Origin of the sequence: Geomonas agri (assembly GCF_020179605.1) — a bacterium.
Taxonomy (GTDB): domain Bacteria; phylum Desulfobacterota; class Desulfuromonadia; order Geobacterales; family Geobacteraceae; genus Geomonas; species Geomonas agri.
Genome location: NZ_JAINZO010000001.1, coordinates 1687018 through 1917703 on the forward strand (window position 1 = coordinate 1687018; position 230686 = coordinate 1917703).

Here is a 230686-nt window from a genome sequence, read left to right on the forward strand (position 1 = left end):
GCGCGTCCCCAACGGCAGCCTCGGCTCGCGCTGGAGCAAGCAGGAGGGACAGTGGAACCTGGACATGAAGGACGTGGTCGACGGCGCGGAGATTGATCCTGCCCTCACCTTCCTGGGAGAGGAGAGCCGCAAGGTGTTGTTCCGCTTCGAGGGTGAAAAGGACCAGGTGCGAGAGGTGCCGGTGCGTCGCGTAGCAACCGCCGACGGCGAGATCGTTGTGACCACGGTTTTCGATCTGCTCATGGCACAGTTCGGCGTCTCCCGCGGGCTCTCTGGCGACTACCCGCATGGCTACGACTCCGATCTCCCCTTCACCCCCAAGTGGCAGGAGAAGCACACCGGCATCGACGCCGAGACGCTGATCAAGATCGCCCGCGAGTGGGGCCAAAACGGCGAACAGAGCCGCGGACGCAACATGGTCATCATCGGCGCCGGGGTGAATCACTGGTACCACAACGACCTGATCTACCGGGCCGCCATCACCGCTCTCATCTTAACCGGGAGCGTCGGCAGAAACGGCGCTGGCCTCGCCCACTACGTCGGCCAAGAGAAGGTGGCCCCGCTCTCCCCCTGGACCTCCATCGCCATGGCGCAGGACTGGGTCAAGGGGAGTCGGCTGCAGAACACGCCGAGCTTCTGGTACATGCATTCGGACCAGTGGCGCTACGACCGCAATTTTGTCGACTACTTCAAGCCGGAGACCGGCGACAAGATGCCCATGCACGCCGCCGACTTCAACGCCAAGGCGGTGCGCCTCGGGTGGCTCCCCTTCGCGCCGCACTTCAACGCGAACCCGCTTGAGCTCATGAAGCAGGCCAAGAGCGAGGGGTGCGGTGATGACGACGCGGTCCGTTCCTGGCTGGTGAACCGGCTGAAAACCGGGAAGAACCGTTTCGCCATCGAGGACCCGGATGCCGCCGGTAACTCGCCCAAGGTCTGGTTCATCTGGCGCGGCAACGCCATCTCCGCCTCGGCCAAGGGGCACGAGTTCTTCCTGAAGCACGTGCTGGGCGCCCCCAACTCCAGCGCCACTGCCAAGGAAATCGCCAAGGGACAGGTACAGGACATCGTCTGGCACGACAAGGCGCCTGAGGCGAAGGTGGATCTCGTCATCGACCTGAACTTCAGGATGGACACCTCGACCCTGTACTCGGACATCGTGCTGCCGGCGGCCACCTGGTACGAGAAGAGCGACCTCAATACCACCGACATGCACTCCTTCGTGAACTGCATGGACGCCGCGGTGCCGCCGTCCTGGGAATCCAAGTCGGACTGGAAGATCTTCAGTAAGATCGCCAAAAAGGTGAGCGAGCTGGCGGCGGTTCACCTGCCGGAGCCGGTTAAGGACATCATTGCCGCGCCGCTGTTACACGACACGCCGGGAGAGATCGCTCAACGCTCGGTCAAGGACTGGAAACTTGGAGAGTGCGAGCCGGTGCCCGGCAAGACTATGCCTAACCTGGCCATCGTTGAGCGCGATTACGTGAACCTCTACAACCGCTACCTGTCGCTCGGCCCCAACATCGGGCACCTCGGGTCGCACGGCAACTACTACGACGCGGACGATGAGCACGAGAAGCTGCTGAGGGAACTCCCCACTCGGAGTTGGAACGGCAAGAATTACGTGGACCTCGCCGACGAAAAGGTGGTGGCGGATGCGATCCTCTCCCTGGCGCCGGAGACCAACGGCGAACTGGCGCACCGCGCGTACCAGAACCTGGAGAAGCGGGTCGGTAAGCCGCTCGCCCAGCTCGCGGCGGGCGCGCGCGAAATCCGGGTCAAGTGGGAGGACGTGACCCAGAAACCGCGCCGGGTGATCAACTCCCCGATCTGGAGCGGCCTGGTGAACGGCGGGCGACCCTACTCCCCGTACACGCTGAACGTGGAGCACCTGGTCCCCTGGCGCACGCTGTCGGGAAGGCAGTCGCTCTACCTGGACCACCCCTACTACCGCGAGTTCCACGAGGGGCTTCCGACCTTCAAGGGGAAACTGAACCCCGCGCTTTTGGACGAGACCGAGGGTGAGACCGGGCTGGTGCTGAACTTCCTGACGCCGCACGGCAAGTGGGGCATCCACTCGACCTACAGCGACAACCTGAGGATGCTCACCCTGTCGCGCGGCGGCCAGGCTGTGTGGCTGAACCACCTGGACGCGGCCGGGGCCGGCATCGAGGACAACGAGCAGATCGAGGTCTACAACTCAAACGGCGTGGTGGTCTGCCGCTCTATCGTATCCTCGAGGATCCCGAGAGGCGCCGCGGTAATGTACCACGCGCCGGAGCGGACACTGAATATCAAAAAGTCCAAGAAGAGCGGCAAACGCGGCGGCGTGCACAACAGCCTGTCGCGAATCCGGCTCAAGCCGACCCTGATGCTCGGGGGGTACGCCCAGTTCAGCTACTACTTCAACTACTGGGGCCCAACCGGCGTGAACCGCGACAGTTACGTGGTAGTCAGGAAACTGAAATAGGATCAAGGAGCCATATATGGATGTAAGAGCTCAGATAGTTATGGTGTTCAACCTGGACAAGTGCATCGGCTGCCACACCTGTTCCATTTCCTGCAAGAACATCTGGACCGACCGCAAGGGCGCCGAGTACATGTGGTGGAACAACGTCGAGACCAAACCCGGCGTCGGGTACCCGAGGCAATGGGAGGACCAGGAACGCTTCAAGGGCGGCTGGGTGGTCGACGGCAAGAAGCTGAAGCTGAAGGCGATGGGCAAAGGCCCTACCCTCGCCAACATGTTCTTCCAGCCCAACATGCCGAAGATCGAGGATTACTACGAACCGTTCGACTTCGACTACGGCAACCTTGTCGGCGCCAAGGAATCCAAAGACCAGCCGGTTGCCGAGGCATTCTCGCAGATTTCGGGAAAGAAGATCGATGACATCCAGGGCGGTCCCAACTGGGACGACGACCTCTCCGGCTCCCAGGTCTACGCCGCCAAGGACCTGAACCTCAAGGACAAGAAGGTGATCGAGTCCTACGATTCGATGTTCATGCAGTACCTGCCGCGCATCTGCAACCACTGCCTGAACCCTGCCTGCGTCGCCTCCTGCCCCTCCCGCGCCCTCTATAAACGTGGCGAGGACGGCATCGTGCTGGTGGACCAGGAGGTCTGCAAGGGGTGGCGCTTTTGTACCAGTGCCTGCCCGTACAAGAAGGTCTATTTCAACTGGAACACCGGCAAGGCGGAAAAGTGCATCTTCTGCTACCCGCGCGTGGAGACCGGTCAGTGCAACGCCTGCGCCCACAGCTGCGTCGGGCGCATCCGCTATGTGGGCGTCCTGCTCTATGACGCGGACGCAGTGGAGGCAGCCGCCCTCAAGGGGGATACCGAGCTCGTTGAGGCCCACCGAGACGTGATCCTCGACCCGCGCGACCCGGAAGTATGCCGCCTGGCACGTGAAAACGGGATCTCGGACCAGTGGCTGGACGCGGCGGCCGCCTCGCCGGTCTACGCGCTGGTGAAGGAATTCCGGATCGCGCTCCCGCTGCACCCGGAGTTCAGGACCCTCCCCATGGCGTACTACATCCCGTCCCTGTCGCCGGTACTCTCCACCTGGGGCGATACCCATAAGCTGCTGGAACACGGCATGATCCCGGCGCTGGAGACCCTGCGCGTTCCCATCGGCTACCTGGCAAGCCTCCTCTCCGCCGGCAACGAGGAGGTCATCGAGGAGACACTGAAGAAGCTGATCGCCATCAGGGTCCAGATGCGGGCGGAGAACCTGGGACTGCCGGCCGACCCAGCGCTGCTCCAGGAGGCGGGGCTGGACGAGGCGGCGGCGAAACGGCTGTACCGGCTCTTCACGGTTGCCGGCTACAACGAGCGCAATGTCATTCCCCCGCAGCAGCGCGAGGAGCAGGACCCGCAACTGCGCAAACAGGAGGCTGGCTTCGGCATCCTCAAGAAAACCAGGGGAGGGTCAAAATGAGCGTGCAGCAGAGTTACCATGCCCTGTCGCGGCTTTTCGAGTACCCCCAAGAGCGGGAAGAGCTGCTGACTTCCTACGACGCCCTCTCCTCCTACCTGAGGCGGAGCGGCATCGACTCGCGCACCCATCTCTTTGGCGAAATGCTGAGCGAGTCCAGCCTGGCAGAGTTGCAAGAGGACTATGTGGCCCGCTTTGACTTCAACCCGGCGGCGGCCCCCTACCTGGGGCACCACCTGTACGGCGACAACCAGAAGAAGGGCGGCTACATGATCCAGGTGAAACAGGAGTACGGCAGGCACGACTTCGAGGCGTCAGCCGAAGAGCTGCCGGACCACCTGGGCGTAGTGCTCGCGTTCCTGGCGCACCTCGCCAGCCGCGGCGAGGATGCTGTCCGCCGCGAGTTCATCGAGAAACTGGTTCTACCCGGGATTAACAAGCTGCTCGGGAGTTCCGTTGAGCGCGACGCATCCCCCTGGCTCACCCTGGTAGAGGCGGCCGAGCTTTTGTGCAGCGCGGACTGCCGTGAGGAGGCAACATGCTGAACTCTTTGATCTTCATTGCCCTACCCTATGCGGCCCTGGCGCTAGTGCTCCTGGTCACCCCGTATCGCTTTTTGAGCAACCGGCTCACCTGGTCCGCCTATTCGACGCAGTTCCTGGAGCGCAAGATCCTCTACTGGGGGATAAACCCGTGGCACTACGGCATCCTGCCAATCCTGCTGGCGCACATCCTCGGCTTCGCCTTTTCGGGGATCTTCAAGCCCTTCCTCGGCAACCCAGCGACCCTGGTGGGCGTGGAAAGCGTCCTCTTCGGGCTGGGGGCCTTCGCCGTGCTGGGGGTGCTGCTCCTGTTGCTGCGCCGCGTCAACTCGGGGATGCTGAAGCGGGTCACCTTCAGCTCCGACTGGCTGATCCTGTACCTGCTGCTGTTCCAGGCCGGCACCGGGATCTACATCGGCTACTTCATGCGCTGGGGCTCGCAGTGGTACCTGCATACTGCGGTTCCGTATCTCTGGTCCATAGTCTCGTTCCAGCCGCAGATCGACTACGTCGCGGATCTCCCGATGGTGTTCAAGCTGCACGCCGCCTGCGCATTCCTGATCGTCGCCGTGCTGCCGTTCACCAAGCTGGTGCACATGCTCTACCTGCCGTTCGATTTCCTGAAGGACCCGCCGCTTTTGTACCGGTGGCGGTCGAAATAATTGTTTAGGGCAGGATCAGTTGGGAATGCTGCATTGCGGATTTGCAGATTTGGGCATTTGAAAATCTATGGGAGGGACGATGTCGTCACGAGTACTGGCAGTATGGAGCCCGGAGGATGCACAGTTCTGGGAGGAGCAGGGTAAGGCCACCGCGTATCGGAATTTATGGATCTCGATCCCGGCCCTCTTCCTTTCCTTCGCTGTCTGGATGGTCTGGAGCGTGGTGGTGGTGAACCTGCAGTCGATAGGTTTCGCCTTCGACGCGGACAAGCTGTTCTGGCTAGCGGCACTGCCGGGGCTCTCCGGTGCGACGCTGCGCATCTTCTATTCCTTCATGGTCCCCATCTTCGGCGGCAGGACCTGGACCACCATCAGCACCGCATCGCTTCTCATCCCGGCAGTCGGCATCGGCTTCGCGGTGCGCGATCCGAACACAAGCTACAGCACCATGCTGCTGCTGGCGTTTTTGTGCGGCCTGGGCGGCGGCAACTTCGCCTCCAGCATGTCCAACATCAGCTTCTTCTTTCCGAAGGCACTCAAGGGGACGGCTCTCGGATTGAATGCGGGCCTTGGCAACCTTGGCGTGAGCGCGATGCAGTACTTGGTGCCGCTGGTCATCACCGGGGGCATGTTCGGCGCACTGTGCGGCGACCCGCAGGTCTGTGTCGTCAAGGGGGTCTCCACCTCGGTCTGGATGCAGAACGCGGGCTTCGTCTGGGTCCCCTTCATCATCCTCGCCACCCTGGCTGCCTGGTTCGGCATGAACGACATCTCCGACGCCAAGGCCTCCTTCAAGGAGCAGTCGGTCATCTTCAAGCGCAAGCATAACTGGATCATGTGCTGGCTCTACCTGGGCACCTTCGGTTCGTTCATCGGCTATTCAGCAGGGCTGCCGCTGTTGATCAAATCGCAGTTCCCGACTATCAACCCCATGCAGTACGCTTTCCTGGGCCCCCTGGTCGGGGCGCTGTTCCGGCCGGTAGGGGGCTGGATCGCCGACAAGCTGGGTGGGGCACGGGTCACCTTCTGGAATTTCGTCGCCATGACCGCCGCTGGCTTCGGTGTGCTGCACTATCTCCCAAGCCAGGGGAACCCGGGCAACTTCTGGGGCTTTCTCGCCATGTTCATCCTGTTGTTCGTTACCACGGGTATAGGCAACGGTTCGACCTTCCGGATGATCCCGGTGATCTTCCTGACCGAGCGGCAGCGTGCGGCGGGTGACGTAAGGCGTGAGGCTCAAGCCAAGGCTGCGGCCGAGGCGGGAAAGGAAGCAGCGGCCGTTCTCGGCTTCTGCTCTGCGTTTGCGGCCTACGGGGCCTTCTTCATCCCCAAAGCCTTCGGCAGCTCCATAACCCATACCGGCGGGCCGCAGGCGGCACTCTACGGCTTTCTCGCCTTCTACCTGAGCTGTATCGTGCTCACTTGGTACTGGTATTCACGCAAAAATGCGGAGATGCCCTGCTAGAGAGGATGCCTGGGACAGCACCGGGAAATTGTGGTATCTTCTCCCGGTGCCTGAAAGCGCAAGTTTGCAACAACACTGAAGGTCCGTGGAGGCTGATCCGCCGGACCACCAGAGGGTGACATGATCCTGGAACTTCTGATACCGATGTTGTTGTGCACCCTGCTGGTCGCGGTCCTCTACTCGTGCGTCGGGCACGGCGGTGCATCGGGGTACATCGCTGTGCTGGCGCTTTTCAGCGTGGCGCCCGAGGTCTTCAAACCCACCGCACTGACCCTGAATCTCCTGGTGGCGGGGATCGCCACCTTCTCCTTTGCCCGCGCCGGGCACTTCTCGTGGCGCCTGTTCTGGCCCTTTGCGGTGACCTCGATCCCGTTCAGCTTTCTGGGTGGCTACCTCACCCTCCCCTCCCACATCTACCGGCCGCTCGTCGGCATGGTGCTGCTTCTCTCGGCATCGCGACTGCTGATGCAAAAAAACCAGACTCCCGAGCGCACCACTCCCCCTGCCACCGCGACCGCCATGGTCATCGGCGCCGCACTCGGGCTTTTATCCGGGCTCACCGGGGTCGGGGGCGGCATCTTCCTGAGTCCGCTCTTGTTGTTGTGCAAGTGGGGTGAGCCGAGGGAGGTCTCGGCAGTGGCAGCGCTCTTTATTCTGGTCAATTCAGGGGCGGGATTGCTGGGGCATTTGAGCGGGGTGCAGGCGATACCGAGTTACGCGCCGTTCATGGCCGGCAGCGCGCTGCTAGGGGGCGTGATCGGCTCGCTTCTTGGAAGCCGCCACCTCCCCGTCCCCACCATCATGCGGGTCCTCTCCCTCGTCCTCGCCATCGCCGGATTCAAGTTACTGCTAGTCTGAGGTCTGACAGGGGGCCCCTCTCCTCTTGAGAGAAGGTGGCCGGAGACCGGGTGAGAGGTGATGTCAGATGGCATCATGTCATCCCTTTGCCAGGCCCTCACCCCTGCCCCTCTCCCGGAGGGCGAGGGGAGTGGACCTACGGATCGGTCGGATGGTTGGCCAATTTAAAAACTACGTCCCCCGACTCTCCCTCTCCCCCCGGGAGAGGGTCGGGGTGAGGGCGATGCTACAAGCGATGCTTTAAAAAAACCGCACTAAACCGTTCTTAGAACATAAAAACCAGGAAGAGCACCCCAATGATGATGCGGTAGATGCCGAAGGGGATGAAGGTGTGGGTGGTGACGAACTTCAGCAGTGCCTTGATGCCGATGACGCCGAAGATGAAAGAGGTAACGAAACCTACCGCAATGTTCTCCCAGTCCCCCATGTGGAACACAGTGTAGTTCTTGTAGACGTCGTAGCAGGTGGCAGCCAGCATGGTGGGAAGGGCCAGCAGGAAGGAAAATTCGGTGGCATCTTTCCGATCAAGTCCGCACAGCAACCCGCCCATGATGGTAGCGCCGGAACGCGAGACGCCCGGCACCATGGAGATGCACTGCACGAGGCCGATGGAGAAGGCCTGCTTGTAGCTGATCTCTTCCAGGGTGTGGGTTGTCGCCGGCCGGTCCTTCATCCAAAACTCAATGACGATAAAGGCGACACCGCCGGCGATGAGCATGTAGCTCACCAGTGAAGGCTGGAAGAGCGACTTAACCAGCTTGTACAGCAGAAATCCTATGGTGCCGGTGGGAAGGAAGGCAAAACAAACCTTCTTGAGCAGATCGGGGCGTGCAAGAAGCTGCTTGCGGTACACCTCGACCACGGCAAGCATCGCCCCCAGTTGGATGACTACTTCGAAAACCTTGTGCGTCTCAGACTGCTGCAGTTTTAACAGCGCCGACGCCAGGATCAGATGCCCAGTGGAAGAAACGGGAAGGAACTCGCTCAACCCCTCCACGATACCAAGTACTATCGCCTCAAAAATGCCCACGGACACACTCCTTGCTACTGCGCTAGTTTAAGTGGGCTAAGATACCCGATCAATGGGGCATTGTAAAGCCGAACCATTGGCGGGGAATATGCCATTCAGGTAAGCGTGAGCAAGGTTAGCAATGGGAGATGGAACCACGGGGTGTCCCGTGGTTCCACGTGTGGGACGGGTACCAGGTATCAATCGTGGAGCTTCTCGTAGGCCGCATAAAGCGTGTTCTCTTCGCTGCGCAACCGCCTGGAGATAGTTGCGAACAGCCGGCCCAGCGCCTTGGCGAATTCTATGTCGATGACCGCGTCGTCGGCAGCGTATTTCTTGAAGAAGGCCACGGCGTTGCCGGATATCTCATCCATGTCCTTGGCGTAAAAATCGACGGTGCGCTTCAAAGCCTGGTCGGCCTGCGCGGCCTTGTTCAGCACCGGGTAGAGTTGCGCATCCTCCTTGCGCAGATGCGCCAGCAGCGTCGACTGCGCTGCCAGAAGGAGCTTGTGCGCCTCCTTGTTGGTGATGCTGGTATCCTTGACGCGGTTGAGCATATCCTCGATCGCCACGTGATCCCGTTTCAGCTCGTCTATCAACCTTGCCATTTGCCACCTCTCCTGTTGCCGTGATTTGTCCTTCACTTGATCAACCTGATGATCAAAGTATAGGCGGGTGGAGAGGTAAGCGGATTGACGCAGGTCAAGCAATTGAGATATCCGGAAAAATCAGAACGCAAGGAGGCCTATTTTGCCAAGGAGATACTTTTCTTGCCGAAGTATGCGGCGTAGGCGCGGTTGACCCAACCCTGCGGGTCAGAACCGATGAAGTAGAAATAGAGGCTGGCAGGGCGAGTCGTCACGTCTTGCGCAGTACACTGGCTGTCAGCGCATTGAATCACGTGTGATTGTCTTTGTAGCATCTCCCTGCTGTACCGAAGGGAATCGCCACTGACAAGATCTTTGGTCACGGTGACAAAATTCGAGGTTTGCAGGCAGAACAAAAGGGTCAGGAACGCAGCGGCGACCGTGCTGCCCCCTTTAGAGGGGATGTTTTTCAAGAGCGCCAAGGCGGGATCTGCAAGCCTGGCAAAGATGACAGCAGCTGTCATCATCCAGCCGATCAGGAAGAAGAAGTAAACCAGGTTGAGTACACGGTTCTGCGGGTACATCCCGGTGCCCCAGTACGGTATGAAGAACCCCAGTAACCCTACCAGCAATAACGTCCCCGTTGCGTACACCACCTTGATACGGGCAAACGTTGCCCTCAGTTGAGGCCTGCTGGCAACCGCGCAGAAAACGGCAGTGGCCAGTATCAAAGTCATCGGGGAGGTCATCCATACTTCCATGGAAGCAAGTGAAGCTTTGCCTGCGTTCCAGGCGATGGTCCAAATGTCCCGGTGAGTATCGTAATCGCTCTTCATGCGCGCGAAATTGCCGGGTGCGAATACTCCAAGGCAACTTCCCGTGGCGACCGCCACAAATGTCGCGACCTGAAACCCAGTCAGTCTTTTTTTGAGCGCATACTGGCCAGCGATCAAGACCACGCTGATAAGGAACGTGAGAGACAACACGATCTCGTTGGTTCCACCCAGGAAAAGGGACAGCACAAGGACTGCTCCTTTATTCCAGGGATTGTCGTATTTGGCGTCCTGGTCAATCAGCAGTACCAGGGAAAGCCACAGAATTAGCATGGTGGCGGCAACCTGGTAGGTGACCACTCCAGCCATCCAGTAGAGCCCCGACCGCAGGTCATCCATCTGGTCCAGGTAGGCGAAGAGCAAGGCTAGCGAAAATATGAGCTTTTCCCGCCACGCGAGAGCGCGTCTTGTCACTGCGTGTGTCAGCAGGTACAGCGAGCCCACCTGCGCCGCGATGATGAAGGCAAAGACGAGCCGGTATCCCGCAAGGCTGTCATAGACAAGGGGATTAGTGCTGAGCAGCGCGGTCGAGGTGAAGCGGCCCGACCAGTTCATGTAGCAGGCATACTGGGCTTTGAAGACTCCGAGGGTTCGGGCGGCAACTGAGTAGGCAAAATCATCGGTTTGCGGATACGCAAAGAAACAGTTGATGACAAACGGAAGTATCAGCAAGGTAAAGAACAGTACCGTTACAGTCTTCTTTGCATCCGAAATCGGCATCTGTTCTTCCTTTACGTGGTCCCGGTCCACTCAGAGGTCAAGGACTGTCATGGGGGGCAAAAAACGAGGCTGCAGCCTGCAACAGGTCAAGAGAAGCGGCTGCAGCGGTCAGGGCGCCTCGTTGCGGAAGAACACCCCATCAACCTGGTATGTTCTTCCGGTGGTGTCGTCGGAGAAGCAGGGGTTGAGGTCGTGCAGGGTAAAGCCCAGGCCCTCCACCGCATCGATCACCTCACGGAAAAGAGGCTCTCCGTCGTACAGCGGGTGCAAGGAGAGTTCGAGCTGCACGCCGAGCACCTGGGACAGCACCCCTTCCGCCCCTCGCAGCACGGGGAGTTCGTAGCCCTGCACATCGATCTTGAGGAAGACCCTGTCGCCGGGTGAGAGGTACGACTGCACGGCGTCGTCAAGCCGGTGCATGGGCACCTTCTCCACGGCCACGGTCCTGACGCTGGGCTCCGCCTGCAGGTGAGCTTCGGAAACGGAGAGCAGCGAACTGCTTTCCAGGTTGGCGGACACCTTGATCTCGACCTCGCCCGTGCTATCCCCAAGGGCCTGCCGCGGCGCCACGGTGAGTTCCGGGTCCCTGCGGGCGAGCTCGGCGAGAGCGGCATGGGCCTCGCGCAAGGGATCGAAACAGATGATCCTGCCCTGGTAGCCAATGGAACGGAGGTGCCGTGCAAATTGACCGGTATTAGCGCCGACGTCCAGCACCGTGTCGATCCGATGCTGCTCCAGCATGCGGGCAAGGCGTGCCGCTTCGGAGCGCGCCGGGCGGTAGGCCCGGATGTCGACGCCAAGGGCGCGGGCAAGTCGCTTGACGAGGAAAGCAAAATCCACCTGAATCTCCTTTTTGATGATCTTCCTCGTGAACCGGGCGCGCAGTCTCTACCCTGCGGCGCCTCCAGCCATGATGTCACGGTACAGGTCGAGGTGCCGTTGCGCACACACCCTGATGTCGAATCTCTCTTCTACCTTGGCGCGGCAGAACGCCGGCAAGGCGGCCCCCTTCGCGGTGGCTTGCAGCACCCACGCGATGCCATCGGCAAGCGACTCCGGATCGAAGGGACGGGCCAGGTAGCCGTCGACTCCGTGGGTAATAAGGTCCGGCATTCCCCCGACATCGAAACCTACGCAGGGGGTGCCGCAGGCCATGGCCTCCATGACCGTGCAGGGAAGGTTCTCCTGCCGCGACGGGGCCAGAAAGAGATCGGCAACGCTGTAGAGCCGGTTCAGGTCCTGCTGGTCCTCGAAGTAGCCAAGGTACCTGGCAGGCAGCCCCAGGTCGAGCTTGCTGTCGGGAATGTCGCGGCCGAACAGCAGCAGCTCCACGGTCTGACCAAGCCCCGCCCGCGCCAGCTGTTCCAGGGCCGGCGCCAAGTACTGCGCCCCCTTGTTGCTGTCGCTGAGACCGCGCACGGCGCCGAACAGGATATAACGCCGGTCCTCGGGCAGTCCGAGCGCGCGGCGCGCCTCCGCCTTATCCAGCGGACGAACCGATACCAGGTCGAGGCCGTTGGGGATCACTTCGATCCTGCGCCCGCGAAACAGGGAGCTTTCGCCTGCACAGCGGGCCATCCAGCGACTGGGCGCCACCACCGTCATGGAGACCTGCCGCCACGCCCGCTGTTTCCGGTTCCAGACCACGCGGGAAAGGTCGTGCTCGTGGCGGGAAGCAAGCTGAGGACAGGCACCGCACGCGCCGGTATAGCGAAGGCACTCCTGCGGGACGTGACACCCCCCGGTGAAAGGCCAGGAGTCGTGGAGGGTCCACACCACCGGGCGCTTGAACCGCGCCAGAGTCTCCACCCTCAGGAACCCACCCGCCACCCAGTGCAGATGGACGACATCAGGCGCCAGTGCGGCGACGTCCCCGGCCAGCGCATCGGGGAGCACGGCAGGCGTGAAAGTGGTCCCCCTACCGCGGCGGCTCGCCAGGGCCGGGAGTGCGTCAAGGAAGTACCTCAAAAAGGCAAACTGAGCGGCACCGCGTCCAAGCTTGGCCGTGACCAGCGGATCGCTACCGGGAGTGGTCTGGACCAGCATCCGGGACGCCGCCCCGTGCCCCAGGAGCCCCTGGTGCAGACGGCGAGCTGCGTTGAAGGCGCCGCCGCCGGTATCCGAGGTGGAAAGATGCAGGACTTTCATGAGATCCAGAACCGTGACAGCTGTTTTTTAAAGGTAGCGAGGTCCCAGTCGCGCACGACCTGGCGCGGCAATTGTTGCACATCGGTACCGGCACGCCACTGTCCCGGGAAAGCGGAACAGGTCCGGGCAAAGCCCAGTTCGCGGCACACGGATACCGTTGCGCCGGTGTAATCCCGCCTGGTGCCGAAGGGGTAAGAGAAGACTTCGGCCTTCTTACCGGTCAACTCCTCCAGGCGCGCTCTTGAAGCCGCTATTTCCTCGCGCTGGTGCGAGGCAGGCAACGTAGAGAGCGAGGAGTGGGTCACGGTATGGGCACCCAAGGTCACCTGGGGACTGGCAGCCAAGGTGCGCAACTCCTCCCCAGAGAGGGACCGATGGGTCGCCCGCCCCTCCTTTCCTGCTCCGGCCCACGATCGCAACTTGTCCAGGTGATCCTCACGCTGTTGCGGCAGCTCGCGACGCAGCAGCGGCAAGAGCTCCTGGTAGCACCGGGCACGCTGCTGCGGCATCGCGGTATCCCAGCGTTTCGCCGCCCCATTGATCTGCAGTTCCAGGGCAGGAGGATAGGTTCGCTCGGTGAGCAGCAAGCGTTCCACATCGTCCCACCAGAATTCCCGGCCACTCCCCAGCAGTTCCGTCGCCACGAAGAAGGTGGCAGGAACCTGCAGTTCTTCCAGTATGGGCAGCGCCTCCAGCGCGTTGTCCGCGTAGCCGTCATCGAAGGTGACCACCACCGCCGGTTTCGGGATGCGCTCCCAATCGTCATCCAGGCGCGCCAGGGCGAAGTTTTCCTTTAGATAACGCATCTGGGCCCGAAAGTTCTCTGGCGACACCGCCAAGAGTTGCGGGTCGTGTTCCAGCCGGGTGACCCGGTGGTAAAGCAGGATCAGCACCGGCGGGCTCAAGCGGTTACGCACCCACCTGCTCGCCATCAGCAGCGGGGATACCCCCATATGGATCGCATCCAGCAGCATCAGGCCCCCTTGCTCCCGCGGGACGAGGCATCCAGCAGTCCTTGCAGCAGTCCCGCCAGTCCCGGGGCACGGTGGGCGAAGGTGTAGTTCTCAAGCGTGCGTCGCTGCGCCGCCCTCCCCATCTCCTCGGCAACGATTCTATGTTCCAGGAGCCACTTCACCTTTTCCACGCATTCCTCGGCAGAGCGGAACACCGCGACCTCGCGGTCCGGCTCGAAGATCTCGTGCAAATTCTGCTTCCAGTCACTCACCAGGCAGGACCCGACGCCGCTCACCTCGTACAGTCTCATGTTGGACGCAAACAGAGGGGAGGAGTCGGCGTGGATGTTGAGAGCGAGCAGCGAGTCGGCAACGAGCTGGAACATCTCGAGGCCGAACAGCGCCGGCTTAAGGAAGGGACGTAGCCGCGGGTTCACCGGCCAGCACTGCTCCGGCGTCAGCCCGGCAACCACCCCCAGGAGCGGCAGTCCCCGCAGCGACTTTTCGGATACGCCCAGTTTGGTAAGCCCCCTCATGCCCAGGTTCACTCCCACCTTGACCAGCGATTTCAGATGGTCAGCTCTGGATGTCGAGGCGCTGGGCGAGTGGATGGCCAGCGGTACCTGCCGTGACAGCAACTCCAAGAGAGCGTCCCGCTGAAGGTGAAAGTCGTTGAAGCGCAGCAACTGCCCGATGAAGGTGATTTCCAGGCTCTTCTCTCGCTTGTCGAGGCGCTGCAAAATGGTGGGATCGAAGCTGTGCGGGAAGCAACGCGCAGGGTACCCCTCCTGTTGCAGGGCTGTCACCGATTCAGGCGCACAGGACAGGATCAGGTCCAGGTCCGACCACACCTCGGTCTTGGGCATGGCGCTCCCCACCCAACCGAGGACACCCCTGATGGAAGGGATGTCACGCCTGAGCGCGTGCAGCAACGCCTGGTCATACTCATCGAACCAGACCAGGTCGGGTTGGAACTCCTTGGCCTGCAGCAGCAGGATCTGCTTCAAATCGACCGTGCTCCACTGCTTCATACCCCGGTCCCTGGCCCAGGCACGCTGCATCGGCTCCACATTCCAGATGATGTCGAGGACGTCCCAGCCGTGTGGGCGCAGCGCATCACGCCAGCAACTGGACCAGCCGAACGCGTCCTGCTCGTACGCCTCCTTCTGCACGGCGTAGGTGCAGGCGCCAAGCTCCGGGCGCGAGCCGTAGAACGACTGCAGGTACCTCGCATAGGATGAAGTGATGATCAGCAGTTTCAATCGATTACCGTCCCATATTCCTTACGAATCCCCAGTCCTCGCCGCTTTCGGAGATGTGGAAGGAGTGCAGCCCCGCCTTTGCCAGTGCCTCGATGCAGGCGTTGGTATCTTTGATCCCCTTGCCGGGGAAGCGATGGTGGAACTCGACCAACAGTTGCTGCGCCCCCCCGGCCACCGGGGAACTGGTAAGGATGTCGCCGATGACGCCGTACTCGGCCCCCTCGATGTCCATCTTGAGCAGGTCGATGCGGTCGTGCCCCAGCAGGGACATGATGGTCTCCAACCGGTACACCGCCACCTCGATGGCATTCTTTGCCGTGCGGCGACGCCTGAGCAGGGTGTGGCTGACCCACTCCGCGTTCTCCGGGGGATAGAAGAGCGCCGTCCCATCGTAGTCCGCGAGCCCGTAAGGGTGGAAGACGAACTCTTCCGGCAGGCTCTGCCGCTGCACGAATTGAGCTGAACGCGGCGTGGGGTCGAAAGCGTGGACCGTGACACCGTACTTCTCGATGACGGCGAGGTCCCAGCTGATGTCCTCGCCCACCCCGAAGGAGTAGACCACCCCACTGCGGGTGAGGCCTTCCGGGCAGAAGGTCCAGGCACCGTAGCTCAACTCGCCAAGGGTCACGGTTGGGCAGGAAAGTTCGGGCGCCTGTGGGAGTCGATGTCCCAGCGCGAATTCCACACCTTGTTTAAGCAGCAGTTTCAGTCCGTCCAGCATCAAGGCTCCTTCAATCCTTCCCGGAGGGCACCCTGCCCATAAGGTATCCCAATCTTCCGGCCAAGTCCTCGGCCCTCCGGACCAGTTCGGTCCTCAGGGGACGCGAGGGGCGCAGCAAGGCAAATGGTGTTGCCGCAAGCGACAAGAGGGCGGCGCAAAAAGCAACGACGTAGGATGCTGAGCAGATACGCCTCCCCTGCATGACGGCGAGCGAGCGACCGGAGTTGTAGCTGCGCCTCAGGATGAAAGCCACCGTGGTGAAGCGCGCCGGTGTCCAGTGCCGGACCGAGATGGCCGGATCGTACCAAAAGAGAGGGTGCTTCGCGTAAATCCTCTGCGCGAGATCCGTCTCTTCGCCTGGCCCCGTGCTTTCACCGGTTGCACAGCCGTACCGTGGTGAGAACCCGCCCAATTCCTCGAGAACACTCCTGGCGAAAGCCACGTTCGCCCCGGAAAACCCGTGCCTTGCGCGGGGCGGCGTGAGGAAGCCGGCGCTCTTTCCCCATGTGCGCAGTTCAAATTCATCGCTAAACCAGGAAGGGGGAGCAGCCTCGTACCAGGGCCGGATCTCCCCCCCCACGGATACCGGTCGCGGCGACACGGCGGTGAAGGCATCGATGATACGTTCGCACCACTCCGGGCATGCCTGGGCATCGTCGTCGATATAAGCGACGAGCTCCCCCTGTGCTTCGCGCCAGCCGCGGTTGCGGGCGTGGCTGACACCCTGCCGGGGTTCGTGCACCAGCCGGAGATTGGGGATGCGCGGCGCGAAGGAAGAGACGACCGTGCTGGTCCCGTCCGTCGAGTTGTTGTCGATGACGAGGACCTCATAACGCTCATTATCCAGAGTTTGCCCGGCAAGCGACTGCAGGCAGTGCCCCAGCAGGGCCTCCCTGTTGTAGGTGCATACCACCACGGAGAGGAGCGGTCTCATCGATCGTCCCCCATGGTGGGGAGGGAGTCAAAAAGCTTCCCATAGTAACTGTCGAATCCCTTTCCGGAGAAGTTGGCGACGGCATGGGCGTAGGCCGCATCGGACAACCGGTGCAAAAGCCGCCGGTCCTGGTGCAGCCGCGCGACGATGGCCGCGAAGCGGCTCACCAGGCCGTCTTCGTCACGGCAATCGCCCAGGATAAACCCGTTTTCGCCGTCGCGGAGATGATGGCTGATGCCGCCTACGTCGGTCGTCGCAGGAACGACGCCGTTGGCCATGGCTTCCATGACCACCATCGGAAAACCTTCCCTCTCGGAGGTGAGCAGCAGGATATCGCTCGCGCGGTACGCTGCGGCGACCGCTTCCGGGTCCGGCAATTCGCCTGCGAAGCGACAATAGGCCTGGTCAGCCGCTGCTACGGCATCCGTGAGCGCTCCGACAAGGGTGAAATCGGCCGGGACACCTTGCATATGGCAGAGCCTGGCGATGCGTCCCACCAGATGCACCCTTTTCTCTTCCGATCCCCGCCCCACGTAGAGAACCTGGAGCCGCTCCGTCGCCGTCCTTTCGGGCTTCGTGGCCGGGATAGCGACCCCGTTTTCAACCACGTCGATCCGATCCATGAGGTCCTCGGACAGGCCGCGGGCCGCGTAAAGGCGCCTCATGTCCTCGAGGGTACGGTAGTCGATGACGATGCGCCGGTCGATCCGGTCGCAGTACGGCAGGGACACCTCCTCGATGCCTCCGCCAAAGGCGTGGATCAGGTCCACCACCCTGACGTCGGGGCGCAGATACGGGAGCAGCGTGTAGAAAAAAGGCGTGTTGCAGCCAAAGACCAGGGCGGCATCGCTTTTGTTGATGACGGCGGCAAGGTAGCCGCGCAGAAAAGCCTGCAAGGGAAGCAGCTCCAGCAACCGTGACAGGTCCCAGAGGTTACCGGCGCGAGCGAACTCGTCCTTGAAGGCGGCGTTACGGGACCTGTTGGTGATCACGATGCGGGGATTATCGCCGGAGGCCAGCTTCACGATCTCGGCATGCACCCGCTCCGCCCCTCCCACATGGAAGAAGGGGAAGAAAAAATAGAGCCTGGATCTCGTGCCCGGCAGCATGTTGCCGCAGAGCATACCGGCCCGCACCAGGGCTTCCCGCACCACACCCTTGACCCGCGCCGAGAGCAGGCGGGAGGAGTCACGCAGCAGTTCTTGAATCAAAGTCCTGATGAACGAGCCGGAGGGGAGCCGCCCGGCGCACCACTGCGCCAGGCAAAGCGCCTTGATCCTGACGTTCTTGAAGTCGGCTTCCTGGCGGTTGCTGGTCGAGGTTACCGACTCCTGATGGACCCGGTACCTGAGCAGTACCTGGTCGAGTTTCTCCATGCGGCATCCCAGCGCAGCCAGCCGCAGCCATAGCTCGTAATCCTGCGCGTACGGCACCTTCTCGTGATAGGGATGGCGCAGCAACAGCTCACGGCGCATCATAACGCTGGGGTGGGCCAGGCAGTTGCAGACAGGGAGCCGGCCGCGAATATCATCCCAGGTCACGGTCTCGCGGTCAGCCTGCCAGGCGCCGAGATCCGTGCCGTCGGCACCCATGAGCTCTACCCAGGTCCCCAGCACCTCGACCTCAGGGTGGCTCTCCAGGTATTCCACTTGGCGCTCCAGCCGCCGCGGCAGTGAAACATCGTCAGCGTCCATGCGGGCTATGTAGCGCCCGCGCGCGAGCTGCGCCCCCCGGTTCAGGGCGCCGGCGACCCCGAGTCTGACGTCGTTTCGGACCACGCGGATCCTGGCATCGCTGTAGCCGCGCAAGAGGTCGAGGCTTGTGTCCGAGGAGGCGTCGTCGAGCACCAGCAGCTCAAAGTCCGTGAAGCTCTGGGACAGCACGCTGTCGATGGCCTCGGCCAGGTAGCGTTCGGCGTTGCGGACCGGCATCAGCACCGTGACGGCAGGCTGGCTATGTCCCTGTTCAGGCGGAGAAGTCATGGTGCTCCATCCAGATGGCCAGGACCAGCAAGATCCAGCTTTGGTAGTCGCGCCCGGCGGCTATCCGGGCGAGTTCCTTGGAGTCGAAGAAGCCGACCAGCTTACCACCCGGCGGCAGCAGGTACTGGTGCAGCATATCCTGCAGGGCGTCCTGCGCCATCCAGCCGGCGACCGGCGCGCCGAAGCCTTGCTTGCCCCGGGAACGGACGGCGGGGGTCCAGCACTCCCCGAAGGCCTGGCGCAGGATCATCTTGTCCTGGGAATCGCTGAGCTTCAGCGCCACCGGGAGCCCCGCCAGGAAGGAGGCGAGCTCCAGGTCGAGAAACGGGGCTCGCAACTCCAGGCCGTGCGCCATGGCGGCCCGGTCGATCTTGGTCAAGATGTCACCGGGAAGGTAGTCACAAAGATCCATGCGCAGGGCGTCATCCACCCCTCCGAAGAGGGTGGGCGCCGAGACGGGTGGCAGCTCGAGCCCGAATCGGGAAAGCTCGGCGTCGCTGAAATAGACGTTCTGGCGACGGTGCAGCTCAGCGCTTTCCCTCGCTTCCCGGCCCAGGTGGTAGCCCCCGGCAAGCTCCCGCCACCGCATCGGGAGGCCGACACCGGTCCTGCGGCACGCCCCCCAGGCGAGCGCCACGAGCATCATCTTCCAGCGGTCCCGAGCCGCCGCAGAATCAGCCCAGTAAAGGGGCCGATACCAGGAATACCCCCCCAGGAGTTCATCGCCGCCATCCCCGGTCAGCACCACCTTCAGGGTGCGCGCCGCCTCCCGGCACATCACGAAAGTCGGGATGTTGGAGGAGTCGGCGAAGGGCTCGTCGTAGCACGTGGCCATCTCATGCAGTAGTAAGGGAAGATCGAGCCGGTCCGCCAGCAGCTCGCGGTGGTCCGTGCCGTAGCGGGCAGCGATCTCCCGTGCGTAAGGAAGCTCGTTAATCTCCTTACCGAAGCCGAAGGCGAAGGTCTTGAGGCTGGCGGCGCGCTCGCTGGCCAGGGCGACAATGGTGCTGGAGTCGAGTCCGCCGCTCAAGAAGGCGCCCACCTCCACGTCCGCCACGAGCTGCCGCTCGATCGCTCTTCCCATTAGTTCCCGAAACCGCTCCACGGCGTCATCGAGACTGATGGGCGCTGCCGGGGGGGGGAGCTCCCAGTACCTGCTTACGGTGACCCTTCCCCCGCTCCAGACCAGCGCGTGGGCCGGAGGTAGTTGGTGGATGTTGCTGTAGATGGTCCGGTCACAGGGAACGTAGAGATGCTTCAGGTAGTGGGCCAGCGAGAGGCGGTCCAGCTGCGGGCGCACCATGCCGCTGGCCAGGATCGCCTTCAGCTCGGAGGCGAAGACCAGCTCCCCCTCGGGGGCCACCGCGTAGTAAAAGGGCTTTTCACCGAAACGGTCCCGGGCACAGAAGAGTTCCTGCCTGGCGTCGTCCCAGATGGCGAAGGAGAACATCCCCGGCAGACGCCGCAGCATCTCCCGACCGTGACGGCCGTAAAGGGCCAGTATCACCTCGGTATCTGAGGAGGTTACAAACGGGTGGGGCTCCAGGTATCTCCTGATGTCCTGATAGCCGTAGATCTCGCCGTTGAAGGTGATCCCGGTAGAGCCGTCGGAGGAGAGCATGGGCTGCCGCCCCCCTTCCAGGTCCACGATGGCCAGACGCCGGTGTCCGAGGGCGCAGTTGGCAAAGAAACTGCTCCCGGCGCCATCGGGACCGCGGTGGGCCAGGCTATCGGTCATGAGCCGCAACTGCTCCCTGAAACGCTCCGCCTGGGGCGCGACTATGCCAGCTATTCCGCACATATGGCTTACCCGGACCCGTCCGGCAACGCCGGCCTCGCCGCAACGAAGGAAGTGGCGCACCAGACGGTTTGCCTAATGTCGCCGCAGCCGGCGGCGGCGAACCAGCCCTTAACCTCTTCGCCGGTATGCGTGGATGCGAAATGCGGGGTGATGGCATCAAAGACGTCGAGGATCCGCCAGCGGAGGTCCGGGAGCGGGACGTTTACCAGGAACCTCGTCTCCAGGGCGAAAACGGCGCGCGGACCGAGCAGGGGCGCGTTTCCCACCAGTCGCAGCAGGTGGTAAAGCAGGCCGGCGGAGCAGTAGGAATAGGCGAGCGCCGCCCCGGTGGCGAAGCGGCGACCCAAGCGCTCGCCGAGCTTTGCATGCAGGTTCCTGAGAAAGTGCACCGACGGGTGGTCGTACAGCCCTCCCTTGGGATAGACGCAGCAGGCGAGCTTCCCTCCCGGCCGCACCATGCTCACCAGTCGCGCCAGACCTTGGGCGGGATCGGGGGTGTGGTGCAGCACCCCGATGCTGTAGGCAAGGTCGAAACTTCCGGGTTGGAAGGGGGGATTGAGGATGTCCCCCTGCACGATCAGGACGTCGCTGTCGGCGCTGAAGTTCTCGCGCGCCGCCTCGACGGCGGCACTCATGTCCATCCCCACGGCGATTCCGCCGCACCTCCTCACCTGGTCCAGGAACCGGCCGGAGCCGCAACCAAACTCGACCACCAGCTTCCCTTTCAACTGGTCAGGCTCCCACTCGGTCACGCTGCGGAACATCCGCGCCGTGTGTCCCTGCATCGGCCTCCCCGCGTTGTCAGCCTCGAACTGCACGCGAGGCCAGCGGCGCCACTCGTAGCCGAAACTCCCGGAGTACCGCTGCGCGCTAACGAAGCGGGGCACGCCGTTGACGACGGGATAGCGGGTGACCCCGTCCGCGGCGGTGAGGACGCCGGTACGGACCATGCCTTTGCCGTCGTACTCCTCCACGGACAGGCTGAGCCCGCTACCGGTGACCGGACAGCGCAGAATCGGAACGAACTTGGGATGCATGAGAGGGTCGGTACCTGCCTTTCTGACTAACGCTTGCGCCACGCCGCGGGCACCACGTCCGAGGTGTCATGTCTCTCGTCGCGCAGCCACTTTTTCGGTGCGAACACGATCTTTCCGTGGTTCTGGTTCAGCCACGCCCCCCACCAGCTGAAGGAGCTGTTGGCGATGATGTTGTGCCGGCAAAGGCTCATCAGGCGCAGATCTTCATGGGCCAGTTCTGGGCCGTTATGGCCGACGACGGTCGTTGGCAACCCGGTGGCGAAATGCGCCTCCACCCATTCCGGCTCGTCCGAGAAAAGGAACAGGTGTGGTTCAGGCACCGTGCGGCAAAGCTCCTCGACGCAGGGGTGGTAGTAGTCCATCCCGCAGACGCCGTGGGTCTCGCTGCTGGCCGGATTGGTGACGTAGTCGCCGCGACGCACGTGGACCGAAACGGAGTTGCAGGCGCCGATCGCCTCGGCCACGCGCCGGTTCTCGCCACTAAGGGGCTCCCGGCAGGTGAACTCACGGCGCAGCGCATCGGAGACCTCGTCGAAGTACTTCTCCGACTGCCAGTACCCCACGAGGTAACTCTGTCGGGGGGCGGACAGGACCCGAGGGTCAAAGTGAAAATGCCGTTCCGTCACCATGGTGGCACGGGGGAACCCGACCACCTGGCGCAACTTGGACCAGGCCAGCCCCCACAAGGTTTCTTGCAGGCAAAACGTGGAGGCGATCTCTTCCGGCGAGGCGATGCCGGCCGAGATGTTCAAGGTGTTGAGCTGGAAGGTCCTGGGAGTGCAGCCGGCAGGACAGTTTTCCAGCTCCGAGAGGTCGAGCTTCAACTCGACCTTGTGGTGCTGCGCCAGGCGGCGCCCCGCAGCGTACTGGAACATCTGGTTCCCCAGCCCGCCAGCCAGTCGCACGACGATCATGGCGTCCTTCCTGATGTGCCAACGCTTGCGGCATGCCCCGTCGTCACGCGGCAGCTGAAGCAAGGCAGTCCCTGCCCCCCTTGGGCGCTGATCACGCTCCCTCCTTTCGGAACCAGAAGCAGCCGCAACCGTAGTTCTGGGCGTCGGCCAGTTCCCTGGCGGCGTCGGTCACGATGCCACCGCCTTGGGCATCATCGGGGATGAGTGCGAATTGCTGCAGGTTCAGTTCCCCGAAGTAGCTGACGACCTGGTCGTAGGAATAGATCCGGTGTGCGTTGAAAGCGATGCGGGGCTTCCCGATCGGGACCACGAAAAGAAGGTCCCCTCCCGGTGCCAGCACCCTCTTCAGTTCGGCCGCCGCCTTCAGGTCCCCTTCCGGGTCGAGCCGGTCGCCGTAGCGCCCAAGCCCTACATGCTCGACGACGTGCATGCAGGAGAGCGACCGGACACTGGCGTCGGCGAAGGGAAGGCTCAACAGGTCGGCGCGATTCGATGTTAGTCCCGACAATTGCAGCTCGGCCGGGCGGTAATCGAAGAAACTCACCTTGATGAAGGCGGAGACCATGGTGGCGAAGTAGAGCGACGAGGAGATGTCGTAATGCTCTTCCGGCCGGATTTGCGCTAGTACCCTGGCGGCCCAGGCGAGATGGTAGACGTAGTGGCGATCGAAGCCGGTGGTGCCGGTATTGTCGTGGAGGCAGGGGTATCGGTCCTGCCAAAGCACGGGGAACCGCCCACCATTGACGCGCTCCAGAATTCGGTAGCGGCAAAAATCGCGGATAAAGCATGCGCGCTTTTTCAACTCAAGCTGCATCTCAAGCCTCGCCTCTATTAGTCATGGAGAATCACCAGGCGCCGCCAGAGCGGGCCGGCCAGGGCCAAGCTTGCATTCTTGGTTCCAACTGCCGGCCTGCAGCCCCTTGTCGTCCCCCTTGCCACGACGGTTCAAGTTACCTTCCCTGCCGTGGCCTGGCCAGGCATCTTTCCATGAAGCACAGACATGTAGCGATCGAAATCGTAGACGCGGTTCGCCATCTCGTAGGCAGCCCGCCTGAAGGCGTCCCTCTCCCTGTCGACCAGGTCCACCGCCCGTTTCAGTGTTGTGGGGTCCTCCAAGTCGACGTACACAAAGGGCGGACGGTCGGAGAGGTCACAACGGATGTTAGTCAGAACCGGGAGGCCGCTCCAGAGATACGCTGCGATCTTTCCTGACGAAAGGATCAGGTTGTCGAAGTTGGAACTCCCTGTGAGGTTCTGGTAAAAAGCGAGTCCGGCGTCGTACCCCGCGATCAGGCTGGCATGTGCCGCGTCGGTGTAGTAGGAGCTGTCGACGGCAGCATCAGGCAAGGCGGCAGCCAGTTCCGCAACCTGTACCAGGTAGTTCTCCGTTCCAAGTGCATGCCCCTGCAACAGTAAAGCCGTGCGCTCGTGCACGCCGGATTTCCGGTAGGCCTCCAGGAACTCGGTCAGACAGGCCCACTCGGCGAAGTATCCGGTGTACAGGAGGCGCAGTTTCCCCGGCGGCGGCGCAGGCGGAAGCGGCTGATAACGGCTGGAAACCGGAAGGTACTCGAAAAGGAGTTCAGTGCACAAGTACTTGTTGAGATCGTCACCCCGTTCCCTGCTTTGCACGACGCGCACGGCACACCGGGTCAGCAATTCGGTGACGTGAGCCTTGTCGTACCGGAACATGTAGTCGCTGCTCTCCAGCGAAAGAAAGACGACGCGGGAGAGATCCGCTCCCACCTCGTACAGCATCTGCACGGCCTGAAAATCGACGGCGAAGAACCTCCGGTAGCGTCCGATGTTTTTCTCCAGCACGCGTAGGTACTGCCTTCTCCGGTCCATGCGCAGCACCGGCCCCCCAAAGTACCTGTAAAGCGGATCGGCCCCGCTGTCGATTACCCGCACACCGGCCCACTGGCAGGGCTCAGCCTCCCGGCAGTAGGTGCTCTCCACATAGAGATCGACAGCGGTTCCCTCTGCGTCATGAAGGTAGGAACAGATGTTCTTCAGCGTCGGTGAGATCTTGAAGGCGTACTGGTAGCAGATCATCGCAGTGGCGGGACCGGTCACAGAACCCCTCCAAAGCAAACGCCCCAGGTGTCACCACCGGGCTCTTTGCCGGTCATCCACTCACAGGAGAAAGCAAGCCGCATCCCGGCTCTTTTGAATAGAGTTTCGATTTCAGGAAGGAAAAGGTAGCGCATCATGTGCGATTCGTTGAGCGTTTCTATCCGGTTGGAAGACCTCTCGCGTATCAGGACCTGATAGCGGACATCGACGCAGTTGCGATTCAGATGCAGGACCGGCTCGGCGATCCGGGTCGCCTCGATCTCTTCGTCCTCCAGCCGTTTCACCCTCGTCTCCGGTAACTCCAGTAGCACAGCGGGGCCGTACCAGCAGTCGAAGATGAAGACCCCCCCCTCCCGCAGGTGCGCCTTCGCTGTGGCAAAGGCGGCGCAAAGATCGTGGTCGGTCGTTTGATAACTCATAACGTGGAACAGCGCGAGAACCGCGTCGAATTTTTCGCCGCACCTGAAGGTGCGCAGGTCGCCAGGGGAAAAGTGAAGACGCGACAAGGCCGCAGCTGGAAGACCGTTCTTTCTAATCTGGGCCTGTTCAAGCATCTCGACGCTGCGGTCCACGCCGTGCACATTGAAGCCTTCACCTGCCAGCAGAGCCGCATGTATGCCGGTGCCGCAGCCAAGCTCGAGAATCGACTCCGTTCCAGGACGGTGCCGACCCAAGAGGGTGCGTATGAACTCTGTTTCTCCGCGATAATCTTTGTCGCGGTACAGAAGGTCGTAGTAGCGGGAGTAGGCACCGAAGGGATTCACGACAGTACCTCGTGCACGGCTCGGGACACTCGTTCCATCTGTTCCAGGGTCAGCGCAAGCCCGCTGGGGAGATAGAAACCACTGCGAGCAATGGTTTCGGCTACAGGACAACAAGCGTCCTCGAACAGCCCCATCCGGCGCAAGACCGGCTGCTCGTGCATGGGATAGAAGAAGGGCCGTGTCTGGACCTGCCGTTCGGCCAGGCGCGTCATGACCTGTGCCGCGTCCTCCCTGGTCACATCCCGCAGCACCACCCCGTAGACCCAGTAGGCGTTGGAGGCGTAATGAGTATTCTCCGGCGGCAGCTGCAGGCCGGGGAGGTCGGCCAGCAGGTCTTGGTAACGCCGCCCCATCTCCCGCTTCCTGGCGACGAACTCGTCCAAGCGCTCCAGTTGGGCCAGTCCCACAGCGGCCTGCATGTTGGTCATCCGGAAGTTGTAGCCCAGTTCCTCGTGAACGAAACGCTGTCGCGGCTGAAAGCAAAGGTTACGCAGCGACCGGCAGCGCTCGGCCAACGCGGCATCGTCCGTGAGCACCATCCCCCCTTCGCCGGTGGTCACCAGCTTGTTCGGATAGAAGCTGAAAGTGCTCAGGTCACCGAAACTGCCGCAGGGGCGTCCGTCGCAGACTAGGCCGTGCGCCTGCGCCGCGTCCTCGATGACGCGCAGCGAATATCTCCTGGCCAGCTCCAAAAGCGGCTTCATGTCCACTGGCAGGCCATATATGTGCACGGCCATCACCGCGGATGTCCGCGGGGTGATCAGCTTCTCGATCGACGTGACGTCCATGTTCCAGGTTACGGCATCGCAGTCGACCACGACGGGAACAAGGCCGGCGCGGACAACTGCAGATGCGCAGGAGATGATGGTAAAGGTGGGGATGATCACCTCGCTGCCGGCTGGAAGTTCGAGCGCGGCGACGGCAGCCTCCAAGGCGGTGGTCCCGTTGGTGACGGCGATGCCGTATCTCCTTCCGACCTTGGCGGCGAAGCGTTCCTCGAAAGCGGCGACGAAGGGCCCCTCGGAAGAGATCCATCCGGAATCAATGCATTCGCAAAGGTACTTCTTCTCGTTGCCGTCCAACAGAGGCTCGTTCACAGGGATGAAGTCGTTGTTTTTCATGAGTGCTCCACGACCAGGATATCGGCCGGATCAACCCCCCTAAACCGCGTCTTGTCGGACTCCCCGGCATAGGGCCCCTGCTTCACCTCTATCATCTCGATCTCCTCTAGAGCCTGGAAACCGTGCCCTCCCCCTGCCAGCAAGATCACGTCACCCGCCTCGAGGATGCGGCTGTTCAGGTACCTCGCGGCTTGGTCGAAGAAATCCACCCTGAGCCTCCCCCGCTTCAGCACGAGAACCTCCTGGGTGAGGTGCACCTCGCGCTGCACGCGGTTGTGGACGTGCGGCTCGATGACCTTTCCGGCGGGGTGCCTCATGTAGGCGAGCTGTTGCGAGAAATCGTCCGGGGTGAAGAATTTAATGCCGGGGTAGGAGTAATCCCGTCTCAGCACTATAGCCAGGAGTTCACCTTCGTTTTCAATTCTTTCGATCATCATGAGGTAGTCCTTTGGATGGATTCACTGTACGATTTCCATGATGAAGTGAGTACACACCTTCACCAAGCTCCGCCTTGTTCCTCAAGGCAAGCAACCGGTAGCTCATCCCAGCGACCGCAAGGCATCGGACGAGGGGAGGTGCCCGGTTACCTCGAAGCCTAGCGCCGCAAGTTCGTATTCGTTACGCTCCAGTTCGGTACCTTTTCGGGGCGGACCTGAGCCAGCAGGAACATTCACCTATACGGCGCCTGATTCTATCGCCGATGTTCAACACGCGTCATAAGTAGTCGGTTTTCAAAACCCATTCTCGGATCTTCTCGTCCTTTGTGAAAAGCGCTTGGTGGAAGCCATAGCCTTTCCGATAAGCTGCCGCTGTCTCTTTTTCAACCCTTGCCCTGTCGGACAGCCCCCCCCCCACCCCCAGGGCTTTCCTGACGGCTTCCCACAAACGCGGTATCTCCCCCGGCTTAGGGGAAGATCCTGCCGCAGCAAGAACGCCGCGGCTAATCCTCAAGTCTCTGAAGGAGTCGGAGATCCCTTGGCTGTAGGCCCTTTTCTTGAAGTACGCCAGCGTCATCCGCTCTTTCGGGACTCGGTGTCGCACGCTCGCCTCGGGATGGTAGAAGGCACGGTACCCCTTCTCGGACATGTAGTTGCTGACGTGCGTTTCACCGTCTCCCCGCAGGTGGATCAGCTCCCAAGGCATCCCGTCGGGATGGAACCCCCCGGCTTCCTGAAGCAGAGTTCTACTCACGGCGAAATTACAGCCCCAAACGAGTGAGGCGTCGATGTCTCGCCCGAGTTCACCGAGGTCCAGGATGCTCAGTTCTCCAAGGATCCGATCCCCTTTTTGGCGGCTCCACATCCTCTCCAGCCAGCGGGGGGGAGGCGTTTCCCACAAGGGAAGGTTCTTCCCACCGACGAGTCGAACGTCCGGCTTCGCGAATGCCTCGCATATCGCCTCGAGCCAGGTATCGAAAGGGATGATGTCGTCGTCTGCAAACACGAGCAGGTCGCATTCCGCTGCCCTCATCCCTGCATGACGAGCGTTGTGGAGTCCGGGAACCGGCTCGTGCAGATAGCTGAACCTGAAGGGCGTGCACCCCTTAAGCGCTGCAGCTGCCCGACGGCATTCTCCATCAGAGCCGTTGTCGACCACGACGACCTGGAACCGGGTGGGGTTCAAGGTCTGGTTCTCAAGCGCAGCCAGCAGTTCCAAGAGATAAGCGGTGCGGTTATGTGTCGGTATTATTACTGCGACGTCCATATATAACCCCAGAAAAATGGTCGCAGGTGTATAAGCCTGAGCGGCCTCTCCGGCTGCGGACCAACAACGCCTACTTCGCTACAGCCCTCACGAAAATCCGCTGGCACTCCTCTTCACCGGTGCAGTGGAAAAGCACACTTTTGTACCAGCGGTACAGCGCGGAAAGAAGACCGGGGTGGTTCAGAATGAAAAACCGGTTGGACAGTGTCCATAAGAGCAGGTCGCGGAGCGGGCTCATCCTCTCGAAAGGTACCGTTTCCACCACCTCGAAGTGCGGCTCAAGGTGCCGGCAAAGCGACTCGACGCAGAAGTGCTGGAAGTGTTTCTCCTCAAGCGGCTTGTTCAGGTGCGGTACCGTAAGGTACAGGACGCCTGACCGCTTCAGCAGCCCCCTCACCGAGGCTATGAATGCCGCAACGGCGTCTTGCGGTATGTGCTCCAGCACCTCCATCAGCACGGCCGCATCGAAGGGCTTCAGCCCATGCTCGCCGGTGATCTCCTCGCACAGGAACTCGAGGTTCGCGGCGTCTGCATTCATGGCCGCAGCGAGGGCCACGGCCCGGCTGGAGTAATCGATACCGACGACGCGGGACCCGGGAAGGGCCAGTGAAAGCTCACGGCTGAAACGACCGTCCCCGCAGCCGATATCGACTATCCGACCCGCCCGCCCCCCCTCACCGATCTTAGCGATCAGGTACTCAATAGTGGAGCAGTAGTTGACCGCCCAGGTATCGAGGAGAAAATGCCGGAACGTGCCGTCCCGGTACTGCCCGATGTAATGGTACGGGAACAGGTATTCCTCTTCCTGTATGCGTTGCTGAATCTTCAGGTCCGCCATCATACTGTCAGTTCTCCAGCCCGGGAGCCGGGGTGATATGGAACCCCCCGCATGAGAAGTGCCGAGCCAAATAGGCCAGGGATAGGGTTCTGAACCAAGTGGGAAACATGGCGCCTTGGTTCACGCCGCTCGACATTTCCTGATGACCATAGGTCATCGTTTCGCAAAGCCTGAAGACGAAACCGTCGTCCTCGACTTGGTTGCAGATTACCCACTTCAGGGCGCGGCCCAGCGCCTCGTCAATCTCCGCCCTCCTCTCGGGAAGCACCGGGGCCAGGCGGCAAAGGATGTAAATCGAATCAATATCCTCACAGGCGCTGGAGTTGGCCGGCACACCGAAACCGCCCAGCGGGCTCTGCGTCTTGAGGACTTGGTCCACGATGGCGCCAGGATGCTCCACGCTCTGGCTGTCGTAGAAAAACAGCGGGTACAGGTGATAGGCGAATTGGACCATCCGGGAGCGCTGCACGGGATCGTCGGTCTCCCACCTACCCCACATGCCGGTCTCCGGGTTGACCCGTTCCTTAAGGTAGTGTTGCAGATAGCGAACAGCCTCCTCAGCACGGCCATCGCCCCAGGTGTCGCGCTGGTACTGCAGCAGAGAGCCGATGTTCATGATCTTGTTGTCGACGTCGTCTTCATGGGCAAAGGACGCATCCCAGTCCGACCGGTCCAGCCACGCCCTCAGCCGTTTCAGGTCACAGTAGGGCTCGAGGAAACTGAAAGGGTACCGGGGCTTAGCGCCCAGGTCCGTGTAGGCGCTGATCATGTGCAGAGCAAGATGCCGCGCCCCCCACCAGTCGGTATCGCCGTACAACCCGTTGTGCACCACGGGGTCGTAAAACAGCCCGTCCTCGGCCGACTGGAAGGAGTCGAAGTAGGCGGCCCAGCGTTTCCTGTCCACTGTGGGCTCTTCGAGCTTTGAAATCAGGGACAGGGTGAGGCAGGCGTACACCGAGGAGTAGAGTGTGGGCCGCGTGGTGCTGAGGGCGTAGAGATAGCTAAATTCACCGACCTGGTGTCGTTTCACGAACGCCACGACCCTGTCTCGGGCTGTCTGAAGTGCCCGGTCCGCTTCGGCAACTGGAAAATGAACTGCATGGACCCTGGCGGCAACTTCTTTGTCGATGCGCCTCACCGCCAGTCGACGGTCGAGCTGCGCCCGGCTGAGTCCGACGCGGTCCAGAAGGGGCAAAAGCATACCCTTGAGCAGCCGGCGCAAGGGGAGCCCCCCCCCGGCCTGACCGACGCCGCCCGAAGAGGGGGAGGACATCATACGGCCGCTCCTCTCGACGCGCCCGTCTCCTCCAGGTCAGCCTGGAAGACAAGAGAGGCCACCCCGTCCTCCTTGGTCAGCAGATAGCCGGTCCCGTAAATGTCGGCCTGGCTGATCTTGAACCCCAAGCAATGCTCCACCTTGTCCTCCAAGGCTCCCTGGTGGGAACCGAGCGACACGGTGAGGGTGTAGGAGCCGGGGGTGAACTGCCGGGCTAGCAGCGAAAAAGCGACGGCACCGCGTCCGGGGATCCTGTGCGGGGGCTGGAACGCCATGTAGGTATTTCCAGATGCCACCCGGATCCCATCCTGGGTGTGTATGATAAAACCGGCCCCAGCCAGCGCCACGTCCCCGGCATCATAGCAGATCCGGAACCTGATGGTGTCATTCTGGCTGAACTCGTTGGTCGGCAAGCCGCAGCCGTCGCAAAGCGAGATCTGCCGCATGACCGGTCTCATTCCGGAAAGACGGTTGGGATGCCGGGAAAGATCGACTTGGCTGGAGTGCGCGTCGAGCCCCATGGCGAGGTAATTCTGCACGGCATCTGCCGTAGTCCCGAAACAAGCGATCTTACCCTTCTCGATGAAGAGCCCCTTGTTGCAGAGCTGTTGGACCAGCCCCATGTTGTGGCTGACGAACAGGATAGTCCGCCCGTCACGCCCCACAGCCTCCATCTTGCCGAGGCACTTCTTCTGGAACTGAGCGTCACCGACAGCGAGTACCTCATCCACCACTAGGATCTCCGGCTCCAGGTGGGCGGCCACTGCGAAGGCTAACCGCACGTACATTCCCGAGGAGTAACGCTTGACCGGAGTGTCAAGGAAACGTTCGATCTCGGCGAAGTCGACGATCTCGTCGAACTTGCGCTTAATCTCTGCGCTCCGCATCCCAAGAATGGCCCCGTTCAGGAAGATGTTCTCGCGACCGCTCAATTCGGGGTGGAAGCCGGTGCCGACTTCCAGAAGGCTCGCCACCCTGCCCCTGATGCGGATCGCCCCCATGGTAGGCTGCGTGATGCGGCTTAGCACCTTGAGCAGGGTCGATTTCCCAGCTCCGTTGCGGCCGATTATGCCGATGCGCTCGCCCGGCTCCACCTTGAACGAGACATCCCTGAGAGCCCAGAACTCCTCTTGGCAAGGCGCCGCACCAGGAAAATTGCCAAGGCGCCTGAACACGGAGGCAAAGCCGCCGGCAATCACGTCGCGCAGGGCTAGGTACTGCTCCCTCTGACCATGCGAGACAAGGTACTTCTTGCCTAGATTTTCCACGGTGATCACGGGAGCCGTCATATCACGTCCGCCAGAATGCGCTCGGTCCTGCGGAAGAACCACACCCCGCTGACGAGAAGGAGCAGGGAGAGAAGCGTGGAGAGCGCAACCCCGGGCCAAAAGACCTCGCCCCGCCCTCCAAGGAGCGCCCACCGGAAGCCATCGATGACGCCGACCATGGGGTTGAGCGAATACAGAAGGCGCCAGGATTCGGGCACCACGGCGCTGGAAAATCCAACAGGCGAGACGTAGAGTCCGAACTGGAGCAGGAAGGGAACTAGGTAGCGGAAGTCGCGGTACTTTACGTTGAGCGCGGCGAACCAAAGTCCCGCCCCGCAAAGGAACAGGGAGCAAAGAAGCAGGAACAACGGTAGCGCGGCGAGGCGCCAGCCGGGCAGGAAGCCATACCAGAGCATCAGTCCTCCCATGAGAGCTAGCGAGACGACGAGGTCGACGACACTAGCCAGGATGCTCCCCAAGGGCACGATCAGGCGCGGGAAATAGACCTTGGTGAGCAGGTTGGCGTTACCCACCAGGGAACCGGAACTCTCGGAGAGGGCATTGGCGAAGAAGGTCCACGGGAGCAGCCCGGCGAACACCAGCAACGGATAAGGGACGTCCCCTGAAGGCATCTTGGCGAGGACGCCGAAGACAACGGTGAAGGCAGCCATGGCCAGCAGGGGACGCAGCACGGTCCAGATCACTCCGATGGCGGTCTGCTTGTAGCGGACCATCACGTCGCGCCAGACCAGGAACCAGAGCAGTTCCCGGTACCTCCAGAGGTCACGCCAGTAATGCAGCGCCGGTGCGTCAGGCTCGATGAGTAATAGGTCAGGTTGTGAGGTTTCTTCTATGGCCATGGCCTCTTTGTGGTGTTAAACGCCGCGTATGGGACGCAGCTTCTTCATTAGCGGCAAAATCCTCGTGGCATAATAACCTGAAATGGCCAGTGCCGCCCAGCAAAAACCGAAATTTGCCCTCACAATCCGCAAAGTTTCGGTGAAACGTGGGCGATCGCTCACCCCGCCCGGGCTGGCATAGCCGATCAACTGTGGACAGAAGACAAAATTGACCCCGTCTTTTTTCATTCTCTGATTGAAATCGAAGTCGGCGTACACCGGGTAACGGCAGTCAAATGGTGGCTCGGGGTGCAGCCGCTTGGGCACGAGGAGCGCCTGGTGGTGCAGGGTGTTGTAGAGCCTCAAGTGCCAGTCGGCTCTCGGGTGAAAGACCCGCCCCGGCCCCATCTGCACCGCACCGTAGAGAACATCGCCGGGGGCGTAGGCATCAAGACGCTCCGGCAGGGAGATCACCCGGTCCCCCGCGCCGAGAAAGAGGATGGAGCTCTCGGGGTCTGCAGCACGCCACCCCTTGTTCATGGCGTCGTACGTGCCGCGATCCGGTTCGCTCACCCAGTAATGCAACCGGTCTGCGTACCTCTTGATGACCTGCAGCGTACCGTCGGTGGAGCCACCATCGATAATGAGGTAGTCTATGGCTCTGGTGCGCTTTTGCTCCAGCACGCTGAGGATGGTATCTTCGAGCTCGCTCGCGGCGTTACGCACCACGGTCACGATGGAGATGCGCGGCTCCTTGCTCATCGCTTCGCCCTGCCCAGGATGAGCCGCAGCACCATGGCAGCGTGATCGAAGCGTCCCAGCAGTATGCGCAGCAGCAGTCCCCCGACCAGCACCAGGTAGACGGTCGGCAGCGCGTAGGGATAGTAGCGCCGGGTGAACAGGATGCGGTTGCGCACGTTGTAGAAGTCGCAGGTGTAGCTCTTGCGGCGCGGGTTGCTGCTGGTGCCAATGCTGCGGCCCACCTTGTGATAGACAAGGCTCCGCGGCGCAAAGCCGAGCTCGAAGCGTCCCTTCGCCCGCTCCGCCCAGTCCGCCTCCTCGAAGTAGAGGAAGTAGTCCTCGGACATGAGCCCCACCTCCTTGAGAAAGCGTCGGGAGACCATGAGGGACGCACCTTCCACGTAGTTCATCCACCGCTCCGCTCTGCCCCGCTCGGTGCGCCCTCCCCAGAATCGGCCGTAGTGCCAGGGAAGGCCGACGAAGCGGCAGTAATGCCCCCCACCCAGTGCCTGCACCTTGTCCCGGTCCTCGTAGTAGCGGATGGTCGAGCCGCACATGCCGATGGAGGGCTGTTCCTCCATGCGCCGCACCAGGTGTGCAAGCGCATCGGGATCGACAACCGTGTCGTTGTTGAGCAGCCAGGCGTAGGAGAAATCGTCCCGGGAGAGGGCGTAGCGCAACGCAACATTGTTGCCGCCGGCGAAGCCCAAATTCGCTCCGTTTCGCACCAACACAAGCCAGGGGTCCAGCCCCGCAATGCCGCCGCACTCCGCCTCGGCGGCACTGTACTCTGCGCAGTCGATGTCGTGGTCATCAACCCAGTCACGAAGGCGATGCAGCGAATCGTCCGTCGAGCCGTTGTCACAGACTATGACGCTCAAGGGGGAGTAGCTGAGTGCGCGCAGGCTTTCCAGGCACTCCAGGGTGTCCCGCCAGCCGTTCCAGTTGACAACAACGACGTAGACCCGGTTCACCAGTAGATGCTCCACGCAACCAGGGCAACCCAGACGATGCCAACGGCGAAGAGCGTCGGATCCTTCAAAAGCGATTCGGTGGGGTCACCATTTTGCCCCGACTGCACCCGGAACATGTAGCGCAAGAGGCCAAAGCAGCACAGGGGAACGCTGTATATCAGGGTGTGCCTGTTGATGGTGTACATGGCATAGGTGACGAGCACTGCTCCGCCGGTCATATACATCATCCCTTCCAGGAAACCCGCCGGATAGTGGGCCAGGTTCTCCCGATGGCCGCAGGCGCCGTCACCCAGCAACCGGTGTTCACAAAGCCGCTTCCCCGTGCTGAGAAAGATCGACAGCAAAAACACACTCATAAAGAGCCAGGGGGAAATGACGATATGGAAGACTTCGCCGCCGGCCTGAAGACGTAGCAGGAAACCGGCCGAGATGCAAAAGAGATCAACCAGTGCGAAGGACTTGAGGATCATGGAATAGGACAAGGTGACCATGACATAAGCGGACAGCAGCGCGATGAAAGCCAGGTTGACCCGGCTCCCTAACGCAAGGCCGCCGATAAAAAATGCCAGCGCAAGCAAAGCGGCGCGACTGACACTCACCTCACCGGTTGCCAGAGGTCGCTTGTTCTTGGTGGGGTGGCACGCGTCACGTGCCCGGTCCCGTATGTCGTTGACGAGGTATCCAGCGCTGGAAACGAGGCAAAATGCGGAAAAAGCAGTGATCCCCGTGGCTGTCTGTGCTGGTGACAAAATTTGACCGCCCAGAAAAGGAGGGAAGAAAAGCATCAGGTTTTTCAACCACTGAGCGGGACGCAGCAAGGTGAGATAAGCCCTCATCACTGTCCGACCTCCAGCTTTTGCAGCATTTTCGCCGCTGCCGCACGGTAGTGCGTATCGGCAGAGGCTTCCCGCACCGCCTGGCGGAAGTAGGACATGGCCCCGGCAACATCGCCGCGCTTTTGCGCCACCTTACCGCTCTGGTAGAGGTTGAAGGGATCATGCGTCTTCAGGTACATCAACCGGTAGGTATCGATCAGGTCGCGGTAAATTGCGTCCCTGACCGCGGCGTCGGCGGCCTGCCGGGCAAGGCTGTCATCGGCCTTGGCCAGCAGCTGCAGGAATTCCGGGCCGGCCTGCTCCTTGAGGGAAAAATTGCGGTAAAAATAGTCCCGTGCGCCCTGATAATCTCCCACATCAAGCCGCACCGACATCAGGTCTTTCTTGATGAGGTCAGCGATCGATGCCCGATGGTTCAGCCGTTCGGCCGTCTCGATTTCGCTGCGCCCCTGCTGCAGTTCTCCCTTTAATAAAAGAGCGACGCCGAGCTCGAGGTGTGCTCCTGCAAAGCCAGGGGACTTACGCACCGTGTCCCGGAAAAGAGTAAGGTTGTCCTGCCATACCAAGGTGCGCTGCACCGTCAAAGTGCCCGCGACGACAGCGATGGCAACGACCGTGGGCAGCAACCACTGCTGCCGATTGGCCTTCTCCAGAAAAACCGAGGCCTGGCCGGCAACCCCCAGGCACATGAACGCCGAGGGAAGATAAAGGTAGCGCTCGGCAAACGGAGTCCATGCGACATGGCCCAGCGAGACCGCAAGGGCGGGGAGCAAAAAGATGACGCAAGCTGCGGCAAGCACGGCGGCCATGCTACGCGTCTTCAGCCAGAACGGCAACAGCAGTAATGAGAGGATGGCGGGTACCAGATAGAGCACTGAGACGGTATCGATAGCAAAATTGAGGGGAAGCGGCATCAGCAGTTTTTTCAGATAGAAGCCCAGTGCCGAGGTGACGGTTTGCAAAGCCGTGAGCGCTCCACCGCCCTGGTTGCTCAGCAAGTTGCTGGCGCTGAGAGTCGGGCTAAGCGCGGCGAAGGTAACCAGCAGTAACATGCAGCAGGCGGCAACTCCAGCCAAAACGACAATAGCGGTCCGCCTGTACCGGGCAGGGGACGGCCAGTAGAAGGTCAGCAGCATCGCGGCCGGCAAGAAACAAATCGCGATCTCCTTGGCCAGCACCCCCAAAACGAACAGCAGCAAGGCCGCGTAAAGAAAGGGAAGCCGGTCCGTGCTGAGGCACCGCAACAGACACCAGAGCGCGGCGAGGACAAAAACCGCAGCCAAGGGGTCGGTACGGCCGGCGATCCATGTTACAGGTTCTGCGTTGACGGGATGAACGGCGAAAAGAATGGCAGCAGCCAGCGGAAAACACGGTGCTTTGATGGACCAGGCACCTGCCAGTTGCCTACCGATCAGGAACAACAGCACGGTGCTCAGTGCATGGAACAGGATGTTTTCCAGATGCATGAATCGGGGATGCATGCTCCAGAGAAGGTTGTCCAGGTAATAGGACAGTTCTACCAGGGGCCTGTAGTAGTAACTTCCGCCGGGACGGAACAAACCTGTTAATGTCTTGCCCGCGCCGGGGTCGTAGGCTGCGATGATGCGCGGGTCGTCGACTGAACATGTACCAGCAGAGAGTGCCGGGTAATAGACACAAAGGACGACAGCCGCCAGAAGAAGTATCTGATAGCAGGGTTTGAGTTTCATCCCGAGGTCTGCTTTGATGACACCATTTCCAGAAAAAATGCTTCCATGTCCTTCCTTTTGGGCTCCACCCGTTCGATGGAGCACCGCTGCTCTATCGACCTCTCGATGAAATCCTGCAGATCGGCTTTGGCCACAACTCGCTCCTCGGTTGTGCCGTCAGGATTGAGGAGTCGCACGGTGTACCCCTCGACTCCACGCTCGAGGATGCCGGACACAGTATCGACGGCGAGAAGGACGCCTTTGTTGATGACGCCGACCCGGTCGCACACGGCTTCCACGTCAGCAGTGATATGTGTGCTGAAAAAGACGGTCTTGCCGCGCTCTTTGAGCTCGCGGATGATATCCTTCACCAGCGCCCGACCGATCGGGTCCAGGCCGCTCATCGGCTCGTCGAGAACATATACCGCTGGATCATGTATCAGCGTCTGGGCCAGACCCAGCCGCTGCACCATCCCCTTGCTGTAGCTACGGATCGGGCGTTTGCGGGCCTCCAAAAGATCGAGACGCTCCAGGACTTCGCCACTTCTGGTGGAAATTTCGGCCGGGGACATTTTGAAGCTCTTGCCGACAAAGCGCAAGTACTCTTCGCCGGTGAGAAAATCATAAAAAGAGGGATTCTCGGGGAGAAAGCCCACCTCGGAACGGGAAGATTTCTCGGTGACGTCGACCCCCATGATCCGAGCGGAGCCGGAGGTGCTGCGGATAAGGCCCAGCAAAATCTTGATCGAAGTGCTTTTGCCAGCACCGTTGGGACCGAGAAAGCCGAACACCTCGCCCTGGTCAACCTGCAGTGACAGGGATTTCAATGCGTTGACGGTGACCTTCTTTTTCCCCTGGAATACCTTGTTTAATTCGTTGAATTCTATCGCGTGCATTTCCGCCTCGGACCTCGACTCATTTTTTCACACCGGAGAAAGAGAAACCGCTCGTAGAGCTGATGCTGCCATCACTTTGCAGGATGAATTTCCCGCCATACGGATCCCTGGGAAGCGCACGCAAAAAGCCCTCACGCACCAAGATCTCCAGTGATGCGGGCAGTACACCGCGCTGCTTTACAAAAGCATCGCGCGCCTTTTCCAGCTCCAGCACCCTGATGAAGGCTGACTGGCGGATAAGGAGCGACTTTTTCACGCCCTGGTCACGCGAGTTTCTCGCCATGTTGCCGAGGTAGACAATGGCCATTTCGGTACTGCCGGAACGCTGCATGTAACGACCAGCCAAATTGATAAACATGTTATTGCCGCTCAGGTCCGCCGCACGGCGGTAGTATTTGGCGGCACGTCCATAGTCCTTCAGGAAATAGGCATAGTTGAATCCGACAAAGTAGGGAAGCTGCCAGTCCCAGTCACGATATTCCATGCCGCGCTCCAAGAACATGTTGGCAAGAGCGACCTGCCCTACGTTCCAGGTGAGAATGGCCTGGGCGAAATAGTAGCCATCCATGTTGTAGGGGTCCAGCTTCAGGCTCGCATCGATGGTGCGCGACATGGCGGGGTAATCAACCGGCATCTCCAGTTCGTTGTTTGCCTTCTCCACCAGCCCGCCGTAATACATCAGGACCTTCAGCATCAATAAGGCCCCGACTGTTTCCCGGTGATCGGCCGACATGACCTTCATGGTGTTGACGCTCGGTACATACCCGAGTTTTTCCACGAATGGCTTGCTTCTCATGTAATCGGCAAGAGCGAAGACGACAACCAAATAGCCCGCCAGGAGCATGGGGACAACAAGAAAAAGTTTCCGCACCGTTTTGGGCATCATTTCATCTCGCGTCGGGTGAAAATAACCGTTGCCAAGATCACCAGCAGGGTCGTGTAGATGCAGAAGTACATGACAGGAAGGGCCACGGCTTTCATCGACAGGGGAATCCCGTAAATGGCGTTGATCCTGAGGTTGAAGGCGCTGAAATTGGGCAGCAGGTAGTAGAGAAACGAGGCCGCCTGTTTAACCACTGGAGACAACGTCTTGGCCAGTGGAGAATGGACATAGTCGTAGGCCTGCTGAGAGGCGTTTCCGGCAAGAAACACGGAAATGGTGCCAAAAATGGGGAGAAAAAACGAGGTACTGACCGTGGAAAACAAAAAGGCGTAGGCGACCAGCATGACGTATTTCAACAGATCGGCCCCAATACACAAAACCAGATTAATCCAGACGATAGGTCGATCAGCAGGATAAATTCCCGAGGCGAGCCAGATCATGCAGCACGCGACCGTGCCAAGCACGAGCGTCGCCAGGAGCAAAAACAGGGCAACCGCTACGAATTTACCCACGAGGTAGGCACTGCGACTGAGCGGAAGACTGAGTACGCTGTAGGTATAACGCCGCTCGATATCCTTCCACAGCGAGGTAGCGCCCAGGGAGACTGACAGCAGGAGAAGAATTACAGAAAGCAGAGAAAGCGACAAGGTAATCGAGAGCTCAGTCACTTGCCGCATGGAAAGTGAGCTGACCGAAGGGATTAGCACGAACAACAGGGCAACGACTACAATGCCGTGAAAAACCCTGTCCCGAAAGATCGCACGCAGGTTAACAGCAACTGTGTTGAGCATACCGCTTATCAGCGCTCCTCATTTTAAAAAGGGATAGTGAGCCACAGGCGGACAAAAAAATCCGGTCTACGATAGAAAACGGGATGCCGAAGCATCCCGTTCTCCGTGAATCCAATCGGTACCAGTTCGGCTTAGTAGGCAGTCCAACCGGTGGTGATGAAGTTGGAGTTGTTCAAGAGAGTGCCGAAAACAGCCGGATCAAGGATGGTCCCGCTGGCATTTTGCTTGAAGTAGATGGTGGTCGAATCGTTCGCGGTGCCGAATACCTTCGAGCCGTCTACATGCTTGGTGCCGATCGCGTAGCTGGAGCTCTGACCGGTACCCTGGTTGGTGGTGTCATAGTTGACGATAGCGCTTACTTTGGAAGACAGCTTGATCAGCGGGCTTTTAGCGTCGGTAGCATTCTGCTGGGTGTTGCCGCCATAGATAGAAACGGCGGGACCGGTTACGGCATGGCTGCCGAGAACGGTGCCGGCAGTACCCTGGCCGGCGAAAGCGTATGACGAAGCGAACGAAAGCGAGAGCAGCGTTAAGGCGAGAACCTTTTTCATTTTATCCTCCGATTAGCAGATCTGGTTATTGGTATTAGTTGTATTCGTAGTATGCCGGGTAGGTCTGCACGTCAGCATAGTACGCTTCCTGTCCGGTTTTCCAGTTCTTCAGGTCGGAGTTGGAAGCAGCGTTGAAGGCCTTCTCGCGGTAAGCGGAGAACTGCGGAATCGCGATGGCGGCCAGGATGCCGATGATCGCGACGACGATCAAGAGCTCGATCAGGGTGAAGCCTTTGTTGCTTCTGATTTTGTTTAACATTTGTTTCTCCTTTTCGTTGATGGATTGCCGATTGATAGATCTGGGTAGATCATCGGTACCGCAAGACGTGCTCTAGAGAGCAACATGTAGGCCAAAACCAAGAAAAAGAGATAAACAGAGTAAATAGAAAGACTTTGCATCAACAGCCGGATCGGATACAAAAGCCCAAAAACGTCACAGCGACAATTTTGGCAACCAGATGGTGACGTTTTTTGTCAGTCACTCTTCATCCATGCCGAACTTTGCCAGGCGGTAGCGGAAGGAACGGAAGGTCATGCCGAGCAAGGCTGCCGCACGCTTCTTCACTCCTCCACACTTATCCAGTGCCTGCACCAAGAGCTTCTGTTCCAGGTTGTCCAAATAAGCCTGCAGGTCCATCCCCTCCTCCGGGATGCCTATCCCGTCCGGTGCTGGGGAGGAGATCCTGTGCTCGCGCACGGCGGGCGGGAGGCAGTCGAGGGCGATCACCCTGCTGCCGAGCACGACGCAGCGCTCCACCAGGTTCTCGAGCTCGCGCACGTTGCCAGGGAAGGGGTAGTTGAAGAGAACGCGCATGGCATCAGGGGTGATGATGTCGCCGGTGCCCGACCAGATGGAGTACTTCTTGTAAAAATGCTCGACCAGCGCCGGGATGTCCTCGCTTCTCTCCTTGAGGGAGGGCATACGAATCTGGACCACGTTGAGGCGGTAGAAGAGGTCTTCACGAAAGCTCCCCTCGCGGACCTGCTCCTCGAGGTTACGGTTCGATGCCGCGACGATGCGCACGTCGGCTTTGAGCGAAGCGGCGCCCCCGACTCTACGGAATTCCCGTTCCTGCAGTACACGCAAAAGCTTCGCCTGCAACAGCAAAGGGACCTCACCTATCTCGTCCAGAAACAGGGTGCCCCCCTCTGCCTGTTCGAAAAGACCGGGGCGATCCGCGATGGCGCCGGTGAAGGCCCCCTTGGTGTGGCCAAACAGCTCGCTCTCGATGAGGGTTTCGGGAATCGCGCCGCAGTTCACCGCCACAAAGGAGGCTGATTTGCGCGGGGAATTGTAATGGATGGCCCTCGCCGCCAGTTCCTTGCCGGTGCCGCTCTCTCCGGCGATAAGGACGTTGGCCGTGCTGTCGGCGACCTTGGCGATGAGATCGTAGACGTCGCGCATCTGCTTGCTCTTGCCGATGAGCCCAGAGAAGCTGAAGCGTTCCTGCACTTCAGCCTTCAGTCGGATGTTCTCCTGCACAAGCCTTTGCTTTTCCAGGGCCTTCCGCACCAGAACCTTCACCTCTTCGACTTTGAAGGGTTTGCCGATGTAGTCGTAGGCCCCAAGCTTCATCGCCTCCACCGCCTGTTCAGCGGTGGTGAAGGCGGTGATCAGCAGCACCGCCGTGTCCGGGGACTCGGCTTTGACCCGCGTAAGCAGCTCAATGCCGTTCAGTCCCGGCATGCTGACGTCGGAGATCACCATGTCATAACGCTGATCGGCCATGCAGGAAAGCGCGTGCTCCGCACTTTCAGCCTGGTCCACCAGGTACCCCTCTCCATCCAGCAGGATGGAGAGGAACTCCCGCATGCTCAGCTCATCATCGACAACCAAAATTCTGGCACGCACGTAAAAAACCTCGCTCAGTAATCTCTGTGAAAAAGTGGAGCCAGCGGCCCCGGCCAGTACCCCGGCCCCAGTCCCTGCCCCGCTTTTTAAGCCGGCAGATGCAGGGTCACCGTAGTTCCCTTGCCCAAGGTGCTGTTGATGGACATCCTGCCGCCATTTGTTTCCACGATGCGGTACACCGTGGCAAGCCCGAGCCCGGTGCCCCCCCTCTTGGTGGTGAAGAAGGGCTCGAAAACCTGCTTAACTGCGTCCTGACTCATCCCGGAGCCGTTGTCTCTGACCCGAATGTGCACCTCGTTGTGCCCTTTGCAGTTGACTCGGGCGCCATCAATCGAGATCACTCCTTCTCCCTCGATGGCTTCCGCGGAGTTGACCAGGAGGTTCCAGAAAACCTGGGAGCATTGGTCCTTATCGAACTGCACCGCCAAGTCAGCGGGAAGCTGGTTCTGTATGGCGACCTGCTCCAGGCGCGGATCCGTATCCAGCAGCGCACAGAGGTCCGTGATCACCTTGTGCAGGTTAAGCTGCACCTTGGTGGGGGTAGCAGGTTTGGCGTAGACCAGGAAATCACGCAGCAAGCCGTCCAGGCGATCGGTTTCCCGAACGATAATCGAGAACAACCGTTCATCCTTCTCATCCACCCAGGGCCGCAAGGCGACCAGTTGCACAGATCCGCTGATGGCTGCCAGCGGGTTGCGTATCTCGTGCGCCATGCGCGCGGAAAGCTCGCCCAGCGCCGCCAAACGGTCGGCACGTTTCAACTCGGTGGCCATCCGCTTGATGTCGGTCAGGTCATGGAGGTCGAAAATCGCCCCCACCGTAGCGCCATCCTTGTCCAGCAGTGGAACCGACTTGTACGACAGCAGTAGCTCTTTACCGTCCACACCGACATGTTGGAACTCGCCTTGCCCGGATTCAAAGAAGGTGGCTTCGAACCCAGCGCAACCGGGAAGCACCTCGGTAACCAAGCGGTCATAGGCGTCCTGCTGGGAGATCCCGGTGAGCATCTCAGCGTAACGGTTGAAAACGCGGATCCTGCCCGCAGCGTTAATGGTCAAAAGACCGCTGTCGATGGTGGAAACGATGCAGCTATTCAGGCGCTCCAGTTCCTCGTAATCGATCACCTTTTCCTGCAGTGCGCTCTCGGAGATCCGGGCACGCTCGGCGAGGTGGCCGGCGAGGAACGCGGTCAGGAAGAAGGCGGAACAGTGGAGGAAGATCAGGTAGAACAGGTACTCGGCGCCCCACTGCTGGGCGGGGTGAGAGGAAAGCCCGAGGGGAACCAGCTTGCCGTAATACTGGAAATCGAGGATGGTGCCGTAGAGAATGACACACAACGACGCGGTGTAGTAGGCCTGGGAACGGGCCAACAGCACACTGGCGCTGATTATCGACAGAAAGTAGAGAAACGCGTAATGGGAGGTGACCCCGCCCGAAACCAGGATCAAAACGGTGACCAGGATCAGATCCCAGACGATCTGGAGGTGGGTCAGGGTACGGGTGGTCTTGGAGGACGCCTGGCGCAGCGCCACTAGCGACAAAAGCGAAAAGAGGTAAGTGGCGCCGATCAGCCGGATAAGGACTTTGCTGGCGACCTCGCCACTTACGTCATAGGTGTGTATGTCGAGGTAAACGGTGGTAACCAGGAAGACCGATACCACCAACAGCCTTAGCAGTATGAACCAAAAGACTTTTTTCTTTTCGATCATCCAGCTTAACCGCCAACCGCACCGGCCAATTTGAAGATCGGAAGATACATGGCTATGACCAGTCCGCCGACCGTAGTGCCGAGAAACACCATGAGCAGCGGCTCCATCATGGCGGTGAGGGCGCCAACGGCGTCATCGACCTCGTCATCGTAGAAATCAGCGATTTTGTTGAGCATGGCATCCATGGCGCCGGTCGCCTCGCCAACGGAGATCATCTGCACCACCATGGGAGGAAAGACGCCGCTTTCCGCCAGCGGTTCCGCGATGGTCTTGCCCTCGGAAATGGACTGGCGCACGTTGTAGATCGCCGCCTCGACGACCTTGTTCCCGGCGGTCTTGGCGACGATGTCCAGGCCATCCATAATGGGAACGCCGGAGCTGATCATGGTCCCCAGAGTGCGGGTGAACTTCGCAACCGAGACCTTGCGGATCAGCGGCCCGGCAATGGGCGCCTTGAGCGCAAAGGCGTCGAGAACCTTCCTGCCGTTTTCCGTGTTGTAGTACTTGCCGATGCCGTATTTTATACCGAACATGGCTGCAATGATCACGACGATGTACTTGACCAGGAAGTTGGAAAGCGCGATGACGAATTTGGTCGGTGCCGGCAACTCGCCGCCGAAATCGGCAAACATCTTCGCGAAAGTCGGAATGACGAAGACCAGGATGACGCCTACGACGATCACGGCGATGGACATGATGGTTATCGGGTAGACCATGGCGCCCTTGACCTGCTTCTTAAGCTTCATCGCCTTCTCGATATAAGCAGCGAGCCTGGCCAGGATGGTATCGAGGATACCGCCCACCTCGCCTGCGGCGACCAGGTTGACGTAGAGCTGGTCGAAGGCGGTGGGGTGCTTGGCGAGGGCGTCGGCGAAGGTGGAGCCGCTTTCCACGCTTTCCTTGACCTTTACCAGGATATCCTTGAAGGTCTTGTTTTCCTGCTGGCTGGAGAGGATGTCCAGACACTGCACCAACGGCAGGCCCGAGTCGATCATGGTGGCGAACTGGCGCGTGAAGACGACCAGGTCCTTGGTCTCTATCTTCTTCGGGCCGCCGAAACCAGGGATCTTCAGCTCCATGGAGAGGCCTTTGCCCTGCTCCTTGATGGTGATGCCGGAAAAACCGTATCTCTTAAGCTGCGTCTCGACCATGGAGGCGCTGGCGGCTTCCATGACGCCCTTTTGGACGCTGCCCGCCTTGCTTCTTGCTTCCCAATCAAACTTTGCCATGTCTTATTACTCCTTTCCCGGCACCGGCCGGGACTGGCTGCTGCTATCGCTGCGGTGGCCGCCTCATCTGTGAAGCCGCGCTACCCGGGGCGAGCATTTGCTTCAGCTCGTCGGGTTCGGACGAGCGGCCCAGGGCGTCATCCACGGTAATGACTCGGCGCGACAAAAGGTTCATCAGGCACTGGTTCATGGTCTGCATGCCGAACTTCTCCTGCCCGACCTGCATCTGCGAGTAGATCTGGTGCACCTTGTCCTCGCGGATCAGGTTCCTGATGGCGGGGTTGGGGACCATAACCTCGAGCGCCAGCGCGCGCCCCGACCCGGTAGCCTTCGGGATCAGTGTCTGAGACATGACCCCTTCCAGCACGAAGGAGAGCTGGGTCCTCACCTGGGTCTGCTGGTAGGGAGGGAACACGTCGATGATCCTGTTCATGGTCTGTGCGCAAGAGTTGGTGTGCAGGGTGGCGAAGCAGAGGTGGCCGGTCTCGGCCAGGGTCAGTGCCGCCTCAATGGTCTCCAGGTCGCGCAACTCGCCGATCAGGACCACGTCCGGGTCCTGGCGCAGCACGTACTTCAGGGCGTGCTTGAAGCTCTTGGTATCGGCTCCCACCTCGCGCTGGTTCACGATGCACCCCTTGTGCGGGTGCAGGTACTCGATCGGGTCCTCGACGGTCACGATGTGGTCGTGACGGTTCACGTTGATGTGATCAATCATGGAGGCGAGCGTGGTCGACTTGCCGGAACCGGTAGGACCGGTGACCAGGATCAGGCCGCGCGGCTTGTCGCACAAGGCCCTGACCACGGGGGGAAGTCCCAGTTCCTCGAAGGTGAGAATCTTGTACGGGATGACCCTGAAGACGCCGGCGACGGCGCCCCGCTGCACGAAGATGTTCCCCCTGAAGCGCGACAGCCCCTTCACGCCGAAGGAAAGGTCCAGCTCGTTTTCCTCCTCGAAGCGGTGCTTTTGAGCATCGGTGAGTATGCTGTAGCAAAGCTGCTTGGTCTCGATCGCGGTGAGCGGTGGGACGTCCATTGGGGTGAGTCTACCGTCGATGCGGATCTGCGGGGAGGTATTGGTGGTGATATGGAGGTCGGATCCGCCCCTCTCCACCAGTTCCTTGAGCATTTGATGAAAGTTGATCATGAATACCTCGTCTCCGTTACCCTTTGGTGGCGTCAGTCATCGGCGACCGTAACCCTCAGAACTTCCTCGAATGAAGTGACCCCTTCCATGAGCTTGGTGAGCCCGGACTGGCGCATGGTCTTGACCCCCAGGCGCATGGACTCGCGCTTGATCTCGGCGGTGTTGGCACCGTTGAGGATCAGCTCGCGGATCGGTTCCAGCATCGGCATGACCTGGTAGAAGCCTACCCTCCCCTTGTAGCCGGTACCGTTGCACTTGGGACAGCCGGTGCCGTGGAAGCAGACCACGGACGGGGCTTGGTCGGCCGGTACGCCGGCGTCGATCAGGGCCTGCACCGGCACCTCCTCGACCACCTTGCACTCGCCGCAGACGCGGCGCGCCAGGCGCTGGGCCGTGATCAGATTCACCGCCGAGGCGACCAGGAAGGGCTCGATGCCCATATTGAGCAGACGGTTGATGGTCGAGGGGGCGTCGTTGGTGTGCAGGGTCGAGAGCACCAGGTGGCCGGTCAAGGCAGCCTTGACGCCGATCTCCGCGGTCTCGAAGTCACGGATCTCGCCGATCATGATTACGTCCGGGTCCTGGCGCAGGAAGGCACGCAGGGCAGCCGCGAAGTTGAGGCCTATGTCCTCGTGCATCTGCACCTGGTTGATGCCGGCGAAGTTGAACTCGACCGGGTCCTCGGCGGTGGAGATGTTCTCGGTGACCTTGTTCAGCTCGGAGAGCGCAGAGTAGAGCGAAACCGTTTTGCCGCTACCAGTAGGACCGGTAACCAGCACCATGCCGAAGGGCTTGTGGATCTCACGCTGGAAGTGCTCCAGCGCCTCGGGTTCGTATCCCAGCTTGGTCATGTCCAGCTGCAGGTTGCTCTTGTCCAGAAGACGCAGGACGATCTTCTCGCCGAACAGGGTAGGGAGCACCGAGACACGGAAGTCCATGTCCTTGCCGCCCCCCAGTTTGATCTTGATACGACCGTCCTGGGGCAGGCGCCGCTCGGCGATGTCCAGCTCGCTCATGATCTTGATGCGGGAGGTGATGGCGTTTTTCAGCTTCAGGGGGGGCTTCATCACCTCGTAGAGCACGCCGTCGATGCGGTAGCGGACGCGGAAGTATTTCTCGTAGGGCTCGATATGAATATCGGACGCCTTCTTCTTGATCGCGTCGGTGAGGATGAGGTTGACCAGCTTGACGACCGGGGCGTCCTCGGTAGCGCGCTCCAGGGAGCCGACATCGATCTCCTCCTCGTCGCCGATGACCTCCAGGTCCTCCATCTCCAGGTCGCTCATCACGTCGGCCAGAGAGGCGCTCTGGTCGTAGAACCTGTCGATGGCCGTCTTGATGGAGCTCTCGGCCACCACGACCACTTCCACGTTGTAGCCGGTCATGAACTTGATGTCGTCGATAGCAAAGATGTTACTGGGGTCGCTCATGGCGATGATGAGCGTGGACCCGGCCCTGTTAACGGGAACGATCTGGTACTTGTGCGCTATTTCGGCGGGAATGATCTTGACGACGGCGGCATCGACCTCGTAGTCGGCGAGGTTGATAGTAGGAACACCGTATTGCTTGGAGAGAAACGAGGTGAGATCTGCCTCGTTGATCAGACCATCCCTGACCAGAATAGAGCCCAGACGCAGTTGGCCGCCCGCAGCTTTCTGTTCCGCAAGCGCCTGCTTCAGCTGTTCCTTGGTGATCAGGTTGTTTGTGACCAGCAGTTCACCCAGTCTGCTTACGTGCATAGCTACCTCAGGGGGTTAAATAACCTGTGAATGGTATTTTGTATTTGCCTTAATGTCAAGGAATAGCTCTCAGCTACAGCAGCGCCGCCAGAGCCCCCTCCATGCACCCCTTGGGCGGAGTGGCCCCGGTCCAGATCCGGAACGCCGCCTCCCCCTGTGCCACCAGCATGGCGAAGCCATTGGCGCAGGGGATTCCTAGCGCCCCGGCCTGGGCCAGCAGCGGCGTGACCGGGGGGGCGTAAACCATGTCGTAAAGGCATGCCCCAGACTGCAAGGACGAGAGCGCGAGCCCTGGGAAAGAGTCACCTGCCATCCCCACCGAGGTGGTGTTGACTACGAGGTCGAATACGCCCATGAAGCCTGCATCGGATAGGCAATCGAGACCGCGAGTAACCAACCGGCTCTGCGTCAGGCGCGCCGCGACCAGGTGCGCCAGTGCCGCAGCCGAGTCGGGCGAGCGGTTGGCGATGGTGATCCCGGTTGCCCCGGCCAAGGCCAGCGACACCACGGCGCTGCGGGCAGCGCCCCCTGCCCCGAGCACCAGTACGTTCTTTCCGTTCGGGTCGAAGGAAAGCTTCTCGCGCAGCGCGGTGATGAGGCCGATACCGTCGGTGTTGTACCCGACTAGCTTTCCTTCCCGCGCCACCACGGTGTTGACCGCACCGATCAGCTCCGCCTCCGGGGTCACCTGGTCCAGCAGCGGGATAATGGCGACCTTGTGCGGAATGGTGACGCTGAAGCCGGCCACACCGACCGACTTGAGCCCGGCGATCCCTTCGGCGAGCCGCTCGGGCGCCACCGGGAACGGGACGTAGATCCAGTCCAGGCCCAGTGCCTGGAAGGCGCCGTTGTGCAGCACCGGCGAAAGCGAATGGGATACCGGCCAGCCGATGATCCCTGTTACCGTGGTCTTTCCCGTGATCGCCATCACTGCACCCCGTTCGCCCTCAGAATCTCGTCGATCTGGGGCTTGGTCTCAGGAGAGATGGCCGCTGCCATCTGGAGGTCACGCACACCCATCTCCTTCTGCCCCATGCGCAGCCGCATCTGCCCGGACTCCATCAGGGAGGTGGCGTAGATCAGGATCGCCTTGCCGGTATCGAGATCGCGGAAGAACATGTCATGGTCGCCAAGCACGCCGCGCAGGGAGTAGATGGGCCAGGCATCCAGATCGGGCGGTGACTGCGGCACGCTGGGGCTATCCAGCCGGAAGATGATGCCGCGCTGGTGCAGCACGAAGTTGGGTAAATCGAGCGAGTACTTGGTTGAGAAGTCGACAAAGACCGGGCGACGGCTGCCCTGCTCCATGACCGAGGTGAGCAGTGTGTTCTCTGGGGAACGGGAATCCTTCGGCAGGTTGTACAACTGGCTCCCCTTGAACATGCGGGGCATGCTGTCCAGGTACCAGTCGAACACCAGGTGCGGCGTGTGGGGCAGGTCGAGGTCCTCGCGCATCCGCTCCACTCCCTGCAGGTACCACAGCGGAAAGGCGCCGGAGTCCCCCCAGGTGTACATCACCGCGTTCTGCGGCAGCGAGCGGAGCGTGTTGCTGGCATAGTCGAAGGCGATGTAGTTCTCGTGCTGGTCGTTCTCCACGAAGTTGCGGGCGAAAATGGTGAGCGGGAGCATGAACAACAGCGCCAGGAGCCCCACACGCAGCGGAACCGAATCGGATAGACGCTGGTTGGCCTCCTTGAAGATGGTGAAGAGCCCCACGCCGATGAAGACGGCAGAGAGGCAGTAGAGCGGGGTGAAAAACTCCTCGGTCAGGAAGATAAACTCGCCCGGGGTGTTGAAGTAGCCGACGATCACCGCCAGGAACGTGCCGAGAGCGATCAGGTAGCCAAGCACCAGCTCGCGCTTCTTCACGCAGAGGTAAGCAAGACCGATGATCAGGAGCGCCATGCCCACCACGGTGAACTCGTAGGGGACGTTGAAAGCGTTCAGCTGTGCCCAGAGCAAGCCCAGGTCGCGGTTGGGCTTCTCGGTCGGATACCCCTTGCGCAGCATGTTCCAGAGGAACTGTTCCAGGTTCTTGGAGTCGCCCCAGTTAAGCACCGGGTGCTGGAAGGCGCGCACTATCAGGTGCAGGTGGATGCTGAAACCGAGCACGCCAAAGGCGAAAGCGATGAAAAACTCCTTGAAACGCAGCACGACACGGTGGTCGGCGGACCAGAGCAGAAAGGCGTAGGTCGGGATCATCAGCACCATGATCTGATGGGCGCCGGCACCGAGACCGCAGAGAAAGGCCCCGAGATAGACGTACGCAGGACGCTCCTCGCCGGCGAGATAACTCTCGCGCCAAAGAAGCATCAAGTAGAAGACCATCGCACAGATGAAGGCCAAGAGCGGGTAGGGCTTGTCATGGTTGGACTGCAGCCACAGCCTCGCGGTACAGGCGAAGGTGACGGCAGCGGCCAGGGCGGAGAACTTTACCGGCAGCTGCCGGAAGCGCCCCTGCCACGCCGTCTCTTCCCCTTCCAGGAATTTCACCGTCAACAGGTAGACGCCATAGCAGGCAAGGCCCGCCGAAACCGCGGTGGCAAAGTTGCACCTGAAGGCGATGCTGCCAATGGGGAGAAAGGTAAAGGGCTTGGCGTAGTTGATGAACAGCGGGTACCCGGGCGAGTGAGCGGTCCCCAGCGACGCGATAGCGGTCAAGAACTCGCCGCTGTCGAAAAAGGTGACCGTGGGGGCCAGTGTCAAAAGGTAGATGAACAAGGGGATGCTGAAAGCCAGGATAGCGAAACCGTCCAGCCTGCCCAGGATTCCGTTATTGTTCACGCAGCTGCTCCTGGGAGGTATTTTCACTGATGTTCCGGATGGAAAGCTTGTCGCGCCACAGGCAGCACAGCCCGACGACGGTGACCGGGAAAAAGCCCATGGCGTGGATCACTATGGCGATGCTGAGGGCGCGTTCGCTCCCGATCTGGAAGGCGGACAGGGCGGTGACACAGGCGAGGTGATAGGTCCCGATGAATCCAGGCGAGGCCGGCACCATGACTGCGAAGACCAGGAAGACCATGATGAACATGGCTGCCGTGGGAGGGAGCATGACGCCGAAGGCGCGCAGCATCAGGTCCAGGGGCCAAATGGCGCAGGCCCAGATCAAGAGCGAGCTGACCAGGGTTCCGATGATGCTGCCTGCGGTGCTGGGGAAGCGGATGCCCGAGATGAAAGAGCGAAGCATGGTGTCGATCTTCGCTCCCAGGTGGGGGGCCACCGGGCGCACCAGGCGCGCCACCACCCCAAGGGTGAACTCGGTGTGCCGCCTGAGCAGGAACAAAAAGACCAATACACCGATGTAGAGCGCGAAGGTAATGTAGCCGCCGGTGACCAGTGCGTGCTGGACACCCGCCATCCCGGCCGGGAGCCTGATGGTGAAGAAGGTGATCAGGAGCACCAACAAAATGGTGAAGCCGTCGCACAACCGGTCCAGCACCAGCGAGGCGAATACGGCGCTGGTGCCGATCCCCTCCTTGTTCCCAAGCGAGTAAGCGCGCACAAACTCGCCCAACCGCGCCGGCAGCAGGTTGTTGGCCATGTAGCCAATCAGTGTGGAAGGGAACAGGTTGCCCAGGCTGGTATTTTTGATGGGGAGCAGCAGGAACTTCCAGCGCACGGCGCGCAGGTAGTAACTGATGAAGGTAAGCACGAGCGCCGGCACCAGGTAGCGGTAATCCAGCTCGGCGAATGCCTCTGCCATCTTGTGGAAGTCAATCTTGCGGAACAGCAGAAGGAGACATACGGCGCTGATGACAAGGCCGAACAAAAGCTTTTTATCGAGTTTTCGTGTTGACATTCCAGCTCCTGTCTTCGGTCTTACTGAGTTAGTGTTTGGCGCCCGCACTGGGCCGGGCGACACAGTCCCAGTCACCGCCGCTCTCCGAGGCAACCGGCCGGGCCTCCCGGAGCATCTCGCGGCAGCGCTCCACGTCGGCCGCGATAGCAATCTTCAATTCGTCGAGGTTGGCGAACCGTTTCTCGCCGCGCAGCCGCTCGATGAAGAAGAGCGTGATCTCGCGGTCATAAAGATTCTCCTCGAAATCAAGCAGGAAGACCTCGATGGAGAGACGCTCGTTGCCGAAGGTCGGATTCGGGCCGATGTTGCAAGCGCCGTCCAGAAGCCGGTCACCCAGGCAGACCTTGACCGCATAGACGCCGATGGACGGGATCAGGTCCTTGTCGGTATCGATGTTGGCGGTGGGAAAGCCCAACCCCCGCCCCCGCTCGTGGCCGTGCACCACCGTGCCGGTGATGGAGAAGTGCCGTCCCAGCAGCTTGGAGGCCGCGGCGACATCGCCGGCGCTGACCAACCGGCGGACCGCAGTGGAGCTGTAGACCGTGGCGCCGTCGGAAATGGGCTGCAGTTCTTCGACGCTGTAGCCAAAGCGCGCCCCCAGTTCCCTCAGGAGCTTCACGTCCCCTTCCCGGCCGCGTCCGAAAGCGTAGTCGTAACCGATCACCAGCCGCTCCAGGCCGATGGCGTCGACCAGCACCCGCTGCACGAAGTCCGCGGCAGGCATGGCGGCAAAGGTCCTGTCGAAGGGAATCTCCAGCAGGTAGTCGATGCCGGACCCCTCGATGAGGGCCTCTTTTTCACGACAGGTGGTGATGAGCCGCACCTCCTGGTGTGCCGCAACCACCTTCAGGGGATGCGGCGCGAAGGTGATCACCACAGAGACGCCGCCGATCTCGCGGGCTAAATCCCGCACCCTGCGGAATATTTCGCGGTGACCGAGATGCACGCCGTCGAAGTTGCCGATGGTGACCACCGGCCGACGCAGTTTTTCCCTGATTTCGGAAACGCTTTTAAAGATGACCATGAAGGGAAGGGATCCTCACGCCTCGGCCGGTTCGACGTCCGCCTGGGGAACTTTCTTCTTCCCGAAGAGGAGCGCGACCCAGATGCTGATCTCGTACATGAGATAGAGCGGGATCATGATGACGAACATGGTAACGAGGTCCGCATGGAAGGCGGCGACGATGGCGCTGGCCAGGAGCGCGTACTTCCTGCGGGTGGCCAACATGCGGTAGTTGACGATGCCGAAGCGGGCCAATAGCAGGGCCAGGATCGGCAGTTCGAAGATGAGCCCGAACATCAGGATCAGCCGCAGGCAGAAGTTGATGTAGGAGGAGATGTTGTACCAGCTTTGCAAGCCGCTCGCTTCGTAGGAGAGGGAGAAGTTGATGATCACCGGCCAGATGATGACCAGGAAAAACATCGCCCCGGCGCAAAAGGCGAGGGAGGCCGTGGTGACGAACGGAACCACCAGCCGGCGCTCCTTGCGTGTCAGTCCCGGTGCCACGAAGAGCCAAAACTGGTGGAACAGGACCGGAAGCACGATGACCAGACCAGCCAGCATCGAGATCTTGCACTGCACGAAGAACGGCTCCAGCGGCGCGCTGTAGTTCAACATGCGCGGCTTTTCCGCGACCGCGTGCTCGTCGCCCAGCTTCATGCGCTGGTACGCCTCCGGGTAGCTCTGCTTCACCTTCTCGTAGAGGGATTTCTTTATCTCGGACAGGTAGGTCTTGCCGGTCAGCGGTTGCTCCACGAACTTCAAGAGGTCGGTGGAAAAGTTCCAGGCGACCCCCATGCCGATGATGATGGCGAAAACGCAGACGATGAGCCGCTTCCGGAGTTCAACCAGGTGCTCCATGAACGGCAGTACCTTTTCTTCAGCCATAAAACGTGTATCTCCTAATTAATGCCGCGCATAGCTCAAACTAATTCTATACCACAGCGCGGAAAGCCAGCGCAATAGCTTTCAACGGCGTTTGGGCTTGGGTCGCTTCCCCTTGATGGGGATGCGCTGGTAGGCGTTGCGCACGTCGGCGATCGGCTCGATGGGACGCTTCTCCAGGGTGCCCACCAGGGCGAACTCGACCTGCTTGCGCGGCTCGTTCACCGCAGCCACCTTTACCCGGATCTTGTCGGCGATACGGTACATGGCGCGGCTTCTCTCCCCCACCAGGGCGTGGCTCTTCTCCAGGTGCACGTAGTAGTCCTGGGGGAGCGTCGCCACCGGCACCATCCCCTCCACGAAGAGGTCGACCAGTTCCACGAAGAGGCCGAAGGGGGCCACGCCGGTGATGTAGCCGTCGTACTCCTCGCCGATCTTGTCGCGCATGAACTGCATCTTCTTCAGGTCGACCATCTCGCGCTCGGCCTCCATGGCGACCCGCTCGCGCTTGCTGGTGTGCAGCCCGGTCTCCGGGAGCCGCGCCTCCAGCCGGTCCTTGTCAGCCTGCTTCATCTTCCCGGCCAGGACCCTCTTCAGGATGCGGTGCACCACGAGGTCCGGGTAGCGCCGGATGGGCGAGGTGAAGTGGGTGTAGGAGGAGGCGGCGAGGCCGAAGTGCCCGAGGTTCTCTGCGCTGTAGCGCGCCTGTTTCATGCAGCGCAGGAGCACCTCGTTGATGAGCCGCTCCTCCGGTTTTCCCGCCACCTCGACGAGGAGCTTCTGCAGCGCCACCGGGTTAACCTTCTCGTCCTCTACCTTGAGGATGTAGCCGAAGCCGAACACGAACTCGGAGAGGTCCTGCAGCTTGACCGGGTCCGGGTTCTCGTGGATGCGGTACAGGGACGGCACCGGGGTCGACTCCAGGAAATGGGCCACCGCCTCGTTGGCCGCCAGCATGAACTCCTCGATGATGCGGTGGGCGAGGTTTCTCTCGGCCCGGACGATTGCGGTGGTCTCACCCTGCAGGTCCAGGATGATCTGCGGCTCGGGAAGGTCAAAGTCGATGCTCCCCCTCCCCTTGCGCACCGCGTTCAGCCTGAGGGATAGCTCCTCCATCACCTTCAGGTCCGCAACCAGGTGCCGGTTCGCCTCGATCGCCTCAGCGTCCTGGTCCACCAGGATCTTTTTGACCGTAGTATAGGTGAGCCGGGCCGCGCTCTTGATGACGCTGGTATAGAACTTCTGGTCCACCCGCGCCCCATCCGAGTCAAAGAGCATCTCGGCAGTCATGGTCAGGCGGTCCACCTGCGGGTTCAACGAGCAGATGCCGTTGGAGAGCTGCTCGGGGAGCATCGGGATGCAGCGGTCCGGGAAGTAGACCGAGGTGCCGCGCAGGTAGGCCTCGGTGTCCAGGCGCGACCCCTCGATAACATAGTGCGAGACGTCGGCGATGGATACCCAGAGCCGGATCTTGTCCCCTTCACGGGCGACCGAAACGGCGTCGTCGAAGTCACGGGCGGTCTCACCGTCGATGGTGACGGTGAGTCTCTGGCGCAGATCCACCCGTCCCTGGATGGCCTCCTCGGTCACCTGCTGGGGCTGCTGTTCCGCCTCGGCCATGACCTTCTCGTCGAAGACGTGAGGCAGCTCGTACTTCTTGATAACTGTCAGCGCCTCGACTTCCGGGTCGTTCGCCTCACCCAGCACCTCGATGATACGTCCCTCCAGGGGACGTGCGCCTGCGGGGTACGAGGTAATCGCCGCCAGCACGATTTGGCCGTCCTTGGCCTTGGAGGCACCACCTGCGGGGCCGGGCGTTACGAACAGGTCACGACCAAGCTTGGGGTCGTCCGGGATGACCCGCCCCCCCTTCCCTACCGCCTCAAAGCGCCCCACGATCTCGGTAACGCCGCGCTGCACCAGCGCCGTTACGCGTCCCTCCCTTTTGCCGTCGCGCCGGGTCGACACCACCTGCGCCTCGACGGTATCGCCGTTCATATATTCCGAAAGATAGCGCGCCGGGACGAACAGGTCCTCGCTGCCGTCCTCGGGCATCACGAAGCCGTAGCCGTCCCGGTGCGTGGAGAGCTTGCCACGCACGGTACCCCCCGCTCCGGCCATCGTGTAGATCCGTCCCGGCAGCTTGGCTATCTCCCCGGTCTCCACCAGGTAATCGAGCATGTCGTCAAGGCGCCCGCGCTCGTGCCGGGATACGTTGAGAGCCTTCAGCATCTGCCGGTATGGAACCGGTTCCCCCTTACCGAGCAGCCTCATGATGGAGTCTTTACCTTTACGCATTACAGAACCCCTTCGGAAATCGTTGAAATCAGTACCGTTGGATAATGCAGAAGGGACATCCGAAAGTCAAGAAAGAGGCGGATAAGCACGAGACAATGATTCTTCCGGCAGCTCCTCTCCCGACGGGAGAGGGAACGTGGAAACCTGCGTGGCAGCCGCATGCATAAAGTCACCATTGCTTTTGAATTGCCTTTTCCGCTGCGGTTAGGTACAAATACGGGTTAGCTTTTGTACCGACAGGGAGTAGCCATGTTTTGCCGTACCATTGCAGCAGCAGCGATCGTGTTGTACGCCACCCTTCCCGCCTCAGCCGTCAACCTCAGCAAACCCGACACATCGCTCAGCACAGCAGCCCAGCGTATGCAGGTCAAGGATTTCCGTGGCGCCCGCGTGGCGGCCGCGGCCATCAACGACCCGGCCCTGCGCGCATTCATGACGGGCATCGCCGCCGCCAAGATGGAGCAGTGGGACGAGGCCGCCGCGCAGCTTCCTATCGCTGCCGAAGGGTACCCGCTCCTGGCCGACTACGCCCTCTACTACCAGGGCCTCGCCCTGTCCAAACTGCAGCGCCACGACCAGGCTCTACCTCCCCTGTACAAGCTGCTCAAGGACCACGCCGACAGCCGCCTGGCGCGCCAGACCCTGATCCTCTACGCCGACACCCTGGCCGCGGCGGGCTATCCCAAGGAGGCACAGCAAAGCTACGCCACCTTCGTGGAGCGCTACCCTTCCGGCAATGACTCCATCTCCGCCATCTTCGGCTCCGCCCTGTGCAAGATCAAGCTGGGCGACCAGGCTGCCGCAGCAGCTGCCCTGCGCAACATCTACCTGGTCTACCCGGCCTCCCCCTTTGCCGACAAGGCGGCAGTTGAAGTGCAAACACTCGTCACCCAAGGCATCAAGGTGGATCCCTACACGAGCGCCGAACTGTACAAGCGCGCCGGCACCCTGTCCGACCTCGGCCGTCACCTGAAAGCGGCGGAGGCCTACGCCGAGATCCCGCTCGCCGGGGAGAACGAGGAGTTCGCCCGTAAGGTGAAGTTCAAGAAGGGGCAGGCCCTGTACCGCTCCAAGCGCTACCAGCAGGCGCAAAGCACCTTCAGCTCGCTGCCGGGCAATACAGAGGCCGATCTCTGGCTGGCGCGCACCCTTGACAAGGCTGGCAAGGGTGACGAAGCCTTCCAGCTCTTCCTCAAACTCGGACAGGACGCCAAGGGCGGCACCGTGGCCCAGGAGGCGATGCTGGAGGCAGCCTACCTGAAGCGTTTCCAAAGGCAGTGGAGCCAGGCGGTGCCGCTGTTCAAGAAGTATCTCGCCATGGCCCCCAGCCAGAAAAACGGCAACGCGCTCTGGGAAGCAGCCTGGTGCAGCTATCAGGCCCATGACTACCAGGAGGCCGCCACCCAGTTCAGGAAGCTCGCTGAACGCGAAGACCTGCGCGACAAGGCGCTCTACTGGCTGGCCCGGGCGCTCACCCTGACCGGCGACGACAAGGGCGCCCAATCGGTGCTGGCCACCCTTGCCGCCGAGTTCCCGCTTGGCTACTATGCGCTGATCAGCAACCAGTTCCTGGGCGGAGAGGCGCTGCCGCAGCCCCCGAAGAACCTGGCGGAAGTGCTCCCCATGCCGGCCGGCTTCGAGCGCGAGAAGGCGCTGATCACTCTTGGGCTCTTCGAAGAGGCCGCGCGGGAACTGTCTCTTTCCAAGAAGGGAAAGAACCCGGCGGGGATCGCCAGGCTGTACCTGGAGATGGGGAACTACAACGGCGCCTTCCACACCATGGCCAACGACAAGCCCCGGCGCGGCGACAAGGACAACGCCACCGTACTCGGGGTAACCTACCCCCTCGCCTTCCGCGACGACGTAGCGAAGAGTGCCGCAGCCCACGCCGTTCCGGAGAGCCTGGTGTACGCAGTGATGCGCACCGAGAGCAACTACTTCCCTGCGGCCCTCTCGCCGGTGGGTGCGGTCGGCCTGATGCAGATCATGCCCTCCACCGCGGAGGCCATGTCCAAGGGTGATTCCAAACGCCTCACCAGTCCCGACCTCAACATCAAGCTGGGCACCCGGCACCTGAAGGACCTGCTGGAGCTGTACGACCGCAACCTTACCCTCACCGTCGCCGCCTACAATGCCGGTTCCGGCAACGTCAAGCGCTGGCAGAAGGCCTACGGCGATCTACCCCAGGATGAGTTCGTGGAAAGCATTCCGTTCAGGGAAACGCGCGAATACGTGAAGAAAGTGGTGAGCAGCATGCAGATGTACCAGAGACTGTACCGCCTCCCCCCTTTCAAACAGCCGGAACAGCAGAAGGAAAAGGGGACGCCCAAGGAAAACCAGCCTCCTGTACAGGAAAAAGTAGCTCAGCGTTAGTGCACACCTCCCCCTAGCATTCCAGGCGCCGGACAGAAGTCCGGCGCCGTTTTTGTTTGTCCTGCCGCACTGTCATTGACGTCTCATTGTGACAGAGCCATCATCTTGATTGACAGCATACTGATTATGTGCATACTGCTAAACCAATTCAGAGTGTTACGCGCCGGAGCCCCCCATGGAAAAACCTGAAAACACACCTATCGACGTCGAAAACAACGTCGGTTTTTTGCTTGCCAAGGCCTACCAACGTGCTTGCCTCATCTTCAAGGAACACTTCGACCAGTACGACCTGACTCCGCAGCAGTTTGGTCTGCTCTGCTTTTTGTGGCGCGAAGACGGCATCAGCCAGGCCGTGCTCTCGGCCAAGAGCCAGATCGACAGAACCACCATGGGCGGCCTCATTGACCGGCTGCAAAAGGAAGGACTGGTGGAGCGTCGTCCCGACCCGGCCGACCGTCGCGCTTACCGTGTGTGCCTCACCGAAAAAGGAAAGGCGCTCGGTCCGGAACTGGCGCCGATTGCACTACGGGCCCAGGGTGAGTTCATCGCCAAACTGGAACAGCACGAAGTGGAAACCTTGAAATCGTTGCTCAACAAAATCAGGAACTGATTCAGGAGTTTTCATGCGTAACCTTCTAGTGCCACTGGCACTGTTATTCCTGGCGCTGACCGGCGTCGCACAGGCGGAAACGCTTACCCTCAGGGAAGCCCTGGACCACGCCACAACCACCAGCCGCGGACTCAAATCGGCCTCGCGCGAGGTGGAGATCGCCCGTGAGCAGGTCAACGTGGCGCGCTCCACGAGACTCCCACGCATCGACCTGCAAGGAGGGTACGTCGCCCAGGCCAAGGCCCAGGCCTTCAAGTTCGGCAACCAGTCACAGGAGACCCAGGACCCGCGCTACCCCTTCTTCAACTTCAGCGTCTACCAGACCCTGTACGACTTCGGCCGCACCAGTGACAACGAGGGGATGGCCAGGTTGCGGGGGGAGGCTGCCCAGTATTCCTATTCCGGGAACCAGCAGGACCTTTTCCTGCAGGTCGTGCAGGCGTACTACGGCATTCTGACTGCCCAGAAACTGGTGCAGGCCGCGGCGGACGAGGTAGTTCAGATGGAATCGCACCGGACAACCGTGCAGGCCCTCTTTGACGAGGGGGTGGTCACCAGGAACGACCTGTTGCAGGCGGAGGTGCGGGTCGCTTCCAGCCGCCAGAACGTCCTGAGCGCGCAGAACGAGGTGGAGAACGGCTGGCTGCTGTTGAACTACCTGACCGGCGCCCGCCCCGAGTTCCGCGCCGAATTGAAGGACGAGACGCAGCGCCCGCAACTGCAGGGCCAGGATGGCGCCCCCGATCTCTCCCAACGGGGCGAAATCTCGGCACTCAAGGCCATCGTCGGCGCCGACGAATTCGCCATCAAAGAGGCAAAGATCAGCCACTACCCCGAATTCTTCGCCAAGTTCGGCGTGGACTACCTCTCCAACAGCAAGGTGCGCGAGCAGTCCATCACCGCGCTGACCGTCGGCTTCAAGGTAAACCTCTTCGACGGCCCCGCCTCCGCCGCCAGGGTGAGGCAGGCGGTGCAGACCCGCTCCCGGGACGAGGAGAGGCTGAGAGACCTCGAGGAACGCACCCGGCTGGAATACAGCATGGCCATGAACGATCTCAAGGTTGCCGACGCCCGCATACGTGTCGCGGAGAAGGCGATCACCCAAGGGGTCGAGAACCTGCGCATCACCAAGGACCGCTACCAGGAGCACGTCGGTACCGCGACAGAGGTCGTGGATGCCCAGACGCTTTTGACCAAGACCAGGACCGACTACTATCGCAGCATGTTCGATCTCCAGGTCGCCGCCGCGAGGGTCAAGAGGGCCACCGGCGAACTGTAACAGTCTGACACCACCAACCAACTACGGGACAGCGCCCGGTCGCCCGGCCGCACCCGATACCGGAGCTACGCACATGGCAGATGAAACCACGACTACCGAACCCACCACGGCGCCCGCAAAGGGCGGACTGAGCAAGAAACAGCGCGGCGCTATCGTCCTCGTGATCCTTATCCTGGTCGGCACCCTGTTCGGCCTGCGCCAGTGGGTGCGCAGCAAGACCCACATCGAGACCGACAACGCCTTCGTCGAGGCCCATGTCCACTCCGTGGCCAGCCGCATCCCTGCCCTGGTGCAGCGTGTTGCCGTGGTGGACAACCAGTTCGTGCACAAGGGCGACCTGCTGGTGGAGCTGGACCCGGCTGACTACCAGGCGCGACTGAAAAGCGCTGCCGCATCGCTGGAGATGGCCAAGAACGAAACATCCGGCGACTACGCCGAGGTCGAGAGCGCACGTGCCAACGTCGTCCTGGCCGCAGCCCGGCTGGACCAGGCCAACCTCGACCTGAAGCGGGCCGAGGCGCTCTTCGCCAAGGAAGTCATCCCCAGGGAGCAACTGGATCGCGCCCGGACCGCGCAAAAGGTGGCCCTGGCCCAGGTGCGGGAAGCGCAGGAAGCGGAAAACCGCGCCAAGGCAATGATCGGCATGTCCGGCAGCGGTTCCAAGGATGCCAGGGTTGCCCAGAAACAGGGAGACCTGGAAGCGGCGAAGCTGAACCTCTCCTACACCCGCATCGTCGCCCCCAGCGACGGTTTTGTGACCCGGAAAGGGGTCGAGGTGGGCAACTACGTGCAGCCCGGGCAGGCCATCATGGCCATCGTCCCCCTTGAGGACGCGTGGGTCACCGCGAACTACAAGGAAAGCCAGCTGACCAACGTGCGCCCGGGACAGGAGGTCGATTTCACCGTCGACGGTTACCCCGGCCGCCACTTCACCGGCAAGGTCGAGAGCATCATGGCCGGCACCGGCGCCGCCTTCTCGCTGCTTCCCCCCGAAAACGCCACCGGCAACTACGTCAAGGTGACGCAAAGAATCCCGGTACGCATCGCCATCGACAAACGGAGCGATCCTGACCATCTGCTGCGCGTCGGCATGAGCGTGGTGCCCACCATCCTCACCGGGCAGACCTTCGGGCAGGTGATCGGGTTCGGACACTAGCAACGCCCCTTCCCCTGGAGGGGGGATGGGCGCAAACTCTCCCTCTCCCCCCGGGAGAGGGCCGGGGGGAGGGCGCCTCTTCCCTCTGTAGATGTTGCATTCCTGGCGACAGCATCCCCCTCCCCCGACCTGCGGCCACCCTCTCCCGTAGGGCGAGGGATGTGCGGCGACAATGGCAACTTAACTGGCGGTTTGATGAAAAAGAGCGCTGAAGAAAAAAACGTCAACAAGTGGCTGATCACCGTCACGGTGATGCTCCCCGCCATCATGGAGATCGTCGACACCTCCGTCGCCAACGTGGCGCTCCCGCACATGCAGGGGAGCCTCAACGCCGGCACCGACGAGATCACCTGGGTGCTCACCTCCTACCTGGTGAGTAACGCCGTGGTGCTCCCCATGACCGGGTGGCTGGCGCGCATGTTCGGCCGCAAGCGCTTCCTGATCACCTGCATCACCCTCTTCACCCTCGCGTCCCTCATGTGCGGTGCCGCCCCGTCCCTGGGCCTGCTCATCTTCTTCAGGGTGCTGCAGGGGGCGGCAGGCGGCGCACTGATCCCGATGAGCCAAGCCATCATGATGGAGACCTTCCCACCCTACCAACAGGGCATGGCGATGGCGATCTTCGGCGTCGGCGCCATGTTCGGCCCCATCATCGGCCCGGCGCTCGGGGGGTGGATCACCGACAACATGAGCTGGCGCTGGATCTTCTACATCAACATCCCGATCGGCATCATTGCCGTGGCCATGGCCACCTTCTTCATCTACGACCCGAGCTACCTGAAACGGGCCAAGGCCAGCATCGACTACTGGGGCCTGGCGCTGCTGACCGTGGGGCTGGGCGCGCTGCAGATCGTGCTCGACAAGGGGCAGCAGGATGACTGGTTCAATTCCGGCTTCATCGTCGCCTGCTCGGTCCTCACCGCCGTCTCGCTGTCGGCGCTGGTCTACGTGGAACTCACCCACCCGCACCCGATCGTCAACCTGCGCCTGTTCAAGAACGTCTCCTTCTCGGCTGGCAACCTGGTCATGTTCGCCGTCGGCTTCTGCCTGTATAGCTCCATCATGCTGATCCCGCTCTTCCTGCAAACCCTCATGGGGTACAACGCCACCATGGCCGGCATGGTGCTCGCCCCCGGTGGCCTCGCCACTCTGATCTGCATGCCCTTCGTCGGCGCCGTCATCCAGCGCTACGACGGCAGGAAAGTGGTCTTCGTCGGGCTTCTCATCGCCGCCTACTCGATGCACATCATGCAGGGCTTCACCCTGGAGGCCGCCTACCGCGATTTCGTCTGGCCGCGCGTGGTGCTCGGCATCGGGCTCGCCATGATCTTCGTGCCGCTCACCACGGTGACACTCGCCACCATTTCCAAGGAGGAGATGGGCAACGCCACCGGGATCTTCAGCCTGTTGAGGAACATCGGCGGTAGTGTCGGCATCGCCATCTCGGCCACCCTGCTGGCGCGCTACTCGCAGTTCTACCAAACCAACCTGGTCACCCACATCAACCCCTACAACCCGATGGCGCAGTCCCAGGTCGCCATGCTCAAGGGGGCCATGCTCAACCGGGGACTGGGGCCAGTTGCCGCCGAACAGGGCGCTTTCACCATCATCTACGGCAAGGTTATCAGGCAGGCCTACATGCTCTCCTACAACCGGATCTTCTTCATCGTCGGCATCGCCTTCCTTGTGATCATCCCGCTCCTGTTGCTGCTCAAGAAGCCTCAGAAGCACCTCCCCCCGGGCGCGGCGCACTAGTTGGTATAGATACTCATTTGCCCTCACCCCGCCCCTCTCCTAGAGGGAGAGGGAAGTGGACGGTTATCTGTCCCATACCCCTCTCCCTCCGGGAGAGGGTGCCCGAAGGGCCGGTGAGGGCGCTGTTGCACCGAACTTGCACAAGGTACGCAAAGATCAACAAAAAAGGCGGGGGATTTCTCCCCCGCCTTTGCTATTTCTACTTTGCATCCAGACTACTATTTCTTCTTTTCCGCATCTTCAGCCAACCGCTTTTCGTGGGCATCGCGGACCTGCTCCATCTCTTTCCAGTGGGCGTCCCAGTCCTTCTTGCGGATGAAGTGCAACCCGACCGTGCCCAGCACGATGCAGACCCCGAAGAAGAACTGCATCACCTTGAACCCCTCAGCGACGCCGTAGATCATGCACCCCACCCCGACCAGGCCGAGCAGGAACGGTGCGCTGAAGATGAGGCTGAACACGGATTGCTTCTCGTTGTTATCTGCCATTGAGTAACCTCGAAGTTGACCAACAGGATGCCCCGCCGCAGTAGGGAACCCGCCCCCGGAGGGGGAGGGCCAGGGAGGGGGAAATCTTTACGCAGTGCGGCTCGTGATCAGGATCAAGTGGTAGCCGAACTGGGTCTTCACGGGACCGAGCACCTTGCCCACTTCACCGCTGAAGACGACTTCGTCGAACTCACGGACCATCTGCCCCGGGCCGAACTCGCCCAGGCGCCCGCCCTGGTTGCTGGAAGGGCAAAGGGAATTGGCGCGCGCCACCTCGCTGAAATCAGCACCTGCCTCGATCTGGTTCTTCAGTGCGACGCATTCCGCCTCGGTTGCCACCAATATATGACTTGCTGCAGCTCTTGCCATTGCTATCTCCTTTGAGGTTGAGGGGACTGACTCCGCAAGGTGCCTGTCCCCTTTTCGTGTGATGTGTTGGGGGTTGGCTCTTAACGTCTGACCCCTTTTGCTGTTTGAGCGACCGGCTCCGAACCAGGTCGTCCCCGCTTCTTCTATGCGTACCGCACCAACTCCGACATGTCTCGCACGGCGCGGTCCAGGCCGACCAGGATGGCGCGCGACATGATGGAGTGGCCGATGTTGAACTCCTCGATGCCGCCGATGGCCGCCACTTTCTTCACGTTGGTGTAGTTCAGGCCGTGCCCTGCGTTGACTCCGATTTCGAGTTTCCGGGCCAGTTTCACGGCGTTCTCGATCTTGATCAGCTCCAGGTTCTCTTCCCTCCAGGTGGGGGCGTCGGCAAAGGAACCGGTATGGATCTCGATGTAGTCGGTGCCGATCTTGTTGGCCGCCTTGATCTGGTCCGGGTCCGGATCGATGAACAGGCTGACGATGATGCCGCCTGCCTGCAGCTTCTCGATGGCGACCTTGAGCGCCTCCTGGTGGATCCTGACGTCGAGCCCCCCTTCGGTGGTGAGCTCAGCCCTCTTCTCGGGGACCAGGGTGCAGCACTCCGGTTTGATCTTGAGCGCGATGGCGACCATCTCGTCGGTCGCGGCCATCTCGAGGTTAAGCCTGGTCTTCACGGTCTCGCGTAGGATCTTCAGGTCGCGGTCCTTGATATGCCTTCTGTCCTCGCGCAGGTGGATGGTGATCTGGTCGGCGCCAGCCAGCTCGGCGATGGCGGCAGCCGCCACCGGATCCGGCTCGGCCCCACCGCGCGCGTTGCGCAGGGTCGCCACATGGTCGATGTTGACTCCCAGTCTAGCCATTGTTCTCACCTCCCAGGGCGGCGGATGCGGTCTGCGCGATCTCGTCGGCCCAATTGCGGATGGTCGTCTCGTCGTTGCCTTCCAGCATGATGCGCAGGAGCGGTTCGGTGCCGGACCAGCGGATCAGCACCCTCCCCTCCCCTTTGAGTTTTTCTTCGACGTCGTTGATCACCTTGGCGATTTCCGGAACCTGCATCACGTCGGTCTTCTGCGGCAGGCGCACGTTCACCAGCACCTGCGGCAGGGAGTGCATCACCAGGGCCAGTTCGGAGAGACGCTTCTGGCGCCGCTGCATGATGGCCAACACCTGCAGCGCGGAAAGGATGCCATCGCCGGTGGTGTTGTGGTCGAGGAAGATCATGTGGCCGGACTGCTCGCCGCCCAGGTTGTAGCCCCCCTTGAGCATCTCCTCGACAACGTAGCGATCGCCCACGGCGGTCTTGATCACTTCGCCGCCGGCCCGCTTCATGGCGATATCCAGGCCCATGTTGCTCATCACGGTGGCGACCAGGGTGTTATGCTTCAGGGTCCCTGCTTTCAGCATGTCGGTGGCGCAGATGGCCATGATCTTGTCCCCATCGACCACGTTGCCGTACTCGTCGACGAAGATGACACGGTCAGCGTCACCGTCGAGGGCAATGCCCAGGTCGGCGCCATGCTGCTTCACCGCCTCGCTCATCACATCCGGGTGCAGCGACCCGCAATCGGCGTTGATGTTGGTGCCGTTGGGCTTGACGCCGATGGTGATCACCTCGGCACCCAGTTCCTCGAACACAGCCGGGGCCACCTTGTAGGCGGCGCCGTTGGCGCAGTCGAGCACGATCTTCAACCCCGAGAGGTCAAGATCCTTCGGGAAGGTGCTCTTCAAGAAGACGACGAAGCGCCCCTGGGCGTCGTCGATGCGGTAGGCCTTGCCCACTTCCTTCGCGGTCGGGCGCAGCGAGTCGATGCGCTTGGAGAAGATCAGTTCCTCAATCATCAGCTCGGTCTCGTCAGGCAGCTTAAAGCCGTCACGCGAAAAGAACTTGATGCCGTTATCCTCAAAGGGGTTATGCGAAGCCGAGATGACCACGCCGGCATCGGCGCGCATCGAGGAGGTGATGTTGGCGATGCCCGGGGTCGGCAGCGGGCCGACCAGGAGCACGTCCACGCCCATGGAGCAGATGCCGGCCATGAGAGCGCTTTCCAGCATGTAGCCGGAGAGACGGGTATCCTTGCCGATCACGATGCGATGGCGCTTTTTGCCGTTTTTGAATATGTAGGCGGCAGCGCGGCCGATCTGCATGGCCATCTCCGCCGTCATCGGGTAGACGTTGGCCACACCGCGGACACCGTCGGTACCGAAAAGCTTCTTCATCTGGTTCACCTCTGATTGATGTATTTAGACTATTTATCGGCCAGCACGAAGCTCGCCGTGGCCGGCGCCACGTGCATGACCTTGATCTCCGGGTCAAGATTGAACTCGGCGTCCCTCATCGATATCTGCTGCTGCCCTGGTTGGGCACCGGCGAGATCTATGTCGCAGCGAGTCTGGCGGAGAGGAAGCAGGAACAGCACGATGCGCGGCCCCGACACCACCACCTCGACCTCGGCTGGCGCCGCACCGTCCAGCTTGAGCCCTGCCGGCATCCGGTGCAGGTGAACCGGCAACACGAGCAGCATCTCCCCCGGCCGTTCCAGGATCACGCTGAGCCAGATCAGCACGGCCAGTAGTACCGAAAGGAGCTTCACCCCCTTGAGCCATTCGTGTCCCTTGACGTGCGTCGTCATTTAAGCCACCTCGGCTCCACCAGCCTTCTCAGGGTCTTGCCCAGGGAAGGCATGTCGATGACATCGGCCTTTTTGCCCCCCACGATTACCGAGGCGGTGCCGGTTTCCTCGGAAACGACCACGACCACGGCATCGACCAGTTCGGTGAGTCCGATGGCCGCGCGGTGCCGGGTTCCCAGGCTCTTGCTCACCTCGAGGTTCTGCGTGAGCGGCAGGAAGCACCCTGCCTTGGTCAGCTTGCCGTGCTGGATGATGACCGCGCCGTCGTGGATGGGCGAGTACGGCAGAAAGATCGACGAGATCAGTTCGCTGGTCACCTTGGCGTCGATGTCGGTCCCGACCGCGAGGTAGCTGTCCACCGAGATGGCCCGCTCGATGACGATCAGGGCGCCGATTTTCTTCTGGGCCAGCCCCGCCACGGCAAACACCAGCTCGTCGATCACGTCGGACATCTCGACGTCCTTCTCGGTGCGGCTCCTGGCCAGCGTCGCGAACGCCCTGCGAATGTCGGTCTGGAAGATGACCGCGAGCCCGACCACGGACGACGCGAGGATGAGGTCGACGATGATCCGGACGGTCTGCAAGGAGAAGAAGCGCGCCAGGAGGTGCAGGCCCACCAGGCCCGACAGGATGGCGAGGATGCGCAGCGCGAGCACGCCCTTGAGCAGTCGCGCCAGCCTGGAGACGATCAGTATCGCGAGCGACAGGTCCAGGAGGTCCCGCAGAATGCCTATGTTTTGCAGGAAAGAGTTCATCCGCACCGGTCGGGAAGCTGGGCTTCCGGTTGTGGTTCCGCGGCCTACATGAGCGCCCGCGTCATCAAGGCGACGTCCCTCATGGCTGCCACGTCGTGCACCCGCACTATGGTGGCCCCGTGCACGATCGACAGTGCGACCGCGGCGGCGGTGCCGAATATTCTATCTCCCCCGTCCCGGCCAGTGATGGCGCCGATGAAGGACTTCCGGGAAGGTCCTACCAGTATGGGTCGTCCCAGCGGCATGAAGTCCTCCAGCCGCTTGATCAGTTCCAGGTTCCCCTGCACGCTCTTGCCGAAGCCGATGCCGGGGTCGATCGCTATGCGCTCTTCGGGGAGCCCCGCCTTCCTCGCCAGCGCAATGGAGGCGACCAGGTACTCCTTGACGTCGGCGATCAGGTCGTCGTAGCCGGTGTCCTTCTGCATCGTGTCGGGCATGCCACGCGTATGCATCACCACAAGGCCGGCATCTGCCTCGGCCACCACGGCAGCCATCTCCGGGTCGAACATCAGCCCGGTGACGTCGTTGACGATCTCCGCACCGGCGGCGCAGGCGGCGCGCGCCACCCCGGCCTTGTAGGTATCGATGGAGATAGGAGCAGAGATCTGCCCCTTGAGCGCCTCTATAACGGGAAGCACCCGGTCCAGTTCCTCCTGCAGGGTGACAGCGGGAGCGTTGGGCCGGGTGCTTTCGCCTCCGATATCAATGATGTCAGCACCTTCCTGCTCCATCTCACGGGCCCGCTCCACTGCGGCCTCGACCGAGAAGAAGCGCCCCCCGTCCGAGAAAGAGTCCGGAGTCACGTTCAAAATGCCCATGATCTGCGGACGCTCCAGGGACAGGGAGCGGCGGGAAAGGTCCCACGTCTGTGCCTTGATCATCAATCGACTGCGACAGGTTCTGAAGAGATCTCTTTGCCCTCGATAATGCGATCGACCTCCTCGCCGGTCAGGTTTTCCTTCTCGATGAGCGCGTGGGAGATGCGGTGCAGGGAGTCGAGGTTCCCCTTCAACAGTTCCTGCACACGGGCGTAGTTCTGCTCGACGATGAGCCTGATTTCGTGGTCGATTTCAATGGCGGTCGCCTCGGAGTAGTTCTTCTGGTGCGCCATGTCGCGCCCGAGGAAGATCTGCTCGTCCTTCTTGCCAAAGGAAACCGGTCCCAGTTTCTCGCTCATGCCCCACTCGCAGACCATCTTGCGCGCGATGTCGGTGGCGCGTTCGATATCGTTGCCTGCACCGGTGGTCATCGAGTTGAAGATGATCTCCTCGGCGACGCGGCCACCCAGGAGCACGGCGATGCGGTCCAGCAGCGACTCGCGGGAGTAGCTGTGCTTGTCCTCGATGGGGAGCTGCATGGTGACGCCGAGAGCGCGACCGCGCGGGATGATGGAGACCTTGTGCACCGGGTCGGCGCCCGGGATCAGTTTGGCGATCAGGGTGTGACCGGCCTCGTGGTACGCGGTGTTCTTCTTCTCCTCGTCGGAGATGACCATGGAGCGGCGCTCGACACCCATGAGGACCTTGTCCTTGGCGTCGTCGAAGTCGATCATCTCGACCATGCTCTTTTCCTTGCGGGCGGCGAGGAGCGCTGCCTCGTTGACCACGTTGGAGAGGTCCGCACCGGAGAAGCCCGGTGTGCCGCGGGCCACGACGCCGAGGTCGACGTCCGGGGCGAGCGGGGTCTTCTTGGTGTGCACCTTGAGGATCATCTCGCGGCCCTTGACGTCCGGGCGCGGCACCACGACCTGGCGGTCGAAGCGGCCCGGGCGGAGCAGCGCCGGGTCGAGGACGTCCGGGCGGTTGGTTGCGGCGATCAGGATGACCCCCTCGTTGGACTCGAAGCCGTCCATTTCGACCAGAAGCTGGTTCAGGGTCTGCTCCCGCTCGTCGTGACCGCCACCCAGGCCGGCGCCACGGTGGCGGCCGACGGCGTCGATCTCGTCGATGAAGATGATGCACGGTGCGCTCTTCTTGCCCTGCACGAACAGATCGCGGACACGGGAGGCGCCCACGCCAACGAACATCTCGACGAAGTCGGAACCGGAAATGGAGAAGAAGGGAACCCCGGCCTCGCCGGCGATGGCGCGGGCCAGGAGAGTCTTACCGGTGCCCGGAGGGCCCATGAGCAGGACCCCTTTCGGGATGCGGCCGCCCAGCTTGGTGAACTTCTTGGGATCCTTCAGGAAGGAGATGATCTCCTCCAGTTCGTCCTTGGCCTCCTCGATGCCGGCCACGTCCTCGAAGGTAATGCGCCCCTGTGCCTCGGTCAGCAGTTTCGCGCGGCTCTTGCCGAACGCCATCGCTTTGCCGCCGCCCCCCTGCATCTGGCGCATGAAGAAGATCCAGACGGCGACCAGGAAGATGATCGGGAACCAGGAGACCAGCAGCGAGAACCAGGAGAAGTGCTCTTCCTGGGGACGGGCCGAGATGGCGATCTTCTTCTCGATCAGCTTGTCGGTCAGGTTGGCGTCGGCCGGTTTGTAGGTTCTGAATTCCTTGCCGTCGGCAAACTTGCCGATGATCTCGTCGCCCTGGATGACCACCGAGGCCACCGGGCGGTTAACGTTCTTCACCTTGCCGGTTTCCACCGCTTCGATGAAGTCGCTGTAGTCCAGTTTTTCCTGGGTCGGCTTGGGCTTGTTGAACAGGTTGAACAACAGGATCATCATCAAGCTGATAACAAGCCAGAGCGCCAAGTTCTTATAGAATTGATTCAAGTTTCCTCCCGATCAATCGGTAAGCTGCAAACACTCAATCTGCAATGATTTTGTCATGACACAGAAAACGTGCTGCTTGGTTGAACGGCCGCCCTAACAGGCTTCCTTATGAGAATGAAGAAAAAAGCGTTCAAATGAGTAAAAAGGATTACCATAAAGGGTGCAGGTTGACAAGAGCTTTAAGGTGTAATATCAAGAATTTCCACCCGTAAAACCGCGCCAGTCGCGGAAGTTACCCGTCCCTTCTCCCCTATTCTCACACCTGCCACCCAGACGATGTCACCCTCGCTGAAAACGAGCGGCACCAGGCTGCGCTCATGAAGTGGCAGTTTTTCGTTGATGAACAGCTCCTTCACCTTCTGAGATCCGGTCATACCAAGCGGCGTGAAACGGTCGCCGTGGGCGAAGGGGCGTACCAGCCACGGGAAGGGTGCCGCCTCGGCGGAAAGGTACGCGACCGTTTTGGAGCCGGTAGCGAGATCTTTCGGTGGTGCTACCCGCTGCACCGTGAGCGTCATTCCGTTTCCCAGGGTGTAATCCCCCTCCCCGGGCACCACCTGTTCCCAGCATTGTGCGGCTTGCGGCGCGACGACGGTAAAGCTGAGCAGGTCGTAGCAGCGCTCCACGCGGAGCGCACCGGGAAGCTTCAGGCTCGCATTGGGGCGATTGGAACAGGCGAGGCGGTCGATCGCCTCCAGGTGAGCGAGAGCGATGCGCATGAGGTCGCCCTGCAGTTCGTGCAGGCCGTGGCGGTAAAGCCGCAGGCGCAGTCCCCGGTGCTCCTTGAGCAGGGCGCCGACACCGAACGTTACGGTCTCCTCTTCCAGCGCCGCAAGCCGGTCGAAGGCGGATGAGGTCAGGTGTTCCAGCAGTTCCTCGTCCGCGGCGAGGATCTCCGCGGTGGCGGCGAGCCGTTCGCTGATCCTGGGATTGTACTTCCGGAGGGTGGGAATGAGTTCGTGGCGGATGCTGTTGCGCAGGATGGTGGTGTCGGAGTTAGTCGAGTCGGTGCGCCATGTTAGGCCGCGTCCATTCAAGTAATCCTCAAGATCCGCACGGCTCACCTGCAGCAGCGGTCGTTTGACCAAGCTGTCGCCGCTGGCGGCCATGGCGCTCAGGCCGGTGCCGCCGGAACCGCGCAGCAGACGGATCAGGACGGTTTCCGCCTGGTCGTCGAGGTGGTGGGCCACCGCGATGCTGGTAGCACCGCGCCGTCTGGCCACCTCGTGGAAAAAGGCGTAGCGTGCCTGTCGCCCGGCGTCCTCCAGGGAGAGTCCTTCCGCGGCTGCGAAAGAGGCGACGTCGACCCGGATGGCGACGAAAGGGAGGTGGCGGCGGGTGGCGAGATCCGAGACGAACTTCTCGTCGTCGTCGGATTCGGTGCCGCGCAGGCAGTGGTTCAGGTGGGCGACCACGAGGTTCAGTCGTTCGTCCTCGAGCCGGGTCAGTATGTCGAGGAGAGCCACCGAATCGGCGCCCCCGGAGACCGCGACCACCACGGTCTCCCCCGGAGCAAAGAGGTGTTGGTTGCGGACGATGGCGACAAGGTCTTTCAAAGGTGCGTGCTCCTGGAGTCAAAGTAGCGGAGTGCAAAAGTGCAGTGGCAGTAGTGAAGTACTACGTGCAGAAGTACGGAGAGTTGGGCGCAGGACAAGCAGTTTCCATAGTTCCCACCAGTTTCACCGGGATGCCGACTACTAGTCCTTAAGCGTGCACTCCTTCTCCCAGGTGTTGTACCCGTCCCCCACGATATCCCAGAACGACTCGATGCGCCCCGCGTAGTAATCCAGTTCCGAGCACTCCGCCTCGATAGCCTGGAGGAACTTGAGCGAGATGAGCTGGTGGCCGTAGAGGAACCGGTAGAACTCGCGGATCCCCGCCAGGTAGCCGTCAATCTCCGACGCAAGCGGCTCCATGGTATTGACGATGTACCAGTTACCGGCGAACTGGCGCACGATGCCTGGACGCTCGTCGAAGATGCTGCGTCCCTTGATGGAGACCACGAAATCCCGGGTGAAGTAGTCCGCCGCTCCAGCGAGGGCCGTCGCCTGTTCCGGCGGCATCCCGGTCAGTTGTATCTCTTCGTAGAAGCGGTGCAGCAGGTCGCTGACCAGCTTGTCGACACGCACCTCGTCCTCGAGGGTTGTCGGAACGTAATCCCTTTTATCCACCTTCAATACGTCGAATGCCTCATCGCAAAGTTCAGCCATGAAATCCTCTTATAAACGTTCAGTTCAGTGTGTCTGCGTTGACTACCGTTTATCCTTGCCGCCTCGGGTCCAGCGCGTCCCGGATCCCCTCCCCTACCAGGTTGTAGGAGAGCACCGTGACCAGGATGGCCACGCCCGGGAACAGCGACAGCCACCAGGCGAACTCGATGTAGTCCTTGCCGGAGGTGAGGATGTTGCCCCAGCTCGGCGTCGGCGGTTGCACCCCGATCCCCAGGAACGAGAGCGCCGACTCGGTCAGGATGGCGCCCGCGACACCCAGCGTCGCCGAAACCAGCACCGGCGACAGTGCGTTGGGCAAAATGTGTCGGAAGATGATGCGCAGGTCCGACGCCCCCAGCACCCGGGCCGCCAGGATGAAATCGCGGCTCTTGAGCGAGAGCACCTCGGCGCGCACCAGTCGCGCCACCCCCATCCAGCCGGTGAGCCCGATGATTACCATGATGTACCAGATGGACGGCTCCAGCATGGCGATCACGGCGAGGATCAGGAAGAAGGTCGGGAAGCAGAGCATGATGTCGACCAGCCTCATCAGCAACGAATCGATCCAGCCGCCGTAGAAGCCGGCAAAGAGCCCGATGACAGTCCCGATGACCACGGCGATGCCGACGGCCACGAAGCCGACCTTGAGCGAGACGCGGGCGCCGTACACGACGCGGGTGAAGACGTCGCGCCCCAGTTCATCCGTCCCGAACCAGTGGCTGGCGGACGGGGGCAGCAGCACGTGCCATGCGTCGATGGTGTCGGGGCTGTACGGGGTAACCAGCGCCGCTGCCATGGACAGCACGAACAGGACCACGATCACCACCAAACCCGCCGTCGCGAAACGGTTACTGGTGAAGCGTTCCCAGAACTCCCGGTACGGGCTGCTCACCTGGTCACGCATGGCGCCCTCCCCCCGCTCTCAACCTTAACCTCAACCGGCCTCTCATCATCCCCTCCCATGCCTGATGCGGGGATCCGCGACGGCGTAGCAGAGGTCAGCCAACAGGTTGCCGATCAGTGTCAGGCAGGCGCCGATGACCAGGATGCCCATCACCAGCGGGTAGTCGCGCGCCATCACCCCCTGGTAGAAAAGCTGCCCCATCCCGGGGATCGAGAAAATGGTCTCAAAGATGACGCTGCCGCCGATCAGGGCCGGAAGCGAGAAGCCGAGCAGCGTGATCACGGGAAGGAGCGCGTTTTTCAGGGCGTGCCGATAGATGATCACCCGCTCGCGCACCCCCTTGGCCCGGGCCGTGGTGATGTAGTCCTGCGACAGCACCTCGATCATGGTCGAGCGCATGTAGCGGGACAGTCCGGCCAGGCTGCCGAAGGTGGCGATGGCTATCGGGAGCACCAGGTGCCGCGCCAGGTCCGCACTGCGCCAGAAGAAGGACCACTGGTCGCTTCCCAGCGAATGGATACCGGAGATGGGGAGCCAGGAGAGCTTTACGCCGAAGAGGTACATGCACAAAAGCGCCAGCCAGAAGGTCGGCACCGCGAATCCGACGAAGACGAACACCGAGATGGCCCGGTCCAGCAGGGTGTCCCGGTGCACCGCCGCCATGATGCCGATGGGGAGCGCCAGGCCGAACTCGAGGATCAGGGCGATCACGTTGAGCGAGATGGTGATGGGGATTCGCTCCTTGATCTTGTCCAGTACCGGGCGGTTGTCCGGAGCGAAGGAACGGCCGAAGTCCAGTCGCGAGAGGTTGGAGAGCCACATGCCGTACTGCACGTGCAGCGGCTTGTCCAGCCCGTAGAACTCGCGCAGCCGTGCCCGCGACGCGGCCGAAGCCTTGGGACTCATGGCCGACTGCATCTCCACCGGTTCCCCCGGCGCGAGATGGATCACCGTGAAGGTGATCAGCGTGATCCCCAAAAGCAGCGGGACCAGCATGAGTATCCTTTTGATCAAGTAGTTGGCCATAGATCTCTAAAGTACTAGCTGCAGTAGTTATACCCTCTCCCTCCGGGAGAGGATGCCCGCAGGGCGGGTGAGGGCTGAGCCATCACATCATCGACGTTCCATTGCCGTTCAGTCCACATACCACTTGATGAAGTTATGCATGATCCCCGCGGGCGCCGGCTCGATCCCCTTGATCCTGGAGGTAACCGCCGGCAGCGCGTCGGGCACGTACAGGAAGGTGTAGGGCTGGTCCTTGGCCAGGATCTCCTGGACCTGGTAGTAGCAGTCGCGCCGCTTGGCCAGGTCGAAGGTGCCCCGCCCCTTCACGATGAGCCGGTCCAGTTCCGGGTTCAGGTAGTGGATGAAGTTCAGCTCCTTGGGCCCGGTCTTCGAGGAATGCCAGACGTCGTACAGGTCGGGGTCCTGGGAGATGGTCCACCCCAGCAGCACCGCCTCGAACTTACCCTTGTCGATGAAGTTGGTCAAAAAGGAGGCCCACTCCATCACCCGGATTTTCACGTCGATGCCCACCTTTTTCAGGCGCATTTGGATGATCTGGGCGCATTTCAGGCGCTGATCGTTGCCCTGGTTGGTCATGATGGTGAAGCTGAGCGGCTTGCCGTCCTTCTCGAGGATCCCCCCCGCCCCCATCCGGTAGCCGGCCTCCTGCAACAGCGCCTTGGCTCGCGCCGGGTCGTAGGCGGGGTCGTTATCCACCTTGGCCTTGTAGGCCCAGGTCCCCGGCTTGTAGGGTCCGTGGGCGATCTGGCCCATGCCCAAAAGCACGCCCTGGATGATCTCTTCCTTGTTGATGGCGCAGGTGATGGCCCGGCGCACCTGGACGTCCTGGAACATGGGCAGGCGCAGGTTGTAGCCCAGGTAGGTGTAGGCCGACGCGGGGTAGCGGTACTTGTTGAAGCGCGCCAGGAACTCCTTGCTGGTGGTCTGGCGCTGGTACTGCACCGGGGACAGCCCCATCATGTCCACCCCGCCCGCCTTCAGCTCCATGTACATGGTCGAGTTGTCCGGGATGATCCGGTAGACGTAGCGTGCCAGGTGCGGCGCCCCCTCCCAGTACTTCGGGTTCGCTTCCAGCACGAGCCTCTGCCCCGGGACCCACTCCTTGAAGATGTAGGGACCGGTGCCCACCGGGTTACGCGAGAGGGGGCTTTTAGTGATGTCCTTGCCCTCCAATAGGTGCGCCGGCAGGATCGGCATGCCCCACGAGGCAAGCGCCGGGGCGAAGGGTTTGGCATAGGTGACCCGGAAGGTGTAGGTGTCGGGCGCCTGGGCGCTCTGCACCTGCTTGAAATCCTCAGCATATGCGGTCGGGGTCTTGGGATCGACGGTGACGCGGTAGGTGTAGAGCACGTCGCGCGAGGTGAAGTCGTGGCCGTCGTGCCATTTCACCCCGCGCCGCAGGTGGAAGGTGATCTGCAGCCCGTCGGGGGAAACCTCCCACGACTCGGCCAGGTCCCCTTTCAGCTTCAGGTTCTTGTCGTAGCGCACCAGCCCGTTGTACACCAGCCCGGAGATGTCGCTGGAGGAACTATCCGAGGCGAGGATCGGGATCAGGTTGGAAGGTTCACCGATGCTCCCGGTGACAAACTGCGATCCACCATGGCCCTGCGCCTTATTCCACGGCGCATCCTTCCCGCAGGCGGCCAGGAAGAGGAAGAGCAGGAGGCAGACAGCGCGGGCCAGGATCATTTTTCACCGGCTTCCTGGCGGCAGTGTTTGATCTTCTCGGCAAGTTCGGCGCCCTGCTCCGGCTCCATCTTCTGCAACTTCTTGTAGAGCGGCAGCGCCTTTTTGTAATTGTGGGCGGCGCAGTAGACGTCGGCCAGGTGCATGAGCACGGTCGCGTCGCCGCTGGAGAGCTCGGCAGCCCGCTCCAGTTGCGTGATGGCCTCGTTGTAGCGCTTGAGCTTGAAGTAGGTCCACCCCAGGCTGTCCAGGATGAAGCCGTCGTCCGGCCTCAGGCTCACCGCTTTTTTCAGGTAGGTCAGCGCTTCCTCGAGGTTCTCACCCATCTCGGCGTAGGTGTAGCCAAGGTAGTTGAGCGCCTGTGGATCGTCCGGAGTCACCTCCAGCACCTTCTTCATCATGCTGACCGAGAGTTCCTTCTGCCCCATCTTGTCGTAGAGGATGCCCAGCCGGAACAGCACGCGCGGGTCCGACTGCAGCTTCGGGTCCATGGATTTCAGCGTGTCTATGCCGCGCTGGTACTGCTCCATTGACTCGTAGAAGCCGGCCAGGTGCAGGTAGGGCTCGATGCGGGAAGGTTGCTCCCCGATCTCCTGCTGGAGCAGGGCGATCCCCTTCTCCGGCTGTCCCTTCTCCTTGTACAGGTAAGCCAGGTGCCCCAAGGCATCGAGGAAGTAGGGCGATTCGCGGGAGATCTGCTTGAACTCGGCAATCGCCTGGTCCACGTCCTCCTTCTCCTCGAACGCGGAGGCGAGGTAAAAACGGACCTGCTGCGCGCCCGGCTCGACGGCGAGTATGTCCTGGAAGGTTTTGATGGCCTCGTCGTAGCGCTCGAGTTCGAGCAGCAGCAAGCCGATCTTCCTGGAAGTCTCCAGCGACTTACCCCCCTTCTGCTGCAGCAGGGCCAGCGCCTCGTCAAGGCGCTTCTGCTGGATGAAAAGCTGCGCCAGGTGCTGGATGACGTTGGCGTTATTGGGATTGATCTCCAGGAGGTCCTTATAGCTGTCGATGGCGTCCGGGATCAGCCCCTGGGTCTCCTGGGAGATCCCCATCTCGATCAGGGCTTGTTCGAAATCGGGCTTCAGCTCGACCGCCTTCTTGTAATAGGCGAGCGCCTCCTTGGTGAGCCGCATCTGCTCGTAGGTCTTGGCCAGGTAGTAGTAGCCCAGTGCGGATTCCGGGGAAGCCTTCACCAGCGCCTTTAAGGTGTCCACCGCCTGCTCATATTCGAAGCTTTTCAGGTAGTAGATGGCGATGTGCAGGTAGACCTCTTCCTTGGTGGGGTCCAGCTCGATCACCTTCTTGTAATGGGGGACCGCCTCCTTCTCGCGTTGCAGGCTCATCAGGATGTTGCCGCACAACTGCTGGGCCTGCAGCGAGGCGGGATCGATGGCGATGGCAGCCTGGCACTCGGTGAGGGCATCCTCGGGGCGGTTCTGCTGCAGGTAAATCTGCGCAGCTGCGTTGTGCAGGAAGGCCGAGGCGGGATCAGCGGCGATGGCCTCGCGCAACAGGCTCAACGCCCCCTCCTGATCTCCTTCGGAGGCGCGCAGCCTGGCCATGGCGAACAGGGAGAGGTTCTTCGCTTCCCCCGGGGGAGGGGTCGGCGCAATGACGGCACCCAACTCGTTAAGCGGTGACGAGACCGAAGCTTGCTCGGTGGCGCAGGCGTTGATCAACAGGGGCAGGAAAAGGAGCGCTAGACACTTCTTGGTCATGGGTTACCTGTGGCTTCGGGAGATTTCGGGCCAAATCTAAAAAACGCGGCACCCCGGTGGGATACTGTATCCGGGGTGGCGCGGTTAACTACATGAAAGCTAGCATAAATAGGTAGCAGCGTCAAACAACATTTAGATGCATTTTAGGCTGTTGCACCCTAAATGCGGTATGATACTATTCTCAAGTTAAATCATTGGGTTACCGACAAAACGATGGATCAAAAGCTTATAAAATCGCTACTTGAAGCACCAGCCTACCCAGAGCCGACGGCAGAGGTGCGCCTGGTCGAGACCCACGTCTCCTTCATCTTCATCACCGACCGCTTTGTATACAAGGTAAAAAAGGCCGTCGACTACGGCTTTCTGGACTTCACTTCGCTCGACCGGCGCCGCTTTTATTGCGGCGAAGAGGTACGTCTGAACCGGCGCCTGTGCCCCGAGGTCTACCTGGGAGTGGTGGAACTGCGCGAGGCCCCGCATGGCGCGGCTTTCCACGGTTCCGGCAAGGTCATCGACTATGCCGTCAAGATGAAGCGCCTGCCCCAGGAGCGCATGCTGGACCAGTTGCTCAAGGATGGCTCCGCCTGCGACGCCGACATGACCCGTATCGCTGCCGCCGTGGCCTCCTTCCATGCGGCAGCGGAGCGCGGCCCACACATCGCCGCCTGCGGCTCACCCGCCATAGTCGGCCAGAACTGGGAAGAGAATTTCCGCCAGAGCGCCCCCTTCGTTGGCACCACGCTGCAGGCAGGTGAACTGGCGGAAATCCGCCAATGGGTGACCGCCTTCTTGACCTCCAGCGAGGCGCTGTTCCAGGCCCGCATCGCTGACGGCTTTATCAGGGACTGCGACGGGGACCTCCACTCCGGCAACATCTGCCTTACCGACCCGGTCTGCATCTTCGACTGCATCGAGTTCAACGAGCGCTTCCGCTACATCGACACCGCCGCCGACCTCGCCTTCCTACTCATGGATCTCGAGTACGCCGGCCGCCCGGAGCTCTCCCGCGCGCTGCTCACCGCCTACTGCGCGGCAAGCCGCGACGAGGCGATGACACCCTTGCTCGATTTTTACAAGGCGCAGCGGGCTTTCGTGCGGGGCAAGGTGACCAGCCTGCGCCTGGGCCAGCCGGGCATCAGCCCGGATGAGTCTGCCGCGGTGATGGTCGCGGCGCGGCGTTACTTCCGCCTGGCGCGCGGCTACGCGCTCAGACACCGGCTTGCGCCGACGCTCGTCCTCACCTGTGGCCTGAGCGGCAGTGGCAAGAGCAGCCTGGCCGCCGAGATCAGCCGGGAGCTGGGACTCGACCTGACCCGCTCCGATCTGGTACGCAAGGCGCTGGCCGGCGTGCCGGCTGCAGGAGGGGAGCGCGACGCCGCTTACCGCGCCGGCATCTACACTGAGGCCATGGACCGCGCCACCTACGACGCACTGCTGTCCGGTGCCGAGCAATCGCTGGCTGCCGGTCGCGGGGTCGTGGTGGACGCCACCTTCCAACGGCGCACCGACCGGGAGCGCTTCGCCGAGCTGGCCGCCCGTTTGGGGGTGCCGTTGTTGGTCGTTGAGACCCGCTGCCCGGAACAGGTAGCCCGTGAGCGACTGGAGCGGCGCCGCCACGATCCGACCGAGGTCTCCGATGCCCGCTGGGAGCACTACCAGCTGCAGCAGGCGGAATTCGAGCACCCGGAACCGGGGCAAAGCGTGCTTATTGACAGCACCCTCCCGGTCTGGGACGAGGCCGAGCTGGTGCTCGCCGCCATGGGGTTAACCGTATGAAGACCACCTTGAAGCAAATGGTGCTGCACCGGCTCAAGCTGAAGGACACCTGGGTGATCGCCTTCGTGCTCGGCCTGGTTATGATGAACTACCCCTTCATCAGTATCTTCAACAAGCCGACTCTCCCCTTCGGCATCCCGCTCCTTTACCTCTACCTGCTGACCGGCTGGGTCTTCTCCATCTTCATCGTCTACCTGTTCAGCCGGGCGGCACGAAAAGACAGCGACACCAAGGGACATACGTAATGCTGGATGTGAACTGGGTCTGGGGCACCGCCCTGCTCTACATAGCCTTTCTGTTTTTGGTCGCCTACTACGCCGACCAGCGCCAGAAGGCCGGCCGCAGCATCACCGCCAACGCCTGGGTCTACGCCCTCTCCATAGCCGTCTATGCCACGTCCTGGACCTTCTACGGTTCGGTGGGCAAAGCAGCAACCACCGGCATCGACTTCCTCCCGGTCTACCTTGGCCCCACCCTCACCGCCTTCAGCTGGTGGTTCCTGCTCAAGAAGATGGTCAGGATCTCCAAGGAAAACAACATCACCTCCATCGCCGACTTCATCAGCTCCCGCTACGGCTCCTCGCAGTGGCTGGGCGGCATCATCACCGTGATCACCCTGATGGGGGTGATGCCCTACATCGCCCTGCAGTTGAAGGCGATCTCCACCTCCTTCACCATCATCACCGGCTACCACGACTTCCACGTCGGCTTCATGGAGCGGTTCTACATCCCCTCCCCTCACCCGGGGCTCTTCACCGCGCTCTTCCTGGCAGTGTTCAGCGTCCTGTTCGGGGCGAGGCACCTCATCTCCACCGAGCGCCACGACGGCCTGGTGGCTGCGGTCGCGCTGGAATCCGTGGTGAAGCTGGTCGCCATGCTCACCGTCGGGCTGTGCATCACCTACTTCACCTTTGACGGTATGTCCGACATCTTTCAGCGCATGCAGGCCAGGGACCCGCAGCTGCTGGCGCGGCTCACCACACTGGACGACCGCGGCGACAACTCCTATGCCTCCATGTTCAGCATCCTCACCCTCTCCATGGGGGCCGTGATGCTCCTGCCGCGCCAGTTCCAGATAATGGTGCTGGAAAACTCCCACGAGGCGCACCTCAATACCGCCTCCTGGCGCTTCCCGGCCTATATGTTCCTGATGAACCTGTTCGTGATGCCCATCGCCCTGGCCGGTGTGCTCCTGAGCGGCACCAACGCCGGGGCGGACTACTTCGTGCTCACCCTCCCCATGCAGCTTGGCTACCCGTGGCTCGCTCTGGTCGCCTTCCTGGGAGGCTTTTCCGCCTCGGCCGGGATGGTCATGGTGGAATCGATCGCCGTATCGACCATGCTGTTGAACCACGTGCTGTTGCCGGTGGTGATCAAGTTGAAGCCGCGCGCCTGGTTCCCGCTGCTGCTCATCAACCTCAAGCGGTTCGGTATCGTGCTGGTCATCCTCCTGGGCTACCTGTACCAGAGCGTGGTCGGGGAAAGTTACATGCTGGCCAACATGGGGCTCATCTCCTTCTCCGCGGCCATCCAGTTTGCGCCGGCCCTGGTCGGCGGTCTCTACTGGCCCCGCGGCAACAAGGCGGGCGCCATTGCGGGACTTCTGGCAGGTTTCGGGGTCTGGTTTTACACGTTGCTGATGCCCTCGCTGCTGAAGGCCGGCGGCTGGCAGGGCGACTTCCTGCTCAAAGGCCCCTTCGGTATTGCGCTGTTGCGCCCGCAGGAACTGTTCGGGCTGACCGGGCTCGACCCGTACACGCACACCCTGTTCTGGAGCATGTTCATCAACATCGCCGGCTACCTATCGCTGTCCATCCTCCTGGGCCAGGGGGAGAAGGAGCGCGAGCAGGTGAACCGCTTTGTCCGGGTCTTCACCCCTGAGAGCGCCGCGCCGCAGTGGGAGACCAAGCGCCTGTCCAAGCCGGTCACCATCGTGCAGTTCGTCAATCTGATGAGCAAGTTCATCGGCGAGCAGCAGGCCAACGCCGCCATCACCGACTACCTCGGGGACCGCGAGATCGACAGCAAGGGGGGCGTCTCAGAGTTCGAGCTCCCCAACCTGAAGCGCTTCGTGGAGAAGACGCTGGCCGGCTCCCTGGGCGGCGCCGCGGCGGGGGCTGTGGTCGAGAGTTTCCTCTCCGACATCGGCTCGCGCATGGAACCGGTCTACGACATCTTTTCCACCGTGCGCACCTCGCGCGACCAGAGCCGCGAGGCCCTCTTCGTCAGGCTGCGCGCCTCCGAGATCATGAACCGGTCGCTGGAGCTTGACATCATCATGGGCGACCTTTTGGAGCTGTTGCTGCGCGAGTTCAAGCTTGACCTCGCCGTGATCCGCCTCCTAAACGACGAGTCGGTGCTGCAGGTGCGCTGCTACCGCGGCGTCGGCGGCGAGCGGCTCACCGCGGAGGACCGCATCCTCGAGATCGACACCCACGTCGGCGAGGCGTTCCTGGGGCGGCGCACCGAGTTCTTGAACGACACCGCCTTCATCACCAAGCCCATCGCCAAGGAGATCTTCCGCCGCGAGGGGATCAAGTCCTTCGCCCATATCCCCATCGTAAGCGAGGGGGCCCAGCCGGTCGGCATCCTCTCGGTCTTCTCCCGCTCCATCGTCGGCCTCTTCACCGAACAGTTCGTCGAGCTCCTGGAGAGCCTGGCCGGGCAGCTGGCCCAAGCCGTGCGCATCGTCGAGGAACGCGAGGCCAAGGAGCGGGAGCGGCGCCAGAAGGAGGCGGCCCTTCTGGAGAACGCCCGGGTCACCCGCGATCTCGAGCTCGCCAAGCAGATCCAGCTGTCGCTGCTTCCGGAACACCCCCCCACCCTGCCCGGGGTGCGTATCGCCAGCCGCTGCGTCCCCGCAGCCCACGTCGGCGGGGACTACTACGACTTCTTCCAGCGCGGCGACCAGGTGGTCGACCTGGTAATGGCCGACGTCTCCGGCCACAGCGTTGGCGCCGCCCTGATCATGGTGGAGACTCGCAGCGTGCTCCGGGCCCAGATCCAGGAACCGCGCTCGTCGAGCGACCTCTTGAAGCTCTTGAACGAACTGCTCCACGACGACCTGACCGTCGCCGAGCTGTTCATCACCATGTTCTGCGCCAGGTACGACAGCGCGACCCGGACCCTCAGGTACGCCAACGCAGGCCACACCCGGCCGCTGCTGTTCCGCGCCGGGACGCAGATGGAGCTCGATGCCGAGGGTCTCATCCTGGGCGTGGAGCGCAGCGTCGCCTTCGAAGAACAACAGGTGACGCTGCAGGCGGGGGACCTCCTCTTCATCTACACCGACGGCATCATCGAAGCAGAGAACGGCGCCGGAGAACTGTTCGGCATCCCGAGGCTGTGCGAGCTGATCGAGACCATGCTGGACCAGGAGCCCGATGTGGTGATCGAAAGGGTGCTCTCAGAGGTCTCTTCCTACGCCTGGCCCGATCCTTTACAGGACGACATATCCATGGTAGTCATGAAAGTTGCCTGAACCGGAGGCGGCGCCACTTGCTAAATGTCGACACTTATTGCACAATAAATCTGGCGGTATACCGTACGGACCTCACTACAAGGAGATGGACATGAACCTGGCAACCGAGACGAGGAACGACGTTGTAATCATATACGTCAAGGAGGAAAGGCTGGACGCGCACAACTCCACTGATCTTAAGAGCGCGGTACAGAAGCTTTTTGAGGACGGCAAGAAGAACGTTCTGGTGGATTTAAAGGATGTACGTTTTATCGACAGTTCCGGGTTGGGCGCGCTGGTTTCCGGGTTCAAGAATGCCATCTCGCACCAGGGCAACCTGAAACTTTCCTCGCTGCAGTCCCAGGTCAAGTCGATGTTCGAGCTGACCCGCCTGCACCGGGTGTTCGAAATCTTCCCTTCCACCGTGGAGGCAGTGGAGAACTTTCAGTCCTAGCGGGTCGGGCGGCGGCAAAGCGAGGCATCAGATGGGAAACACGATCGAGGTCGACATAAAGGTTCCCAACAAGACCAGGTACCTGAGTCTCATCGGGAAGATCGGGGAGGACATCGCCCGCGAGCTGGAACGCTACAGCGGCGACAAGGAGGTCTTGGCCTACCATCTGAACCTGGTCCTCACCGAGGCGATGGTGAACGCCATCAAGCATGCCGGCCCCAAGGAACCGGAAAAGCTGGTGCGCATCGTGATTACCCTGCACCACGACGACCTGACCATCCGGGTCTACGACGACGGCCAGGGGTTCGACATCAACACCATCCCGGCCCCCAACTTCGAAGAGTTGGAGGACCGGGGTCGGGGTATCTTCCTAATTCGAACCTTGATGGACTCGGTGGCCTACCGCAAAAACTGCAAGGAAAACATGCTGGAGATGAAGAAGAAACTCGGTTGATTACCCTCGCCTGCAGCGATAAACCACCATCGCCACACCCAGCAGGAACATCGGCAAACTCAGCATCTGCCCCATCGAGAATCCCCCCACGACGAACCCGAGCTGCTCGTCGGGCTGCCGGACGAATTCCACCAGGAACCGGAACAGGCCGTAGAGCGCGATGAAGGACCACACCACCGCGCCGTCACAGCGCACCCTCTTGGAGACCTGGTACAGGATCAGGAACATGAGCGGCCCCTCCAGGAACGCCTCGTACAGCTGCGAGGGGTGGCGCGGCAGCGGTCCGCCGCCCGGGAACACGATCCCCCAGGGGAGGTCGGTGACCCGGCCGTAGAGTTCGCCGTTGATGAAGTTGCCGATCCGGCCGAAACCAAGCCCGACCGGTGCCGCCAGAAAGCCCAGGTCGGCCAGCGAGTAGAAGCCGAGCTTGAACTTGCGGACATAGTAGATGCTGGCCAAAAGCGCCCCGATCAGGCCACCGTGGAAGGACATCCCACCCTCCCAGACCGCGAACAGCTTGAGCGGGTGGGCGAGGTAGAAGGCGAAGTTGTAGAACAGGATGTAGCCCAGGCGCCCGCCCAGGATCACCCCCACCGCGACGGTGAAGATGAGATCGGCGACCTGGTCCCGGTTCAGCGGGAGCCCCTTTCGCTTCACCCCGGACAGGATGATGAAGTAGGCGGCAACGAAGCCGCAGATGTACATGAGACCGTACCAGCGGAATTCCAGCGGCCCCAGGCGCAGGAAGACCGGGTCGATGTTGGGGAAGATCATGCTGCATTCTCCAAGGTGATGATTAGTGAGTCCGACTCGGGACCCGCGGCAGACGCTCGGGGTCCCGGACGGAGGATAGGAGCTACTGCCTGAATTCGGGGGGGACGCCGAGCCGGTCTGCCGTATCCCGCAACTGGTCCAGTCTCTTTTGCTGTGCCTGGACCCGGTCCTCGGCGTACTTGATACTGTTCTGGATGGTGAGGTAGTCGGAACGCGTCATGCGCGAGGTATCGGACAGCCGCCCCTTGAGGGTGGCCAGGTCCGACTCCGCATTCTTCAGGTTGAAGTCGGCCTGCAGGAACTCCCTGCGCCAGACAGCCTCGTCCTTGCCGCCGTAAACCTTCTTCGACCCCTGGGCATCTTCGCCCTTGGCCTTGGCGGGCTCCGCCGTGCCCCCTTCGATGATCCTGGGAGCGGCATCCTCCTGCCCCAGCCTTCTCGCCTTCTTGCGGTACTTCTTGGGGACTTGGCCCAGGTCGTCGGCAAAGTTCACCGTCCCCCGTTCGTCGGTCCACTGGTAGGTTTCCGCGAGAGCGGTCAGTGGATAGAGCAGAAGCAACAACACGAGCAACTTCTTCATTTGGACCTCCTTTAGCCGTGCCTTGCGGTATCGGCGCCTCGCAATCGGTCAACCCAACAGCCCGGCTACCCCGGAGGCCACCCCAGCTTGCGCCCGGCCAGCAGGTGGAAGTGGATGTGCCACACCGACTGGCCGGCACCGGCGTTGTTGTTGTTCACCAGGCGGAACCCCTCCTGATCGAAGCCGCGCTCGCGGGAGAGTTCCGCTGCAACGCGGTGCACCGCGCCGATCAACTGGTCGTCGGCCGGAGTCAGTTCCAGGGTGTTGACGACGTGTTTCTTCGGGATGATGAGGATGTGGACCGGTGCCACCGGGTTAATATCTTCGATGGCGAAGAGGAGGTCGTCCTCGTAGACCTTCTTCACCGGGATGGCACCCTCGGCCATCTTGCAGAACAGACAATCACTCATGATTTCCTCCAGTTGAAAGTGAGACCTAAAGCGCTGCTCAAGCCTCAGGCGCGGCCGGGGCGGGCTCGACCAAGCCGCGTTTTTGCAGGTGGATCAGGAATTCCTTGTTCCCTTTGGGGCCCAGGATGGGAGACTCGCACACCCCCAGCACCAGCAGTCCCAGTCCCTGCGCCAGTTCGGTCACGTTCTCCACGACCTCCTGGTGTTTCTTCTCGTCCCTGACCACGCCCCCCTTCCCCACCTGGCCACGCCCCACCTCGAATTGCGGTTTGATCAGGGCCACGATGGTAGCGTTGTCCTTGATCAGGCGCAGTGTCGGCGGGAGCACCTTGTCCAGCGAGATGAAGGAGGCGTCGATGACGGCGAGATCTGGGCACTCCGGCAGCGACTCCAGGTGGCGGATGTTGGTCTTCTCGAGGTTCACCACGCGCGGGTCCTCGCGCAGTTTCCAAGCGAGCTGACCGTAGCCGACGTCGACAGCGTAGACCCTTTGGGCGCCTCGCTGCAAGAGGCAATCGGTGAAGCCGCCCGTGGACGCCCCCACGTCGACGGCGACCAGTCCCTCGACGCAGATGGCGAAGCGGTCCAACCCCTGGGCGAGTTTCAAGCCGCCGCGGCTCACGTAGGGAAGTGGCTCCCCCTTCAGGCGGATCTCTGCCTCCAGCGGCACCATGAGCCCCGCCTTGTCGGCCAGGTGGTCGTCCACCACCACCTGTCCCGCCATGATGAGCGCCTTGGCCCTCTCCCGTGAGGGGGCGAGCCCCCGTTCCATGACCAGCTTGTCCAGCCTTTCCTTCGCCACCGTTACTCCAAATTCAAAAGCCAAGTCACGCAAAGCCGCAAAGGCGCCAAGCCCACCTTAAAGCTTTTGTTTCGTTGTTGTATTTCTTTGCGTCTTTGCGTCTTGGCGTGAGTCAGCCTCTTTTCAGTACAACCCATGCAGCGGCCCGCCCGGCGCGGCCAACTCGTCCACCCGCCGCTCCACAGCCGGGTCCTCGATAAGCGGCGGAGCGTGGTGCGGCTTCACCCTGGCATCGATGACCAGCGGACCGGCGCAGCCCCACTGTTTGCAGACCGTGCTGGCGCCGACACCGTAGATGTCCGCGGCAGGGTCCGAGCGAGTGAAGGTGACCCAGAGGAAGTTGTTCAGCTCCGCCGCGGTGAAGCGACTGTCGTCGCAGACGACGATGAGCGGGAAGCCGTCGAGCCCCTCGACCCCCTCCAGCGCCTGGCACAGTGCCTCCATCTGCGCGTCCGCCTCCCCCTTGGGGGTGCTGCACGCCGGCCCCTGCACAGCAATGACGCCGGGGAGACACAGCGCGGGCGCCGAGAACCCGGGGGCAAGCCGCAAGGCGGCGGGTAGTTCCGTCCCCAGCGTGCGGCGCTTCTCGCCAATGGCCGCCATCACCACCTTGGAGCCGCTGTTCAGCCCGGACCCGGAATAGTCCAGGGTATCCATGGTGGTGGCGGTTTGGAAATGCAGGTCGCGGCGCAGGTCGATCCGCTCCAGGACGTGCGCCAGGAACGCGGGGATATCGTGGATGTCCAGCATCGGCGCATCCTCGTGCGCCGCGATCATAAGGTACTTGGCCAGGGAAAGCTGCCCCTGCCCGAGCACGGCGTTGGCGATGGTCAACAGCTCCTGCGGAGTACGGCGCTCCCCGTACGGCACGTAGCGCTCGCTCCCCATGGCGAACAAGAGCGGGTGCACCCCGGCCGCGTCCACGGCATGCACCGCCTTCACCCCCGGGATCACGGTCGGAATCAGCGGCCCGGTCAGCTCGTGAATGAAGGCGCCGAACGAGGTGTCCTCCTGGGGCGGGCGTCCTACCGTGGTGAAGGGCCAGATGGCACCGTCGCGGTGGAACACCTCCTCCACCTTGAGCACGGGGAAGTGATGGGCCAGGCTGTAGTAGCCGAAGTGGTCCCCGAAGGGACCTTCGGGAAGCGTCTTGGCAGGGTCGATGATGCCGGTGATGCAGAAGTCGGCCTCTGCGGGAATGGGGAGCCTCCCCTCGCGCCGCACCATCTCGATACGGTGCCCGGCCAACAGGCCGGCGAAGGAGAGTTCCGGCATCCCCTCGGGTAGCGGCATCACCGCGGCCACGGTCATTGACGGGGCGCCCCCGACGAAGATGTTGACCCGGAACGGCTCCCCCTTGGCGATCGCCTCCGCGTGGTGGAAGCCGATGCCGCGGTGGATCTGGTAGTGCAGGCCGATCTCTTCGTTAGTGCGGTACTCGCCGCCGGAGAGCTGGACCCGGTACATGCCTAGGTTGGAGTGGCGCAGACCAGGCTGCAGCGCACTTTCGGAGTAGACCTGGGGCAGGGTGATGAAGGCGCCGCCGTCGTCGGGCCATGACTTCAACTGGGGGAGTCGATCGATAGTGGTGCGGTTGGCCATGACGGGGCCGTCGCTCACGTTCTTGGGGAGCAGGTGCCAGGCCGCGGGTACGGCACCCACAAGCGTCGCGGGTTCGCGCAACGCGCAGCGCGGGTCGACTTTGAGCTTAACCAGGCGCTCCACCGCCTTCAGGGTGTCCCTGAAGATGTACCTGGTGCGCTCCAGGGTGCCGAACAGGTTGCCCAGCATGGGGAAGGAGCACCCCTTGACCCTGGTGAAGAGCAGTGCCGGTCCGCCCGTCTGGTAGACCCGGCGCTGAATGGAACCGATCTCCAGTTCCGCAGATACTTCGCAGTCGATTCTGACCAGGGCGCCGGTGCGCTCCAGGTCAACCACGCAAGATGCAAGGTCTTTATATCCCAACCAATTCCTCCGCCGCTCCCAAGCCTTAGTACCGCATTACTTTTAATGCACCCCCGCAACCAAGTCAACACAAAAGACCCCCCGGGACCGGCCGCGCAAAGGAACACTGTTCCCCCCCGTCGTTTTGTGCTAACCTGCGAACCTGATTACTAAGCGGGGGAGCCCTTGCCACGTTTCACCATCTTCAAAAAGATCCTGGTCATCACGCTGCTGCTCTCCCTGCTGCCGCTATTGGTATCCTCGGCGATCCTGTTGGCCAACCTGCAATCGACCAGCGCCCGCCTTTCCGCCGAAATCAGCGAGTCCGATGACCGCCAGGCGGTGGAGTCGCTGCAGATGAAAGCGCGCGACCTAGCCGAGAACATCAAGGATTTCCTGCACCAGTGCGAGAGCGACCTCCTCTTCCTCTCCCGCTCCCCCCTCTCCCAGCCGGCGCTGTTCAACTTCTACCAGACCCGGCTCTCCGAGGTGTGGCAGCGCGGCGCCAGCTCCACGGCCGCCCAGGGGACCCACGAATTCCTCCCTATCTACCGCTCCATCGCCCTCATCGACAGAAACGGCAAGGAGCGTGTGGTGATCCGCAACGGCCGCTTCGTCCCCCAGGGGCAGCTTACCGACGTCTCGGACCCGACCAACACCGAGTTCAAGAGCGAGGACTACTTCACACGGGTGCGCGCCCTAAAGCCGGGCGAGATCTACGTTTCGCACCTGACCGGGTTCCATATCGGCAAGCAGGAACAGCTGGCGGGAGCTCCGGACCCGGAAAGCGCCTACGACGGCAAGATGTACCAGGGGGTGATACGCTTCGGGGCCCCCCTGTTCGACGCCAGGGGGGCCTTCGACGGCATGGTGCTCCTCTCACTGGACCATCGGCACCTGATGGAGTTCACCCAGCACATCGACCCCGGCAAGAACGCCTCGTCGCTCTTTCCTTCCTACCAAAGCGGCAACTACGCCTTCCTCTTCGACGACGAAGGGTGGATCATCACCCACCCCAAGTTCTGGGACATACGCGGCGTCGATCCCCAGGGGAGGCTGGTGCCCCCCTACACCGCCCGCTCCGGTAAGGCCGAGATAGAGAGCGGCCGCATCCCGTTCAACCTCGACTACGCCGGCTTCGTCCACCCCGGCTACCCCAAGGTCGCCGCCGCGGTGCGCGCCAAGCAGGAGGGGTACGTCGACATTACCAACGTTGGCGGCGCCAAGAAGATTATGGCTTTCGCCCCCATTTTCTACGACACCGGCGACTACGCCAAGCACGGCGTTTTCGGCGGTGTCACCATCGGCTTCCAGGTGGACCGCTTCCACGAGGCGTCACGCAAAGGTGGCCGACTCATCGCCAAGCAGCTCGGCGAGCACCGCCGCACCAGTGCCATCATCATCCTGCTGACGGCCCTTTTCTCCGCCCTCTCTGCCTGGCTGCTCTCCCGCGGCATCAGCGTGCCACTGCGGCAGTTGACAGAGAACGCCGGCAAGCTTGCCGCGGGCGACTTCGCGGAAAGGGTAGCGGTCAACTCGGCCGACGAGATCGGCGTTCTGGCCCAGACCTTCAACAACATGGCCGACGAGTTGGACCGCCGCAAGGTGAGCCTGCTCTCCACCCTGGAGGAACTGAAACAGTCACGGCTGGAGATCATGGACGAACGTAACTTCAAGGCGAGCGTCCTCGAGAGTATCTCGAGCGGCATCGTCACCTTCTCCCCGCAGGGCTTCCTCACCTCCATCAACCGCACCGGGAGGCTTTTCCTGGGCGAAGACGTGACCGAGGGGACACACTACCGTGAGTTATTCCGGGACTGGGAGGGGCTGAGCGAGCGCATTGCGACCGTCTTCGCCACCAATGCAGGCTACGGCCGCGAGACCTTCCGCTTCGACCACGAGCCGGGCAAGACCCATTTCGACGTCGGCTTCTTCCCCATCGGGCATGACTCCGAGCACGGGCTCACCATCACGCTTAGAAACGAGACCGAGCGCGAGAACCTGCACGAGGAGATGATGCGCCTGGACCGGCTCGCTTCGCTGGGCAAACTCTCGGCGGGGATCGCCCACGAGGTGAGAAACCCGCTCACCGGCATCTCACTCCTACTGGACGACCTGCACGACCAGGCGGCCTCGAACAGCGCGGACCGGGAAATGATCAAGAAGGCCCTGGCCGAGATCGAGCGGGTGGAAAAGCTGGTCAGCGCCCTTTTGAACTACTCTTCGCCGGTGCGGGCCGACTTCCGCGAATGCGACCTGAACCGGCTGATCAACGACACCGTGCTCCTCATGCGCCGTCCCTGCGAGAAGCAGCGGGTGCAACTCACCGTGGAGGAAGGCGATCTCCCTCCCTTCCGGTTCGACCCCGAGAAGATCAAGCAGGCGGTGCTCAATATCATCAAGAACGCCCAGCAGGCCCTCCCCGACGGCGGGCAGATCAGGATCGCCACCTCGCTGCGGGATCAGTATGCGGTGATCGACATCAGCGACGACGGTCCGGGCATCGCGGCGGTAGATCTGCCGCTGATCTTCGAGCCCTTCTTCACCAGGAAGGGGGCCGGCACCGGGCTTGGTCTCTCCATCACCCAGCGCATCATCGAGGAGCACCAAGGGCGGGTCCAGGTGCAAAGCGCGCCCGGAGAAGGGACCCGTTTCACCGTGGAACTGCCGCTTACGGGCTAAACGAAGATACCTGACCAGCAATACCCTAGCCCCTCTCCCTCCGGGAGAGGGTGCCCGAAGGGCGGGTGAGGGACCCGCCGTCTGCTGTCGTCTTGCCATTAGCAGCGCCCTCACATCCCCTCTCCCGGAGGGAGAGGGGATGTGAGAAGAAAGGAAAGAATGGAAAAGATACTGATCATAGACGACGAAGCCTTCATCTGCGAAAACGTGCAGCGCATCCTCTCCAGCGAGGGGTTCGACGTCCTGGCCGCAGGGTCCGGACAGCAGGCGCGCGATTTGGTTGCCTCGGAGGAGATCGACCTCGCCCTCCTGGACCTTAACCTCGGCACCGAGGACGGCATCGATGTACTGAAAAACCTGAAGGAGATCGACCCGGAACTGCTGGTCATCATCATCACCGGCTATGGCTCCGTCGAGACGGCGGTGGAATCCCTGAAGCTGGGGGCCTTCCACTACATGAAGAAGCCCTTCAAGGCCGACGCCCTCAGGCTGATTGTGAAGCTCGCCCTGAAGACCCAGACCCTGAAGCGCGAGGTCAGGAAACTACGGCATGGCGACGGCTCGCTCCCCGGTCCCTCCCCCATCATCGGCAAAAGCGAGGCCTTCAACGAGGTGGTGGCCCAGGTTCGCGAGATCGCACGCATCCCCTCGACCGTACTCGTCACCGGGGAATCGGGCACCGGCAAGGAGCTGGTGGCCCGCGCCATCCACGACCTTTCCGACCGCAGGGAAAACTCCTTCGTCGCCATCAACTGTGCCTCGATTCCCGCGACGCTTCTGGAGAGTGAGCTGTTCGGGCACGAGAAAGGCTCCTTCACCGGGGCCGCCGCTAGGAAGAAGGGGCTGTTCGAGGAAGCGCACCACGGCACCATCTTTCTGGATGAGATCGGCGAGATGGACATGGCCATGCAGGTCAAGCTGTTGCGGGTGCTGCAGGAAAAGACCATCCGCAGGGTGGGTGCAGTCAAGGACATCGACGTCGACGTTCGTGTCATCGCAGCCACCAACCGCGACCTGTTACAGCGCATCGCTGAGAAGAGCTTCCGCGAGGATCTCTTCTACCGTCTCAACGTTTTCCCTATCCACATCCCGCCGCTTCGGGAGCGTACCGCCGACATCGCCGCGCTGGCCGCTTACTTTCTGGACAGTTTCAGCCGCTCCTTCGGCCGCCAGTTCCGCGACGTCGCGCCGGAGGCAGAGCGGCTCATGGCGCAGTACGCCTGGCCGGGGAACGTCAGGGAACTCAGGAACGTCATCGAGCGTATCTGCATCATGCGCAGCGGCCCCACCCTGCTCCCCGAGTACCTCCCCCAGGAGATCAGGACCGGCCAGTACGGAGACGCCGCGACACCCCATCTCCCCAACGCCCTGGCCATCCCCGAGGGGTTAGGGCTCGAGGATGCGATCAGCAGTATCGAGAAGTCCCTGATCGAGCAGGCGTTGCAGGCCACCGGCGGCAACGTCTTGCAGACCGCCGCCAACCTGAAGATCCCCCGCGGCACCCTGCGCTACAAGATGGACAAGCACGGACTTTAGTTTTAGGTCCCCAGTGCAGACGGTCGCCTCACCCAGGCGACCGTCGCACCCTCGCCCCCTCGACCGTTACCCCTCTCTGCCGCTCACACCATTCCCGTCATTACCCACCCTACCCGTTCTATTTTCGCCACCCTCAAAACATTAATAGCAGCCAACGCCACCAAGTCACCCCACACCACCTCCCCGTATTCTTCTAATCATCGGCGAGCGCCCAATGTTGGCAACTATCCGCCAGCACAGTGGCGGATTTCAGCCACAGCTCACCGTCACAACCACCATTTTGTTTTGTATGCCAATCATAAAACAGTACGTTACGCGTCCAACCTTGTGGCACCGCAGTTGCAATATAACAATGTATCGTATACGCACCACCACCAGCAGCACCAGGCACGAGAAGCATCAAGCTAATCAACAAGTCTTAATAATCGCAACAAACCACTCAAGGAGGAGTACCGTATGAACCTGAAAGCTTGTTTTAAAAGTTTGGTTATGGCCGCAGCCCTTGCCCTGCCCGTGACCGCATTTGCCGCACCGGCACCGATCGTCATCAAGTTCAGCCACGTCGTTGCCCAGCACACCCCCAAGGGGCAGGCCGCTGACTACTTCAAAAAACTGGCCGAGGAGCGTACCAAGGGGCGCGTCAAGGTAGAGGTGTACCCGAACAGCCAGCTCTACAAGGACAAGGAAGAGATGGAGGCGCTGCAGCTGGGCGCCGTGCAGATGCTGGCACCGTCCCTGGCCAAGTTCGCCCCGCTGGGCGTCAAAGAGTTCGAGGTCTTCGACCTCCCCTTCATCTTCGACAACTACCAGGAACTGCACAAGGTGACCCAGGGTCCGGTGGGCGCGAAACTGCTGAAGAAACTGGAGCCCAAGGGGATCCTCGGCCTCGCTTACTGGGATAACGGCTTCAAGGTGATGAGCGCCAACAAGCCGATCAAGAACGTCGCCGACTTCCGCGGCCAGAAGATGCGCATCCAGTCCTCCAAAGTGCTCGACTCCCAGATGCGCTCCGTGGGCGCCATCCCGCAGGTACTCGCCTTCTCCGAGGTGTACCAGGCGCTGCAGACCGGCGTCGTCGACGGCACCGAGAATCCCCCCTCCAACCTCTACACCCAGAAGATGCACGAGGTGCAGAAGTACGTCACCCTTTCCGATCACGGCTACCTGGGCTACGCGGTCATCGTAAACAAGAAGTTCTGGCTGGGTCTGCCGGCTGACATCCGCACCACCCTGGAAGGCTGCATGAGGGACGCTACCAAGTACGCCAACGACGTCGCCAAGAAGGATAACGACGAGGCGCTGGCCGCAGTCAAGAAGTCCGGCCGCAGCCAGCTGATCACCCTGACCCCGCAGGAGCGCGCCGCCTGGAAGAAGGCGATGGACAAGGCGCACAAGGATAACATGGGCCGCATCGGCGCCGACATCGTCAAGGAAGTCTACGCCGCCACCGGCTACAACGCGAACTAACCACACCACACCACACCTGCACGTCACGGCCGCCGCCAAACAGCGGCGGCCGTTTGAACGAGTTCCAGGAGAAGCCCATCATGATGAAGTATCTTGACCATCTTGAGGAAATCATCATCACCTTCCTCATCGGCGCCGCCACGGTAGTCATCGCCGTAGCCGTCGGCCATCGCTACCTGTCCGGTATGCCCATTCCCGGGCTGCAGGACTGGCTGCTTACCATTAACATGAGCTGGGCGCAGGAGCTCTGCATTTACATGTTCGTCTGGATGGCGAAGTTCGGCGCGGCCTACGGCGTCAGAAGCGGCATCCACGTCGGCGTCGACGTCCTAGTCACCCGCATGCCAGATTCCTGGCGCAAGGTGACCGTGGTGATCGCCATTTTGGGCGGCGCGCTCTTCACCGGGCTGATCGGCACCCTGGGCGCCAGGTTCGTCTGGGAAAACGGCATGCACTACGCCGTTCTCAACAAGCTGGGCATGGCCGTGGGCGACCTGTTCGAGGGTCCGATCACCCCGGACCTCGAATGGCCCACCTGGATCGTCTACTCCGCGGTACCGCTTGGCTCGTACCTGATGTGCTTCCGCTTCCTCCAGGTCGGCGTCGCCTTCCTGCGCACTGGGGAGCTGCCGCACCACGACCACGCCCATGTCGACGGCATCGACGAAATCGGCTCACTGGACTCCACCGAGGCTCTGGAAGAGTACGAACAGCACAAGTTCAACCATAAGGACGCGCAGGGGGGTGTGAAATGAGTACTGCAGTAGCTGGCTGGGAACAGTTTTCCAAGAAAAAGGCGGCCACCTGGCTCATCGCCATCGCCGTCATCCTTGGAGCGATAGCCACCCTCGGCAGCACCGGCATCGTATTCGCGCTGTTGCTGGCGCTCATGCTGACCGGCATGCCCATCTCCATTGCCCTTGGTCTTACCGTCCTTACCTTCCTGTTCTTCTTCTCGGAGGTACCCACCGAGGCGGTGGCCATGAAGCTCTTCACCGGCATCGAGAAGTTCGAGATCATGGCGATCCCGTTTTTCATCCTGGCGGGTAACTTCCTGACCCACGGCGGCGTGGCCAAAAGGATGATCAACTTCGCTACCTCCATGGTCGGCCACTGGCACGGCGGTCTGGCCCTCGCCGGCGTCATGGCTTGCGCCCTCTTCGCCGCGGTCTCCGGGTCGAGCCCGGCCACCGTCGTCGCCATCGGCTCGATCATGATGCCGGCCATGGTGCGTGCCGGCTACCCCAAGCGCTTCGGCGCCGGCGTCATCACCACCTCGGGCTCGCTGGGCATCCTGATCCCTCCGTCTATCCCCATGGTGGTGTACTGCGTCGCCACCAACTCCTCGGTTGGCGCGCTGTTCATGGGGGGCGTCATCCCCGGCCTCATGCTCGCCACGTTGCTGGGCCTGGTCGCCTGGTGGAGGGCGAAGCAGGGTAATCTCCCGCGCATGAGGAAAGCGACCTGGGGCGAGCGCGCCAAAGCCTTCCGTGACAGCATCTGGGGCCTGTTCCTGATCGTCATCGTTCTGGGCGGCATCTACTCCGGCATGTTCACCCCGACCGAGGCCGCGGCCATGAGCGCCGTCTATGCCTTCGTCATCGCGGTGTTCGTTTACCGTGACGTCCCCTTCAAGAAGGTCCCCAAGGTACTGCTCGACTCGGCCAGCATGTCCGCGATGCTGTTGTACATCATCACCAATGCCGTGCTCTTCTCCTTCCTTATGACGCACGAGAACATCCCGCAGCTCATGGCGGACTGGATCCTCGGGCACAACCTAGGCGTAGTTTCCTTCCTGCTGGTGACCAACGTGCTGCTGCTTCTGGCTGGCAACGTGATGGAACCTTCCTCCATCATCCTGATCCTCGCCCCGATCCTCTACCCGGTGGCCATGAAGCTCGGCATCGACCCGGTGCACTTCGGGGTGCTGATCACGGTCAACATGGAGGTCGGCATGTGCCACCCGCCAGTCGGCCTGAACCTTTACGTCGCCAGCGGCATCACCAAGATGGGGATATCGGAACTCACCGTCGCGGTCTGGCCCTGGCTCATGGCCATGCTGGGCTTCATGCTCCTGGTGACCTACGTGCCGATCATCTCGCTCTGGCTGCCGCGCGCTCTCGGCTACTAGCAACGCTGTTCAGCAGGTGCAACAAACAAGAAGGGCCTGTCCATCGGACAGGCCCTTTTCCAATCCCGCTTGATGCCGCACCGAAAAACCTTTACCGCGCGCCACAGTTGCGCTATCAATGCGAGGCTCCCGTTAAAACGCCACTGTGAGGAAACACACTAATGATCCCCCTGCTCGTAGCTATCTTTCTGGTCGCTTACGCCGCCATCGCCCTTGAGCATCCGATCAGGATCAACAAGTCATCTTCCGCCCTTCTCGGTGCCGGACTTCTGTGGTCGGTATACGCCCTGCTGGGCCCTGACAGCCATTTGGTCGTGCAACAATTGAACGAGTCGTTGGCATCGACGGCGCAGATCGTCTTCTTCTTAATCGGGGCCATGACCATCGTGGAAGTAGTCGATGCCCACAACGGTTTCGAAGTTATCACGGCACACATAAAGACCCGTAAACTGTCATCGCTGATGTGGCTGGTTGGATTCGTTACCTTCTTCCTAAGCGCTGTCCTCGACAATCTGACCACCACCATCGTGATGATCTCGCTTATGAAGAAGCTTCTGGACCGGCACGATGACCGCCTTTTCTTCGCCGGCCTCATTGTCATCGCCGCCAATGCCGGCGGTGCATGGACCCCTATCGGCGACGTGACCACTACCATGCTCTGGATCGGCGGGCAGATCACCCCACTCCAGATCATGAAGGGCGTACTTGCCCCCTCACTTGTGAATCTCATGCTACCGCTCGCCTTCGTCGCTTACCAACTCAAGGGGCGCGAGGTGGTGGCTCCGGTGCGGTTCGAAAATGGGGCACTGCCCCAATCTACCCTGTTCGAGCGCAACCTGATGTTCTTCCTCGGCATCGGCATTCTGGTGAGCGTTCCGGTGTTCAAGACGGTCACTCACCTCCCTCCTTTCATGGGAATCCTGCTGGGGCTCGGGCTGCTTTGGCTCACCGGGGACCTCGTGCATCGGAACAAGGAGGAGATGGACAAGCGGCACTTTACCCTCGCCCATGCCCTGGAGAAGATCGACATGAGCTCTATCGTCTTCTTTATCGGCATCCTGCTGGCCGTGGCCACCCTGGAACATACCCATATCCTGGCAGCAATCGCCTCGTGGCTGGACCGGGCCGTTGGACGGCTGGACCTGATCGTGACACTTATCGGACTGGTCAGCTCGATCGTCGACAACGTACCGCTGGTCGCCGCCAGCATGGGAATGTACAACCTGGCGCAGCACCCGGCGGACAGCTTCCTCTGGGAGTTCATGGCCTATTGCGCGGGAACGGGGGGATCCATCCTGGTGATCGGCTCGGCCGCGGGGGTCGCGGCCATGGGGTTGGAAAAACTGCATTTCTTCTGGTACGTAAAGCGGATCAGCGGCTTGGCTTTGCTCGGTTACTTCGGCGGGATAGCGGTTTATCTGCTGCAGACCAGGCTGTTCGGCTGATCCCCGGCCTCACGCACGGGAGAGGAACGTGGCGCTCTGGGCAGCGCAGCGTTGACTCCCCAAGGTATTCAAGCAGCCGGTGGCACGGCCGATGAAGACGGAATCGGCCTACCAGGTCCGGAACAGGCCGGAGTCGATGTGGACGAATCCGGATTGGGGATAGTAGCCGACCCCTCCTGCGGCAAGGGCGATGGCGGTGTGCCGGATACGGTCCAGTCCTACCCGCGGTATGGCGAGGTCGATGGCCATCCCCTTCATGTGCAGGCTGTCCTTGGCCACTCCACCCGACCTGCTGCGCAGGCGGGCGTTGTACTCCGGCGAGCGGTAGCCGGAAATGATGTGGATCTCGTTGTTACCGCCCAGGGAGTTGTCCAGCCGGTTCAGGTACTCGAGCACGCGCAGGTCCATGGTGGTGGTTTCGTTGGTATTGTGGCAACGGAAGATCCAGTTGAGAGCCTGGAGCGCGTCCTCGCAGTATTCGCCCATGTTGTTGCGGTAGGTGACGGTGAGCCTTTCTTTGCAGTTGACGTTGTAAAGGGAGAGCTTACCCTCGGGCGCCCCGCTCCCCTCCATGAATTTGGCGAAGGCCGATTTCGCACCCAGGACCGTGGCGGCGAAAAAAGCCGACGACTTCAGGAACATCCTGCGGCACAACATTTTATCTTTCACATAAACTCCTATAAATCAAAGAGTTAGCCGCGCAACGTGGCTATCCCTTGCTACCACAAAGCCTCCTTTCCTGTCAACCATGACGTGCCGACACCTTCCTTTAACTTGCTAATGTGGCGCGGTATGTTTTGCTCTCTTCGTCGGCACCCACCTCCCACTTACAGGGGGCCAGGCCATGAAGATACCCTACGCCACCAAGACCACGTCGCTACTCTCCGGGATGACCCTCGCGGTGATGCTTTCCACCGGGGAGCACCTCACCGGCCCGGTGAGCGCCCTCTGCACCATCACCGGCGCCATCTGGTTCCCGGTCTCCATCGCCGTCTTCGTCCACGGCAAGCAAAGCATCGAATACAAGATCCAGTCGCTGCGCGGGGAGCGTCCCTACATCGACATCCCCAAAGACATCACACCGCGGGCGCTGGTCTGGTTCTCTTCGACGCTGGCCACCGCGTGGCTCCTCAGCCTTTTCTACCAGCACCCATAAACGTAAAAAGGGGAGTTCGCATGAACTCCCCTTTCCCCAGTCTTTCTCCGTTATCCGCGCCGTGCCTTAAAGGTCGAGGGTCTGCTCCAAGTCCGACTCCAGCGCGCTCCTGATCGCCTTGATCATCTCGACCGGAGAGAACGGTTTCTGGATCAGGTGAAAATCCTCCCTCGCCTGCAGGTGATCCGGCCGGTAGCCGCTCATAAAGACCGCCTTCGCCTTCGGGTTCACCTTCTTGATCTCCTTGAAGCAGCTGATACCGTCCTTGCGCGGCATCACCACGTCCATAACCACCAGGTGGATCGGTCCGTTCTCGGTGTACTTCTCGATGGCGTCCTGGCCATCTTCGGCGGTGATGACCTTGTATCCGTAGCTGGCAAGAAAGTCGGACAGCATCTCGCGGAGCTGTTTTTCGTCATCGACGATCAGGATTGTTTCGGATCCCTGATAACTGTTGTTGATCTTGCTCATCATGATCTCCATGCTGCTAATCCAGTCTATCTTGGATCCTTCGGCCCTCAACCGATCCGGTGTGTTGATCTTCAGGATGAATTCCGTTTCGTAGATGATGCTGGAAGCGGAAGTATTGAGGGCACTGGCCAAGGCGAAGATGGAGACCAGACTCGGCTGCTGCTTTCCCCCTTCTATGTTCGAGATGAACTTGCGGTCCAGGCAACTTGACATGGACAGCTTGTCCTGGGAAAGGTTGCGCTCCCTTCTCAATCTGCGAATCACAATGCCAAAAGCTTCTTCAATAGTCATTAATCATCCTCCACTTGGAGGTTTTATAGCAAGTTTTCATATAAATTGCTGTAGACAATTACCCCCACGAATTAGAGACAGTTGTGATCCGTGATTCAGGGAAACCCGGCTGGACAGGTGCACAGAATCACCCTTTACCACACCGGAACTAACAACGGCAGCTATGCATGTTAAAGGGGGGGCCCATATGGAGCCCCCCCTTAGTTATCGGAACGACGGCGACTTCTTTTACTTATTTTTTCTGCACCGCCGGCTTGGCTGCGTAGAAGGAGAGTTCTCCCTGCTTTACCAGGGAGTTGCAAACGTCTTTGACAAAGATTTCCACCTTGTAGGTGCCGGCGATCCCAGGAATCTTGTAGTTGGCGATGTATTGCACAGCGTTACCGGCAGCGTCAAGGTCCCAACGGATCCCACCGGAACCGTCACCGGCCACATAGGTAGCTGCAGTCTCGCCCGAAGGGAGCTTAACAACGGCCACTACATCGGTGAACGGTGGCAGGAAGGCGCCGGTTGTATCGGTGATTGCCCATTTAATAGCGACATCAGCAGTGGAGTTGAACTGCTTGCCGACAACACTGATGGGGGGGAGAGGTGCCACGCCTACGCCCACCGTAAATGACCTAACATCCGAGCCAGTGTGAATGGTCGGGGTGGCGGCATCGTCCGCCTCTGCTTTCAAGGTGAAGGTACCAATCTGGTTTGCGATGGCATTCTCGGTAAACGTTACCTCCTCGCCCGCTGCTACCGGCAGCGAGACGCTGCTCGAAAGAGCGCCGCTGATATCGTGCTCTACGGCTTCCGCGCAAGTGGTGATAAAGGCGCGGGCGGCGTGAACTCCGGTGCCGGCCCCTTCCTCAGTCGGGTCTACTATTTTGAAGGTTGCCTGCAGCGGAGCATTGAGCAGCAAAGACGCCCCATCAGCAGGGCTGGATATGTTGACGACCGGCGGGAGAGTGTCCAGTTTTACCTGCAGTGGCTCAGCGATGTTGACGGTAAAGGTTTTGTTGGCCGGTCCGACACCACTCCCTTTTTCTGTTTCGGGGTTGGTCATCCTGGTTTGAATGTTTACGATGTACTCCCCCGCCGGTACCGTGCTCGTGTTGGTGAAGGTCAAGCTGACCGCCTGGCTACCTTTGCCCGGGTCGGTAAGCGTGAAGTTCGCGGGAGTAAAGACGAATGCATTCTTGAGGGCGTTCAGCTGCTCCTCGGTCAGGCTGGGGGTGGAGCCGTCCCCGTTATAGACATCGGTCACCCTCACCTCTAAATCGATGTCCGCACCGCTGTCTCCGTTACCGAAAACGTAATCGAGCAACGGATCGCAGGAACCGGTTACGTTTACGCGCGGCGAGAGAACGGTAAAAGTGGCCGTGAACTGGTCCACACTGGTGCGCGTGTAACTGTAGGAGGAAGGAGCGATGTCTACCGCACTAAGCGGGCTGTTGGTGCCGCAGGGCCCCAAGACCGGTTTTTCAGCCATTGCAGTACTGGCCAAAGTTAAAAGCATACCCAAAGCAAGTGTCGATACATTTCTCCTCATGATGCCCTCCATTTAATAGTGTTCAGTTCAGTACTGCGTCGTTATAGGATCCTCGGTTGGTACCTGAAGATTGGTTCCTGATTGTGCATAGTTGTTGTGTCGTCGTCGGCTGCGTCATTTCTCTTGTGCAGCAACTCGGCGACGCATTCGTTGATGGCAACAGCAGTTCCCTGCCTACCGTCAACCTCTTCCACTCGGACTACTTGGGCATGACACGTCAGTTTGACCATCTTGTTAGGCCCCTGATTGGTCAAGCACATGGTCAATTGAACCTCTTCGCCTAGCCCGAGTACCTGGTCGGTGGTGAAGTAGATCCCGTCAGTACTGTAATCCCGGGTGAGGCCAGTCCCTTCTCTGAGTTCGATGGGGACCTCACAGCTATAACGTACTGCTTTTCTGTTCTCCAAACGCCCCATGAGTTGCCCCCCACCTCGATGTCGACGATTGTAGACTTATGGATGCAAACGACAATAACCGAACGGATATATTTCTGCATAGCCGATGGATATATTCCCCTATACCTTTCGGTATATGCCAGTGCATCCATGGACCTCCAGCGCCAAGGTCGACGTCAAAGTGCAGTACGGCTTCAACGGCCTGCTAGCTCCCTACGTCAAGCTCGGGAAGTAGCAACGTCAGCACCAAAATCAAAAGGAGGCGGGGAATTCCCCGCCTCCTTTTGATTTTCAGCCCTTTCCGTACCGGCCCTAAAACATTAAGAATGCACGGGCTGCACTTTAACTCTAAATGTTATTGCGCAAACAGGAGCCTTCGCTATAGTGGTCACGCCGTGTCAGATTGGAAGTTTCCAACAAGGTATATGGAGGTGACCATGCTACGTCTAAAGTTCGACTTAAAAGGAAGGCCTTCGGCAGTTCTGGCCAACTGCAAACGTTACTACAACGGGTTAAGCGGGCTATCCCTGTATCGCAACGTACCAGACCAGGCGATTCCCTTGGCCCGAATAAAAGAGGCCATCGACGACGCAGAGCAGAAATACCAGGCAGCAATCAATTTTGACCGGGTGCAGATCGTGCTGCGCGACAAGTCATTCAAGGAACTTCTCGAGTTGTTCAAAAAGATCGCGGGATATCTGCAACTCATCGCAACGGAAGAAAACATTCCCGAACTTCTCCAAGCCGGCGTCCAGATCGTCACCCCTTTTAAAAAGAGGAAGCAATCCACACCGGCAACGACCTAACTCGGATTGCAGCATGCACAACACCGCTGTGGACCCTCCGGGGGGAGGCTTCCTTCCCCCCGTTTTTCCTGCTTCCCCCCCGCCAAAGTGAAGAGTATGCCACTCCATACGGCCCGATACTCCCGCTCGGTTGAAGGGCATGACACTTCATACGAACCGTCACTCCGATCACGTTGAACGGCATGGCACTTCATATGAACCGGTACTCCAATCACGTTGAACGGCATGGCACTTCATGCGGACCGTCACTCCGATCACGTTGAATGACATGGCACTTCATATGAACCGGCACCCCGATCAAATTGAACGGCATGACCCTTCATATGAACCGGCATTCCGATCAAGTTGAACAGCATGGCACCTCATATGAACCGGCACTCCGATCACGTTGAACGGCATGGCACTTCATACGAACCGGCACTCCGATCAAGGTCAACCGCATGCCAGTTCCCTTTACGTCTCGGACTGGGCCGCGTGACGAAGCCCCTGCGCCAGCGGTTGGTGGTGGACGATGTGGAGGGTCTTGCAGGCGCGGGTGATGGCAACGTACAAGAGGTTGCGGTCCGGGTCAGTCTGCCGGTAGTCGTAGGAGCTGGGGTTGTAGAGGATGACGTTGGAGAACTCGACGCCTTTAATGGCGTGAGCGTGGATGACCTGCACGCCGGGCAGAAAGGAAACCTCCCCTTCGGCGTGCAAACCAGTGACACCGGCGAGCGCCGCGTGCAGTGCTTTGACATCAGCCTTCTTCTTGCAGATCACGCCGGTAAGTGACGTGGGCGCAGCCTGCACCATCCCCTCCACGATGTCTCGGATCTTCGCCATCGACTCTGCGGCATGCCTGGTGGGGTGAAAGCCGACCACGCCGGAATGGGCCTTGGTGGTGTCGGCATTGCGCCCGCTAACCTGGGCAGCCAGGTCGACGATTTCCTTTGGGCAGCGGTAAGAGACGGTCAGATTCTCCTTCTCCAACCCCTGCGACTGGAGCTGGGCGATTACGCTGGAGAACCCTTGGGAGTCCAAGAAGCTCAGGATCTGCTGCTTTTCGTCGGCGCAGATGGTGAGGCTGCGCGCCGCGGAGCTAGCGGCGATGATGGTACGCAACTCAAGCGAGGAGAGGTCCTGGGCCTCGTCGACGACGATGTGGTCGTAGGCGTTGAGCGCCCCGGGCACGACGGCACCGGCCGGGCGGCGCAGTTGGGCCAGGCGGAGCAGGATGCTGACATCCGAGAACGAAACCATCCGATCCTTGGCCGCGAACTTCTTCCGGGCAACCTGCTGGAACTCCGTCCCCGCGTCCGAGCAGAGGGCGGCGACGACGTAGTCCTGCATGAGAAAGCGCCACAGGTCGGTGACCGGCTCGATCTTGGTGGTCTCCTTCACGTACTTCGCGAGAAGAGCCGGCACCCTGCTGCTTTTCTTCTGCGCCCCGAATGGATCGTCGAAGACCGTTTTCAGCGAGTGGACGCCGATGGCGGCAAGCGCCGTCAGGGACCAGGCGCTGTAGGTGTCAACGCGGACGGGGCCGAGCAAGGTGTCGCTGCTCTGCTTGACGTAGTCGCGCAGGACGCGATTGAACATGAGAACGATACACCGCTCCGGACGGTACTTCTCCGGCGCGTCGAACATGAGAAACGAGAGCCGGTGCAGCGCCACCGTGGTCTTCCCTGCTCCGGCCGCGCCGTTTATGACCACCACGCCGTCTCTCAGCTTGGTGATGGCGCGGAACTGCTCCGGGGAGATCAGAGCGGCGATCGAGTCGACCATGCGGTGGTCTTCGGTCCGCTCCTTGGTGTCGGCGGTCGTCTCGACGGCACCGCCGTTCTTATGCCAGGCGCCCCCGCGAAGTTCGTACGTCTCGGAGGGGGTCTCGATGCGGGTCAATGCCTTTCTTGCGATGGTCACCTTGTCCCGGCGGGTGATCACCCCTTCCCTCTCGACGCCCCTGATGGTCAGCTCGTATTCCTCACCGATGTCGTACCCCTCGTAGAAGGGGCCGGTGATCTCAGCCTTTCTCCAGTCGATGACGACCACCCTCTGGCCGTCCATGAGGGTCTGGTTGCCTATCAGGTATTCCTTCTTGCCGATCCGGCGGTCGTTGTCGTGGATGCCTAGGATACCGAAGTACGGAGACGCCTGCTGGGTGAATTCGTGCAGGTATTTGCGCGGCGAGTGATGCCCGTGCTCGATCAGTTTCTCAGCGAGGTCGTTCTTCTCGCGCCAGTCCACCGAACCCAGGCGCTGCTGTTCCAGTTCCCTCGTGTACGCCTCATGCCTGCCGATGGTCTGGAGACGGTCCACCGCGTACCGCTCTATCGCCTCATGCACCCTGTCCAGCCGCTCTATTTCCTGTTGTACGATTACCATCAACTCCCCACAGCCGGAACATAAAAAAGCACCCGCAGGATACCCCGCAAGTGCCTTGTCCTCGAGATGTGTCGAGCCGCCCGCCCCGCAGCGCTCAACGCGGACTAGATATACCCAGATCCATGCCATGTTTCAAGCACTTTCTTCCAGCGTACCGCCGACATCCGGTCTCCCCAGGCATCTCGCACGTACCGCTTCCGCCCGGTGCGTACCCGTGTCATTCATCTCCCCCATGGCCAGATCAAAACGCGCGGCCATCGCAAAGTGATATACTGTCAGTGCATTGAAGGCACTGTCACAGCCGGGCATTTCCCGCGTAGAGATGTCACTGACGGAGGGGAAAATGAAGGCCGGATTTATGCTGGTAGCCCTCGTACTGCATGGCGCCCCTCTCTGTGCCGAAACAAGCCGCATTCTTTGTCAGCACTCCACGATTACCGTCCTTGCCGAAACAAAAGCAATGTCGGATGTCGTATGTGAAGCTGTGCAAGTTGGTGGAGCCTTTCTCAAGTCCCTCGACCTGAACCTTCCCGATAACCTGACCATAACGCTTTCCAAGAAGTTGCCTAAAAACGGTCAACATGGATCGTTAGGATACTACAACGCAACCCGCAATGAAATCTGGCTCCTGGATTACGAGACAGCATGTAATGCAGAACAGACCACGCCACTGTTTGGAATTCCCATGACCCCGTCCATCTGGCGCAGCCTCGTCATCCATGAAATCACACATGCTGCTACGCACAAGGAATTCACATCCGGGGTGCCGACATACTCCGCAAGTGAATACATTGCATCCGTAGTTCAATTTTCGACGCTTCCTGGCGCGGATCAAGAAAAGATAAAAGGCAATTACCCTGGGATATCAGGTTTTACAAGCAGTGCAGAAATTTCAATGATTTACTACATGCTGGAACCTACGAAGTTCATCGTAAATTCTTACCTGCATTTTTGCAGGCAAGGTAACGGAGCGAAGTTCGTGCGCAAGATCTTGCGCGAGGGGTTGCCCGACGATTAGCCAATGCAGGGATATCTTTTCAGCAAGCACCCGCGGGTGCTGGTTGCATCCAAATTCACGAGGGAAGGGAGGGACGGTATGAAAAACCTTATGACAGCCGCGCTGGTCCTTTTAACAACCGCCGTGTTGATGGGCATGGGTAGCCTGGGGGGCGCCCCGGAGGGAGAGGTACCCAAAACGGATGAGAACATCAAGGTGCAGCTTACCGACCGCTCCGGAATGAAAATGGAATTGACCAGGTTTTCTATGAACGGCAAGGTTTTCCTTGAAGGAAAAAAAGGGGCGGGAGACATGAGTGTCTTCTTCCACGACCTCAAAGAAATCGGCTTCGGCCCTGTCAGTGGCGATACGGTGCCAGCCGATTTGCTGCTTAAATCCGGGCGTCACCTCCAGCTGAGCGTACGCACGGGCGCCGTCTTCCATGGCGACACCGGAGACGGAGCCTACCAGATATCCGCACAGGACGTGAGCCGGGTCCAAATTCGCTAGCTCGAGGGGAAGGTCACGAAGCGAAACGAACCAGTGACGTGACACAGGAAGCGCCGGGAGGAGCCATGAAAGAGGCACTGTTTTTCCACCGGGAAGAAGGCAACGCGGTACGCTGCTACCTTTGCCGCTTCGGCTGCCACATAGCCGATGGCGCCCGTGGCATCTGCGCCGTGCGGGAGAACCGGCACGGTACGCTCTACAGCCTGGTCTACGGCAAACTGTGCGCCGAGCATGTCGATCCGATAGAGAAAAAACCGCTCTTCCACGTCATGCCGGGTACCATGTCCTATTCCATAGCCACGGTGGGATGCAACTTCCACTGCCGCCACTGCCAGAACTACACCATTTCCCAAATCGAGCGTGGCGCCCCCATCACGGGAACCGGGCGTTCCCCCTTGGAAATCGTACAAAGGGCCCGGGATACCGGTTGCCGTTCTATCTCCTACACCTACACCGAGCCGACCGTATTTTTTGAATTCGCCTACGACACAGCCATCCTTGCCAAAGAAGCCGGCCTGAGCAACGTTTTCGTCACCAACGGCTACATCAGCAAGGAAGCGCTCTCCATGATTGCGCCCTGCCTGGATGCGGCCAATATCGACCTCAAAGGCTTCTCCGAGAGCTTCTACCGGGACGTCGTCCATGCCCGTCTCTCCGAAGTCCTTGACTCCATCATCGAGTATCGCAGGCAGGGGATTTGGCTGGAGCTGACCACACTGATCATACCGGGGCTGAACGATTCCGAAGCCGAACTGCAGGGTATAGCGCAATTCATCGTCACGAACCTGGGCATCGACACCCCCTGGCACGTGACCCAGTTCTACCCTACCTACCAGTTGACCGACCGGCCACGGACACCGGTGGAGACACTGCGCAAGGCGCGTGACATCGGTCGCGCCGCCGGCCTTAACTACGTCTACGAAGGAAACGTCCCCGGCGAGGGAGGAGAGAATACGTGGTGCCCCTCTTGCTCAGCGCTCTTGATCAAGCGTTACGGTTTTACAATCGACACCAACAGGATTCACAACGGGGCCTGCCCAGAATGCGGCGCCACCATAGCCGGCCTCGGCATCTGAAAACGAAACGGCAAGGCACGGGAAAGCGGGACGAACGGTTGCTGGTCATCTTGTAACCAAGGGAGGGACCTATGAACCTGGAAATACACGACGTGAAAATCGAGTACCCCGAGGGATGCAACATCATCCTGGGCCAGACGCACTTCATCAAGACCGCCGAGGACCTGTACGAAGTCATCGCCACGACGGTGCCGCAGGCCCGCTTCGGGGTCGCCTTTACCGAGGCATCCGGCCCGTGCCTGATCAGGACCGAGGGGAACGATGAAGAGCTGGTCCAGGGGTGCGTGCAGGTGCTCAATGCCATAGGCGCCGGCCATGTCTTTTGTGTGCTGCTGCGCGACGCCTACCCCATCAACGTGCTCAACCAGATCAAGAACTGCCCGGAGGTGTGCCGGATTTACTGCGCCACGGCAAATCCGCTCCAAGTGATCGTTGCCTCGACCCTTCAGGGGTGGGGTATTCTCGGGGTCGTCGACGGGCTGCCGCCCAAAGGGGTGGAAACGGACGAGGACCGGCAGGAGCGGCGCGACCTGCTGCGTCGTATCGGCTACAAGCGCTGAGGGATCCAGTGGCGTGGCGAGAAACTGACAATCTGATGGGGCAGCATCCCGAGTGTTCAGTTCAGACATGGGTGGATCATGAATGACACGAAGCAAGGCTCACCCCCCGATATCCCGAATTTCTGGAAGGTCGCACCGTTCCTGCTCGTTATTCTGCTCGCGTCGCTATGGAACAGCACGTCCAACCTCAATGCCCCCCTGCGCCATGAGATCAACTACAGCCAGTTCATGGAGCAGCTTGGCGCGGGCAATATCAAATCGGTGGTCATCAGGAAGGAAACACTGAACGGCGAACTCCGCAGCGAGGCGAGCCTCACGCTGCAGGAAAGGGGAAAACCCGAGCAGGTGAAATATTTTCAGACCATACTTCCCGCGTTCCAGGGGGAGGGGCTGCTTGCCCGGCTGCAGGAACAAAAGGTGACCATCAGTATCGAATCCGCCGAACACGGTGCGGTGTGGCAGACGGTGGTGGCTTTGCTCCCCTGGCTGCTCATCATCGGTGTCTGGATAGTGATCCTGAGAAGGAACCAGCAGATACAGGGCGGCCCAGGGGGAATCTTTACCTTTGGGGCAAGCAAGGCCAGGCTCTATGACGTCAACAAGCCGAGCGTGACCTTCAATGACGTTGCCGGCATGGACAACGTTAAGCTGGAACTGAAGGAAACCATCGAGTTCCTGACGGACCCCTCCCGCTTTGAAAGGATCGGGGCGAAGGTTCCCAAGGGAGTGTTGCTGGTCGGTCCACCGGGGACCGGCAAGACTCTGATTGCCCGCGCTACGGCAGGCGAGGCTGCCGTCCCCTTTTACAGCATCAGCGCCTCCGAATTTGTCGAGATGTTCGTGGGGGTCGGTGCCTCACGTGTCAGGGATATGTTCAAGAAGGCCAAAAGCACCCATCCGAGCATCATCTTCATCGACGAGATCGACGCGGTCGGCCGGACCCGGGGCACGGGGCTCGGCGGCGGACATGACGAGCGAGAACAGACTTTGAACCAACTGCTGAGCGAAATGGACGGTTTCGACCCGCACGAGGAGGTAATCGTTATGGCTGCGACCAACCGGCCCGACGTGCTGGACCCGGCGCTCCTCAGGCCGGGAAGGTTCGACCGCCATATCGTGATCGACCGGCCCGGCTGGAAGGAGCGTAAAGCGATCCTCGACATCCATGTGCGGGGCAAGAAGCTGGCAGCGGATGTGGATCTGGAAACCCTGGCCAAGGGGACGCCGGGGATGACCGGCGCTGACCTCGAAAACCTTGCCAACGAAGCGGCGCTGGTGGCCTTGAGGCAAGGGAAGGAGCTGGTGGACGCGCATGATTTCAGCGAGGCCAAGGACATCATCCTGATGGGGTCGGTCAAGGAGCTGACCATCAGTGACGAGGAAAAGCGGATCACCGCCTACCATGAGGCCGGCCACACCCTCGTCGCCTGGCAACTGCCGGGCGCAGATCCGATCTACAAGGTCAGCATCATCCCCCGTGGCATGGCGATGGGGGTGACACAGCTTCTACCGGGGGAAGACCGCCACTATTATCCCCGCTCCTACCTGATGAACCGGCTGAGCATCAGCCTTGCGGGCAGGGTCGCGGAGAAGATGGTGTACGCCGAGTTCAGCAGCGGAGCGCAGAATGACCTCAAAGACGCAACGGCGCTGGCCGAGAAGATGGTGGCGCAATGGGGGATGAGCGACAAGGTCGGCCCGATGAACCTCGGCCGCGGCGAAGAACATCCCTTCCTCGGCAGGGAGCTTTCCTTACCCAAGCGCTACAGCGAGGAAATGGCCTGGGTCATGGACCAGGAGATCCAGCAGATCATAAGGGAAGCGGAGGCAACTGCGACCAAGGTACTGGAGGAGAGGAGGCATACCCTCGATGCCCTGGCAGCGGCGCTGCTGCAGGAAGAGGTACTCGAGATGGCGGATGTGGAGCGGATACTGCGGGATTCTTCGCCGCAGGCACGCCTGGTTTAAGCCTCCCCGCCTCGGCCACACAATCCCCCCCTCCCGAAGACATGTCCCCCTCCAGATATGAGTGTCTGAACAAACAAAGCCGCCCGGGTGGGCGGCTTTGTCAAGGCAGGTGCGGTGCCGGTCGGGGTAAGGACCATTAGACCCAACTGCTCAGGTTCGAAGTGGGATCACGTCTTGAATTTTTAGATACTTTCAGTCGCTGCAGTATTAAAAATCTGAGTAAGTTCCGGCATATCAGGCCATATTTCATGTGCTTTTTTATAGCAGTCCAAAGCTTCATCTGACAAACCTTGTGCTTTAAGCGCATTACCTAAATTGTAATAGGCCTGTGCAAAATCAGGTTTAATAGATAAAGCTTTTTTGTAATGAACGATAGCATCGTCTATTTTCCCCATTTTGCTGAGGGTGTATCCCAAATTGTTATGTGCCTTTGAATAATCGGGATTTAGGCTAAGTGCACGCTGAAGACATTCCACTGCCTTTTCCAGATCATCCTTTTTCAGGTAAACCGTTCCAAGATTGAAGTGCGCCTCGTAGTAATCTGGGTTTAGCGTTACAGCTTGCCCGTATGACGTTATAGCCTCATCCAACTCGCCCAAGTTGTTAAACAGGTTGCCTAAATTGAAATGGTCCTGAACAGTATTCGCAATAAGATCTCTAATCTTTTTAAAACATGCATTCGCCTTTTCAGGCAGGTTTAAGGAGTTGTATATGGACCCAATTCTGATGCAATAGTTGTAGTTATCCGGGTCGGCTTTCAAACATTTTTCAAGAAAGTCGACAGCTAGGTCTTTATCACCTTTATTCTGGGCGATCAGACCCAGACCAAGAAGGGCATCCGGCTGATTTGGCTCAATTTTAAGCACATTACCATAAATAGCCTCGGCCATATCCAATCGGCCCGCCCCCTGGTGTTCTACAGCGGTCATAATTGCCTTGGGAATGGTAACGGCCTCATCGCGAGGAATGGAACACGCTTCACGTAAACCGGACAATGCTTTAAATCTCTGACTTTCAATTAATTGCAAACAACAGAACTTGTATTTTTTACCACTTCCGCATGGACATTTAGCATTGCGACTAATATTGGTCATTTGTTCCTTCCCCTTTAGCATAGGTTTGAACTGTCACAAAAAGTTAACATTTTTAGCCTTGGCCATTCAACAGTAAAAGCTAATAGAAATCAATTTTTTTCATTCATCCGCAAAAGTAATCCCCGACCTGAACAGAGTCACTCTGAATCACTGGTTTACGCTCGCACCACAGATAGAAAAGTTCCCTTTGCAACCCATGTGCACTACCATAAAGAAAAAAGGCTTACAGCATTGCGCTGTAAGCCCTTGTTTCTTTGGCGTCCCCGAGACGATTCGAACGTCCGACCCCTTATGCACGGAGACAAGCTACGTCAACTATATGAAAACATTATCTTTCCATATAGAACAAGTATCGTAATAGCTGGAGCCTCTTAGCTCCCTATCTGCTGCTTTTATACCCAGTTTTATACCTAACTTCAAGCACTATCTTCGCAGTCGTGTTGAGAGCTTGGCACCTCCAACACTTCTACAGCTTGTACCAACTTAACTGGGTTCAGGTGTGCATACCTCTCCGTGATCTGTACTGAACTGTGACCAAGCCACTCCTTAACGACCATGATATCTATCCCAGCGTTGAGCAACCTACTGGCGCAGGTATGCCGAAGAGCATGAAGCACGAACTCCTTATCACCACTTAGCCCCATCTCTGCCCTACACCACTGCCATGCTCTCTCCATCTCTGCTTTCGATATCGTAAAAGGCTTTACCTTGCTCACCTCCTGCCGCTGCTCCAAGATCATCCGTACCCTCTTCGTCATCGGTATGCTCCTGGGCCTATCTCCCTTATTGATCCAAATGCTTATCAAGTTGCTGGTGTAGCTCACATCCTCATACTTCAGGTTCAGTAGCTCCGACAGCCTCAGACCGGTCCCAACCAAGACCTCAACCATATCAGCAGCATCCGTGTAATACGCTCTCTTACCTTGCTGCTCTGCTCCTTGTAGCAGCTCGATAACCTTTTGCTCCTCATCCCTGGTCAGCACCCGTATCCTTCCGTTACGTTCCTTCTTGAGCTTGATGTAGTCCACCTGGAGCCTGTAGTGCTTCATGATGGTCTTTAGGGTAGCAAGGTAGCGGTTGATGGTGGCAACCGATACCCCTCTGCTCTCCAGCTTCCGTACAAGATCCGTAACGACATGATCTCCTACCGAGGATAAGACCACGTTCCCCATCTGCTCCAGGAGCATCTTTGCACGCTTATAGCTCCCGTATCCATCCTTGTTGCTAGACCACTTGGATGTATAGACATTTTCAATAGCATCCGACAACATCACCTTAGCTGCTTTCTGCTCCTTGGTTGCTCCTGATAGCACCCTTGCACGTTCCTTGGCCTCTACCTGCTTAGCTTCCTTCTTGGTGCATCTCCCTGTTGTCTTGAACGTTCTCTCCCCGTTGATAACGAAATCCATGTAGAACACCTTGCCTCTCTTGTACACTGACATTTTGTTGCCTCCTTGATACACGAAGAGGAGCTTATAAGGCTCCTCTTTCGTGTCGTTTATAGCTCACTTGGCTTCCATATTTGCCCTACAACAGGACTTTACACATCCCGACACATTACCCCCTGCCTAACCTGATATAGAGCATCTTCAACAGCATCTCGCCACATGACTGACACATGATGCTCGGCGCACTCTCTTTAGCAGGTACGAAGACGTCCTTGACCACATCGACACGGCCAAAACGAACAGCATGTGCTGTCTCGTAGCTCCTCAATATCTTGTTGCAGTATTCACAACGCATGATCGCACCTCCATCAGTACAGATAGTCGAACAACACCGCTGCTATCATCGTTGGCTCCATGCTTTCCCAATAACCTCCTAACTTCTCACGGATCTCCTGACTACCATGCAGGTACACGCTGTTGATGGCGTGATGCTCTTTCCCCATGTAGCTGTTAAACCCGATGTATCCCTTGCCTTGGTTGATGCTGAGCGTGTAGGTCCCAATACCGAACATGAAAGCATGGACCATATCACCTGGAGCATAAGGGATGTCGTAGCTGTTCCCCATGTAGCCAATGGTGCAGGTATTGTATGCCCTGTATGCCCCGTGGTGTCGGTAGCTGACTTTGATGACTGGCGTGATGTCTTGCATTGGTTGCATGACAACCTCCTTAAACGACGAAAGGGCGATACCTTGGATAGGTAGCCGCCCTTTTCGTCTCTGCTATGTTGATGATGTTAGTCGGTTAGGTCTTCCTGGTGGGAAACGTTGAGGATGTAGTCTGCTGCCTTCTGAGCTTGAGCGGCAGCATGAACCAACAAGGTCTTATCGTTCTTGAGAGCCTTCAACCAACCAGCTATGTATGCAGCACTGTTCTCAATGGTCCTGTGCTCGATCCCCGCATGACCGCTTAGAAACGATGCCCCGATTTGAGCTACAAGTTCCTCTTTCGAGTATTCATGACTTCCAAAGTACGATGGCTCCAAGATACCTTTCCTTCCAAGTCTGCTACTGTGACCTGTAGAGTGAGACAGTTCGTGGAACAACGTATCGTAATAGGATTCTGGTGTATCAAATGCCTCTGGTTTAGGCATTTTCACATAATCAAGGACAGGTGAATATGCGGCGACACCTCCCCCATGTTTTATCCCTGGTCTGTAAGGCATCCCTGCTACTATCTGCTCCGCTCGCTCGATGGGAGTGAAGGTGTTACTTACCTCCTCGGTCTTTGGTGCTTCAATGCCTTCTGTCTGCTCCAGGTTGAACACGTTATAGAACCTTAGCAGCGGGACCTTACCACCATTACCCTGCTCACCTTCGCCCACTGGCTCATCTCCATCCTTGCGGTCTACCCATTTCCAGAAGATTACAGGTACGCTCCTACTACCCTTCTTGACATGCCCTCCGCGATCCTGCACCTGCTTAAAGGTCAACCACCATTGGCTACCGAACTCCTGGCACCCCAACAGGAACACATTGACACCTCTGTACTCCTTCTTGCTGATGAGGTTCATAGGCATACTGCTACCCGCGTTCCATGTCTTCCTCCAAGGTATCGTTCCCCTCTCCAATAGCTCCATGATCCTACTGTTGATTACTTCATAAACGTCCGTTCCCATAGTCGTTCTCCTTCCACGCAGTATGTTGGCTGGCCAGCCTGGAAAGATAAAAAAAGGCCATACCCGTTATGGATATGGCCTTTGAGGTTACCGTGTATTTGGAAGCCTATGTCATTGATTGACACCGAGAAGTTCAGCAAGTGTACGTTCAGCTGTAAGATTAGAAGCTATGGAAAGCTCAAGTGATTCTATAGACTCAAGAACGCTCTTTCCTATTTTCTTGATAAGCTTCTCGTCACGGGGGATAGGTATTGGGATTTCCGCGATGACGTCGGGTTCAAGGTGTTCTTGGTTTGTTCCATAGGCATTCTTCAGCATCAAGCTTTGTCCAGTTTCGCTCTTAAGGAACTCGTAGACGTACCCCCTGAGATATCTATCCTCTATAACAACCCTTATCAAATTGTTGGTCGCAACATGACCATCATGCTGCTGAAGAGCATATGTCACGCGTCCCAATGTACCGGAGTCAGAGATAAGAATGTATCCTTTGTAAATTGTTAAGGCTTCCAGGTTCTTCAGAACCTGTTTGCTTGCCCTTTGTTCATCAAGATACTTTATGTTATCAGAGTTAAGCTGGGTTAACGCGGTGCCTGTGAAGTATTTCCTGATTGTTGGACCTGAAGTCACACCTATCTCAGCGTATGGACGTTTAAACCGAGGTCCGTTAAAGACCGTCGCTATATCACCTAGACGGTGCAACTGGAAGTCATCTGATTCGCCTAGCAGCAAGACATGCTCAAATGCAGCATTGTGCTTCGGTAGATACTGTATGGGATTGAACGACAACGAGTCTGACTTAAGATCGCTACGCTTGATAGAGAAACGGAACTCACTTTCTACTAATTCACCTGCAACGAACTTATGATAATCTTCAGCAATGTCACTTAGGTCCTCATCGAGAACAAAGCACCCACTTTTGATAACAGGATTACCCTCGCTATCACGCTTGTAAATGGGCTCTCCCCTACTCGTCTGTCCTATCTTATTAGATATAGCCATGTAGATAGGATAATCACCAACAACTTCTTTATTATTGAGTTTCTTTAGGAATATAACAGATGCTTTGGATCCACAGAAAGGCTCGAAAGTATCTTCATGCAGGTTGACGACAGCTAATAGCTTGCACGTAGATAGCACTCTGTTTCGAACAGCTAAGGCTTCTCGGTTGTCGAGTTGCCCCTTTGCCATAACGATACCTAAAACACCCCCAGGTTTTAACCATTCGACGCACCTTTCAAGGAAAAGCAACTCAGGAGCTACACCTACCTTGGAATTAAGCCTCTCCTCATACCTAAAGACACCATCGTCATCAACGTTCCACACTCGACCTGCAGCAAAATGTCGTAATATGTTTGGTTCCTTGATTCTAATATCATAACCTGCACCAAACGGGGGGTTGGTAAGGATCATAGAAACCATCCCAGCCCCTGCTCTTTCACGGAACGTAGCTGTTAACTTGTTTATATCATCCAGGCTGTTGCCTCGCTCTATACCACCGTGGCCATCCTTTCCAAGAAGCATGTTAGCCTTGGCTATCTTGACAAGCTTTGGCGAAATATCGACACCAAACAGTTGATGAACTACATTTCTCTTAAGAACTTCTTTAGCATTGGGGGTTCTGTTTGAGTTGTCGATCTTACCAAAGATGTAGTTCATAGCGGTAATGAGGAACCCCCCAGAGCCACATGATGGATCTAGAATAACATCTTTCTCCGTAGGATTCAGCATTCTCACCATCATATTGACGGCTAGACGGTTCGTAAAGAACTGACCCCTTTCCCCTTTCAGATGCGATGCAACATAGACTTCATATGCTGTACCTATAACATCATGAGGTGCGTCCATAAACGCGTACTGTTGCAACTGAGATATAACTATTGCAAGTTGGTCGTCTGAAGCAGTGATCTTCTCGTGGGATGTGAATACATCTGGAAAACGATCACGTACGACTTTAAACAGTGCTTGTACACGTCCACAGGCTAAGCTCTTCAACTTAGGATCGCCATACTCATCAGGCGTTATGCTGAAGTCGCAGTCATCTTTACTACTTGATTCATCCTCTAACTTGGCGAGAATGATCCTTACCATATCTAATGCAACATCTTCAGAATCAATTCCTGTTCGGTACATAGCATTGTGGCAACGCTTGAACGCGATTTTAAGGTCGACAGGAACGATGAGATCAGATTTCTTTAGGTGGCCAATGCTATCCCAGCCATGTCCATACTTGGGGAGGCCAAGCCAGTTTATGATGTTGCCGGTGTTCGGATCTTTACGGTAAAAGATTATCGTACTTCCATTGGTCCAGAACCCACCTTGAGCTGAGGTAGCAGCAGCTATGTAAGACACCCCTTGCCCATCAGGTGCTTTTATGGATGGAGCTTTGACTTCACCAATGATCAGGATCTTCCCTTGGTTATTCTCAGCACACGCAAGTTCATCAGCGTAAATAACTATATCAGCACGTTTTTTCTCCGTACCGATGTTTATAGTACGCTCTAGTGCGATGAAAGCTTTAGGGTAACCAAGCTCCTCAACGAGAGCTACCGTCATCTTCTGCCTGATACGCTCCTCAGGTGTGTTCTCACGCCTTACATCAGGATTGAGGTAATCAATTATCTTCCCTTTTGCATCCAAAGGAACTTGATGTTCCTGAGATTCCACCCACTTATCAAGCTCTGCAGACATCTAGACCCCTTTTTTCGTTGTAGTCGTCAGCTGGAAGTTAAAGCACTAAAAGTGAATCTGTGTCATTTCCTTATGTAACATACCGAATGTGCTTTATGTTCCTCAAAGTTCCTCACGTACCTATTGACTAGAGGTGAGTTATCTTTGATTATCAAAAGGTTTTCGGCATTCTTATCTTCTGCTGCCTTCGTGAAGTTAAAACTTCCAGTGACCACAGTACTGTGATCAATGATTATAATCTTGTTGTGCGCAATAGCATGTTCAGAGTCAATATACGTAGCTATACCCGCATGGGCTATGAAGTCTGCTGAAGTATATCTTTCTCTACGCTGACTTTTGTCCAAGACTGCTACGATGTCTACCCCGCGCTTACGTGCGTCCACAAGCGCCTTAGCTATAGGCTTGCTGGTAAAGGAGTAGGCTTGTACCAGAATCTCACTCTTAGCTGAGTTGAGTTCTCTAACGATGGCCTCTTCTGCTCCTCCTCTAGGAGAGAAGTAGACATCGGTGGTGCCGATGGATTGAAAACGGTCTGCTATCGAAAGTACAGGTACCAGAAGGAGAGCGGAGACCAAACCGACGATACGCTTCTTCACTGCCCCCTCCTGACACGCAGCACATTGGTGCTATGCTAAAATGGCTACTAGTAGCACATCAAGCATGGAAAATCAATATGATGCCTCTTCCTTATCGAAAGCATCTGTTATGTCAGCAGAAACGATGCCGGGGTTGGACCTATTGGTGAACCGAATGCGAGCCAAATCACCCTGGCTACGTTTCCCGCCAACAAGAATCAGCCCCCTACAGTGCCTATGCAGTCTGGTCTTCAAGGAGACATCACCTAGCTCCTCGCTTAACCTAGCAAGCACAACCCCTTCCTCCCTCACAAACACCCTCGTGGCTTCCATATTTCCTCTACAGAGCACATTCACACCGCAACCTATATCGCAACATCCGTTCACCTCAAACACCGCCCTCTCTTTAAAAAGATGGACAACGTGAAGCTCTACATACTCAGGCGTTACACTTTCCCATCGACCGATGAATCTGAGCAACTTCCTGTTATACAGCAGCTACTTAGACGAAGGTGTAACCAATAATGGTGTTAAAAGGGGGGGGCAACCCCCCTTTCTTAGCTACATGACCACACTAGAACTCTCTTACTACTTACACCAACACATCTTACTTATACAATACATCTAACTCATCTTAGTATCACACTTACAATCAGCTCCATGAACCTCTATCTGATACATGTTATCAGGAACTTGCTTTGTTTCTTTGTAGTACAGCATACGATGCTTAAGCTGCTCATTGGTCATGTAGCCAACGTTGTATTCGTATAAAGCCTGCTCCTGGGGATAGGTGTGACGTTCTGAATACTTAAAGACAACAATATCGTTAATGTCCATGTTCTCTTGTGCTCTGAAAGCTGCCCTCATCTCATTGGATACACGATCTTCATATACCCTTGGAAACACGAAGCTGTCGTGTACTGACAGTACAGGTATCTTTTCTTGGGTCAGGATACCAAGCACACGTGCTGCTATCTGGGAGTCCTGGTATTGCAGCTTGATTCCAATACCACTAAAGAAGTGTCTCCTTATGGGGTCGTGGAACAGCATCATGTCTTGTGTAGCTTTCTCGATATTAGGAAGCTCATCGAGTGGTGGATACTTGTAGGGCTTCTTGTTGTAGTCCTTCATAAAGGCTTTGGTAACATCAACCCAAGGATCGGAGTTCAAGAGTATAAGTGTTAAGGTTTTAAAGACATTACGTGTTAGCTTCGTCTGCTCATACCCAGGAACACGATAAGGATCTTCGACACCATACGGCCTACCCTCCATAGCATATAACATCTTAAGGTGCATCCCCTTGAAGTCGTACTCCATGACTTCCTGGTTATTCATTATGATACGGGTCCTAAGATCTTCAGGTATACCCATCCAGAAGCCACAATAGAACCTCCCACCTTGGGTAAAGCTCCCATTGCTGAAGATACGTTTAACAGCTTTACGGGACATATCTATATAGAGACACTTTGTAGACACGTAATCACTTACATCAAGATCCAAGTACGTATTCTTTAACAAATCATTGTAAGCAAGTACGAGATTACGCTTCCTGCGTGCATCGTTGTAGGAGTTATCAGCATAGTCGATCTTCTTCTTATATTTGCTCTTAAGGATAATGACTTCACATCTACTAGCTACACGCAACAACTCCTTACTGAACTCAAACTTCAGGAACAAGTCAACAAGCCTCTGCTCAGCCTTGATACGTGACCGCTTGGCAACCTTCACTCGTTCATCGTGGAACCCTCTTTTGTAGGAAAGATATCCCTTATTAATAAGGTAGTCAGACAGTCTCCTCATGGGCCTGTAAGCTACACGGTTTACATTGTATCTGAAGGCTTCGCTGTATCCTGCTGGTCTCCTCGAATATGCCACCCACTTTCTAGGACTGATGAGCCAACACTTGTAAAGGTTAAGCAGCAGCACAGTCATGTTCATAACAGCAACATCTAACTTATAACCCATTTCGCTACATAGTTGTTGAACTGCTCCCTGCACCCTCCTATCGTCAGAGTACAGTTCTACATCGAATGGCATGTAGTTGTTATAATCAGGAGTATCGTTCTCCTCCTGCAAGACTTCATCCTCTTCAACTTTCACACCCCCTTCCTCAGGGTTCATAGTTACCTCTTTATCACTTAATGAATCGCGTCCAGAGTGTGGGGCAAGTACTACACTCAGCAGCAGCGCATCAGGGCTCTGCAGAGACCACTACCACCCTTGACTCTTAACAAGCCACAGCCGTTGAACAGGATGACTCCAGCAACAGTGCGGGTTTACAGATCCTCTTCGGTTCAAGTGGGTCGCTATTTTACTCATTCGAGTCGGTCCCAAAATAAACCAAGAATAAACTGAAACCACCAGTAATCACTACAGATTTTGACGTACTGGGTACTATACAGGGAAAAGGGGCTGCACCCATTTTGGCACACCCCCCTTGTACAACATCCCTTCATTGCTGGCTAAGCCCCGTTGTTGGTCTCACTCCTAAGGATGTCAATCAACCACTGCTCGGCTCTCTCTCTGTTCTGCTCATTACTGTTAAACCGTGCCCAAGCATCTGAACGGCGAATGAACTCCTCGATCTTCTGGTTCCTATTCTCAAGGGTGCATCCTTCTTTCCGCTTGATTGCGTTAACAGACCACCACTTTTCACCATTGGTATATGCTTGCTTCAGGTCTTTGGTATCATTGAGCAAAAGAGCTGCAACTGCTGCTGCTAACTTCTTCCCCGACCGACGTTCCAGGGTACTATCAACCTCAGCAGCAGCTACGAATGCAGCAACAGCGTTGTGTACATCTTCAAGGGTTGCGATATCTGGCTTCATGTTCTTATGGGTCCTCTGGCCCAGTGTTTCTTGTTGCATCACGAGCACATGTGCTTCATAATGACAGTGGTTAATGTTCGGTTCCCATGCCTCATTGACCTCGCCCTATCGACTGCCGCAAACAGTTGATGGGGCTTCTTATTGCTGCCCTCCTCAGCAACAGCTTTAAACCCTCATATATCTAACTTTTCATACGTTCTTAACGTACTGTTCTTGTTAAGGTACTCGGCACACCTCTTCTGCAACTCAACAGGGATCTCCTTAGACACGTCCGAATAGGTGTCGTAGACATTGAAGAAATAGTGAAGCTCACCATCGAGGCTAGATTCCTTGGCTACCAAGAACTTACCCTTCTTAGTCAAGAATGCCTTAAGCTTGACATTATCTCTCTTGTCATCGTAGTAGCCCAACTCGATGCCATCAAACCGGAACTCCTGCCCAATGAAGATCTCGTTCTCTAAGCTCTCCTTCCCTTTATAGACAGTCTGCTCAACCATCCTGGCTTGCTCTGCTTCCTTACGCATACAAGTTTCCCGCAGCAGTTCAGCGATCAGCTTGCTCAACGAGACATCAGGGAACAGCTCCTTCGCCTTATCGAACCACAGCAGGTCCTCGTCTGCCACGTACAGGTTCTTCTTATTCGATACCTTTGTCATCTCTCGTGCATCTCCTATCGGTTAGGTTAGGCGCATTTTACACAGTTGATGCACCGTGTCAAGACATATCTTCCCTTTTAGCTTTTATGCGCATACCTCATCGAGGGTACACAGGACGGCAACATACTCTATCGTAAAATCAGACATTTAGATTGTGGAATGGATTTCGTGACCGTTACACCACTAACGATTACGGGAGGTTACACCTGAGTGACGGGAATAATGACGGGAAATGAACTGCAAAAGGGATGCTTGGGGGAAGGACGAAGACTGCTTCGATTGGTACATCACGACAACTAACCGACAGCACTTTATCACGATCAGCCCTCGGGGTCGAGATGCAAAAGGTTCACCTTTGCATCGAGAACCGAGGAGACAACCGAACGCAGTGAGGGCGTCAGCATAGCACCGCTACACGTTACATCCTTGGCACGATCGCTGCGAATCACCATCTTCACCGCTACCGACACCAGAACAACTACCACCAACAACACCAACAACGGCAACAGCAGGAGAGCATCGCCAGCAGATTGTCTATCACTAGCGTCGTTAGGATCAGATAACCATCATACTTCCAACTACCAGGAGCATAATGGCTCTCTGGCCCTACACCTTCCACTCAGGGATATCGACACCATAGTCCAACTGCATCAAGGCATCCAAGAGCACCTTAGGCTGGTATCGCTTACCGTACCTCCCGCTGGTTATGGTGGCGTGAGCATGACCTAGTATCTCTGCAATAGCAGCTTCGGAGATGCCCTTTTGCTTGAGTACATCTGCTACCGTGTGCCGCATACTGTGAAACACCTTCTTGGGGTCTTCGGTTACACAATCCCTGTTGTACCTTGCGTACCACTTACCAATACCGTTGGTGTATCCATGAAGGCGAATCAGATCCAGGTTCATCCAAAGCCTAGGCTTCTTAGCGGCCTTCATCGTTTCATAATAGTCGATCAGGCCGAGTTCGATCAGCTTAGGATGGATCGGTATCAGTCTTGCGCTGGCAGCATTCTTGAGACGCTTATCACCAGTATCGTTGATGTCGAAACACCAGTAATCATCCACCTTTACCACATCTTCAATATGGAGTTGGCATATCTCGTTGAGCCTGAGACCGGAGTACAGGCCAATCAGGGGTATCCAGTACCGTTCTGGTGTCTCATGGTCAACAGGTAAGTTACCAACGATGTTCCTTATATCGGTAAGGGTGTAGGCGCTCCTCTCCTCGTCTGCTCTCTGCTTCAAAACTAACTGCAAGCCTGTAGCAGGATTCCTGGGTATCATCTCCTGCTCATGGCAATACTTCAACAGGCTACCGATCCTGGCTATATGCTTGTTGACCGTCTTGGGACTCATGCCTTCACCTGTGTTCGATGCTATGACCTCCTTAACCGATTTTCCACGGTACTTGTGGTAAAAGTATGGTGGCACCTTCAGCAGGGATGATCTCAGGTCTATCAGCATGGGTCTAGTGATGGTGGACACATCCACGTTACCCAAGATGTCCACCAGCAGCCTAAAGACCCCTTCTACCTCCAACGTTGTCTTTTCAGTCCACCCAGCCTTCTTCTCTGCCGTATATGCCTTTATCACTTCTGATAGCCGGTTCCCTGCCTTGACTTTCGGCTCCTTCTGCACAGGCAGTAAACTATGCACCACCTGCTGCGTATGGTCGGGTGCTAACGTACCTGTCCGCAGCAAGGCAAAAGCATTGTGGGTCTTGAACTCGTGATATCGAAGCAGGGTCTTAGCAGCATTTAACTCACTGGTCTGCAAAGACTTCTTGATGAACTTACCTGGGAAGAGATGAGACAGGTCGGCAGGCACCTTTATCTTATAGTAGAACCGGCGGCTGACCCTTATGAGGTGTGTTGGATATGACAAAGCCTCTTGCTCCTTAGTATACCTAGTTGTATACCTAAAGCTAAGAGGCTCTGTATTTCTGCTGCCATTACAGCAACTTATAGTATTGGCGTCCCCGAGACGATTCGAACGTCCGACCCCTTCCTTAGGAGGGAAGTGCTCTATCCTGCTGAGCTACGGGGACAAGTCAGACGGACTTTATACAATACCGTCGCCTGTTTGGCAAGAAGTTTTATTAAAACTTCAACAACGAGAATACCTTACCCTCAGGCAGCTTCTTGGCCCCTTCAAGAAACTCGAGCTCGGCCATGAAGCAGCACTCGACCAACTCGACGTCCATGCTGTTGATCATGTCTACCACGGCCGCCATGGTACCGCCGGTGGCCAACAGGTCGTCGGCGATCAGCACGCGATCGCCCTTGTTGAAGGCGTCGGTGTGGATCTCGAGGGTGTCGGTGCCGTACTCGAGAGCGTAGGTCTTCTTGAAGGTTTTGGAGGGAAGCTTGCCCGGCTTTCTCACCAGCACGATGCCGGCACCCAGCTTGTACGCGAGGGCGGCTCCGATGATGAAACCGCGCGCCTCAACGCCCACGACCTTGTCTATCTTCTGCCCCACGTACCGGTGGGACATGAGGTCAACCATGCGCTGAAACGACTTGGCGTCCCCTAAAAGCGTGGTGATGTCTTTGAAGAGGATCCCCTTTTTGGGGAAATCGGGAATGTTCCTGATGATGCTTTTAAGATCTTCCATGTCCAACGGCGTCTCCTTTAATTACCAGTAGTTGCACTACGCCCCATTATGTCGGTGGCTTCCACTATTTTTCTCAGTTTTTCAAGGGACTTCGCCTCGATCTGGCGAATCCTCTCCCGGGTGACGCCAAAGCTGCGACCGATGGTGTCCAGTGTCTGCGGGTCCTTGTCGTCCAGACCGAAACGCAGTGTCAGGATCTTCTTCTCCGCGTCGGACAGGGTCTCGAACCACTTGGAGACCAGCTCGTACTTGTTCAGGTCCTCCAAGAGCACAGCGGGCGAGATGGTCGAGGTGTCCTCGATGGTGTCGATCAGGAAGTAGTCGTTGTTCTCACCCATCGGACGCTCGATGGAGTAGGTCTTCTTCAGGAGCACCATGAGCCGGCGCACGTAGGTGACGTTCACCTCGAGCGCGTCGGCGACTTCCTTCACGCTCGGCTCGCGGTTCATCTTCTGCACCAGTTCGCGGGTAACCCTGAGCATCTTGTTGATGTCGTCGGAGACATGCACAGGCAGGCGAATGGTGCGGGACTGGTTCACCAGGGCGCGCTCGATGGACTGCCTGATCCACCAGGTGGCGTAGGTGGAGAAGCGGCACTCCTTGGAGAGTTTGAAGCGTTCGACCGCCTTGATGAGCCCCATGTTTCCCTCTTCGATCAGGTCGAGGAAGGGAAGGCCGCGGTTGATGTAGCGTTTGGCGATCTTGACCACCAGGCGCAGGTTGGAGACGATCATCCGGTCGCGCGCCGCCTTGTCACCCAGGTCGATACGCGCGGCGAGCTCCTTCTCCTCGTCCGCGGTCAAAAGCTTGGTCTTCTGGATCTCGCGCAGGTAGAGCTTGATGGCGTCATCGAAATGCTCCACCACCGCGGCCTTGATCTCTTCTTCCTCGACCTCGGCCTGCTCGTCCTCCTCGACCTCTTCGAGTTCGAGGGCATCCGGATCCGGGTCGTGGTCCTGTTCGCCATCAAGAAAGAGAGGTTCCTTCTCTTCTAAAAGCTCGTCGTTTTCCATGCCGGACTCCTTTGGCAAAGCTTGATTGTTGGATCGCAACCTGTGCTGCTACTCGTCGTTCCAGCCGTTTTTGCCGATCAGCCTCACGAAGCGGCAGTCGTCGGCTTCCTCTCGTGTCACGCTGCCGTCCGCCGCCTTCCGTATCACCAACAGTTTCTGGTCCACACGATCACCGACCGGGATGACCAACCGCCCGCCGGGCGCCAACTGCTCGATCAGGCATTCCGGGAGAGCGGGAGCCCCGGCGGTTACCAGGATGGCGTCAAAGGGCGCCTCCTCGGGCCACCCCTCGGTACCGTCCCCGATCTTCAGGTTCACGTTCAAAAGCCTCAGGCTGTCCAGCGCCTTGCGCGCCTTCATGGCCAGCGGGCGGATTCTTTCCACGGTGCAGACGCGGTCGGCCAGGGAGGCCAAAACGGCGGCCTGGTACCCGGAACCGGTGCCCAGTTCCAGCACCTTTTCCCTGCCGGTGAGGGCCAGGAGTTCAGTCATGCGCGCCACGATGTAGGGCTGCGAGATGGTCTGCTTCTCCCCGATGGGGAGCGATCCGTCGCTGTAGGCCTGGGCGGCCATCGCTTCCTCGACAAATATGTGTCTGGGCAACTCCAGCATGGTGTTGATCACCCGCTGGTCCGTGATACCGCGTCTAACCAGTTCGGCAACCATCCTCTTGCGTGCTACAGCTGAATTCATTCCCCCCCCGATCTTTGGCAGCGGGGAAATATAACAAATGACGTGCTAAAAGTCCAGCATCACGGCAGTTCCCACCCCTGCAGCTCGCCGATGGCCGCGTGGTTGGTGAGGTCGATGTGCAGGGGCGAAATGGAGACGTGGCCGCGCGAAACGGCGTGGTAATCGGTGCCGGGAACGTCCTGGAAACTAAGGTCAAGGGTGCCAATCCAGTAGTAGTTTCGGCCGCGGGGATCGACCTTGTCCACGATGGTCCCCTCGTAACTCCGCTTTCCCTGGCAGGTGATCTGCGCCGGGAGGATCTGGTCGGCGGGGAGGTCGGGGACGTTGACGTTGAGATAGGTGTCGCGCGGGAGCCCGCGGCGCTGGACGCTCTGGGCCAGTTGGGCTGCGAAGGCGGCAGCGGAGTCGAAGTTATCCCCGGAGCTGCGGGTAGCCAGCGAAACGGCGATGGCGGGGATCCCCATCAGGGTCGCCTCCAAAGCGGCCGCCACCGTGCCGGAATAGGTGACGTCGTCGCCCAGGTTGGCGCCGCGGTTCACCCCTGAGATGACCAGGTCGGGGCGGAAGGACAGGAGGCTGTGGATGCCGAGGTTGACGCAGTCGGTGGGGGTCCCCTCCACGGCGTAGATGTTGTCGGCGATGCGGGCGGCGCGCAGCGGGTGGTGCAGCGTGAGCGCGTGGGAGACCGCGCTCTGCTCGCGGTCCGGCGCCACCACGACCACCTCTGCCACCTGGGACACCCGCTTGATCAGGGCGGCTAGGCCCGGGGAGTGCACGCCGTCGTCGTTGGTAAGGAGAATCTTCACGGTAGGGCCCTCTCAGTCAGGTACAGCAGAACAGGTCCAGATCCAGCATCCGCCCACCCCTCTCGCTTCGGCGGCGCGGAGACAAACTTTAGCACATTTTAACAATTAAGGGAATCCGGCGCCCTTCTTTCCCTTGAACTCGACGCAGGCCCAGTCGATCTGGGACAGGAGGCCGCGCAGCGAGGCAACCTCGCGTTCGTCCAGTTCGGCGCGGGAGAAGATGCGCCGCATGGTGCGCATCATGTGGTCAGGGTTCTGCGGGTTCAGGTAGCCGATGCGCAGGAAGGTCTTTTCCATGTGGGCATACATCGGTTCCAGGGACGCCGACCCGGCCAGTTCCCGCGCGGCCTTGACCGGCACCGGTGCGGCCCCTTTGAGGAACTCGTAGCAGAAGATGAGCACCGCCTGGGACAGGTTGAGCGAGCCAAACTCGTCCGCGGTCTCGATGGTGGACTGCCAGCGGCACATGGCCACCTCGTCGGTGGTGAGCCCGCTGTCCTCGCGTCCGAATACCAGTGCAAGGCGGCTGGTGGGTGCGCAAGCGGCGAAGCGTTCCACGATCTCGGGTGGGGTGGATATCTCGGCGCGGTACTTGCCGCGGCGCCTGGTGGTGGCGACCGAGTACTCGCTGTCGGCTAAGGCGTCTTCGAGCGAGGTGAAGATGCGTGCGCTCTCCAGGAGGTCGCGCGCGGAGACGGCGAACTTGATGGCATCCAGGTGATCCACCTGGCAGGGGTTAACCAGACGCAGGTCGCGCAGGCCCATGTTCTTCATGGCCCGGCAGACCATGCCTATGTTGCCGGGACTCTGGGTCCCGACCAAAACGATGGAAACTCTTTCCTTCAAATCCATGCAATGCCCTTCACTTTTCACGGCGAAATGTGCTGCCTCAGGACGGGGCGCGGGCGGCATTACACCACAACCTAAGGCAATTGACAAGACGGCAGAAAAGCTGTCACGCAAAGAACGCTGAGAATCCGCGAAGAACGCTAAGAGAGACTTTGGGGTTATACCCTTTTCTTTGGCGTGCTTTGCGACTACTTCGCATCTTTGCGTGACTGCTTTTGATTTTGCTTCTACCGGTGGGTGGTTTTGGTGCGACGGGGGCGGGTCTGGATGCGCTTGAGACGGGCACGGGCGTGACGCTTACGCCACCGCTGCACGACGAAGTGACTGGACCACATACAGACGATGATCCCGGCCAGAACAAGCATCAGGTAGGGCTCGTAACTCTGCAGATCCTCGATGAACAGGGACGCGGTCTTGCCGAAGAGATAGCCGGCCAACGAAAAAATGACGGACCAGGCCAGGGCGGAGAGAAAGTTCAGATAGAGAAAACGGTGCGACGGAAAGGTGGTCATGCCGAGGATGACGGGAAGCACGATGCGGAAACCATAGGTGTAGCGAGACACAAAGGCAACCAGGGTGCCGTAACGTTCGATGAGCCGCAACGCCTTCCTGAATTTCCTGGCGAAGGTGGTAAAAAGCCGCAAGAGCTGCGGCCCCTTGGTGCGCCCGACGTGGAAGTAGAACTGGTCGCCGAAGAATGAACCGACCAGGGCGGCGAACATGACAAGGTAGAGGTTTAGGTACCCCTGAAAAGCAAGGAACCCGGCGAAGATGAGGATCGCCTCTCCTTCCAGGAAGGTTCCCAGGAAGAGCACCCAGTAGCCGTGCGTCTGCAAGTATTCCTTGAACAGTTCCTGCACAAAAACTCCAGCTGTGACAGTGGGATCGCCTCACATTCAGTGGCGGACACATCTGGAGAGTATAGCGCCTTATTACTTGCGGTAAACCGGGTTGGTTCCCCTCACCTCGACGACAGGTGCATCCTCAAGTTCTTCCAGGTCGCCGGTGTCTTCTTCGTACTCGTTCTCGCCGACGGCCCAGGCGTAGAATTTCTCCGAATCGAGCAGCTGCGGCTTAGTAGGGATACCGTAAACCCGGTTCTGCATTCCCTCGTCGTAGAGACCGACGCAGCCGTGGGAGGCGGGCTTGCCGGGGAGATCGCGGGCGTGGATCCAGTAGGAGACGTTGTCGGGGCCGATATGGAAGCGCATGGCGTTGTCCATCGGGTATTGCCCGGTCTCGTCTTCAGTCTTGTACAGCGAAGAGGTATGGGTGCGGTGGCGGGCATCGATACGGAAGACGCCCACGGGGGTCTCGTGGCCGGGGGCACCGGTCGCGGCGGGGGCGGAGAACTTCAGCTTGCCGTTCTCGTAGGCACCCATCCACTGCTCGGTCATGTCGATCAGGATGTACTTGCCGTGCGCCTTGGCCGGCGGGTACTCCGGGGGCATGGGGGTGTAGCTGCGGGCGGCGACGATGTCGACGGGGACCTTGATGGTCATGCCGGGATAGACGTGGCGACGGTCGATGCGGTTGAAGCGGGCCACGGTAACCCAGTCGGCACCAAAGAGGGATTCCAGCGTCTCCTGCGGCTCGATGAAGTGGGCGCGCCAGGGAACCTTGGCAAGGCTCGGGTACTCTACCCGGGAAAGGTCTTCCTTGGCGGGATCCTGCGGGTTGGCACCAGGCTCGGAAGTGGCGGAGGGGTTGTAAACCACGATGGAAAAGAGGATTACCAGAACAACAAAAACCAGAACCTTACGTAACATCTTGCCTGCTCCCAACCGAGAAACGACTAATGGGGCCTACGCCCCATTTCGTTCTTAATTAACACCTTTGCCCCGCTCGGTCAAGAAAAAGCGCGTGCCGCCATGACGTCCTGTACCGCGCTGTAGGGATCGATGCTCTTGTCGCGCATGCCGGCCACGATCTCGTCGTATTTGCCGTTACCCTTGATGGCGCCGAACACGGTCTCGAAGAGCTCCTCCCGGAGCGCGTCGGCGAAGAGCTTGGCGTTTCTCTCCTCGATGAGCCGCTGCAGCGCTCCGGACTCCTTCAGGTAGATGTGGTGCTTGTCGAATTCAGCCACCAGTTCCTCGATGCCGACGCCTCGTGCACCTTCGGTCAGCATCACGCGCGGCGCCCATCCGGCCGCGTCCGGGTGCTTCATCTCCAGCATGGTGGTAAGCTCGCGGGCGGTGCGTTCGGCGCCGTCGCGGTCGGCCTTGTTGACCACGAAGACGTCGCCGATCTCGAGGATGCCGGCCTTGATGGCCTGGATGTCGTCGCCCAGGCCCGGGACCATGACCACCACGGTGGTGTGCGCGGTGCTCACGATATCCACCTCGTCCTGCCCTACCCCGACGGTCTCGATGACGATGACGTCCATGCCCATGGCGTCCATGACGTTGACCACGTCAGTGGTGGAGCGGGACAGTCCCCCCAGCGCCCCGCGGGTGGCGAGACTGCGGATGAAGACGCCGGCATCGTCGGCGTGGCGGTTCATCCTGATGCGGTCGCCGAGGATGGCGCCGCCGGAGAAGGGGCTGGTGGGGTCGATGGCCACCACACCCACCAGGAGGTCCTTCTTGCGGTACGCGGAGACGATCTGGTCCACCAGGGTCGACTTGCCCGCCCCCGGGGGACCGGTGATGCCGATGATGTAGGCGTTGCCGGTGTGGGGGTAGAGGGTTTTCAGTTCCTCGATGGCGCTCTTGAAGCGGTCATCGATGTCGCGCATCAGGCGCGCGGCGGCGCGGATGTCGCCGTCGAGCACGCGTTCGGCCAGGGTCATGGGAAACTCCAGAAGCGGTTCAGGGTTCAACGTTCAACGTTCGAGGGAGACCGTCGCCACCGACCGGCATGATGGTGACTTCTACGGCATACGCCGCGTCTGCTCTAGGCAACACGCGGCGCATGAATTGCGTCCAGGTTGTGCAGTTAACGTTGAACGTAGAACGTTGAACGTTGAACGTCCGTTGCGGTTTTAGGCGTGGGGCGTGATGTTGTCGCGCACCCAGCCGACGATGGTTTCGGTGGAGGTGCCGGGGGTGAAGACTTCGGCGATGCCGGCGGCCTTGAGGCCCGGAATGTCGTCCTCGGGTATGACGCCACCAGCCATGAGTACGATGTCGGCGGCCCCCTTCTCCGTCATGATCTCCTTCACCGCGGGGAGCAGGGTGTTGTGGGCGCCGGAGAGGATGGAAAGGGCGACGAGGTCGACGTCCTCCTGGATGGCGGCGGAGACGATCTGCTCCGGGGTCTGGTGCAGACCGGTGTAGATTACCTCGAAACCGGCATCGCGAAAGGCGCGAGCGATGATCTTGGCACCCCTGTCGTGGCCGTCAAGACCAGGCTTTCCCACCAGCACGCGAATTCTTCTTTCAGCCATGGCAAACCTCCGATATCAGTAAATTCAATGGGATTTATTTCTCGATGCCGACGCGCGCATCAACGCCGGCTTTGTAATAGTGCTTGATCTCGCGCATCTCGGTGACCAGGTCGGCCGCCTCGATGACCTTCTCGTGGGCGTTGCGGCCGGTGAGCACCAGCTCCACGTGGTCAGGCTTGGCCGCCATCAGCTCCAGCAGACGCTCCACGGGGAGAAGCCCCATGGAAACCGCGCCGTTCACCTCGTCGAGGATGACGAGGTCGTATTCACCGCTGGTAAGCTTTTCTGCGGCCAGCGCGAGCGCCTCGGCGGCCAGGTCCTTGTCGGCCTGGGCGGGGTTGTCCTTGTTGACCCATCCCGGACGCCCGGTTTGGATGATGGTGAGAAAAGGAGCCAGCTTCTCGGCGGCCATCTGCTCGCCGTACGGCCCGCCCCCCTTCATGAACTGGATCATGCAAACCTTGAGTTCGCGACCGGTCGCGCGCAGGGCAAGCCCCAGCGAAGCCGTGGTCTTCCCCTTGCCGTTGCCGGTATACACCTGAATAAGACCGCGTTCCAGTTTCAAGATATCCCCCGGTGTTGTGTTGGCCGCGGCGGCCTGCGATTGGTTTGCGCTGACGCTAACGGAAGCTCCGCGGCGACGCAGCACTATAGCAACTGGTCAAGGAAGGTGTCAAGGCCAAAGAGGCAATATCTAGAACAACGTTAGGAGGTGGAGCAGTGCAGGTGGTGCATAGTAGATAGTGAGGTAAATCCCCTTTGTCTCCCCTTCGCAAAGGGGAGGACGCGGGGCGCGGGCGGCGCTTGGTGGCAGAGATGAATGGCTGATCCAGCTTCCTGTACAAACAAATCCCATCTAGTTCTGGGAGCCACATTATTTACAAATCAGGCTCCGGCACTAACTGTTCGCGCTACTTTGAATACTTACGACAAGCAACGCTCTGACAGGGCCACGCCCCCTGACAAACAAGCCTTGACATCGAAAAAGGCATCTGCTACATAGACAGGACGCATGGGCGATTAGCTCAGCGGGAGAGCACTGCCTTCACACGGCAGGGGTCACTGGTTCGAACCCAGTATCGCCCACCATGCAAATCATAGGGTTAGCCATATCGGCTGACCCTTTTGCGTTTCACAGCGCACACACAGCGCACTCTACAGAAGCCCCGTTTCCCCCCAAAAAAAGAAAAGGGCGTCCGCTACTACCGACGCCCTCCCCTGCTTACTGTTTTGCCTCAAAAGCAGGAATTCCTGCTTTCCTCCCACCGTCCACCTAGTTCATGCGTGCCTCCGCATTACCTGCAGCACAGTCTCTTCGATGGCATCACGCAGCGCAGAGGAAAGCTTGTTGTTGCCCTCCACGGTGACCGGGACGCTGATCGAGGTCTGTGACGGCTCGGGCGCCGGCTGTTTCGCCATGCCCCTGATCACTTCTGCATATTCCGCCGGCAGGATCATCTCCTTTGCATGGGTCTGCACAATCGGGTTGACGCCAGCCGGGATGTCATACCCGCCGGCGGCCGACTTCATGTCCATGGGCTTGTACCCGTTCTGAGCCGGCACGGTGCTCGACCCGCCGAATATGCTCCCGAGGGCTCCAAGCCCTACTGACGCAAGTGAGGAAAGCGGACCCATGAGGCCTTGCTGCACCGCGATTCGGGCCAAGTCTTTGATCACAGCATCAGCGAACGATTTGAAGTTGGCCTTCCCGCTGGTGGTGAAGCTGACCAGGGCATCCTCCATGTTGTTCATCACATTGGTGGTGGCGTTGTTTAGTTGCGCGCCGACGTTGGAAGCGGCCTTCGCGTATTCCTGCAGCGATACGGTCATGCCACCCAGGGCCGTGGTGCTCTGCAGGATCTTCTTCTGCTCGAGCAGCTTCTCGTTGATCCCGTTTATGACCGCCTGTTCCTGCAGCCTCGCCATGACCGCTTCGGCGCCGTCGCCCTGAATGGAATCGTAAATCGACTGCTGAGCAGCGAGCTCCTGGCCAAGTAGATCGATGCGCTTTGTTGCAGCCTCACCGGTGCTGATCTGGTAGAACTTTTCCGCGGTGTCCACCAGGGCGAGTTGGTTGTTGATCTGGGCGATAGTGACGGCTTCAAGCTCTCGGGCTTCTTTGGCGCGGTCGACAATGAGGGGGCCGCCTAGCATCCTGGTTTCCGACGGTCCCGTAAGGCTGTACTTGCCGCTAGGGATTAGTGCCCCTGCAGAGTCGCCCAGAAGGCTGTAAGGGGATTTCTTCTCGGGCATGCCAAACGGAACATCTAGCGTGCCCTTCATGATCCCCCAGTCTTTCACAAGGGCCTCGGTCGCCTCGGTGCGCTTCTTCTCTAGCTCATCCGTTTCCTTATTCAGTTTCTGCAGCCATTCGGCTTCTTCTTTGAGCGACTCTTGCTCGCGCCTCCAATTCATAAAACCGGGGTCGTTGACGGTGTAGTTGACCTTTTCTTTTTCTGCCTTGGCCAGTGTGTCTAAGTCGACCCGGCTGCCCATAGAAGGCTTGGTGGATTTAATACGGTTGCCGTCAGCGTCTAGCCCGACCTCAGAGTTGGCAAGCGTCTGCAGCGCCCTATCACTTTCCAGGTAACGCTGCTCAAATATCTTGTTTTGTTCGGCCCACCACTTCCCGGTGTCGGTGAAGTTGCCACCAGTCACGGCCCACGCCAACCGGGTCACGCTGCCGCCTGCCTTGTCGGCCAGCATCGCCATGCGCGTGATTTCGGCCTCGGTAGAGTTCAACGCTGAAATAAAATTGGGGATGCCTTGGACGGCGATGTCACCGAACGCAACAGCCAACCTTGTGAGGGGCGGCACAAGCGCGGTCCCGATCTGCACCTTGAGGGATTCGGCAACATCGTCAATGTCCTTCATCGCCTGGCGGTACTTCTTAACCGCTGCTACCTTGTCTTCACCGAACACCAGGTGCAACTCCTTGGCGCGGTCTTCGGCTTCTTTCATGCCCTCGGAGGTCAGCCGCAGAATTCCCGACAGTTCGCGCCACCCTTTGCCGTATAGGGCCATTGCCGCGGTGTCGCGGTCTTTACCCTCCTTTAGCCTTTTGAGGTAGTCGTTGACCTCCATCATAACCGACATGGAGTCTTTGAGATTGCCGTTGCTGTCTTTTATGTCGATGCCGGCTTTAGTAAAGGCGTCCCCGTTCTTGAGAGCTTGGCGGGTGAGCCGGTCGGATGCGCCCACGGCATCATCGACCGTAAGAAAGGCATCATCGAGAGCCACGCGCAACACGGATGCCTGGGAAGCAGTAACCCCGAACACCTTGGACAGCTTGGTGACCTCGCCAGCCACTTCCTTGGTGGTATCAATCATGCCCTTGAACATAGCGCCGCCAGCAAGCACGGCCATGGTGGTGGCGGCTGCAGTTGCGGCGCTCTTGAATAGTCCTTCGACAACCTTCATGCCGCCGGACACGTCAGCCTGCATTTTCTTGACGGTGTCCTGGGTGATTCTGTTGGACTTCCCCATGTCTTCTCTAAACCGCGCCATATCGGCACTAATGGACACAACGAGTTCGCCTAATTGACCAGGCATTTAGATCTCCTTTGGCCCTTCAGGGCCTTATGCGGGGTGGTATCCCCCTCATACTTCCACCAGAGTGACGGCTTTGTTCCAGGGAAGTGTTTCTCCCACCAGGCAAGCACCTGGTCCCGGTGAGCAAACCACAGTTCGCGCTTTTCTTCGGGCATGAGGAAGAAACGATCTTTCCAAGGGCCGGCCTGCGGGTCGTGTTTGCCGTCACAGAGCCAGTTGAAACACTCGGGGGATGTGGCCGGCGCGGTTCTGCTGCGCGGGGTGCGTTTTCGGTTCGTCGCCATGCTACCTCCCCACCGGGCGGCCCGGCCGATCCTGCAGGGGTTCCAGGTCGAGGTTAAGAGCTTTCAGGGCTGCCAGCATTGCCGCCCTGGCGTCCCTTTCCACGGTGGTCAAGGGGTGAGCCTTGGCCTGGTCGAAACGGTCCTTCACGGTCAGCCCTTCTTCCGCTATGACGGCTTGCGCCTGTCTCATTCGGTCAAATGCTTCGAGACCGGTCTGCAGGATCAGGAGCCCGGCTTCATCCTCGATGCCGTACTCGTCGAGCAGCCGTTTCCATTGGGCTTTCGCTTCCTTGCTCAGGTGCTTAGGTACTTTGGTTGCCATGTGGCCTCCAGAATTTTTGAAAGGGTTTCTTGGTTTTGTGCAAGTGTAGGCTCACACGCGGTCAGGCGGAACAGCCCCCCAGGGATTTACCCTGGTGGGGGGCATTAAAAAAGGCGGAGCCGGGGAGGGGTTCCGGTTCCGCCTTTATGTGGCCACGCCGCCCGTAACCCCGAGTCCGTGGCTTTGCTGCACTTTTCAGGACCGGGGCCAGCACAGGGAGCGCCCCGCCCGAGCTTTACGCCGAGATTTTGAGGGCCTTCACAGCGTTAGAGTCGACCAGCATGGAGCCGGTTCTCTTGGTTGTGTAAAAGTGGACCCAAGGCTTATTAGTCAGGTCGTCCCTGATCATCCTAGTCCCGATCCTGTCGGTGATGGTATAGGCGCGCTTGAAGTCGCCGAAAAGCACCGCCAGGGCGTTTGCCGCGACGCTGGGGAGGTCGTCGTTAACAACGATGTTGTAACCCCAGAGCGTTGCAGGCTTGTCGGCTGTCATCGGCTGGTAGATGTAGTCGCCTTCCACCGCGTTTTTAAAACCGCGGACGGCCTCGAGAGTTTGCCTGTTCATCATCCACACAGCACCGGGCAGATACTCGCTCTTGAGGGCGTGAACCATCTTCAGCAGGCAGTCTGCAGGCGAGACAGTAGCAGAAGCGGCCACAAAGCCGTTGGCGTCGCCAGAGACGATGTGCTGTATGGTCCCGAATGGCCTGGTCGCATCGGCGGTCGCTGCAGTCGGGTAGGCGAGAATCCCTTTCGGCTTCAGTAGGCCGTCGCCATTGGTAAAGGCGGTGTTTTCCTGGCCAGCGAACTCAAGGGCAACCTGGTTGGTGAGATAGCCGGACATATCGAAGCCGGCATCGTCCAGGAGCTGCTGGGTGACTGCCGGGTTGGCATAGATCTCACCCCAAAAAGGAGTGAGGGCTTTGAGGGTGGGAGTACCCGTCTCCGGCCGCTCCTGCGTTTCCCCGACCCAGCCTGAAGCCGGCGCCCCGGTCGAGACGAGCTGGGTGTAGTTCGGGGTCGAAACGGTGATCACGTTGGCGACGGAGCGCATGGGAGTGGCGTTGCGGGCCAGGAGCAGGATCTGGTTGCCGAGTTCCGACGGGACCGCGTAGCCGCCGTCGGGATCGCTGCCGACGCTCATGGAGTTTTGGAACTCGGAGAGGGCGGTAAACCTGCCGGTCCTCATGGAGGCCAAGAAGGCCTTGGTGTGCTCGGGGTTGGTTTTGCTGTTTTCAGCGGGGACGCCAGCTGCCGGCCTGTTGCCCTTGGCCTCGATCTCGTCGAGGCGGGTCTTGAGGGTTGCGACCTCGGCTTGGTGAACCTCTTTGAATTCAGTGACCGCTGCGTTGAGTTCGTCAAAATATTCCTTGTTCATTTAGTGATCCTTTGCTACGTCCGTAGCCAGGTCCGTTTCTCAACGGTCCGTTTGAGTTGGGATAACTGCTATTGGTGCTGCCGCTTGGCTCCGGCCTTTTCCAGCATCCCGCTGGGCTTCCTTCCGCGTTCCCACCAGCATCCCGCTGTGAGCCTGTTTCTAGAAGCTTCTGCTTTTGCCTTGCTGTGCCGATAAGCCCACTTTGCTTTAACCGTGTTTCTGCGCCTCTTGGAGCTCATGGCACACCTCCTGGAGTTGTTTCTGGAAGTCCTCGCCGCGCCAGCCGGCCACCGTGTCATGTTTCAGCCCCATTGCCAGCGAGGTGATCAGGCCACCGGAGATCACCACTTCCTGGCGCAGCCCTTTGCCGATGAAGGAAACCGCGGTGAATTCCTGAAGGTCACTGTCGGCGTACTCGATCCTGGCCAGCGGAAAGTCCTGGCAGATCCTCACGGAGGTGACAGCAATACGTGACGGCTCGGCGCCGAGTATGTACTGCAGCGAGATTCCGAAGAGCCCCAGCTCACCCTGAAGCCCGCCATACACAAGAACATGCTGGGCAGCGTTTGCCGGGTCCGGCGAGGTGGCCCCGATCAGCAGGGTTGCCGTCTCTTTGGCGTTGAGGGGGATGTCGTCATGAGTCGGCAACATGCCAGCGCCCTTGAGGGCGTCAACCACAGCGGAAAGGTGCCCGGGGTCTGCACCCTGGCCAACGAGTTTCGATTTTGCGCGGGAAATGTTTAACATATGAGTGCTCCTCCTTTTGACTAGCACGGTAACATAGCGGCCTCTTGTTCCGGCGACGCTGTGGAGAATGTGGAGAATAGCGACAATTTATTTTTCGTTTTCGTGGTCCATGATGAAAGCCTCGGCTGAATCGACGTAGATCCTCACGCCCTTACGGCCCCCCAGGCGGAAGCCGTCAAGCACCCCGTCATTGAAGAGCCGGTACACGTATGAGGTGCTGCAGGCGAGATATTCCGCGGTCTTTCTGGTGTTCATCGCTAGGCGTTTGCCGCACATATTTGATTTCTCCTTCACGTTTGATTTTTCTTTGATTTAGCTGTGTAACTATTTAAAATTATAGATGTTAAAATCAAAGAGGAAAATTTTGGCTGAGTGAGACTTGGCGCGGTTTCCGAAAACGCGGGCCGCAAGGACTTGACCCCGCCCCTACAGTTCCCCGCCCGCCATGGCCGTTTCCAGATCATCAAGCATGCCGAACAGGGTCGCCTGGGCCTTGTCGTGGTTGCCTCCCTGCAGCGCCACAATGGCGTCGATGCACGCCATGTGGTACAGCAGCTCGTTGGTGACGGGTTGATCCGCCGGCTTGCGCCTCTCTTCCAGGTTGACGATCTTGCTCATTCACTTCCCTCCTTCGATGGGGTGTAGGTTCGTCGGCCGCCTGTTGCTTCCCCGCGCTTCTTCTTCACCGCCTCGAGCAGGTTGGCCATAAAGTTCTGGTCTTGATCGGTCGCGGGGAGGGGTAGGCTGTCTTTCAGTTCCATGTGAGCTGTTCCTCCTTGGGAGTTTCGGGACACTGTGCGGGTGCGGGACCCCCCTTATACCCCCCTGCGGCATTGCCCGCATGCCCGCAAAGCGGGGTGCGGCCATTGTGCGGTGCTATCTGATATTCAACATTGCCCGCATGCCCGCATGCTGATGAATCCAGGCTTTTGGGTGTCAGCACCCGTACCTTGTGACGGTCTGCGCGGGTAATGTAGTCTTCAGTTATTTCTCCCATTGCCCGCAACCGCTCCACATGCTTCCAAAAACGCTTTCTTTCGGTGTTCCCGCCCAGCAGACTTTGGGGGAATTCGTCTTGCACTGAGAGCACATGATATGCAGTCCGCTGGCCTGACGTCGCCGCAGGCACCGGGCCCGTCGCCGCTATGAGCGCAGCCATTATGCCAGCCTGCTCCTCACGCTCTCTGTAGTTCCTGTCGAAGTGGCTTTCGCCCTGGTCGACAGTGCCCACAAACATCCCCGCTTCGACGTCCCAATTGAAACGCATTGCCCCGTCTGTCGGTCCCAAGTTGGATTTTTGCAGCTCGAGAATCAGATCCCCGGTGCGCTCCGGGCCACCCCCTTCTTCGCGTTTAGCTTCCGGGAAGAGATACCAGCGGGCACGGACGGAGTTATGCCAGCCTGTGGAGCCAGAATAGCCCTCTGTTGTCCTTTGGCCGGCAGCAGGCTTCGACACATGGCCGACCAACACAACGGCCCCATCTTCGGGCGGAATAAGCGCCAGGAGTGCGTTGATGTAGGCTTTGACCTCAGCCCGGGCATTTTCGTTGCCGTCGTACGTGTCGCTGATCCCGTCGACAAAAAGAACTTGGGAGGCGTGGTCCTGGATCATTTTGGCCAGGTGGCGGTAAGCGTCGGTGAGGGGATGGGCGTTGCGTCCTGGCTGGTAGAGGATACTTTCGCGCCCCACAAGGTCCAACACGTCGAGTTTGCCGGCTAGGTCTGCCAGTTGGATCCCAAGGTAAGAACAGATCCTGTTGAGGCGCCAATGCAGCACACCTTCCCGATCTTCGCACGACAGGTACAACACGCGCCTGCGTTCTACCTGTAAGCCAAAGAAGGGTAGCCCCAGGGCGACGCACACGGCAAGGACCAAGGCCAATGCGGACTTGCCTATGCCACCATGCCCGGCAAAGAGAGTCGCATATCCACATGGCAGCCAGTCTTTCATGATGAACTTTTGGGGATACGGCTCGGATTGGGACAGTTGTACCAGGTCGACTGGGTCAGGCCAAATTGTGGCCCCAGTTTGGTCAGCACGGGCCAATTCGCTTATCCTGGTAATAGCAGTTGCCCAAGGGACCAAACTTTGGCCAGCGTTGGTTGCTTCCGTCAGTCGAGCGCCCAGCAACCGGACTAGATAATCCGACAGGGGCCTGTAGGTGTGTTCTTCCTCAGTGAGTATTGAGACGGCGATGGGGTCTAAACCCGCGCCTTCCACTATTTCGTCAATGCTGCGGTCTTCTGTGTCTTTGGCAAAGTACGCGGCGAGCCGGAAATAGATGGCATCCCCTTTGAAAGTTCCGCGGGGGACCAGCGAAAAAAGCTGTTGTCTCCGCACTGGCTTGGTGATGAAAGCCACAGAGAGCGCAGCGCGCATGAGGGGTTCGCTCATAACGCCCCCTGTTTGAGGTCCTTGCACTGGCCCATGATCTCACCATAAGCTTGCATGATCTTCTTCGGGGGGATGGGGAGCACCTGGCCGGACTCGTAGGCTTCAAGGAGCTTCCTGACTGGGGGACTAGACTCGTATGATGCGGTGCAGCGGGGACTACAGAGTTTGAAGATGGTGACGGGGTGGCCGGCTGCCTTGATCACAGCCGCGCGTTTCATATCTCGGTCATTGATTGCAGGGTACAAGTGTCCTCCTTTTCCACGCGTGTGCGCAGCACGGCGACTTCTCGCGACGTGGCCTTTGTTTTGGGTTTATGCTGCTTCTTTCAGTGCCATCCTGGTAAGATGCCTCCTGGTCTTCACGATCTCGGCGCGGAGTGCAACGTTATCGGACAAGCTGTCGTCCGTACTCCAGAGGTTTACGAGGTGCTCCAACAGTTCTAGCCGCTGCCTGCAGTTCAGGTTCTTGATTCCTTGGCTAATCCGTTCCATTTTTCCGTCCCTTTCTTCTTTACTCATCCTCGTGTCCTCCTAGTGTGCCCTCAAGGGGCGGATTTCCGGCGCTGGGCCGGTTTGCTTACGCGGTGTGCCGGTTCGCTTCGAGCCACTGGTCGAGATCGTCTTTGAGGTAAAGGATTTTCCGCCCCAGTTTGACAAAAGGCGGAGGCGGTAGCCTGTTTGCCCGGCGCCCCTCCATACGGCCTTGACGGAGGGAGGCCCGAGAAATTCCAAGGTAGTGCGCAGCTTCCTCCTCGGAGAGCCCACGCCTGCCGATCGCCGGTTGGTCATTTCTGGGATTGGTTGCTGCGGTGAGATTGGTTGATATGTGTGACATAGAAATACCCCCATGACTCGTTGTTGATTGTTGGTCATAGGAATACACCTGAGGTGCTTCAGGTATCAAACTGGATAAGAGAAGTAAATGAAACATGCACCAAGTGTAACTGCTTGATATCATGTTAAGCGAAAGCTGTAGGTGGGGACAATTTTGGTATTTTTTGAGGGGGAGTCGGTGTAAAAGTGGACAACTATTTTTCTATCGTCAAAGCGATTATTGACTTCAATCTGACGAGGCTAACTACTCTATCTACTGTTTTTTTATAATATTTTCTAGTCCTAAGCCTATTATTGTTAGGTTCTATTCGGTATTGTGAACCGTATATGTAGTGTTCCATGAAATGTTCTAAGCTGACTCTTAGATGTTGTGCAGTAACAATGCACCTTGCTTTTTCAACCAAAGTTTCATCTATTTTATTTAGTTCTAATTCAATGAGCCAAAGCAATAAAATATTGGTTGTAGACAAACACCTGTGTGGTTCGCGCACTATTGGGATAGTATTTAGTTTATGATCTTGGTTCAAATATCTTTTCAAAGTTTTTTCACTTATGCCTAAAAACCCTGCAATCACCGGTTTTCCTACTAGCAATTTGCCAAGAGCATTATACAAAGTAGCGGTAGGAAACCCATCATTACTTAATAAATCAGTTACATGGTAGAAATTTCTCAGGCCCAAATCATCCAACTCAGCCAAGTTTTTCACCATCACGAATTTACTCATTTTTACCTCACCAATTTGGCGACGGCCGCGGCCTTATGCTCGGGTGCAAGATGCGCGTACCGCAGTGTCATTTTCAGGTCGGAATGGCCCAACAATTCGCGTACTGTGTTGAGATCCACCCCAGCCATGACTAGCTTGCTGGCGAAGTGGTGGCGCATGTCGTGCCAATGGAAGTCCGCGATGCCGGCGGCTTCGAGGACGGCCCCCCAGGCTTTGTTGACATTGTCGAGGACTCCACCTTTTCGGCCTGGAAACACCAGGGTTCCCGCGGATTGCTTTTTCCAACCGGCCAAGGCATCCAATGCCGGCGAATTGAGAGGGATGTATCTGGTTTTCCCGCTCTTTGCCGTCTGGCCACCAACGGTTATCAATGCCCGGTCGAGGTCCACTTTTTCCCATGTCAATGATACGAGTTCGCCCCAGCGCAAGCCGGTATTGAGGGAAACAAGAACCATCGGCTTGAGGTGATCGGCAAAGGATGCCGCGGCCAAGTCAGGGAAAAGAGGATAGCCTCTGTCTCTCCGCCATTGGTTTGCGTTGCTACGCTCTGCCCTGGCCCTGGTCTCGCGTTCGTCAAGAACCCTCATAAGGTTTTGCTCTTCGTCCTTGGATAAAAACCGCACTCGTGAGCCGTCATCGACCTTTGAAGGCTTCACTTTGGAAAGGGGATGGTCCTGCAACGCCTTCCATTCGACGGCCTTGGAAACCAGCGCCTTTAAAGCGGTAAGATCCCGGTTGACGGTGGAGGGTTTCAAGCCTTCCTTTAACCGGCGGGTCCGCCACTTCTCCACGTTCCAGGCAGTGAGGTTTATCAGGTCGGTGCTTAAAAATTCTGCAAAGCAGTTTCTTAGGCGGTTGACAGTCGCTTTGCCGTCCTTTTGGTTGGCTTCGGCCCATGGAGCGTACACGTCATCGAGGAAGGATTTGAAGGTGTGCTGTTTGGCGGTCTTTTTTTCTGCTGCAGGGTCGACCCCGTCTTTGACCATGCGAAGGATCTTCTCGGCTTCGTCTCGGGCCTGTGCGGGAGTGAACAAGGTATGGCGCCCGATCCTGGCCATGGTTTGTTTGCCATTAGCCAGCCGGTATCTTGCGACGTATATCTTGCCGCCTGGTTCCACCCTGCCATCGGGCTTCACTATGTCAGGGTACACAATGAGTCCGAAGCCTTTGAGTTCGGTATCCCATATTTCAAACTTCTTCTCTCCTGCCTTGGTCTGCTTGCCCCTCAGAAGTTCGACGCCTATTTTGGCTTTCATGCCGCCCCCCTTTTTCACAGCGCACACATAGCGCACACCATGAATATATCATAGGGGATTACAGTAAACAACTGCGAACATGGAAACAGCAATATCACACTGATTTTACACGTATTTCACGTTCACCATCTTTTACCGTTGTTTACCAGCTTTTTGTAAATAATTGCCTTCACACGGCAGGGGTCACTGGTTCGAACCCAGTATCGCCCACCATGCAAACAACCAAGGCCAAGTCAATCGACTTGGCCTTTTTTTTACCTCCCATCAACAACTAATTTCCGCTAATACTCCTCATCAGTACTCGCAGCTTCTCCGTTACGAACATTACGCACACCCCCCCCCAATAGCAACAACTTCTTTTACCTTCAGAATCCACCATTTTCTCAATTTATGACAGTATTGTCATATACATGTCATATAGAGGTAATGCGCATTACTCTACTATGAGCGACCGTTTACTGATTACACCCGTCGTCTCATGACGAAGCAGTCTCTGGGAGAGCCATCCGCATGCCACTTCAACTGGACTACCTGACCCGGTCGCACGAATCGCGGCGCCGGGATCTAGTGCTGCTCACCGTACTGTTCGGGCTGCTCTTTCTCCAACTCCTGGGCCACTTCCCCCTGATCGACCCGGACGAGACGCGCTACGCCGAGATCCCGCGGGAAATGCTGGAGCGCGGCGACCTGATCACCCCGATGCTCAACTACGTGAAGTACTTCGAGAAGCCGGTGCTGCTGTACTGGCTGAACGCGGCGTCCTTCTACCTGTTCGGCATCAGCGAATTCACCGCCCGGCTGGCCTGCGCCCTGAGCGGCCTCGGCACGGTGCTGTTCAGCTATCACCTGGGACGCGAGCTCTTCGGCCGACGGACCGGGTTGCTCGCGGCCCTGATCCTCGGCGGATGCACGGGGTTCCTGATCCAGTCCAGGATCAACATCACCGACATACCGCTCACCTTCACCGTGACCGTTGCACTGGGGAGCTACATCCTCGCTGCGCGCGATGCCGACCAGCCCAGACCCGGCTATTACTACCTCTTCTACATCTTCGCCGCCCTCGCGGTGCTGGCCAAGGGGCTGATCGGCATGGTCCTTCCGGGTGCGGTCGTGTTCTGGCACATCGTGCTGACCCGCCGTTGGCGCATCCTGAAGGAGATGCGCCTGGTCACCGGGCTCCTGGTGTTCTTCGCGGTGGCCTCACCCTGGTTCGTGCTGGTGTGCCAGCGCAACCCGGAGTTCTTCCAGTTCTTCTTCATTCACGAACACTTCGAGCGCTTCCTGACCAAGGTGCACGGTCGCTACCAGCCGATCTGGTACTTCGTCCCCATCCTGATCGGCTTCATGATCCCCTGGTCCTTCTTCATCTTGCCTGCGCTGCGCAATTTCTGGCGCAACCGGTCACTTCCCGGGGGGGAGGCGCGCCTGTACCTCGCGCTGTGGGCCATCATCATCTTCGCGTTCTTCTCGAAATCCAATTCAAAACTGCCCGCCTACATCCTGCCGGTGTACCCGGCGCTGGCCATCCTGATCGCCGGGGTGTTCGACCGCGCCTTCAACGGTGATTTCCTCCCGCTGCGCCGCCCCGCCATCGTGTTCTGCGGTGCGCTGTGCGTCCTTGGGTGCGGGGGGATGCTCTACCCGCTGGTGATGCACCGACCGCTCGTGTCGCCGGTCGGGGGGCTCGTCATCGGCTCGATATTCGTCATACAGGGAGCAGTTGGCCTGGCAGCCGTGAAGCGCAGAGACCCGCGGCAGCTCTTCGTCGGTCTCCTGGCCGGCTCCATCCTCCTCTTTCTGGCCGCGCCCCACATCGTCTTTCCGCTGTTCGTGGAGCGCAAATCGTACCGCGAACCGGGAGAGATCGTGAAAAAGCTGGCCGGCCCGGACGCGGTGCTGGTGAGCCAGGGGTTGCGCCAGGGACTGAGCTTCTATGCCCAGCGCCGCTGCGTCATCTTCGACGGGCAGGGAGAGATCGAGTTCGGCAGCAAGATCGGCGACCAGTCTGCCTGGTTCTTGAATCGCGACGGCTTCCGCACCCTGTGGAACGGACCCAAGCCCGTGTACGCTATGATCGTGAAGGAATACCTGGCGGATCTCTCGAGGGAGAGCGCTACCCCGCCGCACATCCTGTGGCAGAGTTCCAAACACTACCTGGTAAGCAACAGATAACTATACGGCTCCGGCGCACCTGGCGACCGGAGGCTACTCAGCAGTTAAGGAGAGACACATGAAGGTACTGATCCTCGGCGTGAACGGTTTCATCGGCAACGCCCTCACCCACCGCATCCTGACCACCACCGACTGGGAGGTCTACGGCCTCGACATGGCCTGCGACAAGCTGGAACGGTCCATGGGGCATGAGCGTTTCCACTTCCTCGAAGGCGACATCACCATCAACAAGGAATGGATCGAATACAACATCAAGAAGTGCGACGTGGTGCTCCCGCTGGTGGCCATCGCCACCCCGATCACCTACGTCAAGGACCCGCTGCGGGTCTTCGAGCTCGATTTCGAGGAAAACCTCAAGGTGATCCGCCTCTGCGCCAAGTACAACAAGCGCGTTATCTTCCCGTCCACCTCCGAGGTCTACGGCATGAGCCCGGACCGCGAATTTAACGAGGAGAACTCGCCGCTCATGCTGGGCCCGATCAACAAGGAGCGCTGGATCTACTCCTGTGCCAAGCAGATGCTGGACCGGGTCATCTACGCCTACGGTGCCCACGAGGGTCTGCGCTACACCCTGTTCCGCCCCTTCAACTGGATCGGCCCCAAGCTGGACTCGATCAGCACCGCCAAGGAAGGGAGCTCCCGCGTGCTGACCCAGTTCCTCTACAACATCCTGGTCGGCGACCCGATCCAGCTCGTGGACGGCGGCGAGCAGCGCCGCTCCTTCACCTTCCTCGAGGACGGCATCGACTGCCTGATGCGCATCATCGAGAACCGCGACGGCTGCGCCGACGCCCGGATCTTCAACATCGGCAACCCCAGCAACGACCTCTCCGTGAAAGAACTGGCGCACAAGCTGCTGGAACTGGTACAACAGTATCCCGATTACCGCGACAAGGCCCAGAACTGCCGCATCGTCGAGGTCACCTCGGGCGAGTACTACGGCAAGGGGTACCAGGACATGCTGACCCGCGTCCCCTCGGTGGAAAACGCGAAGAAGCACCTGGGCTGGGAGCCGACCACGTCCGTGGACGACGCCCTGAAACAGACCCTCGACTTCTACCTGATCGAGCAGCGGGAACACATCCAGCACCTTTTGTAAGCTTCCGGAGGCCACGTGCGCAGCGAATTTCTACCCTTTTCCACACCGACCATCGAGGACGCCGAGATCAACGAGGTGGTCGACTCTTTACGTTCGGGCTGGATCACCACCGGCCCCAAGGTGAAACGCTTCGAGGAGGAGTTCCGCGCCTATGTGGGGGCTCCCTTCGCGGTGCCCCTCTCCTCGGCTACCGCCGGGCTGCACCTGACCCTGCTCGCCCTGAAGTTCAAGGAGGGGGACGAGGTGATCACCACGCCGATGACCTTCGCCTCCACGGTTAGCATCTGCGTCCTGTGCGGATTGAAACCGGTCCTGGTCGACATCGAGCCGGGCACCCTCAACCTGGACGTCACCCGTGTGCGCGAGAAGATCACCCCGCGCACCCGGGCCATCATCCCGGTGCACTTTGCCGGGCAGCCCTGCGACATGGACCCGATCTTCGCGCTGGCGCGCGAGTTCAACCTCACCGTGATCGAGGACGCGGCCCACGCCGCCGGGACCGAGTACAAGGGGCGCAAGATCGGCTCCCTCGACTCCGTCTCCATCTTCTCCTTTCACCCCAATAAGAACATCACCACTGGTGAGGGGGGCATGGTCTGCACCCCGGACGAGGCGCTCGCCGAAGAGGTGTCGCTCTTAAAGTTCCACGGCATGAGCCGCGAGGCGTGGAAGCGCTTCGCCGCCAGCGGCACCCCCAACTACGACATCGTGCTCCCCGGGTTCAAGTACAACATGATGGACATCCAGGCCGCCATCGGCATCCACCAGCTCCCCAAGCTGGACGGCTTCATCGACCGGCGCACCGAGATCGCCCACTTCTACAACAAGGAACTGGCCGACGTCGCCGAACTGTGCCTCCCGGCATACGCCCCCTACCCCCAGCGCCACGCCTGGCATCTCTACACCCCGCTGGTTAAGATCGAGCACCTCTCTATCGACCGCGACGGTTTCATGGCCAAGCTCAAGGAGCTCAACATCGGCAGCGGGCTGCACTACAAGGCAGTGCACCGCCATTCCTGGTACCAGGCCAACCTGCCGCAACCGGAAAACGCGCTTCCCAACGCCGACTACGCCTCCGACCGGATACTGTCGCTGCCGTTGTTCCCCAAGATGACCGAGGACGACGCCCGCGACGTGGTCGAGGCAGTGAAAACCGTGATAGCAAGGAACCGTAAATGACACCCTACCTTTCCGTCGTGGTTCCCGTGTACAACGAGGAAGGGAACCTGGACAACCTGATGCAGCGCCTCTACCCGGCACTGACCGGCATGAAGCGCCCCTTCGAGATCATCTTCACCGACGACGGCAGCCGCGACCGTTCGCTGAAGATCCTGAAACGCCTGGCGCACGACTACCCCGAGGTGCGGGTAATCGAGTTTAACGGCAACTTCGGCCAGCACATGGCCATCATGGCCGCCTTCGAGATCAGCCGGGGCGAGATCGTGGTCACCCTGGACGCGGATCTGCAGAACCCGCCCGAGGAGATCCCCAAGCTGGTGGCGGAGATGGAGAACGGGCACGACGTGGTGGGGACCATCCGGCAAAACCGCCAGGACTCGGTCTTCCGCAAGAGTGCCTCGCGCCTGGTCAACATCACCACCCGCAAGATGACCGGCATGAAGATGACCGACTACGGCTGCATGCTCAGGGCCTACCACAGAAACGTGGTGAACAACATCAACCGCTGCCGCGAGACGAGTACCTTCATCCCGGCCCTGGCGCAGACCTTCGCCTCGAGCCCCAGCGAGATCGAGGTGGCGCACGCGGAGCGCAGCGAGGGAGAAAGCAAGTACTCCTTCTACAAGCTGATCCGCCTCAATTTCGACCTGATGACCGGGTTCTCCGTGGTGCCGTTGCAGCTGTTCGCCCTGACCGGCATCGTCACCGCGCTGGGCGCCCTCGCCTTCGCCCTGTTCCTGCTGGTCAGGCGCTTCGTGGTCGGCGCCGAGGTGGAAGGGGTGTTCACCCTGTTCGCCATCCTGTTCTTCTTCATCGGCATCACCATCTTCGGGATCGGGATCGTGGGGGAATACGTGGGGAGGATCTACCAGGAGGTGCGGCACAGACCGCGTTACGTGGTACGCAGGGTCTACGGAGGAAGCGATGAAGGATAAAGTGGTCGTCTGTGCCTACCATAACGTCGGCTACCGCTGCCTGGAGGAACTGCTCCGGCAGGGCGCCGACGTCCGTCTCGTGTTCAGCCACGAGGACTCCCCCGGCGAGGAGATCTGGTTCCAGTCGGTGCGCGCCCTGGCTGCGCGCCACGGCATCCCGTGCATCACCAGCAGCATCAACGATACGGAGAACCTTGCCATGCTGGCGGACCTCGCTCCGGACTTCCTGCTCTCCTTCTACTACCGCAACATGATCACCCCGCAGGTGCTGTCGCTGGCCACGCGCGGCGCCCTCAACCTGCACGGCTCCTACCTGCCGCGCTACCGCGGACGGGTGCCGGTCAACTGGGCGGTAATCAAGGGAGAGCGTGCCACCGGTGCCACGCTGCACTACATGGTGGAGAAGCCGGATGCCGGCGAGATCGTGGACCAGGAACAGGTAGAGATCGCCTTCGAGGATACGGCCTTCGACGTCTTCAACAAGGTGACCGAGGCCGCGGTGACGGTGCTGCGGCGCAGCTGGCCGCAGCTGGTGGCGGGGACCGCGGCGCGCATCCCGATGGATCTCACGGCCGGCAACTACTGCCGTGGCCGCAAACCCGAGGATGGCCGCATCGACTGGAACATGAGCGCAGTGGAGATCTATAACCTGGTGCGCGGCGTCACCCACCCCTACCCCGGTGCCTTCACCACGTTGCAGGGGAAGAAGCTCCTGGTCTGGCAGGCCTGCCCCGTCGAGGGGACGGGCGAGCCGGGGCGGGTGCTCTCCACGCAACCTCTCCGGGTAGGTACCGGCAGCGGCGTGCTGGAACTACGCCGCCTGCAGCTCGAAGGGGCGGCGGAGTTCGACGCCGCGGACTTCGTGCAGACGACCCCGTGCGCCGGCACCCTCCTCACCTGACCGAAAGCGGAGACAGCATGCACCAGTACGAACCACAGACCGTAGCGCTCAAGGTGGACGTCGATACCTACTGCGGCACCCGTGACGGCATCCCGAACCTGCTGCGCTTGCTAGAAGCCTTCGGGGTCCGCGCCACCTTCTACTTTTCCCTCGGGCCCGACAACTCGGGCAAGGCCGTGCGCCGCCTGCTGCACAAGGGCTTCCTGGCCAAGATGCTGCGTACCAAGGCGCCGGCCATGTACGGCTTGAAGACCATGCTCTACGGGACCGTGCTCCCCGCGCCGATGATCGGCAAGGAGCTCTCCGAGGTGATCAGGAGCGTGCGCGATGCCGGGCACGAGACCGGTATCCACTGCTGGGATCACGTGGAGTGGCACGACCACCTGCACCGGCTCTCCCCCGACCAGGTCGAAGCGGAACTCGGGCGCGCCCGGGCCAGTTTCGAGGAGATCTTCGGCGCTCCCGCCGCCACCTGCGCCGCCCCCGGCTGGACCGTGAGCGCCGCGTCACTTGAGGTCCAGGACGGGCTCGGCCTGGCCTACTGCAGCGACACCAGGGGCGAGTCCCCCTTCTACCCGGTGTTGAACGGCAGGCGCTTTGGGACCCTGCAGGTACCTTCCACCTGGCCCACCATGGACGAGCTGATCGGGGAGAACGGGGTCGGTCCCGACACGGTGAACGACATCTACGTAAGCCGTCTGCGGTCTGGGCTGAACGTGCACACCATCCATGCGGAACTGGAGGGGAAGGCCCTCACCCCCGCATTCAAAGACCTGCTCACCCGCCTGACCGGGCGCGGCGTGCGCTTCATGACGCTGGCGGAGGCGGCCACCGAGTACGGTGCCGGTGCCCCCGACTGCGCGGTGTCCATGGGGTACACGGCCGGCCGGGCCATGCCGGTCGCCCTGCAGGGCCCGGCGCTCTAACCGCGGCCGGGCCAGCGCTGCCCGACCTCGGCATCGCGGAACCAGCGCATCAGCTCACGGTGCGCGTCATCCTCGGCGGCAGGAGACCAGGCGGCGAAGTCTTCCTCCTTGAAGGGTACGTAGGGTCCGCACTTGAACTCAAAGATGACGCCCCCGGCATCGAGGGAAAGCACGGCGTGCCACCCGCCTACCGGTATCTCCACGACGCAGGCCTCTTCCCCCAGCACGGCACGTCCCACCACCACACCCCCATCATCAAAGGTCAGCACCACAAAGCGGCCCCGCAGCGGGGTCAGAACCTCCCAGGTGTGCCGGTGATGATGGGGACGGATGTAGGTACCGGGCTCCATGGCAATGGCCAGGCGCTGTACCGGGTCAGCCAGGTCGGTGTGCAGGTTGCGGTTCATGCGCTGGCGTGGCGACTGCCGCGCCTCGGCGCTCAGGCTATTTAGATCATCGTACTCGAGTGTTTTCATGTCTGTGACTCCTGTCAGATAGATGAGGCGCGTGCGCCGATTCCAGCAGCGCTGTGGCGCCCGGCAGGCTGGTTGGACTGTCCCTTATGGTTTTGGTGCCTCTCCTGAGGCGGCCAGTTCCGCGGGTACCGCGACCACCACCCGCGTCCCCACCCCCAGTTCCGTTTCGATGCGGAGTTCGCCCCCCAGGTACTCGATCTTCTTGCGCACGTTAAACAGGCCGAAACCGCCGGTACGGCTCTTTTTCGCGGCAACCTCGGCCGGGTCGAAACCGGTGCCGTTGTCGGTGACCTCGATCTGCATGCGCCCCTCGTCGCTGCTCAACCGGATGCGGGCCAGGCTGCAGTGTGCATGCTTGACCACGTTCAACAGGATCTCGCGCACCGCCTGGAAGATGGAGGCGCGCACCTCGTACCTGAGGGCCAGGGGGGAGTGGTCGTCGACCAGTTCAAAGTTGAGCCCGTAGTTTTCCCTCAGCTCTTCCGCCAGCCACTTGATGGCCGCGCCCAGCCCTGCGTTGGCGAGGATGGGGGGGCGCAACTGGAAGGTGAGCGACCGGATGTCCTGGATCGACTGGGACAGGAGCTTGTCGATCTCCTCGGCTAACGTGATGTCCCTCTTGGAGGTCAACTCGTTGGCCAGCCACTGCAGCTTGAGCTTCACAAGGATGAGGTGCTGCCCGACCTGGTCGTGCAGCTCCCCGGCGATGCGCTCGCGCTCGCGCTCCTCGGTGAGGGAGAGTTCCTGGGTCAGGGCCTCCATTTTCTTCTGGTGCTCGAGGATCTGGTCCTCGGCGCGCATGCGCTCCTCGACCTCGGCGCGCAGCCGGGCGTTGGTCGCGGTAAGCGATTCCGTTCGCGACGCGACCTGGCGCTCCAGCTCGTCGCGGGCGTCCTCCAGGGCCATTTCCGCCAGCTTGCGCTCGGTGATATCGATGGTGACCTGGATGGCACAGTCCATCCTGCCGTCGGTGACCAGCGGCCCCAGCACGGTCTCGAACCAGCGCGTAGTGCCGTTGTCACCGAGCCCCGACACGATGATCCGTTGCGGGGTCTGCTGCTCGAAGGTCCGCTCCAGTGCGGCGCGGTAGATCTCCGTGCTCTCGCCGGCCAGGTAGTCGTAGGAGCTGGTTCCGATGACCGTTTCCGGATCGAACCCCTCCGAGCACCTGTTGATGAACTCGATGTTGCCGGCACGGTCGACGTTGGTGACCAGGAACGGGGCGTTCATGACCAGGTTGCGGAACTTGAGCTCGCTCTCGGTAAGTTTCAGTTGGAGGTTCTTGCGCTCGGTTATGTCCTGGGCAATGCCGAAGATGACGGTGTCGTCGCCGGCGACCTCGGGTTTGATCAAGGCGTCGTGCAGCCAGATCCAGGCACCGTCGCTGTTGCGCACGCGGTACTCGACATGTTGCTCCCCCTGTCCCTGGTCCCGTATTCCCGCGATGATCGCTTCGATCTTGCCGACGTCATCGGGGTGCAAAGAGTTCTTCCAGAGCATCGGGTCGTTGTAAAACTCCTGCAGCGGGTAACCAAAAACCCTCTCCACCTGGGGAGAATAGAAAAGCCCGCCCCGCTTGATGGAGTAGTTGTAAATGATCGCCGGCACGTTCTCCAGGAGGGTACGGTACAGCCTTTCCCCCTCGCGCAGTGCCTCTTCCATCACCCTGCGCTCGGTCACATCCTCCAGGAGCCACAGGGTCCCCTGGGACAGGTCCATGGGGTTGATGGCCTTGCCGACGTACCTGACCCGCAGCCGCGCGCCGTCCTTTCTGATCAGTTCCTGCTCCGTTTCAAAGGGCAATCCCTGGGCCAGGACAGGATAGGCGTCCCGCCCCAGTTTTTCATACGCCTCATCCGACGGGTAGAGCTTGCGTGTGGTCTGCAGCTCCATCTCCTTCTTCGTATACTGGAACAGTTCCTCCGCCTTGCGGTTAAGCCACACCTGTTTTCTGTCCACGATCTTGAATATGGCGATGGGGGCATTCTCCAGGATAATGCTCTGCTCCTGCAACACCCTGTCCAGCTCATCATGCGCCTGCTTGAGGTCGGTGATGTCGCGCGATATGCCGAACAGGCCGGAGGATGCCCCGGCGGCATCGAAGAGGGGGCCCTTGGTGGAAAGGAAGGTGACGATCCGACCGGACGCGTCGGCTACAACTTCCTGGTAGGTGTTGACCACCCCGGACTCGACCACCCTGCGATCGCAGGCCATCACCGCTGCGGACTCTTCCGGCGAGAACAGGAAGCCGTCGTCCTGGCCCAGTACCTCGGCCGCCCCCTTGCCCACGACCCGTTCGGCCGCGGCGTTGAACAGCGTGTAGCGCCCGAGCAGGTCCTTTGCGAAGATGGCGTCGGAGGTGCCGCTGATGATGTTGACCAACAGCATGCGGTTTTCCTGCAGCGCCTTCTGGGTCATCTGTTGTTCAGCAACGACCCGCTGCAGTTGGGCGTTCATCTGCTCCAGTTCGCTGATGCGCCTGCGGGATGCCTCGCCGTAGGCCTCGGCGATGGGGCGGCCGGTGCTGAGGATGGACCTCCAGAAGGTAAGCACGCCGACCAGGATGCAGATCCCGCCCGTGTACTGAGCCGTTCTCCCGGCCCACCCGATGGGACTCCCAACCGACTTCTGCAGCAGCACGCCAGTCAACCCGGTGGCGAACAGCGCCAGCCCGGTGGCGTACCAGCGTACCTGTTCCAACCGGGTCTGCAGGTACTGCCTCAGCGACAGCGCGGCGGTGGCGGCGTAACATGCGATGGCGGCGGCCAGTACCGCCCTGCCGGTCGAGGTGGCGCCCTCCCCCTGCACGATGAAGGGGGCCGCCAGGTCGGTGACAGCGGCAGCAACGATACCGCCAGAGACCAGGGCGACGGCGAGGTAGCCGGCCAGGATCAGAGGGAGCCGAAACCGTGGCGGGGTCTCCTTGGGATCACGCAGCGAAACGACAGCGCTGGCCATGAGCAACAGCCCGCTAAGCAATGCGCCGCTATTGTAGATGGTGACTGTAATGTTGGGGCCGTCGGCCTGGCCGATGAACCACCCGGAGACCGCCCCGGCTCCTCCCAACGCCAGCATGCCGCACCCGAGCATGAGCATGGGCAGGCGGCCGACGGCCAGGAAGAGCCTCGTGGAGACAAACACGATGATACAAGGGATCAGGGCAAGGAAAATGGTGTTCAGGAAGGGAAGGAGCGCGGTCGGCTCCAGGACTACGCGGGGGGCGGCCCAGTAAAGCGTTGCTATCAGTGTCGCGAAGCACGTAAGCAGCGGCGCCGCCATGTTGCCAAACCGGTACATAAACAACCACCATTAAGGGTAGCGCCACCAGGAAGCCTGGACGGGACCACTACCTGCCGGTCTACGTGCCAACGGTGCCCTTGGACAGCTTTGTTGCCTGCGCCTGCTGCGGAACCTGCGCCCCACAGAGGCGGGGGTCTCTCGAGAGCGGCCAAAATACCACACAATCTGTTGATTACATAGCAATAATGCTGCTGGTGCCTGCGCCGTTGCGCTGGCTGCGCCACGTAAAAAGGCCAGGCCATAAAGACCTAGCCTTTCCCGTAGGCCGTAAAGGGAGGGACCGTGCGCTAGTTTTGCCGCTTGGGGGAATGGCGCAGGGTGATGTCCCGGTCGATGCCGCGGAAACCGCAAAAGACACCGTTACCGTCGAAGATGGGGACGCCGCTGGTCTCGAGCAGCACCTCGTTGCCGTCTTTGCGAACGTTGACGTTCTCGAGGTTGTGAAACGGCTCCTGGCGCGCGGTTAACTCGGCGAAGATCATGAGCAACCGGTCGGCCTCGTGCCGCGGCATGAAGTCGAAGGGCGTCTTCCCCACCACCTCTTCTGGGGTGTAGCCGAGCAGGTCGAACACCTTGGGGCTGACGTAGGTGTAGACTCCCTTGGCATCCACCTCCCAGACCAGATCGGAGGTAACCTCCACCAAGGACTTGAAACGCTTCTCGCTTTCCCGCAAGGCGCCCTCGACCAGCTTCTGCCGACTCACGTCCAGCATGACGATGCGGTACTCACGCTGCTGTTGGGAAACGGCAGACTCCAGCCGGACCGGCGTGCCGTTGTGCAGCCGCACCTCGCACTCGACGCCGTCGCTGCAGCAGAAAATCCTTTCCAGGTAGTCGAGCAGGGCCGGGCGATCCTCCTTGGTGACCAGCTCCAGGAAATCCTTCCCCAGCAGGACCACCCGGTCCCGTTGCAAAAGGGTGCAGCAGGTCAGGTTGACCTTTACGATGCGCCGCCCTTCCCCAATGGTAAGGTAGCCCACCGGTGCGAAGTCGTACAGCTCCGCGTACTGGGCCAGGACCCGGTCCAGCTCGGCGTAGGCATCCAGCAGCTGTTGGTTTTGCCGCTCCAGTTCCTGGTTGTGAGCATTGACATCATTCATGGCTGCCCCGTCATGTGTCCGGTCAGAACTTGAACCTCAGCCCCACGGTCGCATTGTGGGTCTGGACCTCGAACTCGGTGTCGATGAAGGAGACCTGCGAGGTGCCGAAGTAGCGGTAGGCGAGGTCGAGAGAAAGCTGCCGATTCAGGGCGACCTCCAGGCCGGCCCCGGCCTGGTAGGCGAATGCCACCTGGTCGTCGGAGCCATACAGGAAGGTCCCGTCACGGCTGACGACATCGTTCATGTGCAAAGAGGCAAAGCCTATGCCGCCACCGACGTAGGGAGTGATGGGGGTGTTGTTGTGCATATCGAAGAAGACGTTGGCCATGAAGGCGGTGGTGTCGACGTTGCCGTCCTCGATTCGGTAAATGGGGCCGCCACTTTCGCTCACCCTGTTCAACTGCAGATCCTTGTAGGAAATCTCCCCTTCAAGGCGCATCATGCCGAAGTCGTAGCCCAAGGTCCCCCCGACGTTCAGGCCGGGATCGAACTTGATGCGGTCGTTATAGGTGGTGCTCCCGTCGAAGCTGGTGGCATTGACGGTCTCGGGAACGGTTAACCCGATAAAGCCGGAGACGTAGGGGCCGGGACGGGGGGGCGTCGCCATGGCGACGGCGGGAAGTGCAAGCAAAGACAGAACGAGGATAGCGAGTAGGTTCTTTTTCATGGACGTCCTCCTTGTGTGGCAGGTCTCTTTCATAGCAGCAGGTCACTTCAGGGTAATCGCGGATAAGTATACAACCTGCGCCGGCGCTTGTACACTTTTCGTTATCCATCTCCCTTTATAACGCTGGCCGGTGCGGCTTTACTTCAGTGCCGGCAGCTGGGGCCGACTGCATAGCCAGTACCTTTGCCAGCGACTGATCTATGGCTGAGAACAGGTCGCGGTAGTCGACCGGTTTTTCGATGTAGTGGTCGAGCTGGAATCCCGCACCAACCGAGTGCTCCAGGGTTGCCCTTCCGGCATCCGCGGTGATGAAGATGAACTGCACCTGCGGCCTGATCCCCCTGATGGCCTGCACCATGGCGACGCCCCCCATCTCGGGCATGTTGACGTCGGTGATCACGATGTCGGCGTTCCGCTCCTTGAACAGGTCCACCCCCTGCCTGCCGTTCTCGGCGGTGTACAGCTGCAGGTCGCCGTATTTGCGCCGCAGTACGACGGAGAGTATGTCCAGGGTGTCACGATCGTCTTCGACAAGCATTATGGTAGCCATCTTATACCTCTATCCTGAATTGGGCGCCGCCGTCCACGTTGCACGCGGTAAGCACTCCCCCCATGTTTTTTTCTATGATGGTCTTGGACATGAACAGTCCGACCCCGGTCCCGGCCTGGGGCCCCTTGGTGGTGAAGTAGGGGTCGAAGATCCGCGTCATGATCTCCTCCGGGATCCCCCCTGCATTGTCGGTCACCGTGAGCACCGCCCGTCCCTCATGGTCCGCGATGCAGACCTGCACCGCGGGAGCGGCCACAGCACGCTCGGCGATGACATCGCGGGCGTTGATCAGGATGTTGAGCAGTACCTGGGCGAATTCGTTTGGGTATCCCTCGATGACGGGATCCCCCTCCTGCTGCACCTTGAGGGAGACCCCCAGGGACTGCAGGCTGCCATCGACCAGCGACAGCACCTTGGCGACTTCGTCGGCCACCTTGAAGCGCAGCTTCTCCTTGTCGGGCCTAAAGAAGTTCCTGAAATCGTCGATGGTCTGCGACATGTGGCGCACGATCGCCATGGACTTGGCGACGTGCCCCTCGAGAAACTCCCGGTCCAGCTGCCCCAGTTCGTGGAACAGGAGGGGCTGCTGTACCAAAAGCCCCAGCGCATTCAACGGCTGGCGCCACTGGTGGGCGATGTTGCCCACCATCTCCCCCAGGGCGGCCTGGCGGCTTTGCTGGATGAGCAGCTGTTCCTGCCGGCGCACCTCCTCCATGGCCCGGCTACGCTCCTCCGTTTCGCGGCGCAGGTCGACGATGGTGAGGGAGAGCTGCCGTTCGGCCTGATCCCTTTCCGCGGCACGGCGCTGCAGCAGTTGCGAAGCCTGCACCAGGGCCTCGGCCAGTTCCGCGGTCTCCTTGGAATCGGTGGCGACCGCCGGCGCGACCTCGCCGCTGCCGATGGCGAGCGCCGGCTGCACCAGCGACTGGATGTCGTGAGCGATCCGGTTGGCGAGCCAGGAGGCAAACAGGATCCCCAGGAGCGATACGGCTACGCCGACCCCTACCGCCCAGCCCACCCAGCTGTAGATTTGGGCCAGTGCGACATCGGCGGGAACCGCGACCGCCACGGTCCACCCGGAGAAGGAAGATTTGGAAAAGGCGGAAAAGGTGGTCCCCCCCTTGGTGGTGGTAATGAGCAGCGTTCCCTCGTTGGAGCGCGCCAGGGCGGTGCGCAGGTCCCCGGTCAGTTTTTTGCCCACGAACTTGTCCAGGTTGCTGGTACGGGCGGTGATCACGCCGTTGCCGTCCACCACGGTACCGTACCAGTCCTTGAAGACGTTTTGATTTTGCAGCACCGAGGAGAACACCTCGGAGGGAAAGGACATGGAAAGGTCGTAGGCGGTAACGCCGTCGATGACCACCGGCACGTCGATGGCGATCACCGGCCGCTTGGTGACCGCGCCGTAAAAGAGGTTACTGACGACGGGCTTGTTGTCCTGGAAGATACGACTCACGGTGTCGAGGTTGCTGCGCTTGGGGAGCTTGCTCCCCAGGGGACGGTAGGTGTTCACCAGTTGCTGCCCCGTGATGTCGGCAACGATGATGTCGGCGCCGGGATAGTGCTTGAGGATGTCCTTGCTCTGCTGGTGCAGCGCAACGAAGTCACGTTGCTTGAAGGATGGGGAGCTGCCCAGGGCGCTGAGGGATGCCTGGACGCTGGCCAGTTCACGATCCACCGCCATGGTCATGGCGCGGGCGTTTTCGAGCAGGTCGCCGCTCACCTGGTCAAGCTTGGAGACGTAAGCGTGCCGTGCCATGACGGCGGCGATGAGCCAGACCGGCAGGACGCAGGCGGCGACCAGGACGGACAGCTGGCGCCGTATGGTTGGTCTTCGTTGCAGTTGGTTAGTCATTTCACTCCAGCATCTCAGCGAGTATGGCGTCGAGGGTTTTTCCCTCGTAGAGACTCTCCAGTAACTTGTGCAAGGTGGTCTGAACGCCTTTGTACTGACAGTTGGCCACCAGTTGATTCTCAAGGATCTGAAGTTGGTCCCTCGTCATTGCCACCTCCGGTTTCTCATTATAATGTCAGACACCAATTCTGCCAAACACCGAGCCGCTGTCAATGAGCGCCATGACGATCTATGCCATAAGCGGCATCACTTTGACTGCAAGCGCCGGAACCAGGCCACCACCGCTTCTGCCGACTGGGCCCCGGCCAGTTGATCGACCGACTTGCCCTTGCGCACGAGGTGCAGCACCGGGATGCCGCGCACCCCGAAGCGCCCCGCCAGCGCCGGGCTCTCATCCGTGTTGACCTGGACCACCACCGCCTCCCCGGCAAGGAGTGCCGCCACCTTTCGCACCGCCGGTGCGAATGAGACGCAGTGCGGTCACCAGGGGGCCCAGAATTCCGCCAGCACCGGGCCGGGATAGGCCGCGAGGAAGGCGTCGAAGTCGGCGTCGTGGAGCGCGCGGGGCGTACTGTAGAGCGGCGGGAGCTTGGCGCGGCAGTTACCGCAGGTCCCGGCCACCCCCTCCTTGTCGGCGGGGATGCGGTTCACGGTGCCGCACGCGGGGCACTTGAGCTGGTATGAAGTCATATCTTCCTCCTTTACACGGAATTGGAACTGGAGAATTCTACCACCCTGCCGGCGATCCAGCCCGTTGCTTACTTTTCATCACGCATTCTGCGTTTCACATTTCTGCGCTTTCTGGTATGTTGGGGTGTTCGAAAATCAACCGGAGGTTTTGTACCGATGAAGTATCGCATCCTGCTCCTGCTCCTCGCCGTCGCCCTGTTGGCCGTACCGGGCGCGCAGGCCGTCACCCCGACCGCCAAGTCGGCCCAGCCCGCCGCCAGCCAGGGGGTCCACGTCCCCATACTGCTGTACCACCGCTTCGGCCCCACCGTGGCCGATGGCATGACCATCAAAACCTCGGTCTTCGAGGAACACCTCAAGTACCTCAGGGACAACGGCTATACCGTGATCCCGCTCAGGAAGCTGGTGGACTACTACCTGAAGAAGGGTCCCGCCCCCGCACCGAAATCGGTGGTTATCGTCGAGGACGACGCGCACAAGTCCGTGTACAGTGACATGCTGCCGCTGGCCAAGAAGTACAACATCCCGGTGACCGTGTTCGTGTACCCATCGGCCATCTCCAACGCCAAGTACGCCATGACCTGGGAACAGCTGAAAACCCTGCAGAAGAACGGCTTCGACATCCAGTCGCACACCTTCTGGCATCCCAACTTCAGGCACGACAAGAAGAAGATGGCTCCGGCCGAGTTCGAGAAGTCGGTGCAGACCCAGCTCAAGAAGTCCAAGGCGAAGCTGGAAGAGAAGCTGGGGACCAAGGTGGACCTGCTGGCCTGGCCGTTCGGCATCTACGACGACTACCTGCTCAAGAGAGCCGCCGAGGCGGGCTACGTGGCGACCTTCACCATCGAGGCGCATCACGCTGGCCCCAACGACACAGCTATGAAGCTGCCGCGCTACCTGCTGATCAACGCCGACCAGGGCAAGTCCTTCGCCCGCATCGTCGAGGGGACCGCCCCCAAGAGGAACGTGGTGTACTAAACCGCACAAGAAAAGCGGCGCACGGCGATGAGGCCGGCGCCGCTTTTCAGTGACAACCATGGTGAACGGTACTATGGAAGAAAAGAAAGAGTGTGCTCACGACTGCAAGAAGCATCCCTGCCCCGACTGCAGCTTCTGCCAGTGGTGTTCCGACGACCGGTGCAGGATGTGCCTGGGCAAGCAAAAGCCCAGGAAAAAGCTGTCCAGCGCCGAGCAGATCGCACTTTACGAATCTCTGAACCAGAAGAAGCCCGCCTAGCCCCCCGCTGTTTCAGTAGCCCCCTTCAAATCGCTCAAGAAGTCTCCCCTCTATCCGAATAGTAGCTTGGGTCAGATATCAGTCCCCTGGCGCACCACCACGTTTCTGACCGCCACCCGCGCCTTCACGCCGCACAGTTCGCGGAACAGGGAGGCCAGGTACCTGATGGTGACCACCTTGTGAAAGAAGGACTGCGTCATCCCGTAGCAGAGCTTGCGCAGCCGGGAAGGGTTCCTGCTCCCCAACAGGAGCGGGCAGTAGTCGGAGAGCTGCACCGTGACCCGTCCCCGGTCGGCACCGATGGTGGTGAGCAGGGAAAACATGCCGTTGTCGCACTCCCCTGGCTGCACCAGGATGCCGCCACTGATGCACAGGTGCACCGCCTGCACACCTTCTTGGTCCGCCTCGAACTGGGCCGCGCTGAAAGCAAGCAGGGCGCGGCGGGTCCCGGTGACCCGGAACTCGACGCCGTGCGGCTCCAGGACTGGTGAGATCAGCCCCAGGGTACAGCGACGGACCACCGTAAAGTAGTGCTGCAAGAGGAAAGCGGGGGTGGCCCGCAGCGCCGCCTCAACGGGGAGGTCGATCCACTGCACGGAGTAGACCGACGAGTCGGGCAGCAGGATCTGCTGGCAGGAGATTTCCAGTTCATGCGGTGAGGGCTCGGCCATGAAGGCTCCGATCGCTACGGCAAAGTTGAAGTTGGCGTAAGGAAAAAGATAGCACAGAGTTGGCCCGGTTGGCTACGGAGCACGCATAGAGACAGTTTCAACACCCTGCACAGGGAGAGGTTCATGGACATAATCGAGTGGTCGGAAAGTTTGAGCGTGGGAATCGTAAAGGTAGACGAGCAGCACAAGATGCTGATCCAGTTAATGGACGAGTTGGACCAGGCGATCAGGAACAACGAGAGCGCAGACGTGGTGGAGGACGTGCTCACCAACCTGTTCAACTACGCGCAGGCCCACTTCGCCGTGGAAGAAGAACTGTTCCGCACCCACAGGTACCCCGAGATGGCCCTGCACGAACTGGAGCACCAGCGCTTCATCGCCAAGGCCTTCGCCTTCAAGGAGCGACTGAGCTCCAAGCGCCCCGGACTGGCACTGGAACTATTGAACTTCCTGTCCAGCTGGGTGCTCAACCACATCGAACTCACCGACAAGCGCTACGCCAAGTTCCTGCACGACTGCGGGGTGAGCTGATCCCGCCCCGTTACCCCTTGACGGCGATGACGTACTTGAGGTAGCGCCCTTCGGGGAAGGTCACCGGGTAGGGAAAATCCTCGGGCTGACCGCCGAAGGAAACCACCTGCAACTGGTCCCCCCCCTGCAGCGCCCCGCGACGCAGTTCCTTCAAGTAGTCCGCCAAGTCGACCTTCTGGTGGTTGGACGAGGTGATCAGCAGCCCGCCGGTCTTGAGCAGCTTGAGCGCCGCGGCCACCAGGTCCGAGGTGCCGCCGCGCGTGGTGAAGCGGCTTTTGGCCGTGGTGGAGAAGGAGGGAGGGTCCATCAGGATCACGTCGTAGACCTTCTTCTGCCGAGCCAGGTCGTCCAGTACCGTGAAGCAGTCCCCGACCAGGAACTCGTGCCGCTTGGGGTTCAACCGGTTCAGATCGAAGTTCTCCTTCGCCTGCCCCATGTAGCCGGGCGAAGCGTCGACGCTGGTGACCAGGCTCGCCCCGGCCGCGGCGGCGGCGACCGAGAAGGCGCCCGTGTAGGAGAAGAGGTTCAGGAAGCGTTTGCCCTGCACCCGCGCCATGAGGTCGCGCCGGTTCTTGCGCATGTCCAGGAAGAGCCCGGTGTTCAGGCCCAGTTCCAGGCTGACCCGGTAGGTGAGCCCATTTTCCCGCACCAAGAGCGGCTCCGCTGCAGGCTTGCCCGCCAGCAGCCGCCCGTACTTCTTGTTGTCGCTCTCCGCCTCCAGTTCCCTGGTGTTCTGGGGGCGTCCCTTCTCGTAGATCCCCGCCGGCGCCAGGAGCTCTTCCAGCGCCTGGGTCACCAGTTTCAGATGCCTGCGCCATCCCGAGCAGTAGACCTGCACCATCAGGTAATCGCCGTAGCGGTCCACGGTGAGCCCGGGGAGGCCATCCCCCTCACCGTTGACCAGCCGGTACGCGTCCGAGTCGTCCAGCTGCGCGTGGTTTTTCCTGAGCGCCACGGCCCGTTCCAGGCGTGCCTGCACCCAGCCCCGGTCCAGGCGCATGCGCTGCCGCGACAGGATCCGGGCCACGATGCGGTCCTTGGGATCGAGCAGTGCTGAGGCAAGGAAGCGGCCGGAGCCGTCCACCAACTCGACCAGGTCCCCGGCCTCGCCGGCAGGCCACTTCCTGGTATAGGCATCGGCGATGATCCAGGGGTGCCCGAGTTCGATCATGCGCACCGACTCGTTTCCCACCACGTACTGTTTGGACATGTGACTCCTTACTGCGTCCTCTAGCTAAGATGAACAGGCAGCTAACGGCCCCTCCCTCCAGGGGAGAGGCGATGACGGCCTGACGCTACCAAAACAAGGGGCGGCGATCCCGTACGGGATGCCGCCCCTGTTACTTTGCTGTCGTAGATGCTCTAGTGGGTGACCTGGCCTGCCTGCTCGGCTGCCATAGCCTGGCGTGCCTGCTCGAGGGCGTCGAGTTCCTTGATCTTCTCGCCCAGCCAGTAGTGCAGCTCGCGCGCGGTCTGGTGGTTCACCACGATACCGTTGATGACCTGGCGCACCAGGCTGCGGCCCAGATCCGACGGCTCCACTTCGGTCTCGGGACCGATCTGGCCGGCTGCAGTGATCTCGTGGCTGATGGCGTTCGGGAGCGGCTGGCGCTCGAGGTAGAAGTTGATCACCAGTTCGCCTCGCGGGGAGATCCCGCCGTGGGCACCGTTGATATAGACGGGGTTGTAATCGTAGGTAAAGATGTATTTAAAGGTCATTTCATTTTGGTTTTTCGCCATTGCAATCTCCTTTGGTTGAGGTCATTGAATTACAGCACCGCTCTTATAGCACGGAGCAGCCTTTTAAGGCAAACACTGAATGAATGCCCCCCTCATCTCCACCGTTGTCAGTCCCCTCCCCGATCAGGCATGTACCGTCTTGGAAAGGTAGTAATCGTAATTCCCCTCATAGAGACGCATCTCGCCGTGATCCACTTCGATGACCCGGTCGACGAGCTTACGCAGGAAGTGACGGTCGTGGCTCACCAGGATGACGGTCCCCTGGAAGTTCTCCAGCGCATCGAGGAGGATCTCACGGGAACGGATGTCCAGATGGTTGGTGGGCTCGTCCAGCACCAGGAAGTTCACCGGGCGCGCCAAAAGCGTCGCCAACACCACGCGGCTCTTCTCGCCGCCGGAGAGGTTCTCGATCCTCTTGTCGACGTCGTCCCCCTGGAACAGGAAGGCGCCCAAGAGGTTGCGGATCACCCCGATGGTGGCCAGCGGGATAACATCCTGCACCGTCTCGAAGATGGTCTTCTTGGGATCGAGGATCTCCATGGCGTGCTGGCTGAAGTAGCCGAGCTCGACGTTGGCGCCCAGGTTAACGTTCCCCTCGGTGGCGTCTGTATGGCCGGCGATGGTCTTCAGGAAGGTCGATTTGCCGGCGCCGTTGACACCGACCACGGCGATCTTGCTCAGGCGCTTGATGACCCCGGTCACGCCGGAGAAGATGGGATGCACACTGCCGTCGGGGTTCAGCCAGCTCTTGCCCAGGTTGTCCATGACGACGACATCGTCGCCGCTCCTGGGGGGGGTGGCGAACTCGAACTTGACCACGCGCTCCTCGGGCGGGATCTCGATGCGCTCGATCTTGTCGATCTTCTTCACCCGGGACTGCACCTGCGCCGCGTGCGAGGCACGTGCGGCGAAGCGGGCGATGAACTCCTCTTCCTTGGCCAGCATCTCCTGCTGGCGCTTGTAGCTCGCCAGGAGCTGCTCGCGCCGGATGTCGCGCTCCCTCTCGTAGAAATCGTAGTTGCCGCCGTAGGTGGTGACGGTCTTGTTGGCCACCTCGACGATGCGGTTCACGACGCGGTTCATAAAGTCACGGTCGTGGCTGGTCATCAGGAGCGCGCCCTTGTACTCGTTAGCGATCCACTCCTCGAGCCAGATAATGGACTCGACATCGAGGTGGTTGGTCGGCTCGTCCAAAAGGAGCACGTCGGGCTGCAGGGTCAGGATTCCGGCCAGGGCAACGCGCATGCGCCAGCCGCCGCTGAAGGACTCGACCGGGTTGTGGAAGCGGTCCGGGCCGATGCCGAGGCCAGTCAGGACCTCCTTGGCGCGCGAGTCGAGATCGTAGCCGCCGCGATGCTCGAACTCTTCCATGGCGACGCCGTAGCGCTCCAGGAGAGCCGCCATGTCGTCGTCGGACATGGGGAGCCCCATCTGCTCCTCCATCTGCTTCAGTTCCCCGGCCAGGCGCACCGTATCCGCGGAGACCGCCATCACCTCGTCCAGCGCCGAGCGTCCCGCCATTTCGCCGATGTTCTGCGAAAAGTAACCGATGGTAGTTTTCTTGGCGACGGTGATATCACCGGCATCAACCTCTTCCTCGCCGGTGATGATCCTGAAGAGCGAGGTCTTGCCCGCGCCGTTGGGGCCGACCAGGCCGGAGCGACTACCGGGCAGTATCTGGAAGCTGGCGTCGCGGAACAGGACCTGCGAGCCGTGCTGTTTCGTTATGTTGGACAGATGGATCATGCTTTCTCCCTGTGCTGAATTCGCAACTTATGAGCGTTAGCACGAACCCGACCGCAGTGACAACTTAATTTTCTTCAAGGAAGTTAAAACCAAGCCCTTTAGTCACTGAGAAAATCGAAGAGGTTCGAGAACAGCAAAGTCAGTTAAACGAAAAGCTTTAGGGTGCAACAGGACATGAGGTACAGGGTGAGGGGGGGGCAGAGCTCCTTTAGATGTTCTCCGTGGCCGATGGTTTCGTCCCTGGGCTATTTCGCGTAATAACCGAACAGCATCTGTTCAAAAGCCGTACAGCATGGACCACCTGCGTTGCCCCACCTTATGCTGGACCATCCTTACCTGCACTGCAACCCTCTGTAATAACGCAGCTTTGGTCTTAATGAGAGATAATGTCGCTAGAAGGGGTTTTGGGCGTTGTTTGTGCTACAGCGAGGAAAACGAATGTGAACTGCTAGCGGGAGGAGAATTTATGAACATGTTCGGCGCACTGATGATGACCGTCACCATGACCATGACCGCGGTCATGTTGCCTCGCATCTACATGTCGTGGATCGTGGCGGAACGCTACTTCCTAGAGGGCGAAATCGAGCAGTTGATGCAGCTCCTGATCGAGCAGAATAACTGGGTGTGGCGGCAGTTCGGTTGCGGTGCGGTGGCAGTGGCAATGATCTGGATGGTGCGCAACTCCCAGCACGACCTTTCCATCCCGGCCTCGATGGAGGCGACGCTGGCGGTCTACGCCACTATTTCGCTGGTGTTCGCCATACTGGAATCGCTGGTGGCCCAGCGGGTTTCCGGCTTCCTGGCGCTGGTGCCGGCACCGGTAAAGATTGCCGACGAAGACTAGCGTTTCTTCAAGGACTCGACCCCACGTCGCAGCAGGTTGGCCAGGTAGATGGCGACGAACATGATCAGCGCGACGTTGACGAAGCGGGTCCAGATGGGATCGGCAGCTGCGCCGCTGTTGCCGAAATTGCGGTAGAGATACCAACCACTCAGCGATGCCCCCACCACGGCGCCCGCTACCACGAAGGGGCGCCGTAGCTTTGATACCTGCTTTTCCTGCCCAGGCTCCATGATCTCCCCCATTTCAGTAGTACTGGCGCGCGCCGAACAGGGCGGATCCAACCCGCACCAGTGTGGCGCCTTCCTCGATGGCCGCTTCGAAATCGCCGGACATCCCCATGCTCAATTCCTGCATTTCCACCCCGGGGATGGCTGCCCGCCTCACCTCGTCGGCCAGTTCGCGCAGCTTGCGAAAGTAAGGGCGCGCCGCTTCCGGGTCGTCGAAGAAGGGGGGCATGGTCATCAGCCCCTTCACCTTGAGGTTTGGCAGTTGCGCCACCTCGCGCACCAGGTCCAGGAGCTCGTCGCTGCTGGTACCCCCCTTGGTTTCCTCGCGGGATATGTTCACCTGGACCAGGATATCGCACACCTTGCCGAGAGTGCCCCACTGCCGGTCGATCTCTCTCGCCAGGCTCAGGCGGTCCACGGAGTGGACCAGGTCGACCTTGCCGGCGATCTGGCGCACCTTGTTGCTCTGCAGGCTGCCAATGAAATGCCACGAGATTTCCGCGGGGAGCTCGGATTGCTTCGCCACCAGTTCCTGGACGTAGTTCTCGCCGAAGATGACCTGGCCGCAGGCGAAGGCCTCGGCTATGGCGGCGGCAGGTTTGGTCTTGGAAACGGCGACCAGGTGCACCGCACCGGGATCGCGCCCTGCCCTTAAAGCGGCTTGCGCGATGCGTTCACGGATCTCCCTGAGATGCTCACTTACCTCCCCCATAACGTCCCCCTTCCTCCTACAGTGCTCCCAGGACCCTGAGTTTCTCGACCACCTCGCACAGAGGCAGCCCGACCACGTTGGTGTAGGAGCCGTCGATCTTCTGGACCATGTGTGCGGCGCCCCCCTGGATGGCGTAGCCGCCGGCCTTGTCGAAGGGACAGCCTGTGGCGATGTAGGCGTCGATTTCCTCGTCGTGCAGCGGCTTGAAAAATACCTTGGTGCGCACCGCCTCCACCAGGGCATCGTCGCGATCGCGGTCGTAGATGGCGAAGCCGGTGACCACCTCGTGCGGCACGCCTGAGAGCTTTCTCAGCATGCGCTGGGCGTCGGCATGGTCCTTGGGTTTGCCCATGATCTCGCCGTCGCAAAGGACGATGGTGTCCGCGCCCAGGAAGAAGCGGCCTTCGGTCATTTCCGCGGCGGCGCGGGCCTTTCCTTCGGACAGGCGCAGCACGTGATCGACCGGCTCCTCGCCGGGAAGCTGATCCTCGCAGATGTCGGCGGGAACGACGCGGAAGCTGATCCCGGCGGATTCAAGGAGTTCGCTGCGCCTTGGGGAGGCGGAGGCAAGTACGATGGTTGGTGCGGACATGATTTCTCCTTAACGGCAAAAACTGATTATTCACCCTTACAACGGCGGCAGAAGCGGAAGATGAGGATGACCGCCAGCATGACGGCGGCGCCGAGGATGGTCTTCCAGTGACTGCCGGTGGCGAGGCCGTAGACGAGGGAGGCAGTGCCCATCACGAAAACCAGGGCCTCCAGCGATAGCAGCCGTCCGACGACGCTTATCTCCTGCTGTTCCTTGTTCCCTGTCATAGCAACCTCCTCGGCACACCCCGGCGGGCGGCCCGGCGGCTACCCGGTTACCTTAGGCAGCCACGTTTGCAGCGCCTCCAGCCCTCGTTGGGCCAGCAGGCCGCGCTTTTCCTTCTTTTTGATGCGCCCGACCAGCGCCGGGAAGAGCCCGTAGTTGACGTTCATGGGCTGGAAGTGCGCCGCTTCGGTATTGGTGATGTGGCGCGCCAGCGCGCCGATGGCGGTTTCGGCCGGAGGGACGATCAGCTCCTCCCCCTTGGCCAGGCGCGCCGCGTTGACCCCGGCGACGAAACCGCTGGACGCGGATTCCACGTACCCCTCGACGCCGGTAATCTGCCCGGCAAAGAGGATGCGCGGATCGCTCTTCAACTGGCAGGTGGCCAGAAGGAGCTCCGGCGCATTGATGAAGGTGTTGCGGTGCATGGAGCCCAGGCGTAAAAACTGCGCCTGCTCCAAGCCGGGGATCATCCGGAAGATCCGCTTCTGCTCGGGCCAGGTGAGCTTGGTCTGGAATCCGACCAGGTTGAACATGGTGGCCTCGCGGTTCTCCTGGCGCAGCTGTATCACAGCGTACGGCTCCACGCCGACCCGGGGATCGGCGAGCCCCACCGGTTTCATCGGGCCGAAGCGCAGCGTCTCCACACCGCGGCTCGCCATTTCCTCGATGGGCATGCACCCCTCGAAGTGGACCACCTTCTCGAAGCTTTTCGGCTCCACCTTCTCTGCGGCCAGGAGTTCCTTGACGAAGCTGTGGTACTGCTCCTCGTCCATGGGGCAGTTCAGGTAGTCGTCGCCGTCACCCTTGCCGTAGCGGGAGGCGCGGAAGGCCTTGTCGTAGTCGATGGAATCGGCGGCGACGATGGGGGCGATGGCGTCGTAGAAGTAGAGGTAGCTGCCGGCCAGGCGACCGATTTCTTGGGCGAGCGGGCCGCTGGTAAGGGGGCCGGAGGCGACCACCACGATCCCTTCTTCGGGGATGCTGGTCAATTCCTCGCGCACCACCTCGATGTTGGGGTGCTGTTCGATCTTTTCGGTGATGTAGTTGGAGAAGAGTTCTCGATCAACGGCCAGCGCGCCGCCGGCGGGGACCTTGGTGGCCTCGGCGCCTTCCATGAAGAGCGAGTCGAGGCGACGCAGTTCTTCCTTCAAGAGGCCCACCGCGTTCTCCAGCGAATCGCCACGCAGGGAGTTGGAGCAGACCAGTTCGGAGAGCCCGGGGAGGTGATGCGCCTCGGAGTACTTGCCGGGCTTCATCTCGCACAGGCGAACCTTAACGCCGCGTTGGGCCGCCTGCCAGGCCGCCTCGCATCCGGCCAGTCCACCGCCAATTACCGTGATCTGCTTCGTCATTCTTTCTCCTAAAACCAAAACCGAAACCAGCCTCACGCAAAGACGCCAAGGCGCAAAAAGTAAAACAAGACGATTTTTGCCTTTGCGCCTTTGCGGCTTTGCGTGAAACAGCCTTGAAAATCAAAGCGGGGTCCGAAGACCCCGCGCTCACTTCATCTATCGCTACCGCCTGCGCTACTCCTTGTTGCTCTGGTAGTCGCACCCTTCCTTGGGACACTTGAGGAACTCGCCCTCGCGCTTGTACACCTTCTTCACCAACAGCGGATTGCCGCACTTGGGACAGGGCTTCTGCACGGGGAGATCCCACAACGCGAACTTGCACTCGGGATACCGGTTGCAGGAGTAGAACAACTTTCCGAAACGGGACTTCTTCTCGATCAGCTCACCCTTGCCGCAGGCGGTGCAGGTGATGCCGGTCCCCTTGGGCTTCACCAGGGGCTGGATGTTCTTGCAATTGGGGTACGCGGAGCAGGCGAGGTACTTACCGAAGCGCCCGTCCTTGATCAGCATGTGGCTGCCGCACTTGTCGCAGACTTCCTCGGAAACCACGGGCTCGACCACCTCGCCGGTTTCCTTGTCCAGGGGACGGATGTAGCGGCATTCGGGATAGCCGGTGCAGGCGAAGAACTTGCCGAACTTGCCGAGCTTCACCACCAGCGGCTTGCCGCACTCGGGGCAAACCTCGTCGGTGGCCTCGGTGGTCAGGTCGGACTTGCTCACCTCCCCTTCCTTCAGCTTCAGGAGGTTGATGAACGGCCCCCAGAACTCGTGCAGGAGCGGCCGCCACTGCTTCTCGCCGCGGGACACCATGTCGAGCTGCTCTTCGAGGTTCGCGGTGAAGTTGTAGTCGACGTATTGGTTGAAGTGGTTGGTCAACAGGTCAGAGACCACCATCCCCACGTCTTCGGGGAAGAAACGCTTCTTGTCGAGGCGCGCGTACTTGCGCTCGATGATGGTGTTCATGATGGAGGCATAGGTGGACGGACGCCCGATGCCGTACTCCTCCAGGGTCTTCACCAGGGTCGCCTCGGTGTAGCGCGGCGGGGGCTGGGTGAAGTGGCGCTCGGGGAGGAGTTGCTGCAGCTTCAGGATGTCACCCTCGGCCAGCGGCGGGAGCGTCCCTTCCTTCTCCTTGCCCTCCTCCTCGTCGTCGACGCCCTCGATGTAGAGCTTCATGAAACCAGCGAAGCGGATCACGGTGCCGGCCACGCGGAAACGGTACCCCTCGCCGGCGGTGATCTCGACGGAGGTCTGGTCCAAAAGCGCCTCGGCCATCTGGCAGGCCACGGTCCTCTTCCAGATCAGGTCGTAGAGCTTGAACTGGTCCGAGGTGAGGAACTTCTTCACCTCGATCGGGGTCTTGGAGATGTAGGTCGGGCGAACCGCCTCATGCGCCTCCTGGGCGTTCTTGGACTTGTTCTTGAAGAAGCGGGGCTTCTCCAGGGCGTATTCCTTGCCGTAGAGCGAGGTGATCAGCTGCCGCGCGTCCTCGAGGGCCACGTTGGAGAGCGCCACGGAGTCGGTACGCATGTAGGTGATGAGACCGACCGCGCCTTCCCCGACGTCGATACCCTCGTAGAGCTTTTGCGCGGTGGACATGGTCTTCTTGGCGGAGAAGCCGAGCTTCCTGGCCGCCTCCTGCTGTAACGTGGAGGTGGTGAACGGCGGCGACGGCGAGCGCTTCCTCTCGCTCTTGGTGACCTTGTCGACGCGGTACTCGGGGTTGGCCGGCGTCTTTACCACGAGCGGCGTCGCGCCTTCGTCCCCTTCCTGCTTGGGGAATTCACCCTTGCCGCCCAGTTTCTCGTAGAGCCCGAAGGCCACCTCGCGGTTGGGGATGTCGAACTTGCCGAGCTTCTTACCTGCCGCCTCGACCAGCGCCGCGGTGAGTCCCTGCTTCTTCGCAGTCTCCAGCTTGGCGCCGATGGTCCAGTATTCCTGCTCCTTGAAGGCCTGGATCTCCTTCTCGCGCTCGCAGATCAGTCGCAGCGCGACCGACTGCACGCGCCCGGCGGAGAGGCCGTAACGGATCTTCTTCCACAAAAACGGAGAGAGGGTGAAGCCGACCAGGTAGTCCAGAATCGAGCGCGCCTGCTGCGCGTCCACCAGGTGCTCGGAAATGCCGCGGGGATTCTGCACCGCGTGCACGATGGCGTCCTTCGTGATCTCGTGGAACACCACGCGCTTGATATCGAAGGGGACCTTCTTCTTACCCTCCAACCCGAGCGCCGCCAGGAGGTGCCAGGAGATGGCCTCCCCCTCGCGGTCGGGGTCTGTCGCCAGGAGCAGCGAGGAGATACCCTTCATCTCCTTCTTGATGGCGTCGATATGCTTCTTGCTCTCGGGGAGCACCGCGTACTTGGGCTCGAAATCGTGCTCCACGTCCACGGACCCCTGCTTGCTGGGGAGCGCGCGCACGTGGCCGAACGACGCCAGCACTTTGTAATCGGGGCCGAGAAATTTTTCTATGGTCTTCGCCTTGGCGGGAGACTCGACTATGACGAGATTCTGAGACATGTGTCCACCTGGTTACGGTAATGGTTCAGACGACCGCAAAGCGCTTGCCGGGAAGCTGGATGATGATCCCTTTCAATTCCAAGCGAAGTAAAGTAGCGGAAACCTCGCCGGCTGTCAACGCGCTCTGTACGATGATGTCGTCAATCTGCAGTACGCCCTGGCACAGCAGGGCATACAGTTCCGCCTCCTGCGGGGTGAGCGGGAAGGATGGGGGCGGCTCCGCGGGATGGGTCGCCTGTGGCTCGATGCCCAGTTCCTCGAGGACGTCCTCGACCCGCTCCACCAGCTTGGCTCCCTCTTTGATGAGACCGTTCACGCCGCGGCTGCCGGTCGTGGTGACGTTGCCCGGGACGGCAAACACCTCCCGCCCCTGCTCCAGCGCGTACTGGGCCGTGATCAGCGACCCGCTCCCCTCCCCCGCCTCGACCACCAGCACCCCCTTGGCGAGGGCGCTGATGATGCGGTTACGCCTGGGGAAGTTCTCGGGAAGCGGCAAGGTCCCCATGGGAAATTCGCTCACCAGGGCCCCCTGCTGGCACAGCGTGCGGTACAGGGTGTCGTTTTCCGGCGGGTAGATGACGTCGACGCCGCAGCCGAGGACAGCGATACTGCGCCCCCCCGCCTTAAGGCACCCCCAGTGGCTGGCGGTGTCGATGCCGCGCGCCATGCCGGAAACCACCGTGACACCCTGCCCGGCCAACTCCTTGCCGAGGCGGGTCGCGGTGCACAGGCCGTACTGGGAGGCGTGGCGCGACCCCACCATGGCCACCGCGGTCTCGTTACCGTCGAGCGCCCCCATCAGATAGAAGAAGGGGGGCGGGTCGGGTATCTGCATCAAAAGGCGTGGGTAGCGCTCCGACAGGATGTCCACCACCTGGGCGCCGCCGGCACGGACCCGTTCGCATTCGGCCTCGGCCTCGGCGCCGTACTGGTGCTCGACGATGGAACGGGCGGTCGCCGCGCTCACCCCCTTCACTGAGACGAGTTCCTCTGGGGAGGCCTTAAGCGCCCTTTCGGGGGAGCCGAAGTGCGCCAAAAGCCGCAGGAAGGTGACGTTACCAACCTGCGGCACGGACTTCAGCGCGAACCAGTAGTAGTGATCCATGGGGTTACCCCCTTTGGCGTCACCTGCTTTTTTTCATCTCCACGCGGTCACCGCGGTACACGGTGTCCACGCTCTTGACGATGACGGCGGTGGAGCTGTTCATGCCGGTGGCCACCACCACCAGCGCCCCGACCACCTCGACCGGGAGCTTCTCGATCTTGGCGTTGGCGTAGCGCTGGTCGGGCACCACGTCACGCACGATGTAGAGCATGTTGCCCGGCTGCACCCCTTGCGCCTTGCCCAGGTCGAGGAAGACCACGTCGTTCACCGCCAGGGCGGTGTTGCCGGTCTGGGTCTGCACGATGTAGCCGGTCAGGTCGCGGTCAGGGGATTTGAGCGCGATGGTCATCTTGCGGTCCTGGTAAGGAAGCAGGAAGGAGCCTGCGCTGATCTCCTGGAAGGACTTGGTAATGATTGCCTTGGAGGCGTTGTCCTCGAGTTCCGAGAGCTGCAGTTCACCCAGCGGCATAACCTGCTGCCCGAGGATGACGTTGGTGACCGGATGGCTCACCGGGCCGATCTTCTTGAAGATCTGGTAGCGGTCACCGGGGTTGCCCCCCTGGGCGCGCCCGATGTCGGTATAGACGATGTCGTCGGCGCCGGCCATTTCCCGGTTCTGGTGCAGGGAGATCACGATTCCAGACGGCTTCGTGCCGTTCTCGATCAGGAAGCCTTCGCTGCCGTTGACGGTGAAGGTCACCGCTTGCGGCTCTTCGCGCAGTTCCTGCGATGCCGGCGCCGGGACTGCCGGGGCGGTGGACTCAGGTCCGATCTCGATGCGGTCGGAATAGATGCGCACCTTCTGGCCGGGATAGATGAAATGGGGGTTGCCGACGGCCTGGTTGTTGGCCCAGACGTTGGGCCAGTAGTAGGGGTCCTTCAGGAAGCGCTGCGACAGCCCCCACAGGGTGTCGCCGGGGACGATGGTGTAGATGGTGGGTTGTTCCTGTGCCGCCGCAAACGGTGCAGTCGCGGTCAGACCCAGGAAGAGCAGTGCCAGACAGAGGTGTTTTTTCATAGGCTCCTTTAGGGGCACCAATCGCCCCACCCTCCTCCTCGCCCTTACCCCCGGCGAGGTGTGCAAAGTGATACAGCGCTCATGACATCGGTAACCAGATCGACAGCAGGTCCTTCATTAGTTTTCGGGACGCATTTTAAAGGGAAAGCGTGGAAAGGGCGCCGGATAAGTCTCTGAAACCGCGAGCTTAGCCAACCGCTTTTTTGGCCTGGCAACCCTTGGTACCGAAAAAATTTAACATAATTAAAGCCTTTTGCCTATCAATGTCAAGGGGAAAGCGCCTTTGGGGGGTTCCCTTAGCCGCCCGGTGTATGCTAGGTTGTCCGGTGTCCGGGTGCGCCGCACGAGCGGCAAGGCGAACCGGCAGCGAAGCACGACAAGGAGCATGGTTTGACGGGTAACGGGATGGGGCTGGAGAAGCTGCAGATGGTTGAGACACAGGGAGAGCGGGTAACACGCCCGCGGGTGAAACCGGAGCTTTTGGCACCGGCCGGCAACATGGAGAAGCTGAAGGTGGCAATCCGCTACGGCGCCGACGCCGTCTACCTGGGCGGCAAGGCATTTGGTCTCAGGAACCTGGCCGGCAACTTCACCCGGTTGGAACTGGACGAGGCAGTGGCCTACGCACACGCGCACGGGGTGAAGGTCTACCTCACCGTGAACGCCTTCGCCGACAACGATGACCTTCCGGGCCTGGAGCGCTACCTGTCCGAGGTGGCCGACATCCCCTTCGACGCCTTCATCGCCGCCGATCCCGGCGTGGTGGCTCTCATCGCCGAGCGCTACCCTGGTCGCGACATCCACCTCTCCACCCAGGCCAACACCACCAACTGGCGCGCCGCCCGCTTCTGGCAGGCCCAGGGGGTGAAGCGGGTCAACCTGGCGCGCGAGATGTCCCTCGACGCGATCAGGGAAACGGCGCAGCGCTGCGACATGGAGCTCGAGGTCTTCATCCACGGCGCCATGTGCATCTCTTATTCCGGGCGCTGCCTGCTCTCCTCCGCCATGACCGGGCGCGACGCCAACAAGGGTGAGTGCACCCAGCCCTGCCGCTGGAACTACTCCATCGTCGAGGAGACCCGCCCGGGCGAATACTTCCCAATCCACGAGGACGAAAGCGGCACCTTCATCTTCAACTCCAAGGACCTCTGCCTGATCGAGCAGCTCCCCGCGCTGGTCGAGTGCGGGGTCGACTCGCTGAAGATCGAGGGGCGCATGAAGGGGATCTACTACGCGGCCAGCGTGATCCGCATTTACCGTGAGGCGCTGGACCGCTACTGGGAGGACCCGCAGGGGTACCAGCTCAAGCCGGAGTGGCTCGAGGAACTGGCCAAGGTAAGCCACCGCGGCTACACCACCGGGTTCCTCTTGGGTAAGCCGCGCGACGTGGACCACGAGTACCTCTCCTGTTACGTGCGCAACTTCGAGTTCGTGGCGCTGGTGGAAAAGGAAGTAGAGGGCGGGGTCCAGGTCGTGGTGCGCAACCGGCTCCAGGCGGGCGACGTCCTGGAGGTGATCGGCCAAGGGGCGCACTTCACCCGCTTCACCCTGTCCGCCATGACCGACTTGGACGGGGTCCCGCTCACCGTGGCCCACCCCAACCAGCACGTCATCCTCACCGGGGTGCAGGGCGCCGGCGAGTTCGACCTGATCAGGCGGGAGAAGACGGGGTAGCCCCCGCAACTACCTTGTTCTTGCCGCTGTTCTTGGCCTGGTACAGGAACTGGTCGGCACGCTCCAAGAGCGCCTGGGCCTCGCAACCGTCCTCCGGGAACGAGGCCACTCCCACGCTCACGGTGACCCGCCCCAAGGGCTGGGTCTCCCTCCCCGCGAAAGGGTGCTCCGCCACCCGCGCCCGCATCTCCTCGGCCGCCTTCACCGCCCCTTCCTTCGCCGTCTCCGGCAACAGCAGCACGAATTCCTCGCCGCCGTAGCGCGCCGCGATGTCGCAGGCCCGGGAATGGGACATGACGATCTGGGCCAGTCCCTTGAGGAGCCGGTCCCCCTCGGGGTGGCCGTGGGTGTCGTTGTAGTGCTTGAAGTTGTCCACGTCGAAGAAGATCAGGCTGCAACGCTTGTCGAAGCGCTTGGAGCGTGCCACCTCCTGGGCGAAGGCCTCCTGGAAGTAGCGGTGGTTGAACAGCGAGGTGAGCCCGTCGCGCACCGCCATCTCTTTGAGCGCCTGGTTCGCCTCCTGGAGTTCCTGGTTGGCCCGGGTCAACTGCTCCAAGAGCACCCGGTTCTGCGCCACCAGGCGCGCCTTCTCCGCCGCCCGCCCCGCCACCGCCGAGATCAGGTCCAGACTCTCGAACGGCTTGACCAGGTAATCGTAGGCGCCGGCCCTAAGCGCCGTGAGCGCGCTGTCCAGCGAGGCGTGGCTAGTCATGATCACCACCTGGGTGTCCGGGTTGTGGCTCTTGATCTCGCCCAGGAGTTCGATGCCGCTCATGCCGCTCATCCTGATGTCGGTGATCACCAGCTGGTGCGACCCGGCCCGGAACGCCTCAAGGGCCTCCTCCCCGCTGGCCGCCTCGGAGACGGTGAATCCGTCCGCGGACAGCACCTGCGATACCACGCTTCTCAAGGTCTCCTCGTCGTCGACGACTAACAGTTCCATGTCCGTCCTCCTCTAGGCCGCGTTGGCGGCAGCCGCTGCGGGAAGGGTGATGATGAAGGTGGTGCCCGCCCCCTCCTCGCTCTCCAGGCGGATCTCGCCGCCGTGGTCCTTGACGATGCCGTAGCTTACCGAGAGCCCCAGCCCCGTCCCCTGCCCCGCCGGCTTGGTGGTGAAGAAGGGGTCGAAGATCTTCGCCTGGACTTCCTTCGGGATGCCGGGGCCGTTGTCGGCGACCCGCAGTTCCAGCCCCCCCTGTTCCAGCCGTCGCGCCGACAGGCGCACCACTCCCGCCGTCCCCCCCATGGCCTGCTGTGCGTTGATCATCAGGTTCATGAGCACCTGCTGCAGCTGGTTCGCGTTGCCGCGGCAGGAGGGCAGCCCCGCCTCCACCTCCTGCTCCACCTTGACGCTGTTGATCCCCAACTGGTGGTCCACGATGGCGAGCGCGTCGGCTACGACCTGGGCAAGGTCCACCTCGTCGAACTCCACCTGTTCCTGGCGGGCGAACTTCAAAAGGTTCTCGATGATGGTCTTGCAGCGCTTGGTCTCCTTCTCGATGATGTGCAGGTTCTTCTCGAGCGGGTGGCCTGTCTCCACGCCGCGCAGCGATAGCTGGGTGATGCCGAGGATCCCCGCCAGCGGGTTCTTCACCTCGTGGGCGATACCCGCGCCGAGCGCTCCGAAGGCCGCCATCTTCTCTGACTGCACCAGCTGTCCGTAGAGGTCTTTCAGGGCCTGCTCGCGCTGTTTCAGCTCTACCGCCATGCGGTTGAACGAACCGGCCAGGGCGCCGATCTCGTCGCCGGAGACCGCCGGCACTTCGATCTCGAAGCGCCCCTGCCCGACCATCCTGGTGGCCTCGGAGAGCTTCTCGATGGGACGGGTGAGCCGGCGCGACCAGAACTGGCTTAAGAGCGCCGCCCCCCCCAAGAGGACCAGGGAGAGCACCAGGAGGTCCGCCAGGAGCGCACGCGAGGTAAGGAAGGCGGCACTCTTCAGGATCTGCACCCCGACGGTGATGCCCCCCAGTTCGGTGCGGGAGAAGCCTCCCACCATGGCGCGGTCGCGCTCCTGGTACTCGAGGGTCAGCCCACTCAGGCGCGGGGTGCCGCGGACCTTGCCCCACCACCCGGTCTGCGGGGGCTGCCCGATCCTGCGGCGATCGGCATGGGCCAGGTAGTTGCCGGAGGCATCGATCAGGAAGGTATCGAAGACCCGCGAGCGGCTCGCCAGCCGCTGCAGCCGGTCCAGGCGAATCAACGCGGAGGTAACCACCGCCTCCTCCACCTTGGCGGCAGGTTCGGCAATGGTGAGCGTCAGGGTGGTCAGCCCCGGGGCCACCGTGGAAAGGAGCAGCCGGGGTCCTCCCCCCGGTGTGGGGGCCGGGAGCGGGTGGCTCTCGCGGTAGGAGAGGACCTGCTCCGCGGTTACCCCGGCGCCGGCCAGCGCCCCCTGGTCGTAGACGTTCTGCTCGCCGTCGGCGCCGCTGCGGCTTACCATGATGAACTCGCCGAACTCCTCGAACAGACCCTGCAGCGCCTGTTCGCGTCCCGCCATCTCCTGGTCCCCCATCAGCCGGGAAAAGAGCCTCAGTTTCTCGGTGTATCCCGCCACCAGCGAGTTGGCCTCTTCGGCGGTGTGCAGCACCATGGTCGAGGTGAGGTCGTGGATGTAGGCGGTCTTGTCGGCCTGGAACAGGTTGGCCATGGTGAAGGTGATCAGGCTGAGCACCACCGATACCACCAGCAACTGGGAGAGGAGCATCTTGAACCGGAGCGGGAATTTGAGTCTGCTTTGCATGGATGGCCTCCCCTATTCTTTGCCGTACACCACGCGCGAGGCGTAGCTGGCATTGCCGGCCTGGTCGACCGCCTCGACCCGGATCAGGTTGACTCCCGACTTGAGCTCGATCTCGTGGCTGAAGCTACCGTCATCGGCCATGGCCGCCGCCATCCCGTTCACGTAGACCGTGGAGCCAGGCTGGCACCTGCCGGTGACGCGAAAGCCCCCGATGCCGACCGTGGCTGGAGGGAACTCGACCCGAAGCTGGGGCGGGTCTAAAAGCTGCTGCAACCGGCAGCGCCCGGTCCGGCTGAAGGGCCCTTCCCTCCCATCCTCGATACGGCTCACCCGCCAGTAGTAGCTCCCGGCATCGAGCAGCCCCGCGGCGAACTCGGTGCCGGCGACCCTGCTGTCCAACAGCACCTTCATAAAGCGCGGCTCGTTGGAGAGCTGGAAATGATAGACCCCTTCGCCGCCGGTCCAGTTGAAGCGGACCTTGGGCGGCAGCTGGCGGTAGCGGTAGAGCAGGTTCTCGTTCTTCAGCCTGGGGGAGCCCGGCAGGGGCAGCCCGGGCCCCAGCGGCACCCCGCGCCTGATCGTCACGCCGTAGTGGGCCGGGACCCTGATCACCCCGTCCTCGCCCTGGACCCGGACTTCCCCGGCATGGACGGTGAGGCTGGAGGCGTTGTCCCCGAGGGGGGTGAAGATGAAGCGCGAGTGGCCCGGCACCACCCGGGCCAGGTGACCGGCGGTGGCGACCTCCAGGCGCACCCGCTTCTCCGCTGATAAGCTTCCGCGCAGTTCCCCCTCGACGTGGACCCGGTACGACCTCGGTCCCCCCTCCACCGTCTCGTTCAGCCGGGTCACCACCACCATGGAGTTGCTCCCCATGGCCAGGGCGTCGCCGGGTGCAAAGGAGATGGTGGCGCCGGAACGGTCGAAGGTCTGGATGGCGTCGCGGTTGTACAGGAGCATCCCCTCGCTGGCATCGCCCCAGGCGACGGAGTCGCCGCGCCGGCAACGAACGTCCCGGACCAGCGACTGCAGCGCCGCCTCGGGGCGCCTGGCGCCGCGCGCCGGCGACGGCTCGCCCGGTTCGGTGACCAGTTCCTTGAGGGGCGTCCCCGAAGGGAACACGGCAAACAGGAACAGGATGAAGAGCCAGAAGAGCACCAGGACCAGCAGCAGGGAGAGCGTTGTCTCCGCGGCCAAGCCGGCCCATTTCCGCACACGCTCCCGCACTGTCATGGCTGAGCCACCTCCGGCATGATGAGCTGTTTTTCCGAGCGCAGCCGCAGGTTGAGGAGCTTGGAGCACCCGGCCCCGTTCCTGACCACCATGCCCAGCACCCGGTCGCCGCTGCCGAGCGGGAAGTCGAGGGCGAAGGCCCCCAGGGGGTTCTGCGGGACCTCGCGGCCATCGAGCTCCAGGCGCTCCCCTTCACCGGCAGCCCCCGAGACCCGGCACTGGATGGCGCCGTCGGGAGAGACGCTGACACCGGAAGCGGCAGCACCGTAGCGGACCACGACGGCACCGGCAGGTTGCACGATGGTGAGTTCCGGCAGCGGCAGTTCGGTGGCGAGAAACCTGCCGCGCGAATCCCCCATCTCCACCTTGAGGCGGCCGGTCTCGCCGGGGAGAGAGGTTTCGTAGCGCCCCAGCGAATCGACCGGGATGTCGCGCCCGTTGATGATCACGAAGGGGCGGGTGCGATACCTGTCATCGGGGCCGGTCGGCCGCAGCTGCTCGTAGTCACCCTTCAGTTCCACGCGGCGGTTCAGGCGCCGCCCCGGTGTGGTCACGTTCTCCGCGACTGGCCTGGACTTGCCGAACCAGCGCCGCACCAGCTGCGTCGGGGCGATCCCTTCCGAGCGCACCAGGTAGTCTGCGGCCGCGTCGCAGCGTCTCCTGGAGAGGGCCATGTTGTACTCCACGCTGCCGATGCCGTCGGTATGCCCCTCGACGATGACCTTCTCGTCGGGATGCTCCCGCAGCACGCGGGCCGCCCCGCTCAAAAGGCGCTTGGCCTCGGTGGTCAGGGCCGACTTGTCGAAGACGAAGGCGCCGCCGGCCAGGGTCAGCAGCACGGCCTCGCGCCGGTTGACGCCGAAAAGTTCGCGGCCGGTACGGAACACGGAGCCGTCCAGGTAGGTGACCTGGAGCTGGCACTGGTAGATTTCTCCCTGTTCCACTTTGCTCCGGTCGGTCTTCCCCTCCCAGTCGATGCGCCCGGGGGGAGCGCCCTTGCCGCCGATCTTCCTGATCTCCTCGCCGGAGCGGTTCATGAAAGTGATGCTCCAGGAACGGATCTGGTCCGGATCTTCGACGCTGGCCAGCAGCCGCAGCGGGATAGCGAAGCGTCCCCCCTTCAGGTCCAGCGAGGCGAGCCGTTCCCGGGACAGGGTGACCGCAGTGGAGGGGAGCCGGGCCGACTCGCCGTTGACCAGCAGGGTGAAGAGCTCAGCGCTGCCGGAAAGGAGCAACGGTTCGTCGATCCGCTCCAGGGTGACCAGAACGGCCGGCACCGGTTCCGGTTCGGGTGGAGCCGCGGCCACCGGCGCCGGGGGAGGATCGGGCAGCGGCAGCACCCTGGCATCGGCCGATTCGAACATGTCCTCGTCGAGCTTCACCTTGATGCCGAAGAAGGGGCCCTGCCCCTGGTAGCTTTCGCCGGTGAGGTCGCGGTCGTCGAGCCGGGCGTAGTTGTAGCCTGCGGAGAGAACCACGTTGCGGTAGACCCGGTACCCCGCGCTGCCGACCGCGCCGAGGGAGTGCATGCCCGCATCGTACTGGTTCAACAGTTTCAGGTAGGCGGAGAGCTCCCAGCGCTCGGCAAGGTCGTAGGAGAGGCCGGCCAGGACCAGGTCGGTGTAGGTATTCCAGGCTCCCCCGGTCCCGTTAGCCCAGCTCACTTTGCCGGCGTACTTCCCCTGGGCGGTCCACCGGCTCACCAGCCGGTAGGTCGGTTCCGCTGAGACGATCACGCTGCGCAGGTCCGGGCTTCCTGCCAGGGTACCCCGCTTCTCCACCTTGTAGCGCACCAGGGAAAGGAGCTGGAGCGGGTTGCCGGCCAGGGGGCGAAAGGCGCCGCCCAGGTAGCTGTCCACGGTGACGTCGTCGCCGGCATCGGTGTCGCGGTCCCAGAAGGAGGCCTTCCCCAGGAGCGTGAAGGAGGGGTTCCAGCGGTAGGCGGCATGGGCGCCGTAGAGTGAGGCGGTCTCGCCCGGCCCGGTACGGATCTCGTAGCGGCCGGTCAGCTTCAGGTCCCGGGTACGCAGGTACTCACCGGCCAGGGTGAACGCGGTACGGGTGCCGCCGTCGCCCTGCACCGTCTGCACCCGCTCCAGGCTGGAGTTGACCAGGAGCCCCTCCGCCACGCGGTAGCGACTGTTCAGCCCAAGGACCGCTTGGCCGCGCTCGCCAGAGAGGGAATTTTCCAGCTGGTAGCCGGTGCGGGAGGCGAGGCTGAAGCCATCCTGCTCCACCAGCTTGCTGTGCAGATCGACGTTGCTCTGCTCGGTGCTGCCGAGGACGCCGCTGGAAAGGCTGTAGCCGGTGGTGAGGCGCATCCGGTCGGAAAGCCTGCTCTCCAGCCCGAACAGGGTTGCGTGCCGGATCAGGGGGGAACCTTCCTGGTATTCCTCGGTGACAAAGGCCTTGGTGCGCTCGCTCAGGCGGTAGTCGAGCTTCAAGAAGGTCTTGGACTGGTACTCCGCGATGCTGGAAGAGGAGAGCAACTGCTCGCGGTGCAAGGTCGCGTCGAGCCTGGGGGTGAGGCTTCCTTTCACGCCGCCGTAGACGAGGTCGGCGTCACCGCTCTTGCCCTCCTTCTCCTCGCTCATCAGCTTCACGCCCGCCTCCGCATCGAGCAGGCTGAATTTTCGGGTCGCCGCCAACTGGTTGCCGACCAGCCTGCGCCTGGCGATCTCGTCGCGCTGCACGAAGCTCTCCGCGAACAGGAGGGTGCTGAAGGGTGCGCGGTAATCGAGCCGGCCGCCGTACTTCTCGGTGCCGGTCTCGTTGCCGCTCATGGAGGGGTTGAAGAAATCGGCGTCGACCTTGCGGTAGTAGAGCCCCAGGGCGATGGGGTCCAGCGGCCGCAGGGTCAGGTCCGTCTTCCAGGCGCTCCCTCTCCCTTTTTCCAGGCTCTCGCTGACCGCCCCTTCCCCCTTTAACGTGAGCCACGTGCCCAGGCGCCAGCCACCATCGAGACCGTACAGCGAGGTGTCGCGGCCGGCGTGCTCCTCGATCACCGCGGTTGTGCCAAGGTAGGAGCCCTGGTCGGTGCGCAACTGGGCGCGCCCGCCGTAGACGTAGCGCTCCTCACCTCCGCCCTGGGCCTGGTAGGTGACCACGATGGTGACCGGGTTCAGAAACTGGTCCAGCGATGGGACCGGCTCCTTGAAGAGGATGGTGCCGGCGAGGTAGTCGATGGAGTAGTCGGCGTAGCGCACCTTTTCGGTGATCGACAGGACCCGTTCCGAGTGGTAGCGGTCGCGCACCTCGATGCGGACCCGCTCGCTGTTCTCGAAGACGGGCCGGCGCGTCAGCAGGTAGTTGCCGGAGGTGCCGTTGCCGGCGATCTGGTCGCGGACGATGGTTTCCTCGGTGCGGCTTTCGAACCCTTTCACGGTAAGGTGGTCCCGGTTCACCTCCAGCTTGACCCCGTTCAGGGCCCGGTCATAGCGGGAGAACTCGTTCTCGGAGAGGTCGGTGCGGTAGTCGCCCGCCATGAGGTAGGAGCGGCCGGATTCGACCTTCAGGAAGAGTTTGCCCCTGGACTCGGCGTCGTAGCCGATGTCGGTGGCGTCGCCGTAGACCGGGTAATACTTCTCGGGGTCGATGGTCTGGAACACGCCGTCGCGACGCTCCTTGTCCGAGTCGTAAGCGGCCGTCAGCCGGTAGTCGCCCAGGAGGCTGCCGCGGGTGTAGAAGGCGAGGCGCTCCTCGTGGAAGACTCCCGCGTCGCCGCCACCGGCCTTGGCGCCCACGGTGGCGCTGCCCAAGCCGACCAGGAGCCAGTCGGCGGGGTTGGCGAGGCGCGCGGGTGTCACCGAGGCCATGGGCGCCAGGGGAGCCGCGGGAGCGACGGGTGTGGGGGGCGCCGCACCGGCGGCGGCCGCGTCCGGCGGCGAGGGCGCGCCTGGCGCCGGCACCAGGGCGAAGTCGCCGCGCGCGGGGCCGCCGAAGGGGACGGTGACAAACTGCGACCACCCCACCCCGGCAAAGGCGGTGTTGTACGGCAGCGAGCGCAGCGTGGGGTCCAAGGTGCTGCGGTCTATCTTCAACACGTGGTTGCCGGCAGCAACCCCGGTGAAACTGTACTTGCCCTCGCCATCGCTGAACACGAAGGAGCCGTCCTCCAGGTAGATCCTGACGCCCGGCTCTCCCGGCTCACCCGGGTCGGGAATGCCGTTGCCGTTACTGTCCCGGAAGACCCTGCCCATGATGACCGCCTTGTCCCCCAGGATGGAGGGACGCACCTTGACCGCCGCACTGGCCGGAGGGGAAATGCTGCTGCTCCCGCTCTCGGTGACCCCGGAGGCGCGGGCCGAGTTGACGCTGGTCCCAACCGGCACCTCGGCGGAAAGAACCAGCCGGTACGAGAGCACCTTCGCCGCGCCGGGCGCCATGCCTCCCACGTCCCAGCTCAGCAGCTGCGCTCCGCCCTTGGGGTCGGCGACTGCGAAGCCGTCGACGTGGCTCGAACCCTTCAGGTACCGGAAGCCCCTGGGGATGCGGTCCTCTACCGTTACGTGTTCCAGGGGCGCCGCCCCGACGTTCTCCACCCGCACGGTGTAGCCCACGATGTCCCCCGCCTCAGCGACGGCGCTGCCGGCCTGCTTGGTAACCGCGAGGGCGCGCGCGAGCACCGTGTTGAAGGTGCTGTTGCTGAGCACGGGCGCGCTGCTCAGGCTGCTGGTGACGCCGGCCGTGTTGACGATGGGGGCGTTGCCCGGTGCATCCTGGCGTACCGCTGCGCGAAAGGTTATTGCACCGCTAAAACCCGCCGGGAGTTCGGGAATGTCAAAGCGCAGCGACCTGGTGCCGGCGTCGTAGCTCACCGTGCCGGCCGCCCCGTCCGAAAAGACTGCGCTGCCCGGCTGGTACTCGAGGAGCTCATCCAGCGGGTCAACCACCAGCACCCCGGATACCGGCGTCGCTGCGCCGTTGGTCAGGGCGAGACTGTAGGAAAGCACGGTGCCGGGCAACACCCCCCCCCCGGGACTGACGGTCTTCAGGACTGCGAGGTTGCCCGGAACCGGGACCAGCAACTGGTCGTTGATACTGCTACTCCGGGCGGGAACAAGCACCGAGGTCGCCGACACCACGATGTTCGCCACCTTCCCCTCGCTCCCCGCCGGAGCGACCGCCCTCAGTACCAGGTCCACCGAGCCACCCGCGGGAATTGGCCCTACCACCTGGACTCCCTCCGACGTCGTCGGTACCGGGGTCACCCCGTCGGCCTGGTAAAAACGCAGCGTGGGCGCCGGGTCGGTGTCGGTCACCCCCTGCGCCACCACCGCCTTCAGCTGGAAACTGTCCGCGAAGTTCCCCTTGTTGGTAAGAACGTGCTGGAAGTCGACCGGGGCTCCGGCCTTGGCGGTGGCGGTCCGTGGGGGAACCAGCGCCGGATCGGCGAGATCCTTGATGGCGATCTGGGTTTGATTTGAGCGGAGTTGGCGCAGTGCGGGGATCGCGAAGCGGGCGGTGAAGTCGTGGCTGATCACGGTCCCTGACGGGGTGAGGCTGAGCGCAGCACCCGGGAGGGCAAGCGTGAGTGCCACCCCGAGGAGGCATGCCCGGACCAGTTCCCCTCCCATCTTACGCCATCCCGGGACCGTCATCACTTTCCCCGATCATTGCATTATTGGACTTGTGCCTTGAAAAACAGGTAGATCGTTTTGCCCGGCGGCAGGTGACCGCCGGTGGCGACGGTGGCACCTGAGCCGAGTTGCGCTGTGACGCTCCCGTCCGCAATCCTGGCCAGCCCGCACTCAGCAGCGGCGCAGGGGGACCCTTCCCCGGTCGAGACCAGGGACAGCAGCAGCGAATCGGGCGCAACCGAGAGCCCGGCGGGAATGGGGCTGTCGATGGTTACCGAGGTGGCCGGGGCAGATCCGCCGTTGGTGACGGCCATGCGGTACTGCAGCAGCTCTCCGGGCACGGCATCGGCGCTGGCCGCAAAGATCCCCCCCCTGGTGAGGTTGCGCACCCCTTCGCTCAGCACGACCACCGGGGCTACCGCGGTGGTGTTGACCTGGTCGGTGCCGCTCGCCCCGCTGCCCGACACCGCAAGCAGCGACTCAGCGCGTGCCCCGTTGGCGCCTGCCTCCGGTACCGTGACCGCCAGGAAGAAGCGGTAGGACGATACGGGCGTGAGGTATCCCGTTCCCAGGCAGCCGTTGGTCTCGCCGGGCTGGCGGATCCCGTCGCCGGCGACCCCACCTCCGGCGCCGTCGTCGGCGAAGAGCTCGCCTCTCCAACCGCTCCCCATGGTGACGGAGAGGGCGAAGGCATTGTCGCCGTTACCGACGTTGGTGACCGTGTACGGGTAGTTGACCACGGTACCCGGAGCGGCGGTGTCGTCCGGTGGTGCGGAGACGGTGACCGCGGGAGTCTGCACGCACGCCACCGTCTCCGTCTTGGCCTGGTCAACGGCCAGTGGGTCGCCGACGGAGAGCGCGGTTACCGCGACCCGGTAGCTGGCACCCAGGGTAAACGCGGTGGGACTCACCCGCACCAGCACAACCAGCGACTCTCCGGGACCCAGCGTCCCCGTGAGATAGCCGGCGCCGGACAAGGCGACCGTCTGGTCGGCGCCCGCACCATCGAGGTAGCTGACAGTAACCCCGCTGCCGCTCCCCGGCCCGTTAAGCAGGAAGCGGTCGGGCTGGTCTCCGGCGTTCTTCAGCAGCACCCGGAACTGGGCCGGGAGCCCCGGGTAGGCGGGCTGCGACCGGGACTGCAGTACCGCGGTACTCTCGTAGATCCCCTCGCCGATATACGCGGAGTCGGTCTCGCTCGCCAACCGGACCATGAGGTCGGCTCGGCACGCCGCGTAGGCCCCATTTCCCATGAAGAACAGGAAAAACAAAACGCAGCAAAGCTGCGCAAGTTGTCGGAACGGGGTCTTAGGGGGCAGAGAGTATTTATTAGAACCAACTAATATCATGTCTTAGAAAATATCAGACAGCGGCGCATCGGCAACCGGGGAAAGAAGATTTGTCTTTTCCACCTTCAAATGGTATGAACGATGACCGGGCCGAAGGGGCCCGAGGGAGGAATGATGGATACCGCCAATCGCTATTACCAGCTGGCCAACCGCGACATCGTGTACATGAAGTACATCCTGGAGGCCCACGAGGGGCTGACCATGATGAGCACCATCGACGGCAAGCGGGGCATCGTCCGGGTCAACTACCCGGTATGTTTCGCCGCCGAGGTGGAGTCGATGATGCAGGCGCTGGCACAGGAGATACAGGTTACCGAGGTGACCGAGGCAGGTGAGCCGTGCTCGAAAGCGTAGATGCCAAGGCCATCCTGAAACGCGCCCTGGCCGCTGGGGGCGAGTTCGCCGACATTTACTACGAGGACGGCGCCTACACCTCGGTCACCTGCGAGGACGGCAAGGTGGAACGGGTGCTGTCGGCTGCGGACCGCGGTATCGGGATCCGCGTCATCTCCGGCTTCTCGACCGCTTACGCCTACACCAACCAGCTCAACGAGGACTCCCTGCTGCAACTGGCCGAGACGGTGAGCCGCGGCGTGCGCAGCGGCATCCCCCACCCCGATTTCAACCTCTGCGTCCGCAAATCGGCACAGGGGTACCCGGCGGCGATCCCTCCCGACCAAGTGGAACTCGCGCGCAAGGTGGAGTTGGTGCAACGCGCCGACCGTGCCGCCCGCGGCTTCGACCCGCGCATCCGGCAGGTGCTGGCGGTGTACCGCGATGCCAGAGTCAAGACACAGAGCGTGAATTCAATGGGGGAGTTCCACGAGGAGAGTTCCTGCTCGACCGTCTTTATCACCCAGGTCGTGGCACAGGACGGCAAGGTGACCCAGACCGGGTATGAGCCGGTGGGCGCCGCCCGCGGCTTCGAGCTCTTCGACGACTTCCCGCCCGAGGAACTGGCGCTGAAGGCGGCGGCGCGCGGCGTGATGATGCTCGGTGCACGAAAATCCCCGGCAGGACAGTTCCCGGTGGTCCTTTCCAGCGAGGCGGGGGGAACCATGGTGCATGAGGCGATCGGCCACGGTTTGGAGGCGGACCTGGTGCAGGCGGGAAGTTCGGTGTACCGGGGCAGGATCGGAGAGCAGGTCGCTTCGGAGTTGATCACCGTCATCGACGACGCCACCATCCCCTACCAGCGCGGTTCCTTCGGCTTCGACAGCGAGGGGACGCCGGCCCAGAAGACGGTGCTGGTGGAAAACGGCATCCTCAAGGGGTACCTGTACGACCGGCTCTCGGCCCTGAAGGACGGCTGCGCCTCCACCGGCAACGGCCGGCGCGAGTCCTACCGCAACCGCCCCATCGTGCGCATGACCAACACCTTGATCGCGCCGGGCACAAGTGATCCAGGGGAGATACTTAAGTGCGTGCCCAACGGGCTGTTCGTGAAACGCATGGGCGGGGGACAGGTCAACACGGTAAACGGGGATTTCGTCTTCGAGGTTAGCGAGGGATACCTGATCGAGAACGGCGCTATCGGCGAGCCGGTTCGAGGGGCGACCCTGGCGGGCAACGGCCCCGCGGTGCTGCGCCAGATCGCCATGGTGGGCAACGACCTCGGTTTCGGCATCGGCACCTGCGGCAAGGATGGCCAGGGCGTGCCAGTCTCTGACGCGCAGCCGACGCTTCTCATCCCCGCCATCACGGTCGGCGGCGCACGATAAAAAAGAGGCCGAGCGTTGCTGCTCAGCCACTGCTGTTACCTACCCTCTCCCCCTGGGAGAGGGCCAGGGTGAGGGGATTGGTAGCGACTTCCCTCACCCGCCCTGCGGGCACCCTCTCCCGGAGGGAGAGGGATATTCCTTCTGACAAGCGCCCCCCACCGGCATCCTGCCTACTTTGCTCCCCGCTGTTCCAGTTCTTTTTGCAGCCTCTTCAGCACCGGCCAAATCTCTTTCCCGGCCCAGATCTGCGGGTTGGACGGGGTCTCATCCTTCTCGGTTTCCCACTTCCTGATGGTGTCGCGGCTCTTTTCGAAGGCATCGGTAAAACTGTAGGTGCCGCGCAACGCGTCGCCGACGAATGCCTCCCCGAACCAGGTAAAGTTCTCACCGAAACCGCAGCCGAAGGACTCGTGGGTCGCGTCGGCCGCCGTGATCACCAGGCTACCGTTATCCTGCAGCGGCTGGATGAATCCGCCCGAGAAGCAAGCCGACACCACCACGACCTTGTACTTGATGCCGGACTTTTGCAGCATGCGCCGCAGGGACTCCGGCGTCACCTGCTTCAGCTCCAGGGGAGGATTGCTCACCTCCAGTTCCTGGTCACGGGAGCCGTGCGAACTTAAGTAGAGAAAGAGGACGTCCTCGTCGCGGTTCATCACCTCGCCCACCCGGACCAGGGCACGCTCCAGGTTGGCGGCAGTGGCGAAGGGGAGCGCGGTGGCACTCTGCGGGTTGTTAACCAGCAGCACCGACCGCCCCGCCGTCCCGAAGCGGGTGTCGAAGAGCTGTCGGGTCACGCTGAGTTCTTTGAGGAAGACGTCCTGCGAAGCGTCCCCGGCAAAGCCTACGAAATAGAGATCGCTGTGGCCGGGACGCCCCGGCTGCAGGGCGGCGAGTTGGTCGTCGAGGAGATGGCTCTGGGCCGTGAGTACCTCGTCGGTGAGCGATAACTCCCCGCTCTCGTTGCCCCCTTCGTTGCTTACCCAAAGATCGCCGCGCTGGTAGTAATAAAGCGGCACCGCCACCAGCACCAGGAACAGGAGCACCAACCGGAGGCGACGCCCTACCCCGAGGCACCCGTCCAGGCGCAGCAGAAAGACCAGGGAGGCTGCGCACCACCAGCCGAAGAAGCGGTAGTAGTGCGGTGCGGCGAGGTAATCGGAGAGCCATTCGAAGGGGCGCCACTGGGCGAGCCACTCCAGGATACCGTGGCAGACTTCGATGGGGATGCTGAAGGCGACCAGCGCCGCGGCAATGCAGGAGATAGCGAGGGGACGATGCACCAGGTACCGCGCGGCTACCGGAAAGAGCAGGAAAAGCGGCAGGTGGAACAGAAAGTACGGCAACGAGGATAACGAGAAGCTCCCACCTCGCCCCACCAGCAGCAAGGAGACCAGCAGGTTAAGCACCAGGTCGGCGCAGACCAGCAGCACCAGGTTAACCGGCGTGCTATCGAGCTTTTCGAACCCCGAGGCCAGAAGACATGCGCCGCGCAAGCCGCCGTACAGGTCCGCCCCCAGCCGGGACAGGACGCTCCGTAAAGTCACCGGTTGGGCAGGTGCGCCGTCTTGCGCGCTGCACTGCTTCGCTTCCACGGCAGCATCGGGTGCAGTTTCGGCCGGTGGTTCAGTGGGGTCATTCGGTGTCATGTCGGTACAGGGATCCTCAGTCATGGTCGTGCATCATACCACGACAGCGCGGGTTTGGAAGAGTCTTTAACATGACCTTCATTGATTTTATTAACTTTTTAGTTTTTCAATCGCGCTCAATCCTGCTACCATTGCAACGCGTTCGCCGACACGCCCGCGCAGCCGCCACGGATACCATTCTCACCGATAAAAGAGGTTTCAGCATGCCTACCACGAAATGGAGCAAATCGAGCTGGCGCTCTTTTCCCGCCCTGCAGCAGCCGGTGTGGCCCGCCGGGCCCGCACTGGATGAATCACTGAAAACGCTGTCGCAACTCCCGCCGCTGGTGTTCGCCGGCGAGTGCCAGACCTTGAAGGCGCAGCTGGCCGAGGCCGTCGACGGCAATGCCTTCGTGCTGCAGTGCGGCGACTGCGCCGAGGATTTCTCGCGCTGCACGGGGCCCGACATCCGGGAATTGCTGAAGGTCATCCTGCAGATGTCCGTGGTCGTCGCCTACGCCGGCGAGAAGCGGGTCATCAAGATCGGACGCATGGCCGGACAGTACGCCAAGCCGCGCTCCTCGGATACCGAAATTGTGAACGGGGTTGAAATGCCCAGCTACCGCGGTGACATGGTGAACAGCCCGGAGCCGACCCTGGAGGCGAGAACGCCCGATCCGCGCCGCATGCTGGAGGGATACTATCGTGCCGCCGCCACGCTCAACCTGGTGCGCTCCTTCACCCTGGGCGGCTACGCCGCGCTGGACCGGGTGCAGGCCTGGCACCGCGCCTCGCTTGACGCCCTCCCCGCTGGGCAGAAGTACGAGGACCTGGTGCACCAGATCTGGAAGACCATCAACTTCATGACCGCCATCGGCCTGGACCCGCAGCACACCCCGCAGTTGAACCAGGTAACCCTGTACACCTCGCACGAGGCGCTGCTGCTCGACTACGAGGAGACACTGACCCGCATGGATTCCACCACCGGCGGCTGGTACGACTGCAGCGGCCACATGCTCTGGATCGGCGATCGCACCCGGCAGCTGGAGGGCGCCCACATCGAGTTCCTGCGCGGTGTGAAGAACCCGCTGGGGATGAAGATCGGCCCCAACTACGACCTCGACAACATCAAGGCTATCGTGGAGCGGTTGAACCCGGACAACGAAGCTGGACGTCTCACCCTTATCACCCGCTTCGGCGCCGACAAGGTGGCCAACTACCTCCCCAAGCTGCTGCGCGAGATAAGCCACGAGGGGTACCGGGTGGTCTGGAGCTGCGACCCCATGCACGGCAACACCTACCAGAACGAGTTCGGGCAGAAGTCCAGGAAGTTCGAGGACATCCTGCGCGAGATCAAGACCTTCTGGGAGATCCACAAGGCCGAGGGGACCGTGGCGGGCGGAGTGCACCTGGAGTTGACCGGCGACCACGTCACCGAATGCACCGGTGGCAGCCGGCAGCTCCTCGACAAGCACCTGCACCAGAACTACCAGACCAACTGCGATCCGCGCCTCAATGCCGAGCAAAGTGTCGAACTCGCTTTCGAGCTGGCCGAGATGCTGCACCCGTGCAAGTAACGGAACCTTAGGAGGTATGCATGAACATCGAAATTAGCTCAGTCCACCCGCTGCGGCACGCCACCTCCGCCCTGGTCCTCGGTTGTTTCGAGGACGATAAGGACCAGATGTACCACGACTGCGACGCCGCTCTGGACGGACTGCTCGGGCGCCTGGCGCATAGCCGTGAGTTCACCGGCAAGAACGGCTCCGCCCGGGTGCTGCACACGCTGGGGAAGCTCACCGCCGAGCGCCTGGTGCTGGTAGGACTGGGAAAGAAAAAGGACATGAGCCCTGAGCGTCTGCGCCAGGGTGCCGGCAATGCGGTATCCGCGCTACGCGGCGCGCGAGTTGCCTCCTTCACGAGCGCGCTGCACATGGCCAGTGCCGCCCCCGACGCGGTCGAGAATGCAGCCCTCGGAATGCTGCTCGGCAGCTACAGCTTTGAACAGTACAAGACCAAGGAAAAGGAAGAGCGTTTCGGGTTCGACACCATGACCGTGCTGCTCCCCCCAGACCAGGAGCAGGCCGGGCATGAAGCGCTGCAGCAGGCGCAAATCGTCTGCGACGGCGTCTCGCTGGCGCGGGACCTCGTTTCCCATCCCGGCAACGTGGTGACGCCGGCCTACCTCGCCGAAGCCGCCCTGGAGCTCGCGCAGCGCAATGGGCTGGAGTGCCGGGTCTACGAACTCGCTGAGTTGGAGCAGATGGGAATGAATGCTCTGATCGGCGTCGGCAAGGGGGCGGCCGTCACGCCACGCCTGATCGTACTGCAGTACCGCGGCGGCAAGGGGCGTCCGGTAGCGCTGGTCGGCAAGGGGATCACCTTCGATTCCGGCGGCATTTCCATCAAGCCCGGCGCCGGCATGGAGGCGATGAAAACCGACATGGCCGGCAGCGCCGCGGTACTCGGAACTCTAGAAGCGGCGGCACGGCTCAAGCTCCCGGTGAACCTGGTAGGCGTCATCCCCACCGCAGAGAACATGCCCGACGGCAATGCTTTCAAGCCGGGCGACATCCTCACCTCCCTGTCCGGGACCACCATCGAGATCACCAACACCGACGCCGAAGGACGCTTGATCCTGTGCGACGCGCTCCACTTCGCCCGGCAGCAATTCAAGCCCGCCGCCATGGTGGATCTCGCCACCCTTACCGGGGCCTGCGTGGTCGCCCTGGGGCACGAGGCGAGCGGCCTGATGGGCAACGACCAGCGCCTGGTGGACGCCTTGAAGCGGGCCGGCGACGAGACAGGCGAGCGGGTCTGGCCGCTGCCGCTTTGGGAGGAGTACGGCGAGGTCATGAAGAGCGACGTCGCCGATCTGAAGAATGCCGGCAGCAGGGACGGCGGCGCCATCAGCGCCGGGTGGTTCTTGAAGCAGTTCGTGGGTGACACCCGCTGGGCGCACCTGGACATTGCCGGCACCGCCTGGAACGACAAGGCCCGCCCCTACGGCCCCAAAGGCGCCACCGGCGTCGGCGTGCGGCTGCTGCTGGAGTTCCTGCAGGCGCGATAAGGGAAAAGCGCGCCCGCAACACGGGCGCGCCTCCCACTCCCACTCCCACTCCCACTCCAGCCTCCCCTTAGCCTCCCCTACGGCCCACGCCCGTCAGAGCAGTCAGACCTGTACTAGCCGGTTGCCTTGTTTGACATCCCCCCTGCGCCCGCTAATCTATAAAAGTTTTTTAATATTACTGGGCCAGGGAGCCCCCCATGCCCAAGACTTTCTCCGTCATGACCTACAACGTCCACAGTTGCATCGGTACCGATCGTAAGCTCTCACCGCTGCGTATCGCCGAGATCATCGACCGCTGCAACCCGGACATCGTTGCGCTGCAGGAACTCGATGCAGGATTGCCGCGCACCCAGATGATCGATCAGGCCCACCTCATCGCCATGACCCTGGAGATGTCGTTTCATTTCCACTCTTCCATACACCTGAAGGAAGGGGGGTACGGCAACGCCGTGCTCAGCCGCGGCGAGGTACGGCTCATCAAGGCGGGCGCGGTGCCCACCGACCCGCTGCGCACCTCCTTCGAACGCCGCGGCGCGATCTGGGCCGAGGTGACGCTGCGCGGCCACGTGATCCAGGTGCTCGCCACCCACTTCGGTTTGAACCGGGGGGAGCGGGTGCAGCAGGCACGCGCCATAACGGGTCATGAATGGCTGGAGCATCCGGAATGCAGCCACCCGGTGGTACTGTGCGGCGACTTCAACGCCATGGTGGGCTCGCAGGTGTACCGGCTTTTGACCCGGCAACTGCACGACGTGCAGCGCGGCCTAAAGGGACGCTTCCCTCGCGGCACTTGGCCGTCCCAGCTGCCGTTTATGCGCATCGACCACATGTTCGTGTCGCGTGAGCTCAAGGTACGCCAGGTATGGGTGCCGCGCACGCCGCTCACCAGGGTCGCCTCCGACCACCTGCCACTGGTGGTCACGCTGGAGTTGCCATGAGCGTCCTGAACTCAGGCACCAACTGCATGGGCATCTACCCGGTCGAGGAAACCGGCGTGCTGGTCGACGCGGAAGACTACTACCGCGCCTTCTACCACACCTCCATTGCCGCCCGCAGCTACCTGCTCCTGGCCGGGTGGCAATTCGACTCGGAAGTTCGCCTGCTGCGCGGGGACGAGGAACACGGATCCATGGGGGACACAAGATTCCTGAAGTTCCTGCAGCGGCTCTGCCAGGAGAACCCGTACCTGCACATCTACATCCTCGCCTGGGACTTCAGCGCCGTTTTCTCCCTGGAGCGTGAATGGTTCCAGGACATCATCTTCAATTGGACCACCAACAAGCGGGTTCAATTTCGCTTCGACAGCGTCCACGCAACCGGCGCCACCCACCACCAGAAATTCGTAATCGCCGACGGCACCATCGCCTATCTTGGAGGGATGGACATCTGCTCCTCGCGCTGGGACGACCGCCGCCACATGAGGGACAACCCCGACCGGGTCGACGTCGACGGGGCGAACTACGGTTCGTATCACGATATCCAGACCTACCACACCGGACCGGTGGTCGGGGTCCTGCTCGAGCTGTTCCGCCAGCGCTGGCGCGACTCGGGCGGGGGCGAACTGAAGCTGCCGCACGCGGGGACCCTGACGCCGTCGGTCCCTGCCGGCGCCTTTCCACTCACCACCTCGCGGGTCGCAATCTGCCGGACCGTTGCGCGTACCCCGCTAACCGACCAGCGCGAGGTCCACGAGATCAGGCACCTGTTCGTCAACGCCATCATGTCGGCTCAGCACCTCATCTACCTAGAAAACCAGTATTTCAGTTCCCAAGTGGTGTTCTGGTCGCTGGTGGCCCGGATGAGCATGGCGGAGCGTCCTCCGTTGCAGATCATCATGATTCTCCCGGACCGGCTGCCGCTTACCGAGGAGTTGTTCCTCGGCCTCCCCCAGATGCGCATGATCCGAGCCCTGCAGCAGGTAGCCGACAAGACCGGGCATACCCTGAGCGTCTATTCTTCGGCGGAGATGGACCACGGCAACCGCAAGATGACCTTCATCCACAGTAAGCTGCTCCTGATCGACGACCGCTTCCTCACCATCGGCTCGGCCAACGCCACCAACCGCAGCATGGGGCTAGACACGGAGCTCAACGTAGCCTGGGAAGCGGAGCCGGGCAACCAGGAAGAGGAGATGGCGGCGGCGATCCGCAGCCTGCGCGCCTCGCTCCTCGCCGAGCACGCAGGCCTTTTGGGTTGCGGCGAGGATTGGCGCTTCGAGAACGTAGAGAATTTGACCCGCCACCTGGAGTGCCTGGCCGACGACCACGATGCACGTCTGTGCCGCTACCAGCCGGACACCACCTTCGACAACAGCAACCTCCCCGAGGTACTGGATCCGATCCAGCGGATGGTGGACCCGGAGCACCCGGTCGGCAACGAACTGATCTTCGAGAGCCTCACAAAATCGGAGCTTGGTTCCTTCGCAAGGGGTATATTGAAATTAAGCCAGATGATAATCGGGCTTTAACGTATGGAGGATTGGGCCATGACAGACGACAGAAGGGAAACCGGAGTGGAATTGGATGATCATTCCTGCGGTGTCAGGGTTTGGAGTTCGTCCTGTGAACGCAACGTCTACAGCGACCAAAGCGAAAAATATCTCTGCACCACGTGCGGCACCATACCGGGGCTGAAACACGAGATGCACCACGAGCACTTCCCGCACCTGTGCGGGGACAGCGACGAGATGAGTTAACGATCGGTTTCAGTCAGGCGTAAAAAAAGGGGCGAGTCATCTCGCCCCTTTCCATTTCCTGCGGCACTTGGTTCCCTAGCAGGGCAGTCCCGGCCCCTCTCCCGGCCCGACCGATTCCACCCGCGGCACCACGTCTTTGAACAGCAACTGTGCCACCTCCCGCACCTCGTCGGCGCTGACCGCGGCTATTCCCTCCAGGGAAGATTCGATCGGTTCAGGGGCGCCCAAGAGCGAGGTGGTGTTGGAAATCCTGCGTACCTGGGTCTCGCAGTCGTCCAGAGCCATCAGCCGCGCGCAGCGGATCTGCTCCTTGGCCGCCGCCAGGACATCCTCGGTCACCTTTTCCTCGCAGAACCTCAGCACCTCGGTGTGGCATACGTCCACCGCTTCCTGGGCCCGTTCCGGGCCGGTGCCGGCGTAGATCATGAGGCCGGCGGAATCGGAGTAGGAGGACATCATGGAGTAGACGGTGTAGGCGAGCCCCCTGCGCTCGCGCACCTCGCGGAACAGGCGCGAGTTCATGCCGCTGCCCAGGATCTGGTTGAAAACGGCCAACTGGTGCCGATGTTCATTGCCGGCCGGCGGCAGGGGATAGCCCATGTAGAAGTGGGTCTGTTCCATGGGGCGGGTGTAGTGCACGTGCTGGCCGACGGCGACCCGGTAGTCGGCAGCCCCCTTCTTGCCACGCGGCGTACCGGTGGGAAGTTCACCCAGGAGGCGGGCCGCCTGCTCTGCGATCTGGTCGTGGTCCACGTTGCCCGCGACGGAGACGATGGTGGCGTTGGTAAGGTAATTGGCACGCTTGTGCTCCATCAGGCGCTCCCGTGAGATGGCGCCGATGGTATCTGCCGTGCCGAGGATCGGGGTCCCCAGCGGGTGTCCTTGCCAGAACCCTTGGTGAAACTGGTTGTAGATGAACCGGCTCGGGTTGTCCTGGTTCATCAGGATCTCCTGCAGCACCACGCCGCGTTCCTTCTCCACTTCCTCATCCGGGAGCGAGGAGTGCACGAACATGTCGGCCAGGATATCGAAGGTGGCCGGGATGATGGAGGCCAGTGCGACGGCGTAGTAAAACACCTCCTCCTGGCTGGTGTAGGCATTGGCCCGGGCACCGATGCTGTTGAACTCGTCGGTAATCTGATCGGCCGTGCGGCTCGGGGTCCCCTTGAACAGAAGATGCTCGATGAAATGGGAGGCGCCGCCGGTGTCGGGTTCTTCGTTCCGGGTGCTGCTGTCGATGCGGATACCGATGGCGGCGCTCTGCATCCCCGGGATCTGCTGGCTAACTACCCGCACCCCGTTGGGGAGCGTAGTGAGGCGAAGCTTGGGGGGAGTCGACGAAGTGAACATATAAGCTCCTTAAAGCTGTGGAATCGTTTCGGTTTGGCTGTCAGGAATTATAACACGGAGCCTTAAGGAAAACAGTCAGTGAAAAAATACGCCTGCCGGGAACCCGGCAGGCGCGTTTTGAGGCGGAGCAGAAGGGGGTGCTACTTGAAATCTGCGTAGCGGGACAGGACGAAGCCACGGTCCTTGGCGTCCTTCTCGTGGCAGCTAAAGCAGTCGCGCTTACCGTCCAGGCCGGAGGGCTTGCCGTCGGGGGTAAAGCCGACGAAACGCCAGCCGCCGGTCTCCTGGGCCTTCTTGTCGCGCTGCATCATGACGATCATGCTCTTTTTGCCCGGGACCTGCTTGCCACCCTCGTCCTTGATGGTGTAGTTGACCGCCACGAAGCGGCTGCCGTCCGGGTAGTTGGCGCCGCCGGCTTTGTAGGTGGGCATGGCCTTCTTGTTCACGTAGATGTAGTGGATGCCATAAAACATCGATTTCTTGTCGGTGATGACGCGGGCCTTGCTCTTGTCCCAGTTCTCGTAGTTTCTGGGGAGCGAGCCCTGCTCGGCGGCGCAGGCTGCGCCGACGGCACCGAGAACGGTGGCGAGGGTGAGGATGGAAATCGCTTTTTTCATGTCATACCTCCGAAGACTGGAAATTGGTCCTTGTGCGGGACGGGGTGGGCGAATGTCATTCGCCCCTAAGGGATACCACACGGGGGCATCTCCTTCAAAGCGGGCATTGGATATTTTTCTTTAGCATCAACCGCGGCCATTATGCCCTGAGGCGGCTGGCGACCAGGGGTAATCGGCAAGGTGCGCGGCCAGTTCGTCCTTGTGGTAGCGGTCGAGTTTTTGGCGGAAAAGGACCAGGGTCATCACCACCGGCAGCGTGAAGATGAACAGGCCGGTGAGCCCCATCAGGTTCTCCCCGATGTAGAAGGTGACCCCGAGGTTGAAGGCGATCACGCAGAGGTAGAGAAAGGGGCCGTACAGCGAGCGATACGGGGCAGCGCCAACTCCGGCGGGGCGCTCCTTGCTGGAGCACAGGCGATCGATCAACTGCAGCACCAGGACCAGGAGGGCGCTTACCAGCCACCACCCGAAATAGTTGGACATCGGGATGCCAAAGTGGGTGCCCACCTCGCGGTAACCGTAGATCCGCCCCAGGAACCACCGACTCCCCTGCAGAGCCACGGGGTCGGTGACGATGTCAAGGAACACCTGGAACAGCGAGCCGAGCACCAATACAGCGAAGGAGCGCCGGATGCGCCCGGTCTCTAAAAGGACCAGGTCCCCCTTGACCCGTTTGGCGGGCGACAGCACCAAGAGGGCCGTCGCGTAGCTGCAGTAGGTCAAAAAGACGTAAGAAAGCGAGTCGAAGAAGGGCACACCGGCGATCCAGAACTCCCGGTCGCGGGTCACGTCAACGTAGTAGTACCAGCCGTAGGGGAAGCCGGTGTTGATGGAGGAAAACTCGGAGGCGAAGGCGACCAGGTAGCCGCACACAGTGAACCAGATGGTCTTCTTCCACCCCAGGTGCAGCACCGCCGCCACCAGGTAGACGGCGAAAAAAGCGAAGACATAGGGACGCATGGTGAAGGTCCCCACGGCGATATCGAGGATGTGGGTCATGCCGGAGAGCTCCTTGAGAAAAAGAGGCGCCACGCAAACGTGGGGGCGGATTGTTCCGCCCCCACGCCGCCAGCACTGTCGTTTTGTTATTTAGAACAGGGTCCCGACGATGGAGCCAAGCACGGAGATCGGGCCGGTGTCGCCCAGCCCCTCCATGGCGCGCTCCGCCTTCTTGAGGGTGGCCGTGGTGTCTCGGTAGAGCTGGTCCTCGTTGACCAACTTGCCGATGGTCCCCTGGCCGGAGTTGATCTTCTGGGTGATCTCCTTCACGTTCTTGGAGGCGTCGCGCAGCTCGGTGTAGAGACTATCGTCGTAGACCAGCTTGCCCAGGGTCCCTTCGCCCTTGTTGATCTTGGCGGTGATGTCCTTCACGTCCTTCATGCCCGCGTTCAGGTCCTTAACCCCGCTCCTCAGGTCTTTGATCAGGGCAGAGGCGTCGTTGTAGACCGTCTCGTCGTTGACCAGTTTGCCGAGAGTCCCCTCCCCTTTCTCGATCTTGCTGGAGACGACCTTGAGGCTGCTCACCGCGCTGGAGGCGTCGTCGTAGAGCTTGCGATCGTTCAGGAGCAGGGCCAGCGAGCCATCGCCGCGGTCAATCTTGCCGGTGATGCTACTGATGTTGGACAGGGCGTCCCTCAGGTTGCCTCGGTTCTCATCCAGCATGCCCGAAACCTTCTTGAGCACGTCATCCTGGTTCTTGTTCAGGTTGTTGATCAGGACCTTGGTGTCCTTCACCACATCGGAAAGATTATCCACGATGATGTCTATGTTTGCGACATCCTTGCCGCGCACCGTCCCGCCTTCTGGGAGCAGCGCGCCGTTGGGAGAGCCGAAGGAAAGCCCCAGGAACTGGCCGCCCAGGAGGTTGGTCAGCCTGAGACCCGCTACGGTGTCGACCTTTATGCGGGTACCGGGTTTCACCTCGAAGTCGATCTCTATCTTGTCGTTCAAGACAATGATCTTGGTGATGCGCCCGACGTCGACACCCGCCAGGCGGACCGGGTCCCCCACCTTGAGGCCGGTGATGCTGGTGAGGTAGGTCCGGTACATGATCTTCTTTTCAAAGGGGTTCCACTTCTCCCCGACCTCGAGCAGCACGCCCAGGATAATGAGGCCGAACACGAAGAACATGCCGACTTTTTTCTCGACTGACAAAGCCATATATCTCTTCCTCCGGAAACGGAAAACGTAAAGTGCTACATGAGCAGCCTGGTCAGCACGTAGTCGGCGACCAGGATCAGCATGAACGAGAGCACGACGGACCTCGTGGTGGACTGGCCGATCCCCCTGGCGCCCCCCGAGGTGGCGAAGCCAACGTAGCAGCAGACCAGGGCGATGATGCCCCCAAAGCACATGGACTTGGTGAGACCGATGCCGATCTCCTTCATCTTCAGCGCGGCGGTGAGGCTGTCGTAGTAGGTTGCGTACGAGACGAAGATCTGCGGGTGCAGGTTGCTGATCAACGCGCCCCCGAAGATGCCGATCAGGTCCGAGTAGAGCACCAGGGCCGGGACGCAGATGATGCAGGCGATGAAACGCGGCATGGCGAGGTAACGCACCGGGTCGATATCCAGCGTCTTCAGCGCGTCGATCTCCTCGTACACCGTCATGACCCCCAGTTCGGCGGCCATGGCGGAGCCGCAGCGCCCGGCAACCAGGAAGCTGGTCATGACCGGCCCAAGTTCGCGCACCATGGAATGGCCGACGATGGCCCCGATGATGTTCTGGCCGCCGTACTTCTGCAACTCGACCCCGGTCTGCAGGGCGAGCACCATCCCAACGAAAAAGGCCATGACCGATGCGACGGGAAGGGTGTCCCAGCCGACGATCGCCATCTGGGTCAGGATGCTGGGGATATTGCGGGGCGCCTCGCGTATGAAGTATACGACCTTGCCCATCAGGATGGTCATCTCCCCCAGCACCTGGTAGAAGTAGAGCACCCTCTTGCCTAGCGGTTCGAAAACTTGGCTCACTTATCCCCCCATTTCAGTCCGAAGGGGAGCCAGAAGAGGCTCAACTCCTCTTGCCCGCCATCGCGCTTCAGGCTTACCAGCCCCTTCAGGAATTTCAGTTCCCTCTCCTTGGCGGTGTCGCGGTAGGAGATGAACGGGAAGAACTCGTAGGCAAGGTCGTTGCCGCGCCGCTCATGCCAGAACAGGTTCCAGAGCAGGCTGGACGTGGAGTTGCCCCCCTGGTCCCAGCGTCTCTGGTAGATGCGCCACAAAGGCGCCCAATCCTTCTCGATCCCTTCCTTGTCCAGGATCGACTCCACGGGGGCGGGGAAGGAGAAGGAAGAGACACCCTCGGGGCTCTTGCGGTACAAAAATAGCGGCCACATGGTGGTGCGGCGCCGCTCGTTGCCGTCTTTGGGCCAGAACTCGTGATTATCGCGGTACAGGAAGAAGAGGATCCGGTCCTGGTCCTGACCGAAGTTTTCCGACTTCAGCTCCTCGTGCCTGTACAGGGGCCACAGATACCAGCTCTTCTCGCCGCCAGAGAAGGCCTCGTGCGAGTAAAACGGCAGGAAGCTGTCGCTGTTCTTCTTCTCGCCGCGCACCTTGGTGATGAAGGGCCAGAAGTAGTCCACCTCCTCCTGCTTCTTGCCGCGGTCGTCGGTGTAGCCGAAGAAAGGCCACAGGTAGCTGCGCGAGGTCCTTTTGGGCGAGTCGGTCGATGCGTACAGCGGGAAGATGAACTTCTTGCTGGTCGGGTTATCCGTGTTGAGGCCGGTGCTCTCCGAGGTGTAGAACGGCCAGAGCACGAAACGTTTCTGGTACACGCCGGTCTTGTGCGATTCGCCGTAGAGCGGGAAGACGCCGAAGCCCGACTCGTTCTCGCCGGAGGTGGTGGAGAATATGGGCCAGAGGTAGTGCCTGGTGGTGGTCCCCTTCTTCACGGTGCTGCCGTAAAGCGGGAACATGACGAAGTGGTACTCGTCGCGCCAGAAACGGTCGTAGATGTTGCCGTAGACCGGGAAAAAGGCGCGGTAGTGCCCGTGCTGTTTGGAGTCGCCTGCGATATAGAACGGAAAGAGCATGGTCGACTGTTCGCGTTCCGGCGCCGTCTCCTGCTTTCGATAGCTGGAGGTCCTGAACAGCTGCAGCACCTCGAAGTTGTCCGCTTCCGGGGTCTTCTCCTGGGTTGCCACCGGGTAGAGGTAGTAGGAAGAGGAAGCATGCTCGTCGGTGCGGGTGGTCCTGTAGAACAGCGGACGCAGGGCGACATCCCTGTCATCCCCGTTGCGCTGGTACTTGAACAGCGGACCGAGGATGGCGAGATTGCTGAAGCGCTCCTTGGGGCTCTCGCGATAGTCGATCAGGGGCCACAAGGTGAAGATGGTCCCTTTCTGCTCGGGTGCCTGCTCAGCCTTCTGCTCAGCCTTCTGCTCAGCCTTCTGCTCAGCCTTCTGCTCAGCCTTCTGCTCAGCCTTCTGATCAGCTTTCTGCTCAGTTGGAGGCTCAGACCTCGGTACCGGCTGTGGCTCAGGCTGGGGTTCAGCGCAAGCAACGGTTGCCAGGAACAACAAAGCGGACAACCCGGTTATGGACGGCGTGAAACGTGTCATGTACCTCTTAATAGCCCAGATATTATATAGGATTCCGGATAGTAACTGCTGTAATCAGGCATAGTCAATCAAAATATAGTCTCGACGGCAGTCACGAATGAATCTGGAGGAGCAGTGTATGGACAATCTCCCTTCCTGCAGCCTCTATCTAAAACGCCACGCGAAAGTTATGCCACCTCTTGGGCAAATGTCCAGCATTGAAGCGAAAAAGAGCGAGGCAGGAAACGTCTGTCTCCTGCCTCGTTGAATGATGATCTGCTTTGGACTACGGGTCGATCAGTATTTGCTGTCGGCGTAATCAACCCAGCCGCCGGCAAGAACCAGCGCCTTGTCAAACGGAGAGATTTCGAACTGCATCGACTCCTCTCGTCCTCCCCCCTTGATGGTGAGGGTGGTGTTGGCCACGTCCACCTCGATGGCCGCGTCGGCAGCGCCGGCGTAGCTGAAGAGCTGGTCGATCTTCTCCGGGGAGAGCTCGATAGCCGCCATGCCACAGTTGAACATGTTCTGCCGGAAGATCCTGGCGAAAGACTGGGCGATGACCACGTTAATGCCATTCACCTCGAAGACCCAGGGAGCATGCTCGCGGGAGGAGCCGCAGCCGAAGTTGGCGCGGGTCACCACGGCGCCGGCGCCGAAGGTTTTATCGCTCTTGGGGTCAAAGCCCGGGAGTTTGAGGTCCTCGAGCAGGTACGGCTTCAGGTCCTCCTTGGTGATCTCGGTGAGGTACTTGGCCGGGATGATCTCGTCGGTGTTTATGTCGCTACGGTCCAGGAAAAGGGCCGGGCCGCCAAATGTTTTCATATCGATCTCCTAGTCTAGCGGGAGCACCCGCATTTTCGTTGTCAGTGTGTCAACGGTGATAGTCGACGACAACGACGTGCGTCATCGTCAAGTGTCAATTATCCATTGTCAGTTGCTTACAAGTACTTGCGCGGGTCGGCAAGTTTGCCTTCGATGGCGGAGGCGGCGGCGGTCGCCGGCGAGAGCAGGTGCACCATGCCCCCTTTGCCCATCCTGCCCATGAAGTTGCGGTTGGTGGTAGAGGCGCAGACCTCACCCTCAGCCAGGACGCCGTTGCTCATGCCCAGGCAGGCGCCACAGGTCGGGTTGGTGACGCAGAAGCCGGCGTCCATGAAGATCTGGATCAGCCCCTCGGCCACCGCGTCCTTGTAGATCTGCGGGGTTGCCGGCGAGAGGATGCCGCGCACGGTCGGGGCGATCTTCTTCCCCTTAAGGATCTGGGCCGCGACCCTGAGGTCCTCGAGACGACCGTTGGTGCAGGAGCCGAGGTAGACCTGGTCCACCGGCTGGCCGGCCATCTCGTCGATGCTCTTGACCTGGTCCGGCTTATAGCCGAAGGTGCACAGCGGGGTCAGGTTGGAGAGGTCGAGGTCGATCACCTTGTCGTACTCGGCGTCGGCGTCGGAGGCCCACTTGCTGTACTCGGCGACCGCCGCTTCCTTGGAAGCGAAGGAGTCGGAGATGAAGGGCCAGAGGTAGTCGACGGTGACGCGATCCGGAGCGCAGATGCCGGAGGTGCCGCCCGCCTCGATGGCCATGTTGCACAGGGTCATCCTGGACTCCATGGTCATGCCGTCGACGATGGGTCCGCCGAACTCGATGACGCGGTCGGTGGCGCCGTTCACAGTCAGCTCCCCGATGACGCGCAGGATGGCGTCTTTCGCGAATACGCCTTTGGGGAGGGTGCCGTTCAGGTTGATCCTGATGGTCTTGGGCTCGCGGAAGGCGCAGACACCCTTCAGGATCCCCACCTCGAGGTCGGTGGTGCCGACGCCGGCGGCGAAGGCGCCGAAAGCGCCGTGGGTGCAGGTGTGGGAGTCGCCCATGATGACGGTGTTACCCGGGCGGATAAAGCCCTTCTCCGGAAACAGCGCATGGCAGACGCCGTTGGCGCCGATGTCGAAGAAGTCCTTGATATCGTGGCGGCGCGCCCAGTCCCTGAGCATCTTGGCCTGGGTTGCGGTCTTGGAGTCCTTGCTCGGGGTCACGTGGTCAATGACCGCCTTGATCTTGGTGTTGTCGAAGACCCGGTCTTTGCCGCGCGCCATGAGGTCCGCGATGGCGATGGGGGTGGTGATTTCGTGACACATCACCACGTCGATGCCGAGCACCTTGGTTCCTGCAAAAGGCTCATCAACCAGATGGGCCGCGAATATCTTTTGAGCCGTAGTCATACCCATAAATTGCGCTTCCTTTTAAAGGTTGGAATGGTTTTTCACAGCAGCCAAGATAATAAAATAAGAGCAACAAATCAAACTAATAATTGTTCAATGTTATTAAACATTTGCCTACAGATATACCCGTGCTATAATGGCCCCCTCAATCCAACAGGGAGCCTCCTATGCAACTTCGTTTCAACAGGACAAACAATGAAATCGACCAGATGATCGACGATCTTATGCAGAAGGCCGGAGGGGTGCACCACCCCGAGCAGACGCGCGAGATGATTATCGCGGCCCTCAAGGCGGGACAGGATACCAGCTACCTGGCAGACCTGAAGCTTTTAAGCAACACCATGAAGGAGATGCGCTACACCACCACCGTATTTGCGCCCTACCGCCAGAAGAAAAAAGTCACCATCTTCGGCTCGGCGCGGACCCGCCCCGAGGAGGAGATGTATCAGAAGTGCATCCAGTTCAGCCGGCTCCTGGCTGACAAGGGGTACATGATCATCACCGGAGGCGGTGGCGGGATCATGCAGGCGGGCAACGAAGGGGCCGGCAGCGAGGCGTCCTTTGCAGCCAACATCAAGCTCCCCTTCGAACAGAGCGCCAACCCGATCATGCTGAAGAACCCGAGGCTGATCACCTACAAGTATTTCTTCAACCGCAAGGTCGCCTTCGTAAAGGAATCCGACGCCATCGCTGTTTTTCCGGGCGGTTTCGGGACGCTGGACGAGGCCATGGAGGTGTTCACCCTGGTGCAAACCGGCAAGACCAGCCCCAAACCGCTGGTTCTGGTGGACGACGAGGAAGGATACTGGGAACAATTCTTCCGCTTCATCAAGGAAAGACTGCTTGTTATGGGTTTCATCTCCGCCGAGGACTTCTCCATCTTCACCATCACCAAGAGCTACGAAGAAGCGGTTCAGGTCATCGACGACTTCTACACCAACTACCATTCTATTCGCTTCGTCAACGGCGAGCTCATTATCCGTCTCACCAAGGTGCTCACGGCGGAGCAAATCGAAATGCTGGAGAATGAATTCCCCGAATTAAGATTGGAAGGGAGCCGGATCGAGCTCATTAGCGCCCGTCCCGAGGAGGTCGACGAGCCGGATCTGCTTGATCTGCCGCGCATCGCCTTCCGCTTCCACCACCAGCACTACGGCCTGCTTATAGCCTTCATTAGGAGGTTAAACACCTTTTAGTAGAGAGCCTTTGAAAAAAACGTTTTGTAAATATTTTCTTGACAAGGTTATTACACGATGTTAATTTTTATTCCAGCAGCTAGTTCTGGAAGTTTGCCGCGCCGAAAAGCCAAAGGGTTACCGCCACTTTGAGCCATTTCCAGCCCAAGAACCTTCCGGAAATTGCAGCATCAAACGTAGATCCGGCAGAGTCCCGGAGGTTAGAAAAAGGAGGCAGGAAAATGGCACAGGGCAAAGTTAAATGGTTCAACGACGCGAAAGGATTCGGCTTCATCGAGCAGGAGAACGGCGAGGACGTGTTCGTGCACTTCTCCGCAATCACCGGGGAAGGCTTCAAGTCCCTGGCTGAAGGGGAATCGGTCTCCTTTGACGTGACCAACGGGCCGAAAGGTCTGCAGGCTGCGAACGTCAAAAAGATAGGCTAATAGTTAGCCTCAAGCGTCAAAAAGGCCCCGCCGGAATCCCGGCGGGGCCTTTTTTTTGTCATAAAACCTGACACTCCCTAAACTGTCCCCCAGGGATCACCTCCTCCCGGTGACAGCTCCCCTCGCAACCCCCTCGCCCTTCTTGAGAGGAGCAGGGGGAGGGATCCTTTTAGAGGGCAACAGCCTGTCGTCCCCTCCCCTTCAGCAGCAGCACTCCCCAACGCACGGACACCCCCACCACCAAAAGCAGCAGCGCCAGCGCCACCACCGGATGCTCCACCGCGAAAATCAGCGGCAGTAACAGGCAACGCACCCCGCTCTTCATCCACTCGTGCCGGGCGATCACGTCGGCGATCGGCGGGCTGATCCGGTAGTACGCCGCCACGAAGAGCCGGCCAGGAGCGTTGGTCAAGAGGTAGCGGTCGCGGAAGGCCCGCAGTTCGGCAACCTTGGGGTGCAGGTAGCTGCCGTAAGCCGCCGTCGCGATGAAGCACCCTCCTCCCCCGCCGCCCCCACCAGTACCAGTACCACTGCCAGTGCTCACTGTAGGCTCGGTGACGGCGGAGGCGCTGCCGTCGGTACTGAAACTAACCTGGTGATTATCGACGTTGGTGGTGTTGACGACGACCAGCACCACCTCGTCGGTAGCGGGGTTGAGCGAACCAAAGCCGGTGACCGTATAGGTGGCTCCACCGACATTTGCGGCAATCTCGCTGACCACGCCGCTGACCTTTTTCAGCACCGACACCTGCGCCCCCGTGGTTTTGGTGACGCTGATGGTAAGATCCGCCACACCCACTGTGGGGACGAACCGGTAGAAGGCGAAGGTGTAGTGCGGCATCGTGACCAGGTTGGCAGGAACCGGATACGCCGAATAGCTAGCGGCGATGCTTGCAGAGGGAATCTTGTTAAGGTCGGCAAGATGGGTTGACCAACTCCGGGCATAAATTTTCTTGGCGAATCCCACGAAGTCAGCGGTCAGGGAACTGCCGTACGAGTTTACCAGTACCGAATCGATCACAGGCGGCATCTGCAGGTCACCGGCAGCGGTCTTGGGGCTGTTGGTCGGGCTGAGAGTGCCCAGTTTTTCCCAGATAAGCCGTACCACCGAAGTGGTCTGGGTGTCGTGCTGCTCGGCCAGGTAGCGGTTTAAAAGCCAGCGGCCGTACTCCGACCCGCCATTGAGCCCGGCGTTGAGCGAGATGGTCGCCGCCACGGAGACGTAGTCCGGCAGGTAGATATAGCACTGATTGACGCTGTCATAAACCTGGTCTTCCATCCAGGTCGAGGTGGCCTCGCCGTACCAGATGTCGAAGTAATAGTTATAGCCAAACTGGATGGCGTGATGAAACTCGTGAGCCGCCGTTATCTGAAGCATCTGGTCAGCGGTGTAGAGACCGTGAACGGTGAACATCGGATCGCTGAAGGCCTTGTCGATCTCGATATAACTCCCGACCGAGACATTCGATGTGGTAGGCGCCCCAAAGTCGGAGGTAAAGCCGTAGGCCCCCTGGCTGGTGAGATCCAGAAGGTAGACATCGTACTTGGAAACCGGCGGGGGCCGATACCCCATTGTGCCAATCTCTGTGGAATAAACCTCTTCGAAAACTGCTGCGACACGTTCAACATGATCCGGGACGCCGTTGGCGTTGGCATCGGTCAGGCTGGGAGCGTCAACACCGGTGGTGGTGTAGTGGATGGTAAAATGCGTGCTGCTGAAGGTCGGGGCAGATGACGGTGAAGTCTGGCCCGAAAGGGTCGGGGGGGTGATGTAACTCGCCAACGCCTTTTTGGTGGCCGGCTGCAAAGCAGCGAAGTCCCTCTTGAGGCTGCGGTACAAATCGGTGCGGCAGCGTTCGGCGGTGTGGCTTTGCAGACCGACCACGCTCTCCAGCGCCTTGGCAAGTTGGGCCTGTGGCCCGAACTTGGACAGGTAGTAATCATCAAGCGACGCGGCGGAAGCGATTGCCGGAAACAACAGCGTGACGAAGAGCGCACGCAGCGATGTAAATTTTGCCACTAGTCCACCATCCTTTTCCCCACGCGCACGGGGATGAAATTGGTTTTACCTTTTTCGATCTGGACCTCGAGTTGCTGGTTGCCAACCCTATAACTCCCGGGCGGGAGGACCATAACGAAATAACCGTTGCTGTCGGTCTGCACCGATGTCGCGGACTGCGCACCTGCCGCTGTGACGTCGATCTCCTGCATGGGGACGGGATGAAACCCACGCGCAGGCTTCAGCTTTCCACCGTACGACTGCACGTAACAGATACCGACCAGGGCGCCGGTTCCCTCGGGCATTTTCACTTCCTTGATCCGCTCTTCCCTGGTCTCGACCACCGGGAGAAAACCAGCCCTCACCGCGACAAAGGGTGTCAGTTGCGCAGGCCTGCCGGCAACGAAGGTTGTTCCGTCGTAGTAGAAGAAGGACCAGAGTTCAGCCGGCTTCTTCGCGAAGGCATGAGCAGTCAGACAGGTCAGGGCTACAGTCAAAGCGACAAGGCAGAAGCGGAAACCACTGGACATGGTTGTCACCTTTTATGGATCGGATGGTGTGGGAATAGATTTAGAGAGATGAGTCTTAAGATTACACAGTAGTAAAAACAATTACAGTAAAAAAAATGTAAAGAAAACGAAGAGAGGGATGGCTGGCATCCTACAGGGTAACAAAAAGCCCCGTCCTCACAGTTTCAGTTGCAAGAACGGGGCAAAAGCCTTACCACAGAGGCCCCGGAGGTCCCCAGAGGACACAGAGAAATACCGAATGCGGGGTTGCAAACCCTCAAGCCGTTCCCTCTGTGTCCTCTGTGCTACTCGTGTCCTCTGTGTTCCTGGTTTCAGCTTTAAAGAGATTCTACATCGCGGTCGGTGGCAAAGTAGAGCCGGTTAAGTGCGTCGATGTAGGCCTTGGCAGATGCCTCGATGATGTCGGTGGAGGAACCGCGGCCGACGACGGGGGTGCGTTCACCTTCGGTGATGCGGACGGTGACTTCACCCAGCGCATCGGTGCCACCGGTAATGGACCCGACGTTGTACTGCAGAAGCTGGGCGTCACGCTTGGCGAGCTTCTTGATAGCTTTCAGCGTCGCATCGACCGGGCCGTCACCCAGCTCGGCGGTCCGCACCTGCATGCCGTCGATCTCCATCTGCACGGTCGCGGTGGCAACGGCGAAGGAACCGCAGGTCACGGTGATGTGGCAGAGCTTGTACTTCTCGTCGATCTTCTTGGTCTGGTCGGCGACGATGGCGTCCAGGTCCTCGTCGTAGACCTCCTTTTTGAGGTCGGCGAGGGCCTTGAAGCGGGTGAACGCCTTGTTCAGCGCTTCTTCGTCCAGGTCGTGCCCCAGTTCTTCCAGCCTCTTCTTGAAGGCGTGGCGGCCGGAGTGCTTGCCGAGCACCAGGGCGCTCGCCTTCAGGCCCACCGACTCCGGTGTCATGATCTCGTAGGTCGACTTGTCCATCAGCATGCCGTGCTGGTGGATCCCCGCCTCGTGGGCAAAGGCGTTGGCGCCGACGATGGCCTTGTTCTGCTGCACGGCGATGCCGGTCACCTGGGTCAACAGGCGCGAAGCCGGGGTGAGCTGCTCGGTGACCACGTTGGTCTTGAAGGGGAGGATGTCGCCGCGGGTCCTAATGGCCATGACGAACTCTTCCAGGGAGCAGTTGCCGGCACGTTCGCCGATGCCGTTAATGGTGCACTCTACCTGTCCGGCGCCAGCCTGGACGGCGGCGATGGAGTTGGCCACGGAGAGGCCGAGGTCGTTGTGGCAGTGCACGGAGATGACCGCGTCGTCGATGTTCTTCACGTTGTCCTTCAGGTACTTGATGATGTTGAAGTACTCGAAGGGAATGGTGTAGCCGACGGTGTCTGGGATGTTGACCACGGTGGCGCCGGCGTCGATGACCGCGCCCACCACCTCGGCCAGGAACTTCAGATCGGTGCGAACGGCGTCCTCGCAGGAGAACTCGACGTTACCGGTGTAGGAGCGGGCCCGCTTGACACCTTTCACGGCGGCCTCCAGCACCTGGGCCGGGGTCATCTGCAGCTTGTACTTCATGTGGATGTCGGAGGTGGCGATGAAGGTATGGATGCGACCCTTATCCTCGGCGAACTTGAGAGCCTCCCAGGCACGATCGATATCCTTGAAACCGGCGCGGCACAGGCCGGCGATCTCCGGCCCCTTGATGGTCTGGGCCACCTTTTTTACCGCCTCAAAATCCCCTTCGGAGGCGATCGGGAAACCCGCCTCGATGACGTCCACGTTCAGTTTCTGGAGCTGCTTGGCAAGGCGGAGTTTCTCCTCGATGTTCATGCTGGCGCCCGGGGACTGCTCCCCGTCTCTGAGTGTGGTGTCAAAGATCTTGATGGTCTTCGGTTCCGTGTTGTTCACTTGCGCTTCCCCCTTGTGTGGTTGTGCTGCTTCGTTAGCCTGCCCTGCCCCGCCTGCTAATTAAAACAGACAAGGTGGCAAAAACCAGCAGGCCGAAATAAAAAAAGCCTCCGCCCCAGTAAGGGGCGAAGGCTTCTGAAAGCTTCCGCGGTACCACCCTCATTCATCCGTCGACGACGGACCTCTTGGGCCCTTTACGCGGGCTGACGGCCACAGCTAGCACCGGCCAATTCCCCTTTCGGAAAATAGAACGACCGTTGTTCACCGAGACGGCTCCAAGGCGAGTTCACCTGCTTCCTCACCGGTTTGCACCAACCACCGGCTCTCTGTAGGGGAAGGGAAAGGCTACTACTCCTCATCACTGCCTTTAGTTTCGGGAGATAATAGAAAAGGCACCGACGGCTGTCAAGCGCTTTTTGTTTTATTTTCGTGCAGCGGCAATTAAAACGGCGTTGCCGCTATGGCAACGCCGTCATCTTTTGAGTCCACGAAACCACTATTTGATGTCCCGGCACGAGAGTCCGGTTTAACTCAGAAAGCAGAACGTCGGACCAGCCTACTGGTTCTTCTTCATCCCCTCGTGCCCGCGGTGCATGGCGCGCTCCAGGCGGCGCCGGCGCGGATAGGTGATCACGAAGCCGATGGGACCGGAGAGGATGTAGCAGATGAAGATGGTGAAGAGCATGATCACGGGCTCCGCAGCAATGACGATCAGGAGCAGCACCGCCAGCACCAGCAGGGCGAAGGGCTGCCGCTTGATCAGGCTCGGGTCCTTGAACGAGTAGTACTTGACGTTGGACACCATGAGCAGGGCAAGGAAGTAGATCAGCACCAGGATGGCGAGCTTGTTGTAAGAAGCGGGCCAACCCATGTGGTAGAAGAAGAGCACTGTAGCCGATACCATGCTGGCCGCGGCCGGCGTGGGGAGGCCGACGAAACGCTTGCTCTCCACCGTTTCCACCTGGACGTTGAAGCGCGCGAGCCTGAGCGCCGCGCAGGCCAGGAACAGGAATCCGGCCAGCCACCCCAGGCGCCCGAAGGGCTTCAAGGCCCAGCAGTACATGAGGAGTCCCGGCGCAGCCCCGAAGGAGACCACGTCGGCAAGCGAGTCGAACTCGACGCCGAACTTGCTCGCGGTACCGGTCAGACGCGCCACCTTGCCGTCGAGACCGTCGAAGATGGAGGAGGCCAGGATCCAGAGCGCTGCGGTGCGGTAGTCGCTGTTCACGGTGGACACCATGCAGTAAAAGCCGGCGAACAGGCTCCCGGCGGTGAACAGGTTGGGGAGGATGTAGATCCCCTTGCGCATCCCTTCCCTTTCTACTTTCGGTCTATCTTCGCTCACGGCAGTATCCCCAGCACGGTCTCACCGGCAACAGTCATCTGGTTCATGGCAACATCGATCCGCGTCCCCAGCGGCAGGTAGACGTCCAACCGGGAACCGAAACGGATCAACCCGTAGCGGCGCCCGCGGGTCAACTGGTCCCCCACCTTGGCGTAGCAGATGATGCGGCGCGCGATCAGACCGGCAACCTGCACCACCACCATCCGCAAACCGGTCGCGGATTCCAGCACCAGCCCCTGCTGCTCGTTCTCGAAGGTCGCCCGCTCGTCGCGCACGTCGTAGAACTTCCCCTTGTTATAGAAGGAATCGACCACCTTGCTGGTAAGCGGAGCGCGGTTGATGTGCACGCTAAAAACGGACATGAAAATGCTGATCTTCTCCATCTCTGCGCCGGTATGCGGCTCGGTCACCTTGCCGAGGAAGATCACCTCGCCGTCGGCGGGAGCCACCACCACGTTTTCACCCGGAGGGGTGGTGCGCTCGGGGTTTCTGAAGAAGAAGATGGAGAACAGGGCGAGCAGCAGGAAAAGCGCTGCAGGGATGAAGAATCCGAAATGCAGGAACTGGCCAAGCAGCGCCAGCAGGGCCGCGACAGCGGCGAAACCGGCGATGAACGGGTACCCCTCGACTGCGACGGGGGTATTTGTGTTGCGCATCTAGTACCTCTTGAAAAGTAGTCGTGCGGGAGAAGCGGAGCCGATGGGAACTCCTTACGGGACCGGGACGGAAAAAGGCCGTTTCCGGGCCCCTGCGCACCAAGGCGGGAGTATGCCCGAAAACGGCCTTTCTTGCAATGAAAAGAAGCTGCTACCCCTTCCAGGCCTTGGCGCCGCGCCCGATCACCACCGGACCGGTGCTGACCAGCTCCTTAAGCCCCAGGGGGCGCAGCAGCTCGACCATGGCGCTTACCTTGGCCGGGGCACCGGTGGCCTCCAGGGTGTAGGACTTCGGTGTCACGTCGATGACCTTGGCGCGGAAGATGTCGGCGATTCTCAGCACCTCGGCGCGGCTTTGGTCCTCGGCAGACACCTTGACCAGCACCATCTCGCGCTCGATGGCGTTCTCCGGTTCGAAATCGATCACCTTGATCACGTCGATCAGCTTGTTGAGCTGCTTGGTGATCTGCTCGATGATCTGCTCGTCGCCGCGGGTCACCAGGGTGATGCGGGACAGCGCCTCGTCGTTGGTGGGAGCCACGGTGAGCGAATCTATGTTGAAGCCGCGCCCGGAAAAAAGTCCGACCACGCGGGAGAGAACGCCGAACTCGTTCTCGACCAGAACAGCAATGGTATGTCTCATGTTTACCCTCCTCAGGCAGTTGGCAAATTAGCTGGCAAGAACCATCTCGGTCAGCGAAGCGCCGGCCGGGACCATCGGCAGCACCTTTTCCTCGCGTGCAACCTTGAACTCCATCAGTACGGGGCCCTTGATGGCGAACCCTTTCTTGATGACCTCGTCAACCTCGTCCACCTTGGTGGCCTGCAGGCCGGTGGCGCCGAAGGCCTCGGCGAGCTTGATGAAGTCGATGGGAAGTTCCATGCAGGTCGAGGAGTAGCGCTTGTCGAAGAAGAGCTCCTGCCACTGGCGTACCATGCCCAGGAAGTTGTTGTTGAGAATGACGATCTTTACGTTGAGACGGTTCTGCACGATGGTGGCGAGTTCCTGCATGTTCATCTGGAAACCGCCGTCGCCGCAGACCACCATGACCTGGCGCTCGGGGAAGCCCGCCTGCGCCCCCATGGCAGCTGGGAGGCCGAAGCCCATAGTGCCCAGGCCGCCGGAGGAAAGGAGCGTCCTCGGGGCGGTGAAGCCGAAAAACTGAGCGGTCCACATCTGGTGCTGGCCGACGTCGGTGGCCACGATGGCGTCCGGGTCGGACAGGGCGCGCAGTCTCTGGATCACGTACTGCGGCTTGATCACCGAGGTGGACTGCTTGTAGGTCATCGGATGTTTCGTCTTCCACTCGTCGATCTCGGCGATCCAGGGGGCAAGTGCCGCCTGGCAGGCCTTGGCGTCCGGACCGATCTCGTCGGCCACCTTGAGCATCTTCTGGAGGACGTCGCGCACGTCGCCCACGATGGGGAGGTCGACGCGGACGTTCTTCTTTATCGAGGTCGGGTCGACGTCGACGTGGACGATCTTCGCGTGCGGTGCGAACGAGGCGATCTTGCCGGTGACGCGGTCATCGAAGCGGGCGCCGATGGCGATCAGCATGTCGCAGTGGGACACGGCCATGTTGGCGTAGTAGGTGCCGTGCATGCCCAAAAGCCCCAGGGACTGCGGGTCGTTCTCCGGGTACGCACCGAGGCCCATCAGGGTCGTGGTGACCGGGATGCCCAAGCGCTTGGCGACCGCGACCAGCTCGGCGGCAGCGTTGGCCAGGATGACACCACCCCCCACGTAGATCACCGGCTTCTTCGCCTGCATGATCGAGGCGATCGCCTTCTCGATCTGCTTCGGGTGCCCCTCGACGGTCGGTTTGTAGCCACGGATCTCGACGCTCTCGGGGTAGTGGAACTCGGTTTGAGCGATCTGGACGTCCTTGGGGAGATCGACCACGACCGGGCCGGGACGGCCGGTGCGGGCGATGTAGAACGCCTTCTTCATGATGGTGGCGAGGTCTCTGACGTCTTTCACCAGGAAGTTGTGCTTGGTGCAGGGACGGGTGATGCCGATGATGTCGGCTTCCTGGAAGGCGTCGTTGCCGATCAGCGCGGTGGGCACCTGCCCGGTGATGATCACCATCGGGATGGAGTCCATGTAGGCGGTGGCGATGCCGGTGATGGTGTTGGTGGCACCGGGCCCCGAGGTGGCGATGGCGACACCGACCTTGCCGGTGGCGCGGGCGTAGCCGTCGGCCGCGTGGACGCCGGCCTGCTCGTGCCTGGGCAGGATGTGCCTGATCTCCTTGAACGAGAAGAGCTCGTCGTAGAGGTTGATGACGGTCCCACCGGGATAGCCGAAGATCGTGTCGACCCCCTCCCGTTTGAGACACTCCAGCAGGATGCGTGCTCCGTTCAGTTTCATGTTGTACCCCCATGCTGCGGCAGAAAAGCTGCCGCTATTGATCGATCCCGCGCTTGGTAAGCGCCGAATCACTAGTAATGAAGACTTCCCCTGAGGCCGACCCTCCCCGGTGAAAGGAGGGCCTCCCTCTGCCCCTCGGTAAAGGGGGTCGAGGTTTTATTCAGCGGTGGTAATGGCGCCGGTGTGGGCGGAGGTGACCACCTTAGCATAGCGGGCGAGCCAACCCTTCTTGATCTTCGGCTCGGGCGCAACCCAGCGGGAGCGCCGGCTGACCAGTTCCTCGTCGCTCACGAGGAGCTTCAGGGAACGGGACGGAATATCGAGTTCGATCTTGTCACCGTCTTCAACGAGGGCAATGGGACCGCCAACGGCCGCCTCGGGCGAGATGTGGCCGATGCAGGGGCCGCGGGTGCCGCCGGAGAAGCGACCGTCGGTGATAAGCGCCACAGAGTCTCCCAGGCCCAGACCCATGATGGCAGCGGTAGGCGCCAGCATCTCCCTCATGCCCGGGCCGCCCTTGGGGCCTTCGTAGCGGATCACCACCACGTCGCCGCTCTTGATCTGGCCGTTCATGATGGCTGCCATGGCGATGTCTTCGGAATCGAAGCAGCGAGCGGTGCCGGTGAACTGCATCATCTTCTCGCCGACGCCGGACTGCTTGACCACGGCGCCCTGGGGGGCGATGTTGCCGAAGAGGACGGCGATGCCGCCTTCCTTTTTGACCGGCGCGTCCACCGGGCGGATCACGCTGTCGTCCACCCCTTTCAGGCTCGCCGCGATCTCCTTGGTGGAAAGCCCCATCAGGGTCGGGCAGTCGTGGATCTTGTCGCCCAACTGCTTCATGACGCCGGCCACGCCGCCGGCGGCGTCGAGGTCTTCCATGAAGTGCTCGCCCGCCGGGTTCATCGAGGCGATCTGCGGGGTCGTCTTGGAGAGGATGTCGAAGGTGTTCAGCGGCAACTCCACGCCGGCCTCGTGGGCGATGGCGAGCAGGTGCAGCACGGTGTTGGAGGAGCCGCCCAGCGCCAGGTCGACGCGGATCGCGTTCTCGAACGCCTCGCGGGTCAAGATGGAGCGCGGGGTGACGTTCTCACGCACCAGGTCGACGATGCGCTCGCCGGAGGCGAAGGCGATGCGGCGCTTCAAAGCGGAAACGGCGAGCGCGGTGCCGCAGCGCGGCAGGCTCATGCCCATGGTCTCGGTGAGGATGGCCATGGTATTGGCGGTGAAGAGTCCCTGGCAGGAGCCCATCCCAGGGCAGGCGTTCTCCTCGCAGCGGGCCAGTTCCTGGTCGTCAATGACGCCGGCCTTGTAGCGGGCCATCGCCTCGAAGGTGTCGGTGACGAAGGAGTATTTCCTGCCGGCGTCGCCGCGGCCGCTCATCATCGGGCCTGCGGTGACCACGATGCAGGGGATGTCCAGGCGGGCCGCCGCCATGAGCATGCCCGGGGTTATCTTGTCGCAGTTGGTCAAAAGCACCAGGCCGTCCAGGCGGTGCGCCTCGGCCACGGACTCGACCATGTCCGCGATCAGCTCGCGGGTCGGGAGGGAGTAGTGCATCCCCTTGTGCCCCATGGAGATGCCGTCGCAGACGCCGGGAATGCCGAAGAAGAACGAGTAGCCGCCCCCGGTGTGGACGCCTTTCTCGATGAAACGCTCAAGATCCCTCATGCCCACGTGTCCCGGGATGAGGTCGGTGAAGCTGGTGGCGATGCCGATGAAGGGCTTCCCCATCTCGCTTTGTGGCAGGCCGGTTCCTTTCAAAAGGGCACGGTGCGGGGTGCGCTCCAGCCCTTGTGTGATCATGTCGCTACGCATGCAGTTCTCCCTGCGCCGGCAGGAACCCTGTTCAGGGTCACCAAACCGACTGTTGGTCTTACCAAAAGCTAAGTAGTTGAGAGCAGTTACCAGAAACGGTAGGAAGGGACACGATAATACATTAAAACCAAGCTGTCAACCGACTAAAACGGCGTTAAACAGACTCACGCTTTCTCTTGGCGATCTCGGCCTCGGAGGCACGCAGGTAGGTGGGGTTCAGGTCGGCAAGCGGGGTGAATTTCCCCTCGCGGGCGGATTCGCGTGCGATGACCGCACCGGCGCAGGCGCGCGGCAGGTTGGCGTGCCAGGGGGGAAAGATGGCGAGGTCTCCGAGGGAGTCCTGGATCAGGTCACGGTAACGGACGGCGCCGTCGCCGACGAAGATGGTGGGGTGCTTCACCAGTGCGAGAAAGTCCTGCGGGGAGAGCACCGTGTCGGCCTCGACGACATCGGGAAGAGCGCCGCAGCGGTACAGAGCGCCGTACACCTCTCCTTTCCTGGCGTCGAACAGGGGTGCTACCTGCTCCGAACTGTAGGGGAGGTTCATGGCCAACATGGCCAGGGAAGAAAAGCCGACCACGGGTTTGCCGGTGGCGAGCGCGAGCCCCTTGACGGTGGCGATGCCAACCCGCACTCCCGTGAAGGAGCCGGGCCCCAGGGATACGGCGAAGCAATCAATCCCTTCGGGGGTAAGCCTGGCGGCCTGTAGCAGGCTCGAAATGGAGTCCATCAGGCGTCCGGAGTTACTGCGGTCTTCGCCCAAAAGGCACTCGCCCAAGAGGGTTGCGTCATCGCTCAAGGAAACCGAGGAGCAGTTGCTGGAGGTGTCGACGGTGAGTATCTTCAAAGTCTTACGCCTTGCTCGCGATCATGCGCGCGATGTCGTTGTAGAAGGCAAGCATCATGAGGCTGATCAGGAGGACGAGTCCCACCTGCTGTGCGATCTCGCGCGTCCGCTTGGAAAGCGGCTTCCCCGTGACCAGCTCGATGAAGAAGAAGGCCAGGTGTCCGCCGTCCAGGATCGGCACCGGCAAAAGGTTCAGCACACCCAGGTTCACCGACAACAGCGCCACGAAAGCGAGGAAGCTCACTCCGCCCGCCGCAGCCTGTTCACCGGCCATCTTGACGATCATGATCGGCCCGCCGATGTTGTCCAGCGGGATGGCCCGCTCCACCAGGCGCACCAAAGAGAGCACAGTCAGTTCGATCACGTTCCAGCACTGGGCGCTCCCCTTGACGATGGCCTCACCGGGGGGGAAATGGTCGGTGACGGTCTCGCCGGCGGCGACCACGCCGATCACGGGCCGGATAACCTTCTCACCGAGGAGGTTCTTGCTGGTGGTCGTCTCCGGCACCATGGTGAACTTGAGCAGCGAGGTGCCGCGCTGCACCTCGAGCTGCACCGGCACGGCCTTGCCATCGAAGATGATCTTGGCGAACTCGTCCCAGCGGGTCACCGGCCTGCCGTTCACGCTCTTGATGGCGTCGCCGGTTTTGATCCCGGCACGTGCCGCCGGCTTGTCCGGGAGCACCTCGCCCACTTTGGTGGTGACGGCGGGAACACCGAGGAACATGTAGATAACGATGAAGATGACGTAGGCGAACAGGAGGTTGAAGATCGGCCCGGCCGCGACGATGACGATGCGCTGCAGCACCGGCTTGTCGGCGAAGGAGCGCTTGCGGTCCTCTTCGGAGACCTCGACGTCCTCCCCCTCCCCTACCATCTTGACGTAGCCCCCCAAGGGGAGCGCGGAAAGCAGGTACTCGGTCTCGCCCACCTGTTTGCTGAGCAGCTTAGGACCAAAGCCAAGGGAGAATTTCTCGACCCCGACTTTGAACGTTTTGGCAAACAGGAAGTGCCCCAGCTCATGAATGAAGATCAGCGCCCCGAGGGCGATGATGGCCCAGAATATGCTCATATGGTCCCTCTGTCGGTGTGGTCGGGTACACCCCGGCGCCCCGGCCCAGCGGCACAAAGCGACGGACGAAGCGGTAAAGGATTAAGTGGTGCCGAGTACTTCTTTCGCGGTCCTTCTCCCCCAGCGGTCGGCTTCCAGCACCTCCTCGATGGAGTGCAGGGAGCGCGGGGTATGCAGGTCCATCACCTTGGCAATGGTCTGGGAGATGGCCATGAAGCCAATCCGGCCGGAGAGAAAACTCTCCACTGCAATCTCATTGGCGGCGTTCATAACCGCCGGCATGCTCTCCCCGGCCTGCACCGCGTCGTAAGCGAGCTTCAGCGCAGGGAAACGGTCGGTATCGGGATTGAAGAAGGTGAGCCCCGACAGCGCGGTGAGATCGAGCGGCTTCACCCCGGAGGCAACGCGCCCGGGATAGGTGAGCGCGTAGGCGATCGGCCCCTTCATGTCGGGCACGCCCAGTTGCGCCATGACGCTGCCGTCGACGTACTCGACCATGGAGTGCACGATGCTCTGGGGGTGGATGTTGACCGCGATCCGCTCAACCGGGATGTCGAAGAGCCAGCGGGCTTCAATCACCTCGAGCCCCTTGTTCATCATGCTGGCGGAATCCACCGTGATCTTTTTCCCCATGCTCCAGTTGGGGTGGTTCAGCGCGTCGGCCACGGTGGCGCCGGCAAGTTTCTCCTTGCCCCAGTTCAGGAACGGCCCCCCCGAGGCGGTCAGGATGACCTTGGCGATGTCTTCGGTGCGATGGCCGGCCATGGACTGGAACACGGCGCAGTGCTCGGAGTCGACCGGGTACAGGCGCACGCCCTTATCGCGCACCATCTTCATGATCAGGTGCCCGGCTGTGACCAGGGTCTCCTTGTTGGCCAGGGCAACGTCCTTGCCAGCCATGATGGCCGCAGCGGTCGGGACGAGACCTGCGGCGCCGACGATAGCAGCTACCACCATGGTGGTGTCGGCGGCGGTGGCGGCCGCGATCAGCCCTTCTACGCCGTGCATGATCTGGGGTTTTTTACCGCCCAGGGAGCGGCTCAGCGCCTTGGCCTTGTCGGCGGTCAGCACCGAGACGAGGTCGGGCTTAAAGGTTTCGATCTGCTGCTTCAGAAGTTCCAGGTTGGACCCCGCGGTAAGCGCCACCACGCGGAACTTGTCCGGGTGCGCGGCGACTACCTCAAGGGTGCTTACCCCGATCGATCCTGTCGAGCCCAAAATGGTAAGATTTTTCATTTTCCCTCGCAGATGTCTCAAGTCAAGTGGTGCGACAGGCTAACTAGCGGATATTTTTGTGGTGCTGCCCGCTCCAGCGCTGCGGTGGCAACGGCGGCGCGGCACCCGATCCTAAAAAAGGAAAAAGGCGTAGTAGTAAGCCGCCGGCGCCGCGAACAAAATCGAATCAAGCCGGTCCAGGATGCCACCGTGCCCGGGGATGATCGAGCCGGAGTCCTTCACGCCGCAGCTTCTCTTGATAAGCGACTCGAACAGGTCGCCCAACTGCCCCAGCACACCCAGGAGGAGCGCGGCGGCGAAGCAGTCGCCGATGGCGAGCTGGTGGAAGAAGGTGAACTTGACGATGATCGCTCCTATGACACTGCCGCACAGGCCACCCAGCGCGCCCTCGACACTTTTTTTGGGACTCACCGCCGGATAAAGGCGGTGTTTGCCCAACGTGGAGCCAACGTAGTAGGCGGCACTGTCGCCGGCCATGACGATCACCATGATCAGGAACAGCCATGAGACGCCGTTGGGGAGCGACCTGACCAGCACCAGGTGCACCAGCAGAAGCGGCACATAGAGAAAGCCCATCAGGACGAGGGCGACGTCAGGGGCGGCCTGCTTGATGTCCTTGAGCCGAAAAAGGGCAACCAGGGTGAAAGCGAGCACCAGGGTGGTAAGGGTGAACAGCGGCAGCACCGGGTTCCCAGAGAAGACCGCGAAGACGGCGCCGGCGCCGGCGACAGCGGCTACCCGCCCCTCGCCGCGGCGCTGCGGCAGCGCCATACGGTAGAACTCGTCCAACCCCAGGAGGGCGAGCAGGGACACCAGCAGGGAGAACTGGAATACCGACGCCTTCAGGATGAAAACAATCACGAGGGGCAGCAGGACCGCTGCGGTGGCTAGTCGTTTGATGGCGGACTCCTTCGGGGCGAGCCCCGGAACTAGGACGGCGTCTCTACCAGCTGTTCGCTGGTCATGCCGAACCTGCGCTCTCTGGACTGGTAGTCGCGGAAGGCCCGCGCCAGCTCGTGCTTGTCGAAATCGGGCCAGTTGACCTCGGTGAAGTAAAGCTCGGCGTAGGCAAGCTGCCAGAGCAGGAAGTTGCTGATGCGCATCTCCCCGCTGGTCCTGATCAGGAGATCCGGGTCCGGAATCCCGGCGGTAAAAAGGGATCCGGTAAAGGAGTTCTCGTCGATCTGTTCCGGGGCGAGCCGTCCTGCCGCCACCTCGCAAGCCAGCCGCTTGGCTGCCGTCACGATCTCCTGGCGGCTGCCGTAGGAGAGCGCCAGGGTGAGCAGCATGCCGCTATTGCCCGCGGTCTTGTCGATGGTCGCCTGGATCTCCCGGTTCACGTCCTCGGGGAGGTCGGTGCGGTTGCCAATCACGTTGAAGCGGATGTTGTTCTGCATCATCCGGGCGGTCTCGCTGCGGATGTACTGCTTCAACAACGCCATGAGCGCCTTGACCTCAGTCTTGGGGCGCAGCCAGTTCTCCGCGGAGAAGGCGAACAGGGTCAGGTAGCCAATCCCCAGGCGCGAACACTCCTCGACGATGACCCGGACGGTCTCAACACCTTTTTGATGCCCAACGATCCTGCGCAGCATGCGCTGTTTGGCCCAGCGGCCGTTGCCGTCCATGATGACGGCGAGGTGCTTCGGAAGTTTCTTGGGGTCTAAGCTGTGGTCCATGAGCATCCTGAAAACAAAAAATCCCCTTTGGATCGGGGGTTTACTTGAGGGAGCAGTGCGGACGGACGGCGGAGGCTCAAGGGGGAGCCAAGCTCCCCCCTGATCTGTCGGTCCGTCAGACCTCCATAACCTCTTTTTCCTTGTGGGCCAGCACCTCATCGCACTTGGCGACGTACTTGTTGGTGGAATCCTGCACGTCCTTCTCGGCGCGCTTCAGCTCGTCCTCGGAGATCTGCTTGTCCTTCTCGAGTTTCTTCAGCTTGTCGATGGCGTCGCGACGGATGTTCCTCAGGGCCACCTTGGACTCCTCGGCGTCGCGCTTCAACTGCTTGGCGATGTCCTTCCTGCGCTCCTCAGTGAGGGGCGGGAGAACAAGGCGGATCAACTTGCCGTCGTTAGCCGGAGTAAGGCCCAGGTTTGCGTTCATGATCGCCTTCTCGATGGGGCCGATCATCTTGTTGTCCCAGGGCTGGATGGTGATGGTGCGCGCCTCGGGAATCGCGAGGGAGGCCACCTGGTTCAGCGGCGAAAGCGTGCCGTAGGAATCGACCTTGATGTCGTCCAGAAGCGCGGTGCTGGCGCGACCGGTGCGGACCTTCTGGTACTCCTTCCTGAGCGACTCTATGGTCTTGTCCATGTGGACGTTCATATCGGCGATGACATCCTTGATCATGCTATTCTCCTTCTTTGACGAGGGTGCCGATCGGCTCGCCGTTGACAACACGTACGACATTGCCGTCAGTCGTCACGTCGAACACGATGATCGGAAGGCTGTTATCCATGCACAGCGAGATCGCGGTGGCGTCCATAACCTGGAGCCCTTTCCTGAGGACCTCGAGGTAGCTGAGCGTGTCGTACTTGGTGGCGTTCTTGTCCTTGTTGGGGTCGGCGGAGTAGACGCCGTCCACCTTGGTCCCCTTGAGGATCACGTCGGCGCCGATCTCCATGGCCCTAAGGCTCGCGGCGGTGTCGGTGGTGAAGTAGGGGTTGCCGGTGCCGGCACCGAAGATAACCACCCTGCCCTTTTCCAGGTGCCTGATGGCGCGCCGGCGGATGTAGGGCTCGGCGACCTCGGCCATACCGATGGCGGACTGGACGCGGGTATCGACGCCGACCTTCTCCAGGGCGTCCTGCATGGCAAGGGAGTTGATCATGGTGGCCAGCATGCCCATGTAGTCGGCGCTGGCGCGGTCCATCCCCTTGGAGGAGGCAGCGACGCCGCGGAAGATGTTGCCGCCACCGATAACGAGGCACAGCTCGACGCCAAGTTCGACCACCTGCTTCACCTCGCGGGCGATGGCGGTGATGGTGTTGGGGTCGATGCCGTACCCCTGGTCGCCGCCGAGGGCCTCGCCGGAAAGCTTAAGAAGTACTCTTTTGTAATACGGTTCTGCCATCGTAGTCACCTTGCCTTTTTTGACGGCAAAAAGCCCTTACGCAGAACAGGTTCCGCAGCGATGTACCGCGTGCGGTGCGCCCGCCGGGGCGAGAACCTCCCGCGCAGCGCCTTTTGCCTTGCTACAGATAAAAAAAGAGCCGCCCATTTTCATGGCCGGCTCCGTTTGGAACGTGTTACACGCCGGCCGCCGCGGCGACCTCTGCCGCGAAATCGTTCTCCTTCTTGGCGAGGCCTTCGCCGAGCACGAACTTGGCGAAGCGACGGATGCTCATGTTCTCGCCGATGGAAGCGATGGTCTCGTTGAGGAAGGTCTGGATGGTCTTGTCCGGGTCCTTAACGTAGGCCTGCTCCATGAGGCAGATGTCGCCGAAGAACTTGTTGATCTGGCCGTCGAGGATTTTCTCGATGATGGCCGCCGGTTTGCCGCTCTCTTTGGCTTTCTCGCGGTAGATTGCTTTCTCGCGCTCGATCAACTCTGCGGGAACTTCCTCACGACGGACGTACAGCGGGGAAGCTGCAGCGATGTGCATCGCGATGTCCTTCACGAAAGCCTGGAAGTTTTCGTTCTTGGCAACGAAGTCGGTCTCGCAGTTGACTTCGACCAGGACGCCGATCTTGCCGCCGGCGTGGATGTAGGAGCCGACCAGGCCCTCGGTGGCGGCGCGGCCAGCCTTCTTGGAGGCGGCAGCCAGACCCTTGGTACGCAGGTAGTCGATCGCTTTCTCGTGATCGCCGTTGGTTTCGGTCAGGGCCTTCTTGCAGTCCATGAGGCCGGCGCCGGTTACTTTCCTGAGTTCGTTTACCTGTGCAGCTGTAATGCTCACGTTATCCTCCACAGTCACCCGCGCCTTGGCGGCGCGGGTTTCTTAGTCATTGTGTTATTGATAGGTGTTGCGGTTGCCGCGGATGGGGAGGCTTAGGCCTCTGCGGTAACCTCTTCAGCCACTTCCTCGCCCTCGGTGGAGAACTCCTCCTCGGCACCGGTCTGGAGACGGGCGTTGCGAGCTTGGGCACCTTCGAGAACTGCGTCAGCCATCTTGCTGGTCAGCAGGCGGATGGCGCGGATAGCGTCGTCGTTGCCCGGGATGACGTAGTTGATGTCGTCCGGATCGCAGTTGGTGTCGACGATTGCGACAACCGGGATGCCAAGCTTCTTGGCTTCGCTGACAGCGATCTCTTCGTTTTTCGGGTCAACTACGAACAGCACGCCCGGAACCTTGCCCATGCCCTTGATGCCGCCCAGGGTCTTCTCGAGCTTCTCACGCTCTTTGGCAAGCTTGAGCTGCTCTTTCTTGGTGTAGGCCTCGATGGTGCCGTCAGCGATCATGGCGTCGAGACGCTTGAGACGGTCGATGCTCTGCTTGACGGTGGCGAAGTTGGTGAGCATGCCACCCAGCCAACGGTCGTTGACGTAGAACTGCCCGCAACGCTGTGCCTCTTCAGCCACGGAATCCTGAGCCTGCTTCTTGGTGCCGACGAAGAGGATGGTCTCACCAGCCTGGGCAGCGTCGGTGACGAAGCTGTAGGCGTTTTTGAAGAGCCTTACGGTCTTCTGCAGGTCGATGATGTAGATCCCGTTACGAGCGCCGAAGATGTACGGCTTCATTTTCGGGTTCCATCTCTTGGTCTGGTGTCCGAAGTGGACGCCGGCTTCCAGCAGTTCTTTCATGGTGATGTTCGACATGTTTGCTTCTCCTTTTGGTTTTCCCTCCGCCACCCATCGATACCGGAACCCGCTAAGCGGGCACCGCCGGCAAGGACTGCAATGGCGTGCGAATTTTAAACAGCAAACTTATATAGCACATGGGTGAAACGAAGGCAAGGCGAAAACCGTCTCACGCAAAGGCGCAAAGACGCAAAGTTAACAGCTCTAACAGGGATAAAAAGGATAAAAGGGATAAAACCAAAACGACTCTCTCATTTCACGAGAGACTGCCATTTCTTTGATCCCTTACATGCCCTTCATCCCTGTTTGATGATTTCTCTTACTTAAGCCTTTGTCTCTTCCCGTTTTTGCGTGAGCTGCCCTTGTTTCGATGACTGCTCCTCTGCCAGTTGCCAAAACGCCTTCACGCTCGGCCGCTGCAGGTTTCTCTTGCTAGTGCAAAGCCCTACCTCGTAGGGTTTCAACTCCGGTGCGTTCTCCAGGACGACCACTTCGTCCCGGAATGGGCTGCGCTCAAGAACCAGTTGCGGCACGATGCCGACGCCGCATCCCAGCCGCACCATGGCGATGATAGCCTCGTTCCCCGAAACCTCGGAGGTGATGTTGGGGGTGATGCGGTGCTCCTTGAGCCACTGGTCCAGGCGCCTGCGTGAAAGACCCGTCTGCGGCAACACCAGCGGCGCGCGGGAAAGATCCAGACACTCCCCTTTGACCGGAACCTCGACGGCGCCCGACCGTCGCGGCGCTATGAAGATAAGCGGGATGGTGACAATGGGAAGGAACTGGATGTTGGAGCGCGGCCCGTCCGGGAACGCCGCCACCGCGAGATCGATCTCCCCGCTTTGCACCTGCGCCACCGCCTGTTCCGCCGCACCGGTCCTCAACTCCAGTTGCACCTCTGGGTACTTCTCCCGGTATGACTCCAGTAGTTCCGGAAGCAGGCTGTAGACCGCCGTGATCGATGCATATATAGATAGGGACCCGGCAACGGTCTGTTCGTTTTTCATCGAGGAGCGCAGGCCCTGCCATTCGTTGAGGCAAAGACGTGCGTACGCCCTCAGTCGTTCACCCGCCGGCGACAGGGTCACCGTCCGGTTGTCGCGCAGGAAAAGCGGTTGTTCCAGTTCCTCCTCCATGCGCTGAATGGTGCGGGTCAGGGCCGAGGGGCTCAGGTTGCACGCCTGGCTCGCCCGTCCGAAATGTTTCAGTTCCGCCACCGTAAGAAATATTTCCAGCTCACGCAGATCCATTCGGCCCTCCATAACTCCCATCTCTCCCACAACGCCCATTCTTCCCAAGCAGTTGTCTTTAGCATTGCGTCGCACGCAACACAATATGCACAACAAATCAATTTACGCAATGTAAAATTTGGTATACATTCGCCACACTTTCACACTACAAACCGCCACTAACCACACCACACGATATATTCAGGAGGGAAAGATGGGACAGAACTACTTCAACACCCTGCCGCTGCGTCGCCAGCTTCAGGAACTGGGCACCTGCCGCTTCATGGACGCTTCCGAGTTCTCCAACGGCTGCGAGTACGTGAAAGGCAAGAAGATCGTCATCGTGGGCTGCGGCGCACAGGGCCTCAACCAGGGCCTCAACATGCGCGACAGCGGTCTCGACGTCTCCTACACCCTCCGCAAAGAAGCCATCGAGCAGAAGCGCCAGTCCTACCAGAATGCGGTGGACAACGGCTTCAAGGTCGGCTCCTACGAAGAACTGCTCCCGACCGCCGACATCGTCATGAACCTTGCCCCGGACAAGCAGCACAGCAATGTCGTTGCAACCGTCATCCCGTTCATGAAGCAAGGCGCTGTGTTCAGCTATGCCCACGGCTTCAACATCGTTGAAGAAGGGACCCAGATCCGCAAGGACCTGACCGTCATCATGGTGGCTCCGAAGTGCCCGGGTTCCGAGGTCCGCGCAGAGTACAAGCGCGGCTTCGGCGTACCGACCCTGATCGCCGTTCACGGCGAGAACGACCCCAAAGGCGACGGCCTTGAGATCGCTAAAGCCCTGGCCTCCGCACAGGGCGGCGACCGCGCCGGCGTGCTCGAGTCCTCGTTCGTGGCCGAGGTGAAATCCGACCTCATGGGCGAGCAGACCATCCTCTGCGGCATGCTGCAGGCGGGCGCGCTCCTCTGCTTCGACAAGATGACCCAGAACGGCATCGCCGCTCCCTACGCCGTCAAACTGATCCAGTACGGTTGGGAGACCATCACCGAGGCGCTCAAGCACGGCGGTATCACCAACATGATGGATCGTCTGTCCAATCCCGCCAAACTGGTCGCCTTCAAACTTGCCTCCGAACTGAAGGACATCATGCGTCCGCTGTTCCAGAAGCACATGGACGACATCATGAGTGGCGAGTTCTCCCGCACCATGATGGAGGACTGGGCCAACGACGACGTGAAACTCCTCACCTGGCGCGAGCAGACCGGCCAGACCGCTTTTGAGAAGACCGAGGCAGCCGGCGACATCTCCGAGCAGGAATACTTCGACAAGGCGATCCTCATGGTTGCCATGGTGAAGGCCGGCGTCGAACTTGCCTTTGAGACCATGGTGCAGACCGGCATCGAGCCGGAGAGCGCTTACTACGAGTCGCTGCACGAGACCCCGCTCATCGCCAACACCATCGCCAGGAAGAAGCTGTACGAAATGAACCGCGTCATCTCCGACACCGCCGAGTATGGCTGCTACCTCTTCTCCCACGCCTGCGTACCGTTGCTGGCTGACTTCATGAGCAAGGTCGGCACCGACGTGATCGGCAAAGGTCTCGACGTCAAGGACAACAGCGTCGACAACCAGTTGCTGGTCGCCGTCAACGCCGAGATTCGCGAGCACCTCGTCGAAGAAGTCGGCGCCGAACTCCGCGCCGCCATGAAAGGTATGCAGAAGATCGTGTAAGTCCAGAAAGCTGGATAAGCAGAAAGAAAAAGGCGCTCAAACGAGCGCCTTTTTTTGTGATATCAGATATAGCTTCTTTGAAGATCTTTGAACCAAGATACATTTGCCACGAAGCGCTGCATCCGCTGAGGCGTCCCCCCCTTTGCGAAGGGGGGACAGGGAGGCTTTGCTTCTTGTTCCTATTGCCCAATCGGCATCGACTGCGCCTCCGAGGCCACGGCGGGCGGCGCATGGGTCGCCTCCAGAATTGTGCTCAAGAGATACACCATGGGCTTGATCACGGTCTCGTCACTCCAGTAGGCGGAGTGATTGGCCGGGTTCCAGGAGGTCAGGATGTTGCCGACACTCACCTCGACATCCTCGGATACCGCCGCCGAGTAGCTTGAGCTGAGCGGCTTGAGGGGCCAGCCCAGCACGTCGTCCGAATCATAAAGGTTCAGCCACTTTGCCTTTTTCCGAAGCGGTTCAGTCAGAGTAGGAGGGGGAAACTCGATGCAGGCGAGGTTCTCCTTGTCCACGCAAAATAGCGGGATATTGCTCCCCAGCGTCACTAGGCCGGTCAGCGTCTCCATGCGCTCAAAGGGCGTGCTTCCGTAGCGCTCCCGGTCGTACCCTTTCTGACGGTCCCAGATGTAATTGGACATGAACACCGAACCGACGGAGTGTGCTACGACGATGAGAGGCTTGTCCTGGTCCCCCAGCTTGGCCCGCAGTTGCTGAATGCCCTGGTGCACCACGCCGTGGATCCTGTGATAGAGGTTTTCGGTTCGGTTACCGGAAGCGTGGTAGGAGCTCATGGTGCCGAAGGCGTTCAGGAAGAACTTGCGCAACTTGGCCCAGTTCAGGTCGTTGTTGGCCGCCAGGTCGACCCAGATCTGGTGCTCCCGGGCCGAAAGCAGCGGGGCCCAGTAGACCCCTTGCCAGGCGACCTCGTCCCTGTTCAGGCCACGCCCCGAAATCCTCTCACGCAATTCGTAGACCATGTCGTGTGCGAAGTCGTCGGCCAAAGTTCCCATACCATGCACAAGCAGCACGCCAACTTTCTTGTTCATGTGTGCCCCCTTTCGCGCCCGCCCATTGGATCGGCCGCCCCGCGTAGCGCCGCCCCGCGTAGCGCCGCGTCGCTGCTGCTTCCGCCCCTGCAGGGCCAAGCGCAGCAAACGCGCCGCATAACGCCTTTAATGTGATCACACAAATATAACCACATATCCTGTCGGCGCAACCGTCTCCTGCATGAGTAGCACTGAGAACAACTCAGCGCACGACTCGGCCGCAGCGAAAACCGTTGGGGCTTGAGAAGGCTCAACACTATTACGAGTCCTCGGGCTCCTTTGTAGCTGCCATGCGAACAGAACGCTGGGTGAGCGGACACCAGGCCTGGGAAAGCGGGGCTGTAAAACCTTGTCATTCGTGTTGGAGAAAAGGAGTCTGCCGGGATGGTAAGGATGCCATCCCCTTGCGGGCTTGCGCCCCGTAGCGCTTGTTCGCGCAGGGGTGAGTGAAATTGCCACCTCAGATATGACGGAACCTGCGTCTGATCAAATCCCCGGAATTCTTTGCCTCCCAAAGTTCCGCCCGCTGCGCCTAGCGACCCTCTCCTGCTCCTAACCTCCTCGTTGAACTTCCTCATGTTGCCGCTCAACTCACCGGTCAGCGAAAAGTAGTCGTCTATTGCACGCCCTAGCAGGAACTCCGCCTCGTGCCGTACGTCCATGTGCACGTACAGATCCGTCTCGTGCGCCGACGAAACCTCTTCGCGCACCCGCGTCTTTGCTGGCCGCAACAACTCCAGGACCGACCGAAAGGGGCTCTGCTTCTCCCCGGGCTCCTGCAACCGCAGCAACTCTCGGAAAATTTCCTCGGCGGCGCCAGCAAGGGTGATAACGCTGAAAAGGTCCTTCTGCGCGAAGTAGAGCAAGAGCGCCGTCTCCACCTGCCGCGTGGCGATGTCCTGCTTATGATGTTTCTCGATGTTCACGGCTCCCCCAAGCGGCGACCACGCCACCAAACGTAAAAGGGCCGCACTCCCTGGGGAGGCGGCCCTTCATTATTACTGAAACTGCAGGTTTTGCAGCAAGGCTTAGGCCTTGGTGATCACGACTTTCAGGGTAGCGACCACTTCCGGGTGGAGTTTCACGGTTGCGGTGAACTCGCCCAGGTGTTTGATCGGCTCGGCAAGGACGATGCGCTTGCGGTCGATTTCCACGCCGGCGGCTTTGAGCTGCTCGGCCAGTTCCATGTTGGTGACGGCGCCGAAAAGCTTGTCGTCAGCACCAGCCTGGTGAGCGATGGAAAGGGTGATGCCCTCGATCTTGGCTGCGATCAGCTTGGCAGCTTCGAGAACCTTGTTTTTCTTGTACTCGAGGTGACGCTTGGCGTGCTCGAGAGCCTTGGCGTTCTTCTCGGTGGCCTCGATGGCGAAGCCCTTCGGGAGCAGGTAGTTCCTGGCGTAGCCCGGTGCTACTTTCACGATGTCGCCGATGTTGCCGAGATGCTCTACGTTTTCTTTGAGAATGACCTTCATGTGTTGCCTCCTAGCCTGGTTAGTTACAGGTTTTCCTGTTTATTGGGGGACCGGAAGTCCGCCCAGAGATCAAATACGCCCAGCGCCGCCACCGCCAGCACCATCATGGGCTGGAAGATCAGGAGCAGGCTTGCCAAAAGTCTGATAAAGACCGGAACCTGGAGCTTCCTGAAGAAAAAGCTGATGATCGCAAACCCTTGGGCCGAGTAGACAGCGCCGAGGACGATCAACACGTTCAGGGCAGCGAGGTGCACCAGGGTATCCGGAACCAGCGTGCCGAAACCCGACACGATCAACAGCCAGATCAGCGGCTCCGGATTCTTGTACTTCCTGAAATCCCCGGCGTACAGCGGTATGCGCAGGCGCGCCGCTATCCCGGCGAGGAGCATCAGGTTCATGCAGGCGATCATCCCGTAGGCCACAGTCACCAGCGCGGGATAAATGGTAATCACCAGCTGTCCGGCCTGGTGCATCGAGTCCTGCAGCGCCTTGAGCTCGTCGCCCTTGACACCCGCCTTCTGGTAGATCTGCGAGGTCTGGTTGATGCTCGTCTGCACGCCCTTGCTGATCTTGGCATGCAGGTCGGCGCCGGTGGTCATGCCGTACACTACCGCGGCGACCAAAAGTACCGTGATGGTGACCGCCACCGAGTAGATGACGGAACGCGCCCCCCCCTTGTTCCTGAGCAGGAACTCGGGAAGCGCCAGCGACAGCACGCCGGCCTGTAGTAAGTAGATCGCCGTTGCGGCCGGATCACCGATTCCGAGAAGAATGGCGCAGCTGGCCAGAACAATGGCCAGGCCGACCACCCGCCCCTGCTTGACCGCGTAGAACGCGGCCGGGGCCGAGGCGAACAGCCCGGGGATGGTGCCGACCACGGGGAGATAGACGAAAGCAAGGAAGAGCGTCACCGTGGCGACGCTCCCCTTGATCACATCTAAAATCTTCCCCTGCAACGGATTCACCGTCAGCGGCACCTAGGCGGTTGCGTGGCTGCCGGCGATCGGGAGCAGCGCGATGTTCCTGGCGCGCTTGATCGCCTCGGTGATTTCCCTCTGGTGCTTGGAGCAGTTGCCGGAAATACGGCGCGGGATGATCTTGCCGCGCTCCGAAACGAAGTAACGGAGGGTACGGGGATCTTTGTAGTCGATGCTTACCTGCTTGTCTGCGCAGAAACGGCAGACTTTACGACGCTGGAACGGACGCTTCTTCCTCGGCCCGCTGCTGGTTCTCTGGGGTGCTCTTTCGTCTGCCATCTCTTATTCCTCCACCGTAGTAGTCGTTTCGGCCGGAGCCTCGGTAGCAGCCGCAGCCACTTCCTCGGTCCCTTCCTCGGCACTTTTGGCCGGAGCGGCTGCCGGTGCAACCACTTCCTGCTCGAGCTTCACGCTCTGGTACCTGATCACCTTGTCGTCAAGGCGCAGACGACGCTCAAGCTCAGCGATCAGCGGGGCATCTGCGTCGAAACGGAGGTAAAAGTAACGGCCACGGGGGTTCTTGTTGATCGGGTAAGCCAGTTTCCTGGTGCCCCAGTCCTCAAGTCTCTTGAAATCGCCGTTCATGCTGGCGATTACGTCCTGCACCTTGGTGGAAAGAGCTTTGATCTCTTCGTCACCGAGGTCCGGCTGGACGATGTAAATCGTCTCGTACATCCTGCTCATTGTTAAGCCTCCTCACGGTTAATTTAGCCCCGGTCCAACCCGGAGCAAGGAGATACGGCCCTTAGGCCGTTCTGGTGAACGGTACTTACTACTACACTTATGAAAATTTGACAAGCAAAAGATCCAGAGGCCGGCGAATATTTATTCGTCCCTACTGTGAAAGAATCCTCTGATCCAGCTTATATGTGATGCCACGGCCGCTGTAGGGAGGAATAATCATTCGCCCTACCCCTCCGCAATCTACACGTTGAACCTGAAATGCATGACGTCGCCATCCTGCACCACGTACTCCTTGCCTTCCAGCCGCATCAGGCCCTTCTCCTTGGCTCCACTTTCGCCTCCGGAGGCGATGTAGTCGTTGTAGGAGATCACTTCGGCGCGGATGAAGCCTTTCTCGAAGTCCGAGTGGATTACGCCTGCGGCGCCGGGTGCCTTGGTCCCTTTAGTGATGGTCCAGGCGCGAACTTCCTTGACGCCGGCGGTGAAGTAGGTGATGAGCCCAAGCAGTTCGTAGCCGGAGCGTATCAGGCGGTCAAGGCCGGACTCGGCAAGCCCCATCTCCTCAAGGAAAGCCTGCTTCTCCTCACCCTCGAGTTCGGAAATCTCCGCTTCGATGGAACCGCAGATGGTAACCACGCCGTTGCCTTCCTTGGCGGCGAACTGGCGCACCTCCTCGATGTAGGGGTGTTTTCCCTCGAGGTCGTCCTCGGCCACGTTGGCGACGTAGAGCACAGGCTTAGCGGTCATCAGGTGCATGTCGCGCAGGATCAGTGTTTCATCCTCATTTTCGGGCAGGTGGCGCGGCGAGAGCCCCTTTTCCAGGGCCGCTTTTACCTTCAGGCAGAACTCTACGTCTTCCTTGGCCTTCTTGTCGCCGCTTCTCGCCTGCTTCTCGGTGCGCAGGATGCGCTTCTCGACGGTGTCAAGATCAGCCAGCGCCAGTTCGGTCTGGATCACCTCGATGTCGCGTACCGGCGACACGGAGCCGCTTACGTGCACAACGTTCTCGTTCTCGAAACAGCGCACCACGTGCAGGATCGCGTCCACGGAGCGGATGTGCCCAAGGAACTTGTTGCCCAGTCCCTCCCCCTGGCTGGCCCCCTTAACGAGGCCGGCGATATCGAGGAACTCAACGGTGGTGGGGAGGATCCGCTCCGGGTGCACGATCTCGGCAAGCTTGTCCATGCGGGGATCAGGCACCGACACGATACCGACGTTGGGATCGATGGTGCAGAAGGGGTAGTTGGCGGACTCGGCACCGGCCGAGGTGAGCGCGTTGAAGATGGTGGACTTTCCCACGTTGGGGAGACCGACTATGCCGCAGTTGAAACCCATGCTATTTCCTTTTGGTCGTTACTTCGCGTTGAAGATGCTCATGGCCTTGGGCATCCCTTCCTTGATGGCCATCTCCATGGCGTCCAAGGAGGTATCCAGTACTTCCAGCAGCTCGTTCATCTCCTCTTTGGCGAAGTTGGTCAGGACGAAGTTCACCACGTCGCCGTGCAACGGCCGGCCAATGCCGACGCGCACCCGGGCGAAGGCGTTGGAACCCAACTCCTGCCCCAGCGACCGAAGACCATTGTGGCCTCCATGACCGCCCCCCTCCTTGAGTCGCACCTTGCCGAACGGGATATCGAGGTCGTCGTGGATCACGATGAGATCAGACAGGGACAGCTTGTAGAAGCGGAGAGCCTCGGCCACCGAGCGGCCGGACAGGTTCATGAAGGTCTGCGGCTTGAGGAGGTAGACCCGCTCGCCCGCCCAGTTGCCGTCACCGGCAAGGCCGGAAAAGGCCTTCCTGGTGACGGCGATGTTGGACTGGCTTGCCAAGCGGTCTAAAACCATGAAACCCGCGTTGTGGCGGGTCCATGTGTACTTGGGCCCGGGGTTGCCGAGCCCTACGATCAATTTTGCTGCCATAACGGTCCTGGACTAGG

General features: G+C 60.5%; 211 protein-coding genes, 2 tRNA genes and 1 other annotated feature (2 of these 214 running past the window's edge). Of the genes, 51 read left to right on the forward strand and 162 right to left on the reverse strand.

Annotation, left to right across the window (positions count from 1 at the left end):
- The 6 genes from K7R21_RS07260 to K7R21_RS07285 all read left to right on the forward strand — a co-directional run.
- On the forward strand, positions 1-2470 hold the 3' portion of the coding sequence (locus tag K7R21_RS07260; RefSeq protein WP_224982602.1) for a nitrate reductase subunit alpha. 1103 nt of this gene lie to the left of the window's left edge; 2470 of the gene's 3573 nt are visible here — the last part of the coding sequence; its start codon lies off the left edge, out of view; its stop codon occupies positions 2468-2470.
- A 16-nt stretch (positions 2471-2486) separates the two neighbouring features.
- Positions 2487-3941 carry a nitrate reductase subunit beta gene (narH, locus tag K7R21_RS07265; protein WP_224982603.1) on the forward strand — a complete coding sequence of 485 codons (1455 nt, stop codon included), beginning with the start codon at positions 2487-2489 and terminating at the stop codon, positions 3939-3941.
- Positions 3938-4483, forward strand: a complete 546-nt coding sequence (gene narJ / locus K7R21_RS07270; protein ID WP_224982604.1) for a nitrate reductase molybdenum cofactor assembly chaperone — start codon at positions 3938-3940, stop codon at positions 4481-4483. The genes narH and narJ overlap by 4 nt, the downstream gene beginning before the upstream one ends.
- Entirely contained in the window at positions 4477-5142 is a 666-nt protein-coding gene (locus K7R21_RS07275; RefSeq protein ID WP_224982605.1) for a respiratory nitrate reductase subunit gamma, read from the forward strand. Before narJ ends, K7R21_RS07275 begins: the two co-directional genes overlap by 7 nt.
- A gap of 79 nt (positions 5143-5221) precedes the next feature.
- Complete coding sequence (locus K7R21_RS07280; RefSeq protein WP_224982606.1) at positions 5222-6607, forward strand: NarK family nitrate/nitrite MFS transporter; 1386 nt, start codon at positions 5222-5224, stop codon at positions 6605-6607.
- Positions 6608-6727: 120 nt separating this feature from the next.
- Positions 6728-7465, forward strand: a complete 738-nt coding sequence (locus tag K7R21_RS07285) for a sulfite exporter TauE/SafE family protein (protein WP_224982607.1) — start codon at positions 6728-6730, stop codon at positions 7463-7465.
- Between the two features lie 265 nt (positions 7466-7730).
- On the opposite strand, the gene K7R21_RS07290 is transcribed toward K7R21_RS07285, so the two are convergent.
- The 43 genes from K7R21_RS07290 to rnr form a co-directional block, all read right to left on the reverse strand.
- Complete coding sequence (locus K7R21_RS07290; protein WP_224982608.1) at positions 7731-8495, reverse strand: undecaprenyl-diphosphate phosphatase; 765 nt, start codon at positions 8493-8495, stop codon at positions 7731-7733.
- A gap of 179 nt (positions 8496-8674) precedes the next feature.
- Positions 8675-9082, reverse strand: a complete 408-nt coding sequence (locus K7R21_RS07295) for a hemerythrin domain-containing protein (protein ID WP_224982609.1) — start codon at positions 9080-9082, stop codon at positions 8675-8677.
- Between the two features lie 137 nt (positions 9083-9219).
- Positions 9220-10614, reverse strand: a complete 1395-nt coding sequence (locus tag K7R21_RS07300) for a DUF6056 family protein (RefSeq protein WP_224982610.1) — start codon at positions 10612-10614, stop codon at positions 9220-9222.
- Positions 10615-10722: 108 nt separating this feature from the next.
- The gene (locus K7R21_RS07305; RefSeq protein WP_224982611.1) at positions 10723-11454 is read right to left on the reverse strand and encodes an FkbM family methyltransferase; all 732 of its coding nucleotides are present in this window, start codon (positions 11452-11454) and stop codon (positions 10723-10725) included.
- Between the two features lie 48 nt (positions 11455-11502).
- Complete coding sequence (locus K7R21_RS07310; protein ID WP_224982612.1) at positions 11503-12762, reverse strand: glycosyltransferase family 4 protein; 1260 nt, start codon at positions 12760-12762, stop codon at positions 11503-11505.
- Entirely contained in the window at positions 12759-13736 is a 978-nt protein-coding gene (locus K7R21_RS07315; RefSeq protein ID WP_224982613.1) for a polysaccharide deacetylase family protein, read from the reverse strand. Before K7R21_RS07315 ends, K7R21_RS07310 begins: the two co-directional genes overlap by 4 nt.
- A complete protein-coding gene (locus K7R21_RS07320; protein WP_224982614.1) occupies positions 13736-14977 on the reverse strand; it encodes a glycosyltransferase family protein in 1242 nt (413 codons plus the stop codon). The genes K7R21_RS07315 and K7R21_RS07320 overlap by 1 nt, the downstream gene beginning before the upstream one ends.
- Before the next feature lie 4 nt (positions 14978-14981).
- On the reverse strand, positions 14982-15698 hold the full coding sequence (locus K7R21_RS07325) for an FkbM family methyltransferase (protein WP_224982615.1): 717 nt from the start codon (positions 15696-15698) through the stop codon (positions 14982-14984).
- Between the two features lie 10 nt (positions 15699-15708).
- Entirely contained in the window at positions 15709-16632 is a 924-nt protein-coding gene (locus tag K7R21_RS07330) for a glycosyltransferase family 2 protein (RefSeq protein WP_224982616.1), read from the reverse strand.
- Entirely contained in the window at positions 16629-18614 is a 1986-nt protein-coding gene (locus K7R21_RS07335) for a glycosyltransferase (protein ID WP_224982617.1), read from the reverse strand. The genes K7R21_RS07330 and K7R21_RS07335 overlap by 4 nt, the downstream gene beginning before the upstream one ends.
- Complete coding sequence (asnB, locus tag K7R21_RS07340) at positions 18598-20415, reverse strand: asparagine synthase (glutamine-hydrolyzing) (RefSeq protein ID WP_224982618.1); 1818 nt, start codon at positions 20413-20415, stop codon at positions 18598-18600. The genes K7R21_RS07335 and asnB overlap by 17 nt, the downstream gene beginning before the upstream one ends.
- A gap of 5 nt (positions 20416-20420) precedes the next feature.
- The gene (locus K7R21_RS07345) at positions 20421-21494 is read right to left on the reverse strand and encodes a methyltransferase domain-containing protein (RefSeq protein WP_224982619.1); all 1074 of its coding nucleotides are present in this window, start codon (positions 21492-21494) and stop codon (positions 20421-20423) included.
- On the reverse strand, positions 21479-22429 hold the full coding sequence (locus K7R21_RS07350) for an alpha-1,2-fucosyltransferase (RefSeq protein WP_224982620.1): 951 nt from the start codon (positions 22427-22429) through the stop codon (positions 21479-21481). The genes K7R21_RS07345 and K7R21_RS07350 overlap by 16 nt, the downstream gene beginning before the upstream one ends.
- A gap of 28 nt (positions 22430-22457) precedes the next feature.
- Positions 22458-23180 carry a DUF268 domain-containing protein gene (locus K7R21_RS07355; protein WP_224982621.1) on the reverse strand — a complete coding sequence of 241 codons (723 nt, stop codon included), beginning with the start codon at positions 23178-23180 and terminating at the stop codon, positions 22458-22460.
- Between the two features lie 131 nt (positions 23181-23311).
- Complete coding sequence (locus K7R21_RS07360; RefSeq protein WP_224982622.1) at positions 23312-24442, reverse strand: glycosyltransferase family protein; 1131 nt, start codon at positions 24440-24442, stop codon at positions 23312-23314.
- Entirely contained in the window at positions 24439-25206 is a 768-nt protein-coding gene (locus K7R21_RS07365; RefSeq protein WP_224982623.1) for a class I SAM-dependent DNA methyltransferase, read from the reverse strand. The genes K7R21_RS07360 and K7R21_RS07365 overlap by 4 nt, the downstream gene beginning before the upstream one ends.
- Positions 25203-26327, reverse strand: coding sequence for a DegT/DnrJ/EryC1/StrS family aminotransferase (locus tag K7R21_RS07370; protein ID WP_224982624.1), 1125 nt, complete (start codon positions 26325-26327; stop codon positions 25203-25205). Before K7R21_RS07370 ends, K7R21_RS07365 begins: the two co-directional genes overlap by 4 nt.
- A complete protein-coding gene (locus tag K7R21_RS07375; RefSeq protein WP_224982625.1) occupies positions 26324-26764 on the reverse strand; it encodes a cupin domain-containing protein in 441 nt (146 codons plus the stop codon). The genes K7R21_RS07370 and K7R21_RS07375 overlap by 4 nt, the downstream gene beginning before the upstream one ends.
- A 277-nt stretch (positions 26765-27041) precedes the next feature.
- The gene (locus tag K7R21_RS07380) at positions 27042-28031 is read right to left on the reverse strand and encodes a glycosyltransferase (protein WP_224982626.1); all 990 of its coding nucleotides are present in this window, start codon (positions 28029-28031) and stop codon (positions 27042-27044) included.
- A gap of 70 nt (positions 28032-28101) precedes the next feature.
- Complete coding sequence (locus tag K7R21_RS07385) at positions 28102-28872, reverse strand: class I SAM-dependent methyltransferase (protein ID WP_224982627.1); 771 nt, start codon at positions 28870-28872, stop codon at positions 28102-28104.
- A gap of 4 nt (positions 28873-28876) precedes the next feature.
- Positions 28877-30145 (reverse strand): hypothetical protein, encoded by a 1269-nt coding sequence (locus K7R21_RS07390; protein WP_224982628.1) that lies wholly within the window; start codon positions 30143-30145, stop codon positions 28877-28879.
- Complete coding sequence (locus K7R21_RS07395) at positions 30142-31434, reverse strand: ABC transporter ATP-binding protein (protein ID WP_224982629.1); 1293 nt, start codon at positions 31432-31434, stop codon at positions 30142-30144. The genes K7R21_RS07390 and K7R21_RS07395 overlap by 4 nt, the downstream gene beginning before the upstream one ends.
- On the reverse strand, positions 31431-32273 hold the full coding sequence (locus K7R21_RS07400) for an ABC transporter permease (protein ID WP_224982630.1): 843 nt from the start codon (positions 32271-32273) through the stop codon (positions 31431-31433). Before K7R21_RS07400 ends, K7R21_RS07395 begins: the two co-directional genes overlap by 4 nt.
- Before the next feature lie 15 nt (positions 32274-32288).
- On the reverse strand, positions 32289-33014 hold the full coding sequence (locus K7R21_RS07405) for a glycosyltransferase family 2 protein (RefSeq protein ID WP_224982631.1): 726 nt from the start codon (positions 33012-33014) through the stop codon (positions 32289-32291).
- Positions 33011-33982, reverse strand: a complete 972-nt coding sequence (locus K7R21_RS07410; RefSeq protein ID WP_224982632.1) for a glycosyltransferase family 2 protein — start codon at positions 33980-33982, stop codon at positions 33011-33013. The genes K7R21_RS07405 and K7R21_RS07410 overlap by 4 nt, the downstream gene beginning before the upstream one ends.
- Positions 33964-34803, reverse strand: coding sequence for a decaprenyl-phosphate phosphoribosyltransferase (locus K7R21_RS07415; protein ID WP_224982633.1), 840 nt, complete (start codon positions 34801-34803; stop codon positions 33964-33966). Before K7R21_RS07415 ends, K7R21_RS07410 begins: the two co-directional genes overlap by 19 nt.
- Entirely contained in the window at positions 34803-36512 is a 1710-nt protein-coding gene (locus K7R21_RS07420; RefSeq protein WP_224982634.1) for a hypothetical protein, read from the reverse strand. Before K7R21_RS07420 ends, K7R21_RS07415 begins: the two co-directional genes overlap by 1 nt.
- Positions 36509-37387 carry an ABC transporter ATP-binding protein gene (locus tag K7R21_RS07425; RefSeq protein ID WP_224982635.1) on the reverse strand — a complete coding sequence of 293 codons (879 nt, stop codon included), beginning with the start codon at positions 37385-37387 and terminating at the stop codon, positions 36509-36511. The genes K7R21_RS07420 and K7R21_RS07425 overlap by 4 nt, the downstream gene beginning before the upstream one ends.
- 19 nt (positions 37388-37406) lie before the next feature.
- Positions 37407-38273 carry a hypothetical protein gene (locus K7R21_RS07430; RefSeq protein ID WP_224982636.1) on the reverse strand — a complete coding sequence of 289 codons (867 nt, stop codon included), beginning with the start codon at positions 38271-38273 and terminating at the stop codon, positions 37407-37409.
- Positions 38270-39061 (reverse strand): ABC transporter permease subunit, encoded by a 792-nt coding sequence (locus K7R21_RS07435; RefSeq protein WP_224982637.1) that lies wholly within the window; start codon positions 39059-39061, stop codon positions 38270-38272. Before K7R21_RS07435 ends, K7R21_RS07430 begins: the two co-directional genes overlap by 4 nt.
- 131 nt (positions 39062-39192) lie before the next feature.
- Positions 39193-39612 (reverse strand): hypothetical protein, encoded by a 420-nt coding sequence (locus K7R21_RS07440; protein WP_224982638.1) that lies wholly within the window; start codon positions 39610-39612, stop codon positions 39193-39195.
- Positions 39613-39646: 34 nt separating this feature from the next.
- Entirely contained in the window at positions 39647-39871 is a 225-nt protein-coding gene (locus tag K7R21_RS20680; RefSeq protein ID WP_263630533.1) for a type IV pilin protein, read from the reverse strand.
- Between the two features lie 219 nt (positions 39872-40090).
- Entirely contained in the window at positions 40091-41464 is a 1374-nt protein-coding gene (locus tag K7R21_RS07450) for a sigma-54-dependent transcriptional regulator (protein WP_224982639.1), read from the reverse strand.
- A gap of 86 nt (positions 41465-41550) precedes the next feature.
- Positions 41551-43173 carry a two-component system sensor histidine kinase NtrB gene (locus K7R21_RS07455; protein ID WP_224982640.1) on the reverse strand — a complete coding sequence of 541 codons (1623 nt, stop codon included), beginning with the start codon at positions 43171-43173 and terminating at the stop codon, positions 41551-41553.
- A 5-nt stretch (positions 43174-43178) separates the two neighbouring features.
- A complete protein-coding gene (locus K7R21_RS07460) occupies positions 43179-44402 on the reverse strand; it encodes a type II secretion system F family protein (protein ID WP_224982641.1) in 1224 nt (407 codons plus the stop codon).
- Between the two features lie 43 nt (positions 44403-44445).
- Positions 44446-45546, reverse strand: a complete 1101-nt coding sequence (locus K7R21_RS07465; RefSeq protein WP_224982642.1) for a type IV pilus twitching motility protein PilT — start codon at positions 45544-45546, stop codon at positions 44446-44448.
- 32 nt (positions 45547-45578) lie between these two features.
- Entirely contained in the window at positions 45579-47285 is a 1707-nt protein-coding gene (pilB, locus tag K7R21_RS07470; protein ID WP_224982643.1) for a type IV-A pilus assembly ATPase PilB, read from the reverse strand.
- Positions 47286-47358: 73 nt separating this feature from the next.
- On the reverse strand, positions 47359-48213 hold the full coding sequence (locus K7R21_RS07475) for a shikimate dehydrogenase (RefSeq protein WP_224982644.1): 855 nt from the start codon (positions 48211-48213) through the stop codon (positions 47359-47361).
- Positions 48213-50069: a glycosyltransferase family 117 protein gene (locus tag K7R21_RS07480; RefSeq protein WP_224982645.1), complete on the reverse strand. Its 1857-nt coding sequence runs from the start codon at positions 50067-50069 to the stop codon at positions 48213-48215. The genes K7R21_RS07475 and K7R21_RS07480 overlap by 1 nt, the downstream gene beginning before the upstream one ends.
- Entirely contained in the window at positions 50059-51087 is a 1029-nt protein-coding gene (locus tag K7R21_RS07485; RefSeq protein WP_224982646.1) for a lysylphosphatidylglycerol synthase transmembrane domain-containing protein, read from the reverse strand. Before K7R21_RS07485 ends, K7R21_RS07480 begins: the two co-directional genes overlap by 11 nt.
- A gap of 28 nt (positions 51088-51115) precedes the next feature.
- Positions 51116-52111: a bifunctional riboflavin kinase/FAD synthetase gene (locus tag K7R21_RS07490; RefSeq protein WP_224982647.1), complete on the reverse strand. Its 996-nt coding sequence runs from the start codon at positions 52109-52111 to the stop codon at positions 51116-51118.
- Positions 52112-52126: 15 nt separating this feature from the next.
- A complete protein-coding gene (gene tatC, locus K7R21_RS07495; RefSeq protein WP_224982648.1) occupies positions 52127-52975 on the reverse strand; it encodes a twin-arginine translocase subunit TatC in 849 nt (282 codons plus the stop codon).
- An 81-nt stretch (positions 52976-53056) separates the two neighbouring features.
- The gene (gene rnr, locus K7R21_RS07500) at positions 53057-55270 is read right to left on the reverse strand and encodes a ribonuclease R (RefSeq protein WP_224982649.1); all 2214 of its coding nucleotides are present in this window, start codon (positions 55268-55270) and stop codon (positions 53057-53059) included.
- A gap of 249 nt (positions 55271-55519) precedes the next feature.
- Between rnr and K7R21_RS07505 the strand changes: the two genes are divergently transcribed.
- The 5 genes from K7R21_RS07505 to K7R21_RS07525 all read left to right on the forward strand — a co-directional run bounded on the left by K7R21_RS07505 (position 55520) and on the right by K7R21_RS07525 (position 62443).
- On the forward strand, positions 55520-57643 hold the full coding sequence (locus K7R21_RS07505; protein ID WP_224982650.1) for a lytic transglycosylase domain-containing protein: 2124 nt from the start codon (positions 55520-55522) through the stop codon (positions 57641-57643).
- Positions 57644-57818: 175 nt separating this feature from the next.
- Complete coding sequence (locus K7R21_RS07510; RefSeq protein ID WP_224982651.1) at positions 57819-58253, forward strand: MarR family winged helix-turn-helix transcriptional regulator; 435 nt, start codon at positions 57819-57821, stop codon at positions 58251-58253.
- Positions 58254-58266: 13 nt separating this feature from the next.
- Complete coding sequence (locus K7R21_RS07515) at positions 58267-59532, forward strand: TolC family protein (RefSeq protein WP_224982652.1); 1266 nt, start codon at positions 58267-58269, stop codon at positions 59530-59532.
- Positions 59533-59605: 73 nt separating this feature from the next.
- Complete coding sequence (locus K7R21_RS07520; RefSeq protein WP_224982653.1) at positions 59606-60688, forward strand: HlyD family secretion protein; 1083 nt, start codon at positions 59606-59608, stop codon at positions 60686-60688.
- A 195-nt stretch (positions 60689-60883) separates the two neighbouring features.
- A complete protein-coding gene (locus tag K7R21_RS07525) occupies positions 60884-62443 on the forward strand; it encodes a DHA2 family efflux MFS transporter permease subunit (protein WP_224982654.1) in 1560 nt (519 codons plus the stop codon).
- Between the two features lie 218 nt (positions 62444-62661).
- On the opposite strand, the gene K7R21_RS07530 is transcribed toward K7R21_RS07525, so the two are convergent.
- The 14 genes from K7R21_RS07530 to K7R21_RS07595 form a co-directional block, all read right to left on the reverse strand.
- Positions 62662-62931 (reverse strand): hypothetical protein, encoded by a 270-nt coding sequence (locus K7R21_RS07530; protein ID WP_224982655.1) that lies wholly within the window; start codon positions 62929-62931, stop codon positions 62662-62664.
- 87 nt (positions 62932-63018) lie between these two features.
- A complete protein-coding gene (locus K7R21_RS07535; protein ID WP_224982656.1) occupies positions 63019-63300 on the reverse strand; it encodes a peptidylprolyl isomerase in 282 nt (93 codons plus the stop codon).
- Positions 63301-63443: 143 nt separating this feature from the next.
- On the reverse strand, positions 63444-64163 hold the full coding sequence (locus tag K7R21_RS07540; protein WP_224982657.1) for a pyridoxine 5'-phosphate synthase: 720 nt from the start codon (positions 64161-64163) through the stop codon (positions 63444-63446).
- Entirely contained in the window at positions 64156-65520 is a 1365-nt protein-coding gene (glmM, locus tag K7R21_RS07545; RefSeq protein ID WP_224982658.1) for a phosphoglucosamine mutase, read from the reverse strand. Before glmM ends, K7R21_RS07540 begins: the two co-directional genes overlap by 8 nt.
- A 29-nt stretch (positions 65521-65549) precedes the next feature.
- Positions 65550-65933 carry a YbbR-like domain-containing protein gene (locus tag K7R21_RS07550; protein ID WP_224982659.1) on the reverse strand — a complete coding sequence of 128 codons (384 nt, stop codon included), beginning with the start codon at positions 65931-65933 and terminating at the stop codon, positions 65550-65552.
- A complete protein-coding gene (gene cdaA / locus K7R21_RS07555; protein ID WP_224982660.1) occupies positions 65930-66688 on the reverse strand; it encodes a diadenylate cyclase CdaA in 759 nt (252 codons plus the stop codon). Before cdaA ends, K7R21_RS07550 begins: the two co-directional genes overlap by 4 nt.
- A gap of 44 nt (positions 66689-66732) precedes the next feature.
- Entirely contained in the window at positions 66733-67569 is an 837-nt protein-coding gene (gene folP / locus K7R21_RS07560; protein ID WP_224982661.1) for a dihydropteroate synthase, read from the reverse strand.
- A complete protein-coding gene (ftsH, locus tag K7R21_RS07565) occupies positions 67569-69407 on the reverse strand; it encodes an ATP-dependent zinc metalloprotease FtsH (protein WP_224982662.1) in 1839 nt (612 codons plus the stop codon). The genes folP and ftsH (K7R21_RS07565) overlap by 1 nt, the downstream gene beginning before the upstream one ends.
- Before the next feature lie 179 nt (positions 69408-69586).
- Positions 69587-70963: a tRNA lysidine(34) synthetase TilS gene (tilS, locus tag K7R21_RS07570; protein WP_224982663.1), complete on the reverse strand. Its 1377-nt coding sequence runs from the start codon at positions 70961-70963 to the stop codon at positions 69587-69589.
- Positions 70964-71104: 141 nt separating this feature from the next.
- Positions 71105-71617, reverse strand: a complete 513-nt coding sequence (locus K7R21_RS07575; protein ID WP_224982664.1) for a hypothetical protein — start codon at positions 71615-71617, stop codon at positions 71105-71107.
- Between the two features lie 49 nt (positions 71618-71666).
- The gene (opp4C, locus tag K7R21_RS07580) at positions 71667-72521 is read right to left on the reverse strand and encodes an oligopeptide ABC transporter permease (protein ID WP_224982665.1); all 855 of its coding nucleotides are present in this window, start codon (positions 72519-72521) and stop codon (positions 71667-71669) included.
- 45 nt (positions 72522-72566) lie between these two features.
- Positions 72567-73547: an ABC transporter permease gene (locus K7R21_RS07585; RefSeq protein WP_224982666.1), complete on the reverse strand. Its 981-nt coding sequence runs from the start codon at positions 73545-73547 to the stop codon at positions 72567-72569.
- 108 nt (positions 73548-73655) lie between these two features.
- Entirely contained in the window at positions 73656-75236 is a 1581-nt protein-coding gene (locus tag K7R21_RS07590) for a peptide-binding protein (RefSeq protein ID WP_224982667.1), read from the reverse strand.
- Positions 75233-76951: a tetratricopeptide repeat protein gene (locus K7R21_RS07595; RefSeq protein WP_224982668.1), complete on the reverse strand. Its 1719-nt coding sequence runs from the start codon at positions 76949-76951 to the stop codon at positions 75233-75235. The genes K7R21_RS07590 and K7R21_RS07595 overlap by 4 nt, the downstream gene beginning before the upstream one ends.
- A gap of 213 nt (positions 76952-77164) precedes the next feature.
- Here K7R21_RS07595 and K7R21_RS07600 point away from each other — a divergent pair, with 213 nt between their 5' ends.
- From K7R21_RS07600 to K7R21_RS07620, 5 genes are all read left to right on the forward strand, one after another.
- Positions 77165-78727 carry a bifunctional aminoglycoside phosphotransferase/ATP-binding protein gene (locus K7R21_RS07600; RefSeq protein ID WP_224982669.1) on the forward strand — a complete coding sequence of 521 codons (1563 nt, stop codon included), beginning with the start codon at positions 77165-77167 and terminating at the stop codon, positions 78725-78727.
- The gene (locus tag K7R21_RS07605; protein WP_224982670.1) at positions 78724-78972 is read left to right on the forward strand and encodes a hypothetical protein; all 249 of its coding nucleotides are present in this window, start codon (positions 78724-78726) and stop codon (positions 78970-78972) included. Before K7R21_RS07600 ends, K7R21_RS07605 begins: the two co-directional genes overlap by 4 nt.
- Complete coding sequence (locus K7R21_RS07610) at positions 78972-82208, forward strand: SpoIIE family protein phosphatase (RefSeq protein WP_224982671.1); 3237 nt, start codon at positions 78972-78974, stop codon at positions 82206-82208. The genes K7R21_RS07605 and K7R21_RS07610 overlap by 1 nt, the downstream gene beginning before the upstream one ends.
- A gap of 91 nt (positions 82209-82299) precedes the next feature.
- Positions 82300-82641: an STAS domain-containing protein gene (locus tag K7R21_RS07615; protein ID WP_224982672.1), complete on the forward strand. Its 342-nt coding sequence runs from the start codon at positions 82300-82302 to the stop codon at positions 82639-82641.
- Between the two features lie 31 nt (positions 82642-82672).
- Positions 82673-83095 carry an ATP-binding protein gene (locus K7R21_RS07620; RefSeq protein WP_224982673.1) on the forward strand — a complete coding sequence of 141 codons (423 nt, stop codon included), beginning with the start codon at positions 82673-82675 and terminating at the stop codon, positions 83093-83095.
- On the opposite strand, the gene lgt is transcribed toward K7R21_RS07620, so the two are convergent.
- From lgt to K7R21_RS07645, 5 genes are all read right to left on the reverse strand, one after another.
- Positions 83096-83869, reverse strand: coding sequence for a prolipoprotein diacylglyceryl transferase (gene lgt, locus K7R21_RS07625; RefSeq protein ID WP_224982674.1), 774 nt, complete (start codon positions 83867-83869; stop codon positions 83096-83098). It abuts the gene before it with no gap.
- 82 nt (positions 83870-83951) lie between these two features.
- Positions 83952-84449 (reverse strand): DUF4124 domain-containing protein, encoded by a 498-nt coding sequence (locus K7R21_RS07630; RefSeq protein ID WP_224982675.1) that lies wholly within the window; start codon positions 84447-84449, stop codon positions 83952-83954.
- Between the two features lie 65 nt (positions 84450-84514).
- Positions 84515-84859 carry a histidine triad nucleotide-binding protein gene (locus tag K7R21_RS07635; protein WP_224982676.1) on the reverse strand — a complete coding sequence of 115 codons (345 nt, stop codon included), beginning with the start codon at positions 84857-84859 and terminating at the stop codon, positions 84515-84517.
- A gap of 37 nt (positions 84860-84896) precedes the next feature.
- On the reverse strand, positions 84897-85661 hold the full coding sequence (locus K7R21_RS07640) for a TlyA family RNA methyltransferase (protein ID WP_224982677.1): 765 nt from the start codon (positions 85659-85661) through the stop codon (positions 84897-84899).
- 123 nt (positions 85662-85784) lie between these two features.
- Complete coding sequence (locus K7R21_RS07645; RefSeq protein WP_224982678.1) at positions 85785-87626, reverse strand: UbiD family decarboxylase; 1842 nt, start codon at positions 87624-87626, stop codon at positions 85785-85787.
- Positions 87627-87791: 165 nt separating this feature from the next.
- On the opposite strand from K7R21_RS07645, the gene K7R21_RS07650 reads away from it, so the two are divergent.
- From K7R21_RS07650 to nhaD, 6 genes are all read left to right on the forward strand, one after another.
- Entirely contained in the window at positions 87792-90287 is a 2496-nt protein-coding gene (locus K7R21_RS07650; RefSeq protein ID WP_224982679.1) for a PAS domain-containing sensor histidine kinase, read from the forward strand.
- Between the two features lie 159 nt (positions 90288-90446).
- A complete protein-coding gene (locus tag K7R21_RS07655) occupies positions 90447-91823 on the forward strand; it encodes a sigma-54-dependent transcriptional regulator (RefSeq protein WP_224982680.1) in 1377 nt (458 codons plus the stop codon).
- A gap of 456 nt (positions 91824-92279) precedes the next feature.
- Positions 92280-93290, forward strand: coding sequence for a TRAP transporter substrate-binding protein (locus tag K7R21_RS07660; RefSeq protein ID WP_224982681.1), 1011 nt, complete (start codon positions 92280-92282; stop codon positions 93288-93290).
- 80 nt (positions 93291-93370) lie between these two features.
- Positions 93371-94045 (forward strand): TRAP transporter small permease, encoded by a 675-nt coding sequence (locus K7R21_RS07665; RefSeq protein WP_224982682.1) that lies wholly within the window; start codon positions 93371-93373, stop codon positions 94043-94045.
- Positions 94042-95421 (forward strand): TRAP transporter large permease, encoded by a 1380-nt coding sequence (locus K7R21_RS07670; RefSeq protein WP_224982683.1) that lies wholly within the window; start codon positions 94042-94044, stop codon positions 95419-95421. Before K7R21_RS07665 ends, K7R21_RS07670 begins: the two co-directional genes overlap by 4 nt.
- Before the next feature lie 161 nt (positions 95422-95582).
- Positions 95583-96866, forward strand: coding sequence for a sodium:proton antiporter NhaD (gene nhaD, locus K7R21_RS07675; RefSeq protein ID WP_224982684.1), 1284 nt, complete (start codon positions 95583-95585; stop codon positions 96864-96866).
- A gap of 108 nt (positions 96867-96974) precedes the next feature.
- Here nhaD and K7R21_RS07680 read toward each other — a convergent pair whose 3' ends face one another.
- Positions 96975-97535 carry a YcbK family protein gene (locus K7R21_RS07680; RefSeq protein WP_224982685.1) on the reverse strand — a complete coding sequence of 187 codons (561 nt, stop codon included), beginning with the start codon at positions 97533-97535 and terminating at the stop codon, positions 96975-96977.
- Positions 97536-97710: 175 nt separating this feature from the next.
- Here K7R21_RS07680 and K7R21_RS07685 point away from each other — a divergent pair, with 175 nt between their 5' ends.
- Positions 97711-98022 carry a hypothetical protein gene (locus K7R21_RS07685; protein ID WP_224982686.1) on the forward strand — a complete coding sequence of 104 codons (312 nt, stop codon included), beginning with the start codon at positions 97711-97713 and terminating at the stop codon, positions 98020-98022.
- Positions 98023-98088: 66 nt separating this feature from the next.
- Here the strand turns inward: K7R21_RS07685 and K7R21_RS07690 are convergent, their stop codons facing one another.
- The 3 genes from K7R21_RS07690 to K7R21_RS20945 all read right to left on the reverse strand — a co-directional run bounded on the left by K7R21_RS07690 (position 98089) and on the right by K7R21_RS20945 (position 100737).
- Positions 98089-98784: a response regulator gene (locus K7R21_RS07690; RefSeq protein ID WP_224982687.1), complete on the reverse strand. Its 696-nt coding sequence runs from the start codon at positions 98782-98784 to the stop codon at positions 98089-98091.
- Between the two features lie 232 nt (positions 98785-99016).
- Complete coding sequence (locus K7R21_RS07695) at positions 99017-100321, reverse strand: hypothetical protein (RefSeq protein WP_224982688.1); 1305 nt, start codon at positions 100319-100321, stop codon at positions 99017-99019.
- Positions 100322-100362: 41 nt separating this feature from the next.
- Positions 100363-100737, reverse strand: coding sequence for a PilZ domain-containing protein (locus K7R21_RS20945; RefSeq protein ID WP_224982689.1), 375 nt, complete (start codon positions 100735-100737; stop codon positions 100363-100365).
- A 416-nt stretch (positions 100738-101153) separates the two neighbouring features.
- On the opposite strand from K7R21_RS20945, the gene K7R21_RS07705 reads away from it, so the two are divergent.
- The gene (locus tag K7R21_RS07705) at positions 101154-101522 is read left to right on the forward strand and encodes a hypothetical protein (protein ID WP_224982690.1); all 369 of its coding nucleotides are present in this window, start codon (positions 101154-101156) and stop codon (positions 101520-101522) included.
- A 453-nt stretch (positions 101523-101975) separates the two neighbouring features.
- Here the strand turns inward: K7R21_RS07705 and K7R21_RS07710 are convergent, their stop codons facing one another.
- Positions 101976-103886, reverse strand: a complete 1911-nt coding sequence (locus tag K7R21_RS07710; RefSeq protein WP_224982691.1) for a UvrD-helicase domain-containing protein — start codon at positions 103884-103886, stop codon at positions 101976-101978.
- 343 nt (positions 103887-104229) lie between these two features.
- Here K7R21_RS07710 and K7R21_RS07715 point away from each other — a divergent pair, with 343 nt between their 5' ends.
- The 5 genes from K7R21_RS07715 to ftsH (K7R21_RS07735) all read left to right on the forward strand — a co-directional run bounded on the left by K7R21_RS07715 (position 104230) and on the right by ftsH (K7R21_RS07735) (position 108997).
- Positions 104230-104904 (forward strand): DUF6639 family protein, encoded by a 675-nt coding sequence (locus K7R21_RS07715; protein WP_224982692.1) that lies wholly within the window; start codon positions 104230-104232, stop codon positions 104902-104904.
- 78 nt (positions 104905-104982) lie between these two features.
- A complete protein-coding gene (locus K7R21_RS07720; protein WP_224982693.1) occupies positions 104983-105393 on the forward strand; it encodes a hypothetical protein in 411 nt (136 codons plus the stop codon).
- Between the two features lie 65 nt (positions 105394-105458).
- Positions 105459-106469 carry an AmmeMemoRadiSam system radical SAM enzyme gene (gene amrS / locus K7R21_RS07725; RefSeq protein WP_224982694.1) on the forward strand — a complete coding sequence of 337 codons (1011 nt, stop codon included), beginning with the start codon at positions 105459-105461 and terminating at the stop codon, positions 106467-106469.
- A 71-nt stretch (positions 106470-106540) separates the two neighbouring features.
- Positions 106541-107029 carry an adenosine-specific kinase gene (locus K7R21_RS07730; RefSeq protein WP_224982695.1) on the forward strand — a complete coding sequence of 163 codons (489 nt, stop codon included), beginning with the start codon at positions 106541-106543 and terminating at the stop codon, positions 107027-107029.
- A 78-nt stretch (positions 107030-107107) separates the two neighbouring features.
- The gene (ftsH, locus tag K7R21_RS07735) at positions 107108-108997 is read left to right on the forward strand and encodes an ATP-dependent zinc metalloprotease FtsH (RefSeq protein ID WP_224982696.1); all 1890 of its coding nucleotides are present in this window, start codon (positions 107108-107110) and stop codon (positions 108995-108997) included.
- 182 nt (positions 108998-109179) lie between these two features.
- Here the strand turns inward: ftsH (K7R21_RS07735) and K7R21_RS07740 are convergent, their stop codons facing one another.
- From K7R21_RS07740 to cobO, 21 genes are all read right to left on the reverse strand, one after another.
- The gene (locus K7R21_RS07740; RefSeq protein WP_224982697.1) at positions 109180-110091 is read right to left on the reverse strand and encodes a tetratricopeptide repeat protein; all 912 of its coding nucleotides are present in this window, start codon (positions 110089-110091) and stop codon (positions 109180-109182) included.
- A gap of 416 nt (positions 110092-110507) precedes the next feature.
- Positions 110508-111533: a tyrosine-type recombinase/integrase gene (locus K7R21_RS07745; RefSeq protein WP_224982698.1), complete on the reverse strand. Its 1026-nt coding sequence runs from the start codon at positions 111531-111533 to the stop codon at positions 110508-110510.
- A gap of 314 nt (positions 111534-111847) precedes the next feature.
- Positions 111848-112198 carry a hypothetical protein gene (locus K7R21_RS07750; protein ID WP_224982699.1) on the reverse strand — a complete coding sequence of 117 codons (351 nt, stop codon included), beginning with the start codon at positions 112196-112198 and terminating at the stop codon, positions 111848-111850.
- A gap of 77 nt (positions 112199-112275) precedes the next feature.
- Positions 112276-113157 carry an ArdC family protein gene (locus K7R21_RS07755; protein ID WP_224982700.1) on the reverse strand — a complete coding sequence of 294 codons (882 nt, stop codon included), beginning with the start codon at positions 113155-113157 and terminating at the stop codon, positions 112276-112278.
- Between the two features lie 111 nt (positions 113158-113268).
- Positions 113269-115845 carry an N-6 DNA methylase gene (locus K7R21_RS07760; RefSeq protein WP_224982701.1) on the reverse strand — a complete coding sequence of 859 codons (2577 nt, stop codon included), beginning with the start codon at positions 115843-115845 and terminating at the stop codon, positions 113269-113271.
- Positions 115846-115907: 62 nt separating this feature from the next.
- On the reverse strand, positions 115908-116441 hold the full coding sequence (locus K7R21_RS07765) for a phospholipase D family nuclease (RefSeq protein WP_224982702.1): 534 nt from the start codon (positions 116439-116441) through the stop codon (positions 115908-115910).
- A gap of 603 nt (positions 116442-117044) precedes the next feature.
- Positions 117045-118541: a hypothetical protein gene (locus K7R21_RS07770; protein ID WP_224982703.1), complete on the reverse strand. Its 1497-nt coding sequence runs from the start codon at positions 118539-118541 to the stop codon at positions 117045-117047.
- A 341-nt stretch (positions 118542-118882) separates the two neighbouring features.
- Entirely contained in the window at positions 118883-119248 is a 366-nt protein-coding gene (locus K7R21_RS07775) for a hypothetical protein (protein ID WP_224982704.1), read from the reverse strand.
- A 173-nt stretch (positions 119249-119421) separates the two neighbouring features.
- A complete protein-coding gene (locus tag K7R21_RS07780; RefSeq protein WP_224982705.1) occupies positions 119422-119904 on the reverse strand; it encodes a hypothetical protein in 483 nt (160 codons plus the stop codon).
- A 606-nt stretch (positions 119905-120510) separates the two neighbouring features.
- On the reverse strand, positions 120511-121788 hold the full coding sequence (locus tag K7R21_RS07785; RefSeq protein ID WP_224982706.1) for a site-specific integrase: 1278 nt from the start codon (positions 121786-121788) through the stop codon (positions 120511-120513).
- Between the two features lie 86 nt (positions 121789-121874).
- A tRNA-Arg gene (locus tag K7R21_RS07790) sits at positions 121875-121951 on the reverse strand.
- Between the two features lie 51 nt (positions 121952-122002).
- Positions 122003-122518, reverse strand: coding sequence for an adenine phosphoribosyltransferase (locus K7R21_RS07795; RefSeq protein ID WP_224982707.1), 516 nt, complete (start codon positions 122516-122518; stop codon positions 122003-122005).
- A gap of 17 nt (positions 122519-122535) precedes the next feature.
- A complete protein-coding gene (locus tag K7R21_RS07800) occupies positions 122536-123531 on the reverse strand; it encodes a sigma-70 family RNA polymerase sigma factor (protein ID WP_224982708.1) in 996 nt (331 codons plus the stop codon).
- A 48-nt stretch (positions 123532-123579) separates the two neighbouring features.
- Positions 123580-124224, reverse strand: a complete 645-nt coding sequence (locus K7R21_RS07805; protein ID WP_224982709.1) for a protein-L-isoaspartate(D-aspartate) O-methyltransferase — start codon at positions 124222-124224, stop codon at positions 123580-123582.
- Positions 124225-124283: 59 nt separating this feature from the next.
- Complete coding sequence (gene surE / locus K7R21_RS07810; RefSeq protein ID WP_224982710.1) at positions 124284-125030, reverse strand: 5'/3'-nucleotidase SurE; 747 nt, start codon at positions 125028-125030, stop codon at positions 124284-124286.
- A 105-nt stretch (positions 125031-125135) separates the two neighbouring features.
- The gene (locus K7R21_RS07815; protein WP_224982711.1) at positions 125136-125882 is read right to left on the reverse strand and encodes an RNA methyltransferase; all 747 of its coding nucleotides are present in this window, start codon (positions 125880-125882) and stop codon (positions 125136-125138) included.
- A gap of 224 nt (positions 125883-126106) precedes the next feature.
- Positions 126107-126739 carry a DedA family protein gene (locus K7R21_RS07820; protein WP_224982712.1) on the reverse strand — a complete coding sequence of 211 codons (633 nt, stop codon included), beginning with the start codon at positions 126737-126739 and terminating at the stop codon, positions 126107-126109.
- 72 nt (positions 126740-126811) lie between these two features.
- Positions 126812-127648, reverse strand: a complete 837-nt coding sequence (locus tag K7R21_RS07825) for a L,D-transpeptidase (protein WP_224982713.1) — start codon at positions 127646-127648, stop codon at positions 126812-126814.
- A gap of 80 nt (positions 127649-127728) precedes the next feature.
- The gene (meaB, locus tag K7R21_RS07830; protein ID WP_224982714.1) at positions 127729-128673 is read right to left on the reverse strand and encodes a methylmalonyl Co-A mutase-associated GTPase MeaB; all 945 of its coding nucleotides are present in this window, start codon (positions 128671-128673) and stop codon (positions 127729-127731) included.
- 192 nt (positions 128674-128865) lie between these two features.
- Entirely contained in the window at positions 128866-129270 is a 405-nt protein-coding gene (locus K7R21_RS07835) for a cobalamin B12-binding domain-containing protein (protein ID WP_199389812.1), read from the reverse strand.
- 34 nt (positions 129271-129304) lie between these two features.
- Positions 129305-129835: a cob(I)yrinic acid a,c-diamide adenosyltransferase gene (cobO, locus tag K7R21_RS07840; protein WP_224982715.1), complete on the reverse strand. Its 531-nt coding sequence runs from the start codon at positions 129833-129835 to the stop codon at positions 129305-129307.
- A gap of 449 nt (positions 129836-130284) precedes the next feature.
- Between cobO and K7R21_RS07845 the strand changes: the two genes are divergently transcribed.
- Positions 130285-130359 (forward strand) — tRNA-Val (locus tag K7R21_RS07845).
- A gap of 189 nt (positions 130360-130548) precedes the next feature.
- Here the strand turns inward: K7R21_RS07845 and K7R21_RS07850 are convergent.
- The 14 genes from K7R21_RS07850 to K7R21_RS07915 all read right to left on the reverse strand — a co-directional run bounded on the left by K7R21_RS07850 (position 130549) and on the right by K7R21_RS07915 (position 140762).
- Positions 130549-132822 (reverse strand): phage tail tape measure C-terminal domain-containing protein, encoded by a 2274-nt coding sequence (locus tag K7R21_RS07850; RefSeq protein ID WP_224982716.1) that lies wholly within the window; start codon positions 132820-132822, stop codon positions 130549-130551.
- The gene (locus K7R21_RS07855; RefSeq protein ID WP_224982717.1) at positions 132807-133106 is read right to left on the reverse strand and encodes a hypothetical protein; all 300 of its coding nucleotides are present in this window, start codon (positions 133104-133106) and stop codon (positions 132807-132809) included. Before K7R21_RS07855 ends, K7R21_RS07850 begins: the two co-directional genes overlap by 16 nt.
- A 1-nt stretch (position 133107) precedes the next feature.
- Positions 133108-133428 (reverse strand): phage terminase small subunit P27 family, encoded by a 321-nt coding sequence (locus K7R21_RS07860; protein WP_224982718.1) that lies wholly within the window; start codon positions 133426-133428, stop codon positions 133108-133110.
- Positions 133429-133663: 235 nt separating this feature from the next.
- Positions 133664-134806 (reverse strand): phage major capsid protein, encoded by a 1143-nt coding sequence (locus K7R21_RS07865; protein ID WP_224982719.1) that lies wholly within the window; start codon positions 134804-134806, stop codon positions 133664-133666.
- A gap of 207 nt (positions 134807-135013) precedes the next feature.
- A complete protein-coding gene (locus tag K7R21_RS07870) occupies positions 135014-135553 on the reverse strand; it encodes a hypothetical protein (protein WP_224982720.1) in 540 nt (179 codons plus the stop codon).
- Between the two features lie 87 nt (positions 135554-135640).
- On the reverse strand, positions 135641-135829 hold the full coding sequence (locus tag K7R21_RS07875; protein WP_224982721.1) for a MerR family transcriptional regulator: 189 nt from the start codon (positions 135827-135829) through the stop codon (positions 135641-135643).
- A gap of 150 nt (positions 135830-135979) precedes the next feature.
- Entirely contained in the window at positions 135980-136171 is a 192-nt protein-coding gene (locus tag K7R21_RS07880) for a hypothetical protein (protein ID WP_224982722.1), read from the reverse strand.
- A complete protein-coding gene (locus K7R21_RS07885) occupies positions 136168-136314 on the reverse strand; it encodes a hypothetical protein (protein ID WP_224982723.1) in 147 nt (48 codons plus the stop codon). The genes K7R21_RS07880 and K7R21_RS07885 overlap by 4 nt, the downstream gene beginning before the upstream one ends.
- A complete protein-coding gene (locus K7R21_RS07890; RefSeq protein ID WP_224982724.1) occupies positions 136305-137948 on the reverse strand; it encodes an AAA family ATPase in 1644 nt (547 codons plus the stop codon). The genes K7R21_RS07885 and K7R21_RS07890 overlap by 10 nt, the downstream gene beginning before the upstream one ends.
- On the reverse strand, positions 137945-138166 hold the full coding sequence (locus K7R21_RS07895) for a hypothetical protein (RefSeq protein WP_224982725.1): 222 nt from the start codon (positions 138164-138166) through the stop codon (positions 137945-137947). Before K7R21_RS07895 ends, K7R21_RS07890 begins: the two co-directional genes overlap by 4 nt.
- A gap of 93 nt (positions 138167-138259) precedes the next feature.
- Positions 138260-138466 (reverse strand): hypothetical protein, encoded by a 207-nt coding sequence (locus tag K7R21_RS07900; RefSeq protein ID WP_224982726.1) that lies wholly within the window; start codon positions 138464-138466, stop codon positions 138260-138262.
- A 58-nt stretch (positions 138467-138524) separates the two neighbouring features.
- Positions 138525-138905: a helix-turn-helix domain-containing protein gene (locus tag K7R21_RS07905; protein WP_318248334.1), complete on the reverse strand. Its 381-nt coding sequence runs from the start codon at positions 138903-138905 to the stop codon at positions 138525-138527.
- Positions 138906-138975: 70 nt separating this feature from the next.
- A complete protein-coding gene (locus tag K7R21_RS07910) occupies positions 138976-139506 on the reverse strand; it encodes a hypothetical protein (RefSeq protein WP_224982728.1) in 531 nt (176 codons plus the stop codon).
- A gap of 2 nt (positions 139507-139508) precedes the next feature.
- Complete coding sequence (locus tag K7R21_RS07915; RefSeq protein ID WP_224982729.1) at positions 139509-140762, reverse strand: site-specific integrase; 1254 nt, start codon at positions 140760-140762, stop codon at positions 139509-139511.
- Between the two features lie 510 nt (positions 140763-141272).
- Here K7R21_RS07915 and K7R21_RS07920 point away from each other — a divergent pair.
- The 6 genes from K7R21_RS07920 to K7R21_RS07945 are packed head-to-tail and all read left to right on the forward strand — an operon-like array spanning position 141273 to position 147974.
- Positions 141273-142934: a phospholipid carrier-dependent glycosyltransferase gene (locus K7R21_RS07920; protein ID WP_224982730.1), complete on the forward strand. Its 1662-nt coding sequence runs from the start codon at positions 141273-141275 to the stop codon at positions 142932-142934.
- Between the two features lie 58 nt (positions 142935-142992).
- Positions 142993-144033: a bifunctional UDP-4-keto-pentose/UDP-xylose synthase gene (locus K7R21_RS07925; protein ID WP_224982731.1), complete on the forward strand. Its 1041-nt coding sequence runs from the start codon at positions 142993-142995 to the stop codon at positions 144031-144033.
- A 15-nt stretch (positions 144034-144048) separates the two neighbouring features.
- Entirely contained in the window at positions 144049-145212 is a 1164-nt protein-coding gene (locus K7R21_RS07930) for a DegT/DnrJ/EryC1/StrS family aminotransferase (RefSeq protein ID WP_224982732.1), read from the forward strand.
- Positions 145209-146147: a glycosyltransferase gene (locus K7R21_RS07935; protein ID WP_224982733.1), complete on the forward strand. Its 939-nt coding sequence runs from the start codon at positions 145209-145211 to the stop codon at positions 146145-146147. Before K7R21_RS07930 ends, K7R21_RS07935 begins: the two co-directional genes overlap by 4 nt.
- Positions 146137-147048, forward strand: a complete 912-nt coding sequence (locus tag K7R21_RS07940; protein WP_224982734.1) for a formyltransferase — start codon at positions 146137-146139, stop codon at positions 147046-147048. Before K7R21_RS07935 ends, K7R21_RS07940 begins: the two co-directional genes overlap by 11 nt.
- Positions 147049-147065: 17 nt before the next feature.
- Positions 147066-147974 carry a 4-deoxy-4-formamido-L-arabinose-phosphoundecaprenol deformylase gene (locus K7R21_RS07945; RefSeq protein ID WP_224982735.1) on the forward strand — a complete coding sequence of 303 codons (909 nt, stop codon included), beginning with the start codon at positions 147066-147068 and terminating at the stop codon, positions 147972-147974.
- Here the strand turns inward: K7R21_RS07945 and K7R21_RS07950 are convergent.
- From K7R21_RS07950 to K7R21_RS20685, 8 genes are all read right to left on the reverse strand, one after another.
- A complete protein-coding gene (locus K7R21_RS07950) occupies positions 147971-148450 on the reverse strand; it encodes a WbuC family cupin fold metalloprotein (RefSeq protein ID WP_224982736.1) in 480 nt (159 codons plus the stop codon). The two genes, K7R21_RS07945 and K7R21_RS07950, sit on opposite strands and share 4 nt — an antisense overlap.
- Positions 148451-148534: 84 nt before the next feature.
- Positions 148535-151747, reverse strand: a complete 3213-nt coding sequence (locus K7R21_RS07955; protein WP_224982737.1) for a PAS domain-containing sensor histidine kinase — start codon at positions 151745-151747, stop codon at positions 148535-148537.
- Between the two features lie 290 nt (positions 151748-152037).
- Complete coding sequence (locus K7R21_RS07960; protein ID WP_224982738.1) at positions 152038-152850, reverse strand: PAS domain-containing protein; 813 nt, start codon at positions 152848-152850, stop codon at positions 152038-152040.
- Between the two features lie 22 nt (positions 152851-152872).
- A complete protein-coding gene (locus K7R21_RS07965; RefSeq protein WP_224982739.1) occupies positions 152873-153517 on the reverse strand; it encodes an outer membrane protein in 645 nt (214 codons plus the stop codon).
- Between the two features lie 115 nt (positions 153518-153632).
- Positions 153633-154067, reverse strand: coding sequence for a response regulator (locus K7R21_RS07970; RefSeq protein WP_224982740.1), 435 nt, complete (start codon positions 154065-154067; stop codon positions 153633-153635).
- A gap of 1 nt (position 154068) precedes the next feature.
- A complete protein-coding gene (locus K7R21_RS07975) occupies positions 154069-155922 on the reverse strand; it encodes a sensor histidine kinase (RefSeq protein WP_224982741.1) in 1854 nt (617 codons plus the stop codon).
- Position 155923: 1 nt separating this feature from the next.
- Complete coding sequence (locus tag K7R21_RS07980) at positions 155924-156070, reverse strand: hypothetical protein (protein ID WP_224982742.1); 147 nt, start codon at positions 156068-156070, stop codon at positions 155924-155926.
- Positions 156071-156168: 98 nt separating this feature from the next.
- A complete protein-coding gene (locus tag K7R21_RS20685) occupies positions 156169-156612 on the reverse strand; it encodes a thioredoxin family protein (protein WP_263630535.1) in 444 nt (147 codons plus the stop codon).
- 156 nt (positions 156613-156768) lie between these two features.
- On the opposite strand from K7R21_RS20685, the gene K7R21_RS07995 reads away from it, so the two are divergent.
- Positions 156769-157590, forward strand: coding sequence for a polysaccharide deacetylase family protein (locus tag K7R21_RS07995; protein ID WP_224982745.1), 822 nt, complete (start codon positions 156769-156771; stop codon positions 157588-157590).
- Positions 157591-157663: 73 nt separating this feature from the next.
- Positions 157664-157849: a hypothetical protein gene (locus tag K7R21_RS08000; RefSeq protein ID WP_224982746.1), complete on the forward strand. Its 186-nt coding sequence runs from the start codon at positions 157664-157666 to the stop codon at positions 157847-157849.
- Between the two features lie 71 nt (positions 157850-157920).
- Here the strand turns inward: K7R21_RS08000 and K7R21_RS08005 are convergent, their stop codons facing one another.
- Complete coding sequence (locus K7R21_RS08005) at positions 157921-158520, reverse strand: hypothetical protein (protein ID WP_224982747.1); 600 nt, start codon at positions 158518-158520, stop codon at positions 157921-157923.
- Positions 158521-158643: 123 nt separating this feature from the next.
- On the opposite strand from K7R21_RS08005, the gene K7R21_RS08010 reads away from it, so the two are divergent.
- The gene (locus K7R21_RS08010) at positions 158644-159051 is read left to right on the forward strand and encodes a bacteriohemerythrin (RefSeq protein WP_199393861.1); all 408 of its coding nucleotides are present in this window, start codon (positions 158644-158646) and stop codon (positions 159049-159051) included.
- A gap of 10 nt (positions 159052-159061) precedes the next feature.
- Here the strand turns inward: K7R21_RS08010 and K7R21_RS08015 are convergent, their stop codons facing one another.
- The 3 genes from K7R21_RS08015 to K7R21_RS08025 form a co-directional block, all read right to left on the reverse strand.
- Positions 159062-160261 carry a class I SAM-dependent rRNA methyltransferase gene (locus K7R21_RS08015; protein ID WP_224982748.1) on the reverse strand — a complete coding sequence of 400 codons (1200 nt, stop codon included), beginning with the start codon at positions 160259-160261 and terminating at the stop codon, positions 159062-159064.
- 152 nt (positions 160262-160413) lie between these two features.
- Positions 160414-160791 carry a hypothetical protein gene (locus tag K7R21_RS08020; RefSeq protein ID WP_224982749.1) on the reverse strand — a complete coding sequence of 126 codons (378 nt, stop codon included), beginning with the start codon at positions 160789-160791 and terminating at the stop codon, positions 160414-160416.
- Positions 160792-160914: 123 nt separating this feature from the next.
- On the reverse strand, positions 160915-162537 hold the full coding sequence (locus K7R21_RS08025; protein WP_224982750.1) for an ABC-F family ATP-binding cassette domain-containing protein: 1623 nt from the start codon (positions 162535-162537) through the stop codon (positions 160915-160917).
- Positions 162538-163003: 466 nt separating this feature from the next.
- Here K7R21_RS08025 and K7R21_RS08030 point away from each other — a divergent pair, with 466 nt between their 5' ends.
- A complete protein-coding gene (locus tag K7R21_RS08030; RefSeq protein WP_224982751.1) occupies positions 163004-163381 on the forward strand; it encodes a hypothetical protein in 378 nt (125 codons plus the stop codon).
- On the opposite strand, the gene K7R21_RS08035 is transcribed toward K7R21_RS08030, so the two are convergent.
- The 8 genes from K7R21_RS08035 to K7R21_RS08070 all read right to left on the reverse strand — a co-directional run bounded on the left by K7R21_RS08035 (position 163378) and on the right by K7R21_RS08070 (position 171129).
- Positions 163378-163611 carry a hypothetical protein gene (locus tag K7R21_RS08035; RefSeq protein ID WP_224982752.1) on the reverse strand — a complete coding sequence of 78 codons (234 nt, stop codon included), beginning with the start codon at positions 163609-163611 and terminating at the stop codon, positions 163378-163380. The two genes, K7R21_RS08030 and K7R21_RS08035, sit on opposite strands and share 4 nt — an antisense overlap.
- A gap of 13 nt (positions 163612-163624) precedes the next feature.
- Positions 163625-164320 (reverse strand): YggS family pyridoxal phosphate-dependent enzyme, encoded by a 696-nt coding sequence (locus K7R21_RS08040; protein ID WP_224982753.1) that lies wholly within the window; start codon positions 164318-164320, stop codon positions 163625-163627.
- Between the two features lie 16 nt (positions 164321-164336).
- Positions 164337-164912 carry a Maf family nucleotide pyrophosphatase gene (locus K7R21_RS08045; protein WP_224982754.1) on the reverse strand — a complete coding sequence of 192 codons (576 nt, stop codon included), beginning with the start codon at positions 164910-164912 and terminating at the stop codon, positions 164337-164339.
- 26 nt (positions 164913-164938) lie between these two features.
- Positions 164939-165139, reverse strand: a complete 201-nt coding sequence (locus K7R21_RS08050; protein WP_224982755.1) for a hypothetical protein — start codon at positions 165137-165139, stop codon at positions 164939-164941.
- Between the two features lie 39 nt (positions 165140-165178).
- On the reverse strand, positions 165179-166489 hold the full coding sequence (gene trmFO, locus K7R21_RS08055) for a methylenetetrahydrofolate--tRNA-(uracil(54)-C(5))-methyltransferase (FADH(2)-oxidizing) TrmFO (RefSeq protein WP_224982756.1): 1311 nt from the start codon (positions 166487-166489) through the stop codon (positions 165179-165181).
- 174 nt (positions 166490-166663) lie between these two features.
- The gene (topA, locus tag K7R21_RS08060) at positions 166664-169006 is read right to left on the reverse strand and encodes a type I DNA topoisomerase (protein ID WP_224982757.1); all 2343 of its coding nucleotides are present in this window, start codon (positions 169004-169006) and stop codon (positions 166664-166666) included.
- A 25-nt stretch (positions 169007-169031) separates the two neighbouring features.
- The gene (gene dprA / locus K7R21_RS08065; protein WP_224982758.1) at positions 169032-170111 is read right to left on the reverse strand and encodes a DNA-processing protein DprA; all 1080 of its coding nucleotides are present in this window, start codon (positions 170109-170111) and stop codon (positions 169032-169034) included.
- A 19-nt stretch (positions 170112-170130) separates the two neighbouring features.
- Entirely contained in the window at positions 170131-171129 is a 999-nt protein-coding gene (locus tag K7R21_RS08070) for a LysM peptidoglycan-binding domain-containing protein (protein ID WP_224982759.1), read from the reverse strand.
- Positions 171130-171555: 426 nt separating this feature from the next.
- Between K7R21_RS08070 and K7R21_RS08075 the strand changes: the two genes are divergently transcribed.
- Positions 171556-172803 (forward strand): peptidase U32 family protein, encoded by a 1248-nt coding sequence (locus K7R21_RS08075; RefSeq protein ID WP_224983424.1) that lies wholly within the window; start codon positions 171556-171558, stop codon positions 172801-172803.
- Here the strand turns inward: K7R21_RS08075 and K7R21_RS08080 are convergent.
- Genes K7R21_RS08080 through K7R21_RS08100 form a run of 5 tightly spaced genes read right to left on the reverse strand, consistent with a single transcriptional unit; the run spans position 172781 to position 183569 of the window.
- Positions 172781-173746 (reverse strand): diguanylate cyclase, encoded by a 966-nt coding sequence (locus K7R21_RS08080; protein ID WP_224982760.1) that lies wholly within the window; start codon positions 173744-173746, stop codon positions 172781-172783. The two genes, K7R21_RS08075 and K7R21_RS08080, sit on opposite strands and share 23 nt — an antisense overlap.
- A 12-nt stretch (positions 173747-173758) precedes the next feature.
- Complete coding sequence (locus tag K7R21_RS08085; protein WP_224982761.1) at positions 173759-175546, reverse strand: sensor histidine kinase; 1788 nt, start codon at positions 175544-175546, stop codon at positions 173759-173761.
- A gap of 12 nt (positions 175547-175558) precedes the next feature.
- Positions 175559-176776: a hypothetical protein gene (locus tag K7R21_RS08090; protein ID WP_224982762.1), complete on the reverse strand. Its 1218-nt coding sequence runs from the start codon at positions 176774-176776 to the stop codon at positions 175559-175561.
- Positions 176773-182376: an OmpA family protein gene (locus tag K7R21_RS08095; RefSeq protein ID WP_224982763.1), complete on the reverse strand. Its 5604-nt coding sequence runs from the start codon at positions 182374-182376 to the stop codon at positions 176773-176775. Before K7R21_RS08095 ends, K7R21_RS08090 begins: the two co-directional genes overlap by 4 nt.
- Positions 182377-182396: 20 nt before the next feature.
- Positions 182397-183569 carry a DUF11 domain-containing protein gene (locus tag K7R21_RS08100; RefSeq protein ID WP_224982764.1) on the reverse strand — a complete coding sequence of 391 codons (1173 nt, stop codon included), beginning with the start codon at positions 183567-183569 and terminating at the stop codon, positions 182397-182399.
- A 249-nt stretch (positions 183570-183818) separates the two neighbouring features.
- Here K7R21_RS08100 and K7R21_RS08105 point away from each other — a divergent pair, with 249 nt between their 5' ends.
- Positions 183819-184058, forward strand: coding sequence for a DUF4911 domain-containing protein (locus K7R21_RS08105; RefSeq protein WP_224982765.1), 240 nt, complete (start codon positions 183819-183821; stop codon positions 184056-184058).
- Positions 184043-185425, forward strand: coding sequence for a TldD/PmbA family protein (locus K7R21_RS08110; RefSeq protein WP_224982766.1), 1383 nt, complete (start codon positions 184043-184045; stop codon positions 185423-185425). Before K7R21_RS08105 ends, K7R21_RS08110 begins: the two co-directional genes overlap by 16 nt.
- 170 nt (positions 185426-185595) lie before the next feature.
- Here the strand turns inward: K7R21_RS08110 and K7R21_RS08115 are convergent, their stop codons facing one another.
- Positions 185596-187074 (reverse strand): C13 family peptidase, encoded by a 1479-nt coding sequence (locus K7R21_RS08115; RefSeq protein ID WP_224982767.1) that lies wholly within the window; start codon positions 187072-187074, stop codon positions 185596-185598.
- Between the two features lie 203 nt (positions 187075-187277).
- Here K7R21_RS08115 and K7R21_RS08120 point away from each other — a divergent pair, with 203 nt between their 5' ends.
- The 5 genes from K7R21_RS08120 to K7R21_RS08140 all read left to right on the forward strand — a co-directional run bounded on the left by K7R21_RS08120 (position 187278) and on the right by K7R21_RS08140 (position 192818).
- Entirely contained in the window at positions 187278-188630 is a 1353-nt protein-coding gene (locus K7R21_RS08120; RefSeq protein WP_224982768.1) for a class II 3-deoxy-7-phosphoheptulonate synthase, read from the forward strand.
- Between the two features lie 20 nt (positions 188631-188650).
- Positions 188651-190123, forward strand: a complete 1473-nt coding sequence (locus tag K7R21_RS08125) for a leucyl aminopeptidase (RefSeq protein ID WP_224982769.1) — start codon at positions 188651-188653, stop codon at positions 190121-190123.
- A gap of 197 nt (positions 190124-190320) precedes the next feature.
- Positions 190321-191061 (forward strand): endonuclease/exonuclease/phosphatase family protein, encoded by a 741-nt coding sequence (locus tag K7R21_RS08130; RefSeq protein ID WP_224982770.1) that lies wholly within the window; start codon positions 190321-190323, stop codon positions 191059-191061.
- Entirely contained in the window at positions 191058-192590 is a 1533-nt protein-coding gene (locus K7R21_RS08135; protein ID WP_224982771.1) for a phospholipase D-like domain-containing protein, read from the forward strand. The genes K7R21_RS08130 and K7R21_RS08135 overlap by 4 nt, the downstream gene beginning before the upstream one ends.
- Positions 192591-192608: 18 nt before the next feature.
- Positions 192609-192818, forward strand: coding sequence for a hypothetical protein (locus K7R21_RS08140; RefSeq protein ID WP_224982772.1), 210 nt, complete (start codon positions 192609-192611; stop codon positions 192816-192818).
- Positions 192819-192893: 75 nt separating this feature from the next.
- Here K7R21_RS08140 and K7R21_RS08145 read toward each other — a convergent pair whose 3' ends face one another.
- From K7R21_RS08145 to K7R21_RS08185, 8 genes are all read right to left on the reverse strand, one after another.
- The gene (locus K7R21_RS08145; protein ID WP_224982773.1) at positions 192894-194168 is read right to left on the reverse strand and encodes a M16 family metallopeptidase; all 1275 of its coding nucleotides are present in this window, start codon (positions 194166-194168) and stop codon (positions 192894-192896) included.
- 140 nt (positions 194169-194308) lie between these two features.
- The gene (locus tag K7R21_RS08150) at positions 194309-194785 is read right to left on the reverse strand and encodes a cytochrome P460 family protein (RefSeq protein WP_224982774.1); all 477 of its coding nucleotides are present in this window, start codon (positions 194783-194785) and stop codon (positions 194309-194311) included.
- 126 nt (positions 194786-194911) lie between these two features.
- Positions 194912-195784 carry a carotenoid biosynthesis protein gene (locus K7R21_RS08155; protein WP_224982775.1) on the reverse strand — a complete coding sequence of 291 codons (873 nt, stop codon included), beginning with the start codon at positions 195782-195784 and terminating at the stop codon, positions 194912-194914.
- A gap of 90 nt (positions 195785-195874) precedes the next feature.
- Positions 195875-196945, reverse strand: coding sequence for an MlaD family protein (locus tag K7R21_RS08160; RefSeq protein WP_224982776.1), 1071 nt, complete (start codon positions 196943-196945; stop codon positions 195875-195877).
- A gap of 35 nt (positions 196946-196980) precedes the next feature.
- Positions 196981-197757, reverse strand: coding sequence for an MlaE family ABC transporter permease (locus K7R21_RS08165; RefSeq protein ID WP_224982777.1), 777 nt, complete (start codon positions 197755-197757; stop codon positions 196981-196983).
- Positions 197754-199349, reverse strand: a complete 1596-nt coding sequence (locus tag K7R21_RS08170) for a cell envelope integrity protein TolA (protein ID WP_263630536.1) — start codon at positions 199347-199349, stop codon at positions 197754-197756. Before K7R21_RS08170 ends, K7R21_RS08165 begins: the two co-directional genes overlap by 4 nt.
- A 276-nt stretch (positions 199350-199625) precedes the next feature.
- A complete protein-coding gene (locus K7R21_RS08180; RefSeq protein ID WP_224982780.1) occupies positions 199626-200153 on the reverse strand; it encodes a 3-isopropylmalate dehydratase small subunit in 528 nt (175 codons plus the stop codon).
- Positions 200154-200269: 116 nt separating this feature from the next.
- The gene (locus K7R21_RS08185; protein WP_224982781.1) at positions 200270-201553 is read right to left on the reverse strand and encodes a 3-isopropylmalate dehydratase large subunit; all 1284 of its coding nucleotides are present in this window, start codon (positions 201551-201553) and stop codon (positions 200270-200272) included.
- A gap of 161 nt (positions 201554-201714) precedes the next feature.
- Between K7R21_RS08185 and K7R21_RS08190 the strand changes: the two genes are divergently transcribed.
- Positions 201715-202743: an LOG family protein gene (locus tag K7R21_RS08190; RefSeq protein WP_224982782.1), complete on the forward strand. Its 1029-nt coding sequence runs from the start codon at positions 201715-201717 to the stop codon at positions 202741-202743.
- 221 nt (positions 202744-202964) lie between these two features.
- Complete coding sequence (locus tag K7R21_RS08195) at positions 202965-203168, forward strand: cold-shock protein (RefSeq protein WP_199393895.1); 204 nt, start codon at positions 202965-202967, stop codon at positions 203166-203168.
- A gap of 169 nt (positions 203169-203337) precedes the next feature.
- On the opposite strand, the gene K7R21_RS08200 is transcribed toward K7R21_RS08195, so the two are convergent.
- The 18 genes from K7R21_RS08200 to ilvY all read right to left on the reverse strand — a co-directional run bounded on the left by K7R21_RS08200 (position 203338) and on the right by ilvY (position 222898).
- Positions 203338-205188 (reverse strand): MXAN_6640 family putative metalloprotease, encoded by a 1851-nt coding sequence (locus K7R21_RS08200; RefSeq protein ID WP_224982783.1) that lies wholly within the window; start codon positions 205186-205188, stop codon positions 203338-203340.
- Positions 205188-205697, reverse strand: a complete 510-nt coding sequence (locus tag K7R21_RS08205; protein WP_224982784.1) for a carboxypeptidase-like regulatory domain-containing protein — start codon at positions 205695-205697, stop codon at positions 205188-205190. Before K7R21_RS08205 ends, K7R21_RS08200 begins: the two co-directional genes overlap by 1 nt.
- Before the next feature lie 317 nt (positions 205698-206014).
- A complete protein-coding gene (locus K7R21_RS08210) occupies positions 206015-207562 on the reverse strand; it encodes a 2-isopropylmalate synthase (protein ID WP_224982785.1) in 1548 nt (515 codons plus the stop codon).
- A gap of 118 nt (positions 207563-207680) precedes the next feature.
- Positions 207681-207933: a binding site (T-box leader), on the reverse strand.
- A 185-nt stretch (positions 207934-208118) separates the two neighbouring features.
- On the reverse strand, positions 208119-208871 hold the full coding sequence (gene pssA / locus K7R21_RS08215) for a CDP-diacylglycerol--serine O-phosphatidyltransferase (RefSeq protein WP_224983425.1): 753 nt from the start codon (positions 208869-208871) through the stop codon (positions 208119-208121).
- A 32-nt stretch (positions 208872-208903) separates the two neighbouring features.
- Entirely contained in the window at positions 208904-209563 is a 660-nt protein-coding gene (locus K7R21_RS08220; protein ID WP_224982786.1) for a phosphatidylserine decarboxylase family protein, read from the reverse strand.
- Between the two features lie 151 nt (positions 209564-209714).
- Complete coding sequence (gene ilvN, locus K7R21_RS08225; RefSeq protein WP_183350578.1) at positions 209715-210206, reverse strand: acetolactate synthase small subunit; 492 nt, start codon at positions 210204-210206, stop codon at positions 209715-209717.
- A gap of 27 nt (positions 210207-210233) precedes the next feature.
- On the reverse strand, positions 210234-211934 hold the full coding sequence (ilvB, locus tag K7R21_RS08230; RefSeq protein ID WP_224982787.1) for a biosynthetic-type acetolactate synthase large subunit: 1701 nt from the start codon (positions 211932-211934) through the stop codon (positions 210234-210236).
- A gap of 156 nt (positions 211935-212090) precedes the next feature.
- Positions 212091-213752, reverse strand: coding sequence for a dihydroxy-acid dehydratase (gene ilvD / locus K7R21_RS08235; RefSeq protein ID WP_224982788.1), 1662 nt, complete (start codon positions 213750-213752; stop codon positions 212091-212093).
- A gap of 154 nt (positions 213753-213906) precedes the next feature.
- Positions 213907-214599, reverse strand: a complete 693-nt coding sequence (gene tsaB / locus K7R21_RS08240) for a tRNA (adenosine(37)-N6)-threonylcarbamoyltransferase complex dimerization subunit type 1 TsaB (protein WP_224982789.1) — start codon at positions 214597-214599, stop codon at positions 213907-213909.
- A gap of 4 nt (positions 214600-214603) precedes the next feature.
- A complete protein-coding gene (gene rseP / locus K7R21_RS08245; protein WP_224982790.1) occupies positions 214604-215671 on the reverse strand; it encodes an RIP metalloprotease RseP in 1068 nt (355 codons plus the stop codon).
- Between the two features lie 81 nt (positions 215672-215752).
- Positions 215753-216907, reverse strand: coding sequence for a 1-deoxy-D-xylulose-5-phosphate reductoisomerase (locus K7R21_RS08250; protein WP_224982791.1), 1155 nt, complete (start codon positions 216905-216907; stop codon positions 215753-215755).
- A gap of 111 nt (positions 216908-217018) precedes the next feature.
- Positions 217019-217807, reverse strand: a complete 789-nt coding sequence (locus tag K7R21_RS08255; RefSeq protein WP_224983426.1) for a phosphatidate cytidylyltransferase — start codon at positions 217805-217807, stop codon at positions 217019-217021.
- A 29-nt stretch (positions 217808-217836) separates the two neighbouring features.
- A complete protein-coding gene (locus K7R21_RS08260; protein ID WP_224982792.1) occupies positions 217837-218583 on the reverse strand; it encodes an isoprenyl transferase in 747 nt (248 codons plus the stop codon).
- Between the two features lie 115 nt (positions 218584-218698).
- Positions 218699-219256 (reverse strand): ribosome recycling factor, encoded by a 558-nt coding sequence (gene frr / locus K7R21_RS08265; protein WP_224982793.1) that lies wholly within the window; start codon positions 219254-219256, stop codon positions 218699-218701.
- A 1-nt stretch (position 219257) separates the two neighbouring features.
- Positions 219258-219980, reverse strand: a complete 723-nt coding sequence (gene pyrH, locus K7R21_RS08270; protein WP_224982794.1) for a UMP kinase — start codon at positions 219978-219980, stop codon at positions 219258-219260.
- 175 nt (positions 219981-220155) lie between these two features.
- Positions 220156-220806: a translation elongation factor Ts gene (gene tsf, locus K7R21_RS08275; protein WP_224982795.1), complete on the reverse strand. Its 651-nt coding sequence runs from the start codon at positions 220804-220806 to the stop codon at positions 220156-220158.
- Between the two features lie 92 nt (positions 220807-220898).
- Entirely contained in the window at positions 220899-221666 is a 768-nt protein-coding gene (gene rpsB / locus K7R21_RS08280; protein WP_183350597.1) for a 30S ribosomal protein S2, read from the reverse strand.
- A 305-nt stretch (positions 221667-221971) separates the two neighbouring features.
- Positions 221972-222898 (reverse strand): HTH-type transcriptional activator IlvY, encoded by a 927-nt coding sequence (ilvY, locus tag K7R21_RS08285; RefSeq protein ID WP_224982796.1) that lies wholly within the window; start codon positions 222896-222898, stop codon positions 221972-221974.
- Positions 222899-223091: 193 nt separating this feature from the next.
- Here ilvY and ilvC point away from each other — a divergent pair, with 193 nt between their 5' ends.
- On the forward strand, positions 223092-224564 hold the full coding sequence (gene ilvC / locus K7R21_RS08290; RefSeq protein ID WP_224982797.1) for a ketol-acid reductoisomerase: 1473 nt from the start codon (positions 223092-223094) through the stop codon (positions 224562-224564).
- 179 nt (positions 224565-224743) lie between these two features.
- Here the strand turns inward: ilvC and K7R21_RS08295 are convergent, their stop codons facing one another.
- The 8 genes from K7R21_RS08295 to K7R21_RS08330 form a co-directional block, all read right to left on the reverse strand.
- Complete coding sequence (locus K7R21_RS08295) at positions 224744-225616, reverse strand: hypothetical protein (RefSeq protein WP_224982798.1); 873 nt, start codon at positions 225614-225616, stop codon at positions 224744-224746.
- A gap of 1028 nt (positions 225617-226644) precedes the next feature.
- Positions 226645-227088 (reverse strand): 50S ribosomal protein L9, encoded by a 444-nt coding sequence (gene rplI, locus K7R21_RS08300; protein WP_224982799.1) that lies wholly within the window; start codon positions 227086-227088, stop codon positions 226645-226647.
- A gap of 23 nt (positions 227089-227111) precedes the next feature.
- A complete protein-coding gene (locus K7R21_RS08305; protein WP_224982800.1) occupies positions 227112-228053 on the reverse strand; it encodes a YybS family protein in 942 nt (313 codons plus the stop codon).
- Positions 228054-228065: 12 nt separating this feature from the next.
- Positions 228066-228344 carry a 30S ribosomal protein S18 gene (rpsR, locus tag K7R21_RS08310; protein WP_135871425.1) on the reverse strand — a complete coding sequence of 93 codons (279 nt, stop codon included), beginning with the start codon at positions 228342-228344 and terminating at the stop codon, positions 228066-228068.
- Positions 228345-228347: 3 nt separating this feature from the next.
- The gene (rpsF, locus tag K7R21_RS08315; protein ID WP_183350615.1) at positions 228348-228749 is read right to left on the reverse strand and encodes a 30S ribosomal protein S6; all 402 of its coding nucleotides are present in this window, start codon (positions 228747-228749) and stop codon (positions 228348-228350) included.
- Positions 228750-228989: 240 nt separating this feature from the next.
- Entirely contained in the window at positions 228990-230084 is a 1095-nt protein-coding gene (gene ychF / locus K7R21_RS08320; protein ID WP_224982801.1) for a redox-regulated ATPase YchF, read from the reverse strand.
- A gap of 18 nt (positions 230085-230102) precedes the next feature.
- A complete protein-coding gene (gene pth, locus K7R21_RS08325; protein ID WP_199393919.1) occupies positions 230103-230669 on the reverse strand; it encodes an aminoacyl-tRNA hydrolase in 567 nt (188 codons plus the stop codon).
- A gap of 12 nt (positions 230670-230681) precedes the next feature.
- On the reverse strand, positions 230682-230686 hold the end of the coding sequence (locus tag K7R21_RS08330) for a 50S ribosomal protein L25 (RefSeq protein WP_224982802.1). The gene runs 583 nt beyond the window's last position; only the last 5 of its 588 coding nucleotides appear in the window; its start codon lies beyond the right edge, outside the window; the stop codon is at positions 230682-230684.

Coding starts and splice junctions, on each gene's coding strand:
- K7R21_RS08150 (WP_224982774.1), bottom strand. CDS start 194,785: ATGAAAAAAGCGATTTCCATCCTCACCCTCGCCACCGTTCTCGGTGCC.
- K7R21_RS07760 (WP_224982701.1), bottom strand. CDS start 115,845: ATGTCTGCAGAGCTTGATAAGTGGGTGGAATCTCAGGAACATCAAGTT.
- K7R21_RS07835 (WP_199389812.1), bottom strand. CDS start 129,270: ATGGCTGAAAGAAGAATTCGCGTGCTGGTGGGAAAGCCTGGTCTTGAC.
- K7R21_RS08260 (WP_224982792.1), bottom strand. CDS start 218,583: ATGGACCACAGCTTAGACCCCAAGAAACTTCCGAAGCACCTCGCCGTC.
- K7R21_RS07530 (WP_224982655.1), bottom strand. CDS start 62,931: ATGGCAGATAACAACGAGAAGCAATCCGTGTTCAGCCTCATCTTCAGC.
- K7R21_RS07280 (WP_224982606.1), top strand. CDS start 5,222: ATGTCGTCACGAGTACTGGCAGTATGGAGCCCGGAGGATGCACAGTTC.
- K7R21_RS07475 (WP_224982644.1), bottom strand. CDS start 48,213: ATGGCGATCACGGGAAAGACCACGGTAACAGGGATCATCGGCTGGCCG.
- rnr (WP_224982649.1), bottom strand. CDS start 55,270: ATGCGTAAAGGTAAAGACTCCATCATGAGGCTGCTCGGTAAGGGGGAA.
- K7R21_RS07800 (WP_224982708.1), bottom strand. CDS start 123,531: ATGGAAAACGACGAGCTTTTAGAAGAGAAGGAACCTCTCTTTCTTGAT.
- K7R21_RS08185 (WP_224982781.1), bottom strand. CDS start 201,553: ATGGGTATGACTACGGCTCAAAAGATATTCGCGGCCCATCTGGTTGAT.
- K7R21_RS07850 (WP_224982716.1), bottom strand. CDS start 132,822: ATGCCTGGTCAATTAGGCGAACTCGTTGTGTCCATTAGTGCCGATATG.
- K7R21_RS07655 (WP_224982680.1), top strand. CDS start 90,447: ATGGAAAAGATACTGATCATAGACGACGAAGCCTTCATCTGCGAAAAC.
- trmFO (WP_224982756.1), bottom strand. CDS start 166,489: ATGACGAAGCAGATCACGGTAATTGGCGGTGGACTGGCCGGATGCGAG.
- K7R21_RS07395 (WP_224982629.1), bottom strand. CDS start 31,434: ATGACGGCTCCCGTGATCACCGTGGAAAATCTAGGCAAGAAGTACCTT.
- K7R21_RS08075 (WP_224983424.1), top strand. CDS start 171,556: ATGGTTGAGACACAGGGAGAGCGGGTAACACGCCCGCGGGTGAAACCG.
- K7R21_RS07980 (WP_224982742.1), bottom strand. CDS start 156,070: ATGACGAGGGACCAACTTCAGATCCTTGAGAATCAACTGGTGGCCAAC.
- K7R21_RS07805 (WP_224982709.1), bottom strand. CDS start 124,224: ATGAATTCAGCTGTAGCACGCAAGAGGATGGTTGCCGAACTGGTTAGA.
- K7R21_RS07400 (WP_224982630.1), bottom strand. CDS start 32,273: ATGGCCATAGAAGAAACCTCACAACCTGACCTATTACTCATCGAGCCT.
- ilvN (WP_183350578.1), bottom strand. CDS start 210,206: ATGAGACATACCATTGCTGTTCTGGTCGAGAACGAGTTCGGCGTTCTC.
- K7R21_RS07745 (WP_224982698.1), bottom strand. CDS start 111,533: ATGTCAGTGTACAAGAGAGGCAAGGTGTTCTACATGGATTTCGTTATC.
- K7R21_RS08180 (WP_224982780.1), bottom strand. CDS start 200,153: ATGAAAACATTTGGCGGCCCGGCCCTTTTCCTGGACCGTAGCGACATA.
- narJ (WP_224982604.1), top strand. CDS start 3,938: ATGAGCGTGCAGCAGAGTTACCATGCCCTGTCGCGGCTTTTCGAGTAC.
- K7R21_RS07380 (WP_224982626.1), bottom strand. CDS start 28,031: ATGGACGTCGCAGTAATAATACCGACACATAACCGCACCGCTTATCTC.
- K7R21_RS08295 (WP_224982798.1), bottom strand. CDS start 225,616: ATGAACAAGAAAGTTGGCGTGCTGCTTGTGCATGGTATGGGAACTTTG.
- K7R21_RS08170 (WP_263630536.1), bottom strand. CDS start 199,349: ATGACACGTTTCACGCCGTCCATAACCGGGTTGTCCGCTTTGTTGTTC.
- K7R21_RS07635 (WP_224982676.1), bottom strand. CDS start 84,859: ATGAGTGATTGTCTGTTCTGCAAGATGGCCGAGGGTGCCATCCCGGTG.
- K7R21_RS07910 (WP_224982728.1), bottom strand. CDS start 139,506: ATGAGTAAATTCGTGATGGTGAAAAACTTGGCTGAGTTGGATGATTTG.
- K7R21_RS07730 (WP_224982695.1), top strand. CDS start 106,541: ATGAACCTGGAAATACACGACGTGAAAATCGAGTACCCCGAGGGATGC.
- K7R21_RS07325 (WP_224982615.1), bottom strand. CDS start 15,698: ATGCTGGACGGACTGAAACTGCTGCTTAAACAAGGTGTGGAATTCGCG.
- dprA (WP_224982758.1), bottom strand. CDS start 170,111: ATGGATCACTACTACTGGTTCGCGCTGAAGTCCGTGCCGCAGGTTGGT.
- K7R21_RS08040 (WP_224982753.1), bottom strand. CDS start 164,320: ATGGGGGAGGTAAGTGAGCATCTCAGGGAGATCCGTGAACGCATCGCG.
- K7R21_RS07770 (WP_224982703.1), bottom strand. CDS start 118,541: ATGAACCCTGAGGAAGGGGGTGTGAAAGTTGAAGAGGATGAAGTCTTG.
- K7R21_RS07520 (WP_224982653.1), top strand. CDS start 59,606: ATGGCAGATGAAACCACGACTACCGAACCCACCACGGCGCCCGCAAAG.
- K7R21_RS07970 (WP_224982740.1), bottom strand. CDS start 154,067: ATGGCTACCATAATGCTTGTCGAAGACGATCGTGACACCCTGGACATA.
- K7R21_RS07870 (WP_224982720.1), bottom strand. CDS start 135,553: ATGTTAAACATTTCCCGCGCAAAATCGAAACTCGTTGGCCAGGGTGCA.
- pssA (WP_224983425.1), bottom strand. CDS start 208,871: ATGCGCAAGGGGATCTACATCCTCCCCAACCTGTTCACCGCCGGGAGC.
- K7R21_RS08105 (WP_224982765.1), top strand. CDS start 183,819: ATGGATACCGCCAATCGCTATTACCAGCTGGCCAACCGCGACATCGTG.
- K7R21_RS08115 (WP_224982767.1), bottom strand. CDS start 187,074: ATGACACCGAATGACCCCACTGAACCACCGGCCGAAACTGCACCCGAT.
- K7R21_RS07755 (WP_224982700.1), bottom strand. CDS start 113,157: ATGGGAACGGACGTTTATGAAGTAATCAACAGTAGGATCATGGAGCTA.
- K7R21_RS20680 (WP_263630533.1), bottom strand. CDS start 39,871: ATGTTAAACAAAATCAGAAGCAACAAAGGCTTCACCCTGATCGAGCTC.
- K7R21_RS08085 (WP_224982761.1), bottom strand. CDS start 175,546: ATGCAAAGCAGACTCAAATTCCCGCTCCGGTTCAAGATGCTCCTCTCC.
- K7R21_RS08195 (WP_199393895.1), top strand. CDS start 202,965: ATGGCACAGGGCAAAGTTAAATGGTTCAACGACGCGAAAGGATTCGGC.
- opp4C (WP_224982665.1), bottom strand. CDS start 72,521: ATGCGTGACCAGGTGAGCAGCCCGTACCGGGAGTTCTGGGAACGCTTC.
- K7R21_RS07595 (WP_224982668.1), bottom strand. CDS start 76,951: ATGACCAAGAAGTGTCTAGCGCTCCTTTTCCTGCCCCTGTTGATCAAC.
- K7R21_RS07610 (WP_224982671.1), top strand. CDS start 78,972: ATGCTGGATGTGAACTGGGTCTGGGGCACCGCCCTGCTCTACATAGCC.
- K7R21_RS07585 (WP_224982666.1), bottom strand. CDS start 73,547: ATGGCCAACTACTTGATCAAAAGGATACTCATGCTGGTCCCGCTGCTT.
- ilvD (WP_224982788.1), bottom strand. CDS start 213,752: ATGCGTAGCGACATGATCACACAAGGGCTGGAGCGCACCCCGCACCGT.
- ilvY (WP_224982796.1), bottom strand. CDS start 222,898: ATGGATCTGCGTGAGCTGGAAATATTTCTTACGGTGGCGGAACTGAAA.
- K7R21_RS07425 (WP_224982635.1), bottom strand. CDS start 37,387: ATGCACGCGATAGAATTCAACGAATTAAACAAGGTATTCCAGGGGAAA.
- K7R21_RS07690 (WP_224982687.1), bottom strand. CDS start 98,784: ATGACTATTGAAGAAGCTTTTGGCATTGTGATTCGCAGATTGAGAAGG.
- K7R21_RS08095 (WP_224982763.1), bottom strand. CDS start 182,376: ATGACGGTCCCGGGATGGCGTAAGATGGGAGGGGAACTGGTCCGGGCA.
- K7R21_RS07775 (WP_224982704.1), bottom strand. CDS start 119,248: ATGAAGCCAGATATCGCAACCCTTGAAGATGTACACAACGCTGTTGCT.
- pilB (WP_224982643.1), bottom strand. CDS start 47,285: ATGCACGTAAGCAGACTGGGTGAACTGCTGGTCACAAACAACCTGATC.
- K7R21_RS07510 (WP_224982651.1), top strand. CDS start 57,819: ATGGAAAAACCTGAAAACACACCTATCGACGTCGAAAACAACGTCGGT.
- K7R21_RS07885 (WP_224982723.1), bottom strand. CDS start 136,314: ATGGAACTGAAAGACAGCCTACCCCTCCCCGCGACCGATCAAGACCAG.
- K7R21_RS07860 (WP_224982718.1), bottom strand. CDS start 133,428: ATGGCAACCAAAGTACCTAAGCACCTGAGCAAGGAAGCGAAAGCCCAA.
- K7R21_RS07535 (WP_224982656.1), bottom strand. CDS start 63,300: ATGGCAAGAGCTGCAGCAAGTCATATATTGGTGGCAACCGAGGCGGAA.
- asnB (WP_224982618.1), bottom strand. CDS start 20,415: ATGTGCGGAATAGCTGGCATAGTCGCGCCCCAGGCGGAGCGTTTCAGG.
- K7R21_RS07335 (WP_224982617.1), bottom strand. CDS start 18,614: ATGACTTCTCCGCCTGAACAGGGACATAGCCAGCCTGCCGTCACGGTG.
- K7R21_RS07710 (WP_224982691.1), bottom strand. CDS start 103,886: ATGGTAATCGTACAACAGGAAATAGAGCGGCTGGACAGGGTGCATGAG.
- K7R21_RS07300 (WP_224982610.1), bottom strand. CDS start 10,614: ATGCCGATTTCGGATGCAAAGAAGACTGTAACGGTACTGTTCTTTACC.
- K7R21_RS07390 (WP_224982628.1), bottom strand. CDS start 30,145: ATGATGTCCTCCCCCTCTTCGGGCGGCGTCGGTCAGGCCGGGGGGGGG.
- folP (WP_224982661.1), bottom strand. CDS start 67,569: ATGATCAAGGCACAGACGTGGGACCTTTCCCGCCGCTCCCTGTCCCTG.
- meaB (WP_224982714.1), bottom strand. CDS start 128,673: ATGACCCTGGCCGAACGCGTGCTCGACGGCGACATCCGCGCCGCCGCG.
- K7R21_RS07485 (WP_224982646.1), bottom strand. CDS start 51,087: ATGTCAACACGAAAACTCGATAAAAAGCTTTTGTTCGGCCTTGTCATC.
- K7R21_RS07370 (WP_224982624.1), bottom strand. CDS start 26,327: ATGAAAAACAACGACTTCATCCCTGTGAACGAGCCTCTGTTGGACGGC.
- K7R21_RS07605 (WP_224982670.1), top strand. CDS start 78,724: ATGAAGACCACCTTGAAGCAAATGGTGCTGCACCGGCTCAAGCTGAAG.
- K7R21_RS07615 (WP_224982672.1), top strand. CDS start 82,300: ATGAACCTGGCAACCGAGACGAGGAACGACGTTGTAATCATATACGTC.
- K7R21_RS07375 (WP_224982625.1), bottom strand. CDS start 26,764: ATGATGATCGAAAGAATTGAAAACGAAGGTGAACTCCTGGCTATAGTG.
- K7R21_RS08035 (WP_224982752.1), bottom strand. CDS start 163,611: ATGGAGCCTGGGCAGGAAAAGCAGGTATCAAAGCTACGGCGCCCCTTC.
- ilvC (WP_224982797.1), top strand. CDS start 223,092: ATGGGACAGAACTACTTCAACACCCTGCCGCTGCGTCGCCAGCTTCAG.
- K7R21_RS08050 (WP_224982755.1), bottom strand. CDS start 165,139: ATGACAGGGAACAAGGAACAGCAGGAGATAAGCGTCGTCGGACGGCTG.
- K7R21_RS08080 (WP_224982760.1), bottom strand. CDS start 173,746: ATGGAACTGTTAGTCGTCGACGACGAGGAGACCTTGAGAAGCGTGGTA.
- K7R21_RS08090 (WP_224982762.1), bottom strand. CDS start 176,776: ATGACAGTGCGGGAGCGTGTGCGGAAATGGGCCGGCTTGGCCGCGGAG.
- K7R21_RS08070 (WP_224982759.1), bottom strand. CDS start 171,129: ATGAAAAAACACCTCTGTCTGGCACTGCTCTTCCTGGGTCTGACCGCG.
- K7R21_RS07920 (WP_224982730.1), top strand. CDS start 141,273: ATGCCACTTCAACTGGACTACCTGACCCGGTCGCACGAATCGCGGCGC.
- K7R21_RS07895 (WP_224982725.1), bottom strand. CDS start 138,166: ATGAAACGCGCGGCTGTGATCAAGGCAGCCGGCCACCCCGTCACCATC.
- K7R21_RS07705 (WP_224982690.1), top strand. CDS start 101,154: ATGCTACGTCTAAAGTTCGACTTAAAAGGAAGGCCTTCGGCAGTTCTG.
- K7R21_RS07665 (WP_224982682.1), top strand. CDS start 93,371: ATGATGAAGTATCTTGACCATCTTGAGGAAATCATCATCACCTTCCTC.
- K7R21_RS07420 (WP_224982634.1), bottom strand. CDS start 36,512: ATGAAACTCAAACCCTGCTATCAGATACTTCTTCTGGCGGCTGTCGTC.
- K7R21_RS08015 (WP_224982748.1), bottom strand. CDS start 160,261: ATGTCCAAACAGTACGTGGTGGGAAACGAGTCGGTGCGCATGATCGAA.
- K7R21_RS07715 (WP_224982692.1), top strand. CDS start 104,230: ATGAAGGCCGGATTTATGCTGGTAGCCCTCGTACTGCATGGCGCCCCT.
- K7R21_RS07815 (WP_224982711.1), bottom strand. CDS start 125,882: ATGGATTTGAAGGAAAGAGTTTCCATCGTTTTGGTCGGGACCCAGAGT.
- rpsF (WP_183350615.1), bottom strand. CDS start 228,749: ATGAGCAGGATGTACGAGACGATTTACATCGTCCAGCCGGACCTCGGT.
- pth (WP_199393919.1), bottom strand. CDS start 230,669: ATGGCAGCAAAATTGATCGTAGGGCTCGGCAACCCCGGGCCCAAGTAC.
- K7R21_RS07660 (WP_224982681.1), top strand. CDS start 92,280: ATGAACCTGAAAGCTTGTTTTAAAAGTTTGGTTATGGCCGCAGCCCTT.
- K7R21_RS07285 (WP_224982607.1), top strand. CDS start 6,728: ATGATCCTGGAACTTCTGATACCGATGTTGTTGTGCACCCTGCTGGTC.
- K7R21_RS07575 (WP_224982664.1), bottom strand. CDS start 71,617: ATGGCTGAACTTTGCGATGAGGCATTCGACGTATTGAAGGTGGATAAA.
- K7R21_RS07550 (WP_224982659.1), bottom strand. CDS start 65,933: ATGACGACGCACGTCAAGGGACACGAATGGCTCAAGGGGGTGAAGCTC.
- K7R21_RS07415 (WP_224982633.1), bottom strand. CDS start 34,803: ATGAGGGCTTATCTCACCTTGCTGCGTCCCGCTCAGTGGTTGAAAAAC.
- K7R21_RS07275 (WP_224982605.1), top strand. CDS start 4,477: ATGCTGAACTCTTTGATCTTCATTGCCCTACCCTATGCGGCCCTGGCG.
- K7R21_RS08005 (WP_224982747.1), bottom strand. CDS start 158,520: ATGGCCGAGCCCTCACCGCATGAACTGGAAATCTCCTGCCAGCAGATC.
- K7R21_RS07540 (WP_224982657.1), bottom strand. CDS start 64,163: ATGGCTAGACTGGGAGTCAACATCGACCATGTGGCGACCCTGCGCAAC.
- K7R21_RS07620 (WP_224982673.1), top strand. CDS start 82,673: ATGGGAAACACGATCGAGGTCGACATAAAGGTTCCCAACAAGACCAGG.
- K7R21_RS07865 (WP_224982719.1), bottom strand. CDS start 134,806: ATGAACAAGGAATATTTTGACGAACTCAACGCAGCGGTCACTGAATTC.
- K7R21_RS08135 (WP_224982771.1), top strand. CDS start 191,058: ATGAGCGTCCTGAACTCAGGCACCAACTGCATGGGCATCTACCCGGTC.
- ilvB (WP_224982787.1), bottom strand. CDS start 211,934: ATGAAACTGAACGGAGCACGCATCCTGCTGGAGTGTCTCAAACGGGAG.
- K7R21_RS08155 (WP_224982775.1), bottom strand. CDS start 195,784: ATGACCCACATCCTCGATATCGCCGTGGGGACCTTCACCATGCGTCCC.
- K7R21_RS07385 (WP_224982627.1), bottom strand. CDS start 28,872: ATGATGGCGGACCTGAAGATTCAGCAACGCATACAGGAAGAGGAATAC.
- K7R21_RS08130 (WP_224982770.1), top strand. CDS start 190,321: ATGCCCAAGACTTTCTCCGTCATGACCTACAACGTCCACAGTTGCATC.
- K7R21_RS08145 (WP_224982773.1), bottom strand. CDS start 194,168: ATGTTCACTTCGTCGACTCCCCCCAAGCTTCGCCTCACTACGCTCCCC.
- K7R21_RS08000 (WP_224982746.1), top strand. CDS start 157,664: ATGGAAGAAAAGAAAGAGTGTGCTCACGACTGCAAGAAGCATCCCTGC.
- K7R21_RS07915 (WP_224982729.1), bottom strand. CDS start 140,762: ATGAAAGCCAAAATAGGCGTCGAACTTCTGAGGGGCAAGCAGACCAAG.
- K7R21_RS07950 (WP_224982736.1), bottom strand. CDS start 148,450: ATGAAAACACTCGAGTACGATGATCTAAATAGCCTGAGCGCCGAGGCG.
- K7R21_RS07355 (WP_224982621.1), bottom strand. CDS start 23,180: ATGCAGCTTGAGTTGAAAAAGCGCGCATGCTTTATCCGCGATTTTTGC.
- K7R21_RS07880 (WP_224982722.1), bottom strand. CDS start 136,171: ATGAGCAAGATCGTCAACCTGGAAGAGAGGCGCAAGCCGGCGGATCAA.
- K7R21_RS07590 (WP_224982667.1), bottom strand. CDS start 75,236: ATGATCCTGGCCCGCGCTGTCTGCCTCCTGCTCTTCCTCTTCCTGGCC.
- cdaA (WP_224982660.1), bottom strand. CDS start 66,688: ATGAACTCTTTCCTGCAAAACATAGGCATTCTGCGGGACCTCCTGGAC.
- K7R21_RS07455 (WP_224982640.1), bottom strand. CDS start 43,173: ATGATCGAAAAGAAAAAAGTCTTTTGGTTCATACTGCTAAGGCTGTTG.
- K7R21_RS08045 (WP_224982754.1), bottom strand. CDS start 164,912: ATGTCCGCACCAACCATCGTACTTGCCTCCGCCTCCCCAAGGCGCAGC.
- K7R21_RS08125 (WP_224982769.1), top strand. CDS start 188,651: ATGAACATCGAAATTAGCTCAGTCCACCCGCTGCGGCACGCCACCTCC.
- frr (WP_224982793.1), bottom strand. CDS start 219,256: ATGATCAAGGATGTCATCGCCGATATGAACGTCCACATGGACAAGACC.
- K7R21_RS08025 (WP_224982750.1), bottom strand. CDS start 162,537: ATGATCCATCTGTCCAACATAACGAAACAGCACGGCTCGCAGGTCCTG.
- rpsR (WP_135871425.1), bottom strand. CDS start 228,344: ATGGCAGACGAAAGAGCACCCCAGAGAACCAGCAGCGGGCCGAGGAAG.
- K7R21_RS07935 (WP_224982733.1), top strand. CDS start 145,209: ATGACACCCTACCTTTCCGTCGTGGTTCCCGTGTACAACGAGGAAGGG.
- K7R21_RS08100 (WP_224982764.1), bottom strand. CDS start 183,569: ATGGTCCGGTTGGCGAGCGAGACCGACTCCGCGTATATCGGCGAGGGG.
- K7R21_RS07330 (WP_224982616.1), bottom strand. CDS start 16,632: ATGAGACCGCTCCTCTCCGTGGTGGTATGCACCTACAACAGGGAGGCC.
- K7R21_RS07720 (WP_224982693.1), top strand. CDS start 104,983: ATGAAAAACCTTATGACAGCCGCGCTGGTCCTTTTAACAACCGCCGTG.
- K7R21_RS07600 (WP_224982669.1), top strand. CDS start 77,165: ATGGATCAAAAGCTTATAAAATCGCTACTTGAAGCACCAGCCTACCCA.
- K7R21_RS07945 (WP_224982735.1), top strand. CDS start 147,066: ATGCACCAGTACGAACCACAGACCGTAGCGCTCAAGGTGGACGTCGAT.
- lgt (WP_224982674.1), bottom strand. CDS start 83,869: ATGATCTTCCCCAACATCGACCCGGTCTTCCTGCGCCTGGGGCCGCTG.
- K7R21_RS07795 (WP_224982707.1), bottom strand. CDS start 122,518: ATGGAAGATCTTAAAAGCATCATCAGGAACATTCCCGATTTCCCCAAA.
- K7R21_RS07905 (WP_318248334.1), bottom strand. CDS start 138,905: ATGATATCAAGCAGTTACACTTGGTGCATGTTTCATTTACTTCTCTTA.
- K7R21_RS07440 (WP_224982638.1), bottom strand. CDS start 39,612: ATGAAAAAGGTTCTCGCCTTAACGCTGCTCTCGCTTTCGTTCGCTTCG.
- K7R21_RS07310 (WP_224982612.1), bottom strand. CDS start 12,762: ATGAAAGTCCTGCATCTTTCCACCTCGGATACCGGCGGCGGCGCCTTC.
- amrS (WP_224982694.1), top strand. CDS start 105,459: ATGAAAGAGGCACTGTTTTTCCACCGGGAAGAAGGCAACGCGGTACGC.
- K7R21_RS07975 (WP_224982741.1), bottom strand. CDS start 155,922: ATGACTAACCAACTGCAACGAAGACCAACCATACGGCGCCAGCTGTCC.
- K7R21_RS07965 (WP_224982739.1), bottom strand. CDS start 153,517: ATGAAAAAGAACCTACTCGCTATCCTCGTTCTGTCTTTGCTTGCACTT.
- K7R21_RS07750 (WP_224982699.1), bottom strand. CDS start 112,198: ATGCAACCAATGCAAGACATCACGCCAGTCATCAAAGTCAGCTACCGA.
- K7R21_RS07825 (WP_224982713.1), bottom strand. CDS start 127,648: ATGTTACGTAAGGTTCTGGTTTTTGTTGTTCTGGTAATCCTCTTTTCC.
- K7R21_RS07430 (WP_224982636.1), bottom strand. CDS start 38,273: ATGATGCCCAAAACGGTGCGGAAACTTTTTCTTGTTGTCCCCATGCTC.
- K7R21_RS08010 (WP_199393861.1), top strand. CDS start 158,644: ATGGACATAATCGAGTGGTCGGAAAGTTTGAGCGTGGGAATCGTAAAG.
- K7R21_RS07875 (WP_224982721.1), bottom strand. CDS start 135,829: ATGTGCGGCAAACGCCTAGCGATGAACACCAGAAAGACCGCGGAATAT.
- K7R21_RS20945 (WP_224982689.1), bottom strand. CDS start 100,737: ATGGGGCGTTTGGAGAACAGAAAAGCAGTACGTTATAGCTGTGAGGTC.
- topA (WP_224982757.1), bottom strand. CDS start 169,006: ATGTCTCAGAATCTCGTCATAGTCGAGTCTCCCGCCAAGGCGAAGACC.
- K7R21_RS07740 (WP_224982697.1), bottom strand. CDS start 110,091: ATGACCAATATTAGTCGCAATGCTAAATGTCCATGCGGAAGTGGTAAA.
- K7R21_RS07490 (WP_224982647.1), bottom strand. CDS start 52,111: ATGGTCATCTTTAAAAGCGTTTCCGAAATCAGGGAAAAACTGCGTCGG.
- nhaD (WP_224982684.1), top strand. CDS start 95,583: ATGATCCCCCTGCTCGTAGCTATCTTTCTGGTCGCTTACGCCGCCATC.
- K7R21_RS07890 (WP_224982724.1), bottom strand. CDS start 137,948: ATGAGCGAACCCCTCATGCGCGCTGCGCTCTCTGTGGCTTTCATCACC.
- ychF (WP_224982801.1), bottom strand. CDS start 230,084: ATGGGTTTCAACTGCGGCATAGTCGGTCTCCCCAACGTGGGAAAGTCC.
- narH (WP_224982603.1), top strand. CDS start 2,487: ATGGATGTAAGAGCTCAGATAGTTATGGTGTTCAACCTGGACAAGTGC.
- K7R21_RS08120 (WP_224982768.1), top strand. CDS start 187,278: ATGCCTACCACGAAATGGAGCAAATCGAGCTGGCGCTCTTTTCCCGCC.
- K7R21_RS07925 (WP_224982731.1), top strand. CDS start 142,993: ATGAAGGTACTGATCCTCGGCGTGAACGGTTTCATCGGCAACGCCCTC.
- K7R21_RS07630 (WP_224982675.1), bottom strand. CDS start 84,449: ATGAAGAAGTTGCTCGTGTTGTTGCTTCTGCTCTATCCACTGACCGCT.
- K7R21_RS07405 (WP_224982631.1), bottom strand. CDS start 33,014: ATGAGCAAGGAGCCGCGCATCTCCATCGTGACCGTGGTGCGTAACGCC.
- K7R21_RS07855 (WP_224982717.1), bottom strand. CDS start 133,106: ATGGCGACGAACCGAAAACGCACCCCGCGCAGCAGAACCGCGCCGGCC.
- rplI (WP_224982799.1), bottom strand. CDS start 227,088: ATGAAGGTCATTCTCAAAGAAAACGTAGAGCATCTCGGCAACATCGGC.
- ftsH (WP_224982696.1), top strand. CDS start 107,108: ATGAATGACACGAAGCAAGGCTCACCCCCCGATATCCCGAATTTCTGG.
- K7R21_RS07695 (WP_224982688.1), bottom strand. CDS start 100,321: ATGAGGAGAAATGTATCGACACTTGCTTTGGGTATGCTTTTAACTTTG.
- K7R21_RS08250 (WP_224982791.1), bottom strand. CDS start 216,907: ATGAAAAATCTTACCATTTTGGGCTCGACAGGATCGATCGGGGTAAGC.
- K7R21_RS08220 (WP_224982786.1), bottom strand. CDS start 209,563: ATGCGCAACACAAATACCCCCGTCGCAGTCGAGGGGTACCCGTTCATC.
- K7R21_RS07995 (WP_224982745.1), top strand. CDS start 156,769: ATGAAGTATCGCATCCTGCTCCTGCTCCTCGCCGTCGCCCTGTTGGCC.
- K7R21_RS07515 (WP_224982652.1), top strand. CDS start 58,267: ATGCGTAACCTTCTAGTGCCACTGGCACTGTTATTCCTGGCGCTGACC.
- K7R21_RS07525 (WP_224982654.1), top strand. CDS start 60,884: ATGAAAAAGAGCGCTGAAGAAAAAAACGTCAACAAGTGGCTGATCACC.
- K7R21_RS07505 (WP_224982650.1), top strand. CDS start 55,520: ATGTTTTGCCGTACCATTGCAGCAGCAGCGATCGTGTTGTACGCCACC.
- K7R21_RS07465 (WP_224982642.1), bottom strand. CDS start 45,546: ATGATCAACTTTCATCAAATGCTCAAGGAACTGGTGGAGAGGGGCGGA.
- rpsB (WP_183350597.1), bottom strand. CDS start 221,666: ATGTCGAACATCACCATGAAAGAACTGCTGGAAGCCGGCGTCCACTTC.
- K7R21_RS07955 (WP_224982737.1), bottom strand. CDS start 151,747: ATGTACCGGTTTGGCAACATGGCGGCGCCGCTGCTTACGTGCTTCGCG.
- K7R21_RS07940 (WP_224982734.1), top strand. CDS start 146,137: ATGAAGGATAAAGTGGTCGTCTGTGCCTACCATAACGTCGGCTACCGC.
- K7R21_RS08020 (WP_224982749.1), bottom strand. CDS start 160,791: ATGGCGAAAAACCAAAATGAAATGACCTTTAAATACATCTTTACCTAC.
- K7R21_RS08140 (WP_224982772.1), top strand. CDS start 192,609: ATGACAGACGACAGAAGGGAAACCGGAGTGGAATTGGATGATCATTCC.
- K7R21_RS08160 (WP_224982776.1), bottom strand. CDS start 196,945: ATGGCTTTGTCAGTCGAGAAAAAAGTCGGCATGTTCTTCGTGTTCGGC.
- K7R21_RS07960 (WP_224982738.1), bottom strand. CDS start 152,850: ATGAATGATGTCAATGCTCACAACCAGGAACTGGAGCGGCAAAACCAA.
- K7R21_RS07780 (WP_224982705.1), bottom strand. CDS start 119,904: ATGACAAAGGTATCGAATAAGAAGAACCTGTACGTGGCAGACGAGGAC.
- K7R21_RS07435 (WP_224982637.1), bottom strand. CDS start 39,061: ATGCTCAACACAGTTGCTGTTAACCTGCGTGCGATCTTTCGGGACAGG.
- K7R21_RS08205 (WP_224982784.1), bottom strand. CDS start 205,697: ATGTCCAGTGGTTTCCGCTTCTGCCTTGTCGCTTTGACTGTAGCCCTG.
- K7R21_RS07315 (WP_224982613.1), bottom strand. CDS start 13,736: ATGCTGCTGGATGCGATCCATATGGGGGTATCCCCGCTGCTGATGGCG.
- K7R21_RS07460 (WP_224982641.1), bottom strand. CDS start 44,402: ATGGCAAAGTTTGATTGGGAAGCAAGAAGCAAGGCGGGCAGCGTCCAA.
- glmM (WP_224982658.1), bottom strand. CDS start 65,520: ATGAAGAAGCTTTTCGGTACCGACGGTGTCCGCGGTGTGGCCAACGTC.
- K7R21_RS07670 (WP_224982683.1), top strand. CDS start 94,042: ATGAGTACTGCAGTAGCTGGCTGGGAACAGTTTTCCAAGAAAAAGGCG.
- K7R21_RS08190 (WP_224982782.1), top strand. CDS start 201,715: ATGCAACTTCGTTTCAACAGGACAAACAATGAAATCGACCAGATGATC.
- tatC (WP_224982648.1), bottom strand. CDS start 52,975: ATGGCTGAAGAAAAGGTACTGCCGTTCATGGAGCACCTGGTTGAACTC.
- K7R21_RS08030 (WP_224982751.1), top strand. CDS start 163,004: ATGAACATGTTCGGCGCACTGATGATGACCGTCACCATGACCATGACC.
- K7R21_RS07685 (WP_224982686.1), top strand. CDS start 97,711: ATGAAGATACCCTACGCCACCAAGACCACGTCGCTACTCTCCGGGATG.
- K7R21_RS07900 (WP_224982726.1), bottom strand. CDS start 138,466: ATGAGTAAAGAAGAAAGGGACGGAAAAATGGAACGGATTAGCCAAGGA.
- rseP (WP_224982790.1), bottom strand. CDS start 215,671: ATGAGCATATTCTGGGCCATCATCGCCCTCGGGGCGCTGATCTTCATT.
- K7R21_RS07295 (WP_224982609.1), bottom strand. CDS start 9,082: ATGGCAAGGTTGATAGACGAGCTGAAACGGGATCACGTGGCGATCGAG.
- pyrH (WP_224982794.1), bottom strand. CDS start 219,980: ATGGCAGAACCGTATTACAAAAGAGTACTTCTTAAGCTTTCCGGCGAG.